Raw genomic sequence first — 230,686 nt, 5'->3', positions numbered from 1 at the left:
TATGTTTTGGGATGCTTCTTTTTTGCTGTACTCTCAGCGAGTTCGCAAACGACCGATTATCGTGAGAAAGCCAAGAAAATAGTGGCACAAATGACGCTTGAAGAAAAGGCTTCGTTGTGCTCGGGCGAAACCGCTTGGTCGACGCAGGCAATTCCAAGATTGGGCGTTCCGTCGATTTTTATGACCGATGGCCCACACGGTTTGCGTAAAGCAGAAGGTTTTGATTTTACGAATAGTGTTCCTGCGACTTGTTTTCCAACAGCCTCAGGTTTGGCTTCGTCGTGGAATAAAGAATTAGTGAAACGAGTGGGCGAAGCCTTAGCTACCGAATCACAAGCCAATGACGTACAGATTTTGTTGGGTCCTGGCATCAATATGAAACGTTCTCCGCTTGGTGGACGCAACTTCGAATATTTCTCTGAAGACCCCGTTTTGTCTGGAAAAATTGCCGCTGCTTTTATCAATGGCGTGCAAAGCAAAGGCGTGGGAACTTCGTTAAAACATTTTGCAGCCAACAACCAAGAATTTGAACGTATGTCGAATAGTTCGTTGGTGGACGAGCGCACGCTGAGTGAAATCTATTTTCCTGCTTTTGAAATTGCGGTAAAAGAAGCCCAACCTTGGACTGTAATGTGTTCGTACAACAAACTAAACGGCGTATATGCCTCAGAAAACGAATACTTACTGACCGAAATCTTGAAGAAAAAATGGGGATTTCAAGGTTTTGTAGTGTCGGATTGGGGCGCTGTAAACGACAGACCATTGGGCGTAGCCGCAGGTTTGAACTTAGAAATGCCTGCCAGTGGAGGTTTTAACAACAAAAAAATTGTAGACGCGGTTAGAAAAGGCACTTTATCTGAGTCAAAACTGGATGAAATTGTCATCGAAACCCTAGCCATCACGCTCAAAGCCAAAGACAGTCACCAACAAGGTATCGTTGTCGACAAAGCCAAACATCATACTTTGGCAAGAGAAGCCAGTGCAGAATCGATTGTTCTTTTAAAAAATAGTAAAGGTATTTTGCCCTTAAAAACATCTGCCAAAAAAGTAGCAATTATTGGCGCTTTTGCCAAAAAACCACGCTATCAAGGCGCGGGAAGTTCGCAAGTAAAACCTACTCAAGTAGAAAATGCTTTCGATGAATTGCAAAAATTAGCAAAAGGCACTACTTTCAGTTATGCCGAAGGTTATACCTCAGCGGGAGACACTAACGCTACTTTGCTTAACGAAGCCGTAAAAAATGCCAAAGGCGCTGAAACCGTTCTTCTGTTTGCTGGTCTTCCAGACGTGTACGAATCCGAAGGTTATGACAGAGCCAATATGGATTTGCCCGCAGGTCACAATCAATTGATTGAAGCGGTTGCGAAAGTAAACAAAAACATGGTGGTTATATTGTTGAATGGCTCGGCGGTAAGCACTCCGTGGAAAAAAGAAGTCGCTGCCATTGTAGAAGCCTATTTAGGCGGACAAGCTGGAGGTGGCGGCATAGCCGATGTGCTTACGGGCAAAGTAAACCCTTCTGGAAAGTTATCTGAGACCTTCCCGATGCGTTTAGAAGATACACCAACGGCTATCGATTTTCCGTCAAAAGATGGTGTTGCTAATTACGGTGAAGGCATTTTCATTGGCTACCGCTACTATGACAAAAAGAAGATTGAACCTAATTTTCCTTTCGGATTTGGGTTGAGTTATACCACTTTTAGCTATTCGGATATCAAAGCCAATATGACTTCTGCCAAAGATTCGGATGCGATTACTATCTCTGTAAAAGTAAAAAACACTGGAAAAGTAGCTGGAAAAGAAGTAGTACAATTGTATGTTCACGAACAAGATGCCGCACTCAGTCGCCCTGAAAACGAATTGAAGCATTTCGAAAAAATAGCCTTGGCACCTGGAGAAGAAAAAACGGTAGAATTTCAATTGACCTCACGCGATTTTGCGTATTACAGCACAGTAGCTCACGACTGGATAGTGAAATCGGGTAAATTTGATATTCGTGTGGGAAGTTCTTCTAGAGATTTGCCTTTGCAACAAACGCTAGACATACAGTCTACCAAAATTCTAACGCCTGTTTTTACCCGTAACTCCTTGTTGAAAGAGTTCAAACAAACTAAAAACAGCGCTGTAATCTACGAGGCCTTGACGCGAAGCTTTACGGGTAGTACTAAAAAAGCGGAAACAGAAGAAGAGAAAAAAGCCGAAGCCTTTATGATTGCAATGCTTGCCGATATGCCTATCAATAAATTCTTGTTGCTCTCTGGCGGAAAATTTACCGAAGAACAGTTACAAGCCTTGTTGCAAGCGGCTAATGCTAAATAAATATTGAGTTTTTCCATAAATTTTGGTTGTTATAAATGTTGTTTCAATTGAGGCTGTTTTGAGCGACAGCCTCATTTTTTAAAATCTTTGCTAATGCAAAACCCAACACTACCTACAAAAAAACATTACGCCATTTTAGATGGTTTGCGGGGAGTGGCTGCTATTATGGTGGTCGCTTTTCATATTATGGAAGCACACGCCACGAGTCGGTTTGACCAAGTCATCAATCACGGGTATTTGGCGGTTGATTTTTTCTTTTTGCTTTCGGGATTTGTGATTAGCTATGCCTATGATGACCGTTGGAGCAAAATGTCCCTAGGCGATTTTTTCAAAATCAGACTCATTCGATTACAACCGATGGTTATTATGGGAATGATTGTGGGCGCCTTGTGTTTCTATTTTCAGGATTCGGTTTTGTGGCCCAACATTCATCAAGTGCCGCTTTGGAAAATGCTGCTCATTATGGTCATTGGCTTTACTTTGATTCCCGTGCCAACTTCAATGGATATTCGAGGATGGCAAGAAATGCATCCGCTTGATGGTCCAGGTTGGTCGCTGTTCTTTGAATATATTGGTAATATTTTATATGCTTTGTTCGTGAGAAAATTTTCGAATACCGCCTTGGCTGTGCTCGTTTTTCTTTCAGGCTGCTTTTTGATTCATCTAACCTTGACCAGTCCAAATGGTGATGTAATCGGTGGTTGGTCATTGGTTCCTGAGCAACTTCACATTGGCTTTGCCCGACTTCTTTTTCCGTTTTTTGGTGGGTTGTTATTGCATCGAATCGTGAGACTTACAACAATCAAAAATGCCTTTCTGTGGTCGAGTTTGTTGCTTGTAGTTGTTTTGGCAATGCCAAGAATTGGAGACAGCACGACTGTTTGGCAAAACGGATTATACGATTCGTTGAGCATTATTATTCTTTTTCCGCTCATCGTTTATATTGGCGCCAGCGGAACCATAGAAGGAAAAAAAGCTTCAAGGGTTTGCCAATTTTTAGGCGACATCTCCTATCCTATTTACATCACGCATTATCCTTTAATTTATATCTACACCGCTTGGGTCGCCAATGGAAAAATCCCGTTTCAAGAAGCATTACCAATGAGTATTTTGACCGTAGTAAGCTCAATTGTTTTGGCCTATGCCTGTTTGAAATGGTACGACGAACCTATTAGAAATTGGCTTAAAAAGAAAGTCGTCAAGTGATTAGTAATTAGTGATTAGTAATTAGTGATTGGTGAATAGCTGTTAGTGAATAGCAGTTAGTGATTGGTGAATAACTGTTAGTGAATAGCAGTTAGTGATTGATTAGTTAAAAAGTAGTAATAACTCGAAAAGTTTAGAACCCATAAAACCATCGAAGGGAAAATTGCGTATATCAGAAGATACATTCCTAAAAAATAAAAGGAACACCTCAACAACATATCGACCATTGGCTAATAAAAAAATCGGATAAATACCACACCCCCCAAATTCTTTCACTACGAAAGTTCTCCGAAATTTTATTACAAAAAGCCAATGGTTAACTTACCAAAAGAGCGATACTCTCACACAGAAAGTATCGCTCTTTATTTTTATCAAAATTCTTAATGGTTTATTTAACTTGGACGCTTACAGCATTTGAAATCGCTTTTGACGAAGTGCCTAAATGGAAAATGAATTCTCCTGGTTCCACTTTCCAATTGGCATTTTTTTCATCATAAAAAGCCAAATCTTTCACCTTAACTTTAAGCGAAACTTCTTTTTGTTCGCCCGCTTTCAACACTACTTTTTCAAAAGCTTTTAATTCTTTTTGAGGTCTAAGTACCGAACAAACGGGTTGGCTAGCATACAACTGAAGTACTTCTGCACCTTCAAGTTGACCTGTGTTTTTGATGGTACATTTTAGCGTTACCGTATCGTTTACATCAAAGGTTTTTTTATCTGTTGCCACATTGGAAATTGCAAATGAAGTATACGATAATCCAAAACCGAAAGGATAAAGTGGTTCTATTTTCTTAGTATCATACCATCTGTAGCCAACCAAAATATCTTCTTCATAATTCACTTTTAGGTCTCTTCCCGGATAATTTCCTAAAGCAACATCGGGTGATTGTTGCAAACTTACTGGCAAAGTAATCGGTAATTTTCCAGAAGGATATTGCTTTCCGCTCAACACATCCATCACAGCATTTCCAGCTTCCATTCCGCCGTACCACGCCCAAACGATTGACGGTACTCGTGTCTGAATTCCAGATAATTCTAAAGGAGAACCTGCAATAATTACCACAATAGTTTTCGGATTGGCTTTGGTTACTTCTTGAATTAAGGTTTCTTGTCCGTAAGGCAAACGCATATGAATTCTATCAAACGACTCCGAATCGAAATCGTGATTTAATCCTGCAAAAACAATCGCCACATCGGATTTTTTGGCTTGAGCCACTGCTTCATCGATTAATTTCCAATCGACAAAATCAGAATTCAATTGTCCTTTGTTGCTCCCTTCTCCTGGTGAAGATTGCTTATTGTAGCCTTGAGCATAATTAATTTGCAATTGGTTTCCGAACTTATTGGTAATCGCTTCCAATGGAGTGATTTCGTATAAAGGCTTAATCTCGGAACTCAATCCGCCACTACAGTGTTTTCTGGTTGCATTATCTCCAATAACCGCCACCGATTTCAAAGCATTCATTGGCAAAGGCAGCAGCTGGTTTTCGTTCTTTAATAAAACTATAGATTCCACTGCCGATTGATACGCTAGCGCTTGGTGTTCCTTGGTATTCACACTGCCTTTGATTCTGGTTTTGGGATCTAAAACTTTCGTTTTAATCATCACTCGCAACACATTGGCTACTTTTTCATCTACTACACTTTCTTTTACTTTTCCCTCTTGCACCGCTTTAATCAAAGGATCCGCAAAATACCATTCGTTATAATTGGTTTTATTAGTTCCCATTTCTAAATCCAATCCAGCCAAAGCCGCATTGACTGTACTGTGAGTTGCATCCCAATCCGACATATAGACGCCTTTGAATTGGTATAAATCGCGCAAAATAGTTCGTCCCAACAACATATTCTCCGTGCAATAATCCCCTCTAAATTTATTGTAAGCACCCATCACGGTTAACACTTTTGCGTCCATAACTGCAGCTTTAAAACCAGGCAAATAAATTTCGTGCAAAGCTCTGTCGCTCATCGTTACATCAATCACAAATCGATTGTCTTCTTGATTATTCGCCGCAAAATGTTTTACACTAGCCGCCACATCTTTGGTTTGCAAAGCTTTAATATAGCTAACCGTCAATTGAGAAATTAGAAAAGGATCTTCACTTAAATATTCAAAATTTCTTCCACATAATGGACTTCTAATAATATTGATGCCAGGTCCTAAGAGCACGTCTTTTTTTCTAAATCGGGCTTCTTCACCTAAAACGTAACCTCGTTGGGCAGTCAAATCTAAATTCCAAGTGGCGGCCATAGCAGTACCAGGAGGAAAACAAGTAACCGCATCATCTTTCCAACCAGCATATTGCCAATTGTGTCGGTTCATTTCGGCACGCACGCCGTGGGGTCCATCAGACAAAGCCCATTCTGGTATTCCCAATCGTTTAATATCGGAAACATAAAACTTAGAATTACCGTGCAATAAACTCACTTTTTCTTGGAGCGTCATTTTTTTTACTAATGACTGAATTCGTTTTTCAGTTGTGGCTTCATTTTGGGAAAACGAAAGCAACCCAACTAATAAAACAAATAATAGCATTATCTTCTTCATAGCATTGATGTTAAAATTTAGCATTAGTTACAAATTGAAGGTCACAAGCGCCAATAAAAACTTCGCAACTTTCTGTATTACAATATAATGAAATTTAATTATGATCCTCTATTTCAATTAGACTAATTGTGTTGCATTTCTGGGTGATTGCTATCTTTCTTGTTAAGATTTACAATGGCTTTGGCAAATTCTTTTCCCAAATCTATATATCCCTCGCTTTTGTAATGGTATTTATCTGAGTAAAGATACTTGGAGGTGCTTCGCACAATACGCACATTAGGTTCTGTAAGGGCAAATTTTTCTTGTCCGTATTGAACTAATTCCCCAAAACCCCAAACTTTCCCATCGGGATCATCTCCAGAATCGGATATTTTTCCGATGACAATTGGTAAGTCATTGTTTCTAAAAGCGGCTCGAATGAGTTGCATCAATCGTTTCAAATTGTCATAATAGTGGTTTGCAATTTGTTCTGTTTTGTCGGCATCGCTTTCTCCTTGCATCCAAAGAATTCCGCTAGGCACTAACACATCTTCAACTCCATCGCCATTGATATCCTTCACAGCCATAGCGGCTTGCACTGTTTTTAAAAAATAATCGTATTGATTTTTTACTCTTCTAAAATCAGGCTCCCAAGAGCCAAAAAAATTGTTTCCGCTACTATCAATCGCGGAACCGTTTCGGGCATATTTTATAATGGCAATCTTTTGATTGGGATATTCCTCTTGTAATTTTTGAACAAAAGAAAGCTCAACCCCAAATCGGTCAGAAAGCGTATTGCTTTTGCCATCCGAAGCAAAACCCGTTCCGTGGCCAGGTTGCAAAACGGCCCACTTTCCTAAACCGCCATTAGCATCATTATCCCCAACTGGATTGCCTTGATATATAAATGCATTTTTACTTTTTTTGCGTAAGGCTTCTGGTAACTCTTTCACATAGCCAAAGCCTTCCATATTAGATTGTCCTCCCAAATAATATACTCTGATGGTATCTTTTTTTGTCTGTGCGAAAAGCATAAAAGGCATCAAAAGGAAAAAGGTCAAATTTTTCAATTTCATTTTTTCAAATATTAAAATACTAATTCAAAATTGTCTTTCAAGCGAATATCTGCGGATGAAGATCCTAACTGCACTTCGAACGCACCCGGTTCAGGCGCCCATTCCAATTTGGCATTATAAAAAGCTAGTTTTTCTTTATCAATCGTAAACGTAATCTTTTGCGAAGCTCCCGCTTTTAAAAACACTTTTTGAAAATCACGCAACTCTTTTACCGGACGCACTACGCTACCCACTTGATCTTTTAGATACAATTGCACCACTTCTTCTCCATCGAATTTTGCGGTGTTGGTAAGGGTAAAAGAAACTGTAATGGTTTCATTTTTCTTCATTACTTTTTTAGACAATTGTAAATCGGAGTAGTTGAAAGTGGTATAACTCAATCCGTAACCAAAAGGAAACTTCGGGCTGTTCTTTAAGTCGATATAAGCCGAAACATAATTCGTAGCCGTTTCGTTCGGCGCTGGTCTTCCGGTATTGAAGTGATTATAATAAATTGGAATTTGTCCTTCTTCTCTTGGAAAAGACATTGGCAATTTTGCTGAAGGATTGTAATCGCCAAACAACACATCAGCAATGGCATTCCCCGCTTCAGAACCCAACCACCAAGTATATAAAATAGCAGGTACTTGATCTGCTGTCCAATTAAAAATAAGTGGTCTACCCGCATTGATCAACACGACTACCGGTTTGCCCTTGGCTTGAATGGCTTTTACTAATTCTTCTTGTACTCCTGGCAAACGCAAATTGCTACGGCTTTTGGCCTCGCCACTCTGATCTCTTCGTTCGCCAATGCTCAAAATCACCACATCGGCTTGATTTGCCACGGCAACAGCCTCAGCAAAACCTTCTTTATTGTCACCTTCGATGTCGCACCCTTTGGCATACAAAAGTTGTGTGTTCTTCCCTACTTTATTTTGCAATCCGTCCCACTGCGAAACAATCTCTTTGGTATAATCCAATTCGGGTAATTCTACCGACCAGAAGCCCATATTTTGTTTGTATTCTTTTACCAAAGGACCTATGAATGCAATAGTTTTGGTCGATTTTGAAAGTGGTAAAATTCCTTTTTCGTTTTTCAACAAAACAATACTTTTGGCAGCCATCGCTCTAGCTACTTTTCGATGTTCTGGATTGTTTAAGGCTTTTTGCTCACGTTCTTCGTTATTGAATTTGAACGGATCATCGAACAATCCCAACTCAAATTTCTTGCGCAGTATCCGTTTTACCGCATCATCAATCAAAGCCATTGGTACTTTTTTCTCTTTTACCAATTGTGCTAAATGATAACGATAGGCATTGCTTTCCATATCCATATCGCTACCAGCTGTAATCGCGGCCAATGCTGCCTCCTTGTTATCTTTTGCAAAACCGTGATTGACCATTTCGCCAATAGAGCCCCAGTCTGAAACTACAAAGCCTTTAAAATTCCACTTCCCTTTAAGAATATCGCGTTGCAAATAGGCATTACCTGTGGCTGGAATTCCGTTCAAGTCATTGAAAGAATTCATAAATGTTGCTGCACCCGCATCTAAAGCCGCTTTGAAAGGAGGCAAATAGGTTTCCCACAACATTCGATTACTCATATCTACCGAATTATAGTCGCGTCCGCCTAACGCAGCACCATAGGCCGCAAAGTGTTTGACACAAGCCATCACCGAAGTAACGTCACCTAAATTTCCTTGAAAACCTTTGACTCTTGCATAAGCAATTTTAGAACCCAAGTAGGTATCTTCTCCAGCACCTTCCATCACACGACCCCATCTTGGATCTCTAGAAATATCGACCATAGGCGCAAACGTCCAGTGAATTCCGGCAGACGCAGCCTCTGTAGCTGCTATTCTTGCCGTAAGTTCCATCGCCTCCAAATCCCAAGAAGCGGCTTCTGCTAAAGGAATTGGAAAAGTGGTTTTGTATCCGTGAATGACGTCTTGACCAAACAACAACGGAATTTTCAAACGCGATTGCATTGCCAATTCTTGGTATTGTCGCGTATATTTGGTACCCAAAATATTCAACATAGAACCAATTAGTCCTTGTTTGATTTCGGTTTGTTTGTTGGGATTAATGGTGATAGGTCCAGTAGCAGCATTATCACCAGTATATTGATTGAGTTGCCCTATTTTTTCTTCCAAAGTCATTTGTCGCAACAAAGCTTCGACTTTTTGATCAATGTTTTTGGATTGTGCAAAAACCAGCACATTGCACCCCAAAAATAGCAGTAGTATTACCTTTTTCATTTTCTTTAGTACTTATTTAGTTGTGGAATAATCCACACATTCTTTTTAAAATCGACGCTTCCTTTGCTTTCTTCTTGTACGACTCTATCTATAATTTCAATTCCTTTTTGAGCCATATTTTCAAAAGTGTCGATGCCGTTGTTTGGGAATCCCATTCGGGTTCTGTGAATATTAAATTGATTAGAAAACTTTCGATTAAAGGCTTTTTCAATACCTTCTTTACCCAACATAAAACCCAATAAACCTCCCCAAGTAGCTGTAGGATTATCAGAATCCCAACCTGCTAATGTTCCTATTTTAATCGTTTCGACGATATTTCCTTCTCCATAAAAAAGGCTGATTAAACTCGAAGCGAAATTAATTCCAGAGGCAAAGCAGCCATTGCAATACCGATACTTTGAAGTCATATCGTAACCGTCTTTTTGTTCGACTTGATAGCGCTGGTACACCTCATCTCGGGTTTGTTCCCAAGGTATGTTTTTCAAATACCTGCTTTTTACAAAATCATACATTTTGCTAGCATACGAATCTTTAGGAAGTTGCTTTTTAGCAACCTCAGCCATCCAAAGAATGCTATCTTTATTTGATTTTTTGGTATCAGCAACAGAAGCCAAAGCATACATCGACACATAAAAATTAGCAATCCATTCGGAGTCGTATCTGGCGGTGTTTTGGATGGGAAGTTTCGCCATTTTTAAAGCAATGTCTGGTCTTGATGGCGCAAAAAACCCAAAAATTTCTGTGGTCAATTGTGCGTCAATCATTTCGTATTCAGGATTATTCTTTGGATCTCCAGTAGCAGGTGGAACCATTCCAAGTTGCATTAAATCAAATGCTTTTTGATTGGAAACCCACAAATAATTTTCCTCTTCTTTTTTGATATGCCGCAACCAGCCCTCTCTTATATCTTCGCCTGAAAGAATTGATTTTTGCTTGGTATAAAGAAGTTCTTGGTAGATGTATTCTATGTCGGTATCATCATCGGAACCCCAAATGCCCTCAGGACCTACAAAAACAAAATCGATGTTTTTAGACAAATCGCTCGGCACACCTTGTCCCCAAATACTTGGCTGATCTGGTTTTCCCCAATCCAATCGGGTATAAAATTTACCCGTTTTGATCTCCCCGATATCGCCTATTTTGTCCATCTCGGTAACCAAACCTGTCCAATTGGCAATGCATTGTCCTAACCAAAAACCATAAAGTTTGTCTTTATAATCCCTTCTGGAAATGACCAAATCAGTAGTTTTAGGCAGAGTGGTTGTAACTACAGATTTTCTTTTTTTAGTGTTTTTTTGATTTTGACTGTTTAAGGAAACACTCCAAAACAAAAGCAAAACAGCTATGGCAACGGGGTACTTCATCCCTATTTTTTCTTTTTAACTACCAATTCTACATAAACTGGAAAATGATCTGAAGGATAGCGCAAGTCTTTAGCATCAGTCAAAACCGCATATTTTTGAACGGTCAACCCGCTATTTTTTGACAAAAAGATATAATCAATTCGGTCTTTCACCGCCACATCATAACGAAATCCATTAAAAGTTCCCTCAGGTCCAAAAGGTTTTTCTTGGGATAATTCTCTGGAATCTTCCATCACTTTTTTCAATTCCAAAATTCTACTCTCGTTGGGAGTCGTATTGAAATCGCCCATAAAAATAACGGGGTAATTTTTAGTATTTAGTTCGGCTATGGTTTTTGAAATAAGCTGAATTCCTTTGGTACGGGCTTCCTGACCCATATGATCCAAATGCGTGTTGAATACCCAAAGGAATTGCTTACTTTTTTTGTCTTTCAATAAAACATAAGTACATACTCGGTTGCACGCAGCATCCCATCCCATAGAAACCTGATTAGGCGTTTGGGACAACCAAAACGTATTGGATTGTAGGAGATCAAATCGGTCTTTTTTAAAAAACACACAAGAGGCTTCTCCTTTTCCTTCCAATTCTCTACCAATTCCTACCTTAACATAATTAGCAAAAGCTTGCGTCAAATCCGTTACCTGATTAGGTGTTGCTTCTTGTACCCCAAAAACATCTGGGACATAAAACTGCATTTGCGCAATCCAAAAGTCCTTTCGGTGCGACCAATCATTGAGCCCATCACTGGCTATATCCAAACGGATATTGTAAGTCATAACTTTTAAAGATTGTGCCGAAACTGTTGTTCCAATCAGCAGTACTAAAAGTCCAAGGATAATGTTTGCTTTGCTTTTCATCAGATAAAAGAATTCGTTTGTATTAATTATAGACTCTAATATAATCAATTTCGAAAGTAGATGAAGTAAAATTAGGATCTACGTCTCCACCCCAAACACCACCCATTGCCAAATTGACAATCAAGTAGAAATTTTTATTGAATGGAAATTTATCAGAATTTTGAAACGTGTAGAACAACACATCATCTACATAAAATTTGATTTCGGAAGCAGACCAATTGGCTTTGTAAATATGAAACTCGGTGCTGCTGTTTGGAACTTTTATGATTCCTGTATCAGGAGTCGCTCCAGAACGTCCAGGGGAATGCAGTGAGGAATGGTTTTGATCCAAATTCTTTCCAACCGATTCTAAAATGTCTATTTCGCCACAAGCTGGCCATCCTACTGTTCCAATATTGGCGCCAAGCATCCAAACTGCTGGCCACGTTCCTACTCCAACAGGTACTTTGGCTCTAATGACTATCGTTCCATAGGTAAATTCAAACTTGCCATTGCTCTCGATTCTGCCTGAAGTAAATTTACCTTTCCCATAATCTTCTCTATAAGCCGTAACTTTTAAAACGCCATTTTCAACGATTAGATTTTTAGAACGATTCGTATACGATTGCAACTCATTGTTTACGTGCCCTGGATCCCAAACTTGAGTGTTCCATTTTGAAGGATCTGGAGCTCCGTTTACGTTAAACTCATCAGACCAAATCAATTTTGATTCTACTTTTACCGTTACCGAAATAGTAGTATTGATGTATTGCGTACCATTATAAGCCGAAGCTAAAATTGTATAACTATTCGTGCCAACAGTTTTAAAAACATAAGCATAATCGGTAGTGGTTACATCAATCACTTTGCCTTCTATCAATAGTTTGTATGAAGTAGCATTGGTGGCATTAATTTTAAAATTAACTTTTCCGCTTCCGTCACCGGCAGGGTTTTGCGCATCGGCACCCACAATAGTTGCGGTAACCGAAAGATTGGAAGGTGTTGGAATAACAGGTTCTTCAGAACCGCTACCCGAGCCACTACAAGAAAGAAAAACCAATAAAAACAAGCCCAAAACGAAACCTATTTTTGCATTAAAAGTGTGTATTTTCATCATTAGTTCATTATTTTAAATTGTAAATACGTAAAATGGATTCCTCCTTTTTCAAAAACGACTTGTACGGGTGTATCCCCTTTTTCTAAAGCAATGTTGGAAATCGTGACAGTACTATACTTGTCATTGTTTCCTGTAGCGGGAAGCAGAACACTTTCTGTTTTTTTGTTGTTTCCAAAAACCAAATGCACTTGCCCCTCTGTTGTAGCACTCGCATAAGTAATGCTAGCCGAATAAGTAGCTTTCTTTTTGGAAGTTACTGTGTATTGCAACCATTCTCCCGCCTCAATAAATCCTACTTGAAAACCTTTGCTCTCTTTATTGCTTGAAGGAACAATATCAACGCCGTCATTTCTTCCTATGAAACCTTTGTTGTACGGAGTAAACTTTGTACCATCGATATTTTGAAAATCGGTATCATAATAAGCTACTCCTTGTGTGCCCAAGTCATAATTGGTAGCTAGAATTCGAGCTGGAAGTAGATTTTTTTTGAAGGCTTTGGCCGTAGAATTTTGTACTTGTCTGAACATAGCATCTACCACATCTGGTCTAATTGTAACCTTTTCTAGCTTGTAATTATTTGCCAATTCCATCAGGACTTTTGTGGCAAATGCTGGGCTTGGTTTTGATTTTCCATCTTTCCAATACTCCAGTAATTGCTGATAGCCTTGCGGCTGAGTTACCGAAGTTACTCCAGCGATACTTTCTATTTTTTTCATTGGCCAAAAAGCCCAACCAATATTGTTTTGCTCTACTAGACGAATCGCATCTTTGAACCAAACGTTGGAGTTTTCACCACTTTCGCCTAACCAAATCGGAACATCATATTGGGTTCTGTAATCCAACATCGTTTGAATGGAAGCTTGGTCATTGGTATTCCAATATTTATGAAAACTCAAAGCTAAGTTATTATCCCAAAGCGGAAAAATTCCGTTGTAGTTATTGCCCCAACAATTGCCCTCAATAAAAATCAAATGGTTTTTATCAATGGCTCTAATGGCCTGAGTGGTCTCCATTAGCAAAGAACGCAATGGACCATTCGAAGCTTCGTCGCAGCCATTGGCATTGGTTCCGGTAAAATTCCAATTGGGCTCATTGATAATATCATAGGCTCCCACCCAAGGATTGTCCTTGTAGCGTTCAGCTATTTTTTTCCAAAAAGCTATCATTTTATTGCGATTAGCAGCACTCTCCCAGAGCGATGGTTTTGACCCATCATAGTCTGATATTGCAGCATCTTTTCCTTGACCTCCGGGAGCGGCATGCAAATCTAAAATCAAATATATTTTATTGGCTTCACACCATTTTAGCAAAGCATCGGTGCGTTTGAAACCTTCTTCTAGCCAGGTGATTTCACCATTTTTTTCGTTTTCAATAGCGGGTGTATACAAATTATAATGCATTGGCAATCGCACTGAATTGAATCCCCAAGCAGCCAAGGAATCGATATCCTTTTTGGTGATGCCGCTGTCTTTGTAGGTTTGGTAAAATTTTTCGGTGGCCTCAGCGCCAATTACAGCTAAAATTTTTTCCTTAATCTTGTATTGTGGTCCAGCAAAATTGCCCGTTTTGAGCATATAGCCTTCTTGCACCATCCAACCTCCTAGACCCAAACCTCGAAGTACTATATTTTGTCCTTTTTCATCCACAATCTTTTGATGGTCTCTGTGCAAAAAGCCTTGAGCCCATCCGACTGTTGGCAGCCAAACAAGAAGAATAAAAATTATTTTTTTCATTTTTATTGTGTTTAAAATAACCCTTTTAAAGTTTGATACTCTAAAAGGGTTGTGAAGAAAAACTACCAAACAAATGTGGCTACAGCACCCGCATCAAGTGAGGTGGTTACCCATTTTCCGTTGTTTTTAATATTAAAAATTTCGTTGGTATTACCATCGTTTTCTACAATCAAAACTTTTTTACCTGCAGGTGTTTTGAAAGCCACATTGTTTAAATTTCCTACTACGTTACTGCCAATTCGAACGGAACCTGCAGGTACGAATTTAGAAGCATGGGCAATGATATAATAGGCAACATTACGATTGAAAGATTCGCTAGTATTTACTGTTAATGCACCTTTGCAAGTAGAACAGCCACCATTAGTGTGCGGCCCGAAAGTACTGTTGTTGGCCAAATTCCATTCTAATGCATTTTTACTCCAATTGCGCATAGAGCCAATGATTACATTTTTTACATGCCATTTTAAATCCCCTCCAAAATCCCCATCTGCTCCTGTGTATTGTTCTGTGAAATAAACATTCTTGGTAGGAAATGCATTGTAGATTGAAGAAAGTGCATTGATATTGCCACCGTACAAATGATAAGCAGATCCGTCTACAAATGGTGCTGCTGCAGCATCATTAAAAATGGTAGTGGCATATTGTATGTTATCGCAGTTGTGGTCATAAGCAATAATCTTAGTCGTTATTCCAGCTGTTTTAAAAGCAGGACCTAAACTATTTTTGATAAAATTGGCTTGTTCTTCTGCTGTCATTACCATACTTGGATTATTACCTCCGTGCAAAGGTTCGTTTTGTGGCGTAATTGCATCGATAGTGATGCCCTCGGCTTTCATAAGTTGGATGTATTTCACAAAATAGTTTGCGTATACTCCATAATATTGTGTTTGTAAACTTCCTCCAACGAAACTGGCTTTGTCTTTCATCCAAAGTGGTGCTGACCAAGGCGTTGCAAGAACTTTAATGTTTGGATTGATGGCTAAAATTTCTTTTAAAAGAGCAATCACGCCATTTTTATCTGGGGCCAAACTGAATTTTGACAAAGTCAAATCTGTGTCGCCAGCAGGAAGATCATTGTAAGTGAAAGGAGCCGCATTCAAATCTGAAGCGCCAATACTGATACGAATATAGCTTACGCCGATACTAGTTTCGGAAGCACCAAAAAGTTCTTGCAACAATTCTTTTTTCTTAGTAGCAGTCAGCTGGTTGATGACATCGGCACTTCCTCCAGTTAGGGTATATCCAAATCCGTCGATGGATTGAAAAGTTTGTGCGTCGTTTACTTCGATAGAGGCATAAGCATTGGGCAAAGTTCCAAAGGCAAGAATCGCATTTTGTTTGGTCAATAGTACGGATTGGTCGCCTTTGGTAAGCCAATACTCTACTTCGTTTTTGGTAGCGGGTGGATTGGGCGTAGGTGTGGGCGTTGGAGTTGGATCTCCTCCATCGCTTGGGGAAGAACAACTAATTTGCATGGCAATAGCCAAACTGTATAGTAAGTATCGTGTTATTTTGGTTATATCAAATTTCATAAGTAGGAATGTTTATAGAATTTTAGAGTTAGTTTTGATATGAATACTTTGCTGCCAAAAAATCACTTTTGATAGCTGCCTAGCCCCGACAGGAGGGATAAGCAGCTGAGCCGGTGTTCGGCTCGGCTGCTTAGGAAGGATGGCGGGAACGTTGCCTACAGGTACTGCCTAATGTTTCGCTCCTGCTTTTCCTATTCCTGTTTTTGCTGTTTTAATACAGCAAGGTCTGAATACTATGTGGTGGTATTGTGGTTACGGTTTTCTCGGAAGCAATCATCAAATTGTAAGTGACTTCTTTGTCGCTTTGGTTCATGACCACGGTGACCATTGAGCCATCTGCATTTTGAAATGATGTGCTGATTAGACTACTGCGACTAGAGGCGGTGGCTACTCTGCGCGCTTGCGGACGAATGAATTTGGCAAAATGACCAATATAATAATAAGACGGCGTGTAGATTAGCGATCCCGATTGAGAATCGGCATGGATGGGCGCGAAGCAAAAATTCCCCACGTGATTAGGTCCTCCGTTTTCATCGAGGAGAATATTCCAATCGGTCCAAGCTACAGTTCCGTTATTAAAATCGTGTATCATTGAGGCTCCGTATCGTTCGGCGTTAGGCCAAAATTGGTATTTTTGAGCATCGAATTTTTCGATACAACCTTCGGTAAAAATGAGGTTTTTATCTGGGAAGGCTTCGTGAACTTTGGCTACGTTATCATACATTGGCGCGCCTCCTGCCCAAGTTTCGTACCAGTGAAATCCCATTCCCCAAGCATATTTTGAGGCTTCGGGGTCGGTAAAAATCACATTGGCTCTTTGATTCATCAAATCGCGGTTGTGGTCCCAAACAATGATTTTTTTGTTGCCTAGTCCTTCTTTTTTTAAGGTTGGTCCTAGGTAGTTTTTCAAGAAGTCTCTTTCGGCTTCGGCAGAGAAAACACAAGATTCCCAAGTTTGTACTGCCATAGGTTCGTTTTGAATGGTCAATCCCCAAATAGGCATTCCTTCTTTTTCGTAGGCTTTGATAAACTTGGCGTAATAATTGGCCCAAGCTTGGTAATATTCTGGCAAGAGTGTTCCGCCTTTTAGCATTTGCTTGTTGCTTTTCATAAAGGCTGGTGGGCTCCAAGGAGAAACATAGGTTACTATTTTTCCGCCTGCAGCTTGAGTGGCTTGCTTAATCATTGGGATTCGGAATTGTTTGTCGTGGTCAATAGAAAATGTTTTCAAATCCTTATCGCCTTCTTCGATATAAGTATAGCTTCCACTGCTAAAATCAGAGCTATGAATTGTTGTTCTTAGCAATGAATAGCCTATGCCTTTTTGTGTATCGTAGTAAGCAGTTAAAAATTCTTGCTGTTTTTCTTTTGACAACTTGGCAAACACTTCGGCACTTGCATCCGTAATGGCACCTCCAATTCCCATCAAGGATTGGAATTTTCGTTGTGGCTCAACAAAAATGGATATTTCTGTTTCTAGCGGTTGCGCTGCTTTTGCAAAAACCAAATGAGCTGTCGGGCTTAATCGCAAGTCGGTATTGGCTGCTGTTGTGTAAACGGTTACTTTTTTTCCAGCTGTTGTAAACGCTTGTTTTCCTTTGCTTTCCTTTTGTTGTGCAAAAAGGGTTCCCATAAGAAGCAAACAGAATAGAGATATAGCCGATTTATTCATGTGTGTATATTTTATTAAATGTCTAATAATGAATCATCTAAGTTACGTCCTTTTGTTAAAAAATAGCCCATAATCAGGATGAGAATGGGCTATTACAACAAAACTCAAAACTTAACTCAACTAACTTAAACAATCTTATTTTCCTCTAAACTCCACTTTGGAAATGGTAATTCCGCTTGGAGTAAATGTGTTTCCGCCGCAGCGAATCACTAGATATATTTTTCCGGTTTGACTAAATTTTACAGTGTTCGAGATAACTCCAGCGGCATTTTTTACACAGCCCACAACTGATAGTTTTCCAGAGAAGGCCGCTTTTGCACAACCGTCCCAAGTACTTAATCCCATCACTTTGTTGTCTTTGTATTCTACTCCTGAAGCCGGTACTGTAGTTCCAGCATACACTTCGAACCAAGTTTCGTTCGAACCATCGTTTGAAGAAACATTCATATCAATCGTGTATTCTTTATCTTTTACCACATCGATAGCTTGATAAATGGCTTCTTGAGCCCAACCACCATTAGAGTTGATGGTAGCGCTTCCGGTTTTGAAGTTCCATTTGGCAGCGCCAGAAGGACTCAAATTACAACTGCTCCATTGTGCGTGATCGGCAGCAGTGGCGAAATTGCCCCCTTTTACCAAATTCCCTTTTTGTGGGTCTGAAGTAGCAACAACAATTTCTTTGGTAGTTGCATTTTCTGAGCCACCTCTTCCTACAGCAATATGCGTGATTTTGTAGGTTCCTGCATCTGGAAGTGAAATTTTTTCTGTCATTTTTCCAGCGTAAACTCCATCACCAATGTTCCATTTTGAGGCGATAACATTTTTGGTTTGTGCTTCTAGTATATAAGTATTCACTGCACCTTCTACAGGTGTAATAGTAAATGAAGCGTCAACATTAGCATCAGTCAATCCGTTTCCTTCAACAGCATCATCAGGCTGACAGCTAAGCAAAGTACTTATAGATGCAAAAGCAAAGAATAAGTAAATGGCTCTTTTTGAAATTATATTTACAAACATATTTTTTGATTTACGATTAATAATTTGGATTTTGAACCAGTTTGGTGTTTTCTAATTCTTTCAACGGAATAGGCCAGATTTCGTTTTTACCTGCGATAAAACCTCTACTTGCCAAAACAGCTGCTGCTCTTCCTGTACGAACCAAGTCGAACCAACGGTGCCCTTCGCAAGCCAATTCTAGTCTTCTTTCGGCCATAATTGCATTTATAGAAACTGGAACAGATGGTAAACCAACTCTAGCACGAACGGCATCAAGAAGCGCTTGAGCTCTAGCTCCTGTTCCTCCCAAAGCTTCGGCTTCCATCAAATAAGTATCTGCCAAACGCATTACGTATACGTTTTGTTTGTAGTTCAAAACTGCATCTCCACCACCAGTAGTTACATCGGCAGTTGTAGGCATGAACTTTTTGATAAAGTACCCTGTGTCTTTGTATCCTGGAGAATAATCAGCAAGACCTTGAGCTTTCAAATCTTTCATATCAACAACAGTTGAACTAAAACGAGGATCTGGTTTTAAGGCATTGTACAAATCAACAGTGATTGGATTGAAACTCCAACCCGCAGCATAATCTGGTGCTGTAGAATTAGTTGATCTAGAATATCCTCTAGGTCCAACCATTACGTTAATAGAATTTCCTTCATCAGAACCTGAGCCCCAGTTACCCCAACCGGCATTACTTTTACTCGTGTGAGATACTTCTATTATCGATTCAGAATTGAACTTGTTACTGATTACCCATAAATCAGAATATTTAGTCAATAATTTGTAACCAAAAGAACTTGTTCCTCCAGGTGTACCATTTACTTCAGCTAATTCAGTAGCAGCCAAAGCATTTTTACCTTGGTATAAATACACTTTACCAAGTAAGGCTTTAACAGCTCCTTTAGTAAAACGTCCAGCCTCAGTAGTAGGGTTAGTTATGGTATTGGGCAAATTAGGGATGGCTTCTTTCAAATCTTTTTCGATTTGAGCATAAACTTCTTCTGGTTTTGCTTGCAGTACATTGTAAATTTCACTGGTAGGGATTGGGGCCGTAATCAATGGAATGTTTTTGAACAAACGAACTAACTCAAAATAGTAGTAGGCACGTAAGGCTTTAGTTTCTGCAGTAAATCTTACTTTTTGAGCGTCGGCCATAGGAACATTTGGCAATTTTACTAACAAAGTATTCGCTCTAAATATTCCTTGGTAAAAATTATTCCAAAAGCTTCCTGGAATTGTTGATGAGCTGATGGAATAATCAGAAAATGATTGCATTCCTGTTCCATCTGTTGCTCCACCACCACCTGCGTAGTGATCGTCAGAACCAGCGTTCATCATACATACCATATTTTCAAAACCTCCAGATTGTTTACCTAATATGTCATAAACAGCCACAAGTCCAGAAAAAGCTTCGTCTTCATTTTTATAATAATTAGCTTCCAAAGGAGTTCCTTTTGGTTCTATTTCCAAAAAAGCATCACTACATGAAGTTGCCACAAATAATAGGGCAAACGCATGGATAGTATATTTTAAATTTTTTAGTTTCATGATTTTACGTTTTATTATAATTGTAAATTAACTCCCAACATAAATGTTTTTGCTTGAGGATAATACCCTCTATCAATTCCCATTACACCACCACCAATTTCAGGATCAAATCCAGAGTATTTTGTGATAGTAAATAAGTTCTCAGCTGTAAGATAAACTCTAGCTTTTGCCAAACTAACTTTGTTAATTACACTGCTCGGTAAAGAATATCCGAACTGTATGGTTTTGAATCGGAAATAATCTCCATCCTCTAAATAAAAATCAGAAGGATTATTGAAGTTTTTATTGGTATCATTTGTAGTCAATCTTGGGTAAGTATTTGAAGATCCTTCTCCTGTCCAACGCCCCAAAGCTTCAGTTTGATAATTGGCATTAGCAATATCTAATCTTCGTAATCCTTGGAAAATTTGATTGCCTACAGCTCCTTGGCCAAAAACTAATAAGTCGAAGTTTTTGTATTCTAAATTCAAGGTAAAACCAAAAGTAAAATCTGGTAATGGGTTTCCGATAAAAGTACGGTCATCAGCAGTGATAGTACCGTCACCGTTTACATCTTTCCAACGGAAATCTCCAGGTACCGCCCCAGGCTGAATCAACTGTCCTGAGCTATTCGTATACGCATTAACTTCTGCTTGATTTTGAAAAATGCCATCTGTTTTGAATCCAAAGAAGGAATTAACGGGTTGTCCTACTTGTGTTCTTGTAATTGGGTAAGTACTAGACTGGAATCCTACTCCTCCTGATAAAAAGTCAATTCCATTTCCTAAATAGGTCACTTCATTTTTAACATAAGATAAATTTGCATTAGCAGAAATAGACAACTCTCCTATTTGCTTTTTATAACCTAACTCCACATCAAAACCTTTATTGGTCATATCGGCCACATTACCCACTGGGCTACCTGTTGATCCTACATAACCTGGAAGAGTAACAGTTTGAAGAATTCCTGTTGTTTTTTTAGTATATAAATCAAATCCTAGATTAAAATCATGGAACAAACGAGTTTCAAAACCTATATTGACTTGGCTAGTTTCCTCCCACTGTAAATCTGGGTTGGAAGGCGCATTTGGGCTATTTCCTACAGTTACAGACCCTGAATTACCAAAAGTATAGTTTCTACCACCTCCAATTGTGGCTAAATATCCAAAATCTCCGATAGCATCATTACCTGTAACACCATAACCTCCTCTAATTTTTAACAAGTTTACGATATCATTTTCTTTCCAAAACTCTTCTTTAGTGACTACCCAACCTAATGAGAATGAAGGGAAAGATCCGTATTTTTTATTAGCTCCAAAACGAGTAGAACCATCTCTTCTTATAATACCTGTAAATAGATACTTTTCGTTATAATCATAATTCAATCTTGAAAAAATAGAGGTCACAATATGATCATTGCCTGTGTAAGCATAAGCATCAATTTGATCCTGAGGAACACTAAAATTGAAAGAGGCATCTTTGTAACTTGTAACTGGTATATTAAAATAAGTTACACCATGACCACTTGTAATATTATCAACATAAGAACCTTGACCTAACAAAACATTAAAATTATGATTGGATATTTTATTAGAATAGGAAACCGTATTTTCAATATTCCATCCAAAACCTTTATTAGTGCTTCTGAAAATATTATTTTTCAAATTAATCGTTGAAGAGTTCAAATAAGAAACAGGTGTAAAACTCTCATCTCCCCAATAAGCCAGTTTTCCTCCCAAAGTACTTCTAACTTTTAAACCTTTGATTGGTTCAACTTCTAAATAAGCATTCCCAACAAAATTATCAGACCAACTGTAGTTTCCTAATCTTGTTTGAATGTAAGCAAGAGGGTTAGTCATTTCTTGCAATACAATATTAGAAATTCCATAAGGATTACCATTATTATCTCTAATTACTCCATTGTTAGTATAGGGTGCACCACCTGCAACTATAGGATCTGTAACCACAACAGGTGTAATTGGATCTAAATTGATAGCGGAACTTAAAGGCCCTCCAAACTCACTATTTGTGTTACCAATTCCAACGTTTTTCTCTCTAGAATATCCTAACGTTTGACCAAAAGTGATCCCTTTAGCAATTTTATGAGTAGAGTTTAAACGGATGTTTTTACGGATGTAATTAGAAATGTCTTTAGCAACAATTCCTTCCTGATCCAATATACCAAATGATACAAAAAAAGTAGATACTTCATTACCTCCTGACAAGCTAATCTCGTGACCAACTCTTTGAGCATTATTACTAAAAATAACATCTTGCCAATCTGTACCTCCACCTAATGCACTTGGATTAGGAAAAAGAATAGGCTGATTTGCCGCTGCGCGTGCTTCGTTATTCAATGTCGCATATTGCGTAGCATTTAATAAACTTAATTTTCTTGATGGAGAAGAAACTCCAGTGTACCCTGTGTAGTTTACGCTAACTTTTCCAGATTTCCCTTTTTTAGTGGTCACCAAAATTACCCCAGTAGCAGCTCTTGATCCATAAATAGCCGCAGAAGCCGCATCTTTAAGAACCTCAATAGATGCAATATCAGATTGGTTCAAGTAACCAATACCTCCTGCATCAACAATAACACCGTCTACAACCCAAAGTGGCTCATTATTACCAAAAGTAGTAATACCCCTAACTCTAATAGTTGCTGAGGAACCAGGTTGACCAGAGTTTGCCGCTATAGTTATACCAGAACTTCTTCCTTGTAAAGCTTGTTCAACTCGGGTAAGTGGTAAACTCTCTAAGTCTTTAGCCCTAATACTAGAAATTGCTCCCGTTACCACACTCTTCTTTTGAGTACCGTAACCAACAACAACAACTTCCTGTAATTCTTGAGATTGAGACTTTAATTTAAAATCAATTTCTGTTCTTCCATTAATTGCTTCTTGAATTGTGTTGTAACCAATAAAGCTAACAACAAGAGTACCGTTCGAAGGAGCTTTAATTGAAAAACCTCCATCAAAATCTGTAGTTGTTGCTGCTTTTGTCCCTTTTAAAGCAACGGTTGCTCCAGGAACTAAAAGTCCATTTTCGTCTACTACTTTCCCTTTTACTACAGCTTCTTGAGCAAAGCCATAGAAGGAAAATAAGAGTGACGAAAAACAAAAAATAAGTGTTTTTGTAAATTTCATTTTTCTAAAAATTTTGGTTAATTAATTTGTAATTTCTCGCAATACTACAGGTTTTTTTTTGTGATTCACATTTAAAAATCCTTACAAAAACACATCAATTACCAAAAATAAACTTTACAAAAACTTATCAAAAAAAACACAAAATATTCAATATCAATATTTTAAATTCACAGTAATGGTATTTTAAAAAATTACAAAAACTAAAAGAAACACTACATTTGTATAGAAAATTGCATTTTTGAGATTTTAACAAAATTTAAACAATAAAAGCCCCCGTTTGAGTCATTTTTCAAACAAAAAGAAAACGTTTGCGTATAATTATCGAATTTTTAGCCCCATTGCTTTATGATGAACAACTTCAAAAAAAAATTATATTCTTTTGCACTACTCTTATCCATTACAACTATGCTAGGCCAAGTTAAAAGCATAGGGCTCCCAGATATAAAAAATTACACCCGATCCGACTATAAAGGAGGGACACAAAACTGGGACATCGATCAAGATAGAAATGGAAATCTATATTTCGCCAACAACAATGGTCTATTTCAATTTGACGGAACCACATGGCGCAACTATAAAATGAGCAATGCAGATGCTATTAGATGTGTGAAAATAGATCCTAGTGGCAAAATTTATGTTGGAGGATACAACGAGTTTGGCTATTTCGAGCCTAATGAAAAAGGAAGACTAATTTACCATTCCCTTACCCATTTGGTTACTAAAGCAAAAATCAAAACCATCGACTTTGTCTGGAAAATTCATTTGTTTAATAAAGGAGTGATTTTTCAGGCGTTCTCGAAAGCTTTTTACTTTAAAAATAATACCATTCAAACGATAAAAGCACCTAAGCGTTTTCAATTCTCGTTTTTGGTAAACGGAAGACTGTACCTACAAGACATCGCCAATGGTGTATTGGAATTCAAAAACAATACGCTTCACGCATTACCTGGGACGAAACAACTTAATACTACCGAAGTTTGGAGCATAATTCCTCTTCCCAATCAAAAACTTTTAATTGCCACATTAAACAAAGGACTCTTTAGCTATTCAAATGGTATTCTGCAGCCTTGGAACACGGAAACCAATGCTTTTGTTAAAAAAAACAGCTCTTTAGGAGGTATAGCCATCAAAAACAACTTTATAGTAATCAATACCGTTTTAAATGGTATTGTCGTTTGTGATACCAACGGAAAAATCATTCAACACATCAACCATAAAAAGGGCCTGCAAAACAATACCGTTTTAACCTCCTTTATAGACAACAAAAACAATATTTGGCTAGGACTAGACAATGGAATTGCTTTCGTCAATGAGAGCTCTCCTTTTACCTATTTTGGCTTCAGTTATGACATCAGTACCGTGTATGCTTCTATCGTACATAATCAAAATCTTTATGTAGCTACGAATAGAGGAGTATTTTATCACAGTTGGAGTCAAAACTTCAAAGAAGATGTCTTCAAATTAGTGGAAGGAACCACTGGACAATCCTGGAATATTCAAGTGATAGACAATCAATTATTATGCGGAAACAATAATGGAGCTATGATAATTGATGGTGATCGTGTTGTGAAAATATTAGACAACAAAGGGTATTTTGGATTCAAAAAAATACCAGGTAAAAACAACTTTTTAATTGGTTCTAATTACAATGGCTTTGCCTTATTTGAAAAAAAAGCCAATACTTGGACCTATCGCCATCAAATAGCTGGCTTTGATAAATCATCCAGCACTTTTGAAATCGACGAAGAAACTATTTGGTTAAAAAAAGATGGTCTTTTGTATCAAATGTCATTATCATCAGATTTTAAAAGATACATCCAAATAAAAACACATAAAGAAATTTCAAAATCTTATCCAGGAATTGGAGGTGTACAACGTTTAAATAACAAAGTATACTTTCAATCACAAAACCACTTTTTTAAATACTCTAAAGACCAAGAAACCTTTTATGAAGATAAGAAGATAAGTAGCCTTTTCCATAAAATACCATTTGTAAATTTGGTTTACGAAGATCAGTTGGGCAATATTTGGTATACTTATGGTGAAGGACTTGGTATGCTGCAAAAGAAGAACAACAAGTATACAAATAGTGTGGCACCATTTTCTAATTTAACTGGAGAATTAGTTAACGATTATCTTTCCATCAACACGATTGACCCAAACAACATCTTTATAGGCCTAACAAATGGATTAGCGCACTACAACGCCAAACAAGCCAATAGTTTTGTGACTAGACCAAAAGCCTTCATTCGAAACTTTACTTTTCAAAAAGACACTTTACTTTTAGGAAATGGACAAAAAATTACAACAAAATATACGCTTCCTTATTCTTCAAATCACGTACAATTTTCGTTCTCTTCACCTACCTACGAAAACCTTGAAAACGTAGAGTTTTCATACAAATTAGAAGGTTTTGATGAAAAATGGAGCCCTTGGTCAAGGATGTTCACAAAAGAATATACCAATTTAAGCGAAGGAACTTACATAATGAAAGCCAAAGTTAGAAATAGCTATGGTATCCAATCTGAAGAGGCAGAAATCAAATTTACTGTACTTCCTCCTTGGTACCGTCACTTTTTCGCATACATCATTTACATCATTTTAGTAGTTGTTATTATACTTTACATCCAAAACACCGTTAAAGCCAAAATTAGAAAAAACAAATACTATGAAACCGTTGAACAGAGAAGACTATATCTTGAAAAAGAGACAAAAATTAGACAAGAACAATATTCACTTGAAAAAGAAATTGAAAAATTAAAAAACGACAAACTAAAAATAAAAATCCTAGCTAAAGATAAAGAACTAGTAAGCAACTCTTTACAAGTGGTAAAAAAGAATAAAATTCTAAACGGAATCATCCATAAACTTAAAGAAATCAATCACGACAACTTAGATGATACCTTAAAAGCACAATTTACAAAACTTCAAAAAAGCATTGTAAAAGAAGTTAACTCGGATAAAAGTTGGAAAGATCTTGAAAAGCACATTAAAAACGTACACTATGATTTCTTAAAAAGACTGAAAGAACAGTATCCAACGATAACCCCAAGAGAATTAGACTTAGCCACCTATCTCCTAATGAATATGTCTACGAAAGAAATAGCAGAGATTATGAATATCTCTAATGGAGGGGTGGAATTGGCAAGATACAGACTGCGCAAAAAACTAGAATTGAACAAAAAAGAAAACCTAATTGGTTTCCTGATGAAAATCTAACCCAAAAAAAAACGCAACTTAAAGTTGCGTTTTTTGTTTACAAGTAATTTAGTGTTCTTTCCAAGGCCATACCTCTTGAACCTTTAATCAACAAGGTGGCCTCTGAAAAAGGATGATCGGTCAAATAAGCAGAAAAAACATCGAAAGTAGCATAAAATTTAAAATTTTCTTGGACTATACTACAATCAAAAAAAGCTTTCCCTACAAAAAAACAACGAACGTCAGGAACTCCAGAAAGGCGTTGAACCAACTGTTGGTGTTCGAACAGACTTTCTTCCCCTAGTTCAAACATATCCCCTAAAACCATTATTTTGTTAGGTTTTTCCAATTGAATAAAATTATCTATAGCAACCGCCATACTACTCGGATTAGCATTATATGCATCTAATAGAATTGTATTCGACCCTTTGACAACCATTTGAGAACGATTATTCTCAGGAATATAATTTTCTAATGCTTCTTTAATTGAGTCCATTGGCACTTCAAAATACTTACCTATAGTAAGAGCTGCATTGATATTATTAGCATTATACAAACCTATCAAATGAGTAACTATAGAATATCCATCATATTTTATTGTTACAAAAGGATTCGCCTCTATTACTGTAATATTGACAGCAGCACTACTTTTATTAATACCAAAAGAATAACAAGTTAGTGACTGTGATTTTTCAACCTGAATTGGGTCCTCAAGATTAATAAAAGTTGTTTTATTAGCAAAAGACAAATAAGCATACATCTCACTTTTACCTTCAATCACACCTTCAACGCCACCAAAACCCTCTAAATGTGCCTTACCAAAATTGGTAATATAACCATAATCAGGTGTAGCCAATTGGCAAAGAAACTCAATCTCTTTTTTATGATTCGCCCCCATTTCAACTACACCTATCTCAGTTTCCTTTGTAAACGAAAGCAAAGTCAAGGGAACCCCAATATGATTATTCAAATTACCTATCGTTGCCTTAGTATTGAATTTCTTAGAAAGAACGGTATGAATCAACTCTTTTGTAGTCGTTTTTCCGTTGCTACCTGTCAAGGCAATAATAGGAATTTTGAGATAATTTCTATGAAATTGAGCCAATTGCTGTAGTGCCAATAAACTATCATCTACCAAAATCGTTCTTTCATCTATGTAATAACTTGAATTATCAATTAGAACAAATTTGGCACCTTTACTTAGAGCCTCAGCGGCAAATGTATTGGCATCAAAATTTTCACCTTTAATGGCTACAAATAATGAGTTAGGTAAAATTTTACGTGTGTCAATAGAAACGGAATCACACTGTAAGAATAGGTTATGAATGCTAGCTATATCCATAATAAATAGAATTAAAACAATAAAAGCCCTAATCAAAGGGCTTTTATTATAAGTATACTAAAGTAAATTAATTTCTTGGTGATTTTCTTTTTTGTGCTTTTGGTCCAACACTAGACATTGCGCATCTAAAACCAATATAATCAGTTGCCATATCTTGTGGCAAATATCTTCTTTGAGCTGGATCTAACCAATACGCTCTATCTCTCCAAGATCCTCCTTTGAAAACACGAACTTCATCGTTAATCAAAGTTGTTCTTTTACTAGATGAATCATATTTTCTAGACATTTTACCTAAACTATCTACAGCTACATTATGTTTAGGTGAGTTGTACATTTTACGCGCATCTTTTTCGCCTTTAGTTTCATCACCTGTGTTTCCGAAATCATAAAAACGAGTAGATTGTTTATCACCATCTCTATAGTTGATGTTGTTACTCTTATCAAAATTTTGTCTCAAATAAGTTTCATTTTCATCAACAGGAACTTGTGCAATTTGACCTGGATACGCTCTAGCAACTAATTTACCATTACTCAATGTATCGTATTCGATAGTTTTAGAAGTAACTATTTCAACTTTACCATCTTTACCAATTTTATTTTTTGTATAAAGATTACCTCTGTAATAATTAAAATCATTCCATTCATTGTCAATAATAGGACGATAAACATCGGCAACCCATTCGGCAACGTTTCCAGCCATATCATACAAACCAAAATCATTTGCAGGATATTTTTTTACTTGGTTAGTAATGTCTGCTCCGTCATCAGACCAACCAGCAATTCCACCATAATCACCATTTCCTTGCTTGAAGTTAGCTAACTGATCTCCTTTAGAAACACGTTTTCCTGAACGAGTGTAACTACCAGACCAAGGGTATTTCTTTTGACCTTTATAAATATTGTATTCTCTTTGCCCCACATCTGCTGCTGCAGCGTATTCCCACTCAGCTTCAGTTGGTAAACGGTACTCAGGTAATAAAATTCCTGAAGAACGTTGTGCATAAACATTTTTGTGCTCAGCTACTTTTCCATCTTTACCAGCCTTAGGCGCTTTTCTTTTAGATCTTTCTTTAAGAACGATTTCTTCATTTCCACCATAAACAGATGTAGGTGAAGCCAAATATGTTTCAGTACTAAAAGTACTTTCAGCAGAAACATCGGTGTTTTTTGCATTTTTCTTTATGTAACCTGTTTTCTCAAGCATACTTTCATTTACACGTTCCGTTCTCCATTTAGCAAACTCATTGGCTTGAATCCAATTTACTCCTACTACTGGATATTCAGCATAAGATGGGTGTCTCAAATAGTTGTTGGTCATAGTTTCATTATAACCCAAGCGGTTTCTCCATACCAAAGTATCTGGAGATGCTCCTTCATATATATTTTTGTAATTTTCTTCAGTTGGAGGGAAAACTTTTTTCAACCATTCTAAATACTCTAAGTACATAGAGTTGGTTACTTCTGTTTCATCCATATAAAAGGATTGAACGTGTTGTTGTGTAGGAGAATTGTTCCAATCGTGCATTACATCATCTTGAACTTTACCCATAGTAAAAGTTCCTCCTTCTACGAAAACCAAACCAGGGCCAGCTTGATTTTTGTTTTTAGCAGCAACGTTTTTTTGACGATCTAAGTTCCATCCAGTTGCTCTTGAAGAATTACTAGAGCTAGATTTTTTACTACAACTAGCTAATCCTGCAATCAGTAAAATTGATGTGATCAATTTTAAGTTCAAAATTTTCTTTACTTTCATACTATTAATAGGTCATAATTTGGTGCCGCAATATAACAATTAACCTTATACCTACAACACCAATATTTAATAATTTTAACGGGGCCAATTAAATTTATACAATCCCTGAATACCAACGCAAAAATATATTTTTTATTATTAAAACCTAGAGTAATTAAATTATTTTTACCCTTTAAAATATAAGCAACTAAAGTTCGTTAGAATCAAGATGAAAAACAGATTTTTTACATTGTCACTACTGATACTGCCTTTTTTTATTTTCGCACAGTATAATGGCACAATTGTAATTAATTGGTTTCCAGCAAAAAAAACTAATATCGGCGATTATTCGGTCCGAATTCCAACTTTTGACACTAATGCTTTTCAATTTGACCCTATTAACAAAACCATTATTTATAGTAGCCCGATAAAATCGAATTCATTCAACGAAAACATTATAATCAACAACGTTACATACGAAAACATCACAAACGAGGAATTAGGTGACTTAATAATTGGAAACATTCCTTCAACCCTAAACGAAAAAGTTACCACAACTATCTCAAGAGATGTTACAACCGTATTTTTAACTTTTTCACCACTAGTAAAAGATAATTTTGGAATAAAAAAAGTCACTTCAATCGCTTATTCATTGGTTCAAAACTCAAATAGAACAACGAACACAAATAAGACCAACACAACACAAACTATAAGTAATTCTGTATTATCCTCTGGCAATTGGTATCAATTCCAAATCAAAAAATCAGGAGTTTACAAAATATCAAGAAGCTTTTTGCAGCAATTAGGATTATCTACCAATGCAATAGACCCAAGAAGAATCAAAGTTTATGGTAATGGTGGAAAAATGATTCCGCTGACCAACAATAATTCATATCCACTAGACATTGAAGAAACGCCTATTGAAGTAATTGGCGAAAATGACGGAGTCTTTAACAACGAGGATTATATTCTTTTTTATGGAGAAGGAACCGACACCTGGAATACAGAAAGCAAGACCTTCAATAACCTCTATGAAGACGAATCTTATTATTATATAACTATTGATGGCGGTACCGGAAAAAGAATTCAAACCTTTACACAACCTTCAGGAAACCCAACCCTTAGTTTATCAACTTTTGACGATACCCAATTTCATGAATTGGACCAAATCAATATCGGACAATTAGGACGGCAATGGTTTGGAGAAAAATTCGACATTAACAACGAACAAGAATTCGATTTTGACTTTCCCAACATTGATGCAACAATACCAGTAAAAATTAGCACCGAGACCGCTTCCGCAGCCTTTACCCCAACATCCTTCGTAGTTTCTGCAAATAACTCCCCTGTTGGAACCATAAATTTTCCTGCCGTAGCTAATAATTCAGGAATTTCTTTTTACACAGGCAACCTTCCAAGCTCCGCAACTTTTTTAGGCTCCGAAAAAAACAAAATAAAATACACCTATAATAATGGAGGAGTCCCAAATGCAATTGGGTACTTAGACTACATAAAAGTGGTAGCTAAAAGAAAACTAGTAGGTTACGGAAAGCAATTTCATTTTCAATACGACAATGCTTTTTCCACAATCGGAATTGTTGAATATACACTTTCCAACGCCACAGCTATAAATCAGATTTGGGATATAACCGAACTCAATGCTATTCGAAAAATTGAAAACAACAACCAAAACCAATTTAGTTTTAAAGCCAATTTAGGTGAAGTCCGAAAATATATCGCACTAGATACTAATGATTATTTGACACCAACTGTTTCGAAAAAATCAAAAATTGCCAACCAAAACATTAAAGGAACCATTTTCAAAAACAATCAAGGACAATTTCAAGACATTGATTATTTGATTATTACACCCCATTTTTTAATTAATCAAGCCGAAAAACTGGCTACTTTCCACAGAAATTACTCTAATCTAAACGTAAAAGTGATTTCAACCGAATCCATTTATCACGAATTTGCATCAGGAAAACAAGATATTGGAGCCATTAGAAATTGCATCAAATACATTTACGACAATGCCTCTACCCCAAATAAAAGAATTAAATACGTCAACCTTTTTGGGGACGCATCCTACGATTACAAAAACAGAATCAATAACAACAGTAATCTAGTTCCTATTTATCACTCCTTAATAAGTAATGCCACTGGAGAATCTTCTTTTGCGTCAGATGATTTTTTTGGATTAATGGATACCAACGAAGGAAACATAACCTCTAGTTTTGGCGGAATTGATATCGCTGTAGGCAGAATGATAGTAAACGATACTAAACAAGCCGAAGAAATGGTGCAAAAAGTAATCGACTATCACGACTTAAAATCTTATGGAAACTGGAGAAACAACTTTGTACTCATAGGCGATGATTCAGATGTTCCCTCAGACGCTTCTTTACAAGAAAAACAAAGTAGTTTAGGAGATTTAATCACCACTGAAAAACCATTTCTAAATGTATCCAAAATTTTACTTGACTCCTATATACAAGAAGCATCGGCTGGTGGATTTCGATATCCTAAAGCCCGAACAGATATATTTAATGCCTTTGAAAAAGGTGCTTTGGTTTTTAATTATTTAGGACACGGTGGTGAAGACGGATTGGCGGCGGAACGTATTTGGGAAAAATCAGACGGACAAAATTTAAACAATCCATTCAAATACCCTCTTTTCGTAACGATTACTTGTGAGTTTTCTAGATTCGACAATCCGTTACGTCCAACAGCAGGAGAATACACCTATTGGAACCCAAAGGGAGGCGCAATCGCAATGATTACAACAATACGCTCTATAGGACAATTTAGTGCCGAAAATTTCAATCCATTATTGACTAGAAATTTACTATCATTTGGTTCGAACACTTACGTTTCGATGGCAGAAGCACTCCGAATTTCAAAAAACACAAATCCAAATTCATCAACAAATGTTGTAGTTTTTATTGGCGACCCAGCTTTACACCTCGCCATAGCAAAACCTAAAATTAACCTAACAAAGGTAAATGACATTGCTATTTCACAACCAATAGACGACTTCAAGTCATTGGCAAAAATGAAGCTCTCTGGTGAAGTCACAGACGAAAACAATAATTTATTGTCTAATTATAATGGAGAAATCGCAACAATTATCACTGATAAATTAGTCACTAGAAATACGCTTAATAACGACGGAAACAGTCCCAGCATACCATTCTCTGTTTTAGGCGAAGCAATCTTTCGAGGAAATGCAACGGTAAAAAATGGTCAATTTAAATTTAGTTTTGTAGTCCCAAGAGACATTCGTATTCCAGTTGGTAATGGAAAAATTAGTTTTTATTCAAAAAAAGACAATGCTCTTGAAAACCAAACTGGACAAAACACAACTATCAGAATAGGAGGAATTAACGAAAATGCTGTTGCAGACAATATTAGTCCAAAAGTGAAGTTATATATGAACGATGAAAATTTCGTTTCTGGCGGAACGACCAATCAGTCTCCTATATTAATAGCACAATTAGAAGACGAAAACGGAATTAATACTGCCAGCGGAATTGGTCATGACATTGTTGCTATTTTAGACGGAGACGAAAGCAATCCATTTGTCTTAAATGATTATTACGAAACAAAATTGGATGATTTCACCTCAGGAACCGTTAGATTCCCCTTTCGAAATCTTTCAATAGGACTTCATACAATAACCATTAAAGCATGGGACGTGTATAATAATCCTGTCATTAGTGAAATTCAGTTTTTGGTAGTAGGAAATGAATCCATAACACTTACAAACGTTTTGAATTATCCCAATCCATTTGTAAACTATACCGAGTTTTGGTTCACACACAACAGACCATTTGAGCCTCTAGAAGTGCAAGTACAAGTGATGACAATTACCGGAAAAGTAGTTTGGTCAAAAAACCAAATCATAACTACTGATGGATTTTTATCAAGAGAGATTAAGTGGGACGGAAAAGATGATTTTGGAGACCGACTAGGAAAAGGAGTCTATGTTTATCGATTGACTGTAAAATCATCTTTAAACAACAAAAAAGCTGAAAAAATAGAAAAATTGGTAATACTTTGATTTAATACTATATTTGTTTAATGATTAAAAAAATAATGAAGAAATTAATTTTGATTTTTATTTGCGTTGTAACAACCAATGCAATAGCACAAGATAGAGCAATCACAACAGGAGTCCCTTTTTTACAAATAGCAGCCGATGCAAGAGCAGCAGGTATGGGAGACATTGGAGTAGCTACTTCACCAGACACTTATTCACAACAATGGAATCCTGCCAAATATGCATTTGCCACTGACAAACAAGGATTTTCTGTAAGCTACACACCTTATCTTATTGACATTGTTAATGATATTTCATTAGGGCAAGCAACCTATTACAATCGTTTTAATGACAGAAGCGCTTTTGCCGGAAGTGTAAGATACTTCAGCCTTGGTGAGATAGAGCTTAGAGACGATGCAAACAGCATACCGAATATTGTAAAACCATCAGAATTCGCTCTAGATTTGTCCTATTCTTTGCACTTAAGCGATTATTTTTCAATGGCTGTTGCTGGGCGATTCATAAGTTCAAACCTTGGGATAACCACTAATGGTCAAAGTCTTTCGGCTGCAAATTCTTTTGCTGTAGACATTGCCGGGTACTATCAATCTGAGGAAATAGCCTATTCGGACTTTAACGGAAGATGGAGAGGTGGTTTTAATTTTCAGAATTTAGGACCAAAAATTAATTATGATTTAACGGAATCTGAAGAAAGCACAAATTTTTTGCCGTCTAACTTAAAAATCGGAGGAGGTTTTGATTTTATTTTAGATGAATACAACAAAATTGGTGTGAATCTAGAATTCAATAAATTATTAGTTCCAACACCTCAATTCGAAAGTACAGATACCACCGATGAAACTATTCAAAAAAGAGAAGACTATCGCAAAATAGGATGGGCTTCTGGTATTTTTAAATCTTTTGGTGATGCACCAGGAGGCTTCAGTGAAGAACTAAAAGAAGTTACCTACGCATTGGGAGCCGAATACGAATACCAAGATTCATTCTCATTGCGTTCTGGATATTTTCACGAAAGTGACGAAAAAGGCGCAAGAAAGTTTTTCTCTCTTGGAGCTGGTTTCAAATATAACGTAGTCAAAGTAGATGTATCCTATTTATTTTCCGCATCAAAAGTTAAAAATCCTTTAGAAAATACCTTACGCTTTTCTTTAACCTTTAATTTTGGCGACAAATACGAAAATTATTAGAAAACGCATTTAGTTGATAATAAATCCAAATTTCAAAAGCAAAAGCCTTGAAATTTGGATTTTTTTTCCTCGATAATGAAAACGAGATTGTACTAAAAACTAATTTAAAAGTAAATAGTAGCTACACAATAAATTTAGAAACATGAAAGAAATTAACATTACTACCTCATTCAAACAGTTTGAGAGCATAACAGAACTGCCAGCTGAGATTCAGGAATTAATGCACGAAGCGATTACTATCCGCAAAAACGCTTATGCTCCCTATTCGAATTTTAGAGTGGGAGCGGCTTTACTTTTGGAGAACAACAAAGTAGTTTGTGGTTCTAATCAAGAAAATGCAGCCTATCCATCTGGTCTTTGTGCAGAACGTGTCGCTATTTTTTATGCTGGAGCTAATTATCCTGGAGTAAGAATAAATAAAATGGCTATTACGGCAGCTTCTGACACCAACCCTACTACTGAACCTATCCCTCCATGTGGCGCTTGTAGACAATCCATAGCCGAATATGAAATCAAACAAGACCAACCTATCGAAATTTATTTTATGGGAGAAACAGGTGTAATCTACCAGTCTAATTCACTTAAAAACCTGCTCCCTTTTATGTTTAACAAAAAATTCCTCTAATCAGAATAAAAACTGGTTGTTAAATTTTATTGCTTACTCGGAATGTCTTATTTTTGCATTTCGCAAATTTGTGTTGGATTAGAGGTTCGGTTTTCAAAAACCGCACTTCGTTATAATAAATTTTACACCATTTCGAATAGTATTAACACTTACAAAAGAATTATTTCAGATGAAAGAAGTTACGAAAGAAGTATATTTAAAGTGGTATGAAGACATGCTTCTTTGGAGAAAGTTTGAAGACAAACTAGCTGCTCTATACATACAACAAAAAATAAGAGGTTTTCTTCATTTGTACAATGGTCAAGAAGCCGTTTTAGCAGGAGCACTCCACGCTATGGATTTGACAAAAGACAAAATGATTACCGCCTATAGAAACCACGTACAACCAATCGGAATGGGTGTGGACCCAAGAAGAGTAATGGCTGAACTTCTAGGTAAGGCTACAGGTACTTCAAAAGGTATGGGAGGCTCTATGCACATTTTCTCAAAAGAACACCGTTTCTACGGAGGACATGGAATTGTAGGAGGACAAATCCCATTAGGAGCTGGTTTAGCTTTTGGAGACAAATACAACAATACAGGAGGAGTTACTCTTACTTACTTTGGAGACGGAGCTGCTCGCCAAGGTTCACTCCACGAAGCGTTCAATATGGCAATGCTATGGAAATTACCTGTAGTTTTCATTGTAGAAAATAATGGATATGCAATGGGTACTTCAGTAGAAAGAACTGCCAATCACTCTGACATTTGGAAACTAGGATTAGGTTACGAAATGCCTTGCGGACCTGTTGACGGAATGAACCCGGTGAAAGTAGCCGAAGCAATGACAGAAGCTATCGAAAGAGCAAGACGTGGTGACGGACCAACATTCTTAGAAATGAAAACATACCGTTACAGAGGACATTCAATGTCTGATGCTCAATTGTATCGTTCTAAAGAAGAAATCGAAGAATACAAAAAAATAGATCCAATTACTCAAGTTTTAGATGTAATTATGGATCAAAAATACGCAACAGAGGAAGAAATCGAAGTAATTGACCAACGTGTAAAAGATTTAGTAGAAGAGTGTGTAAAATTCTCAGAAGAATCTCCATACCCAGAACTACAACAGTTATACGATATGGTATACGAAGAAGAAAACTATCCATTCATCCCTCACAAATTATAATCCATTATGGCAACAATTATTACAATGCCCCGTTTGAGCGACACTATGACGGAAGGAACGGTAGCAACTTGGCTTAAAAAAGTAGGTGACAAAATAAATGAAGGAGATATTCTAGCTGAAATCGAAACAGACAAAGCTACAATGGAATTCGAATCCTTCAATGAAGGAACACTATTATATATTGGAATACCAGAAGGAGAAACTGCACCCGTAGACTCGCTACTTGCTATTATTGGAGCAGAAGGTGAAGATGTAACTGCCTTAATTGCTGGCGGAGATACTGCTCCAGCACCAGCTGTGACAGAGGCTCCAAAAGAAGCAACTACCACTCCAGCATCAACTACTAGCGCTACAGAACTTCCAAAAGGAGTAATCGTAGTAACTATGCCTCGTTTAAGCGACACTATGACCGAAGGTACCGTTGCAACTTGGTTAAAAAAAGTAGGAGACACCATTGCTGAAGGAGACATCCTAGCTGAAATCGAAACGGACAAAGCTACAATGGAGTTTGAGTCTTTCAATTCTGGAACTTTACTTTACATAGGAATTCAAGAAGGAAATACTGCACCTGTTGATAGTCTTTTGGCTATTATTGGACCTGCAGGAACTGATATTACTGGAGTAGCAGCTGGCTTTACTGCTGGCGGAACTACTGCTGCACCTGTAGCAACAGAAACAGCAGCTGCACCCGCAACTACAGAAAAAAATATTGAAACTGTTCAAGAGCCAAGTGCTGACGGACAAAGAATTTTGGCTTCCCCTTTAGCTAAAAAATTAGCTTCAGAAAAAGGAATCCAATTATCACAAGTAAAAGGAAGCGGTGAAAATGGACGTATCACAAAAAGCGATATCGAAAACTTTACACCACAAGCGAATACTGCTCCTCAAACAGCTTCACAACAAGCACCAGCTGCTAAAACAGAAGCTGTAGCAGCTCCAAAACCTTATATTCCTGCTGGTCAAGTAGCAACAGAAGAAATTAAGAATTCGCAAATGCGTAAGATTATTGCAAAACGTTTATCAGAATCTTTGTTCACAGCACCTCATTACAATTTGGTAATTGAAGTGAGTATGGACGAAGCTATGAAATCAAGAGCCGTAATCAATACTGTGCCAGATACCAAAGTTTCTTTTAACGATATGGTTATTAAAGCAAGTGCTTTGGCATTAAAAAAACATCCAAAAATCAATTCACAGTGGAAAGAGGATGCTATCACTATCAACTATCACGTAAATATTGGTGTAGCAGTAGCTGTTGAAGATGGTTTAGTTGTTCCTGTATTATCTTTTACTGACGGTATGAGTTTATCACAAATTGGTGCTAGTGTAAGAGATTTAGCAGGAAGAGCAAAAAACAAAAAATTATTACCAACTGAAATGGAAGGAAGTACTTTTACCATTTCTAACTTAGGTATGTTTGGAATTACTGAATTCAACTCTATCATCAATCAACCAAATTCAGCTATTCTTTCAGTTGGAGCAATCGTTGAAAAACCTGTAGTGAAAAATGGACAAATTGTAGTTGGTAACACTATGATGTTATCGTTAGCATGTGACCATAGAACTATTGATGGAGCGACAGGCGCTCAGTTTTTACAAACATTAAAACAATACATTGAAAACCCAGTAACTATGTTAGCATAACAAAAGTTTTCTTTACTATAGAAATCCCGTTTTGAACTTTCAAAACGGGATTTTTTTTTACTTATTCTTGGCTTCAATCCACTTGGACATGTATTTTGTACTTGCAAGCGTATGATGTTGCAAAAGCGCACCGTAAAAATTATTCCGACGATGTTCCTCAATTGTAGAGAACAAATACTGTAAGCGTTCTACAAAAATACTTTCAAAAAGATCCTTTTGATATCTTTTTTTCAAAATAGAAAACCCATTTTGTTGTGATGTAAGCCAGCTGGATTTATCTGTATACAATTGCACTGCTGCATCTACAAACTCTTCAACAGCATCAATAACATAGCCATTCCAAGGCAAATCTCCCTGCATAGATTCTGCACCAATAGTAGTGGTTACGCTAGGCGTACCCGTTTGCATTGCTTCCAATAATTTACCTTTTATACCCGCACCAAAACGCAAAGGAGCCAAAACTACTTTTGATTGTTGAACAACTTTCTGAGCGTCTTCCGCACGTCCCATAATAAAAAAATTTGTTTTAGGATGATGCAATTGTAGCACTTTTTGAGAAGGATATGCTCCGTAAATTTTTAAAGTTGCGTTCGGTAATTTTTGAAGTATTTTAGGCCAAATCGCCTCTTTCAAATATTGAACGGCATTCCAATTGGGCTCATGAAGAAAGTTTCCAATAAAGACAAAACCTTCTCGCTCTTCAAAAGAAGGTAATTTTTTCTCAAAAGAAGCTTCGAATCCGTCCAAAAGAATTGGCAAATAAAACAATAACGAGAAATCGATTTTAAAAACAGTCTGCAGAAGATCCATCTCAAATTCGGATATCATTAAAATCAAATCACATCTCAAAATACTAGCAATCTCTCGCTTTGCAACATCTTCAACTAGCAAATCATTGATGGAAAATGGTCGATTTTGCTTAAATGCCTTTTGTCGCGCTATTCGCAAACAATGTAAATCTTCTGTATCTAAAATTCGAATAGCATTAGAGCAATTCTCAATTACTCTCCACCCAAACTGTTCTTCAATCATAAATCGATCAAACAAAACCACATTGGGTTGCAGTGCTTTGACAAATTCATCAAAACTAGAATCATTTAGCTTTATAGCAACTTTATGAATACCGAATTCCAGCAAATCAACCATAAAATCACTATCCTGTGCAGCACTAGCAAAAGTAACTTCATATCCTTGCTTTTGAAACAAACCAATGAGTTGCATCATTCTACTTCCCGCAGCCGAAGAATTGGGCTCTGGCCAAACATAACCAATTACCAATAGTTTTTTCATATCAAATCAATTGTGGGTACAAAATAATACTATTTCATTCTGATTCTAGCTTTTTGAAAGAAAAATCAAAACTAAAAAGCTAAATTTGTAGTCAATAAATTGAATAATATCATGTTAGGATTAAAATTAGCTACTGACCCACGATGGGTTAATATCGTAGAATCAAATATTGAAGAGATTCTTACCGATCATGCTTGGTGCGAACAAAAAGCGGCTTCAAATGCCATATATATTATCATCAATAATTCAGAAAAAGAAGAATTAGTGACAGAAATGACCAGAATTGCTTTAGAAGAAATGGAACATTTTCAAATGGTTCACAACATTATTAAAGAAAAAGGGCTAACCTTAGGAAGAGAAAGAAAAGATAATTACGTGAATGATTTGGTCAAATTTGCTAAAAAAGACGGAAGCAGAAATGACGCCTTAGTAGAAAGATTATTGTTTGCAGCTATGATTGAAGCCAGAAGTTGTGAACGCTTTAGAGTACTTTCACAAAACATAAAAGACCCAGAACTTGCAAAATTCTATTACGATTTAATGGTAAGTGAGGCGGGGCATTATACAACATTTTTGAAGTTTGCCAGACAATATACAGAAAAAACAGATGTAGACAAACGTTGGCAAGAATGGATAGATTTTGAAAGTTCCATTATTGGAAATTATGGAAAATCAGAAACTGTACACGGATAAATAACATACACTTTACTTAAAATGGCGATAGATAAAAAAAACATCTTCTTAAAAACAGTAAAATATTTAGGAATAGCATTCGGTAGTATTTTGGTTGTAATGTTCCTTACACCCATTATTTTTTCTGATACAATAAAAGAAGAAGTAAAAAAATATGCCAATACCAAACTAGAAGGAGAACTTAATTACGGAGACGCTAATCTATCGTTTTTTAAACATTTCCCATCATTGACGTTGACTTTAAACGATGTCAATTTAAATGGTTCCATCCCTTTTGAAAAAGAAAAATTTGTATCTGCCAAAGAAATTGCTTTTGGTATCGATGTATCGAGTTTAGTTTTTGGTAAAGCCATAGATATTGACCAAATTATTGTAACCGAAGGAAACATCAATGTAAAGGTTGACAAAAATGGTCAAGCCAATTACAATGTGTACAAAGGAAGCGAGGAAACCCCTAAAGAAAATGAAGAAGAAAGCAGTACCGCTTTACAACTTGAAAAAATCGAAATCGTAAACAGTAAAGTAGTTTATGACGACCAATCAACGGCGATTCATCTTGACTTATTTGACTTTAATTACACCGGAAAAGGAGATTTAACATCAGATGTTTTTGATTTATATTCTAACATTAACATTTCCAAAATGAACTTCATCTACGAAAACGAACCGTATTTGATGAATAAAAAAGTAGAAGGTGATTTAATTACGAAGGTTAATGTAAACTCTTTGTCTTTTGTTTTTGAAGAAAACAATCTGAACATAAACAAATTATTAGTGGATTTCAAAGGCAAATTTGATTTCCTAAAAGACGGATATAATATTGATTTTAACATTAAATCGAAAGATAGCGAACTCTATGATTTGATAAATGCTTTTCCACCTAAATTCATCACTTGGCTAGAGAAAACAGAAATCAAAGGAAAAACCGACCTGCTTTTAACCCTAAAAGGAAAATACATTGCTTCTCAAAAAATAGCACCTGACTTACATTTAGATTTAAAAATAAAAGACGGTTTTGTCAATTACAATAAAAGTAAATTTCCTGTTTCTAATCTAAATTTAGATTTTAGCGCAAAATTACAATCTCTTGACCCAAATCAATTACTATTGGATGTAAATGGTATTTCTTTAAATATTGAAAAAGAATATTTAAAAGCAAAATGGCATTCCAAAGGTGTTGAAAATATTGAACTGAATGGAGAATTGTTCAGCTTTATTGATTTAGAAAAACTAAATAATGCATTAGGGATTCCAAATCTAACCGTAAAAGGGCTTTTGACTGGAAAAGGAACAATGAATGGAACGTATAATGCAAAAACCAACAGTTTTCCTATAGCTGATATTACTATTGATCTTAAAAATGGTTTTATTCAAACGGAATATTATCCAAATCCAATCACCAACATCAATTGCAATGCTACCATAAAAAATAAAAAAGGTTCTATCGATGATTTAAAAGTTAGGCTACAACCCGCAAGTTTTACTTTTGAACAAGAAGCCTTTACAGTTGAAGCGAACTTAGAAAATTTCAAAGATTTGACTTACGATGTAAAGGCAAAAGGTGTTTTAAACATCAGCAAAATATACAAAGTCTTTTCTCAAAAAGGATTAGATGTTGATGGCTACATCAAAACTGACTTGGCTCTTAAAGGAAAACAAAGTGATGCTGAAAAAGGCAACTATAACAAATTGAATAATAAAGGAACACTAGAAGTTAGAAATATAGCGATAGCATCATCATATCTTCCAAAAAAGCTTTTAATCAAAGAAGGCATTTTTAAATTCAATCAAGACAAAATGTCTTTCAACACTTTTTTGGCTAGTTACAGTGAATCTGATTTCAAATTGAATGGTTATCTAAAAAATGTTTTCAATTTTTTAAGTCCAAGAAAAGGAACACTAAAAGGTGCTTTTACCTTACAGTCAAAATATATTAATGCGGATGAGTTTATGAACTCAGTAGAAACCAATACTGCGGCTACAAATTCTACCAAAGAAACTCCTAATAAAACAACAACTAGTACAGGAGTTATAATTATCCCAAAAAATCTTGATCTACAATTCAAAGCCATTGCTCAAAAAGTAGATTTTCAAGAATTACATCTTACTAAAGCTAATGGTAATCTGAAAATGAAAAACGGTAAATTATACCTTCAAAACACTAATTTCAACCTGATTGGATGTCAAGTTGGAATGAACGCTTTATACGAAAGCTTAACAAGTAAAAAAGCTTTGTTTGAATACCAAATCAAGGCTACAGACTTTGATATAAAAAGAGCCTATAAAGAAGTTAAAATTTTCCGTGAGATGGCAAGCGCTGCTGAAAAAGCCCAAGGAATAGTTTCTTTAGATTACAAACTTAAAGGCCGTTTAAACGCAAGTATGGAACCCGTTTTCCCATCTTTAGTAGGAAATGGAGTTTTATCTATCAAAGACATTAAACTCTATGGAATGAAAATGTTCAATGTGGTTGGAAGCCAAACCAATCACGATAAAATGAAGAATCCTGAACTATCTAAAGTTGACATTAAAAGTTCGATTAAAAATAACATAATGACCATTGAACGTTTCAAATTCAAATTCGCAGGTTTTAGACCAAGAATAGAAGGAACTACAAGTTTGGATGGTCGACTAAATTTAAAAATGAGATTAGGATTACCTCCTTTTGGTCTTTTTGGAATACCAATAACCGTTACTGGTAATAAAGATAATCCAAAAATTAAAGTTGGAAGAGAAACACAAGATTTAGAAGAAACAGAAGATAAGGAAACTGAATAAACAATTCAAAATAAAAGCCAATAGTACTTATTGGCTTTTATATTTTATGTGATTATCTAAGACATTACACTTTCCCCTCATTTATAAAATAATCACAAATTGTATTAATTTGACAAGACTTACAATTCGGAATGGGTCTACAAATCAATCTCCCATGAAAAGAAATAGCCATACCAATTTCTAACCAAGTCGAAGAATCTAATTTCGAAAGTAACTGTTGTTCCATTTTATCCGCATCTTTAAAATCAGGTACAATACCCAATCTTGGAGCAACCCTCAAGACATGCAAATCAACCATAATGCCATTAGGATTATACCCTAATTCCTTTAGAATTACATGAGCTGATTTCCTACCAATCCCCCTATATCGAGTAAAACCCAATATTGTTGTTGGCAATTCTTTATCATCAAATTGTTTTGCTAAATCAATAATCCAATTTGCTTTATTCTTAAAATTAGTAATAGAATCCAAAAGTGGATACAAATCGGAAGCATTAATAGACATTAAAGAGAACCAATTAGGATACTTTTCAAAAAAAGGAATAGTTAATCGATTAACGTTTTCATCAGAATCTTGAGCAGCAAGAATAACCATAACAATAAGTTGGTAGCTATTCTTATAATGCAGAGGATGTGTTTTCCCTTTATAACTGAATATTAATGGTTCTAACAAAATAGACCAATTACGATCGTCAAATAAATCCATAAACACATTCTTTAAGTCAATGATAAAAAACATTAGTAAGATAAACTAAAATCCTTTACCTCCATTATTTTCATTAAAATAGTTTACTGTTTTAAAAAAAAGGGCAAAAAAAAACCCTTCATTTTAGATGAAGGGTTTTTTAATAAAGAAAGGCGGCGACATACTCTCCCACAAATTGCAGTACCATCTGCGCAGGCGGGCTTAACTTCTCTGTTCGGAATGGGAAGAGGTGAGCCCCGCCGCAATAACCACCTTAAGGTCGTTCTTATTTCTTTGTTTCGATTTGCATCGAAACGGCTGTCAATTCAATATGTCTAGGAACGTATTCTTCTTTGTTTTTCCGCCTTTCGTTGTTTCTCAAAGCGGGTGCAAAAGTAGTAATTCTTTTTTTAACTGGCAAGAAAATTTGAAACTTTTTTTGAAAATTTTTATCTCAATTTAAATCTCATTCTCTTATCAATTTTTCAAGGAACTTTCCGTATTTTACGGGGTGCAAAGGTAAGCAACGTTTTTATTTCTCACAAGCTTTTTTTGATATTTTTTTTTCAGAAAACTAATCCCGAATATCTCAATAACCTGCCAGTATTTAAATGAACGTCTGCGTTGTTGCGGGTGCAAAAGTAGCACCTTTTTTCGTTTAAACAAGCCTTTTGCAAACCTTTTTTTGATTTATTTTTTAATGTACTAATAACGTGAAGTTTAAAATCTACTTTTTTGATAATTTCTATAAAAGTGATTTGATATGTTGGCAATTTTGTAAAATTGAAGCCCAAAAACAGATACATAATGACAGATAAGCAATAAATGCGTTAGGGATAGTAGTGAAAAGCCCACAGACTAGTGTAGTGCTAACGAAACTAGTCGAGGACTTGTAACGTATAGCCCGGCTCCTTATATATAGTAGAACCAATATCTAATAAAACCAAAAACTCCTATATATTAAGGAGAATGCCAAAAATCAATCGTAACGAATAGCTCGAACAGGTGATATACGAGTTATTATGTAGGAAGGAATTAGTAAAACCAGAAAACAAACCAAAACAGTCATTAGATTTAATACTACGATATATACTAAATTAAAATAGACTGGCGCTTCATTAACATAATAGTTCTCTGGGTTTAATTTGATAATACCAAAATAATATTGAAACAATAAAATAGCTATCCCGATAAGATTCCCCCAAAACAAACCTCTTGCAACTAAATAGAAAGCATTGTAAAGGAATATTTTTCGAATGGACCAATTATCCGCTCCTAAAGCCTTTAATATCCCTATCATTTGAGTACGTTCAAGTATAAGCACTAATAACGCGACCACCATATTAATAGTAGCCACCAGAATCATAACAACAAGTATTACGATAATATTTATATCAAACAACTTTAACCATTCAAAAATGTAACTAAACTTTTCTACAATAGTTTTGCTATCTAAAACAGACGAAGTCTCTTCATAAACTTTCTCTCCTATTTGTTCTATAGCACTAAAATCATTCACAAAAACTTCAAAAGCGCCAACTTGATCTTTATTCCATTTATTTAGTTTTTGAACATGTCGGATATCACCCAAGATGTAAGAGGAGTCAAATTCTTGAAAACCTGAATTGAATATCCCTACAATTTTTAAATTCCGAATAGAATAACCGCTGGGCTTCATAAAATAAGTATGAAAGGAATCCCCTAATTTCAACTTCAATCTTGAAGCTATAATTGATGAAACAACTACTTCCTGATTGAGTGAAGCCATACAATTCGGCAATCTCCCCTGTGTCAAATATTCTTTTATAAACTTCCAATCATAATCCCTGCCTACGCCTTTAAACATAATGCCTTCAAAAGCAGTTTCTGTTCTAATTATTCCTGCTTTAACAGCGACGGCTTGAATGTGTTCTACTTCAGGAACATTCTTGAAAGTCGGATAAAAAGATTGTCGAATTGAAACTGGAACTAATGTTGCTTCTGATTGATTGCTGTCAAAATTAGATATAACAATATGCCCATTAAATGCAGCAATTTTCTCCCTTATCTTCTGTTGCAGACCTATCCCCGTAGAAACAGAAACCAACATCATAATAATACCTATTGCGATTGCAGCAATGGCAATATTTATAATAGGAGCAGAAATACTACTTTTATAATCCTTTGACGTAATTAATCGTTTGGCGATAAAATATTCTAATTTCAAAAGTGTGTAATAATTAAATTAATTCGAAGTACATCTCTACAATACAATTTTCTTTTTCATTTCCTCTACAATATTATATACCGCAGGACAAATTGGAATGTTTTTCATTGTAATAGCAGTAATCTGTTGGAACTTTTTTCTGTCGGTATGCGGAAATTCCCTGCAAGCTTTGGGACGAACTTCATATATAAAACAAGTGTTGTCATGATCCAAAAAACTACAAGGCAACTTTTGCAAAACATAATCTTGATCTTCATCAATTCGCAAATATTGAGAAATGAATTGTTGTGGTTTAAGCCTAAGATGCTTTGAAATTCTTTCAACATCTGCAGATGTAAACAATGGGCCCGTTGTTTTACAACAATTAGCACAATTTAAACAGTTTGTTTTTTTAAACTCACTATCATGCAGTTCTTGCATTATATAATCTAAATTTTTAGGCGGTTTCTTTTTAAGCTTATCGAAATACTTTTTGTTTTCGTTATTCTTATCTTTGGCAAGCTTATTTATTTCCGATAAATCAGGCTTCAACTGCATGGCTTTTTTGTTATTTCACAAAAGTAAACTTAAATCACTAAATACCGATAAAAAAATGAAAGACCTTTTTGGACAAGCAATATATGATTATCATTTCAAGAACTCACCAGAAAACATATACACAGAAACCTCCATATCAGAAGAAGATGAAATGGATGTTAGCTACTTATTTAGAGAATTCAATGAAATGCCAATAATTGAACAAAAAGCAATTACATTATCAAAAGGAAAAATACTCGATATTGGATGTGGTGCCGGTAGTCATAGCCTAGAATTACAAAATAAATTGCAACAAGATGTAACCGCTATTGATATCTCTAAAAAAGCAATAGTAACATGTATTGCACGCGGAATAAAACAAACTGAAGTCTGCAATATATTAGATTTAAACGAAAACACACAATACGACACAATCCTTTTACTAATGAACGGGACGGGTATTTTTGGCACAATAAACCAAATACCAATCTATTTGAACAAGTTAAATAAAATACTTCTTCCAAACGGACAAATTCTTATAGATTCATCGGACATAATATACATGTTCGACGAAGATGAAGATGGTGGAAAATGGATTCCGGGAACTAATTATTATGGTGAATTAACATTCAAATTAAAATACAAGAACGAAGTAGAAGAAGAGTTTCCGTGGCTTTACTTAGATTACAATACTTTACAAAATGCAGCAATTGCCAATGGATTTAAATGTGAATTAGTCCTTGAAGGAGAACATTATGATTATTTAGCTAAACTAACACTATAAAGAATGGAATCAATAGAAAAACTAAAGTACCCAATTGGACAATTTGAAGCACCATCAAAATATACACGAGAGTATTTAATTGAAAAAATAAGAGAAATTGAGATTTTCCCTGAAACTCTTAACAAAACAATTAGTCAACTAACTGAAGAACAGTTAAACACACCTTATCGCCCAGAAGGATGGACTATACGCCAAGTAGTACATCATTGTGCGGATAGTCATATGAACTGTTTTATAAGAATAAAATGGGCATTAACAGAAAATGAGCCAGTTATAAAATATTACTATGAAGAGTTATGGGGAGAAGGAATTGACAATAAAACAATGCCTATTGAACCAACAATTCAACTTTTAAAGGGTTTACATTTCAGATTATCGTTTTTATTAAATTCCTTAAATGAAGAAGAACTAAACAAAACTTTTATTCATCCAGAACACAACAAAACTTTTTCAATAAAAGAAATAATTGGAATGTATGCTTGGCATTGTAATCATCACTTAGAACATATCATCCAACTAAAAAAGAGGAAAAAATGGTAATCATTTTTTCCTCTTTTTATTAGCTTTGACTCATAAGTTTTAAAGAAAACTCGTAATATACTCTAACAGGTTTACCATTATGCTCTCCTGGTTTCCACTGAGGGCATTTGGCCATAACCTTTTTGATTTCACTTGAGGCTGTAGTATCAAGGTTTTTTAATACTTTGACGCTTGAAACAACACCATCAACTTCTATTACAAATCCGACTTTCAAAATACCAGTTGGACCATCGTAATCAGGTAATGAAAAATTTTTTGCAACAAAATCCATAAAATTAGTATAAGACCCCGGAAATTCAGGCCTCACTTCAACCGTATTATACTCTACAATGTCGTCATTAGCAATACTAAGACTCTGAGATTTAGCACTATATAAAACAAAAAAACAAGCTGCAAAAAATAAAATTCTTTTCATAAATATATAGATTACATTAAATAAAAAAATATTAAGTCATAAATAACATAATTGTAAATATATCTAAAAAGAGCTTAAAAAAAACGATTACCGCAAAAAAACACTTGCTTTTTTTTACACATCATAATTGACATATTCTACATACTTGATATTTAAACAATTAAACAATTCCACAAAAGAATCTTCTTACTTAACAAAACTGTGAAAAACAAAAAAAGGCCAAAAGGCCTTTGTAAAACAACTTATTCCATAACAAATAGCTAAGGTATATTCAGATATTTATGTGTCTGCAATGAAACTCTCCACTTAGGATTATTCATAACGTAATCAACAATCAAAGGGGTCATCTCTTCTTTTTTGCTCCATTCAGGTTGAAGAAACAACAAAGCACTATCATTTACTTTTGAAGCTTGTTCTTCTGCAAAAACAAAGTCATGTTTATTATAGATTATAACCTTTAACTCATCAGCATTATCATAAACCGTTTGAGTGGGTAATTTATTTTTTTTAGGAGAAAGACAAATCCAATCCCAAGAACCAGATAGCGGATAAGCACCAGAAGTTTCAATATGCAATTTTAATCCACGCTCCCTCAATTTAGAGGTCAACAGCGTCATATCCCAAGTCAAAGGCTCTCCACCAGTAACAACGACAGTATCTGCATATTTAACCGCATTCTCAACAATTTTATCAACACTAGTCGGTGGATGTAATTCTGCATTCCAGCTCTCTTTAACATCACACCAATGGCAACCAACATCACATCCGCCTATACGAACAAAGTAAGCAGCTGTTCCTGTATGAGAACCCTCGCCTTGTATTGTATAGAACTCTTCCATTAAAGGCAACATAGCCCCTTTATTAACTTCCAATTGTATTTCTTTTGACAACATCTATTTACATTAAAAGTGCAAAGATACTACTTTAACTACTATGCTAGGCAAAAGAAAACTAGTTGATATAAAAACAAAAAAAACGACAACCCAAAGATTGTCGTTTTAAAATATTAAATAGTACTTCTTATTTTAATGTAGCTAAAGATTTTGTAGCATAATCATTAGTAGGGTCGATTGCTAAAGTCTTATTAAAATATTCAATCGCTTTAGCTTTATCCTTATTAGCATAACTAGCTGCTAGATTGTTGTAACTTTCAACAATCTTCGTTTTGTGAGTTGCATTTGCTAATTCACCTTTTTCAGTAAGTTTTGCTAGATAAGATTCATAATTTTTAATGATTAAATCTTCATTCTCTGCCAATCTATTAACTCTTGCTTTGTACAAAAAAGCATCTTGATAAGACGGCGCCGCAACAATAACTTTATCTAAAGCAGCATCAGCATTTTTAAGATCATTTAAATCAGCTTTAACATCTTTTTTACTGTTTGCGTAAAATAGTGATAATGCATAATAAATGTTATCATCTACAAAGTTTTTATCTTCAGTGTTTTTAGTCCCTAATTCAAAAACAGGAGCTGCTTCTTTATAGAATTTTTTAGAAAATAATTTTTTTCCAATATCATTCAAATCCTCAGTTGCTAATGGTTCTAACTCCAAAGCTTTCTTCAAATCTCCCAATCCAGAAGAATAAAGAGCTGCATCCATTGTAAGTCCATCAGCAGCAATAGCTTTTTTAAACTTAATTTCAGCTAAATAGATATAATCCTTAGCAATAACTTTACTATTTGGATTAGAAATAAAACTTTCTAATGATTTCAATGCAACATCAACATTTCCATTCTCAAATGCAGAATATGCCAAGTAACGATATATTCTTGGATTAACTTTATCCAACTCAATCATTTTATTAGCTTCTTTTTCAAGCTCAGGCCAGTTTTTTAACAAAACTAAGAAGTCAGCTCTTCTCATTCTTGATGCCAAAGAATAATCTGTCATTGACATATACTTATCATAATTAGAAATAGCTAATTGCATGTTCTCAGAAGCTTTTGAAGGCTTATTTCTACCCCATTTATAATAGGTTTCCGCTAACTCTCTGTAAACAGGTCCATAATTAGGATTAATAGCAATTACTTCATTAAATGAATTAATCGCTAAATCATAAGATTTAGCACCTTTTAACAAAACACCTAACTGCATCTTTGCTCTCAACATAGTAGGATCAATCTGAAATGCACTTCTATATGAAGAATACGCTTCATTTTGTTTGTTTTCTAAATAATAAGCATCACCCAAAGCCAACAACAAATCAGCATTTTGTGGACTATCAATTTTGGCTCTTTCAAGTATTGTTATGGCATTCTTGTAATCAGGTTTAGAGACATTCATGTAAGCACGTGCAATGTACGTAGGCACAGTAGCGTCTTTTCGTTTAGCGTCTTTAATTGCAATATCAAAATTACTTTGAGCAGCAGTTTGATTTTTTGCTTCTAAATCCAATTGCCCTAAACCAATGTAGTTTAGTTTTGCACCATCAGAACCAGTAATTCCCTTTTGATAAAATATTTTTGCAGAATCCAATTCCTTTTGAGACATGTAAACATTCCCAAGTAAAAAAGATGCTGTACCATTTGAAGGTTTAGCTTGCAAAAGAGATTTCAATATCGTTTTGGCCTTTTCAAACTGTTCTGCATCAATTGCTTTTTTTGCTTGATCTATATCTTGTGCATTTACAAGAGTAAAAGAAGCAAAAAATGCAACACTAAAAAATTTTAATTTATTCATCTTCTTTTCTATTAATTTATATTTATTCTTTTGCATTCTCAATTTCATTTCTAATGTTTAATTTTCTTCCAGGTACTCTAACAGGAAGTAATCCTGATTTTAGTACTATTCGTTGTCCAACATCACCAGCTATAAAAGAGGCAAAGCCCATTCCTAGTCCTGAATAACCTTGACAATTAACAATAAACAAATCCCGTGCCAAGGGATATGTACCTTCGGCTATATTATTTTGTGTAGGACTAATAAAAGAACTTCCATTAAGTGTTTTCACACTCAAAACATTGATATTCTCAAGATATGGCAACATTTTTGAAGAAGGTTCAGATATCCAATTCATCCCAATGACACCAATCATTCCATTATTTTCAGAAACAAACTTAATTACTTCTTCATTTGATTTAAAGGAATACACTCCATTTTCTGGAAGCACATCAACATTTGCTAACTTCTTAATATAACTAACCGTACTGGAATTAGGATTATCAAAAACCAAACCTTTAATCGTATTACTAGAATTCCCTTTCATAAACTCTATAACGTCTTTTAAGGCCAATAAAGTATCATTAGAAGTTTTATTTCTAACCAATGCAATTGCGTCAATCGCAAAATTAGTGATTTTAGGTATAATCTTTTTTTGAGAAAAGTTAATTTTTTCTTTTTCCGATAAATTTCTAGTTAAAACAGCAACACCTGTCTTACCATTAAACAAATCGTTTAACGTTTCTGCTTCTGACTTAGGCACTAACTTAATAGTCGCATCATATTTATTTTGAAAAACGTCTGCTTGAGCTTGTAGTAAAGGCAAAACAGTTTCATCAACCGTAATTGCAACATTTCCTTTCAAAACAGTCTCTTCTTTTTTATCATACTTACATGAGCCTAATACAAGAAAACCTAAAAAAACTAACAATAAATTAATTCTTCTCATAACAACTATTTATTAGAATTATAAAATCTAAGAAAACGTATAAAAGCATAAACTACCAATAAAACTCCTAAAGCAACTCTATACTTAAATTCCATTTGTAACGGGAATTCTTTCCAGAATATTACTGCTAAGCCAAGTACCAAATAGACTAAAAAAAACAATAAGCCTATAACGAGAAGAAATCGCTCTTTAGGCGATTTCTTCTTCATATTATCAACTAAATTTGCAATCATTACTCGGCTGATTGAATAGTAATTGGAAGAGAGTACAATACCCTAACTTTTTTACCATTTTGCTCACCAGGAATCCATTTTGGACATTTATTCAAAACTCTAATTGCTTCTTTTCCTGTTCCATATCCAATATCTCTTAATACTTTGATATCAGTTAATGAACCATCTTTCTCAACAACAAAAGTCACATAAACTTTTCCTTTCAAACCTTCTTCTTCTGGAGCTTGGTAATTGTTTCCTACGAATTTGTAGAATTTTTCCATACCTCCTGGGAATTCTGGTTTTTGCTCAATACCAGCTGTATTATAAACCGTGTTATCTTCTTCAACAACAGCAGCTGTACCAGTACCAACTGGCTCATCAACTGTTAAAATTGCATCCGGATCACCTTTAATAGTTTCAGCACCAATGTTCTTGTCTTTGATTTGTTTAACCTCAACAATTTCTTCTACTACTTCTTCTGCTTTCGCCACAACTGGCTTAACAAATTTCACTTGATCCACTTTTGGTTTTGGTGGAGGTGGTGGTGGAAGATCTGGTTTTTTCTCTTCTTGTTTTTTAGGTGGTAATTTTACCGCTGTGATTTTCACATCAAGATTTTCATCATCATCAGAAGAGTTTGGCAATAAACTTGCAATAAGAGGTGCACTAACCGCTAAACTGAAAACGATAGCACCCATAATAAGTGCTCTCATTGAAGTCTTACGATTAGATTTTCTTAACTCATAAGCTCCATACAATTTATTACGTCCTTCAAAAACGATATCAAGCCATTGATTTTTTAATATATCTAATTTCATTTTTCTTAATTATTAGGTTATAGGCAAAGTAGCTATACTATTTTGCCGCTAACAATTTTTGTTCCTCTGGCGAAAACTCGTTTACTATAGCATAAGTAGGAACATCTACTATAGCCATCTCATCCAATATATCTACCAAGTTGCGGTATGTTGCTTTTTTACTTGGTTTAATAATTACAATAATTCCGTTCTTTGGTTTCCCTTTAGATGCAGAATATTCTAATACTGATTGTCTTCTAGATAATAATTCTTTTCGAATACCATCTTTTCCATAAGCAAAATCTTTAGGAGCAGCAAGTGGAGCACTAATCATACCCATATAGGATACTAACTTTCCGTTCTCACCAAGCAGAATAGTCATAGTACGATTTTCATCAACTTTAATATCCTTATTATCTTCTGGTTTATCTGCTTTATCTGGCAACCCCAAATTCATAGATTGAGGTTTTGATAGCGTTGTGGTCAACATAAAGAAGGTAATCAATAAGAAGGCCAAATCCACCATAGCAGTTAAATCTACTTTTGAATTTTGTTTTTTACTTCTTACTTTTCCACCACCTTTTTTGCCTCCACCGCCACCGGTATTTAATTCAGCCATTATAGTGTGTCTTTATTAATTAAAAATTCTTTCCTCTTAAACCAGTAACCAAACTAAAGTTGTTGATTTTTTGATCTTGCAAAATATCCATTACTTGTTTAATTGTAGCATATTCTTCTTTAGCATCTCCTTTGATTGCTATTTCCAATTCTTTGTCATTAATATCAATATTAGCACGTCTTGCATTTAAAAGCCATTCTTTCAATTGATTGTCTAAAGAATCTTTTGGAATACCTGGTTGACCTGCTTTAGCTCTATCTGACGCCTTCATATCCAAAATTTGTTTTAAATTTTGAAGTGGCACACCAAAACTTTCCATCAAAGCAAATTTGTTTGTATCGTCATCAGAAAATTCCATTTCGTACTTTTGCCCCATTAATTCTAGGGTTTTCTTACGAACTTCTCTTCCTTTTAAGTCAAAAAACACTTTTCCTTTACCAATTGTGATTGTAGCCAAGTTATCTGTAGGCAATTTAGTTTGCACTGTAGATTGTGGCGTATCCACTGGTAAAACTTCAGGAGCTTTAGCTGTAGCAGTCAAAATAAAGAACGTTAGCAAAAGGAAAGCAACATCACACATCGCGGTCATATCAATCGATGTGGATTTTTTTCCTCCTTTAGTATTTAATTCTGCCATTTTCTTTGTTTTATTTTAAATTAAACCTAGAGTTTTAATTCTATAACTCTAATTTAATATTAATTATTGTTTTAAGCTACCTCTAAATTTTCTGTAAGTGTTAACGATAGTAGTACCAGCCTCATCGATAGAGTAAGTTAAATCGTCAATTTTAGAAGTAAAGAAGTTGTAAGAGATAATTGCTAATACAGAAGTAGAGATACCTGTAGCTGTATTGATAAGTGCCTCAGAGATACCATTTGCAAGAGCAGCTTGGTCAGGAGTACCTGCAGTTGCTAACGCACCAAACGCTTTAATCATACCTGTTACTGTTCCTAACAAACCAGCAAGAGTTCCTAAAGATACTAATGAAGAAATGATAGTCATATTTTTCTCTAACATTGGCATTTCTAATGAAGTAGCCTCTTCGATTTCTTTGTGGATAGTTTCAGAAGCTTCTTCACTATTGAATCCTTCTTTTTTAACATCTTGGTATTTTACCAAAGCAGATTTAATAGCATTAGCTACAGAACCTTGTTGTTTATCACAAGCTACGATAGCTTCATCAATTTTTCCTTCTTTAATATCACCTTGTACTTTTTTCATAAAAGTATCTAAGTTACCTTTTCCAGCAGCTTTAGTGATTACCATGTATCTTTCGAAAGAAAATACAATCACCATTAATAATAATCCCATCAAAACTGGTACGATAGGACCTCCTTTATAAACCATTGCTAAGTAATTTCCTGGTAGTGGGTGGCCTGTATTTACTCCTCCTTCAAAGTTAGCACCGTCTCCCATAATAAAAGTCCATACTAACCATCCTACAAAAACACATGATGCGATAATAATTCCTGAAACCATTCCTCCTCCATTTGAAGTGCTTTCTTTTTTTGCTTTAACGTTTGCCATTTTTTTTAATTTTAAAAATTTTAAATAATTTATTTTTTGTTATAATAAAACTTGTAGAAAGGCAAATTTATATGTTTAGTTTAAATAAAAAAATTTTTTTGAGGCTAAAATTCTTAGTTCTGATTTGAAAAACAAAACCACATTAACCTATTTTAATATAATTCTCAGTAAAACAATAATTTTAACATTTTATTCTCTAAAATGTATTAAAATTTAAAACCAAACATACGAATCTATCAACATTAAAAAAGCGTTAAAAAAAACAGGATTCCTACAAATTTATGACAAAAGCCCATACTATCCTTAAAAAACTTAATTGATGGTTTTCAAAAAAAAACATAACTTGCAAGTATCAAAATAATCAAAAAATGAATCAAAAATCTGATTTTAAAACCACGATATCCGAAGGTTATTCTTCTAAAGGAGAAAGCATTATCTTAGGAGGAGCCATTTTAAATGGAGAAGCAATTGCTGATGCATTTGTAAAAATTCCCTTAAAAACTTTAAATCGTCACGGCTTAATTGCTGGAGCAACCGGAACTGGTAAAACAAAGACGATACAAGTGCTTTCGGAGCAATTATCGTCTAAAGGTATCCCCGTTTTGATGATGGACATCAAAGGTGACTTTAGTGGCATAGCAATGCCTGGAGAAGAAAAGTCTTTCATAACAGAACGTCATCAAAAAATAAACATTCCATTTAGCGCCTCAAGTTACCCTGTAGAACTACTTTCGCTGTCTGACCAAAGTGGTGTTCGGCTAAGGGCTACAATATCAGAATTTGGCCCCGTTCTTTTCTCTAGAATACTTGATTTGAATGACACTCAAGCAGGTGTAGTTTCAGTGATTTTTAAATACTGTGATGACAATCAAATGCCGCTTTTGGATTTGAAAGACATCAAAAAAGTCATCAATTACATTACAGAAGAAGGAAAAGAAGAAATTGCCAATGCTTACGGGAAAATTTCAACAGCTACAACTGGAACTATCCTCAGAAAAATTATCGAATTAGAACAACAAGGAGCTGATTTGTTTTTTGGAGAAAAATCATTCGAAATTGATGATTTAATGCGAATTGACGAAACCGGAAAAGGCTACATCAACATCATTCGCCTCAATGACATTCAGGATAAGCCTAAATTATTCTCGACTTTTATGCTCAGTCTTTTGGCGGAAATTTACCAACAGATGCCCGAAAAAGGAGATTCGGAACAACCTGAATTGGTTTTATTCATCGACGAGGCACATTTAATTTTTAATGAAGCCAGTAAAGCGCTTTTAGACCAAATAGAAACTATTGTAAAACTAATTCGTTCAAAAGGAATAGGGATTTACTTTATCACCCAAAACCCAATGGATATTCCAAGTGGCGTTTTGGCACAATTAGGGTTAAAAATTCAACATGCTTTGAGAGCCTTTACCGCCAACGACCGTAAATCCATCAAACAAACCGCCGATAATTATCCTTCAAGCGAATTTTACAATACAGAAGAACTATTAACCAGTTTAGGAATCGGAGAAGCTTTGGTCACTGCTTTGAACGAAAAAGGGATTCCTACTCCACTTGCAGCAACCATAATGCGAGCTCCAACAAGCCGAATGGATGTTTTGACCGAAAGCGAAATACAAGCTATAAATTCTAAATCAAAATTAGTCAAAAAATATAGCGAACTTATTGATAGAGAAAGTGCTTACGAATTGCTTACTCAAAAAATAAATGCAGCACAGGAACAAGCTACACAAGCTTCGACTGAAGCTAAAGAAGAAAAAACCTCTTCAGGACCAAGCACAACTGAAGTAGTCACTAAATCCGTTTTAAAAGTCGTAACAAGCGCCTCCTTCATTCGAGGAGCCTTTGGCATTTTATCGAAATTATTCAAAAAATAGTCTATGAAAGGCGCACTAACTATTGGTTTATTAATTTTGTCGAATATATTTATGACCTTAGCTTGGTATGGACATTTGAAATTTAAGGAACTAAAATGGTTTGAAAACGCAGGACTCATCACCATCGTTTTCATCAGCTGGGGCCTCGCGCTTTTTGAATATTTCTTTCAAGTACCTGCTAATAAAATTGGATATCAAGAAAACGGAGGACCGTTTAGTTTGATGCAATTAAAAGTAATTCAAGAAGTCATAACTTTAATTATTTTTGTTTTGTTCTCTTTACTTTTTTTCAAAAACGAAACCTTTCGATGGAATCATGCTGTTGGCTTTTTATTTCTAGTGCTAGCCGTTTATTTTATCTTTAAAAAGTAAAATATAATTATTAGGGCGTGACCCCATTTACAAAAGGGGGCAACTAGCAATAGTGTTATGCCCCTTTCTGTAAATGTGGTCGGGCTATCCATGCTACTTCGGTAGCTTATTCCTATCCCTCACGCAAAAAAAGAAAACCTATAAAAAATGAAAAAATACACCTTACAAAAATCCCCTTTTATTGTCCCTACAACAGACGGTAAACTAATCGAAGAACATCACGGCATCCCAACTACTCAAAATAGAGACGTTTCTATCGCGCATATGATTGCGCCTCCTAGATGGAGCGAACCTTTTCAAACCCCAGAGTTTGACGAATACACTTACATCATCAAAGGGAAAAAGCAATTTATAATCGAAGGAGAAACGATAATTCTGGAAGCAGGACAATCGATACATATTCAAAAAAATACGCGTGTTCAATATTCGAATCCATTTGAGGAGCCTTGTGAGTATATCGCTATTTGCACTCCCGCTTTTGATTTTAATAAAGTCCACCGCGAATAACACCAATTTTTACTGAACAATATAAGACATTGAAGGGCATGTAAGTTTGGGTGGAAAATTTTAAATCATTGGAGACCTTGAAGGACATTTAAGAAAAAGAATAAAATTGAAATAATATAGTATCTACCATTTAAATCGGTCTAACATTTATTTTCAAATCGAATAAAACAAAAATCCCAAATCTAGCATCAATTTTTGATTTGGGATTTTTTTATTTTACATTCAATAACTGAATAATTTTTTCTTCTACTTCTGGGCTGTCCCATTTTTGGGCAATATCAGGAAACTGCATAATTTCCTCCATAATTTTATTTTGAAAATCACCAATAGCCAAAGCTTCAGCATAAGGTTGCAAACTAAATGTTACACGGCTGTACAAGGGCATCCATTTTTTAGGATGCTTATCCGAAAACCATTTCTCGATTTTCTTTTGCAGTAAAAATTTTGGGTCGGCAGTTTTGGAGCTCATTTCTTCAAAATTTCGTCTTGAAAGTTCGGCAATTGCATCTGCATTAGGTTTTCTTGACTTTTGATATTCTGAAAAAATAGTTTTCCAATCGTCTCCATATTTCAAAATCATTTCATTTAGCGTGGTAATATCTTCAAAACCAGCATTCATTCCATGACCATAAAAAGGAACTATCGCATGAGCCGAATCTCCAATTAATGCAACTTTATCACTATGCGTCCAAGGAAAACATTTGGTCATCACCAAATAGCTTGTTGGGTTTCTAAAAAAATCTTCGACTAAATCTGGAATTACATCTTTGGTATCTGGGAAGTATTCTGCAAAAAAATCAACTAAAGTCGTTTCGTCTTTTAAATTTTCAAACGAATTTTCACCTTCAAAAGGCATGAACAACGTACAAGTAAAACTTCCATCTAAATTGGCCAAGCCCATCAACATAAAATTACCACGAGGCCAAATGTGCAGTGAGTTTTTATCGATTTTATGAGTACCGTCTTCATTCGCTGGAATATGCAATTCCTTATAGCCAATCTTCATAAACTCTTGAGAATAATCAAATTGAGATTGACGCTGCATACGATGACGTACTCTTGAAAAAGCACCATCGGCTCCAAAAACTATATCATACTTTAATTCCTTCCATTCCCCTTGCTCCGTTTCTCCTTCATAAAGTGAGGCATTCGCTAAAGAAACATCCCAAATTTTTCTATTAAAAAAGAATTCAGCTCCTGCTTCTTCCGCTAAATCAATCATTCTTCTGTTGAGAACTCCTCTGGAAAGCGAAAAGATAGACTCCCCTTCTTTTCCGTAAAATTGTGTGGTAAAAGTTCCATCTTTGAGATGAATCCCTCTTTTATCTACTTGAATACCAATTTTTTTTATCTCTTCTTCAAGACCAATATCCTGAAGTGTTTTCCAACCACGGTTAGACATCACTAAATTAATAGAACGTCCAGAAAACTCAACAGTTCTGATGTCTGGACTTCTGTCGTAGACATGCACTGTGTGCCCTAATTTTTTCAGGTAAATTGCCAATAAAGTTCCAACTAAACCAGAACCTACAACGGCTATTTTTTGAGGTGTTTGCATTAAAAGGGTATAAAAAGTTAAGCAAAATTAGGGATTAATATGGGTATCCCCTTTATAAAAATCTATTTTTTAATGGGATTAAAGATTAATTTTGTTGAAGTTGTAACGATTTCGGCTTTATTCATTTTCATTTTTCTGAATTTGCCTTCGTTATACATTTGCGTTTGGTCGGCATAATGAGCACTCATTGGATTACCAGATTGCCCAGTAGGAATGATACTCCAACTATTTTCCACATCCGAAAAATCGATAACTCTTCTGGTAGAAGGCCCTCCAGTCACTTTATAATTCCCTGAAGCATTCAGACCAAACATCAAATTGTTAATCACTTCGTTAGTTCCCGCAATTTCGAAAGGCCCCACATTGAAAATTGGCTTCAAAGCACTGACCTTACCTAATGGATGTTGGTGTTCTACTGTATGCACTTTGTTCCAAGTCCAAGATGCGACAGTATTCCCTAATTGCTTCTCGAGAGCAGCTATAGCTTCTTTATAAGACTTTTTGAAAATAAAAGCTTGCGTTTCTTCGGTTCCTTTTGTAGTGGTATCATCCCACCAAATTGAGTTAGGATTCGCAATTAGCTTTGTAGCTACTTGTTTCCCGATATGTGTTCCTAAAAACTGCTCGAATTTGTCATTACCTAATTCATCTTCAAAGGTGTTTTTCAAATACAAATAGAGCCATTTGTTGTAAATTGTTGGAGCCACTTGATTGAGATTATTATCGCCCTTCCAATCCTTTAAGATAGTAAAAGCTTGTTTTTGATTTTCTGAAAGTGATTCCGAAGCAATAGAAGCCAACATCACTTTAAGCGTCTCAGTTACTGTTGAAGAAGTATTATCAACTATCATTTGACTTACGGCTTGTTTGTTCCATTTTTGTTTGGCATCTAAAAGCGTTGTAATTCGCTTGGCTCTATCTTCTGGTAAATAATATCCTGGATATAGGAAACCATCAACAGCTTCGGGTTGGTTATTGGCCGAATAAACATAATTCCACGATGGATTTACAGCGGACGGATTTTTAGAAAAATCCAAATACTCAGCAATATCTTCCTTCCCTGATGCCCCATTCAAAATAAAATTAGGATTTACTCCAGGTTGGTGTTTGTATAATTTACCTGTTGCCCACCAAGCCACATTTCCTTTCGCATCACCATACATAACGTTCAATCCTGGAGCTGCTATTAATGCCACACCTTTCTGAAAATCTGATATATTTTGGGCATGAGACAATCGATACACTGCATCTAAAATCTGTATTGGTTGTTGGGTATAAATCCAAGAAAGCGCAATAGGCTGCTTAGTATTCAATCCTTTGATTAAATCATTTACAATAGGGCCGTGACGGCTAATTTTTACTTTCAAATTAACAGCAGAAGAATCTTTAACTTGGATAGTTTTGTTACGGATTTGGTAATTCATAAATCCTTTTGGACTCAAATAGCTATTGACATCATCTGCTTTGTTTTCTTCTTTATACAAATCCAAATCATCATTTTCGAACATCGTTAACCCATAAGCATACTTCCTATTGTGTCCTAAAAGCGGATAAGGTGTTCCTGCTAAATAATACCCATACAATTCAAAATCAGGTGTGACGATGTGGGCTTCATACCAAGTAGCTGGTTGAGAAAATCCAATATGAGGATCGTTGGCAAAAATAACTTTACCGTTCTCTGTTTTTGGCGGCGCAATAACCCAACTGTTACTACCAATAAAAGGTGGAATTGGAGATTGGTCAAGCAATGCAGTTACTGATTTTGCAATTTCCGAATATTCCTTTATTTTTTCTTTTGCATTTTTGATTCTTGTAGTTCCCAAAGAGCCATCTAAACCAAAATCCTTTAAATACTCTGGTCCTAATTGGTCACGAATATCAGTCAATAATGGGTCTGTTTTTTGTGCCATAGCAAAGCTGAATGACATGTATCCAAAAATATTATAGACATCTTTGAGTGTGAATTTTTCTTTTTTAACCCCAACTAAATAAAACTCAATAGGTGTTTTACCTTCTTCCAAATATTGGTTAATTCCATCTAAATATGCCATAGCTAATTGATAATCCTTTCCATTTTTATCCAATTTGGAAATGGCAATTTCAGAAGCTTCTTCGATGCCTAAACCCGCAAAAAACATGTCATTTTGCAACGCAACTGAACCGAAAATCTCTGATAGTCTTCCGGGAGCAATGCGTCGCATCAATTCCATTTGCCATAAACGGTCTTGAGCATGCACATAACCCAAAGCTACCATCGCATCTTTTTGACTGTTAGCATAAATATGAGGCACTCCAAAATCATCAAAAAATACAGTGGTGGTCTTCTCTATATTTTTCAAAGCAAGTTCACCATTATATTTAGGTTTGGTGTAAAAAGCATAGCCAACTATAGCCAATACTAAAACAATTAAAAACAAGAAAATAAATAGGGCAATTTTTTTAACTACTCTCATGGTGTGAATTTTATTATAGGCTATGATTTAATTATGTTATCCTAATTGATTTGAAGTATCAAGAAAGACATTCGCAATTCATTTTTAATAAATTAGAAAAACAAATATAAAGGAATCCTAATGACATTCATCAAAGAAACAAACGAACAAAGGAATCTTTTGTCAAAAAAATCATAAATATATGCAAATTTTGTTTAATAAATATCCAAAATAGATAAACAAAAATTATCTTTGACAAAAAAACCCATGAAGCATTTAACCAAAGAAAGCATCGTACAAATGGATAAGATTTCAAAACTAAACCTTATCAATTCGTGTACAGGATATAAATCTGCCAATTTGATTGCTACCAAATCTATTGATGGAGATACTAATGTGGCTGTATTTAGCAGCATTACACATTTAGGGAGTAGCCCTGCTCTAATTGGATTTATTATGCGTCCTACAACAGTCCCCAGAGACACTTATAAAAACATTATGGAGACTGGTTATTTTACTGTAAATCACATCACGTTAGATATGATTGCCGATGCGCACCATACATCAGCCAACTATGATACTGGTGTTTCAGAATTTGACAAAACCAATTTAGTTGAAGAATACAAAGACAACTTTCCTATCCCTTTTGTAAAAGGGAGTCCAGTACAACTATACTGCAAATTTGTGAATGAATATTACATCAAAGAAAATGACACCATTCATGTAATTGCCTCCATCGAGCATTTATTTTTTGAAGAAGAATTGCAACACAAAGACAGCTGGTTACAACTAGACAAAGCAAACGTAATAACACTAAATGGTTTGGATGGCTATTGTCTTCCAAAATTAGTAGACCGCTTCAAATATGCGAGAAAAGACCAACCCACTGCTTCTTTTTTTGAATAATGGCAAAACTACGACTCATCTTAGGAGACCAACTCAATGAACAACACTCTTGGTATACTACTCCAGAAAGTGACTGTATCTATCTGATGGCCGAAATGCTTCAGGAAACCAATTATGTAAAACATCACATTCAAAAAGTAGTCGCTTTTTTCCTTTCGATGCGTAATTTTTCAGAAAGATTACTATCCAAAGGACACCAAGTAAAATACTACACCATCAACGACCCAGAAAATTTACAAGACTTAGAAAAGATAATCAATCAATGCATTAATCAATTTGGCATTGAAAAATTCGAATACCAATTGCCTGATGAATACCGCTTAGACCAACAACTAAAAACTATTTGTCAAGGTTTAAAAATACCATCAGAAGCATTCGATACGGAACATTTTTATACTTCAAGAGAAGAATTAGCCGCTTTTTTTCAAGGTAAAAAGACACTTTTAATGGAATCGTTTTATCGCCAAATGCGAAAAAAACATACTATTTTAATGCATGGCGACACACCAATTGGCAATCAATGGAATTTTGACCATGATAATCGCAAAAAATATGGTGGTGAGGTCCCTATTCCTAAAAACATTGAATTTCAAAAAGAGGTAACTGAAGTCATTGAAGAAATCAATCGAGCAGGCGTAAGCACTTTTGGCTTCATTGATTCTGAAAAATTTGTGTGGCCGACCTCAAGAACAGAATGTCTCGAAATGCTACAGTATTTTTGCAACCAACTGCTGAGCCATTTTGGCGATTATGAAGATGCGATGCATACCGAAGAAAAGTTTTTATTTCATTCTAGATTATCGTTTGCATTAAATAGCAAAATGCTTTCACCAAAGGAAGTAATTCAAACGGCGGTATCCTATTATCATAAAAACCAAAGCACAATTAGCTTATCTCAAATAGAAGGATTTGTTCGTCAAATTTTAGGTTGGCGTGAATATGTTCGGGGGATTTACTGGAAAGAAATGCCAAACTATTCGTCATTAAATAAACTGAAAAACTTCAATCCTTTACCTAATTTCTTTTGGGATGGTCAAACCAAAATGAACTGTATGCACCACGCCATACAGCAAAGTTTAGAAGATGCCTATGCACACCATATCCAACGATTAATGGTTATTGGCAACTTTAGTCTACTTACTCAAACCCATCCTGACGAAGTGGACGCTTGGTATCTAGGGGTTTACATAGATGCAATCGAATGGGTAGAATTACCCAACACCCGTGGTATGTCGCAATACGCTGATGGCGGAATACTGGCTACAAAACCCTATGTTTCCTCAGGAAATTACATCAACAAAATGAGTAATTATTGTGGAAAATGTCACTACAATGTAAAGCAAAAAACAGAAGACAAAGCTTGTCCATTCAATGCTTTATATTGGAACTTTCTTGATGATAAAAAAGAATTCTTTCAAGGCAACCAAAGAATGGGAATGATGCTCAATTTATTGGCCAAAATAAAACCAGAGGAATTGTACCAAATAAAGAAAAAAGCAAAAGACATCATCAGCAATATCAATGATTATTAGACCTGTATGATATTTATCAGTTTTTTAACCAATGCAATTGACAATATTTGCAGGGAATAAAATGCTATAAATACATGACCAACAAAAAATCACCACATACTTTTCACATCCCTGTGATGGGATTGGCTTATACTATAGACAGTCCTATTCGTGTCGCTCATTATGGAATTTCTTCGGTAATTTCAATTGCGGATGATGAATTAATCGAAAAAATGAATGCTTTTTACAGCGAAAAATTTGAGATTCCTTACAAAGAAATCACTCAGAAAATCCACGACTATAGAGCCGAACGAATTACATCCTATCTTAATCTAGTAGATCGTATTGTAAAGAAAAAATTCGAAGACTTCAAGACAGAATTGGTTGAGAGCAAACAGGCTTTAGACAATTACATCGCGCAGCTACCCAATACATCTGATTTAAAAAAAGGTTTTTTACAATTGATGGATGAAGGTATCGCTTTTAAAGAAAACCTAAAACATTATATTGAGAATCAGCTAACACCTGGTGCCATTGATGTAAATATCATGACCAAACTAGACAAGGACAATTCTGTAGGCAAAGAGCAATTACCAGTAGAATTCAATGATGCTCATGCAGCTCTAAGAGGGTTTGCAAACAGCAATTTAGCTTCTTCTGTTGTTTTAAGTGCCGGAATGAATCCAAGATTGTACAGCTATTTCGAGAACTTTTCTTGTTTCTTTCCTGATTTGAATAATACCCTAAAGAAGAAGATAACGCTAAAAGTTAGCGATTTCCGTTCCGCGATGATACAAGGTAATTTTCTAGCTAAAAAAGGCCTTTGGGTTTCAGAATATCGTATTGAATCTGGATTAAATTGTGGAGGTCATGCTTTTGCCACCGATGGTTTTTTACTAGGACCCATTTTGGAAGAATTCAAACAAAAGAAAGAGCAACTCATCCAATCAGCACACGATTTAATGGTTAAAGCATTGGGACAAAAAGAACTTCCCGTTCCAGAATCACCTTTAGAATTAAAAATTACGGTTCAAGGTGGTGTAGGAACAGCTTCAGAACATAACTTTTTATTAGAACATTATCAGGTAGACTCTGTAGGATGGGGTTCCCCATTTTTATTGGTTCCCGAAGCTACTTCTGTAGACAACAATACCCGAAAATTATTGGCGGAAGCCAAAGAAAATGATTTTTACTTGAGCCACATTTCACCTTTAGGCGTTCCTTTTAACACCTTGAGAGGAACTAGTAATGAAATTGTAAGAGAAAAACGCATACAAGCCAATAAAGCAGGTAGTTCGTGTCCAAAGAAATTCTTGGCTTTGCATAAAGATGCAGAGGGCAATGGTATTTGTACCGCTTCGAAAAAATTTCAAGACGAACAACTGGCTACTCTTGAAGAGAAAAAGCAAACACTCAGTCTAGAACAATATGAAAGTTGCAAAAACAGCATTACCGAAAAATCTTGTCTGTGTGTTGGATTAGCCAATGCTTCTTACTTGGAGAACAATATTCCAATAAAAGGGCAAGACCAAGGAATTGTAGCATGTCCTGGACCGAATTTAGCTTATTTTGACCAAGAGGTTTCTTTGAAAAAAATGATTCAACACATTTATGGAAATGATACAGTGCTTCGAGTGACTAATCGTCCAAACGTGTTCATCAAAGAACTAAAGATGTACTTGGATTATTTCAAAAATGAATGCAAAACTGTTGCTTCAGAATCAACTGCGGCACAAGTAAAAAAACTGCAATCATTCAAAAAAAATATGTTAGAAGGAATTAGTTATTATCAAAATCTGCTACCAAAAACAAGCTATTTTGAATCGATTACTAAAGAACTAGAAATGCAATTACACGCTTTTCAACAAGAATTAAATTTTATAGAAGTAAAATAAAGAATAGTAGAATTAGCAGCGTTTGAGACAAATGAATGCTACTCAAAGCACCATTTAGTATGTACCTGTACTAGATTTTATGAGTATAGAAGCACCTGAATTAGTTATAAGCTTCTCCCTATATTTTGTCGTTCCTGTTCATTTTATTACATAAAAAAAGTCGGCTAGATTATTCTAACCGACTTTTGGATTTTATAGGTATGTCATTACTTTTTCTCTAAAATACCACGCTTGAGGATTTGTCCAAAATGGTACATATCTTCATAAGAAGTATACAAAGGAACAGGTGCTAAACGAATAACGTTGGGTTCTCTCCAATCTGTGATTACACCATTTTTCATCAAATAATCGAACAAACTGCGTCCTTCACCGTGTAAAAAAACAGACAATTGCGAAGCTCGTTCCTCAGGATTACTTGGAGTGATAATCTCAAAAGTACTGTCTACTTCTTTATCTATTTCGTGCAAAATAAATTCTAAATAAGAAGTAATATGGTCACGTTTTTTAATCAATGCCTCCATCCCAACTTCGTCAAATAAATGAACCGAAGCCAAATAAGGCGCTAAGGATAAAATAGGTAAATTACTAATTTGCCAACCGTCTGCTCCGTGAACAGGGTCAAATTGAGGTTCCATTTTGAAACGTCTTTCTTTGTTATGTCCCCACCAGCCTGCGAATCTAGCCAAGGTACTGTCGTTGTGATGTTTTTGATGTACAAAACAACCCGAAGCATTTCCCGGACCTGAGTTCATATACTTGTAACTGCACCAAGCGGCAAAATCAACATTCCAATCGTGTAGTTCTAGTTTGATATTTCCTGCTGCGTGTGCTAGGTCCCATCCTACTTTTGCTCCTACTTTATGACCTGCAGCAGTGATGGTTTTAATATCAAAAACTTGGCCGGTATAATAATTCACTCCTCCGATTAAAACCAACGCCAACTCATCGCCTACTTCGTTTATTTTACTAATAATATCTTCGATACGAATGTTATGCTCTCCTTCTCTACGTTTGATTTCAACTATGGCATCGTTTGCGTTAATGCCGCTGTTTTGAGCGTGAAATTGCACCTGACTCTGAAACATATATTGGTCTGAAGGAAAGGCTTTTTCTTCACAAATGATTTTATACCTTTTAGCCGTAGGCTTATAAAAAGAAACCATCAACAAGTGAAGATTGACCGTTAGGGTATTCATCACCGTTACTTCGCTAGGTAAGGCTCCTACAATTTTACTTAATGGTGCTGCAAAGCGTTCGTGGTAATCCCACCAAGGTTTGTCGGCATAGAAATGACCTTCAACAGCAAGATTGGCCCAATCGTTCATTACTTCATCAACATAGGTTTTGGTTCTTTTGGGTTGCAAACCAAGAGAGTTTCCAGTAAAATAAATTACTTTTTGGTTATTGACTTGCGGAAAAATAAATTCGTTTTGATAGCTTCTCAACGAATCTTGTGCATCTAATTGCTGTGCAAATTCGAGCGTATTTTTGAAATTCATAAAAGTTGTTTTGAAGGGTAAATGTAGTAAAAAAAGGTTAGCTACAAATTGCAAAAATGTCTTTTGAAAAGGAGTTGCGTTAGGGATGGTAATGGAAATAAAGAGCGCTGGCACTGTAGTATTGCCCTAACGAGGAAGCGACCAACGGAAGCTCCCGCAGTAGGAGCAATAGTTAGTGCCAGCGCTCTTTATTGAAATGTACAGCCCGTAATACGCCCAAAAAAAAATCTCGCCATTGCTGACGAGATTAATTGAATATGTTTTTATGTGATTTAAAGAATCAACATAGCGTCTCCATAAGAGTAGAATTTGTATCCTTCTTTGATGGCTTCATCGTAAGCTTTGCGCATTAAATCGTGACCACAAAAAGCAGAAATCATCATTAACAACGTTGATTTTGGCGTATGAAAATTGGTAATCATACAGGTAGCAATACTGAAATCGTGCGGTGGAAAGATGAATTTATTGGTCCAACCATCGTAAGGATTTAAAGTGTTTTGAGAAGAAACTGAACTTTCGATTGCACGCATTGAAGTAGTTCCAACAGCACAAATTCTTTTCTTGTTGGCTTTTGCTTCGTTCACAATATCACAAGCTTCTTGAGTAATTTTTAACTCTTCAGAATCCATTTTGTGTTTGGATAAATCTTCTACCTCAACAGGATTGAAAGTTCCTAAACCTACGTGTAAAGTCACTTCGGCAAATTTTGCGCCTTTGATTTCCAAACGTTTTAAAAGATGTTTTGAGAAGTGCAAACCTGCTGTTGGTGCAGCTACAGCTCCTTCTTCTTTAGCATAAATAGTTTGGTAACGGTCTGCATCTTCTGGAGTTACCTCTCTGTTGATGTATTTTGGGATTGGTGTTTCTCCCAATTCTGTCAATTTATTTCTGAATTCTTCGTAAGAACCGTCATATAAAAAACGAAGGGTTCTACCACGAGAAGTTGTATTGTCAATCACCTCAGCTACTAAAGAGTCGTCGTCACCAAAATACAATTTGTTTCCGATACGGATTTTACGAGCTGGGTCTACCAATACATCCCATAATCTTTGTTCAGCATTCAATTCTCTCAACAAGAAAACTTCGATTCTAGCTCCCGTTTTTTCTTTATTTCCGTACAAACGAGCAGGGAAAACTTTGGTATTGTTTAAGATTAAAACATCGCCATCATCAAAATAATCAATTACGTCTTTGAACATTCTGTGCTCGATGGTTTGTTTTTTTCTATCGATTACCATTAAACGAGATTCGTCTCTATTTTCTGCAGGAAATTCGGCTAAAAGTTCTTTGGGTAAATTGAAGTTAAAGTGGGATAATTTCATATTTGAGTATTAAGATATTAGAAGTAAGTATTAAGACTTGCTGACTTAATAAAAATCTGGCTGCAAATATACGATTACGAGATAGGCGTTGTCAAGTGTTTTGGTGTTTATTTTAATTTTCGTAACAAACACGCCTCTTTACAACGCTTTACTTTGTAAATTAAATAAAAAGAAAAGCGTTGTAGATTAGAGTATTAAATTAGACCTCAGCAGATTGAAATCCAAGAGTTGTTAAATCTGTCCAGAAATCTGGATACGATTTAGAAACCACCTCAGCATTGTTTATGATAATAGGAACGCGCAAGGCTAAAGGAGCGAAAGCCATAGCCATACGATGGTCGTTATAGGTATCTATGGCGATATTAGGCAAAATGGATTTAGAAGGTTCTAAAGTCAAACTATCATTAGTAACAGTAATGGCTGCGCCTAATTTTGTTAGTTCAATTCGTAGCGCTTCCAAACGGTCGGTTTCTTTGATTTTTAGGGTATGTAGTCCAGTTAAATGACAACCTATACCAAGTCCCAAACAAGTAACTACAATGGTTTGCGCAATATCTGGTGTATTATTCAAATCAAAAGTAACCGATTGATAATCGAAATTAGGTTGTTTCACTAAGGTCAGTTGGTTTGCTTCAAAACGAGCTTCGACTCCCATTTTGGCGTAGATTTCAACTAAAGCCGAATCGCCTTGCAAACTTGATTCTTTATAGCTATTCAATACGATAGTAGCTTCGTTCGACAAAGCTGCCAAACTGAAAAAGTAAGACGCAGAACTCCAATCGGATTCGACTGTTAGCGTTTGTTGTTTTGAGTTTGTTGTTAATGGTTTAACTGTGATGACATTTTCTTCGAATTTAGTTTCGACACCAATTTCATTCAGCAAAGCCAAGGTCATTTTGATATAAGGAACAGAAGTAATTTCGCCAACCAATGTCAATTCGATTCCGTTTTCTAGTTTTGGAGCTACTAGTAAAAGTGCCGAAATGTATTGGCTACTCACATTGGCAGGAATACTAACTTTGGATTGGGTTATTTTTTGCCCTTTGATTCGGATAGGTGGGAATCCTACTTCTTTCTCGTAAGCTATCTGAGCACCTAATTGCTGCAATGCTTCAACCAATACTTTTATAGGGCGCTCCGTCATACGCTGAGAGCCTGTCAAAATCACTTCTTTTCCTTCGCTTACTGCAAAAAAAGCCGTTAAGAAACGCATTGCAGTTCCTGCGTGATGAATATCTATAAGTTGGGAATCAGCACCCGAAAACTGAGTATTCTGCAAGGCTTTGGTCATCACTTCTGAATCATCAGAATTCGAAGTATTCGTCAAAACAAGATTGGGATATAATGCCTGCAACAATAACAATCTATTGGTTTCGCTTTTGGAACCTGTGATTGAAATAGTAGCATTGAGAGTTGAAATTGCAGAATGTATTTGTAAATTCATAGCTTTAAATATGAGTTGTGAGTTGTGAATTGATAGGCAACTCCACTATTTTTTTGGGCTGCAATTTACAATTCACAACTCACAATTCACAATTTAGCCTTGACTAATTATTTTAGTTTTTCGTTGTTTTTGTGACGATTTTTATCTCGAACAGATTTCAAATCCATTTTTTTATCAAAAGCGGCTTGCAAATCAATTCCTGTTTGATTGGCCAAACACAATACAACAAAAACAACATCGGCCAATTCTTCGCCTAAGTCTTTGTTTTTATCGCTTTCTTTCTCGGACTGTTCTCCATAACGGCGAGCAATGATTCGGGCTACCTCGCCTACTTCTTCAGTTAGCTGAGCCAAATTCGTCAATTCGTTAAAATAACGAACACCATGTTCTTTAATCCAGTTATCTACGTCTAGTTGCGCATTTTTCAAGTTCATAATAGCTTATTTTGCCTCAAAGGTAACTAAAGTCTATAAAGTTTGGAAGGATTGATAGTCGAAACAAAGACGACTAAGCCTTTTTCAAGACTATTTTTTCGTTCTGCTTTTCGATGATTCTTTGATAGTATTCTTTTAGCAAATCATAATTTTGAGCCTTAATAACTGATTCTCTTATTTGATGAACAACTGAAATCTGAATTTCATTATCAATAACTTTTGTTAAGAACTTAAATTTTGCAATATCCTCAATGATTGAAATCTCAATGGGATTTGGTACACTCTCAATACTATATCCTTCTGGAATTCTAACATTAATCTGATACTTATTTTCAAATGGAAAATCATACTCTATCGGATACTCTCTCGTTTCTTGTTTAAAAGGATTTTCTTTTAAAGCAAAAAACAACATAGGACTAAAGTAGATTTTATTATGAATTACTTCACATAAACTATTTCCAGAAAAGGAAAAATATTCTACTATTGGCTTTTGTAATTCATTTACATTTTCTCTATGATAATCCTTAATTTCTATCTTTCCACTTTCAATTTCTAATTTTTCTATATACGATTCTAAGTTTTCATTAGCCACGTAGTCCCGATATAACATTGCGTTGTGGTTATTTTGCTGTTGCTTTAATTTACCTTTTACCACTCCATCAGGAGCTATCTCGAAATTCATTGAAGTAAATTTATAAGAACTTTCACTTTTTACTAAATTAATCTTTTGCGAGTTCCCTTTGTTTACAATTAAATACCCATACCAATTTATTACCCGAAGAGGCAAAATATTGGGCATACTATTATATTCAGAAGCATCTAATAAAAAAATTTTGTCAGGAGTTTTTACTGAAGAAATAACATAATCAAAAGCTGAAGTTACAGGAAAAGCTGCAATTCCGTTTTCACGAGTACTACTAAGAACTAGGTTTGCATCTAAGCCTGCATATATTAGCATACTCGTAAGCAGTATATTAATATCTCCTATATTACCAGATTTAATTTTAAAAGCTTTTTTAATGCCATTTTCTGCTTCATAACCTAGGTCACCATTCCACTTTATATTATTTTTTACATATGATAAAATAGCTATTATTTTTTCCTCTGGGGTGGATAGGGAAACAATTAAAGGTTTAATATCTTGTTCAAAAAAAGTGTTTTGGCTTAACTCTTTAGCAAACTCCAAATCATAAATTGACTGAAGTACTTTATTCCATTGTTCAGCCTCTTCTTTTTCATCCCTAATCTTAAAATCACCAGAGGCCATTTGCTGGATGAGACTAGAACAATAATCATTTACATTATTTACATAAATTTCATTCCTTAAAGCAGGTAAATTTTCAAGTATATAAGTTGTGTGTTTTTCTTTATACTCCTCAATTCTAAGAAGACTAGATATCTCTAAAGTAGCCTTCTTCTCTTTCAATTTGAAATCAATCTTCGGTGAAAAAAAACCTTTGGTTATCGTATTGTATATATAAAATTCTGGAATTATTGTTTTGTATTCTGAATAATTAACTGGTATTTCCGTTTGAAAATTCCAATCACGTGGACGTTTGTAAAAAGGAGTTTTTATAGAGTATTCGTATTCGATTACTGAACCCTCTTTTACATTGGGAAAAACTATGTTCTTTTGATTCCAAAACTTATTAATTCTATTATCAAAAGTGGCTTTATCATCCATTTTGGACTCTACAACTACTCCATTAACTAGGTTATAAGTTGAAGCTTTTATAAAAGATATTTCCTCCTTGACTTTTTCAGTAGCATATAGTTTAATTTTTTCAACACCCCATTGATATCCCTCTTTCTTATAAACTTTCAGTTTCATTTTAACTATGGTGTTTAACATAAAACCGTGTTTTTGAGAAAGCATTAACTCCATTCTCCCTTTTTTAAACAAAACTGCGGCAACCGCAGAAGTATCTTTAGGATGCCTTTTTTCTTGAAGCTCTTCAACCGTAACTTTTCCTAATTGAAAGTCTTGAGCTTTACCAATAATTGTAAAACTCAAGACAAATAACAATGTGACTATTTTTCTTATCATTAAGCTTTTCTCAAGACTATTTTTTCGTTCTGCTTTTCGATGATTTTTTGATAATAATCCTTTAGCATAGGATATAATGAAGCATCTACTAAGACTTTACTTATTTCATTGGTTATAATAATTTGAATATTTTGATTGACAACTTGTGCATTACAAGTAAACGACCCAATACCGTCTTGCGCCATAATTCTTAGAGGTGATGGTAAAGATTCTACAACGTACCCTTCTGGAATTTCTAAATTAATCACATACTTATCTTGTTTAGGAAACCCAAAATATATCGGCATTTTTCTTTCTTCTGCTATAAATGGATTCTTCTGTGTCGTAAAAAACAGCAATGGGGAAATAAAAAATTTTCCTCCAATCCTATCAAAAGCGTTTTCTATTTTAAAAGAATACGACTCTACAAGAGGCTTAGACAACTCTGTTTTTGCATTTTCTATAGTATAGTCAATTATCTGTAATCCATTAAATTGATTTTCTAGTCTTTCTATATGCCCTTCATGATTTAGATTTGCATTTTTTTCTCTAAAACTCAGTGCCTCAAAATCGGTCTTTTGGTTTCTCAAAGCCCCTTCTAGAACACCTTTAGCATCTAACTTCATATTTATTCCATACATATTCTTTGAAGTAGCTACATCTGTCATACTCACCTCGCTTGAAGTACCGTCAGATAAGACTTTTCTACCCGACCAATTGATTAATGAAAGTGGGTAAATATTAGGTATTGTAAATTTATTTGAGGCATCTAACAAATACGTTTTCCCATCAACGAATGCCGAAACAATTACATAGTTAAAGCCCGTTCTACCAGGAAAAACAGGAACACCATTATCCAAAGTACTAACCAAAACAGGATTCGCTTGAATTCCTGCGCTATTCAGCATATTAATCAGGATAAAATTTATCTCTGCAATGTTTCCTGTTTGACTTTCATAGGCTTTTCTAACACCTTTATCAGCATAAACTCCATATTTGTTATCCCAATTCATTCGCCCTTGAACATGCTTAAAAACAGCATCCATTTTTTCAATTCCGGTAGATTTTCCATTCAAACATTGTTGAAGATAAGGCGTAAAATAATCAGTAAGTTTTAGCTCTTCACCAAACTCTTTTTCTTTGTAAATAGTTTTAGCGACTCCCTCCCAAGTTACAGAATAATCCTTGTCTGGTTTATCAGTATAGCGAATTCTTTCCAACTCCTGTTGAATTGCAACTTTGTAATTATCGTGATTATCAACAAACTTTTCTGGATAAAAGGCAGGAATATCTTGAGCAGAAAATGTTGTGTTTATTTGCTTGTACCTCAAAGTAGCACTCTGTCCGAGTTCATCTTCATAATTGTTAGACCCAGAAGACACATCATAGACAGTTTTGACCTCTTGTTTTCCTTTTAGAATACTTTTGTAAATATAGACCTCGGGTATTTGTGTTTTATAAACAAAACTATTCACAGGAATATCATACTGGAGTTCAAGATCGGGGAACTTAAAAATATTCTCAGACTTATGAATGTATTTGAACTCAATCACAGTACCTTCTTTTACATCAGGAAAAGTAATTGTAGCCTTTTTCCAATTTTTATTGATTTGCTCTTTGAAACTGCCTTCATTATTCAATTTGGTTTTTACAACTTTATTTTGTTCCAAATTATAACTATAAGCCTCCGAAAATTTCACAATGTCTGGTATATATTCTTTATACCCTACATAATAGGGAACTTCGAAGGTAGCCCATTTCAACCCTTCTTTTTTATAAATTTTAATGCGATATTGAATTTCATGATTTGCTATAAATCCCTCTTTTACTGTGTAAGTAAAAAAAGTTCTTGCTTTTTTAAACAAAACTGCCGCCACCGCTGACGTATCTTTGGGATGCTGTTTTTCTTGAAGCTCTTCAACCGTAACTTTTCCTAATTGAAAGTCTTGAGCTTTACCAATAATTGTAAAACTCATGACAAATAATAATGTGACTATTTTTCTTATCATTAAGCTTTTTTCAAGACGATTTTTTCGTTTTCCTTTTCAATCATTTTTTGATAGTACTCTTTTAGCATTTCATAATAATCAGAGGCTACGATTGGCACTTTTATTTGATGCTGTACCGAAAGTTGAATCATATTACCTGACACATTAATTAAAAACTTGAAACCCCCTAAATCATCTTGCATCACCATATTTACCGGCGCAGGAACACTTTCTACGACATATCCCTCAGGAATCTGAATATTTATTGCATATCTGTCTGTAAAAGGATAACTATAATCTATTGGATACTCTCTGGTTTCTTGCTTAAATGGATTTTCTTTATAAGTGTAAAACAACAAAGGATTGATATAAATTTTATCCTGAATGACATCACATAAATTAGACCCTGTAAAAGAAAAAACTTCACCTAAAGGAGCATTTAATTCTTTTTCATTATGCCTTTTGTAATCTTCAATTTCTATTTTTCCATTTTCGTTTTCTAATTTCTCTAGATAAGCGTCTTGATTTTCACCGTTTACGCGGTTTCTAAATAACATTGCATTGTAATGCGTTAACTGTCGTTGCATTTTGCCACTAACTTTTCCAGTGGGTTCTATAGCATAACTCATTGTTACAACAACATTGGACAATGTTTTTGGCATCAAATCTACTTCTGAAGAAGACCCATCTTTTCTAATTAAGCGTCCAAACCAATTTAAATCACGAGTTGGAAGAACGTTTGGCATAGCATTAGCCTCAGTAGCATCTAACAAAACCAATCCATTAGAACTCTCTATGGCTGCAATAACATAATCAAAAGCTGTTCTACTTGGAAACAACGCAATTCCGTTATCTCTTGTACTCACCAAGACTGGGTTCGCTTCTAATCCCGCAAAACGCAACATAGCTGTCAACATCAAATTAATGTCCCCAACATTACCTGTTTTGTTTTTGAATGCAGTTCTTACACCTTGCTCACAATAGAATCCATAAAGACCATTCCATTTTACACTATTTTTTACATAAGTAAAAATTGCTGCAATCTTTTCTTCTGGCGAGTTTAATGGCGCAATTAAGGCTTTTATTTCGTCTTCAAAATAACCAGTTTTGTTCAACTCAGGACCAAAATCTTCGTAATTATAAATCGTTTTAACTACCGAATTCCAGTCGGTTGCAAAAGATTTTATAGGTTCTCCCGGAAATTGAATGGTTGCTAATTCATAGACCAAACTAGAGGTATAATTATCAATATTATTTACAAAACTCTCGTTTTTCATTGCTGGAAGATTCTTTGTAACATATGTAGATACTGTTTCCATATACGTATAAGTATCATTAGAATAAGACGTTGTAGTTGGACTAAGTCCTGCGGCTTTATATCGTTCTTTTGAAGTAATATTTATAGATTTACTATTCTTCACTACATTTATTTCAGGTGAGATAAAACCTTTTACCGAGGTATTGTAAGTATAGTATTCCGGAATAAAGGTCTTATATTCGCAATAGTTTACTGGAATTGAGGTTTGAAAATCCCAGTCTCTAGGATGCACTTTATTTGGTGTTCTTATTGCGTATTCATATTCAATCACTGAGCCTTCCTTTACATTAGGCATTGTGATTTTCTTTCTATTCCAATACTTATTAATTTTTTCAACAAAAATACCATCGCTTTTTAATTTCGTTTTCTCAATTTTTCCATTGACCAAGTTATAAGTCACCGCATCGGAAAAATCTAGTGACTCTTTAGGCGATGAATCTATCGAATAATTTATCGCTTTATTAGCCCAATCGTATCCTTCTTTTTTATAAATCTTAATCCTAACCTTTACTACAGTTTGCAACATAAAACCATTCTCTTGCGAATACTCAAATGAAGTTTTCCCCTTTTTAAACAATATCGCCGCTACTGCCGAGGTATCTTTTGGATGATGTTTTTCTTCAAGTTCAGCAATTGAAACTTTTCCTAATTCAAAGTTTTGTGCTAAACAAGTAAGATTGAGTAACAAAACAAATGAATAGATAATAATTTTGGTAATTTTCATAAAAATTAAAGGGTTTTGGTTAGGACAATTTTGGTGTTATCATTTTGACTGACTTTTTCCATAAAAAGGCGGTAGTCATCATATTCTTTGTTGGTATACTTTCCAGTATTGACCAACAAAACTCTTTTATAGATCAAAGTATGATCCTCTTTTTTGACTAATAAAATGGTGTAAGTTCCAAATTTGGTTTTGCTCTCAAAGGCTGGTGGAATAAATTCTATAGCAAAATCTAAAGGTAAATGGATGGTAATTTCATCCTCATCATAAAACCCACGCGCAATTTCAAAAGGTGTTTTACGGTTTCTAATTCGTTTTACACCACTTGAAATGCGATTAAAAGCATTTACAGTTACCATCATTTTATCGGCAGTAAATGTGCCATATTTCGTAGCGGACAACTTTGCATTCTCTACAAAGCGAATCTCTTTTTTGTTGTTTTCGAAAGTGATTTTATCAATTTTTAAATTGTTGATGTCATCCCAAAATTCTTTATAATGCTTTTCTTTTTGATCTGGCTGCAGGCGCTCTACTTGTTCTTTATCGCCATACTGTGTTCCTTGAGAGACGATTTGAATTTGGCCCAAAAAGTCTCCATTAGAGGCTATAGTATAAGAACCTTTACTTAATTGCGAATTCTCATTGGCTGAATAAATTTTGGTGTGAACAATTTGTCCCCCTTCAGGTTTGATAATCAAAACATCTCGGTCATCTGTAAAATCGGCTTGGTATCCAAAGGGTGTGGTTTGACTTGTACATTCTAACCAAGTATATTGATTGCCAACAGGAATCGTCAGAATAATGTGATTGCCTTGCATCGAAACAAAATCAGCATCAATATTAATTCGTTTTCTATCGCCATACAAAATAGTGTAATAAGAAGGCACATCAACTGCTTTTAATAAAGCCTGAGTATAATTGGTTAAGGCTTTACAATCGCCATAACCTAATCGATCTACATCCGAAGCAAGCATAGGTTTCCAACCTCCAATTCCGACTTGAATACTGATATAACGTACTTTTTGCTGTACAAATTCATATACAATTTTGGCCTTTTTTACAGGGTCTTGTTCTGTCCCAACTAACTCTTTTATTTTGGAAACAGTTGTTGGTGGCAAATCAATTGTTCCTGACAAAATTTTGCTAGAATACCACTTACCAAAATCTTCCCAAGTTTTGGCATTTCCATCAACTCCTTCGAGGTGGAAAGATTCTAACCCCATAATGACTCTTGGCAAAATATCGTAAAAATAAGGACTATAATCCTCTGGTTTCATTGCTACTAAATTGGTAGCAGTATAACTTAGCTGAGTGGCTGTGTCGAGTGTTTTTTGGATATTCTTGTTCGAAAAATTGTTTTCTTTTTTCTTAAAGCCTAAGTTATTTGGAAAGGTTACATTCAAAACACTTTTTTCAACACTCAACAAATAATCAGGTAAAGGAAACCATTGTGGAATAAAAGCAGTAGTAGAAGTTTCTGTTTCGCATTCAAAAACCATTGTAAACGGATAATTGATAGGTGTATACTCTAAATACAACACTCTGTTGTCCGAAAAAATTGTACCACCATCAACTGCACTATGATCTTTGAAATCTTTTCTTTTGAACTTTTTTAGTTCATTTCCTGTAGCATCTACTATCCTTGCTTGTATGCTAGAAATACTCGTCGATTTATCATAATGAGCATAGGCATCCAAAGCGCTCATTCCCGCTTCATTCAGCACAGTTACTACTCGCTTGGTTTTAATCACCATTTTTCTTTGAGAAAGAATATCAATAGTAAGTTCGCTTAATCGAAGTACTGCATTCGCATTCGTTTTTAAACTATCAGGAATGGACGATACCTCATATTTAGCTTCTTGGGCTCGAACACAAAATGAGAAAATGAACAAAAAAACAAACGAAAATAACTTACGATTCATAAAATCAGAAGGGGTTAACAAATTAATTTAAAAATAAAAAGCCTCAACTATTTACAGCTGAAGCAATTGAATTTGTTTTTCTGACTTTAATTTGTGGTACTCAAATATATAGTAATTCTTGTAATAAAAAAATAAATTATTCTCTATTTTTTGAGTCTATTTGAATGGTTACTGGTCCATCATTTAACAATAAAACCTTCATATCCGCACCAAAAATACCGGTGGGTACTTTTTTTCCTAATTTACTCTCTAAGGCTTTTACAAAACGCTCATACATAGGAATGGCGATATCAGGTTTTGCGGCTTTGATATACGAAGGGCGATTCCCTTTTTTGGTAGCTGCGTGAAGCGTAAACTGACTGACCACAAGCACATCTCCTCCAACATCTTGAATAGAAAGATTCATTACCTCATTTTCATCACCAAAAATACGAAGCTGCGTAATTTTGGTCACTAACCAATCCATATCTTCTTGATTATCGGCTTCTTCAATTCCAACAAAAACCAACAGCCCTTTTTGGATTTCGGCTACTATTTTGCTCTCAACTGTTACTGAGGCATTCGTTACTCTTTGGATTATGACTCTCATTACTCCCTCGTTTTATCACTTGCTTTTCTATCTTCATCATACGTATCCACACGGTAATGTTCGTCGTCGCCTTCAAGGATTTTAAGGTAACTATTGTAACGCGACCAAGCGATTTCATCTTTTTCTAAAGCTGACTTTATAGCACAATGCGGTTCTTCTTTATGCAAACAATTGTTGAACTTGCATTGTTCTTTCAATCTAAAAAATTCAGGAAAATAATCGCTAATTTCTTGAGGCTCCATATCTACAATTCCAAATCCTTTGATACCTGGTGTATCAATAATACTAGCATCAAAAGACAAATCATACATCTCTGCAAAAGTAGTGGTATGCTGACCTTGCTTGCTTTGCTCGGAGATATTCTTGGTTTTCAAATCCAAGGTGGGTTCCAAAGCATTAACCAAAGTCGATTTCCCAACACCCGAATGTCCCGAGAACATACTTGTTTTACCTATCATTAATTCCTTCAACGCTTCGACACCTTTACCTTCAGCAGCCGAAACGCGCAAACATTGATACCCTATTTCCTGATAAACGTGTTGCATATACAATTGATCATCTAAGGTAACATCGTCTAAAGTATCTATTTTGTTAAAAACCAAAATAGTCTCAATACCATAGGCTTCGGCAGTAACCAAAAATCTATCGATAAAACTAAACGTAGTTGGAGGATTGTTGATGGTAATCAACAGAAAAACACGGTCAATATTGGCCGCAATAATGTGCATTTGATGCGACAAATTCACTGATTTTCGAACAATGTAATTCTTACGGTCGTGAATATGATGAATCGTACCCGTAACGGTATCCGAAGTCTCTTCCAATTCATAATCTACTACATCGCCTACTGCAATGGGATTGGTACTTTTAATTCCTTTCATTCGGAACTTCCCCTTCATCCTGCATTCAATAAAATCGCCTTGATTGGATTTCACGGTGTACCAACTTCCTGTAGATTTATAAACGGTTCCTGTCATTTTCAGATTTTAGATTTAAATGTTTGCAAAGATAAATGATTTATGATTGAAGAGTAACGATTTTATATTTATGATTTTAGAACCCTAAAAAAAAATAAAAAAATCCCAAAACTAGACTGCCCCCAAAAAGTTAGACACTATTTGGGGGTATTTTTATGGAAAGAAAAGTCAGATATGATGCTGCATTTAAACTTGAATGCGTAAAATTAGTATTAGAAAAACATTATTCGTGTAATTATNTTTTTCTTGGCAGCAAACCAATACTGCCATATTGCTTATAAAATCGAACCCATTTACGAATGTTAGACTCATTTAGACCTTTTTGTTTAGAAACATAATTGCACGAATAATGTTTTTCTAATACTAATTTTACGCATTCAAGTTTAAATGAAGCATCATATCTGACTTTTCTTTCCATAAAAATACCCCCAAATAGTGTCTAACTTTTTGGGGGCAGTCTAAAATTGGAATTTGGATTTTTTAAAGCTATAATTTAATAATTTACCCTACCAAGTTAATAATTTTCCCTGGCACAATAATCACTTTATTTGGCGTTCTGCCGTCTAATTGTTTTTGGGTTCTTTCATCTTGCATTACGATTTCCTCGATTTGTTCTTTGGTTAAATCCAAAGGCAATTTGATGGTGAAACGCATTTTTCCGTTGAAAGAAACTGGATATTCTTTTTCACTTTCAACCAAATGTTGCGCGTCAAAAACTGGAAACGGAACAGTTGCAATAGACCCTTCGTGACCTAACAACGACCACAATTCTTCTGCAATATGAGGCGCATAAGGCGAAATCACCACTGCTAATGGCTCTAAAATGGCACGAGAATGACAGTTTTGTGATGACAATTCGTTGACACAAATCATAAATTGTGAAACCGAAGTATTGAAAGAGAATCCTTCAATGTCTTCTGCCACTTTTTTGATGGTTTTGTGTAATGACTTTAAGTTGTCTTTGGTAGGTTCGTCGTTGTTTACAATCAAACCGTTTTCATCAAAATACAAACGCCATAGTTTTTTCAAGAAACCAAAAACTCCAGAAATTCCTGCCGTATTCCAAGGTTTGGCTTGTTCCAATGGTCCTAAGAACATTTCATACAAACGCAAGGTATCCGCTCCGTATTCTGCACAAACATCGTCTGGACTAACTACATTTAACCAACTTTTAGACATTTTACCTATTTCAGTTGTTGCAAATAATTTTTCATTTGACATTTTAATCGCAAACGGAAACATTGTATCCTCTCTTAGTTTCTCAATATTTATTTCAAATGAAATCGGATCAATACTTTTATATGGTATCCTTTTAGGAGTGACATTTGTCGAACGATTTACTATTTCAAATTTTATATCTTCATCTGAAATTTCTTCGTAATCAAACTTCTTCTTAAATAAATCAAGAAATTTTTCTTTAAATAATTCTTCATCTATTAAAAAAGATGAATCAAAAATTAAATCCTCATTTTTTGTGTTTTCTTGATCTTTAAAAATGTTTGAAACTATTTGCAAATCATTATTTGGATGTTTATAAGAATCGACAGAGATATTTACTGTAAAATCAAAATATGGATAATACGCACTCGTCCCCAAAATCATCCCTTGATTAATCAGCTTCTTAAATGGTTCTTCGGTCGGAGCAAAACCCTTGTCTTTTAAAAATTTGTTCCAAAAACGAGAATACAACAAGTGACCTGTCGCGTGTTCGCTTCCGCCAATGTATAAATCTACGCTTTCCCAATATTTCAAAGCCTCGGCAGAAGCAAATTCGGTTTCGTTTTGCGCATCCATATAACGCATCCAATACCAAGAACTTCCTGCCCATCCTGGCATCGTATTCAATTCTAAAGGAAAAATGGTTTGGTTGTCTATCAACTGAGTACTAACCACTGAACACTGAACACTATCCCAAGCCCAAACTGCTGCATTCCCCAAAGGAGCTAATCCGTCTTCAGTTGGTAAATATTTCTCTACTTCTGGTAAAACGATTGGCAAATGTTTGGCATCAATCATTTGTGGCAATCCGTTCACATAATATACTGGAAAAGGCTCACCCCAATAACGTTGACGCGAGAACACTGCATCACGCAAACGGTAATTGATTTTCCCTTTACCTTGACCTATCGCTTCTAGTTCGGCAATAACTTTCTGAGTCGCTTCTTTGTAACCTAAGCCGTTCAAGAAATCAGAATCGATTAATTGAAACCCTTCTTTGGCGCCATAAGCCGCTTCTGAAATGTCTTGGTCAAAGATATTTTTGATAGTTGGCATCCCGTTTTGACCTTTGAAGAAATTTGCAAAAGCATAATCTCTTTCGTCTCCACAAGGCACCGCCATTACGGCTCCAGTTCCGTAACCCGCCAACACATAATCGCCAATCCAAACTGGAATGGGTTCTTTGGTAAACGGATGTTCCGCATAAGCACCAGTGAACACTCCCGAAATAGTTTTCACATCGGCCATACGCTCTCTTTCGGAACGTTTCGCTGTTTTTTCAATATAAGCGTCTACAGCTTCTTTTTGTTCTGGAGTTGTAATTTGAGCCACCAATTCGTGCTCTGGAGCCAAGGTCATAAACGTTACTCCAAAAATAGTATCAGGTCTGGTTGTAAATACGTCAATACTTGCTTCGTGATTTTGCACATTGAAAGTTACCATCGCCCCAACCGATTTTCCAATCCAGTTGCGTTGACTTTCTTTGATACTTTCGCTCCAGTCAATATCGTTTAAACCTTGCAACAAACGTTCTGCATACGCTGAAATTCGCATACTCCATTGTGTCATTTTCTTGCGAATCACAGGATAACCACCACGTTCTGAAACGCCATTTACAATTTCGTCATTTGCCAAAACCGTTCCCAATCCAGGGCACCAGTTTACTTCAGTTTCTGCTAAATAGGTTAATCGGTACTGTAATACAATTTTTTGTTGCTCATCGGATGAAAATGCGTTCCATTCGCTTGCTGAAAAACTAATGATATTGTCATCGCAAACAGCATTTACAGTAGCATTTCCTTCTTTTTCGAAAATAGCTGTCAAAGTCGAAATATCTTCGGCTTTGTCGGTGTCTTTATTGTACCAAGAATTAAACAATTGGATAAAAATCCATTGTGTATGCTTATAATAATCAGGATTGGAAGTTCTCACTTCTCTGTCCCAATCAAATGAAAATCCAATGTTGTCCAACTGTTTTCGGTAACCCGCAATTGCATTTCCCTCTTTATCTACTCCCCCGTCAATATTTACACGTGTGGTATCTTCTGGACGTTGTCCTGTTTGAATGGCATATTGTTCAGCAGGTAATCCAAAACTATCATAGCCCATTGGATGCAAAACATTAAAACCTTGATGTCTTTTGAAACGCGAATACACATCTGATGCGATGTAACCTAGAGGATGTCCAACGTGTAATCCCGCTCCAGAAGGATAAGGAAACATATCCAAAACATAATATTTTGGTTTATCAGAGTTGTTTTGCGCTGCAAAAGTCTTGTTGTCAGCCCAATATTTTTGCCATTTGGCTTCGATTTCGTTAGGATTGTATTTCATTTTCGAGTTGCAAAGCTAAAAAGTAGCTGAGTTTCTAAGTTTTAATAATAAAAATTTTAAAGCGCAAATTTACATTTATTGTACGAAAGTTGAAAGTTTGGGCGTTATTAACTTCAAATAAAGAATTTGTTTGTTATTTTTACGCCATAATTAAAGTATGCTATGAGTTCTAACTTCGACAAATTTCAAAAACGCAGGTTAATTTCCTCTTATTTTTCGGTAGTATTGAGTGTTTTTTTGGTGTTATTCCTATTGGGAACATTAGGACTATTCATCGTGAATTCTAAAAAATTAGCCGATGATTTTAGAGAAAAAATTGCGATGACTGTTTTCTTCAAAAAAGAAGCTACTGACAGTACTTTTCAGGCCTTTGAAAAAGAATTAAAAGCGGCTAAATTTCCGAAACAATTTGTATATGTTTCCAAGGAAAAAGCAGCCAAAGAACACACAGATATCATTGGAGAAGATTTCCTTACTTTCTTGGGAGAAAATCCACTTCAAAATTCCTACGATATCAACCTAAAAGCGGATTATGTGGTTCGTGATAGTATTACTAGAATTGAAAGTCATTTTCGTAAAAACCCAATGATTTCTGACATTGTTTATGACAAACAATTGGTAAATCTAGTAAACGATAACATCAAGAAAGTTAGTATGTGGATTTTAATCATCAGTGGTTTTCTAACGATAATTGCAGTGTTATTGATTAACAGCTCCTTGCGTTTGTCGATTCATTCCAATCGTTTTATCATCAAAACGATGCAAATGGTGGGCGCTACCAAATCCTTTATCCGCAAACCTTTTGTCATTAAAAGCATAAAATTAGGAATGATTGGAGCTGGTTTGGCTATCGTGGCTTTGATTTCTTTATTAATTTATATTGAAACGAACTTCCCAGATTTAGGAATTTTAGAAGACAAATTAATCATTGCTGTGATTCTCTTGGGCGTATTTGGTCTTGGCGTTTTAATCACTTGGTTGAGCACGTACTTTGCTACTCAACGTTTCTTGAACCTAAGAACAGACGATTTATATTAGTCTTTCAATATTCAGCTACAACTATTCGATAATTCATTAAGTTGCCATAAAATGAAAAACAACGAAATAAAAAAAGAATTCCTTTTTGAAAAAACCAACTACATCATCCTATTAATAGGTATTGCAGTAATTGCACTTGGGTTTCTACTAATGTCTGGCGGTGGTAGTGATGACCCTGCCGTTTTTAGTGAAGCTATTTTTGACTTCAGAAGAATTCGTTTGGCTCCAACAACGGTACTTATAGGTTTTGGAATCACTATTTATGCTATTCTTAAAAATCCTAAAAAACAGTAATTAGTGATTAGTTACTGGCTTTTCTCCATTTTACAAACATAAAAATGAATACACTACAAGCAATCATCCTTGCAATTATTGAAGGAATTACTGAATTTTTGCCTGTTTCTTCGACTGGGCATATGATTATTGCTTCGTCTTTTTTTGGAATTGCGCACGACGATTTTACCAAATTATTCACTATTGTGATTCAATTGGGAGCGATTTTATCGGTAGTAATTTTGTATTTCAAACGGTTTTTCCAATCCTTAGATTTCTATTTCAAGTTATTGGTGGCTTTTATACCTGCAGTCGTTTTGGGATTGCTATTAAGCGATTTTATAGACGGATTGCTTGAAAATCCAGTTACCGTTGCAGTGTCATTGCTAATTGGTGGTTTTATTTTATTAAAAGTAGACGAGTGGTTCAATCACACTACTACAGAAAACGAAAAAGAAATCACCTATCAACAAGCCTTTAAGATTGGTTTGTTTCAATGTTTAGCAATGATTCCCGGAGTCTCTCGAAGCGGAGCGAGTATTGTGGGCGGAATGTCGCAAAAATTATCTCGTACTTCTGCGGCAGAATTTTCTTTTTTCTTAGCTGTTCCTACGATGTTGGGCGCTACAGTCAAAAAATGTTACGACTATTATAAAGACGGATTTGTTTTGAGCGACGACCAAATAAACTATTTGATTATTGGTAATATCGTGGCTTTCATAGTAGCCTTATTGGCAATTAAAACCTTCATTGGTTTCTTGACTAAAAATGGTTTCAAAGTATTTGGTTACTATCGTATATTGGCAGGGATTGTCTTGCTTATTATTCATTTTTTCATTCATCCTCTGACCATCATTTAATGACACCCGAAGACTACTTAGAAGGTCAAGTCCTTTTGATTGACAAACCCTTGCATTTTACTTCTTTTCAAGCGGTAAACAAGTTGAAGTATTTATTGATTAACAAAGTGGGATTGCCAAAAAAATTCAAGATTGGTCACGCAGGAACCTTAGACCCATTGGCTTCTGGTTTATTATTAATCTGCACTGGTAAATTCACTAAACGCATAACAGAATTACAAGGGCAAGCCAAAGAATATACAGGCACTTTTCATATTGGAGCTACTACTCCATCCTACGATTTAGAAACCGAAGTAGACCAACACTTCCCAACCACACACATCACTGATGCGTTGATACACGAAACGGTAAAACAATTTTTGGGAGAAATTGATCAAAAACCACCTATTTTTTCCGCTATAAAAAAAGATGGCGTACGCTTGTACGAGCACGCGAGAGCAGGAGAAACCGTTGAAATTGCAAGCAGAAAAACCACCATTCACGAATTTGAAATCACCAGAATTGCACTTCCAGAAGTTGATTTTAGAGTGGTTTGTAGCAAAGGTACTTACATCAGATCTCTAGCCTTTGATTTTGGACAAGCTTTGCAATCTGGAGCACATTTAACAGCTCTGCGAAGAACCAAGATTGGTGATTATGATGTTCAAAATGCTGTAACACCAACTACTTTTGAAGAACATTTAGGATAAAACATAAAAAACACATGACAATTTCTTATTCTAGAACTTGCGATGTGTTTTCCTTAAAATTCAAAGTACTTTTAAATCATACTTTTAGCTTTTAACAGCTGGGGCTAAACCGAAGTTAATAATGAATTGTTGTCTTTCCTCCAAACAACATTGAAGAAAAGAAGTCATAAAACTTTTCAAATAGCTTTTTCATAGGTGTGTGTTTTTAAATGATAAGCACTATTTCAAACACCAATAAAAAAGTAAATCAAATTTGATAGATCGGGTTACTCCTTGCTAATTTACTAATTAAATTCCACAATAAAGCAGTTGACGAATATAAAATAATTGTTAATTATTTGAAATAAAGAGTTTTACGTCACAAACTAAACCTCTATAGATTCAGTAATTAAACCCAAAATTTCTTCTTGAGTACTTATTCCTTTATCATGTAAATACCATAATTGCAGCTCTGATTTGGCCGTTTCATCAACCACACCGTGCTCTTTTTTGTAATTCAAAATTAAGTCTTTGGCTCCTTTTGGTCTTGGTCCCCAATCGCCAACCACCTCAGAAGTAGCTTTATCAATAATAATCAACTTAGGGATAGCTTTTCCGCCATTGGTCAAAAAATGCTGCATTAAATCGTCATTTTCATCTCTAAAAACAACTTTCAAATCAATTTTATCGGTTTCTAATGCCATTTTATTCATAACTGGCAATAATTGAGCAGCATCACCGCACCATCCTTCAGCTAAAACCAACCAAATATATTCATTTTGCAATCCCTTTAGTTGTTCAGCAATGGCTGGATCAATTTTTATTGTTTTATCTAAACGATTCATTCTTGTTTCGTTTAGAGCACTATAATGCGTTAAATCTTCACTTTGTTCGTTCCCAGATGATTTTCCTTCTTTTAGTAAATCAGAAACTATTTTTCTGTAATTCGTATAAGGATGACTATGAAATAATGCTTTTGCTATTGAAGTTTTCATTTTATTATTATTTTTAGACAAAATTAAACATATCCGTTCAAAACTATTGTGATAAAAATCACCTAAATCAGAACAAAATACACATTCGTAATGCAACAATCAAAACCTATAGGTTTGGTATTATCAGGAGGCGGTTCTAAAGGCATTGCCCATGCAGGAGTTTTACAGTTTCTAAATGAACAAAACATTTATCCGACACAAATTTCTGGATCGAGTGCGGGATCCATAGTAGCCGCTTTATATGGATGCGGAAAAACACCCAAAGAAATTCTGGATTTTTTTAAATCCATTTACTTTTTCCACTGGAAGCATTTTACTTTTTCGAAAGCAGGGCTAATTGATCCTGAATCCTTCAAAGAATATTTTATAGAAATTTTCGAAGATAGCGTTTTAGGCGACTTGAAAATCCCCATTCACATAACTGCAACCAATATGGTAAAAGGAAAATTGACTGTTTTTGATGCCAAAACTAAAACAATAGACGCCATTTTAGCTTCAAGTGCTTTTCCAGGAGTCATTTCTCCCTATGAAATCAATGGGGAATTATACAGTGATGGCGGCATATTGAATCATTTTCCAACCGAATTAATTCAAGATAAATGTGCCTTTTTGATAGGTGTATATGTAAGTCCTATGCAAAAAATTCAAGCCAAAGATTTAACATCGATAAAGTCAGTTACCAGTAGAGCCTTTGATTTGCTTACCGCTAACTCAAGTTTAAATAAATTCAATACGTGTCATTGGCTGATAGAACCAGAAGAATTATGTGCTTATAGTACCTTTGAAACGAGTAAAACCAAAATGGATGCCATATTCAAAATTGGCTATGAAGCCGCCAAAAAAAGCTATAAAAACATAATCTTAGATATTTAAGGCACATTATTTCAGAAAAAACAGAATATCGCTATATTTGCACAAACAATTCAACAGACAAATGAAATACAAAAGAATCCTTCTAAAATTAAGTGGTGAAGCGCTAATGGGCGATTTAAACTACGGAATTGATCCTAAAAGATTAGCTGAGTATGCCCATGAAATTAAGAAAGTGCATGCTAAAGGAGTAGAAATAGCCATTGTAATTGGTGGAGGAAACATTTTTAGAGGTGTTGCTGGTGCAAGTTCTGGAATGGATCGCGTTCAAGGTGATTATATGGGAATGCTAGCCACTGTAATCAACGGAATGGCGTTACAAGGAGCATTAGAAGATAACGGAATGAAAACCCGTTTGATGACTGCTTTAAAAATGGAATCTATTGCAGAACCTTATATCAAAAGAAGAGCAGATCGTCATTTAGAAAAAGGACGTATTGTGATTTTTGGAGCTGGAACAGGAAATCCCTATTTTACAACCGATACTGCAGCCGTTTTGAGAGGTATCGAAGTAAGCGCAGATGTAATTTTAAAAGGAACACGCGTAGATGGTGTGTATGATTCTGATCCAGAAAAAAATGCTTCTGCTGTAAAATTTGACTACATTACATTTGACGATGTGTTAAGCAAAGGGCTCAATGTAATGGACACAACCGCTTTTACTTTAAGTCAAGAAAATAAATTGCCAATTGTAGTTTTTGACATGAACAAAGAAGGCAATTTATTGAAAATCTGTGAAGGCGAAAACATAGGAACAGTAGTTAATATATAAGTTTATGGTTAAAGGTTTGTAATTCATAGTTGACTGCGAACCACCAACAACAAACAACAACATAAGATTATGACTGAAGAAATTGAATTTATATTAGATAGTACAGAAGAATCTATGAATGGTTCTATTGCGCATTTAGAAAAATCATTTTTGAATATCCGCGCGGGGAAAGCTTCTCCAGCAATGCTTGGAAGTGTTTTTGTAGATTATTACGGGTCTGCATCACCGCTTTCTCAAGTGTCGAAAATTAGTGTTCCTGATGCGAGAACCATTACTTTGCAACCGTTTGAAAAAAGTATGTTGCACCCAATAGAAAAAGCAATTATGGTGGCTAATTTAGGGTTTAACCCAATGAACAATGGAGACATTATCATCATTAGCGTTCCACCTTTGACAGAAGACCGTCGTAGAGAATTGGCCAAACAAGCCAAAGCCGAAGCCGAAGACGCCAAAATTGGAATTCGTAACGCTCGTAAAGACGCCAATACCGATATCAAAAAATTAGAAAAAGACGGTACCTCGGAAGACATTTGCAAAAGCGCAGAAGAGCAAGTACAAAACTTAACCAACACTTTCATCAAAAAAATCGATGAATTGCTAGCCGTTAAGGAAGCCGAAATTATGAAAGTGTAACTTTCACAACAAACATATACTAAACCGTTTCCAAAAGTATCTTGGAGACGGTTTTTTTATGATTAAAAATCACTAAATGTGGGTATTGCTTTTAAGACATAATTTTGTGTTATTTACTTTTATATTCATCATTTACAAAACAACCTAAAACTATCACAATTTGTAAATAAAAACATTTCTAACAATATTATTATAAACTGGAAAGATATTAAAAGAGAAGAAAAAGAAGGCTATGAAATATTTGAACTCGAAGCTAAAGAAAAAGATTCTGTGAAAATCAATTCTAAGTTATTTCAGAAGACATTAAAATATGAACTTATAACTTTAAAAAACAATAATACCTTATATTCGTATCTCATAGAAGCTTTTTCAAACACAAACGGCGATTTATATCCAGGAACCATAAAAAAATTAAATAATTATTCAGGAACATTAAATATTTTCAATTTGGATGGAACATTACTAGGACAATTAGTCATCAACAAAGGAAAAATATTAAACCCTTCTAATGAAAAAAAAATTGAGCCTCTTGAAAATGTGATTCAACTATTTTACAAACCCAATAAGAATTCAACAACCAACAAAATACCTGAGTGTAATGCTTTTTTTGTAGTAAAATTAATTACCGAATACTATGTAGATCGATATGAAATATGGAAATACGCATCAACTGGCGAGGTTTTCTTAACTAAATACATTGGACAAGTACTTGTAAAAACAGAAGTGACATATAAAAATATGGCTGTAGCCTATCCATGCGATTCTGAATATGGAAATGACGACATTCATATTCCCTACTTATCAAAAAATTACCAAACTGTCTTCAAAGAAAATGCAGATATACTAGAAGAAAAAATTGATTATTCTCAATTAGACCCTTGCACCAAAGCAATAATGGAAAAGTTGAAAAATAGTAATGAAAAAGATATTGCAAGTATATTTAAAAAATTTGGAGCAACTACTATTTACAAACTTACTATGATGATGGGAGCTATGCAAAAAGTAGATAGTTTTGCCGAGACAATAAAGACTTCTACTAATAATTATTTAATAACCGTTTCAAAAGACAATTATACTACAGCATCAGACCTTTATAGAGCCACAGCTTTATTACACGAAATAATTCATGCTTATATGTTAAGTATTGTAGATGATAGCAATTATCCCACAACAACAACACCACAATTAACAAATTTTCCGGAATTATTTAAAGCGTTCGTTAATAAACGTAATAATACACAAGCTGCAGTTATGGCTCAACACGAGGATATGGCCAAAATATATGTTGAGGCAATTGCAACTGCTTTAGAACAATTTCAATGGAATGAAACAGGAGGAATTCCAAGTACTCTAGCTGATAAGCAGATATTTTTAGATATGGCATGGAGTGGTTTACATAAAACAGCAGTATTTGACAAAACATACCCTATTGGAAATCCAAATCGAGATAGGATTTTAGCTAGAATACTTGCTGAACAAAATGGAGTATACTCACAGGGACAATATGCAATTGGAAAAAAGTGTAATTAAATAAAGAAAAAATAATTTATCAATTCAATTAAAGCCTACAATAAAAATATTTATTGTTTCTAGCCATAAAAAAAATATAAACGATATGAAAAAAATTATTTATTTAATTATTTCAGCAATTTTTATAATAAGTTGTGCTGCAAGATATGAAAAAAGCAAAGTTGAAACTGGTGCTCCAATTACAGAGGTTAATGACACATTAAAAGAAAAATATGCAGTAATTAATGATTTTTTAGCAACAAAGATTAAAGATCGTTCAAAAGTAGTTCTAATTCATAGCAAAAAAATCAACACAGATATGACATTAAGAATTCTTAAATTAAATGAAATTTATGCATTGGATTCAATAGACAATACAAAAGACTACGAAGATAAAACATTCTACAAAGAAGCTGAGTGGGAAATAGCAAGAAAAAAATACAGCAAAAACTCTGCATCAGAAATAGAAAAAGCGACTTTCCAAGGAGGTGAATGTTGCTGGGGTACCGAAATTTTTAACCATAAAAATATAATTTTTGAACCGTTGGAATTTGGCACTCCAGCCTATGAAAAAAAGTATTTATTTAAACCTAATGATTATGAAGATTTTTATTTTTCTGAGCCTTTGTATTATCAAAACAATGAATACCTTATTTTTACTTTTTCTCACGGAATAGTATCTCCTACCTATAATTATGGTACAAATATCGTTATCTATCGAAAAAAAAATGGCAAATGGGTGCAAACGCATATAGGAATGCCAAATTGGTTTAGTTAATTCTACTATAGATTATCTTCATCAAAAAAATCGATGAATTGCTAGCCGTTAAGGAAGCCGAAATTATGAAAGTGTAACTTTCACAACAAACATAAACGAAACCGCCTCCAAAAGTATCTTGGAGACGGTTTTTTTATGCTATTTTTGTCAATCTAATACAAAAATCGCTTGGGTTCAAAACACACTTTTATGAAGCAATTGAGTTGGTTGTTGCTACTTTTTACGTTCTCCCTGCAGGCGCAATTCCAATGGAATGGTTTGGTGAAAGACGCGAAGACCAATCAACCCTTGCCTTTTGCGAGCATTACGAGCAACACGGGTGTACAAACCATCTCGGATGTAGACGGAAAATTCCAGCTCTTGAGCCCAAATCCTATTTCGGATTTTACGGTTTCTTATTTGGGTTACACGCCCTTCCAACAAATCATTATGCCCAACAAAACGTTTTATGTAGTGGCCTTACAAGAAAAGTCCAATGATTTGAATGAAGTCTTGATTCCTAAAGAAAATGATGCTTTGCAAATTATTCGAAAAGCCATAGCAGCTAAAACAGTCAACAATCCGCAGCAAAAAAACAATAGTTTTTCATTTAAATCCTATAACAAACTCCTAGTTACCGCCAATCCTGACTCTATTAATGGAAAAATCGACTCGGTTTTTGTAGACAAAACGTATGGTAGAGAACTCGTAAAAGTAGATTCTTCTAACTACAAATTTAAAGAAATCATCAGCAAGCAGCATTTGTTTCAAACGGAGAAAGTATCGCTTTTTCAGTACCAAAATACCCACTTAAAAGAAGTCATTTTAGGAACAAAAATGGCTGGCTTCAAGCAACCGATTTATGAAATCATCGCGTTCAATTTGCAATCTTTTTCGATTTATGAACCCAAATATGAGTTGTTTGAAACCAAATACAATAGTCCCATAGCCGATGACGCGCCAGAGTATTACAACTACAAACTACTGGATTCGGTAGCCATTGACGGCAGGACTACCTATATGATTTATTTCAAAAACAAGAAAAAGAAAAATGCCACAGGACTAGAAGGCGTTTTGTACATAGACACGAATTCTTATGCGATTGCAAAAGCCATTATGCGCATAAAAGGTGTGTTGGATATCAGCGGGACTCACGAATTTGTGTATTTGCCTACCGAAAAAATTTGGTTCCCCTCGGCTAAGACGTTCCAAATTGTAAAAGGAAAAAGCGATGATGACATTAAAATTCTTGGTGGAACCATACAGTTTGATGGCGATGTTGAACAAGGATTCAAACCGCGAAAAAAGGAAGCTACCGATATTAGTTATTTGATTTCCAAAAGCTACAATTTTGATATAGAATACAACAAAGCTGTCAAAATCAAACAGCCAATGATAGCGATTGACATACAAGAAGACGCTATCAATCAAACGGATGCCTTTTGGGAAGCGTATAGAAAAGAAAAGTTGGATTTGCGCAGTCAAAAAACCTATGCAGCTGTCGATAGCATTTCGATAAAAAATGGCATTGAAAGCAAACTGCTGTTTGGTAGAAAAATTATCAATGGGTATGTGCCCATTAGTGTGATTGATTTTGATTTAAGAAAGTTTGTAAGCTTCAACAACTACGAAGGTTTTCGATTAGGAGTTGGCGGCATCACCAATGATAGCTTTTCTAAAAAATGGAAAATAGAAGGCTATAGCGCTTATGGCACAAAAGACGGGACTTTTAAATACAGTTTAGGCATTGGTACCCGAATCAATAAGTTTTCGAATACTTGGTGGGGCGTTTCATTTACGGATGATGTGCGAGAAATAGCGAGCACTACTTGGACTGTTGACCGAAGAGCGTTCAAAATTTACGACCCAAGACCTATCAACATTAGTACTTTTTACCATTATCAAACGTGGAAAACGGGTGTGGAAACCAAGTTTATTCCAAAAACGGAAAGTATTTGGGAACTCTCGAATACTTTTGTGGAGCCAAAGTTTAATTATGCCTATAATCTAGACGGCAAACTTTTTACGAAATACAATTTGACTACGGCTATGGTTTCGTTGCGTTGGAATCCGTTTAGTGATTATATGCAAACGCCAACGGGAAGAATTGAAACCGAAAAAAGGTATCCCAAATTTACGTTTCAATTTACCAAATCATTACCCAACGTGGGCAACAATGATTTTGAGTTTAGCAAAATCGATTTTAGAACCGAATATCAAAAGAATTACTTGAACGGTCAAAAAACCAGTTTGCTATTTGAAGCAGGCTATACTATTGGCGACTTGCCTTTGACGCATTTGTACAATACGTCTCCGAATAATTTGAATAAAGAAACGATTATTCAGCGTGTGACTTTTGCAGGTAAAAACAGTTTCGAAACGATGTTTTTTAATGAATTTTTCTCGAGTAAGTTTGCTTATTTTCAGTTCAAGCACAGTTTTAATCGCATTCATTTGTTGAAAAAAGTGAAACCCAACTTGGTATTTGTGAGCCGTATGGGATGGGGCGATATGGAAAAACCAGAACAGCACGTTGGCATTAATTACAAAACCCTACGCGATGGTTTTTTTGAATCGGGAATTGAGTTGAGCCAAATTTATAACGGCATCGGGCTAAGTGGTTTTTACCGTTATGGCCCGAATCAATTGGCAAAATTCCAAGATAATATTGCGGTGAAAATTAGCTTTATTTTGAATTTGGGATTTTGATAATTTGCAAAGTTTTGCGTGAGGGATAGAAGCGGCATCCTCTTGGGGCGGGGTTCGCCCCAAGAGATATAGCGTAGAGCCCGACAACATAAAACAAAGAGAGCCATTCAATAGTTAGTTGAATGGCTCTCTTTGTTTTATGGTGGCACGCCCCAATTTAACTCAATGTTCGGAAACCATTTTTAGTCCGATAATAGAGGCAATGAGGGTAAGCAGGAAGAAAATACGCCAAAAAGTAGCAGGTTCTTTGAAGACCAAAAGTCCGACGAGAACGGTTCCTGCAGCGCCTATTCCTGTCCAAACGGCATAAGCGGTTCCGATGGGGAGGGTTTGTGTGACCTTGTAAACTAAGGACATACTGATGGTGAGACAGGCCAAAAAACCGAGAAACCAGTAGGTAGCTTCGGTGCCTTGTGTTTCTTTGGCTTTGCCTAAACAAGTGGTAAATCCTACTTCGAAAAGGCCAGCAATTAGTAATAAAATCCAGTTCATACTATGGTTTTATGATTAATACCGAAGGAACTCCGCTCAACCAAACGCTTCAGGAATCGACAAGTTTACATTAAGCTCCTATTTTGCATCTCTTTTTTTCGAAAACATTAATCCAAACATCATAAAAAAAGCAGTTAAAATAATAACTTGAATAAGTAAAGAGTTATTCAGCAACTCAATAGTTTGATTAGCAGGTATAGATAAAAATAAAAGTATTGTAATTAAACCTCTAGGCGCTATAAACAACAAAGGCACTATCGGTAATTTAACTAATTTTAAAAAAATAGCACGTATTATAAATATACTAACCGTGATAAAAATAGCCCAAATTATTGTTTTATGATTTAATAACTCAGAAGTTTTTATAACAAAACCAAATAATAAAAAAAACAGAGCTCTAATTAAAAAAGTGAATTCTCCAACCAATTCTTTGAACTTCATTACTTCTTTATTTAAAACTTCCGGATGCAGTTTTTCAATAAATGGCAGTTGCTTTAATTCATCTAAATTCCCTAAAAACAAACCAAAGAACATAATGAAAAATAAAGCAGGCAAATGATATTCTTTTGAAATAAAATAAATCAAAATAACTAGCAAAATAATAGGAGCAAATTTAACCTTATGAGTAATTTTGCTTAACAAATAAGCCAATCCTAATGTTGCAAGAAATGAAATTATAACTATAAAAATCATCTCTAAAAAAAAGACTCCAAATGAACCCAAATCAATTATTGTATGTAAGGTTATAAAATTAAAAAAAAGCACTCCAAATATATCCGACAAGCTACTTTCATAAGTTATAAATTCCTTTTGCGAACTAATTAAATTTTTTGCACTTGATATAGCAACAGCACTACTAATTACTGCTAAAGGGATAGCATTGGCCAAACCTTCTTTGAATGAGATATTGCCGAAATAGTAAAACGCATATCCTAATCCAAAACTTAACAAAAAGATTGGGAAAAATGCTACAATAGATGATTTTTTAACTAATGACAAGTTCGATTTTTTTAATTCCAATTCCAAAGAACCTTCTAATACAATTAAAATAAGTCCAATAGTTCCAATTACAGGCAAAATAGGATTTAAATCGGGTATTACTATATGAAGTAGTGTTGTTCCTTGTTTAACAAACCATCCTAATATTAATAATAAAACAATAGATGGAATCTTAGTTTTTGAAGAAGTAATATCAAAAAAATAAGCCAAAAGTAATAAAATACAAATAGTAATAATAATAGATGAGGACATTGCTTATAGTATATTGTATTGATAGTAACTCTAATAAAAAATAGTTTTGCAAAGGTGGCGAAACAAAATGTATAAATTATAACCCAACTGTTTTTTTTTCAATTTTAAAAAATAAAATAAATTCTAATGTATAAACTAACATATTCACATAAAAAGTAGGATTTAATTATAAAGAAGCTTTTTCTTCCAACACATAAGCATATGATGAAATTCTTTACATATTGGAGAAATGCAAAAAATTAGAGATACTATTTCAAATATTAAGAACAATAAATTAATAAAAACCAAAAAGCTTTCAAAAAAACTGCCATCAAACCAAGGATTTCCTACCTTTTTTAATCGAGGTTTCGTTACCTTTGCACCCTTTTAAATACAGAAAATGATTAAATGGTTTAGTTTGGGATTTTGGGAACTTATCGCTCGTATTGTCCTTAGAAATAGAATTTTAATGCTCTCTATCATTGCAGCCATTACCGTCTTCTTGGCACTGCAATGGAAAAATATTCATTTTACGTTTACCGAAGCGAATATGTTGCCCGATGACAACATTGCAAATGTAGAATACAATGCCTTTTTGGACAAATTTGGAGAAGAGGGGAATTTGATAATTATAGGAGTAAAAGACTCCACTTTTTTTACGCCAAAAGCCTATGCCGCTTGGAGTAAATTGATGAATACCATCAAACAAAATCAGGAGGTAGACTTGGTGGTTTCGCTCAATGATTTGAAAAAACTACAAAAAAACGAAGCTTTAGAAACATTCGAATTGGTTCCTTTTGTAGACGAATCGAAAGCTCTCAATCCAAAATATTTGCAAACCATCAAAAAAGAGTTGTTCAATGACCTTCCCTTTTATGAAGGATTATTGTTCAACAAACGGTCTGGAAGTGTTCGCTCGGCGATTTATATGGACAAAAAAATCGTGAATACTAAGGCTCGTAAAACCTTTGTTTTAGAAAAATTAATCCCTGCGATAACCACTTTTGAAAAAGAAACCAAAATTGACCTTCGCGTTTCGGGGATGCCTTACATTCGAACGTTGAATGCCAAAACGATTACCGACGAGATTAGTATTTTTATTGGCGCTTCGTTATTGATTACTTCTTTATTGTTTTTCTTCTTTTTTAGAAGTTTCAAAGCGACTTTAATTTCTATCGTAATTGTTGTGATTGGAGTAATGTGGTCGTTTGGTTTTCTGGGACTATTCAATTACGAAATTACTATTTTGACGGCTCTAGTTCCTTCATTGATTATTGTGATTGGGATTCCGAATTGTATTTTCTTGACCAACAAATACCATCAAGAATTTAAAGTCCACCGCAATAAAGCCAAAGCCCTGCAAAGAGTCACCACCAAAATTGGAATGGCTACTTTGATGACCAACTTGACCACAGCCATTGGTTTTGCCACTTTTGTCGCTTCGAACAATAATTTACTGTTGGAATTTGGCGTGGTAACCTCAATCAATATTATGGCTTTGTTTTTCTTGAGTTTAATATTGATTCCAATTTTTCACAGTTACTTGAATCCTCCTAAAGAAAGACACCTCAAACATTTGGACAGAGGTTCCGTGAAAAAATTTATGGATTGGATTCTTAAAACCATCAAAACCAATCGTTTCTCGATTTATGTCGCTTCAATAGCGTTACTAATATTCAGTATTATCGGTATTTATGAGATGCGCATTTCGGGTAGTTTGATTGAAGATATGCCTAAAAAAGAAGCATTCTTTCAAGATATAGTTTTCTTCGAAAAAGAATTTGATGGCGTGATGCCTCTCGAAATAATGATTGACACCAAACGTAAAAAAGGAGTAATGAAATTATCTACTCTAAAACGTATGGAAGAACTAGAAACTGCGATTGAGGAAATTCCCGAATTATCGAAACCTATTTCGATTGTGAATTTGGTGAAATATTCCAAACAAGCTTACTATAATGGCAATCCTGATTATTATGAATTGCCAACGTCGCAAGAACAAGCTTTTATCCTTTCGTATGCCAAAAATGCTACAGCCAATAGCAAAGAAAATTTAATGAAAAGCTATGTAGATAGCACTGGTCAATATGCCCGAATCACCACGTTTATGCGTGATGAAAACGGAGACCAAATTGCTAAAATCGAGGCCGAAATTAGAAAGAAAGCCGATAAATTGTTTCCGAAAGAACGCTACAATGTCATCATAACGGGGAAAGCTTTGGTATTTCAAAAAGGTACGGGCTACTTGCTTGATAACTTGCTCTCGTCGCTGATTTTTGCCTTTTTCTTAACGGCGCTTTTGATTGGATTTATGTTCCGTTCGTTCAAAATGATATTGGTTTCTATCATCCCTAATTTATTGCCTTTATTCTTAACGGCTGGTTTGATGGGCTTTTTGGATATCCCTTTAAAACCTTCGACTATTTTGGTTTTCGGAATTGCCTTTGGTCTATCGGTAGATGACACCCTCCGATTCTTGTCGCAATACCGCGAGGAATTGAAGAAGAACAACTGGAAAATCAAAAAATCAGTGTATGCTACGTTTAACGAATCGGGATTGAGTATGTTTTATACCTCGATAGTGTTGTTTTTTGGATTTTCGGTGTTTATGTTGTCTAGTTTTGGAGGAACCATTGCACTAGGTGGATTGATTTCGTTGACTCTTCTATTTGGTATGTTATCGAATTTGATGTTGCTTCCAGCTTTGGTGTTGACTTTGAACAAAACCTTGGCCAATGAACAAGAATTTATTGAACCTAAGATTGACATCATCGAGCGTTCTGACGAAGAGATTGACTCGCTCACTAACGATAAAAAATAAATAGCTGCTATGAAAAAGATTTTATACGTTTTCGCTTTTATGCTCTTAACGCTTGGCGCTTTTGGCCAAACGACGACAATTTACTTGATTCGTCACGCCGAAAAAGTAGACAATTCTAAAAATCCTGATTTGTCAAAAGTAGGTTTGGAGCGCGCTGAACATTGGAAAACGATTCTAGCGCAAGTTCCACTAAAGGCGGTGTACAGTACTGATTTTTTGAGAACGGTACAAACCGCTACACCAACTGCCACTAGTAAAAATTTGGAGATTATAAAATATGACCCAAAAACTCTCGACCTTGAACAACTCAAAAAAGAACACAAAGGTCAAGCTATTTTGATTGTAGGCCATAGCAATACGACACCTGATTTAGTGAATAGAATCATTAATCAAAAGGTGTATGCTCCAATTGACGATACTGTTTTTGGAAATTTATACATCATTACAATTAGCGGAAATGAGCTAAGTCACCAATTGCTGCAAGGGTTGTAAACCTAGAAACGACTGGTTTCCACGACTGCCCTAGCCCCGATTGTAGTGGAAATCCTTGTGAAAATAAAGACTAATTTTTCTTGACGAAAAAGAGCGACCAGCGGAAGCTCCTTTTTGGGCTTAGAAAAATAGTATTTATTGAACAAGATTGTAACGAAAAGCGGGAAATAGCTCCTAAAAAATAAACACAAAACAATTATATTTGCATAACGCTTAAAGCACCGATTTTTGTTTTGAGCGCGTATTTAAATCTAAAAATCTAAAATTAAGATGAAACACACAAAAGTTAAAGACTTATTAAACAGTACAACGATACTTCAGGAGGTTAATGCAAAAGGATGGGTGAGAACGTTTAGAAATAATCAGTTTATTGCGCTGAATGACGGGTCGACTATCAATAATATTCAGTGTGTGGTTGATTTTGAAAATACACCAGATGAGACATTAAAACGCATTACGACTGGCGCTGCCGTTTCGGTTATTGGCTCGTTAGTAGAAAGTCAAGGTGCTGGTCAGAAATATGAAATTCAGGTAAAGCAATTGGAAATTTTGGGTGACTCAGATGCGGAGAAATTCCCAATGCAGCCTAAAAAACACTCTTTGGAATTCTTGCGTGAGAATGCGCATTTGAGAGTAAGAACGAATGCTTTTGGCGCGATTATGCGCGTACGTTCGGTTTTGGCTCACGCGGTGCACACGTATTTTCAGGAGAAAGGTTTCGTGTATGTGAATACGCCAATCATTACTGGTTCGGATGCTGAAGGTGCGGGTGAAATGTTTAAAGTTACCGCTTTGCCTTTTGACAACACGCCAAGAACTGAGGAAGGAAAAGTAGATTACAAAAAAGATTTCTTTGGTAAAGAGACCAACTTAACGGTTTCTGGGCAATTAGAAGGAGAAACGTTCGCAATGGCGTTGGGTCAGATTTATACTTTTGGTCCTACGTTTAGAGCTGAAAACTCAAATACTTCTCGTCACCTAGCAGAGTTTTGGATGATTGAACCAGAGGTGGCTTTCAATGATTTGGAAGACAATATGGATTTGGCTGAGGATTTCATTCAATTTGTTATTAAATATGTAATGGATAAATGTCCAGAGGATTTGAAATTCTTAGAAGGACGTTTGTTAGAAGAAGAAAAATCAAAACCACAAGCCGAAAGAAGTGAAATGGCTTTGTTGGAGAAATTGAACTTTGTATTGGAAAACAATTTCAAACGCGTTTCGTATACGGAAGCAATTGATATTTTGAGAAATTCAACTCCGAACAAGAAGAAAAAATTCCAATATATTATTAACGAATGGGGCGCTGATTTACAATCAGAACACGAACGTTACTTGGTGGAAAAACACTTTAAATGTCCAGTGATTTTGTTTGATTATCCAGCCAACATCAAAGCATTTTATATGCGTTTGAACGACAATACAGAGCCTGGAAAAGAAACAGTTCGTGCAATGGATATTCTTTTCCCTGGCATTGGAGAAATCGTAGGAGGTTCACAAAGAGAAGAACGCTACGATGTTTTGGTAGAAAAAATGAAAACCTTAGGTATAGACGAAGAAGAATTATGGTGGTACTTAGATACCAGACGTTTTGGTTCTGCGGTACACTCTGGTTTTGGTCTTGGTTTCGAAAGATTGGTATTGTTTGTAACTGGAATGACCAATATTCGTGACGTAATTCCTTTCCCAAGAACACCAATGAATGCGGAATTTTAAAAAAGTTTACTGTTGTTTAAAATGGTTTAAAGTTGTTTCCTACAATACAACAACTTTAAACCTTTAAACCTTAAACCTTTAAACTATTAAAAAAAATGCTAAAGCAATTTTTAAATTTAAAATTATCACAGAAATTATCTCCACAACAAATTCAGTTGATGAAGTTAATTCAATTGCCTACGCAAGCATTTGAACAACGTTTGTTAGAAGAAATGAACGAAAATCCGGCTCTAGAAGCAGGCAAAGAAGACGACTACGAGAAAGACGAATTTGAATCTGAAGACTACGACGATTATGATGATGCAGAATCAGATAGAATAGAAGCTGATGACATCAATATTGATGATTACTTAAGTAGTGACGACATCCCAGATTACAAAACGCAAGTCAATAATTATAGCGACGACGATGAAGACCGTGAAAGTCCCTATGCTGCTCCAATTAGTTTTCATCAAGACTTAATCAATCAACTCAATACTTTTATTCTCAACGAAGAAGACCGAGAAATCGCAGAATTCTTAGTGGGTAGTATTGATGATATGGGTTACATTCGAAGAAGCATTCCTGATATTGTAGATGATTTAGCCTTTACACAAGGAATCTATACCGATGAAAAAAATGTAGATAGACTTCTTCACGTTATTCACGAATTGGAACCCACAGGAGTTGGCGCCAGAGATTTACAAGAATGTTTGCTCCTACAACTCAAACATAAAACACCTACAGAATATATTGAATTAGCCATTGATATTATCGAGAATCAGTTTGATGCTTTTACCAAAAAGCACTACGATAAATTGATGCAAAAATACAGTGTCTCTAACGAACAATTAAAAAAAGCGATATACGAAATTGAGCGACTGAATCCAAAACCAGGAGGTTCTTTTGCAGGCAACAGTAAAGTTACCGAAAATATTGTTCCTGATTTTGCCATCAGAATTGTGGATGGTGAATTGGAATTAACGTTGAATGGGCGAAATGCTCCATCATTGCACGTTTCTAAAGACTATCAAGAAATGATGCAAACGTATAAAGATTCTAGAGACAAATCGACACAACAAAAAGAAGCCGTTCAGTTTATCAAACAAAAATTAGATTCGGCGAAATGGTTTATTGATGCTATTCGTCAACGTCAAGAAACACTTTTTGTAACGATGAACGCCATTATGCATTACCAAGAAGAATTTTTCTTAGATGGCGATGAAACCAAATTAAAACCAATGATTTTGAAAGACATCGCAGACTTGGTTGGTCTTGATATTTCAACAATTTCTAGGGTGGCCAATAGCAAATATGTAGAAACACCCTACGGCACCAAATTGATTAAAGAATTTTTCTCAGAAGCGATGATGAACGACCAAGGAGAAGAAGTCTCAACTTTAGAAATCAAAAAAATTCTAAAAAACACTATCGAAGAAGAAGACAAACACAAACCACTTCCCGATGACCAATTGGCCGAAATTTTAAAAGAAAAAGGCTATCCAATTGCCAGAAGAACCATAGCCAAATACCGTGAACAACTCGATATTCCAGTGGCAAGAATGAGAAAGAAAATGTAATAAAAAATCCCAACGAGTAGACTGAACCCAAAAGTTTGGACAAATTTATAATTAATTTTGATAATGATGAGCTCGATATTTAGTCGGGCTCATTTTGTTTAAATTGGACTTGGTTCTGTCGTTATTGTAATAGTTTATATATTATAATTGCACGAATAATGTTTTTCTAATACTAATTTTACGCATTCAAGTTTAAATGAAGCATCATATCTGACTTTTCTTTCCATAAAAATACCCCCAAATAGTGTCTAACTTTTTGGGGGCAGTCTAGAGTTGTTGGGATTTTTATAGTGCTATATTATTTTTTGTCTTTATCGTCGTGCAGCGCGTGATAAAAAGCAGCGCGACTTAAGGGTTCATATTCCTCTGTTTCCCCAAGCATAACGAGTTTATCATTGTCTGTTTTTCTGAAACTGTAATTTGCTAAATTTCCTGTTCGAGTACACACTGCGTGTACTTTGGTTACATACTCCGCTGTAGCCATTAAAGCAGGCATCGGTCCGAAAGGATTCCCTTTAAAATCCATATCCAACCCAGCCACAATTACGCGAATTCCTTGATTGGCTAAATCATTACAGACCCTAACAATTTCGTCATCAAAAAATTGAGCTTCGTCAATGCCAATAACGTCACACCCTTGCGCCAAAAGTGCAATATTAGCAGCAGCAGGAACTGGTGTAGAACGTATTTCATTCTCATCGTGCGACACCACCATTTCCTCGTGATAGCGCGTATCGATAGAAGGCTTAAAAATTTCAATTCGTTGTTTGGCAAACTGAGCTCGTTTCAACCTGCGAATGAGTTCTTCTGTTTTACCCGAAAACATTGAGCCACATATGACTTCTATCCAACCAAATTGTTCTTTATGATTTACTGTATTTTCGAGAAACATTTTGTATTTTTCTACCTTTAAAAATGAATAGTTTTTATTACTTTGTAATGGGAACAAATTTATTAAAAAAGACACACCCTACTCACTATAATACCAAAAGTTATGAAAAAAAGATTGGAGGCTGATTTAGTTAGCATTGCGCACAGAATTCTACAACTTAAAAACAAATCGGATGTGAATGTGCTGTTCTTAGAAACCCAAAAACTATACGAAAAACTGGCGATTTTAAAGTTTGTCGAAGAAAATCTAGGGGATATCAAACCAACCATAGGTCAGGCAGCAATAGAAGCAGAAATAGAGAAAGCTTTTGATTTACCTGAAATAAAAACGGAAATCCCAACAACTGAAGCTGTAATAGAAACTGAAGTTCAAAAGCAAAATGCTGCCATTGAAACGGTTTCAATTGTAGACCAATTGCTAGACAATATTGCTCCCGAAGACAGCATTTTGGAGGCGATTACTAGCGAAACAGCTACCAACGAAATTGAAGAAAAAAACCCTATATCTTTTGCTCCATCTACAGATGAATCAGAAGTCATAAATGAGACAGCAACGCAACCGAGCATAGCAATTGAACAAAAGAAAAATGAAGCCGTTCAAATTTCATTTGAAGAGCTATTGGGCGGGAACTATTCCGAAGCACAATTCGTAAAAGTCGACAGTACTGAAACTAGTAAAACCAATACAGCCACAGCTTTTGATTTGGCGTTTGATAAAGTTGAAACGCTCACTGAAGAAAAAGAAGACAAACCCAAATCATTGAATGACAAACTAGCCAAAGGAATTTCAATTGACTTGAATGACCGCATAGGTTTTGTAAAACATCTTTTTGGCAATAGTAATGAAGACTATAATCGTGTGTTGAGTCAGTTGAATAGTTTTAATAATTTCTATGAAACCAAAACGTTTATTGACGAAATGGTAAAACCAGATTATAATAACTGGGAAGGAAAAGACGATTATGCGAATCGATTTATGGAAATTGTAGAGAAGAAATTCTTGTAATTGGTTCTTCTCACTAAATAATTCAATACCCCATCATCAAACACGAACTTCGTATTCTTGCGGATTTCGTGTTTTAACTTTTTAAAATATGTCTAAACTATATATCGTACCCACTCCAATTGGCAACCTCGAAGACATGACGTTTCGAGCGATTCGCATTCTTAAAGAAGCCGATTTGATTTTGGCCGAAGACACCCGAACCAGTGGCAAATTGCTCAAGCATTTTGAGATTAGCACGCACATGCACAGCCATCATATGCATAATGAACACAAAACCATCGAAAACATAATTAGTCGATTGCAAGGAGGCGAAACCATCGCTCTGATTTCGGATGCTGGAACACCCGCCATCTCGGACCCTGGTTTTTTGATTACTAGAGCATGCATAGAAAACGGTATTGCGGTAGAATGTCTGCCAGGCGCAACCGCATTTGTACCCGCTTTAGTAAATAGTGGTTTACCGAATGACAAATTTGTTTTTGAAGGTTTTCTACCTGACAAAAAAGGAAGACAAACCCGTTATTTGGCTTTGGCCGAAGAAACAAGAACCATGATTCTTTATGTTTCTCCTCACAAATTAGTAAAGACTTTAAGTGAATTTGTTACTTATTTTGGTGAAGACCGTCCCGTTTGTGTTTCGAGAGAATTATCTAAAATGCATGAGGAAAACGTACGCGGAACAGTAAAAGAAGTGCTGGCTCACTTTGAAAAAACTGCACCTAGAGGCGAAATCGTAGTGGTGCTTGGCGGAAAACCGATAACCAAAGAAACCAAAAAGAGTAAATTTTCAGAAAACACTACCGACTAAATGAAACAACCTACAGTTCATATCATTGGAGCTGGTTTGTGTGGTCTTACGCTAGCGTATTTACTCAAGAAAAAAGGCATAAAGTCTGTTGTACTTGAGGCCAATAACCGTATTGGCGGAAGAATAGATACGCGCTATGCAGACAAAATAGGAAGCATTGAAATGGGAGCCACTTGGTGCAACGATACCCATCATAAACTCTTACATTTATTACAAGAACTTAATATTTCGTATACCAAGCAATATACCTCGGGAGTTTCTTTTTTTGAAACATCAAATGCTTATGAACCTCAACGTTTTTCAATTCCTGATAACGAAGCTCCTTCCTACAGAATTGATGGCGGAACCTTCCAACTAATTGCGGCTTTAGAGAAGAATCTTGATTCAAGTTCGATACAGCTCAATGAAAAGGTGCGTCAAATCAAATATGACCAATCAAAAATTATCATTGAGACCACTAGTGGTAAACAAATTGAAGCAGATTATGTAGTGAGCACTTTACCCCCTAATTTATTGGTGGGTACCGTGCAATTTGAACCAGAATTACCGCTTGATTTGACAGCAATCGCCCAAAAAACGCACACTTGGATGGGTGAATCTATAAAATTTGGCTTAGTCTACGAACATCCGTTCTGGAAAGAAAAAGGATATTCGGGGACGGTATTTAGCCATGTGAATTGGGTACAAGAAATGTACGACCACAGTACAAACGACAAGACTTTTTATGCATTAAAAGGTTTCTTAAATGGAGGTGCCTCAACATTAACCCTTGAAGAACGAAGACAAAAAATAGAAAACCAATTGCAACGTATTTTGGGAGACGAAGTAAAAAATGCTACCCATTATTTCGAAAAAGTTTGGAGAGAGGAACCTTTCACTTTTGCCCCTTACGCTTCTTTGATTATGGCGCACCAAAACAACGGGCACCCTATTTATACAACCCCACTTTTTGACAACCGCTTTTTTATTTCTGGCTCAGAAACCGCCCGAGAACATCCTGGTTATATGGAAGGAGCTATTCAAGCGGCATACTATTGTAGTACTTATTTTAATTAAAAATCAATTTAATCATGACTATACCTGCTTTTTTAGAAAAATTAAAAAACACCCCAAACGCTATTACCTTTCAAGAAACTATCGCGGTTATTGAAGCCCATTATGATTTTGAACCAACAGCTTTCGAAAACGGCTTACAACATAATGCCGCTAACGAGAACAACGGCTCTTGCAAATTGTTTGCTTTTGCTGAATTACAGCAATTATCTAAAGAGGCTACATTAGCTTGTTTTGGGGCTTATTACACTGAAGATGTATTGAAAAATCCAGAAGGTACAGACCATCAAAACATTCGTAATTTTATGAAAACAGGGTGGGATGGCATAGCTTTTTATGGAGAGCCTTTGACATTAAAATCCTAAAATATCTTAGCTAAAACATCTATCGCGTGAGGGGTAGTAGTGGAAATCCTTTTGCGAAATGGAATGTAGCAAAAGATTGCAACGGATAACCCGACCCGAAGTTTTTACGTAGGGGCACGCCAAAAAAAACAGAAGACAATTAATAGTGTTTATACCTATCCGCCAAAATTTAAATCTTAAAAACCAAAATCATTATGCGTTGGACACTCAAACCCAAACCTGAAGAAGAAAAAATAAATGAATTAGCGACTGCCTTACAAGTTTCTGGAACGATTGCCTCATTATTACTGCAAAGAGGCATCTCTTCATTTGAGGAAGCACGACAATTTTTTCGCCCCTCATTAAACGATTTGCATGACCCGTATTTGATGAAAGATATGGACAAAGCGGTGGCAAGACTTGAAAAAGCCATAGAAAACGAGGAAAATATTTTGGTTTTTGGGGATTATGATGTGGATGGAACAACGGCAGTTTCTTTGGTTTCGGGCTATTTGAAAAGTTTTTACCCCAATGTTGCTACTTATATTCCGGATCGTTATGACGAAGGCTATGGCGTGTCGTTTAAAGGAATTGATTTTGCCGATGACAACAGTTTTTCGCTAATTATAGCGCTAGATTGTGGGATAAAATCTATTGACCACGTAGCGTATGCCAAAGAAAAGAATATCGATTTTATTATTGGTGACCACCACCGTCCTGGAGATGAATTACCTGATGCTGTAGCAATTTTAGACCCGAAACGAGAAGATTGCGACTATCCGTACGACGAATTGTGTGGTTGTGGCATTGGTTTTAAACTCATTCAAGCGTTGGCAGCAAACCGCGACCAAACCATTGATGATTTGATTCCGTATCTTGACTTGGTTGCAACAGCCATTGCTGCTGATATTGTTCCGATGACTGGAGAGAATAGGGTTTTGGCATATTTTGGATTGCAAGTAATTAATAGTGACCCTCGTCCTGGAATTAAGGCGATGACACATCAACTCAAGAAAAAAACGCTCGATATTACGGATGTAGTTTTTATAATTGCGCCGCGAATCAACGCTGCGGGTCGCATCAAACACGGAAATCATGCTGTAGAATTGTTGACCGAATTTGATTTTGAACAAGCCCAGCAATTTGCCTCTGAAATTGAAGCCTATAATGCCGAACGCAAAGATTTGGACCAACAAATTACGAAAGAAGCGCTGAACCAAATTGAAGAAAATGGCGAACAAAACCGATTTACATCGGTAGTGTTTCAAGAAACTTGGCACAAAGGCGTGATTGGAATTGTAGCGTCACGATTGATAGAAACATACTATCGTCCTACCTTGGTGTTTACCAAAAGTGGCGATAAATATGCCGCATCTGCCCGTTCCGTAAAAGGATTTGATGTATACAATGCGCTCGAAGCTTGTGCAGAACATTTGGAACAATTTGGAGGCCACATGTATGCTGCAGGAATGACCTTAAAACCAGAAAATTATACTGCTTTTAAGGAGGCCTTTGAAAGAGTAGTTCAAGAAACCATTGCCCCCGAATTACTACAACCCGAACTTTCTATCGATGCTGTTGTCCGTTTTGGAGAAATTACCCCTAAATTTACACGCATTTTAAAACAATTTGAGCCTTGTGGTCCTCAAAATATGACGCCCGTTTTTGTTTCCAACAATGTCTTTGATACTGGTTATGGAAAACCTATGGGAAAAGAAGAAGAACATCTGAAACTATTTGTACGTCAAAATAATTCGGAGGGAATTCCAGCAATTGGTTTTGGATTAGGAAACAAACATGCAATAGTAAAAAACAAACAACTTTTCGAGGCCGCTTATTGCATAGACGAAAATGAATGGAATGACAAAATAGAATTACAATTGCGATTGAAAGACATTAGAAACTAAAAAATGAAAACAAAAAACGATCCGTACGCTGCTTTGCGTTATAAAGAATTCAATACTTTTTTATTGTTACGCTTTGCTATGGTTTTTGCCTGGTCCATGCAATTTATCATTATTGAATGGCAAGTGTATAGCTTAACCAAAAATCCTTTATCGCTAGGAATTATTGGCCTTATGGAAATTATTCCAGCAGTAGCGATGGCGCTATTTGCAGGTCATATTGTCGATCAAAAAGAGAAAAAAAGTTTGCTCTTTAAATGCATTGTTGGCTTTTCAATCATTAGTATCGGTTTGTTTTTATTAACTTGGCCTCCTGTCGTCTCAGGTTGGAATATGGATACTGTTTTGTATGCCATTTACTTTATGGTATTTCTAGGTGGCATCGTACGTTCATTTTTAGGGCCTACCATTTTTTCACTTTTGTCACTAATTGTTCCCAAAAAAGCCTATTCTAACGCTGCCACTTGGAGCTCTTCTGTATGGCAAGTTGGTTCAGTAGTAGGTCCAGCTGTAGCGGGTTTTTCTATTCATTGGATTGGTGTACATTGGTCGTTATGCATTGTAATTGCTTTTTCAATTTTTTCAATAATCGCTTTAACTCAAATTGAATCGAAACCTATTTTGAATAAAAAAATTGGTGAACCCGTTAAGGAAAGTTTGAAAGCGGGTGTGCGATTTGTATTCAACAATCCAGCTATCTTATCATCACTTTCACTAGATATGTTTGCGGTTTTGTTTGGCGGAGCGGTAGCCTTGTTGCCTATTTTTGCCCAAGACATTTTAAAAGTCGGCCCTGAAGGATTTGGTGTTTTGAGAGCTGCGCCAGCCGTAGGAGCTTTTATAACGATGTTTGTATCAGCTTATGTGCCTATGAATAAAAATGCGGGGATGAAACTCTTGATCGCTATTTTTGGGTTCGGAGTGTGTATTATCGTCTTTGGACTTTCTACTTTGTATTGGCTTTCCGTGGTTGCGTTGTTCTTTAGTGGTATTTTTGATGGTATCTCAGTGGTGATTCGCCAAACGATTTTACAACTCAAAACACCCGATGATATGCGTGGACGCGTCTCGGCAGTGAACTCCATTTTTGTGGGTTCTTCTAATGAATTGGGTGCTTTTGAAAGTGGTGTTACGGCAAAACTAATGGGAACGGTAACGGCAGTAGTTTTTGGAGGAAGTATGACCTTGCTTACGGTATTGGTAACTGGATTCGTATCCCCTACTTTTAGAAAGCTGGATTTACAAAAAGATTTAGAAGCTCACGAAAAATAGCAATTAAAACGAAATCAAAAAAAGCAAAATATTAGGATTATTAGCAGCCTCAACAAGTGGTAGTTTCTTAATTGGTTCCCTCCCACTTTTTGATTTCAAAAGTAGTCCCATCAAAAACGCCGTACGTAAAATAAGTAATCCAATCGCCTAGATTGACGTATTCGGCGTTTTCTCCAACGGTGTATTTCATTGGCAAATGACGGTGTCCAAAAACCAAATAATTGTAATGCTTGGTTTCTAGTTTTCGTTTGGCATATTGAATTAACCATTCGTTGTCTTCACCTAAAAAAGTAACATCTTCGGCTCCAGAAATTAACTTATTTTTTACCGAAAGATATTGCGCTAGTCCAACTCCTAGGTCAGGATGCAACCAACGAAACAACCATTTAGAGAACGGATTGGTAAACACTTTTTTCATGCGTTTGTATCCTAAATCTCCAGGTCCTTTTCCGTCTCCGTGTCCTACTAAAAAGGTTTTTCCATGAAAAGTGTATTCTTGATTGTCATGAAAAACCGGAATATTCAGTTCTTTTTCAAAATAATCGTTCATCCATAAATCATGATTCCCGACGAAAAAATAAATTGGAATACCACTATCGCGAATCTCGGCCAGTTTACCTAAAACGCGAACAAATCCTTTGGGAACCACGGTTTTGTATTCGAACCAAAAATCGAATAAATCACCCAATAAAAAAATAGCTTCGGCATCTTTCTTTACTTCGTCTAGCCAAGCTACAAATTTTTGTTCTCTAGGAAAACTCAACTCAGGCGTAGGTGCACCAAAATGTTGATCGGAAGCAAAATATATTTTTTTGGAGATTGAAGTCATGCAATTTAATTTGGAATTTGGTCCAGAAACTTTGGGATGAAACTTGAAAGGTATCTATTCCTATACATTATCGCTGGCAAACCATTCTGCGAAAGAAGATTCGGTTTCTTGCAATTTCAATGAGAATAGGTTAATTCCTTCTGGCAATCGGCTTTTGATTCTTGCCGCAAAATCAACAATCATGTTCTCGCTGGTAGGCTGATAATCGACCAAAATCACATGATGTCCACGGTCTTTTAATTCTTTAGCCAATTCAATATGAGGAGTCGTTTGGTTGAAAACAGTAGCGTGGTCAAATTGATCGACTACTTCTTCTTTTACGATTTTTTTCAAATCGGTAAAATCAATCACCATTCCTAATTTTACGTTCGATCGATCGGTTATAGGAGAGCCAATTACGGTTACTGATAACTTGTAACTGTGTCCGTGTACATTTTTGCATTTCCCATCATAACCATATAAAGCATGACCGGTTTCGAAACTAAATTTTTTGGTGATTCTGATATTACTCATCTGTATTGAATTTGGCAGCAAATTTAAGGAATTTTAGCGGTTTTCGTCTCTTTTTTTTGCTCGGTAATACATCCAATAAGCAAATCCAACCAAAATCACGAAAGGCAAATACGAGCCAATTACCACTCCTATTTCATAACTCTTATCAGGAGCTTGGGCTATTTTTTTGGCTACATCTACTTTTTGAAGTAAAGAAAAAGGGGTCATTGTCGTTATTTTTTAAATTGAAGTAAAGCGTTTTTAGTAAAATCAGAAAGCACCAATTGCCCGGAAATCGTGGCACGTTCTAGCAATAAAGTTGCCCAATGATCGGTGCCTTCCCAAAATACTTTCTTGATTTCAAGTAAAGCTTTTGGATTATAGCTCGCTAATTGTGTACCCATTTGTTGCACGGCTTCGTCTAATTCCGGAAGGGTTTCAAAAATAGCGGCATACAAACCTTGTTGTTGTGCCCACTCAGCCGATTTCCATTCTTGAGCCGCCAAGGTCATTTGGGACATTGCCATTTTTCCTATTTTACGACTCACTGCTGGCTCAATCACAAAAGGACCAATTCCAATGGCGAGCTCTGATAATTTGATACTAGCCTGACGAGTAGCCAAGGTATAATCACAAGCAGCAGCAATACCAACTCCACCTCCAATGGCTTTGCCTTGAATGCGACCAATAATCACTTTTGGACAAGTACGCATCGCATTGATAACATGTGCAAATCCTGAAAAGAAAATCGCTCCTTCTGCTTCTGTACTCACCGCTAAAAGTTCATCAAAAGAAGCACCTGCACAGAAAACGCCTGTACCTTCACTCTGTAGTACCACCACCTGAACCGCATCATTAGTACTTACTTCCTGAATCGCGGTTGTGAGTTGCTGCAAAAGGGCTTTAGGAAAAGAATTACTGGCGGGGTGACCAAAGGTAAGTGTTGCAATACCATTGGCAATCGTTGTGGTAAGTGTGCCTGAGGCAATCATTTGTGACATACTTTTTATTTTAGCGTAAAGTTAAAATTATTTCCATAACCCACTTCTTTTTTTGCAGCGAAAGCATTTTTGTGAAGTATAAATTTGCGTATTCATTAATTAAAATACTATATTTGCGACATAGTCATGGGGATGTAGCTCAGTTGGCTAGAGTGCTTGACTGGCAGTCAAGAGGTCGTGGGTTCGAGCCCCATCTTCTCCACAAAAAAGCCTTAGAAACTTATGTTTTTAAGGCTTTTTTTTATTGAGTGTTTAGAAAAACTAGAAGTATTAAACGTAAAAAACACCAATAATTATAGACAAATTTGCTGCTAGTTCTTAATGCTCACAACAGCATTTATAAATGGTTATTGTAATCAGAAACCAAATAAATAGCTAAAACAATAACTTCGACAAAATATTTGTTGAACTTGGAGACTTAGGCATTAATCCAAGTAAAGTTGCATATTGCTGAGCTTTTAAAACAGTTTTCATTTTTGAAGGGAAAGCACTCTGTATGCCAGACATTACAGAGTTATATCCTGCTTTGTTTGAAGCCATCATTGGCAATGCATTTTTCTTTTTATTCAACAGTTCGGTAACAATTGAAGTTACTTGAGGCACTTGTTCAGGTGTCAAGTTGAGTTTAGGTTTTAAAGTACCCAGAATTTGAGAACTAACACCACTTACATCAAATGAGGATAGCGCTGCTTTACTACCAACTGCTGTTGCCTTATTCACATCATTTAAAGAAATTTGTGCTTTTGATGATATTGCAGAACACAGTAATAAGACGAATGTTAAAATGAAATTTTTCATAGCTAAAGTGTTGATTTTTAGATTTTAGAAACATAAAATTAATCAATTTTTACTATTATAAGATAAAATTTAAACTTAAAATCGTACTTCTGAAAAACAAAAAGTCCTATCTAGCCCTGATCGCCAGCGGCATCCTTTGCTTTTTTCCTTTAAAAAAGCAAAGATATAGCGTAGAGCAGGACGAGGCGTGGTTATGAAAAGGAAACGTGGTGCTCCTCATCAATTACCTAAAGCTGTAAGTTAGCCCAATCGAGCCATAATAATAGCCAGTATTGACAGGATGATTGACCTCTTTGGAGCGGTAAAAAAAAGTATAATGACAATTGAAATGGTTGTAGCGGTACTTGATGCCCACGGCAGTGTGCCAGCGCCAACGAATCAGGTCTAATTCTACGGGGCTTTGCGTCCCAAAAAGGCTGCCTTGAACCGTTGCATCATAAGCTTGATACTGCAAACTAGGGTGGATAAAAAAATACAATTCCTCTGTTTTGGTAGTGCCTAAAACGCCGCCACTATAAAAATTAGAATGGGCTATGGGTTGCAAATTTTTCAAACCTATTCTAGCAAAAAAACCAGAATTAAGGCCCGTTTGCACGGTTCCTAAAGTTGCTTGTCCTTGAAAATGAACATCAAAATGAGGAGTGGTCCCGTTTGGAAAAAACTTTTGGGAAAAGCGAAATTGGGTTTGCAACGCAAAGGTATTTTTGATTTGGTTTTGCCAACCTTCCACATGGCGCAACGAAAAAGCATCGTGCAATCCGTTTTGCATTTCTTCGGCATACGAATTGGGACCTACATAGCCTAGCTGTACCGCTCCTTGATAAACGCTATTGTTTGCCATAAAAAACGTTTGATTGGCTTCGCCAAACAAATAACCGGCAAAAGGGCGATCGTTGTCTTTAATGGCGTTAGCCAATCGGGTTCTTGGAGTGTAAATGTATTGTGCTAATCGGAATTCCGTAGTCTTTTTTAATAAAGTTGGAGATTGTTTTTGATTTAAATACGCATAAAACAGCGTAATTCCATTGGTATAATAGCGATCATTTTTTACAGAAGCATACAAATCATTGTCGAGTTCTACTCCCACTTGCTTGCTATCGAAAGTTTGTGCTGAACCCAAAAAATAAGTCCCTAACAGCAGCAAAAACAAGAGTTTTACTGGTCTCATTTGTAGTTTATAGTACCAACATGTGACATTACGCGTACGATTTTGGCTTTTCGATTGTTGATGTAAGAAGAAGAACTTGTGGCTTTGTATTTGCGTGGGTTGGGTAAAATAGCGGCAATTCCTGCAGCTTGCATTTTGGTCAAACTCGACGCATCTTTTCGGTACCAATATTGGGTGGCTGCATGGGCTCCATAGACCCCATCGCCCATTTCGATACTGTTCAAATAGACTTCCATAATGCGTTTTTTACCCCAAATAATTTCGATTAGTACCGTGAAATAAGCTTCTAATCCCTTGCGCAAGTAACTTCTACCTTGCCATAAAAAGACATTTTTGGCGGTTTGCTGCGAAATGGTGCTTCCGCCTTTTATTCTTCGTCCTCTTTCGTTGCTTTTATAGGCTTTTTGCATCGCCAAAAAATCAAAACCATTATGGCTCAAAAAAGTACCGTCTTCACTGGCAATCACGGCTTTTTGCAAATTCATAGAAATATTTTCGATGGGTTCCCAATCGTGGCTAAAATGATTCTCTTTTCCGTCGGCTACGTTTTCAAAAAAACGAATCACCATCAGCGGCGTAAAAGGAACGGGAACGAATTTAAACACTACCACACTAAAGATAGAAAGCCCAAAAAACCAAAGCATTGCTTTGAAAAGAAAGCGTTTCACTTTACTTCCAAAACTAGCATCCTGCTTCTTGACTGGTTTTTTTGAAGTTGTCTTTTTTGGGGTAATTTTGGTTGCCATTATACTAAATCTGCTAATTCGGTTCCTATTAAACTGCCAATTGCCACACCCATTCCGCCCATACGAACCCCACAATATACATTCTGGGATAAGTTGGTTACTATAGGATTTTTGCTAGCGCCTATTCCCATAATTCCGCTCCAACGGTGTGCAATTTCAATATCTTGATTTGGCAAAATTACTTCTTTTAATAATTGTTCCAATTTTTTTTGAATAATTTCGGTTTGTCCCATTTCGGTAGTGGTTTCTTCTTCAAAAGCTAAGTTTCGTCCTCCGCCTAATAAAATTCGGTCACCGATATTTCTGAAATAATAATACCCGCGATCCAAATGAAAAGTTCCTTTGATGTCCAAATTCGGAATAGGTTCTGTAATCAGCACCTGAGCTCGTGCGGGTTTTACTTGTCCTTGTGTCAATTCTGCTGCAAAACCATTGGTAGCAAACAATAACTTTTGGGTCACAAAACTAAAATCACCCAAAGCTACTTCAACACTTGAACCCTTATCCTCAAACCCCGTAACTGTTTGCTGATTCAGAATCAAAATATTGGCCGCTACGGCTTGACGCAACAGTTCTTGCATCATATTTCCTGTATCAATTTGTCCTTCGAAAGGATTAAAAATCAAGTATTCTTTTGTCCCTTTAAATCCAAAACGGTCCACTTCCTTCGTAAAAACGCAACCTCTAAAAATAGGATTCAGAATTTCATTGACAAAAGCCATTTTATTGACACACTCGGTGTACAAACTCTCTTCCTCTTCTAAAAACAATTCATACCCGCCAAAAGGTTTGTAATCCAAAACCGCATCAGGAATCCGTTTGCGCAACAATTGCAAACCCGACCAACGCTTTTGCACTAAAGCAATTACCTCTTCTTCGGTATGTGTTTTTAAATCTTCTACAATCTCCGAAAGACTTCCAAAACAAGCAAAACCAGCGTTTTTTGTACTCGCACCTTGGGGCAACATTCCTTTCTCTAGCACCAATATTTTGGCAGCAGGAAATCGCTCTCTCAAACGCAATGCGGCGTGCAATCCCACAATTCCACTTCCCACAATCGTGTAATCTACATCAGTAAACCAGTTTTTTATTTCCCAATAACTCAAATGCATCTTTCGAAAATTTTTATAAAAATAGGTATTTTTTGGAGCTATTTCCAGCTGTCCACTGTATCTTTTCTATTTTAAAGAAAAATAGAAAAGGATGCCGTTCCCATCTGGGCTAAAACTAAGTGCACCACAAGATATTTGATTTACAGAATTAAATCAGCGCCAACAATAAAATTCAAAATGGAACACGGTTCACAATAAATATAAACTAATTAGAATCCGTTCTAATCTGCTTCATCAGTAGCATCCGTGGCAAATTAATTTATTTTACAAGGCATTTTGTTTTTAAAGCGAGCAATGAGACTACTATCCAAAACAAGTCGATTTAAATGATTATTTTTACCTTTTAAAATTGAAAACAATGAAAAAGATTCTTTTATTAACCCTATCCCTGATGAGTTTGACAACAATGGCTCAAAACACACTGACTCCCGAGCTACTCTGGAAACTAGGTCGAGTAACACCTCTAGGCCTTTCAAAAGACGGAAAAAACGTCATTTATAAAGTTGCTACACCCTCAGTAGCCGAGAACAAATCCAGCTCTAAGTTCTATTCACTTTCCATCGAAGGCGGAAATGCCACTGAAATTAAAGACACCAAAGGTCTGCTAAACGACAAAAACACCTCACCTGATGGAAAATATCTTGTCTATAACGAAGAAGTAAAAATCGACAAAGTACACGGAAAAGATTTCTATCCTGAACTGGAAAAATCAAATGTACAAATCTACAACGGACTCGATTACCGCCACTGGGACACTTGGAATGAAGGCAAATTCAACCACGTGTTTTACAAAGAAAATAAAGACGGCGCTACAGGAATGGATATCCTAAAAGGAGAAAATTTCGATAGCCCACAAAAACCTTTTGGTGGCGACGAAGATTATATTTGGTCACCAGACAGCAAAAGCATTTTGTACGTATGCAAGAAAAAAGCAGGTACTCAATATGCCATTTCTACGAATACAGATATTTATGAATACCAACTCGAATCCGGTAAAACCATCAACCGAACCGAAGGTAATTTAGGGTACGACACGGCTCCTCAATTTTCACCTGCAGGTCACTTGACTTGGTTGCAAATGAAACGTGATGGTTATGAAGCCGATAAAAACGACATCATTGTAGATTTCAAAGGCCTCAAAATGAACCTTACCGCCAATTGGGACGGAAGTGTAGACCAATTTATGTGGAATCCAGACGGAAAAAACATCTACTTTGTAGCCGCCGTAGACGGTACCAAACAATTGTTTGCAGTGAACTTCCCCGGAATGACTAGAATTGCGGTAACCGTTAGCCAAATTACCAAAGGTGATTTTGATGTAAGCGATATTATTGGCTTTTCTGGCGACCAAGTTTTGGTCACAAGAACCGATATGAATCACGCTGCTGAAATTTTTTCTTATAATCTAAAGAAAAACACTTGGAAACAATTGTCTAATGTGAATACAGCAACGTACAACTCTTTAGCGTTAAGCAAAACCGAACGTCGCTATGTTACCACAACAGATGGTAAAAAAATGTTGGTTTGGGTGATTTTACCTCCGAATTTCGATGCAACTAAAAAATATCCCACGTTGTTATACTGCCAAGGTGGGCCACAATCGCCTTTAACGCAAAGCTATTCCTTCCGTTGGAATTTCTCTCTGATGGCTGCTCAAGGCTATGTAGTGGTAGCTCCAAACCGTAGAGGAATGTACGGCCACGGACAAGAATGGAACGAAAAAATATCGGGTGATTGGGGCGGACAAGTGATGGACGATTATTTATCAGCGATTGATGACGTCGCTAAAGAATCGTATGTAGACAAATCACGTCTGGGATGTGTAGGCGCTAGTTATGGTGGCTATTCTGTGTTTTATTTAGCTGGAATTCATAACAATCGTTTCAAAACATTTATTGCCCACGATGGTGTTTTCAATACGCAGAGTATGTTTGGCACCACCGAAGAAGTCTTCTTTAACAACTGGGATTTTGGAGGAGCGTATTGGGAAAAAGATAATAAAGTGGCGCAAAAAGCCTACACTACTTTTAACCCAATCACATTGGTAGACAAATGGAATACCCCAATTTTGATTATTCAAGGAGGTATTGATTTTAGAGTACCGATTGGCCAATCGCAAGAAGCCTTTCAAGCGGCACAATTAAGAGGTATCAAAAGTCGCTTTTTGTATTTTCCAGAAGAGAACCATTGGGTGTTGAAACCACAAAATGCCCAAGTTTGGCAAAGAGAATTTTACAAATGGTTGAAAGAAACCTTATAGTTACCCGCAAAAAAAACCTCGCTAATTGCGAGGTTTTTTTATAGTAATTTTTTCCATCTATTCTGGATCATTCATTTTAAAAGAATCCATAAAGGCAGTCGTGTAATCTCCTGCTATATAACGAGGATCATCCATTAACTGTCTGTGGAAAGGAATAGTAGTTTTGATTCCTTCAATTACGAATTCATCCAAAGCTCTACGCATTTTGCTAATCGCTTCTTCACGAGTTTGCGCAGTAGTAATCAACTTGGCAATCATCGAATCGTAATTTGGTGGAATAGTATATCCAGAATACACGTGGGTATCTAAACGAACTCCGTGTCCGCCTGGCATATGTAAGGTGGTAATTTTTCCTGGAGAAGGACGGAAATCATTGTAAGGATCTTCCGCATTGATACGACATTCAATAGCGTGTAAATTTGGGAAATAATTTTTTCCTGAAATTGGCACACCTGCCGCAACTAATATTTGCTCACGAATCAAGTCATAATCTACAACTTGTTCTGTGATTGGGTGTTCTACTTGGATACGAGTATTCATTTCCATAAAGTAGAAATTACGGTGTTTGTCTACTAAAAATTCAACTGTTCCAGCGCCTTCGTATTTAATGTATTCTGCAGCTTTTACAGCAGCTTCACCCATTTTAGCACGTAACTCATCTGTCATAAACGGAGATGGCGTTTCTTCTGTTAATTTTTGGTGACGACGTTGTACAGAACAATCTCTTTCCGAAAGGTGACAAGCTTTACCGTAAGCATCACCTACTACTTGAATTTCGATATGACGTGGCTCTTCGATTAATTTCTCTAAGTACATTCCGTCATTACCAAAAGCGGCTGCCGATTCTTGACGAGCACCTTCCCAAGCTTTCAATAAATCTTCTTCTTTCCAAACGGCACGCATTCCTTTTCCTCCACCACCAGCAGTTGCTTTCAACATAACTGGATATCCAAATTCTTTGGCTAATGCAGCAGCTTGTTCGTAAGATTCTAATATTCCAACAGATCCTGGTACACAAGGTACTCCTGCTTCGATCATTGTCGCTTTTGCAGAAGCTTTATCTCCCATACGATCAATCATTTCAGGAGCTGCACCAATAAATTTAATACCGTGTTCTTGGCAAATTTTTGAAAACTTTGCGTTTTCAGAAAGGAATCCATATCCTGGGTGAATGGCATCGGCATTAGTAATTTCTGCTGCTGCAATAATATTTGACATTTTAAGGTATGACAAATTACTTGGTGCAGGTCCGATACAAACGGCTTCGTCAGCAAATTTTACGTGTAAACTTTCAGCATCCGCAGTAGAGTAAACTGCTACTGTTTTGATTCCCATCTCTCTACACGTTCTAATAACCCTAAGAGCAATCTCTCCTCTATTTGCTATTAATATTTTTTTAAACATCTTGTTTTTTTTAAAATTACAAATTCCAATCTTCAAATTCCAACGTATTGGATTTTGTGATTTGTCTATTGGAATTTTTAAAAATTATGATGGATCTACTAAAAATAAAGGTTGGTCAAACTCTACAGGAGACATATCGTCTACTAAGATTTTCACGATTTTTCCTGAAACTTCTGATTCAATTTCATTGAAAAGTTTCATTGCTTCAATTACGCAAAGAACATCACCTTTAGCAATTGTGCTTCCAACTTCAGCAAAAACTGGTTTATCTGGAGCAGGTTTTCTATAGAAAGTACCAATAATTGGTGATTTGATTGTAATAAATTTTGAATTATCCTCTTTTGGCGCTGCTTCTGGTGTTGCAACAACTGGAGCAATTTGTGGTATAACTGCTGGTTGAATTGCCGCTTGAGTTGGTAATTGCTGAACATAAGTAGTTTCTGTTACATTACCTTCTAAAGTTGTTCTAATAGTGATTTTCACATCATCCATTTCTAACTTAACCTCAGCAACTCCAGAATTTGCTACAAATTTGATTAGGTTTTGAATTTCTTTTAAATCCATAATTGTTTTGTTTTTAGTTTTAATTTATTTTGTGTCGTAGGCCCATTTTAAATAAATAGATCCCCAAGTAAATCCTCCTCCGAAAGCAGCAAATATAATATTATCTCCTTTTTTTAGTTTCTTTTCAAAATCATGAAGCACTAAAGGTAAAGTCGCCGATGTTGTGTTACCATAACGCTCGATATTAACTAACACTTTTTCTTCTTCAAGGTTCATTCTGTTGGCCGTTGCATCGATAATTCTTCTGTTTGCCTGGTGAGGCACCAACCAAGCAACATTTTCATTGGTCAAATTATTTCTTTGCAAAATCAATTCACTTGCATCCGCCATATTGGTTACAGCATATTTAAAAACTGTTTTACCGTCTTGAATGATATTGTGCATGTTTTCTTCTACCGTTTGAGCCGATGTTCTAAGAATAGAACCTCCTGCAGGAATTTTTAAGAAATCACGACCTACGCCATCGCTTCTTAAATATTCATCTTTCAAACCATATCCTTCATAATTAGGCTCGAATAAAACCGCTCCAGCACCATCTCCAAAAATAATGCATGTTGCTCTGTCTGTATAATCAATAATAGAAGACATTTTATCTGCTCCTATTAATAGTACTTTTTTATATCTTCCTGATTGAATGTAGGCTGCTGCAGTAGACATTCCGTATAAGAAACTAGAACAAGCAGCTTGTAAATCATAAGCAAAAGCATTGGTTGCACCAATTTCTGTAGCAACATAAACACCTGTTGATGCTACTGGCATGTCTGGTGTGGCAGTTGCCATAATCACCATATCTATTTCTAGTGGATCAATATTAGCTTTTGATATTAAGTCTTGTGCGGCTTTAATGGCCAAAAATGAAGTTCCTTTTCCTTCTTCCTTTAATATTCTTCTTTCTTTAATTCCTGTACGAGTAGTGATCCATTCATCATTAGTATCAACCATGGTTTCCAATACTTTATTAGAAAGCACAAAGTCAGGAACATACCCACCTACTGCGGTAATTGCTGCGGTAATTGCATTCATTGTGTACGACTATTACTATCAAATATTACTACTTGATTTTTTAATTTAAAAGACCTGAAAATTACAAAATTTATTCTAAAAGTACTGTTTTAGCTTTTCTTATTTGAGAAAATTATAAACAATAAAAAAAACTCCCACAAAGTGAGAGTTCTACTATTTTTTGCTAAAACGTATTAAGCAACAGCTACAGATTTATCTATAACAACTTGCCCTCTGTAGTACATTTTACCTTCATGCCAGTAAGCTCTGTGGTATAAATGTGCTTCTCCTGTAATAGGACAAGTAGCGATTTGAGCTACAGTTGCTTTGTAATGTGTTCTTCTCTTATCTCTTCTTGTTTTCGAGACTTTTCTTTTAGGATGTGCCATTTTACTATATTATTTATCCGTTAATAGTTGCTTTAATTTGTCCCATCTAGGGTCAATATTTTCTTGATTCTGTTGTTGCTTATTCTCTTTATTCTTCTCTTTTACTTCTTTTTTTGCAGTCATTGTTTTAAGCTTTTCTAAAGCTTCTGATTGCAAAGTACCATCTTTTACCCCTGGATGAATTCTCTTTAAAGGAATTGACAACACTATCATTTCATAGATGTACTGTGCAATATCCACCTCAAATTCTCCAAATGGCAAAATTAATAACTCTTCGTTATCATTATTAAACGTTTCTCCGAAACGTACAATTAATTTAATTTTACCTTTTATTGGTAAATCAAATTCTTCCCCTGTTAAATCACAAGGTACTTGAACGGTTCCTTTGTGTTTAAAATCTAATTCTAATAAATTCGCTTTTTTTTCTAAAACTACATTTACTTTGATGTTTGATTTTTCAAACTCACTAAAGTCAAAGATCTCAAAGAACGAATTATTGATTTGGTATTCAAATTGATGTTTCCCTAGCTTCAATCCCACGAATGGAATTATGAATTCTTTTCTCTTGTTCATTTCATCAACAATTTTCCCTATTCTGAATTGTCTGAATCGGGGTGCAAAGATATAAAATTATTATAAATCTAATAATGTTATTCACCTTTTTTTGTTTATAACTGTTTTTCTTTTAATTTTAGTGGATTTGAGCTCACTTCTTGGTACTGAATTCTTGATTTATAGATGTCTATTGCCAAATAAACGGCCTCTTTAAAAGAGGTAAAATCCGCTTGATTCTTGCCTGCAATATCGTATGCTGTTCCGTGGTCGGGTGAGGTTCTCACTTTATCTAATCCAGCAGTATAATTCACTCCTCTACCAAAAGACAATGTTTTAAAAGGAATTAACCCTTGATCATGATAAGTAGCAATAATTGCATCGTATTTCTCATAATGATTGCTTCCAAAAAAACTATCTGCAGGAAAAGGGCCAAAAACCAGCGTACCTTTATCGAATATTTTTTTCAAGGTTGGCTTAAGCACAGCATCATCTTCTGAGCCAATCACTCCGCCATCTCCACAATGTGGATTCAGACCAAGCACAGCAATTTTAGGTTTATTGATACTAAAATCTCTGATCAAACTTTGTTTTACGGTTTCGATTTTCTTTTTGATCAATTCCTCAGTCAAATGCCCCGCTACTTCATTCAATGGCACATGATCCGTAAGTAAGCCTACACGTAAATTATCACTCACCATTAACATTAAGGCATCGCCCTCCAACTCTTGTGCTAAATAATCTGTATGACCTGGGAATTTGAAACTTTCCGATTGAATATTGTATTTATTGATAGGGGCAGTAACCAAAACATCTACAATCCCTTCTTTCAAAGCTTTAGTTGCCGCCACAAATGACTTAATGGCGTATTCCCCAACTTTATCATCGTTTGTTCCTAAATTCAAATCAACACCTTCACGCCATAGATTATAGACATTAATTTTACCTAATACTATTTGATCCAGTTTGTCAATCCCGTGAATACTTGAAGTAGACTCAAAGCCTTTCTTCAAAAAAGAAACAATTTTCACATTAGCAAAAATTACAGGAGTACAAAATTCTAACATTCGAGCATCCTCAAAAGTTTTTAAGACTACTTCGCTTCCAATACCGTTTAAATCTCCTATCGAAATTCCAACTATTATATTTTCTGCAGTTTTATTCATGAGCTCCCGTTTTTTATTACTAATTTTGAGCTACAAATTTAGTAAAATAAAATAAGAATGTTTACAGGAATTATAGAAACCCTTGGTATTGTAACAGAAATAAAAAAAGAGCAAAACAACTTGCATCTTACACTTTCCTCCCGCATTACACCCGAACTAAAAATAGACCAAAGCGTAGCTCATAACGGCATTTGCCTTACAGTGGTAGCAATTAACGAAAACCAATATATGGTTACCGCCATCGCCGAAACCATAAGCAAAACCAATATTGCTAGTTGGAACGTAAATGACGAAATCAATCTAGAAAGAGCCATGAAGCTAGGCGATCGATTAGACGGTCATATTGTTCAGGGACACGTAGATCAAATTGCCACTTGTACCGAAGCCTATGAAACAAATGGAAGTTGGCACTACACTTTTGAATACGATCCCAACCGTAGCAATATTACTATTGAAAAAGGATCCATAACCGTTAACGGCGTAAGTCTAACTGTTGTCAATTCAGAAAAAAACAAATTTAGTGTTGCCATCATTCCTTATACCTATGAACACACAAATTTTCATAATTTTAAGGTCGGCACTGTTGTAAATCTAGAATTTGATGTGATAGGAAAATATGTAGCGCGTTTGCATTCTTTGAACTAAAAAAGTTTTAAAAAAAAGTCAATATGGCTAAAAAACAAAAAACTCCAAGCTATCTTGGAGTTTTTGTTTTTAATGTATTATTAATGACATAAAAGCCATAAAGAATCGAAAGAATAACCAATATACCTATATAGTCATCAATTGGTAATTTTGGCGGTGGTGGCGGTCTTCTGCCTGGACTTGGCGGACCAGCAGCATACAAAGAAGTACTACTAATCAGAAGTACTAATAACCCCACTACACTTTTTAATTTGTCTTTCATAATTATCTACACATTAGCAAACTAATGCCTTAATTTCTCGGCAAAATAACCAATATTTTAATTCATAAAAAAATATAAATTACTTTTTTTACCAAAAAACCCTTCCTGAAATTATTCAAGAAGGGTTTTCTTACTTGTGGTCCCACCTGGGCTCGAACCAGGGACCACCTGATTATGAGTGTCTCAAAAGGACTTTGTAAAGCCCCGTATTTATTGACCTTCAACAAGTTATGATTTTTATATTTTCTTTTATTTATCATTTTTTATCATCATTTTACCCAAAATCTTGCTTGAAATCTTGCTTGTAAATGAGGGGATTTATTTGACAATAATTAGGCTACATCCTTAAATAAAAAAACACCTTATAAAAGGTGTTTATTTACTTGAAATACAGTCTCTCTATCTAAACTCGCAATATAATGTTCTGTCACAATTGAGTTTGCATGTCCTAACATTTCTCCTATCTTATCTTTTGATACTCCGGCTCTATTGAGAGTTGTTGCATAGGAATCTCTTGCACTCTTTGTTCTTAGTGGTACCGATAAATTCAATTTTTGTGTTATCAATTCCAACTGAGCGTTAATTATAGCCTTCCATTTATGACTCTTGTTATCAAACATATTATCTGTATAACCTTCTTTTAATTTACCAAGTATAAAAGCACTGTCCTTAACACCAACTTTATCAATAAGTGACTTCAATTCATTAGTGAGTGGAACCATAATTTTTTTTCTATTGCTTTTTCTTGTAGTCTCTGTCTTTTTTCTAAAAAACTCAATACACTCTCCTCTTACATCTACCCATCTCATTCTAAGTAAATCTGCAAAATTGATGCCGTTACATCGATATAACATAACCCAAATATCTCTTGCATATTCCTGTTGTGGAGAATCAAATTCAGTCATGTTAATTATATTTTTAATCTCATCGTTAGTCAATACTAATTTACTTGGGAATAAGTTTTGAATACTATATCCACCTTTGCCAAATGGGTACTGATAATATGAGGGTAAAATCTTCTCCTCGTTTGTGAAATAATTTACAATCCTCCTTAGATTACGAAGATTAGATTCAATCGTACTTTGACTAATTCCTGCTTGAGTTCTATCTTTTACAAAATGATTTATAAACGAGAGATTAACATCTAATATATTAACATTGGGACTATAATTTTCAAATACAAGTTTTGTGTATTTGTAATGCTTCATACTAGATAACTTTAAACCTTTGTAGTTATCTATAAATCTATCAAACAAGTCACCTAATAATAATGAATTTGTATTTGTCCCTTCAACCTTAAAGAATTGTTCTCTATACTTTTGTTTATTAAATGGTTTAATCTCCGTAAATAAACTTTCGCTCTTTGCTAAACTTTCATTACAACTTTTTCTAAACTCTCTACAACTTACATCCATAGATTTTTTTACAAAAATATGATTGTACTGTTCTTTCGTCATTTTAGACAATTGTAAATAAATCTGCTCCTTACCGTTTAGAACTCGAATAGAAAGATTGTACTTCCCATTTTTCATTTTCAGTCGAGTGTCTAAAACTAATGTGAATGTAGCCATATAATTATGCTGCTTTTAGTGTTGGCATTTCGAAATTTGAATCACATCCGTTACTCATCCATCTATCAATTTCATATTTATCGAATAAAACTCTTTTTCTCATTTTGATAATTGGAATAGAACCGTTTGTAGTTCTTTTATAAATGTTTGATTTTGAAATTTGTAAATACTCAGCAAGTTGAGCCACGTTTAAATATCTATTTTCTATGTTCATATCCTTTTAATTTTTTAATTCATAACTAATTTTTGCAACTACGCTACTTGACCTAATTCATAACCCTCTAACCTAACTTTAGATGCCATAATGAATTGTGGATTTAATTCATATCCTACATAATCCCTGTTTGTTAAAACGGACACCTCACCGGTTGATGCTGTTCCGTTGAACATATCTAAAATTTTATCCCCGGGTTTAGAAGTAGATAAAACAAAAATTAAGGGCAGGGAAAGTGGATACGTCGCCGAATGTTCCATTAAAAAATTACCATCAGTTTTACACTTATTTCGTAATTCTAAAGTATTAGAACTAGCATTGGTTAAAATATTATCTCTGAAATCAAGTCCTGAGACTAGTTTTGGATATTTCTTTTTTGTCCCCATCGATATTGAATGATTATCATCAATAAATTCAGTTAACCAAGTGTCGTTGAAATAATAATCATCACTTTTAACAAAATGAAATATTGGTTCGAAATTCCTTACACTTCTATTACCTGGAGTAAACTGAGCGTTAGTTTTCAACCAAAGATATTGGTCTACATACTTCCAACGTCGTCTCTTCATTTCAATCAAAAACAGTTCAGGAACACTTTGGTACTCACCGTTAATCACACAATCATTTATATTAACAAACAATGAACCGTCGTTCTTTAATACCCTTTTTGAGTCTTCAAATAAATCACATAGATTATTGATAAAGTCCATAACTTCCTTTTCAAGACCAAGTTGTTTTTTACCAGTTCCGTAATTTCTCATTTGGAAGTAGGGAGGAGACGTGATTATTGTTTGTATTGATTCATCCTCTAAATGATATAAATCACCACAAGATGAGTTGTATATTTTTACCTTCTCCGTAATAAATTCGTAATTCTTTGGAATAACAGATTTGTTATTTAGTTTAAGTAACTCTCTATCCAACCTTTTATCTAATTCATTTAAAGTAATTTCATCCCTATCTACTCTCGAAAATTCTTTATTGATTTTTTCAATATTCTTACCGTGTAACTGAACAACTTTCTTTTCAATAGATTTAACTTTATTTACTTTGTATTGACCTATAGAATTAAAAGCCGAATCCTTTTCTTCTTTCATAACTTTTACTTGAGGATTAAGGTCTGTTCTTGTTCCTCTACCTACAGAATAATACTCTTCATAAAATCTAATCTCTGATGCAATCTCAACAATAGATTTTACTCTAAATTTATTAGTAGATACAGACAAAATAGCTTTCATATCCTCAGGGGCATCAATAAAAACAACAGGTACTTCTTTAAGACCCAAGTCGATTGCAATTTGATGACGAAGATTACCGGAGATTATCTCATAATCTAAATTCACTAATAAAGGGGTCAATAATCCAAACTCTTGGATATTGTTACGAATCTCATCGTAGTTCACAGGAACTACATACATGAAATGAGTTGTTGAATTTCTCTTCAACTTTTGTGGAGCCACCACAGAAATTTTAGGCGTTTGTAAAAAATTGTTCATAATAAATAAGTTTTTAGAATGAACAGGGTTTTCTGACGGTGTTCTCGTCAAAAATTTTATAGTGGTTTCTCACTTCGAACTTATAAGAACATTGAATTACCTAAAAACCGGTATTAGTTGTAATTCCTCTGCAAAGATACAAAAGCATTAATGAATTATGCAAACATTTAGACCGAAAAAAATCAATAATATTTTAAAATAAAATGTTAAGTGCTGATTTTACTAGTGTTTTGTATGAATTAATTTTTAATTGGAGGGTGAAAAAAAACAGGGCAAACTTTAGAAATATGCTCTTTTACAATCATTTTTAGTTGAAAATCTAAATCCGGGTTATCTAAATTATCAATAAATCTTTTATCAACCGAGTACCTCTTTAGAATATAACGAGGTTTATTTGGTTTCCCCATTACTTCAAATCCCCATTTAATATTGATTATTTTTTGTTCGGGGTTATCATTTTTAGATTGTGATAGATAATAAATTGGGGTTAATCTATATTCTAATTCTATTAACTTATTCTTCCAATAATAATATAACTCCACCTCATCTTTATTTAACTTTAAATCATTAGGGTCAATGATTGATGAAGGAGATTTAAGATTAAAATGTTTGGTTATTATTCCATTAACATTTTTAAGAAGCACTTCATCGTTTTCTAAATCGGGGTATTGAGTAATGTTGCCTAAATAAACCATAGTAGCCTTATTCTTTAGATATTCTCCATCATAGAGAAATTTCCATTTTACATTAGCAACAACACTTGGAATAGAATTACGATTTTTAAGTTGGTATATTTTATAGTCAGGATTTCTTAGGTACTCTTCTTTTTCACAATTGATTTTCCAATTGTCATAGTTCTCAATTGATGCTTTATGGACATCATAAAAATTTTCCAATGATTGCTTTAAGTAATCAACCATCATAACAACGTTATCGTCAAACCTTGTTAAATTTTTTTCTAATTTATTTAAGTCCATAGAGTACAAAGGTAAAACAACTTTACGACTTTTCTATTTCCTTAGACAATTATAGTCTTACGCAAAAACAGGGATATTTATAATATAAACAAGTGTTTTATATGTACTAGGAAGTACCTTTTTAGCGTAGAAACAGACCTAGTAAAATCCAAAAACACATAATAAACAGTATAAAATCCTCAAAAGGGATTATCGCCAACATCAAACAAGCGACACAATGAACAAAAAAAACACAGAGAGGATTCGAGTATTACTTGAAAACCTCAAAGAAGCAGAAAACAATAAACCTTTTGCGATAGTCGTATTAGAATATGACTCTAATGAGTTCTTCGATAAAAATTATTCGATTTCTAAATGGTTCCAAAAGTTATCCAACTCCAAAAGTGCAACAAGCGGTTTAACTAACCGTGAGTGGTTTAAGAATATTGATAGTGGTTTTTACAAATATTCCGTAACCACAGATACCACACAAATTGTATTAGCATTTAGTAGCATTAACCCTATTACTGAATTAGACTTAAATGTTCGAATAAATAAGATTGGACCCAAACCAAAAGAACTTACTATTGGAATTCAAGATTGGGAATTATACAATCTATACTTCACCACGCTTTTTGATATTAAAACCGGAACAGAAACTTTTGGAAAATTAAAGACGATGGACTATTACGAAGTGGAGATTTTACAAGAACTTATTGAACCTGATTGGGACTTTTAATTTGACAGGGATATTTATAGTGAAACCAATAACATGATAAAATTAGATGACATTTACGGTTTTCCCGTAATACAAAATGAAAAAGATGGGACCGTGGAGATTAAAAGCGATTGCGATTACCCGCAACAAAGTGAGGAATGTGAGAGTCTGTACCATGGAATAGAAAGACAATTTATTGAAATTGAAAAACTAAAATATCCTTTGAATATTAAAGAGTGGAAAGTAATAATAGAACCAACTGAAGAAAATATAAAAAACTATTTTTCTCCTGAGGGGATTATGAAATACTTAGAAGAAATCAAACCACGATTAACCGACACAAAAACTTTCTTTAAGATTGCGGTTTCCTATTCCATGGGTAAAGAGTTACCCAATATCATATTGCATTTCTACCGGGTAAATCATGAGGGTAAATTAAATATCCGTAATGCAGATATCTTTTCGTACCGATGTTTTATTGAATACAACATTAAGCAATTGACTCCTGAGAGAATAACCTCTCTCAAAGAAAACAAAATCAATCACAAGTGGATTAAAAACATTCCCTTATTTCCCGTAGAAATGATAAAGTTCGATTTGGGCAACAACATAAAAAAATTCAAACATCAAGAATTGAATAAAGAATATTTTCAACAACTATGGTAATATCAATAAGAGAACAAATCAAAGAGCAACTAAACGAATTGATAAAAGAGAAGAGTAAAATTTACTATTGTATTGAACTTACTTTTGATGCTATTATCTTTAATGAACATTTTAAAGACAAAACCGATTTTTGGAGATTACTAACTACTAATCTATTTGGTCCGGAACAATACAAAAAATCTAATCAAGAATGGTATAATGAACTCAAGCCGGAAGGATTTTACTTTATTAACGAATCGTATAATTTAGTTCAGTACCGAATTTACCTTGAAACCAAGAAGAAAATAGACTTTAAAGAAATGGAGACACGAGTTAAAGATATCGTTCCCTTTTTGGAATTAGAGTGCCACGAAAATGACGAATATCAATTTAATAAAATGTTTTCCAACGATATTTTTAAGATACAAAAGTCCGAGATACAATATATTGGGAAAGTTGATGTGCCCGAAATAGAGGATGAAGAACTCCCTTTTTAAGTAATTAGGACATTTACTTTTTTAATTTCCTTGAAATTTTCCAACTCCACACATTTAAGAATCATATTGAGACTTGATAACAATCTACTCTCAATATGATTTAATTCTTTTAAAGAAACAGGTTGTTTTAAATCTAACGACACCTGTTCAACTCCTTCAACCCAATAACTATAATGTGTGCGATTCAACATATACTTTAGTGGGTTTAAATTTATTGTGATATGACTTCCAAATTCTTGTCTTATCGTTTTAGACAACAAATTATTTATTAGTCTGTAGTTTGAGTATAGTTGGGGATTTGCCATTTCTAAAGTTTTAATTTTTTAATTTTAGTTACGGTATTATAGTGCAATCCAACAATCTTTGCCACTTCAACATTTTTATAACCCTTCTTGATATATTCAAGAGCTTTTAAGTTTTTTGGTTTAGATAAGAATTTATAAACATCCTCAGAACTTCCCCTCTTTCTCCCAGTATAAACATCGCCTTTAAGTTTAGCGACCATTATCCCCTCCATTTGTCTCTCTCGCGATATATTTCTTTCCATCTCTGCTAAAGTGCCGAGAATCGAAATAATCATTTTAGTAATGTTGTTTTCTGTACCATCGGGTTGAATAGTACTTAGACCTTGAGATATGAAATGAATACAAATTTTCTTCTCTGTTAGAAATTTGATATTGGAGAGAATATCTAATAAACATCTCCCGAGTCTGTCGATTTGCCAAACATATAATTCCGTTAAAACTCCTTTCTCGATTAGTCGAAGTAATTGACGACCACCATCTCTCTCAAAAAGGGGGATAGCACCACTACACTTGTCCTCAACCAAGAGTTGAAAATCTTTTTCATTAACTCGTTGTCTATCCGTTTTTTGTTCTAGTGTACTAGTTCTTACATAAAGGACTTTCATATTTCACATTTTTAGGTTAAGGCTAATTACACGCTAATTTTGTGAATATGCGCTAGTTAAAGTGCTAAATAATTGCTAAATTGAGTTAGTTGAAACCTCACAATAAAAAGTATACCCTAAAAAGTATTATCCTTTAAAATGGATAGAAAATCCCGTTTACTTTAATTTAATTTCTTCTATTCTTTTTTCAATAACAGAACAATTATAATCGGGTCTTTCTATTTTATAAAATGCAAGTAGATTGTAATGATATGAATTAAACGGGACTGTGTATACCATTTTATCAAGCTCTTGAAAGAAATCATTATCATTACTAATAAATTCTCTTATTCTTTTAAAATGCCATACTGTTAATTGAGCAAGAAAGTCCGGATTAAAAAACATTGATATCAACCGATGTTTAAATTTCAGCTCGATAAATTTACTGTCTATTGAAAGAATTCTTTTTAAGACAGAATTATCTCTAAATTTTAAATTTCTATCCAAATTTTCGAAGTACTTCTCAATAGCTGAATTTATTTTTCTCTTATTATTTTTGCTTTTCAACAACTCAAATATTTCAAAAGACCAATAAAAATCAAATTCATCCTTTGAATTAAATTCTTTTACTTTACTACTATTAAAGTTTAAATTAATTTTAAGTAACTCTCTTGAAGCGTCAAAAAGAATGTTTCTTGCAGTTAACAAATCTTTAGTGTAAATTATTTGGTCGTCCGCAAATCTAATATACTTAGCTTGATATTTGTCGCACAAATTATTCATTATTAAGTCATAGTCTTGTAAATAAAAATTTGCTAATATTCTCGAACAATCGCCAATTTCATCCTGCGGGATTCCAACCGTTTTCAAATTATATCCCTCTAATTTTTTATTCCAATTCTGTAAAAAATGAAATAGCAATGTTACTACATCTTGCTTAGATTTTGGAACAACGTGCCTAATTTTTCTTTCAAGTATCGTTAAATTGATACAATCATAAAAATTTGCAATGTCAAGGTTTATAAAATAATTCCAATCGTCTAAATCTCTGTATGTCTTTGCTATATTTTGAAAAGATTGCCATTCGTTAGCCCATGCAAATTCGTTGATTGTGTTAAAAGGAATATAGTCCAATTCAAGAATTTCCTGTTCCTCTTTTAACCTAATTGGATTCCCGAGAGTCCACCCTCCGTATGTGCCATTTACTCTGTTAATAGCTATTTCGTTTTCTAGTAGTTTAATACACAAGAAATAAACACAATAATCTTTTCTTGAAAAAGTAGGTACATAACGTGAAATTCCATTATGTTTATTTATAACAATATAATCCCGGGGATTCTTAGGATTATAGGTAAACTCTGTTATTCCTGAATATAATTCATCTAAGAACTTTGATTTAACAGGTGTGCTCTCAAACGGAACAATACTTTCTTTTAATTTAATCCAAAATTTTGATTCAAAAATTTTATCGAAGGATTTTCTATCTATTTTCATATACTAGTTTAGTTGATTTACTAATCATCATTCATTCGTACATTTATAATACTGGCTTTGGAATTTCTTTTTCTAACAATCCACTTTTTCCGTAATAGCAAATAAAGTATCTCATTACTCCATCGCGCATCACGGATTTATAACTAACTACATCAAGTTTATACACCTTTGAAAGAGAATCACATTTAAAAACAATATCTCTTTCTTTAAAAGATTTTTCCTTTAAACCGCTCTTTTTAGTTTGACTCAAACAAATTGATGATGTTAGAACAACCATAAATAAACAAATTACTTTTTTCATATCACTTAATTTATAAAGTAATAACAAAATATTGATGTAGTTTATTGTAATGCTTACACACCTCCCCCCTTGAAGTATGTCCTAACCTCGGCATGGGTATCCCCCCTGGTCAAATAGGGGTATGAATAAAATTTAGGATTCAATATCTAACTAAAAACGCAAAAAAATTTTGGCATTTTTTTTTAAATGGAGACAATTTTTTACAGTAAAGAATTTAAAACTTGTTTTGTTAATTTATAAATTTTAACTCTGTTTAATAATACTCTCACTCTGCAAGTGATACACATAATTGATTATTTCCCCTTTGAGTATTAAATCTATTACACGGTCAATAATATGAATCGGTGCGATGAACCACTCTTGAGGGATATGTCGTTTTCCTTTTGCATCATAGACATCAACATTTAAACAAGCAGAACCGAAAAAATTATGAAGCAATTGTTCAAATTTTTGAGTATTCAAATTATAAGTTTCATACTCAGCTTCAACTTTAACGGGAGCCATCAAATAAGTGGGTTCTTTATCTGCATTTTTAATTCTATCCTTTACAGGAATAGTTGAATAACCTATCTTATAAAGATGTTGTATTTCTTTTATTTTAGGGTCTTTAGACAATGACGATAACACATAAATAAATCCAGTTGAATTATCCTCATTAGTTATCGTTTGTGCATTTTTTAATAACTCAATCTCATCAGTGTCTATGCTGTGAGTAACTGCTCGTCCATTATCATACAACATTTTTTCAACAGAACGTTTTAGCATATTAGATTCAGTGCCATTTTCAAAAACACATCTTGTACGACCATCTTTACGAACTCTTGTACCGTCTTCTCTATAATGGTCTTCTCTTGAAAAATCTATTTTCTCTAAATAAAATAGTACCCCGTTATGAACGTAAAAAGTCTCTTCTTGAAAGTTACTTATGTTAAAATCTACAATCTTCCTTTTACCTGATTTTAGTTCACTTTGAACCTGTTTAAACAACGGTTCATATTTATCAAAATCTTTACATGGCTTTCTGCGAGCAACAAAATCTGTTGCCAAACGTTTCTCCATTTCTTCTTTATTAGGAACATTTTTAAAATCAAAAAGTCCCTCGTCACTTCCTCCAAGAATTCCAAAAGGGTCAGAAGAAAAAATATCATCTATAGAATCTAGTTGTTCCGGTTCAGGAATATCAAGAAGATTGTTTATATCATATTTTTTTAATGCTTCAACTTTCTCAACATTACTTCTTATTCCTTGCAATCTTGAATATAAACCTCTCTCGTTAATATCATTTACTTGCTGAGGTTCTCTATTATGATTTTTATAAAATTCATTTATTTCATCAAAAGATTGCACAAGACGTTGGTCTTCTGTTTTTGCAGAAGAAGTAGCTTTAACATTTAACAAGCCAAAGGGGTCATTAGAAAAAATGTCGTCTAAAATTTTCTTCTTATCCATTTTGTTCTTGCTTTCTCTTTTCTTCTTTTAAATAAATAACGCACTCTGCCATCCTTTTTTCAATTGGGTCTAATGCAGTTAATGACGGTTGGCGATTATTGGATTTTACAAACTCAAGAACTTTGGGCCATAATATTTTTGCTTCTTCAAAATCCATTTGAATTCTTGTTGCTTCGATTGTTTCTTGAATGATACGAAGAACATTTGTAGTTACTGATTTTGATAAAATTTCAAACGCCTTTTGAAATGGATTTACGGTGTCTATTAAGTCAATATGAATGTCATCTATATTAACAAATTTCCCCGCCATTCTAATAAACCTTTTGTCCCCGTCTTCCTTAATTTCTCCATTCTTAATAACAGAATCCACAACTACAAATTGTCTCACTTCTTCCACCTCGTTCTCTGTAAGTTCAGGATATTTTACACGAATTATTTTAGGAATTAAAACCTTGTTTATCACTTCAGCATCAATATTACCCGGCATCGCTTTAAGCATCTGTGGGTCTTGAAGAATTGTAGCTTTAAGGTCGTTTAAATCATCTTCAACAATCTGTCTTACTCTATTTGATGATGGTTCTTTTAAACCCCGAATTTTAATTACTCCCGGGGTAGATTTATCCTCATCATTTATTTTAGTTTTAAAAGTAAAGTTGGGTGCTAAAACCTGTTCCATCAATAATGAAGCGGTTATAGCTTTCAACATATTATTTACCGAAAGACGAACTTCATCATCTGCTGCATCAGGTTGAGCAATTAAGTTGGTAAATTGAGCATGAGTTTTATTATCGCTGTCACGAGTACATCTTCCAATAATTTGAATTACCTCTGTTAATGAACCACGATACCCTACGGTCAAAGCGTGTTCACAATACGGCCAGTCAAATCCTTCTTTTGCCATTCCAAGAGCAATAATTAAATCCATGTCATCTACCGACTCCATATTGCGAAGGTAATTTTGAATTTTATCTCTGTCCTTTGAATTATCATTAACTAAATCCGCAACCTTCAGTATTTTACCGTCTGCATGTCTTTTAACTGTTATTACTCCTGTAACGTCATCTACTTTAATTACATCACCTATCGAATCTAAAATAATATCGACTTCTTTATGTTTGTCTTTGGTTGATTCTCCTGAATTCACATTAGGAATATGAAGAATTGTTTTTTTGTCTGTATCTAATACTTCGTTTATAGCAGAGGTATATCTTCCTTGATAAAAATGATATCCTATCCCTAACGATTTAAGATGGGTGTATCCATTCAACTGTTCGTAGTAATTGTAAGTTACCTTGGCAAATTTTGCTTCGTCGTCAGGCATCAATACAGGAACACTATCTCCTCTAAAATAAGAACCCGTCATCGCTACAATATGTGCGGTTGACTTGCTCATAATTAAACGGAGTAACTCTCCTAAACGATTTTCACCATCTGCCGACACATGATGAAATTCATCAATTGCTAATAAAACATTATTAAATGATTCAGTTGGTAACTGTTCAAACGCAAAACGTAAAGTTGCGTGAGTACAAATAAGGATTTTCTCCTCATTACCCATAAATTTTTTGAATGCCTCAACTTTACTGCTACTACCATCCATACCGGGAGTACAAAGGTTGTATAAATCATTTGGAACCCAATCTGCATAGAATCCATATTTAGAAAGTTCTGTTTTTTCAAACGACCCACCAATAGAGCGTTCCGGAACCGAAACTATTGCTTTCCTAACTCCTTGATTGATTAACTTGTCTAAAGCAATAAACATTAAGGCACGAGATTTTCCTGATGCAGGCGGGGCTTTCAACAAAAGGTATTGGTCGTTTCTTGCTTGAAATGCTTTAGCTTGCATTTCACGCATTCCGTATTCGTTAGTTTTTGAACTTTGCCCTGTTTGAGCGTAGGTTACATCTACAAGATTTGGCATATTATTTTGAATTAAATGTCTAATGAATGTCTAATGAATGTCTAAATTTATTTCTTAGACATTATCCAAGCTTTACCAAGAGGCTCAATAATACCTTGCCTTTTGAGAGATTGGAGGTTGTTTTTTATTTTATTTTTCTTTTGTGTAATGTCTAAAACATCCGGAAGTTTGTCTAAAAGTATACTTTCAAAATCTTCTCTTTTACCCACACTAAATTTTGCTAAATAATCGGTGATTATTTTTTGGCAATACGAATCATCAATACCTCTTTGTTTAATATAATCCGCTCTTTCTCCTGTCACATTAGCAACTGTAGAAGCAATATGAAAATTAGGTTTTCTTCCTTCAATCAACTTTTTCGATTTTAGAGTTGCTATCTCTATATCATTTAAAAGTTTATGTTTAGCAACTTTATCAAGAAGTATGATTTCATTTAGAGTTAATACAGGCATTTGAGCAATCTTTCGTGCATAATTAACATCTATAACTTTCCCGATTATTTGAACTTGAACTTTATTATTTGACGTGTCAAAATCGGGTAAAGGGAAATACTTTTTTCGTTGAATCAAGAACATTTTTTTTATTCCACTTCCAATAGTATCAATCATATTAAGACCTACCATAGCATTTGCTAAAAAATGATTTCGGTATTTTGATTCAGGTGAGTCAGAGTTTATTACTTTTTCAACACTTAACGGTATAAAGCTACCCAAGTTTAAAAAAGTTAATACACCGTCTTCTCTTTCTATAATGTTAATCTTACCACCAAGGGTATAATCTTGATGAGCAATACAATTGTTCAACGCCTCTCTAATAATATAAGGGTCAAATTGGTCTACTTCTTCCGGAAATAGCGAACCATCCTGAAGATATCTGTATTTCAAATTCCTTATTTTCCCATACACACTTTCTACACTCAATATAAGGGGACAAGTAAAGTGTTGATAATCTTTTTCAACACCATCTCTATCTTTTAATATCCAAGTAATTTTTGCAGTAGCGGGATTGATAAAATGTTCAGCTTCCGGTTTTCCTAAAAGTAATATTGCGGTATTTGTAATTTGATTTTGAATAGTAATTTTAGCTTTATTCAAAAACGTCAGGTCATCCCATTTACTAATGTCCTCAGCTAAAGAGGGGTTTTTAAGTGCAAATTGTTGTCTTGCTTTTTGGATACCGTCTTGAGATAAGTCTTGAATAGTTGCACCTTGAACTATTTGTGCAGACCAATCCGCTAACTTTACTTGATTTCGTATAGTGTCCATTTCGACCATATTTAATGACCCTAAACTTTCTCCATCTCTTCCATACCAAAAACCCTTCCAAGATACCGGCATTCCTTTTGGAGCAGAGGGGATTTCCATTAAAAGTATATTTTTGCCTTGATAAACAACCCTGTGAACATCTATGAATGACAATTTAGGAGATGTATGATTAGCAATTTCTAATTTATACTCATTTAACTGTTTCTCAGAAATTGAAGTCCCAACGACAGTTTTGTCGTTTTTAATTCCTAAAACAAGCCAAGCCTGACCATTACCTTTTAAATTAGCTTCGTTACTTAACGCAGAAAAATACTGACCTAATTTGTCTTTGTCAAATTGCATTTTAGCTTCTTTAAACTCAACGATTTCGTTTTCTTCGTCTAAGGCTAATAATCGTTCTAATACCGCTATCATTTTCTCTTCTTTTTAGTTGATTCAAATAAAGTCCCTTGTTCTTTTTCTTTAGCTATCATTTGTTCATATAACTTAAACAAATACTCCAAACGCTCTTCATCACTATCAAAGGGTTTTAAACGATAACATCTTTCAACGGCTAAATCATTTTGACGGTGTGCCTCACGTAATCCTTCCGGCATTTTATCCGGGTCATACAATTGCGCCATTGTTTTTTCAGAGTGTTTTTCGCGTTCTTCTAATATTTTAAATGCACAATTTTCAAGTTCTTCTCTCTGAACTTTTGATATCTTCGGAAAGGGGAAAGTATTATAACATACGGCTGAAGTATATCTTATACGGTTTTCTAATTTTCCAGCGACAGTTTTAACCCAATTATTATGGATTCTAGAAGTAATAATACTAAAAATATACATTTCAGGGTCGTGTATAATACTAGCAGAATTTGAAATAATAACATCATTTTTAAGGTATCCTATTGGAATATATTCTCTACGTTCAGACGAAACAGTTGGAATTATTATCAACCGTTCTCGCGGTTGATTTATCCATGCAAACTTATAAGGTGTATTTATACAGTTTTGTCCTCTTGTCCCTCCGTTTATTCTAGCATTTCTAACATTTTCAATTCTTTGATTAATTGGTGGAATTGTTTTTGCAAACTCATAATCATTGTCTTCAATCCATAAACACCATCTATACAAATCATTAATAAATTCCTCTGAGCCATATAACCTTCTAAATAGAAAGTTTGCTTGCGGATATGATTTTAGTAATTCATTTTTTTCATTTTCATTAAAAATAAGATTCCCTCCATCTAGTGCACCACTACCATCCGAAATTTTTGGAAAATCTGATACTGAAATTTTACTTTTAGTTACAACTATATTTGGGTAATCTATTAAATAAGCATTAATATTGACTGCTTTCTTTTTAATTGATTTATCATAAATAAATTTCTCTTCCACTGAGATTTTCCTAAGTCCAATTATAGTACAAGAAACACCTGCGTTTGATTTTGCATTGTTAGACCACTGAAAGGAGGCATAACAAAAAAATATTTCAATATTTAATTTAAATATACTTGGCCATAAAGAGGAAACTTGGGTTCCTTGACAGATAGAGTTTGTTGTTACAAATGCTGATTTAATATTTTTTTTATCTATAAAATTTGCAGCTTTATAAAACCAACATGAAATGTAATCCAATGATTTAAAATCTGTAACATTAAAAAGTATCTTCTCCATATCTTTTTTCTGTTCAATATTTTGCATTTTAAACCCAACATAAGGAGGATTCCCTAAAATATAAATCTCATCATTTTCATTTTTAGGGCAAACCACTTCCCAATCTATTCGGCACGCATTTCCTTGCACAATGTTACCGGTTTGTTTTAATGGTAATGAGGGTTGTGAACGACCAAATTGTTTGGTAAACTCCACATTCATTTGGTGTTCGGCTAACCATAAAGATAAGATAGCCACTTCGTGAGCAAAGTCATCCAACTCAATACCAAAAAAGTTGTTTAATGTAATACCGGTAAATTGGTTGGTGTAGGTTCCGCTAACTTTATCAATCTCTTGAAAGATTAACATCTCTAACTTGCGGAGTTCTTTATAGGATATAATCAAAAAGTTACCACTTCCACAAGCGGGGTCAAATATTTTTATATTCCAAAGTCGTTTTAACAACTCGTTTAGTTTCTTGATATTTCCTTTACTATCATTAAAGGTTTCATACAATTCATTTAAAAACAAAGGCTCAATTACCTTCATAATATTTGGTACACTTGTGTAGTGCATCCCCATTCCTCCTCGGTGTTCAGGTGTAATCACCGCCTGAATCATGGAACCAAAAATATCCGGGTTTATTTCACTCCAACTTAATTCTCCACATTCAAGTATCACCTGACGACTTCGTCTTGTAAATTGGGGTGCTTTGTAAAAATCTTTAAACAACCCACCATTCACATAAGGAAAATCGTTTAAGAATTGAGGTATACTTGCACGGGTTTCTTTTGGGATATTCATTATCTCAAAAACTCTATCAAGATAAGTATCTAAATCGCTTCCGTCTGTTTGTGTATGATTACTTATGGAATGAGTAAATTGACTTGTCTCAAATATTCCTGTGTCTTCAGCAAAAAAACAAAATAACAATCGGGACAAGAAGACATTTAAACCATGTACTTCTTCTTCTGTATCAAATTGATTGTCCTTTCTAATTTCATCATACAATTTTGCCATCCGCTCGGAAGCTTTAACATCCGCAGGGTTTTCCACTTGATGTTGTGCTTTCTCCATACCGGCAAAAGGAAGAAAAAAAGAAAAATGTTTTGGTAAATCTATAAGTTCACAATCTAATGAATCCGCAGTTTTAGTATCATATGCAACCAAAGATTTGTCGTTGATAACAATAATAAAACGAGGTTGCTGTTTGTTGATAGTCTCATCTTTTCTTACTGAATCAATAAAACTGTGTAATGAGTTAGATGCAATTCGAGCAAAATATAGTTTTTTCTTCCATAGGACCTCATCCTCTTTTTTAGATAGGTTGAGTGACCCAATTTGCAATTTTTTAATCGTTGCATTAGGTGTGCCAAACGCAATTAAAAAATCATAGATAAAGGACTCCTCATTAAAATTAACGATTAGGGATTGTATATTCGATTCTATCTGAGTAATGTTCATTTATTTGGGATTTCTATCTTTTGGAGGTTAATATACAAAATTGCGAAGAAATTCTATAATAAAGAAGAAAATTCTCTCTTATCGTCAAGACTGACCTAAGATTTTTAAAAATATTTTTAATCAACTCTTTATTTTTTCGAGTATGACTATATTTATTATAGTGTAGATACTCGAGTCTGAAATAATGACTGTCATACCCCATCACGAAAAGCAATGATATGAAGTGGGGCTACTGGGTCTTCTGTCTATATTAATAACTTATCCTCTCCAAAATATATCAAAAATTGATTTGGGGGGCCTGGGGGGCAAGCCTCAAAAAAACAACCACCCAATACAAACTGAAAGAACTAACTAATAAATCACCTACAAATAAAATTTACCTGCACCAGCAAACAGAAAAAATTATAGCTTTTTTATTTAATAAATTATTCGGTACAGAAACAATAATTCACACCGAATACACCACACATTTTTAATATAATTTGATTAAACCTCAAAATATTATAATGAGGTTAGCAATACACTAAAATACTTAAAATTAACAAACTAGACCCTGTACAAAAGTTTCAAATAAAAAAATATTTTTTATGCAGTACAGCGCTTATTACGCTCTTATTTTTGTCCTCGAAATCAGGTAGCTACTCTTTCAAATTCAATTTTTTAAACATTTAAATTAAATCAAGTATTATGGAATTAAGAAACAAATTCGAGAACAGAAAATTCAAATTCAACAACAAAGACTACAACAACAAATCATACGCACAAACGTATTATGACCTTGTTAAAGACGTTTTAGAAGGCACCCACGGGGAATTTAAATCAAGAAGAGATGCAAGTGTTGCATTAGGTAAAACAGTATGTTTGAATTATGAAGACATACCGGAGTCAGCATTAAAATATAATTTATACAAACCGTTACACGACGTATATGTTATAACAAACAAAGATGTTAAAGGCTTCAATAAAGCAATAGAGCGAATTTCAAAGAAATTAGAAGTTGAGGTAGAATTCAACTAATAATTTTCAAAACAAATCAAAATCCCCGCCACTAAATGGATAGGGGATTTTTGTTTTTTATAATAATAAAAAGCTATTTAAAATTTAAAATTCAACATTGACTTAACTAACTTTGTAATCTTATGAAATTAAAAAAACTTTACAATACTCCAACCTTAGAATTCTACACCCCTGATTTCACGGAGATTTTTATCAATTTGAATGTACAGTTAATCAAACAAAAATAAGTTATGGAAAACCTAAAAAAAATAAAGTATACTGAATTAAACTCTAAGCAAAAGGAAAACTATAACTTTCATAAGGTTGCTTCATCACTTGCAGATTACGGGTTCAATTCACTGAGACTAAACGATGATTGGCAGGGCGCAGACTTTATTGCTATTAACGGAGATGACATGATGAAAATTCAACTGAAAGGAAGATTTACGGTTGACAAAAAATACATCAATAAAGAAATCTACATTGCATTTATTGAAAATGATGTGATAAAATTATACCGACACGATGATGCAGTTGCTGAGTTACCGGATAATATAAAAAATTCAAGTTCTTGGTCAGAATTTGGTGGTTACTCTTGGGGGAAAACACCTAAGATTTATAATTCAATTATTAAAGAATTATAAAATAATAAAATCTCTTGATAAAAACCTTGCTCAAATCTTGCTTATAAAAAAAGGTTCCAAGAAATGAATCTTGAAACCCTTGATTTTACTAGTGGTCCCACCTGGGCTCGAACCAGGGACCACCTGATTATGAGTCAGGTGCTCTAACCAGCTGAGCTATAGGACCGGTTTAGAGTTTGCAATATTACTACTATTTTTTGTTCAGACCAAATATTTTAATCGTGGATTTTGAATTTTATCATTAAACAGTAGCCTTCTGAGTGGAATCTACTGAAAATGAAGCTTTATAAAGTATTTAAAAAACTATATAATTTCCTGACACAACTCAATCAAAACCCCATTGGTAGATTTTGGGTGTAAAAAAGCTACTAATTTATTGTCGGCACCTTTCTTTGGCGTTGGATTTAAAACCACAAATCCTTCACCTTCTAGTCTTGCTATCTCAGCTACAATATCGGTCACATCAAATGCAATGTGATGAATGCCTTCTCCTTTTTTTTCAATAAATTTAGCAATGGGACTTTCTGGATTAGTAGCTTCTAATAATTCTATTTTATTGGGACCATTTTGAAAAAAAGAGGTTTTCACTCCTTCAGAAACTACTACTTCTTCTTTATAAGCGGGCGCTCCGAATAATTTTTCAAAAAGCAAATTAGAGGCTTGCAAATCTTTGACCGCTATTCCTATGTGTTCTATTTTATTCATTAATTTAATTTTAAGGTAAAATTAGCAAAACCAACTCCATTAAAACTCCAAAAAAGATTTTAATTACAGTAAATATAATTGTTATTTTGTACTTCCTAATGTTAAACTGATATGTCGCAATCCAACTACCGTTTTCTTTTGTTCCTTTTTCTTTTCGTTTGTATTGGCTGTGCCAAAAAAGGAAGTATCACAGGTGGTTTAAAAGATACCATTGCCCCAACACTTAAGATTAGTTTCCCAGAAAATTTTAGCACCAATTTTAAAGGCAATCAAATCAAACTTACTTTTGATGAATATATCAAACTAAAAGGACTAGAAAAACAACTCATCGTTTCTCCACCAATGAAAAATGAGCCGTTGATTATTCCGTCTACTGTAACGAAATACCTCACTATTCAAATCAAAGACACTTTACAACCCAATACAACCTATAGTTTTAATTTTGGACAAAGTATTACCGACAACAACGAAGGCAATCCTTTGAACCAATTCAAGTATGTTTTCTCTACGGGACCTTATATCGATTCGCTTGCTCTTGGTGGTAGAGTGAAAGACGCTCTTGATAGAGAAGTAGAATCGTTTGTTTCTGTAATGCTGTATGAAGTGAATGAAAAATTCAAAGATTCAGTAGTATACACTAGTGCACCAAGATACATTACCAATACATTGGATAGTTTAAAGACGTTTCGTTTAGAAAATCTAAAGGCAGGAAAATACCTTTTGGTAGCGATGAAAGACCGTAATAACAACAATAAATTCAATCCGAAAACAGAAAAAATTGGGTTTCACAAACAATTCATAACCATCCCAAATGATACTGTTTACGAAATTGAATTATTCAAAGAAGTACTTCCTTTTAAAGCTTTAAAACCTTCTCAAGTTTCAGGGAACAAAATAGCAATTGGGTATGAGGGAAAGCAAGATTTTTCAAAATCTAAACCTAAAATCATCTTAAAAAATAACAATCAAATTCTAGAAAGTATTGTTACGCAGTTTCCAAAAAAAGATTCGCTTCAAGTATGGTACAAACCTATAAAAGCAGACTCTTTGCTATTAAATATCAAGAAAGAAAGCTATGCAAACGATTTTAGTGTGAAAATCAAAAATCAGAAAAAGGATACTTTAAGCATCAGTGCTGTTCAGACCGGGATTTTGAATATGAGAGATGAATTCACTTTAGAATCCTCCACACCATTAGTTAAAATTGATAAGAGCAAAATTTCTATAAAAGACAGCAAAACAAAAAACACCGAGTTCACAACTAATTATGACGATTTTAATCAAAAGTTAGTTTTAAACTTTCCAAAAAACACTTCAGAAAAGTACCAAATTCAGTTATTACCAGGAGCATTGACTGACTTTTTTGAGAAATCAAATGATACCTTGACCTATAAATTAGAAACCCGAAGCGAAAGTGATTATGGAAATTTAATTGTTGATTTGCAAAATGTTAAACGTTTTCCAATAATTATTGAACTAACAAATGAAAAAGGAGAAATACTTGCTCACGATTACTCCGAAAAAAATACAAAAATTGAATTTAATTTCCTTGAACCTAAAGATTACATCCTAAGAGTTATCTATGATGACAACAAAAACAGAAAATGGGATAGTGGAAATTATTTAGAAAAACGTCAAGCAGAAGAAGTAATCTATTATTCGAAAGTTATTAAAGATGTCAGGGCAAATTGGAATGACAACGAAACTTTTGACCTCAGCATCCCTTACACTCCTGAATCTAAAAAGAAAGAGGATAAAGATAAGAAGACGAAAAAATAGAAGCGATGAACAATGATGTAATTGATAGTGATTCTTGGACGAAACGAAATTGGAAATGGCTACTTCCAACTACAATTGCAATCCTATTTTTAACTTTTTATACTATTATTCCAGTTTTAAATAACGAAGCTCCTCAGTTTATTAAAGCCTATTCCGATACTAAAGTTTTTGAAAAAGCGATTGCTATAGCCAATGTGAATTCAAAAAGCAAATCCACTTTTGGAACTATTGAAGCCATCGACAAGTTAACTATTTTGGAGGGCAATATTATTTATTCTAATAACGACACCTCTATTACATCGACTATACGAATCAAAGGAAATCATAACCAAGGAAAAATGGATTTTACAGCCAACAAAAAAGGAAACGAATGGATTTTTCAAAAGATAAGCATACGCTGTAAAAACCCAAAAACGGTAATTAGTGTGATTGAATAAAACGAATTCATAATCAATTTACTTGATTTCAAAATCATCTTTATCATTCAAGAAACCTAGTTTTTGTCTGGTTTCCAATAATGCACTTTTTTCTAAAGCAGCTATAAAAACACCTTCAGATTCTTGTGGTTCTACAATGGCTCGACCCAAATAATCTTGTACTTGTGAATGTCCGTTGTATAAATGGTGATTGGCATCTACTCCTATTCTATTCACTCCAATAGTATAACACATATTTTCAATCGCCCGAGCTTTGAGTAAGGCGTCCCAAGCGTTAATTCGAGTATTGGGCCAGTTCGCTACATAAAGTAACACATCGTACTCTTCACTATTTCGGGCAAAAACAGGAAAACGCAAATCATAACAAATCAGTGGGCAAATTTTCCAACCCAAATAATCTATGATTACTTTTTCTTTGCCTGCTGTATACTTTTTATCCTCTCCTGCCAAAGTAAACAAGTGCCTTTTGTCATAAAACTTAATTTCTCCAGAAGGAAAAACGAACACCAATCGGTTATAGAAATTTCCTTTCTCAGTAATAACCAAACTCCCAGTGATGGCTGCTTTTTTTGCCTTAGCCAACTTTTGCAACCACACCATCGTTTCGCCTAGCATCGGTTCTGCTACCAAATGAGGACGCATAGTAAAACCTGAAGTAAACATTTCAGGCAATACAATTAGGTCAACTGGTTCATCAATCGAATTGATTTTTTCTTCAAAATGAATTCGATTCGCTGCTGGATTTTCCCAGACTAAAGCAGTTTGTAGGATGGCTATTTTCATAATTTAAATTTAGTAAAAATTGATTATAAACACATAAGCAAAACAAAATCCCTCTATTCAAGACATAAAAAAACGCATCCATTCATTTGGATGCGTTTTTTTAATTTCTTCTTTGCCTTAAAGACAATTAGAATTATTTCAAACTTGCTGATAAATACTCTCTGTTCATACGAGCAATATTCTCTAAAGAAATTCCTTTTGGACATTCTATTTCACAAGCTCCAGTGTTAGTACAGTTTCCAAATCCTTCTTCATCCATCTGACGAACCATATTCAATACACGGTTGGTAGCCTCAACTTTTCCTTGTGGTAAAAGTGCGTACTGTGAAACTTTAGCTCCAACGAATAGCATCGCTGAACCATTTTTACAAGTAGCTACACAAGCTCCACAACCAATACAAGCTGCTGCTTCAAAAGCTCTATCTGCATCGTGTTTTGGGATTGGAATAGCATTCGCATCCATTGTTCTACCAGAAGTATTTACAGAAACGAAACCTCCCGCTTGTTGGATTCTATCAAATGAAGAACGATCTACAACTAAATCTTTGATTACTGGAAAAGCAGCACTTCTCCACGGTTCAATGTAAATTGTATCACCATCGTTGAACATTCTCATGTGCAACTGACAAGTTGTAATTCCTGTGTCTGGTCCGTGAGCACGTCCGTTGATGTACAAAGAACACATTCCGCAGATTCCCTCACGACAGTCGTGGTCAAAAGCGATAGGTTCTTTTCTTTCGTTAACTAATTGCTCGTTTAATTGGTCTAACATTTCCAAAAACGAACTGGCAGTAGAAACGTTATCTAATTTATAACTTTCCATGCTTCCTTTTGATTTAGCATTTTTTTGACGCCAAATTTTAAGGTTTATATTGATATTTTTTGCTGCGCTCATGATTTTCTATTTGTAATTTCTAGCTGCTATTTTAATAAACTCGTATTTCAATTCTTCTTTGTGAAGTACCTCTTGATTAATGTCATAGCCCATATATTCCCATGCGCCAACAAACTTAAAGTTTTCATCATCACGAAGAGTTTCACCTTCAGCATCTTGATATTCCTCACGGAAGTGACCACCACAAGATTCTTTTCTTTGTAATGCATCAATTGCCATCAATTGTCCCAATTCAATAAAATCAGCTACACGAAGTGCTTTTTCTAATTCTGGATTCAATTCATCAGCACTTCCTGGTACAAAAACATCTTTGTAGAATTCTTCTTTTAAGGCTGCAATTTCTTGAATAGCATCTTTCAATCCTTTTTCATTACGTCCCATACCCACTTTATTCCACATAATCAAACCTAAGCGTTTGTGGAAATGATCTACAGTTTTGGTCCCGTTATTGTTCAAGAATTTTTCGATACTTGCTTTCACATTGTTTTCAGCTTCAACGAATTCTGGCAAATCAGTAGAAATTTTTCCTGTACGAATATCATCAGCTAAATAATCAGAAACAGTGTAAGGCAATACAAAATAACCATCTGCCAAACCTTGCATCAAAGCAGAAGCTCCTAAACGATTCGCACCGTGATCAGAGAAATTAGCTTCTCCAGCTACGAAACAACCTGGAATTGTAGATTGCAAGTTATAATCAACCCAAACACCACCCATAGTATAGTGAACCGCTGGATAAATCTTCATTGGCGTTTCGTATGGATTTTCGTCAGTGATTTTTTGATACATAGTAAACAAGTTACCATATTTTTCCTCTAACCATTTTTTCCCTAGCGAAGTAATTTCCTCTTGAGATGGATTGTGATTTCCTCTAGCGTAAGCTACCTGTTTTCCTTTAGATTGAATCTCAGAAGAGAAATCCAAATAAACTCCTTCATTAGTATCGTTAGCCTCAATTCCGTGACCAGCATCACAAACTTCTTTCGCTGCTCTAGAAGCAACGTCACGAGGAACTAAGTTACCAAATGCAGGGTATTTTCTTTCTAAGTAGTAATCTCTATCTTCTTCTGCAATTTGTGTTGGTTTTAATTTACCCGCACGAATCGCTTCAGCATCTTCTTTTTTCTTTGGTACCCAAATACGCCCTGAGTTTCTTAATGACTCAGACATCAACGTTAATTTAGATTGATTGGTTCCATGAACTGGAATACAAGTTGGGTGAATTTGAACATAACAAGGGTTAGCAAATAAAGCTCCTTGTTTGTGAATTTTCCAACCTGCAGTCACGTTAGAACCCATAGCATTGGTAGAAAGGAAATACACATTTCCGTATCCTCCAGTTGCTATGATTACTGCGTGAGCTGAGTGACGCTCTAATTCACCAGTTACTAAGTTACGTGCAATGATTCCACGAGCTTTACCATTTACTTTTACTAATTCAAGCATTTCGTGACGGTTGTACATATCTACTTTACCAAGACCAATTTGTCTAGATAAAGCAGAATAGGCTCCTAGCAACAATTGTTGCCCAGTTTGTCCTGCTGCATAAAACGTACGTTGTACTTGAGTTCCTCCAAAAGAACGGTTATCAAGCAATCCTCCATAATCACGTGCAAAAGGAACTCCTTGAGCCACACATTGATCAATAATATTGCTTGACACTTCTGCTAAACGGTGAACGTTAGCTTCACGTGCTCTATAATCTCCTCCTTTGATGGTATCGTAAAACAAACGGAATGTACTATCTCCGTCATTTTGGTAGTTTTTGGCAGCATTAATTCCCCCTTGTGCAGCAATAGAGTGTGCACGACGAGGAGAATCTTGATAACAGAATGCTTTTACATTGTACCCCATTTCTGCAAATGAAGCCGCAGCAGAAGCTCCTGCAAGTCCTGTTCCAACAACAATAATATCAATCTTAGGGCGATTGTTGGGAGCAACTAATTTTAAGTGATCTTTATAATCCGTCCATTTTTGAGAAATGTGACCTTCTGGTATTTTAGAATCTAGTTTCATTATCGATTGATATTAATGATTAAAATGATGAAATAAAGCAATAAAAATGAATCCGAAAGGAACCACAATTGCGAACGCATATCCTAATTTTTGAATAGTAGAAGAAAACTTGTTATTGAATCCTACTGATTGAAAAGAAGAACTGAAACCATGCCATAAGTGTAGTGCCAATAATACAAAAGCGCCAACGTAAATACCTGTACGTACTGGACTCTCGAATTTATGAACCAATTCTTCAAAATAGCGAGTTTCGTTAATTGCACCAACCTCTACATATTTATAGGTAATTTCGTGTACCCAGAAATCATAAAAGTGCAATCCTAAGAAAGCCAAAACCACCAATCCAGAAATAATCATATTTCTAGAAGCCCAAGAAGCATTAGCTGCTCCATCATATTTGGCATAAGCTACAGGTCTTGCTTTTTTGTTTTGCAATTCTAAAACTATCCCCATTACAAAGTGAAAAATTACACCTGCAATCAAAATAGGCTGCATAACAAATTGAATCAATGGATTGTAACCCATAAAGTGAGACATTGCATTAAAAGTATCCGCACTAAAAACCGATATCATATTAATAAAAAAATGCAATGACAAGAAAGTAATTAAGAAAAGCCCCGAAAGTGCCATCGCCACTTTTCTGGCTATGGAAGACTTTAACAATGCAGTTTGTGCCATAATGTTTTTATATAGATTATTAAAAATTTCACACAAAAATAAGCGAATTACTCATGAACCACAACCTTTTTTGCTTTATTTATAATGATTTTAAAGTGTTTAATATCCTACTGTTTTTCAGTTATTTTTAGGCGTTATACTCTAAACAAAACTTAAAAAAAGAAAAAAAATACAATTACCATATCTACAGTATTTTCGACCAAAAAGAAACTAAAATTACAGATTTACTAACAAAGCTTTTTATTTTGCTTTTAATCAAAAAAAATGCAACCCAAAAACACAATAATACCCCAAAAACCTTGTATTTGCCCGTTGTCATTTTACCTTTGCAATAGAAAAATTTATACCATGAAAATCGGAATTGACGCCCTATCCTTTGATGTAGCCAAAATACACTTACCCATACAAACCTTAGCAGAAGCTCGAAATATAGAACCCGCAAAATTGCAAAAAGGACTCGGATTGATCAATATGACTCTCGCCGATACCCATCAAGATACTGTAGTTTTTGGCGCCAATGCCCTAACAAAACTCATCCAAGACCAAAAAATAGCTTTAGAGGACATTGCTAGAATTTACGTTGGAACTGAAAGCGCAATCGACAGTTCAAAACCCATCGCTTCGTTTTTGGTAGCCTTGATGGAACAAAAATTTGGAGAAAACTGTTTAACGCATTGCGATGCCGTTGATTTTACTTTTGCCTGTATTGGAGGTGTGGATGCACTACAAAATTGCTTAGATTTTGTAAAATTAAATCCCACCAAAAAAGCCATTGTTGTCACTACGGATTTTGCCAAATACGACCTCAACTCTACAGGAGAATACACCCAAGGTGCAGGAGCTGTGGCCTTACTCATCTCTGCTAACCCAAGAATTATTGCTTTTGAGAATCATTGGGGCGTAAGCACGAAAGGGGTATTTGACTTTTTTAAACCTTATAGAACTATCTCAAAACAAGAAATCACAGGCAATAACAACAACGAGGCTTGGTTTGATAATTTGGAAGGAGAAATTGAAATTCACAAAGACCAACCGGTCTTTGACGGACAGTATTCGAACCAATGTTATATGGATCGTACCAAAAACGCTTACTTTGCCTTCAAAAAAGAAAAAAATACTTCTGAAACGATTTATGAGAGCTGGAAAAGCATTGTAATGCACTTACCGTATGCCTTTCAAGGACGACGTATGTTGACGGAAATTTATGCATTAGATGCAACCGAAGCAATTATTACCGGAAACGAAACGCCCGAAGAATACCAAAACAAACTCAAAGAAATCAGCAAGACACCAGCTTATCAAGATTTTGTGAGTCAAAAATTGCAACCTGCAGAAATCGCTTCCTCTTTAATTGGAAACTTATATACAGGTTCTATTTTTATGGGATTGCTATCGACTTTAGCGCATTTTTCAAAGACCAACACTGAAATCACCAACGAAAAAATGGGCTTTTTAGCCTATGGAAGTGGCTCTAAATCTAAAGTTTTCGAGGGAACCATTCAATCCGAATGGAAAAAAGCCTTGCAACCCGTGGCACTTTTTGAAACATTAGAAAAAAGTGTCGCCATAGATTTTGAAACTTACGAAAAACTCCACAAAAAGGAACAAAAACAACCCATTCGCACCCCACAAAACGAATGGATTTTGGATCGTATCGAAAACGAAAATCCCAACTTACTAGGCGCTCGTTATTACAAATGGGTGGAGTAGAATGTAAATTGTAAATAAAAACAGATTTCATTGATTTGTTTCGGAACAAAGCAATGAAATCTGTATCAAAAAACACTACACAACTTCTAACACGAGACGAAAGTACATTTTAACTAAACTTCGCCATATATTTCTGAACGATGGCTTCAGTGTTTTCGTTGCGTATTTTTTGATTGAGATGAATGGGCTCGGAGGCGCGCTCTTGGCAATCTTTCACCGCACAAGTTTCACAGGTAACACCTACCAATTGCCTAGGCACCACATCGCCTTCTAAAAATTTGAACTTTTTCTTTACCGATGGCGTGATTAAAATCCCCACCGAAATACTTCTCAAACAATCTTTCTTAAACGGATCAGGAGTAGCCGAAGAAAACACTAAATATTCATTGCTGCTGTTTTCGTAACGCGACACTTGCGCATCAAAAAAATGCGTCTTGCCTTGTTGTAACAATTGCTCAATAGTTTTAATCGACACCCATCTGCGACAGTAATGCTCGTTCATTTCGTTGGCGTGCGGCTCTTGCTGATTCGTAATATGTAGCTCCTTTTTGATTTGATAGGTATCCGCGCCTATTTTGTGTGACAAACGCAAGAAAAATAAGTTTTTCAAATTAAAATCCTTGGGCAAAATATTCGTCAATCGCTGATAGAAGGATTCTGGCGAGACGTTGAATTGCGTCATCAATTGGACCATTTCTTGTGGTTTTGGATTTTCTTTAGCCAAAAACAAATTCAATTCATCAATCAGATTTTGTCTCGGCAACAGCAAAGCTCCTGCAAAATAAGACGCATAAAAATTATTCAAGACTTGGTCAAAATTGTCGAATTTAATCCAACTGAACGTATACAAACGCTCTTTGATTTCCATAAAATTATAAGCGATTTCTTTGGCCAAAACAAAAGCCTTTTGCCCTTCATCAATTTCGTCAGAAAGCAATAAGGTTTTGCTCGTAGGCACATAAATAGAGCGTAAATCACCCATTTCTTCTTGCTCAGAAAACACCAATTCTTTGATGGTATAGCCGTATTCCTCTTTTAGAATCGCCTTTAACTCCTCGATAGAAATATTTGTAGTTACGTCTACGTGAAAGGCTTTGCAGAATAACAATACCTTTTCTTCTAAATCTTCAAAATAGTTGTTGTGTGCTTCTTGATAGGAACGCAGAGACGCCAAAAAGAAACTTTCACGTGTAAGATTATAATGTTGAGCAATTTCGATAATCGTGCTGATAAAAGCCGTCACTTTTGCGGGCGCATTGGCAATAATGTCAATTAAATCGGCTTCTTGGATGCCAAACAATTCCAATGGAATTTCTTTCAACACACCCGATTTCAATATTTCCCCAATAGGAGCCAGATTATTATCAAGTTTCAAAGACACCATTTGGTCATAAGAAACCTCTAGTTTTTCGGCCAACAGAATAATTTTATCCGTTTTGGGATATTTTTTTCCTTTTTCGATTTCGTTCAAATACGATTTGGACAACTCCGTAATCTTCGCCAAACCGAATAAAGACAAATCCTTATTCATTCGAGCCTGCTTGAGTTTAAGCCCAAAAATCAACTTAATATAATCTTTCTCTATGTTCATAAAATCAAAGATAAATTAAAAAACCAAAATACGCAAAAAATATTTTTTTCATTTTTTGCGAACGTTCGCTTGTTTTGTAAAAAACTTTTTGTAGTATTGCAATATCAAAATGAACTAGTTATGAAAACACTAACCGAAACCACCGAAAAAAAATGGCAATTTTTGAATGAAGAAATTGCACAACACGAGAACATTTTAACTGAGGAAGCCATCGATTTTTTGACAGCTTTGCACGAAAATTTCAATGCTAAACGATTGGAACTTTTAGATGCACGTAAAGCACAACAAGTCCAATTTGATAATGGTGTGTTACCCACCTTTCCTTTGGAGACCAAAAGCATTAGAGAAAGCAACTGGCAAGCGGCTCCTATCCCAAAAGATTTAATCGACAGACGAGTGGAAATCACTGGACCAGTAGATAGAAAAATGGTGATTAACGCGTTGAACTCAGGTGCGAAAACTTTTATGGCCGATTTTGAAGACAGTACTTCGCCTACTTGGAACAACATAATGGAAGGGCAACAAAACCTAAAAGATGCCGTAAACAAAACCATAACACTTGACGACCCTTTACGCAATAAAAAATATGCACTAAAAGAAAAAACAGCCGTTTTGATTGTGCGTCCAAGAGGATTGCATTTGAATGAAAAGCACATCTTGATAGAAGACGAAGAAGCTTCTGGCTCTTTGATTGACTTTGGCTTGTATGCTTTTCACAATCACGACCAATTGGCCAGAAACGGTTCGGCTCCTTATTTTTACTTACCCAAACTAGAACATTATTTGGAAGCCAGATGGTGGAACGAAGTGTTTGAATTTGCACAAGAATACCTTGGCGAGCAACACGGTACGTTTAAAGCAACGGTTTTGATTGAAACGATAACCGCCAGTTTTCAGTTGGACGAAATCATCTACGAATTAAGAGACCATATCGTAGGCTTGAACTGCGGGCGTTGGGATTACATTTTTTCATACATCAAAAAATTCAGAAATAATCCTGCTTTTATCGTTCCGAACCGCGACCAAGTTACTATGACTTCGCCTTTTATGAACGCTTATTCTAAATTGGTGATTCAGCGTTGTCACAAACGCAACATTCACGCAATGGGCGGAATGGCAGCACAAATTCCGATTAAGAATGACCCTGAAGCTAACGAAATCGCCTTCAAAAAAGTAATTGCAGACAAGGAAAGAGAAGCGAGAAACGGACACGACGGGACTTGGGTAGCGCATCCTGATTTGGTTCCGATAGCGATGAAAGTGTTTAATGAAAATATGATGACCAAAAATCATATTCACATCAAAAGAGCGGATTTGCACATTACTGAGGCTGATTTGTTGCAAATTCCAGTGGGCACCATTACCGAAGAAGGGATTCGCAAAAACGTAAATGTAGCCGTGCTGTACATCACTTCTTGGTTAAACGGTCAAGGCGCTGCAGCGATTCACCACTTGATGGAAGATGCCGCCACAGCCGAAATCTCAAGGTCTCAATTGTGGCAATGGCTTCAAAATGAAGTGACGTTGGATTCGGGTGAAAAATTAACGACCAAATTGTACCACCGCATTGCTTTGGAGGAATATGAAAAAATCAGAAAGCAAGTGGGCGACCAAGCACACGAGGAGGAAAACTACATCTTGGCAGAAAAATTACTAGACCAACTGGTAGTGAACAAAAAATTTGTAGAGTTCTTGACGATACCGGGATATAAGTATTTGTAGTGAGTAGTACTTAGTGATTAGTCCTTAGTAATTAGTGGATAGCTCTTAGTCGTTAGCTTTTTGTTTCTAGTGATTAGTCAATAGTCCTTAGAACTTAGTGCTAGTTCTTAGCCGTTGGGTGTACGTTTCTAGTACTTCGTGATTGGCTATTACTAACAAGAATTCACTGTGCTGGCTTTTAGCCCCGATAGCAGTGGCATCCTCTGGACTCGCGAACGAGCGAGGACAGAGATATAACGGAGAGCGGGAACCATACTTCCTGAAAAAGCCCTTTGATTGCCGCTCCTGAAAATACCTTTTTCAATTATTGAAATCAAAACAAACCAAAATAAAAAACCAAAAAACTTAAATCAAAAATTATGAAAACCACCGAGACACGCATTCAAGAATTAGTAACCGATTGGTTAACGAACCCAAGATGGGAAGGCATCGAACGTCCTTACACCGCTGAAGAAGTGGTACAATTGCAAGGTTCGTATCAAATTGAACACAGTATCGCTAGAATGGGCGCTACGAAACTTTGGAACAGATTGAAATCACAGGATTTTGTTGCCGGATTAGGCGCATTGACTGGTAATCAAGCCATTCAAGAAGTGGAAGCTGGACTAGAAGCGATTTACTTGAGCGGCTGGCAAGTGGCGGCTGATGCGAATGTGGCAGGCGAAATGTATCCTGACCAATCGTTGTATCCTGCCAACAGTGTTCCGTTGGTTGTAAAAAGAATCAACAACGCTTTGTTGCGTGCTGACCAAATTCAAGTGGTGAACAAAACCGCAGATAAAAAAGACTATTTAGTTCCGATTGTAGCCGATGCTGAAGCAGGTTTTGGAGGAAACTTGAACGCTTTTGAATTGATGAAATCGATGATTGAATCAGGTGCAGCGGGTGTACACTTTGAAGACCAATTGAGTTCTGCTAAAAAATGTGGCCACTTGGGTGGAAAAGTTTTGGTTCCTACGCAAGAAGCCATCAATAAATTAATCGCTGCGCGTTTGGCTGCCGACGTAATGGGAACACCAACCCTGATTGTAGCAAGAACCGATGCAGATGCTGCGAACTTATTGACGAGCGATATCGACCCAAGGGATGCCAAATTCATCACGGGAGAAAAAACAGACGAAGGTTTCTTTTACGTAAACTGTGGCGTGGAGCAAGGTATTGACCGTGGGTTGAGTTATGCACCTTATGCGGACTTGATTTGGATGGAAACGAGTAATCCTGATTTGGCTTACGCTAAACAATTTGCCGATGCGATTCACGCGAAATATCCAGGAAAAATGTTGGCTTACAACTGTTCGCCTTCGTTCAACTGGGCGGCGAAACTATCAGTTGCTGAAATGGAAACCTTTAGAGAAGACTTGGCGGCTATGGGGTATAAATTCCAATTCATTACTTTGGCTGGATTCCACGCTTTGAACACGAGTATGTTTGAATTGTCTAAAGCTTACAAAGAAAGAGGTATGGCGGGCTACTCTGAATTACAAGAAAGAGAATTTGCTTTGCAACAACACGGTTTTAGAGCCGTAAAACACCAAGGTTTTGTGGGAACGAGCTATTTTGACGCCGTTCAAAATACGGTTACTACCGGAAAAGCTTCTACAACCGCAATGAAAGATTCGACAGAAGTGGCACAATTTTAAAAATATTTTAGAAGATTAATTGCTAAAGATGTTTGCCAAAAAAAGGCACGAAACCAACTTGGAATCGTGCCTTTTGTTTTTTTTGACTTCCGCTATGTGTACCAAGAATGGAACACGGATGACACGGATAGTACGTATTTTCGCTGATTTGTATATAAAAATCCGTTTAAATCTACGTCATCTGCGTGCCATTTTTATTATTGGTTCAAGTAACGGATTGTCAAATTTGTTTTTATTATAAACCGCGTTTTATTTAGGCGCAACTATTTCGAAAGGTGTTGTTGCTTTCTCTTTGTCTTTTGCAAGGCTCCAAATATATTTAGCTACTGGCAAATAATACTTGCCGTTTTTAGCAGGCGTTATTTTTAGCTTTTTATCTTTTGCCATCCATTTGTCGGCCGCAGCTTTGTCGATTGCTAAATCATACACCACTTTGTTCAATCCTTTTTGGGCAGCAACAGTGGTTGAATACACGATTTCTTTAGAAGAGTTTTCTAATTGAACGCTTACATTTCCAGTGGAATTGGTATAAAACCAAAGCTCATTTTTTGGAATAAACTCGTCACCCCAAGCGCCACGTTTCGAACCCCATCTTTCGGATTTGGTTGTGCTTTTGACTTCATACACATAAAGAGTTTTGTCTAAAACCTCCTTTTTCAATTCTTGTACTTGTTTCAAACTCACTTTATATACAGAACGACCGTGTGTCCCCACAATTAAATCTTTGGCTTTCTTTTGAATCACCAAATCGTGCACTGCTACAGGAGGCATTCCGTTTGAAAAATCTTGCCAAGAAGCTCCGCCATCTACAGAAATGTACAAACCATTATCAGTTCCTACATACAACACACTATCCAAAATACTGTCTTCTAAAATCACATTGACTGGACTTGCAGGAAGATTGTTTGCAATACTTTTCCAAGTTTGTCCTGCATCTTCTGAAACATATACATAACTGGTAAAATCGTCATTTCGGTACCCATTGAGCGTTACATAAACGCGTTCTTTTTTGTGGGCAGAAGCCACTACTCTACTTACCCAAAGGTTTTGTGGCAAAGTAGTAGAAATCACTTTCCAACTCGCTCCACCGTTATTACTGAATTGCACTAAACCATCATCGCTACCGGTATACAACACTCCAAACTCGAAAGGACTTTCGCTGATAGTGGTCAACGTTCCAAAAGCCACATTTCCTTGTTTACCTCCCTGAGTTAAATCCGGCGAAATGGCCGTCCAAGTATCCCCTTGATTCATAGAACGGTGTAAAAAATTAGACCCTAAATACAAAATGTCTTGATTGTGAGATGACAATAAAATAGGCGATTGCCAATTGTATCGATAAGGTTTATCTCCTTTTTTGGCTTTCGGTGCAATGAATTTACTTTTAGATTCATCCGCACGATTGATGCGGTAGTAACTTCCGTATTGGTAGCCTGTAAAAACAATATTTGGATTGCGCTTATCAATTTGGATTTGCATCCCATCGCCTCCCATTAATCTGGAATACGGATATTTCCCTTCTTGTTGCCAACCAATAGAAGCATTGTAATTACTCGCTCCAACCCAAACGCCATTATCCTGCAAACCTCCATAAATATTATACGGTTCTTGTTCGTCGACATTCACGGCATAAAACTGTCCCACTGGTATACTGTTGCATAACTGCCACGATTTTCCGTTGTCATAGGTAATATTCAAACCACCGTCATTTCCGTTAACCAAATGATTCGGATTATTAGGATTGATCCAAACCACGTGATGATCGGAGTGTACATTGTCACCATCAATAGCTTGAAATGTTTTGCCTCCATTATCTGAAAACAACAACGGAACACCCGTTATATAAATGCGTTCTTGGTTTTTTGGATCTACCGTGATGTCACCAAAATAATAGCCATAACTAGAGTAAAAATCATCAATAAAGCTCGTATTGGTTTTTACCCAAGTTTTCCCTCCATTAATGGACTTAAAAACTTCAGCTCCAATTACCTCGGGATCTTCATCGTTGGGATCTTTTTCTTTTTTAGCCGAAGGACGCATTTTTTGATTGTCCATCACCGCATATATAATGTCTGAAGTAAAAGCTGATAATCCAATACGTCCGACGAATTCATCCGAAGGAAAGCCGCTTTCTGGGGTAGAAACCAACTGCCAAGTCGATCCTGCATCGGTACTTTTATAAATACCAGAAGCTTTTCCGTTTCCATTGAAATTATGCGCTTTTCTGTCTTTCTGCCAGGCACTGGCGTACATAATGTCAAAATTATTTTCGGTCACAGCCATATCAATCACTCCGGTTTCGTCATTTACAAACAACACTTGTTGCCACGAATTTCCACCATCGGTTGTTTTAAAAATACCTCTTTCCTTGTTTTTGGTATACAAATGTCCCGCTACTCCAACAACAATTTCTTGGCTGTTTTTTGGGTTAACCAAAATTTTACTGATATGATGACTGTCGGTCAATCCTATATTTTTCCAGGTCTTCCCTTTGTCAAATGATTGCAACAAACCTATCCCTGCATAAGAAGATCTCGAAGAATTGATTTCTCCTGTACCTACCAGAATCATTCCTGATTTCCAATCCACAAAGACAGAACCACAATTTAGTGTAGGCGAGGTATCCATCACTGGTTCCATTCGCAAACCATTCGTATTCGAATACCACAACCCACCTGAAGCATAAGCTACATAAAATTCAATTGGATTCTCAGGATTTACCGCCACGTCAACTACGCGTCCACTCATTACTGTGGGTCCAACATTTTGCAAAGTCAACTCCTGAAACAAAGAAGGCGTTGTGGTAGTAGTACCGTTTTGTCCCCAGGAAACACTAAAGGTCAAAGCAGAAATTAGGAAGGCTATTTTTTTCATTTGCGTAAATTTTGAACGAAAATTAAGCATTAAAATAGAGACACAAAAATTTTATACCCAAATTAACACCCGTTTCTACTAAAGTTACTATTTTTGAGTATTACTAATAAATAATTGGTTGTTATGAAATATCATCAAATAAACAGTGGCCTTTTTGTAAAAAATAGAGAAAAATTCACTGCTCAAATGAAACCGAAAAGCGTTGCAGTTTTTAATTCAAACGACATATATCCTGTTTCTGCCGATAGCACTTTACCATTTGCGCAACATAGAGATATTTTCTATTTATCCGGTGTAGATCAAGAAGAAAGCATTTTGTTATTGTTCCCAGATGCGCCTTACGAACACTTGAAAGAAATCCTTTTCTTGAGAGAAACCAATGAGCACATTGCGATTTGGGAAGGAGAAAAACTAACCAAAGAACGTGCGTTTCAGGTATCAGGAATCAAAACAGTTTTCTGGCTACAAGATTTTGACAAAACCTTGAAAGAAATTATGATGTATGCCGAAGTGATGTACATCAACACCAACGAACACTATCGTTCAGCCGTAGAAACAGAAACTCGCGAAGACCGTTTTATCAAAAAATGGAAAGCACAATATCCTGCACATACGGTAGCCAAAAGCAACCCAATTTTGCAACGCATTCGCTCCATAAAAGAAACCGAAGAAATCGATTTAATCCAACAAGCGTGCAACATTACCGAGAAAGGGTTCCGTCGTTTGCTTTCTTTTGTGAAACCCAACGTGATGGAATATGAGGTAGAAGCCGAATTGATTCACGAGTTCATTCGCAACCGTTCTAAAGGTTTTGCCTACACACCCATTATCGCTTCAGGAAATAATGCCAATGTATTGCATTACATCGAAAACAACCAACAATGCAAAGCGGGCGATTTATTGTTGCTAGATGTAGCGGCGGAATACGCCAATTATTCAAGCGACTTAACCCGTACCATACCAGTTTCTGGTCGCTATTCAGAAAGACAAAAAGCGGTGTACAACGCAGTACTTCGAGTAAAAAACGAAGCAACAAAAATGCTTACGCCAGGTACACTTTGGAAACAATATCACGTAGAAGTGGGCAAAATTATGACTTCCGAATTATTAGGTTTAGGTCTGATTGACAAAGCCGACGTTCAAAACGAAAATCCTGATTGGCCAGCTTACAAAAAATATTTTATGCACGGAACTTCTCACCATATGGGACTCGACACACACGATTATGGATTGCTCCACGAACCGATGGAAGCCAATATGGTGTTCACCGTAGAACCTGGAATTTATATTCCTGCCGAAGGTTTCGGTATCCGAATTGAAGACGACGTGGTGATTCAAAAATCAGGTGAACCATTCAATTTGATGCGCAACATACCGATAGAAGTAGACGAAATCGAAAGTTTAATGAACGCTTAAAGTTCAACCGCAAATTCGCAAATTGAAGCGAAATTGTACATCAAAAACCCTAAACAACAAACGGCATCTATTTTGGATGCCGTTTTTTTTACGTCAAAAAATGTAACATTTCAATTTAACCACTTACTAATTCCCTAAACGGTAAAACACAAAATCATGATAGCACACGAAATAGACTACCATATTTATGGTGAAGAAATGCAATATGTAGAAATAGAACTCGACCCACAAGAAATTGTCATTGCCGAGGCGGGAAGTTTTATGATGATGGACAATGGCATCCAAATGGAAACCATTTTCGGAGACGGTTCACAGGAACAAACGGGTTTGTTTGGCAAACTACTAAGCGCAGGAAAAAGAGTTTTAACAGGAGAAAGCCTGTTCATGACGGCATTTATCAATCAAAATTACAACAAAAGCAAAGTCTCCTTTGCCTCGCCCTATCCCGGAAAAATCATTCCCATTGATTTGAAACAATTTCGCGGAAAATTCATTTGCCAAAAGAATGCTTTCCTTTGTGCTGCCAAAGGCGTAGCCGTGGGTATTGAATTCTCCAAAAAATTAGGCACAGGACTTTTTGGCGGCGAGGGTTTCATCATGCAAAAACTAGAAGGCGACGGAATGGCTTTTGTACATTCAGGCGGAACTTTAGCCAAAAAAGAATTACAACCTGGCGAAATCCTAAAAGTTGACACCGGCTGTATCGTTGGTTTCACTCAAGATGTCGATTATGATATCGAGTTCATTGGCGGCATCAAAAACTCTCTTTTCGGTGGAGAAGGCTTGTTTTACGCGACTTTACGTGGTCCTGGAACAGTGTACATTCAGTCGCTTCCGTTCTCCAGATTGGCCGATCGCATCATTGCTTCAGCCCCAAGAGCTGGCGGAAGTAGCCGTGAAGAAGGTAGCCTTTTGGGCGGACTCGGCAATCTTTTAGACGGCGATAACCGCTTTTAATAACAGCATTTTTTCAAAACACCATACCCCAAAACAACAAATTTTGGGGTATTTTTTTTAGGAGCAGTAAGCATAGGGATTTTTTGGAAACGCCGTCCCGCTATCCGCTACAATCTCTAGTACCGAACCCCGGCACTAGAGGATTTTCGCTACTATCGGGGCTAAAAACCAACATTTAGCTTTATTAGGTTACATTTTGAACTCAAAAATTCTAGAAAAATATTTTTGAAAGTAACAAGATATGAGCTGTTTACCCAAAAGTAATTTTATAAACTCTAAGTTCTTTTTCAAGTTCTTTAGAAATATTTTCATTTGTCAGCGAACTAAAATATAGCCTACCTGTTTTATTCATTTCAAGAATAATATCCTTGTCTATTATATTGAATAAATTCCTTAGTTTACTTTCTTTATCTTGTTCACTATAACAAAAAACACAAATCTTTGACCATTTTTGCTTATCAAGTTTCAAATACTCAAATAAATCAAATATATATTCCTTATCCGATTCATCTAAAGAATGCCCCATAATGTAGAAGACTGTTTGACTCAAATTGCTTTTAGCAACTTTTGATAAATCAATAAATTTTAGATTAGAGTTTTTCTTTACTTTTTGATAGTATTTAGTAAAGTCAAAAATTCTACTGTTTTTTATTTGTTCAGGCAGTTCACTTACTCCGAGAACTAAATTTTGGGTAGTATCTTCTCCTAATTTGCCATGTAGATAAGTAATTTTTAAGGTTGCAATATTGTATAATCTCTCTAAAGTGGGAGTATAATTAAATGTATAGATATGATCTAACAAATGAAAAGGAAGATTTACTTTACTTTTTGTAGCGTCATAAAAATTTCCAACAACATCTTTAAGGTAACGGTTAAAAATTAAAATAAATTCTTCAAAAGATGAAATCAAATCTGCAAGTATCCCTTTTACATCAATAGAACCTTTTCTATTATTAATATACTTTTCATTTATAGTGAAACAGCTACTTGCCTGATGTTTAATTAAATCAAATAAATCAAAATCTGTTTCTTTCATCAGAGGGTCTCTGAATCTATTGCTTCTTATTATACTTTTATCATCATACTTATTAAAAATAGATAATTGATTTAAAACGACCTCAATTTCAATTTCAAAATCAATCCAAGTGTCAACTTCTAAAACATTTTTAAAATACTTATACCAAGGATTAACATTCAATAAATTGCTTAATTCATTAACTTTATTAAAATCAAATATAATTTCATCAGTATTATAATTTTCAACAATTAAATTAAAATCATTTGGAAAATCAACTTTAAAGGATTTTCCAAATATATCTTCAAAGAGCAACATCCTATCATAATTTTGGTTTTCAATAGTTTTCATTATTGAAATAAAATGATGGTATTTTGTAGGTAAATGATGAAACAAATCAAATCCATTTCCTGTAATTAAAATTTTACTCATATAAAAAATGCGTTTCTCAAATATAGGGTTTTTGATTTTTAAACTTTAATTTTGACCTTCATTTATATCCGTAAACTTTGAAAACCCTTCACTACAAAAACACCTCTATCGCATTCACCGACACGGGAAAAGGAACCGCTATTGTTTTATTGCACGGCTTCCTAGAAAACCAATCGATGTGGAGTGCTTTAGTACCCGTTTTGAGTCAAAAATACCGCGTCATCACCATCGATTTGTTAGGTCACGGCCAAACCGAACCTATGGGTTACCTCCAAACTATGGAAGACAATGCCGATGCGGTACACGAAGTGCTTTCTAGTTTGCGTCTGCGAAAAGCGGTTTTCATCGGACATTCAATGGGCGGTTACGTAGCTTTAGCATATGCCGAGTTGTATCCTGAAAGCGTCAAAGGATTGGTGTTACTCAACTCCACCGCCAAAGAAGACAGTCCCGAACGCAAAACCAACCGAGACCGCGCCATTAAAGCAGTAAAAAAAGATTACGAAACCTTTATTCGTCTTTCTATCGCCAACTTATTCAGCGAAGACAACCGCAATCGTTTAAACGACCGCATCGAAAAAGTAAAAATCGAAGCTTTACAAACACCCTTGCAAGGCATCGTCGCCTCTCTCGAAGGAATGAAAATCCGTAAAGACCGTGAAATCTTGCTCCACACTACTACTTTTCCTAAAGTAGTAATCCTAGGAAAAAAAGATCCTGTTTTGAACTACGAAGAAACCGTCACTCAAATCCAAGGGACTACCGTTGAGTTGGTAACTTTCCCAGACGGCCATATGAGCCACATCGAAAATGAATCCGATTTGACTACAGAATTGTTATCTTTTTTGAAGAAAATTTAAGCCTTCTCCTTAAATGGAATTACAGGATCTAAAATTTCTTGCAATAAGCCAACTAATTGCTCCAAGTAAGCGGTCAAAATAGCTGTATTAATAGTGGATTCTTCTGTTTTATCTTCTTTTAAAGTAAAAGGCAAAAATCCAGCTTTACTATTTTTAAAAGAGATAATACCCGCTTGCATCGGTTGTTCTTTGGCTAGGGTTTCATACATAAATGCATACGCCAAAATTTGAATGATTTTGTCGTTTTTAATATCATCCACTAAACCATTCCAAGCTTTTAAGGTAACATTGCCTTTTTCAACTTTACCAGTTTTATAATCTATAATTCGAATAGTACCGTTTCGGACTTCAATTCGGTCAACATTACCTGCAATTTTCACTGGAAAAGGAAAACTCGGATGCTCCAAAACACGCTCAAAAGTCGCTTCCAAAGCCAAAATTTTAACAGCATCACCCGCTTTTATGGATTGCAATTCCGATTTTAAGAAATTAAATACATTGCGCTTGGCTACTTCAAAAGCTAATAAATTTCGTCCTTTGGAAATTTCGCCTTCTTTATACACCAATTTAAATTGTTTCAACACCTCGGAATCAATTTTTTGAATAGCCTGTTCGATATCTTGTTCCGAAATGAACTTGTCGATAAAAGGCGTATACAATTCCTCCAAAGTTTTATGAATGATTGTACCTAAAGTATTCAAAGCAATAGTCTCTTCGACTTCTTCTGTATCACGAATACGCACTATTTTTTTGAAATAAAAATCGATAGGATTTCGAATGTAACTAGTCAACGCCGAAGGCGAAAACCCTTTCTCAGCTATTTCTTTCAAACGCTCCATAACCAATGGCGACTTTTCAACACTCATCGGCAAGTAAGCCGAATCAGGAACAGTGGCATTGTAAATCTCGTGAGTAAGTGTATGATTCGGACGTTGCTCCACTTCGAGTTGTGTGATGAAACGGCTTTTCTCACCACCATCTAATCCTTCATTTTCGGTATTGTAAATCAAATAAACATTTTTGGCACGTTGCAATAAATGATAAAAGTGATAGGTATAAATCGCATCTTTTTCTTTAAAAGTGGGCAATCCCAATTCTCTTTTGACATCATAAGGAATAAAAGAATTCATAGACTTACCCGCAGGAAATTTCCCTTCGTTCATTGAAGTCACAATGACGGTATCAAAATCCAACACCCTACTTTCCAAAACTCCCATAATTTGCAAACCATTCAACGGCTCTCCTTCAAAGGAAACCTCAGCCAAATCAATTATCTGTTTGTAAATAGCAAAAAGAGTCGGTATTTGATCAATATGCAAGTGTTGAGCATAATAACTCTTCAACTTGTTAATCACCGTAAAGATTGAAAACACAAAAGCTTTGGTTAATTTCTCTTCTTCATTATCGTTACTCAAATTGTTGCGTAAGAGCAACAACAAACTAGAAATAACATCTAAAACTGCCATAGAACCACTGTCCCATTTTTGAAACAACAAATCGAATAATGAATTCGTTTGGTTTTGGAGTTCTAATATTTTCTTAAGTGTAATAAAAGTGTAATTATTCTCTTTTATAATCCGAACCAAGTGATTCGCATTAGCAAAAGATTCTACTAATGGGTGCGTAAGAATATCGAGTACATCTTTATAATAAAACACATATTGAGAGGGATTCCTTTTCAAAGCATTGGTATGCATTTTAAACAATTTCGCCACTAACAATTGCGCTGGGTTATTTTTACTCGAATACCCCATAGTAATATTTAACGCACCAACCGAAGCAGGAAGAGAATATAACAACGGCACTAAAAGGTCTTCCTCACCTAAAACAACCGCAACTTTATCGAGATGCTGTGCCTCTTGTTCAGCAATGGTCTTTTCAATAAGGCTACCCACAATTTTGGCTTGTCCAATGGTTTTTGGAGTACCGATTATATGAATGTTTTTAGACTTAGAGAAATCATCCTGTATACATTCAAAAGGGTGGGATTTGTAGTGCTTCCAACTTTCTTTAAATCTTCTAAGAAATAATCCAGCATCGTGATAAGGATCATTCAAAAATGTTTGATCAGCATCCCAAAAAATAGTGGCTTTACCATTAGCTATTAAATGCTGAATGATTTTTTCTTCGGCAGCATTTAAAGCATTAAACCCTGCGAATACATAAAATTTAGAACCAATTTCTTTTGAAAATACAGGGAGATTAGAAACCGCTTCTCTATAAATCAAGCCTTGGTACCCAGTCTTTTTTTCTAATAAATAGTGATACAGCGATTGGTAATAATGAGGTAAAAGCTTCCAAAAATCAATATAGTTTTCAAGTAATTGCGTTTTATCCTCAACAGCTATTCCCCATTTTTTAATATCTTCTATATCTTTTAAATAAGACAAAACGTGATTGGGATCCAACAAATAGCGATCGATTTCATTAAAATCCTGCAATAACATTTTCGCCCAGTTGGCAAATAACTCAAAAGATTGTTGGTTCTGTTTGGAAGTAATTGACAAATACACTTCATAAAACTCAAACAATAAGGCTATAGAATCTATTGAGCGAATCCCTGAGACCTCTTGTACAAAATCTTCAATACTAGTTATCTCTGGACAAAATACCGTTCGTGTAATTTGTTTTTTTAAGGCTTCAATTAAAAATATTTTAGCCCTTTTGTTGGGAAGAATCACTATAGTATTCGAAAAATCTTCCGAATAATTAGAGATTAATTGAGTCGCAATTTGATCTAGAAAAGTAGCGTTTGTCATTTTATAAATATAAAAAAAGCCGTTCAATTAAGAACGGCTTTTCAAAAATAGTAGTTAAATATTATTTTATGATATCAACATCAGCACCTCCAACATAAATGATTTCAGTTCTTCTGTTTTCAGCTCTACCTTTTGGTGTTTTGTTTGTAGCTGCAGGTTTAGTATCACCAAAACCTTTAGAAGTTAAGTTCTCAGCTTTTATACCTCTTGCGATCAATGCATCCATAACTGCTTTAGCTCTTGCCTCAGAAAGTTTTTGGTTAGCCGCTTTTTTACCAACATTATCAGTATGTCCTTCGATAGACCATTTTGCATTAGGATAATCTTTCAAGATTTCTTTAATTGCATCTAATCTTTGAGAAGTTTCACCTTTATCAGCTGTTTGTAATTCAGCTTTACCAGTCACGAAGAATACTGATCTAGCTTCCAATTTAACTCTCTCTAAAGTTTCTTTGGTTACATAAGGACAACCTTTATTTTCTTTAGGACCAGGCACTAATGGACAAGCATCTTCAGCATCTACGATACCATCTTTATCCGCATCTAAGATAACTGGACAACCTTGGTTATCTTTTGGACCTGGTACAGTTGGACATTTGTCATCTTTATCAGCAACACCGTCACCGTCAGCATCTGGACAACCTCTAGTTGAAGCAGGACCAGCAACATCTGGACAAGCATCATCTTTATCAGCGATTCCGTCTCCGTCAGTATCAGGACATCCGTTGAAAGCAGCTAAACCAGCAACATCTGGACAAGCATCACTTCCGTCAACGATTCCGTCACCGTCTGTATCAGGACATCCGTTGAATTGTTTTAAACCAGCAACTTCTGGACAAGCATCATCTTTATCGTAGATTCCGTCTCCGTCAGTATCTTTACCTCCAAATTTGAATACGATACCAGCAGTGTGTTGTACTAAAGATGGTTTTTCTGGTAAACCAGCAGCATCATTTCTTTCGTCATTAGGCAATGCCATTCTGTATCCAGAAGATAATGCTAAACCAACATTTTCAGTAAACCAAAAAGTTAATCCAACTCCTAAGTTAACGTGACCGAAACTATCTTTTCCTAAGAAAGTATAACCTCCACCAGCTTGTAAGCTTGGGTCAAACCATTTTGTACCAATTAAATCCATGAAACTGTATTTTGCAGTAGCATCGATTCCGTAAAACATTAAATCTCCAGGATTTGTAACAGTCAATCCTCTACTATCAGCATTAGCAGCAGCTGGGTTGAAATTAACATATTTGTCAATTTTGTTCACAGATCCAGACACTCCGAATGTAAAACCACTTCCAATGTATCTTGATACATTAAGGTAAGATACTGATGGAAGAATGTTCCAGTTATCTTTTACTGCGAATGGTTGAGAAAAGTGTTGGTCAAACCAGTTAAGGCCGTCTCTTGACGCACTTGATCTTGAGTCAACTGCATTTGCTCCAATGGTTATTGCCCATGGATTGTTGCTGTCCTGTGCTTGCGAAGATAAACCCGCAGCCATCAATACAGCAACTAAAAGTTTGTTAAGATGTTTCATAATGATTCTATTAAAATTTAGTTAATTATAAACAAAAATAGCAACTTAATTTTTATCCGCAAAATTAAAAGCTAAAAAAAACCTACAAAAAAAAACAAAATCAGCGAAATTATATAACTTTTAATTGTTTTCCCACTTTTTCAAAAGCACTCAACGCCCTATCTAAGTGCGCTTTAGTATGACCGGCAGACAACTGCACTCTGATTCTAGCCTTCTCTTTTGGCACTACAGGAAAAAAGAAACCTATAACATAAACTCCGTTTTTTAACAACTCATTGGCCATTGTTTGTGCCAACTTCGCATCGTATAACATTACTGGCACAATAGCAGAATCCCCATCAATAATGTCAAATCCAGCTATAAGCATTCCTTGTTTGAAATAGTTGGTATTCCACTCTAATTGATCTCTAAGAGACGTGTCTTTTTCTAACAACTCGAATACCTTAATTGATGCCCCAACTATAGCTGGAGCCAATGAATTTGAAAACAAATAAGGTCTAGAACGTTGACGCAAAATTTCAATAATCTCTTTTTTAGCTGTAGTATAGCCACCCATAGCTCCTCCTAAAGCTTTCCCAAGGGTACCTGTAATTATATCTATACGTCCCATTACTCCTTTAGCTTCCAATGTACCTTTTCCTGTAGCTCCAATAAAACCAGCCGCGTGACATTCATCAACCATTACCATTGCGTCGTATTTATCGGCTAAGTCGCAAATTTTATCTAAGGGCGCTACAAGTCCATCCATAGAGAAAACACCATCAGTAACAATCAATTTAAAACGTGTACCTGCTTCAGTAGCTTTAATTAGTTGTTGCTCCAAATCTTCCATATTGCTATTTTCATAACGATAGCGAGCCGCTTTACACAAACGCACGCCATCTATTATAGAAGCGTGGTTCAAACTATCTGAAATGATACAGTCTTGCTCTCCTAATAAAGGTTCAAAAACACCTCCATTAGCATCAAAAGCTGCTGCATACAATATAGTATCTTCAGTACCATAAAAATCAGCAATCTTTTTTTCTAAGGTTTTGTGAATATCCTGTGTCCCACAAATAAAACGAACGGATGACATTCCGAAGCCGTGAGAATCCAAGGTGTCTTTTGCCGCCTGTATTACTTCCGGATGCGAAGAAAGTCCTAAATAATTATTGGCACAAAAATTAAGTACGGTTTCACCATTCACTGTAATTTCTGCCCCTTGAGCTGAAGTAATGATTCTTTCTTTTTTAAAAAGGCCATTCGCTTCGATGGTTTGCAATTCGTTTTGCAAATATTCTTGTATCTTACCGTACATAGTATGTGTTTTTATATTCTAAATTTAGTTTTTATGACAAATTTACTATATCGATTGCTAATCCGATATATACCAATACCTTTTTAACTACTTTATATCCCATTTTCTCAATAGCATCTTGATAATTCTCCAATTGTTGCTGATATTTAACATTATGAACTCCAGTTTTATAATCCAACAACAGCATTTCATTGGCGCCTTTCAAAACCATACGGTCAGGTTTCATTGTTTTTCCTTCGTTTTGAATAATGGCTTGCTCATTAAAAACCTGATTTCCTTCCTCAAAATAGCCCACCAACTCAGGATGTGAAACAATGGCTTGAATCGTTTGAGTCACCGTTGCTGTTTGTTCGAAATGAATCCAACCATTCGCCAAAGCAATTTCAATAGCCTTTTCAATGTCCGTTTTATACTTTACCAATGACAAGATTTCGTGCACCACGTTTCCGTAAGCGATGGCCTCTTGCTGTTGTGTGCCCCACATTAGAGCTTCTTTTTGAGCAATCTTAATATTTTTGGGATCTAAAAACGCTTCCATCACTGGAATTGACTTGGTAGAATCGATATGTTTTACAGATTTTGAAAGCTTAGTAGCTGAACCAAAATCATAGGTTAATTTTTCGCTATCAAATTGATTCTGGCTTTCTAGATATTGGATAAAAAAAGTACACATATTATTCTTTGGCATCTCACCTTTACTAGACAAGTTCATATTAGAAATAATATACAATTGCTCCTCTGCCCTAGTCAACGCTACATACAAAACGTTGATATTATCCAACAATTCTTCTTGCTTTTTTTGATGGTAAACTTCAGATGCTTCTGCTCCGAAACCCTCAACCGCACTACTATTATCAATCAATACTTTCTCTAATCCGAGCTCTTCTTTTTCGGCATCGAGCCATAGTTTATCTTTGGGTTTGCGCGAATAATCTTCTTCTGCAAAAGGCATAATTACTACTGGAAACTCCAGTCCTTTGGATTTATGAATGGTCATTATTCTGACTGCATTGCTGCCTTCTGGAGAAGGAATACTGAATTTGGAACCATTTTTCTCCCAAAACAGTAAAAAATCTGCAATTCCAGCTTGATTACGAATGTCTCGCTCTAAGACAATGTCTAAAAAATACTGTACATAAGAATTGCTATTTTCTGCAGTCAAAAACTTAGCAATACTAATCTCAACCGCCTCATACAAAGCTTTTTTTCGGATATCCTGAAATGAAAATTGCACCCCAAATAACTGCTGCAACCAAGCCTCAAAATCAGCTTCGTTTGACAATGCCATTCCTTGTGCGATACAATCAGGGACAGCTACTACATCTTGTTTGTTTTTAGCAATGAAATACAAGAAATTCACCTTAGCTTCTAAGTCATTGCTATTGTTCAAATACTTCAATAAATGAATCAGAAAACGAACTTCAGTGGCGTTTTGAATCATCAAGGTTTCTGAAGACAGCAACGGAATGTTTTGTTCCGTTAAATAATTCGCTACCGCAATTCCTTGCTCGCGTTTTCGGGTAAGAATTACGATGTCTTTATATTCAAATCCTTGAGCGATTACTTTTTGAATCGTTTGCAATGTTGCCAAAACATACAATTCTGTTTTGTCAAGTGTTTCCTCCTCTTCCTGATTAGTGGCTGACTGAGGAATAAAAGAAATATTTACATAACCTCCCGTTTTATCATTCGCTTTTTGATGACTATGATTTTCGTATAAATCTTTGTAATCTTCATTGGTAAATTCAGCCGATAACATCTTAAAAAAAGCATTATTAAAATCAATTACTTCAGCATAACTTCGATAATTTTTGTCTAGATGAATCAGTTTTTTATCTGGGTTGCTAAACGGATTATGGTCTTTGCTCAAGGCGATAAATTGCTCTGCTTTTCCGCCTCTCCATCGATAAATGGATTGTTTCGGGTCGCCCACAATCATCAATGTTCCTTTTACGCCATAATCATCTTGACCCGCCAAGGCATTATCAATTAACGGAATGAGATTTTGCCATTGCATTTCGGAAGTATCTTGAAACTCATCGATAAAAAAATGACGATACCGCTCTCCCAAACGCTCATAAATAAAAGGCGCAGGTTGATTTTGAATCTCTCGATGAATAATCGCATTGAACTCGGCAATGGAAAGCACATTTTGCTCTTCTTGAATTTTGGCCAATTCGTTGCTGACCGTATTCAATAAGGACAAAGGCGTGATGTTTTTTAGAAAAGCTTTATAAAAATTAATCTTTTCAAAAACTTTATAAATAGCAGCTAACTGACTCAAAAATTCAGGAATTAAGGCCTCTATAATCGCTCTATCTTTGGCCGTTTTGTTGATTTTTATATCGTCAAATTCATGATAGGTTTTGTTCTTAGGATTAAATTTTCCTTCTTGAATACTTAAAATATGCTTTGGAAAATAAGCCCCGGAAAATGATTTTGAATCAATGCCATTTGAGTCTATTTGTTCTAAAATTGCAGCTGCCGCAGTCATCGTCTCTTGTTCTAAATCGCGATTGAGTTGCAGTAACTTCTCTTTTATTTTTACAAATTCACCAATCGAAGTGTCTTGAAATTGAGCAATTTCATTGCGATTATTCTCATTAAGCACTAGTCGACCCGTTTCTAATATTTCCCTTGAAATATCCCAAGATTTATCATCATCGGTTTTCTCCATAGTAAAATCGATGAGTAGTTGCGTTAGGGTTGCATCTTCGCCAGCTTGAGCAATAATGGCGTCTACGGTTTCGACTAATAAATTTTCGGTATCCAAAGTGACCTCAAAAGTCATCGGGAGATTCAAATCAAGCGCAAAAGCGCGAATAACTTTGTGCGTAAATTTATCGATAGTTGAAATATCAAAAGCAGCATAATTATGAATAATATGCTTGATGATTTGTTGGGCTTTGGTTTTGATTTGAATCAAAGACAACTGAGTATCAATAGCCAAATCCTGCATTAAATCAAGTGCTTTGGCATTGGGTTCGTCTTTAGCAAATTCGGATAGACTACCTACAATCCTGCTCTTCATTTCTTGCACCGCTTTGTTGGTAAAAGTGATGGCTAGAATATGACGATAGGCATCGTTTTTTGGGGCAACTAGAATAATTTTGAGGTATTCTTTGACCAATGCATAGGTCTTCCCCGAGCCAGCAGATGCGTCATATATTGAAAAGGAAGTGCTTTGCATAGTTGTGATTGTTTGTAAACTTTTATGACCCTTTAGTGAATTTTTTTTTACCACATAGGGAGAAACATAGAATTTATTATTCGTAAAAGAAAAGATAGACGTTTTACTATTCACATAGTATAATATGTGTGAAATAGAACTATTTCTATTTATTCTTTTTCATAAACTGTAATCTATTGTTCTATGTGGTTATTTTTTTTATTTTATTTGAATTTCACCAAACGGTTGAAAAATCGAACAATAAATAAAACTTCTCGATTATCCTAAACCCTAGCCCTGATGGAAGCGGCGTCCTTTGCTGCCTCGTCTTTTGGGACGAGGCAGCAAAGATATAGCGTACAGCAGGAAATAGCTCCTGATTACCAATCGGAATATTTTAGAATCAGGATTGTTCCGTTGAAAATTTGTTCGAATAAAGCTTAAAAGTAGTATTTTTGCAGTATGGAAACAAATAGACAGAAAAAAATAGGCGGTGTCATCCAAAAAGATTTGGTGGACATTTTGCAAGGTGAAGTGAGAAAAAATGGCGTTACTAACTTAGTAATTTCAGTATCCAAAGTAGTGGTAACCTCAGATTTATCGGTAGCTACGGTGCATTTAAGTATTTTTCCTCAAGAGAAGGCAAAAGAAACATTAGAAGCCATAAAAACGAATACCAACTTGATAAAACACGATTTGTCGCAACGTGTTCGTTTGCAATTGCGTAGAGTTCCTAATTTGGTTTTCTTTATTGATGACTCGTTGGATTACATCGAGAAAATCGACAATGCCTTGAAAAATCAAGAAAATCCTATTGAAAACAGAGATTTATTAGAAAAACGCAGACAGTTTTAAATTGAATTTTCCGCTTTACATCGCGCACCGATACCTTAGGAGTAATAGCAAAAACAGCGCTATTAACATCATCAATCGTATAGCTAGTTTGGGCATCATTGTGGGTGCTATGGCGCTTTTTGTGGTGCTGTCGGTATTTAGCGGTTTGAAAGAATTTAGTCTTTCGTTTACCAACGAAATTGACCCCGATTTAAAAGCGACGCCTACCCTTGGCAAATCGTTTTTTGTTACTCCCCAACAAGACCTAGAAATCAAAAAAATAGCCGGAATTGCTTCGTTCTCCAAAATTATTGAAGAACGAGTGCTTTTTACTTTTGCAGACAAGCAAGAAGTGACTTATTTGAAAGGAGTAGACACGCAATTCACCAAAGTAAACGCCATTGAAAAAAAATTGTACAACGGGCAATGGCTGCAACCCAACACATATCAAGTTGTGGTAGGATACGGAATGGCGCAAAAATTCTCGATGGGTTTGTTTGATTACAATACGGCGCTAGAAGTTATGGTACCAAGACCGGGAAAAGGTACGATTACTATTCCATCAGAAGCCTTTAATCAAACCGATTTGATTCCGATTGGGATTTATTCGATTAGTGAAGATTTGGATTCAAAATACGTTTTTGCCGATTTAAGCTTGGCGCAAGAATTACTAGAATACCAACCCAATCAAATTTCGGGAATAGAATTTAAACTCCGCCCAAATGCCGATGAAGAGGCTATTATTGAGCAACTACAAACGATTTTCAAAAATAAAATCACGCTAAAAAATAGAGCGCAACTGAACGAGTCGCTTTATAAAATGTTGAACACCGAAAACATCGCGGTGTATCTAATTTTTACTTTAGTGATTGTCGTGGCACTTTTTAACTTGATTGGCGCTTTGATTATGATGATTTTGGACAAAAAAGGGAATCTGAAAACCTTATTCAATCTCGGAACAGAAATCAAGAGTCTTCGCAATATTTTCTTGCTTCAAGGCACTTTATTGAGTGTTTATGGAGGAATCATCGGATTGGTTTTGGGTATCGTAATTGTGTTATTGCAACAACAATTCGAGTGGATTATGATTACCCCAACATTGGCCTATCCAGTCGTTTTTAGTTTTGAAAACATCGCAATCGTAATGGCGACCATTATCACACTTGGCTTTTTGGCTTCATTGATTGCAAGTAGTCGTGTGAGTAAGAAGTTGTTGGATTAAAAGACTATAAAATTTTAGGTAACTTATTGGGAATATCTTCTTTTGAATGCCAAAACGCTATAATCACAATTTCTTGTTCTTCTATAAAATAATATAATCCATAGGGAAATTTCCGCAACCAAAACACCCTAACTTTTGAATATCTATATTGAAAACTTTCTGGGTTTCGTTGAATTACTTGAAATGCTTTTCTGATTTCAGTAGAGAATTTTTTAAATATGGTTAGATTTACAGACGCATAAAAAGCCATTATTTCTTCTATTTCAACGGCAGCATTTGTCTTTAGAATAAGCTTTTTATAATTCATATTTGGATGCTAGCTTATCTAAAAAATCAAAAGCATCCAAACCAGACTTAGGGTTTTCCTGATGCTCTAACATTCTTTTATCCAATTCCTTTTTTTGCTTTTCAGTTAAAGGAATAGCTTCCATTTCCTTCAAAACAAAGTTTTTTACTTTCTGAATAAATGAAGCATCATTACTATTTTGAAGTAAATCAATTAAAAAAGATTTTTCTGCCTGAACACTCATAATAACTTATTGTTTAGTCAAATATAGTAAAAAACAAGGTAGCTAAACCATTTATTTACACCACTTCATACCCAGAATAAGCGTCGATAATCTCGTCAAGAACTGCAAATAATTCTTCAGGTTTATCAAGCGTAACCAATTGTTGTTTGTAGGTTTTGAACGAATGAATTCCTTTGAAATAATTGGTATAATGTGGTCTTGTTTCTACAATTCCGTGACGTTCGCCTTTCCAGTCCATAGCCCAAGTCAAATGGTTGCGAACCGCTTCTACTCTATCAGCAACGGTGGGTTTGGCCAAATGTTCTCCTGTTTTAAAGAAATGCTTGATTTCGTTAAAAATCCAAGGATAACCAATTGCGGCACGACCAATCATAATACCGTCGACTCCGTATTTGTTTTTGTATTCTAATGCTTTTTCAGGAGAATCAATATCGCCGTTTCCAAAAATCGGCATCGTAATTCTTGGATTGTTTTTGACACGAGCAATGTGTGACCAATCGGAATGACCTTTGTACATTTGAGCGCGCGTTCTAGCGTGAATACTCAATGCGGCAACGCCAATATCTTGCAAACGCTCAGCCACCTCATCGATGTTGATAGAATTATCGTCCCAACCCAAACGCGTTTTTACTGTTACCGGTAAATGAGTGCTATCAATCACCGCTTTGGTCAAACGAATCATCAAATCGACGTCTTTTAGAACTCCTGCACCAGCACCTTTACAAACGACTTTCTTTACAGGACAACCAAAATTAATATCAATTAAATCGGGGTTTACGGTAGAAACAATTTTGGAAGATAACGCCATCGCTTCTTCGTCGCCGCCAAAGATTTGTATTCCAACAGGACGTTCGTAATCGAAAATATCCAACTTCATTCGGCTCTTGATGGCATCGCGAATCAATCCTTCAGAAGAAATAAACTCGGAATACATTAAGTCGGCACCGTGCATTTTGCACAATCTACGAAAAGGCGGGTCGCTTACGTCTTCCATAGGTGCAAGAAGTAAAGGAAAATCTGGAAGTTCTATGTTGCCAATTTTGGGCATTGCTTAAATTTTTTGCAAAGATAGTTAAGAATTTTTAGTAATAAAATTTAATCTCAAGAGTGCCACAGTTTTAGCATTTTATAATTATTTTTACGAAAACTTCGATATCAAATTGCTAACATTGGACATTACAGAAGTGTTTAATTGGGTACATTAAATTTTCTATAGTTATAAATGGCAAAACAACCCAATACCAATTCACCGAAGATTCCTAAAACAAAAATACCAGATGGCAATCCATCAAAAAGAATAGAAATAATTCTACCTGCTGCCAAGCCTAGCATAAAAACCACATTTGAGAGGGTGGCAATTGTCCAAAATTGTGCTTTAAAAACACCAATAATCCAAAGTGCAGCGAAGCCAAGATAAAGCCCCATAATCGCTTTAAAGATATTTGCTTCATCAATTGATGAAATAGTAACATCAAAAACTAAAGTAGGTTGAAATCCATATACCATTGCCACCGAAAAAACGATTCCTGCTGACAAAATAAGATGTAAATGCTTTGCGATCATGAATCAAAAATACCAAAAACTCCTTGGTAAAAATAGACTGCAGGCCTTAAATCACTTCTCATTCTAAAAAATAGTTACAAAGTATCCTATTAATGCTTATAAATTCAAGCGTTAAAGGCCACTATCCTCAAAATCTTCGGTCATAAATATAAACTTTGCGCTATATTTGCAGACTGAATGCGAAAGCATTTGCACAAATGACAGAAGAAGCACATGAAACACATTAGAAATTTTTGCATTATTGCACACATTGATCACGGAAAAAGTACCCTTGCCGACCGATTATTAGGCGCTACGCAAACCGTTACCGCTCGCGAAGAAAAAGCCCAATTGCTTGACAATATGGATTTGGAGCGCGAACGTGGTATCACTATTAAAAGTCACGCCATCCAGATGGAATACACCTACAAAGGCGAACAATATATCTTGAATTTGATTGACACTCCTGGTCACGTTGATTTCTCCTATGAAGTTTCTCGTTCAATTGCCGCTTGTGAAGGTGCCCTTTTGATTGTAGATGCGGCTCAAAGTATACAAGCACAAACGATTTCTAACTTATACTTGGCTTTAGAAAACGACTTAGAAATCATTCCTGTTTTGAATAAAGTCGATTTACCAAGTGCTAATCCTGAGGAGGTAAGCGATGACATTATCGATTTATTGGGCTGTGAATTAGAAGATATTATTCACGCGTCAGGAAAAACAGGTTTTGGTGTCGAAAATATTTTGGCTGCCATTATCGAAAAAATTCCTCCTCCAAAAGGTAACAAAGAAGAACCTTTACAAGCCTTAATTTTTGATTCACATTACAACCCTTTCCGCGGAATTGAAGTTATCTTCCGTGTGGTAAATGGAGAAATCAAAAAAGGTCAAAAGATAAAATTTATGGCTACTGGCAATGAATATTTTGCCGATGAAGTAGGTACTTTAAAACTGAATCAAGTTCCAAAAAGCGTAATCTCCACAGGGGATGTTGGATATTTGATTTCTGGAATCAAAGAAGCCAAAGAAGTAAAAGTAGGAGACACCATCACAGATGCCAAAACACCTACCACCAATATGATTACAGGTTTTGAGGATGTGAAACCGATGGTTTTTGCTGGAATTTACCCTGTCGATACAGAAGATTTTGAAGAACTAAGAGCTTCGATGGAAAAACTACAGCTAAACGATGCTTCGCTGGTATTTACGGCTGAAAGTTCGGCGGCTTTAGGATTTGGTTTCCGTTGTGGATTCTTAGGAATGCTACATATGGAAATTATTCAGGAGCGATTGGAGCGCGAGTTCGATATGACGGTAATTACTACGGTTCCGAACGTTTCGTATTTAGCGTATACCAAAAAAGAGCCTGAAACAGCTATTATCGTTAACAACCCATCCGATTTGCCGGAACCATCAAAACTGGACCGTGTAGAGGAACCTTATATCAAAGCGACTATCATTACCAAGTCTGATTTCGTGGGTAACGTAATGAGTTTGTGTATTGAAAAACGTGGTATTATCACGAATCAAACCTATTTGACCACTGAACGTGTGGAATTAAACTTTGATATGCCATTGGCCGAAATAGTATTCGACTTTTACGACCGATTAAAAACAGTTTCTAAAGGTTATGCATCGTTTGATTACTCTCCTATTGGAATGCGTGCTTCAAAATTGGTTAAATTGGATGTATTATTAAATGCTAATCAAGTGGATGCGCTTTCTGCGTTGATTCACGAAAGCAATGCTTACACGATTGGTAAAAAAATGACCGAAAAATTACGTGAGTTGATTCCGAGACAACAATTTGACATTCCGATTCAAGCAGCTATTGGAGCCAAAATCATTGCTCGTGAAACCATAAAAGCCTTACGTAAAGACGTTACTGCCAAATGTTACGGTGGAGATATTTCTCGTAAACGTAAATTGTTGGAAAAACAGAAAAAAGGTAAAAAACGTATGCGCCAAGTTGGAAATGTAGAAATTCCGCAGGAAGCGTTTATGGCGGTTCTTAAACTGAACGACTAGTTTTTTTTAGAGAAAAGAATATAGAAAATAGAATAAAGAGAAAACCTGACGATGTAAAAATTGTCAGGTTTTTTTGTTTAGATTAAAAATCATATTTATTTTCAAACTAATAATTAAGACTATTTATACTTAGAAAATAGTATAAGGCTAACAGGTAACAAAACCTTTTTTCATTAACTTTGTTTTTATGGAAACAATAAAATTAAACATTGATTTAAGTGTAAGTCAATTACTTGAAGCGGTTAAACAATTATCTCCAAAAGATCGATTGAAAATCAATGATGCGCTTTGGAATGAAGATGTTGAAATTCCTATAGAACATCAAAAAATTGTTTTAGATCGAATCGCTAAAGCTAAAACTAATTCTGAACGCCTTTTGGATTGGGACAAAGTATCTAAAGCACTATAAAAGGTTTGGGCTATAAATTAAAGATAGATATTGACGCATTCAATGACATCCTTGAAACCTCTGAATGGTATGAAATACAATTAAAAGGTTTGGGTTTTCGCTATAAATCTCAAGTTAAAAGACAAATTAATTCTTTAAAGAAAAACCCTTACTTATATTCTATAAAATACGACGAGGTGAGATGTCGGAAAATTGAAAAATTCCCTTTCCTAATTCATTATCTAGTAAACGAAGAACTAAAGTTAATTACTGTTTTTGCTGTTTTTCATACTTCGAGAAATCCTGAAATTTGGAAAAAGCGAAATAAGTAATTTTTTTTCTGCAAATATTGCATTAGCTTTTATGACAATAAAAAGAAAACCTGACGATGTAAAAATTGTCAAGTTTTTTTATTTCTAATTCCCCGCCAAGTTGGGGTTAGGGACTTTTCCTATTTATCCTTCAACCAATCAAACAATCGCTGTGCATCGGAGCCTTTGAATAATTGGGTGCCTTCGTTCATCGTAGCGGCTGAACCACAAGCCACTCCCCATCGAATAACTTCTTTTAAAGGTTTATTTTGAGAAAGTGCCCAAACCATTCCTCCTACCATACTATCACCAGCACCTACCGTACTCTTTTTAGCGACATTGGGTGCAGGAACAAACTCATAATGGTCTTTGGTAACCAGTACGGCGCCTTGTGGTCCCAAAGAAACTACGACTATTTCCGCACCTCCTTTAGCTATAATTTTCTTGGCTGCTTCGTTTACTTCTTCCATTTCTAGTCGCTCTTCTCCAATTAATTTGGCTAGTTCACCAACGTTTGGCTTAATTAAATAAGCGCCAACTTCAAGGACTTTTTCTAAAGCTTCTCCTGAAGTATCTACTATTAGTTTTGAATTGTTTTTTTTAGCAATTTCAGCTACTTTTTGATAAAAATCAGCATTCAAGCCTTCATTCAAACTACCGCTAGCGATCAAAAATTTGGGTTTGAACTCCCCAATTTTAGCTAAAAATAGCTTACTTTCTTCTTCCGTTAACGAACCTCCAGTAAATCCAAATCGGTATTGTGAGTTGGTATTCGTATCTACCGCCACAAAACTTTCTCTTGTCCAACTCTCCACAGCAACAGCCTCACTGGCAATATTTTCTTTGGCTACTAATTCTTCTAACAATTGTCCCATTGCCCCACCTGAAGTAAATACAGCCATAGAATTGCCGCCCAAACGAGCGATAGCTTTAGAAACATTGATTCCGCCTCCACCCGCATCGTATCTTGGCACTTCGCAACGAATTTTTTGTTCGGCTACTAATCCTTTAAAACTAGTGCTTTTATCAACTGCTGGGTTGACCGTTAGGGTCACTATATCGAATGCTTCCATTTTTTTTAATTTTATAGGTCTAAGTTGCAATTTAATCAATTTTGATGCGATGCGCTAGGTGCTACTGTTATTTTGTAATCAATTGCTTTCGGATGTTTGACATTGTTGGTGTGAAATGGTAGTTTTTTCAAACAATAAACAACTCAATTTATTGATTATCAAATTTTTACTGTTTTGATTTGTATATTTGTGTAACCCAAATAATACATTCAGAATTATGAGAAAAGCTCTATTTCTTGTTTTATTATTTTGTTCGGCACACTCTTGGTCGCAGGGCATTGTTGTGGATACTACAACGTTGAGTATTCCCGAATTGGTCAGAAAAGAATTGTTGCAAAATGCTTGCGCAGAGGAGAGCAACTTCAAATTTTCATCACGATTAGGGATTGGGAAGTTTAGCAGCACAAATCCTAATTTTCCCTTTCAAGAGGGTATTATTATTAGAAACGGAATCGCTAAGTACACCGAGGGAACCTATACTGGCGCCAACGAGAGTAGTCAGTTGAACACTAATGGGGATGCAGATTTGCAAGCGATTAGTAATAGTAACGGACAAATTACCCCAATTACTGACGTGAGTTTAATTCAATTTGATTTTACGCCAGTCTCCAGTAATTTTAGTTTTGATTTTTTGTTTGCTTCTAACGAATATGGGGAGTTTCAATGTGGTTTTAGCGATGTTTTTGGCTTTATATTGACAGATCTTACTACTGGTATTTCTACTAATTTGGCAGTACTTCCCCAAACAAACCAAGCAGTATCCGTTTTAAATATTCGAGATAATAAGTACAATTCGTCGTGTGTTTCGGCTAATGCTTCTTTTTTTGATAATTATAATGTTGGCAATCCCACTACTTCTGCTATGAATATGAGGGGCGAAACCAAGGTATTAACTGCCTCTGCAGCGGTAGTTCCGAATCGGACATATCAAATCAAATTGGCTATAGGCGATTACAACGATAGCAACTATGATTCTGCAGTTTTTATTAAAGGTGGTAGTTTTAAAACATCTATGAACTTAGGGCCGGACCAGACTCTTTGCAAAGGAGAGCAGCTACTACTTCAGTCGGATCTAATTGGAAATTACAGTTATATTTGGACTTTAAATGGTGTTGAAATCATAGGCGAGACAAACGCCTCATTGACCGTAACTCAAGCAGGAACCTATGGTGTAACGGCCACTCTTTCGGGATGTGTTATTAAAGATGAAGTGACCATTTTCGAATTGGCTTTAGTCCCTCCTAAAGACTTGGTTAATTGCTATAATGCTAGTACAAGTTACCCATTCGATTTAACTCAAAATAATGCAGCTGCACTTGGGTTAGATCCTGCTGCCTATTCACTTTTGTATTTTGACTCCTTGTCCAATGCCAATGCAAACGGACCTGCTATTCCAGCTAACCAATTGACCAATTATATCACTTCAGCCAAAAAAACGATATACATCAAACCCATTCACATTACCAATAACACGCTTTGCAATGATTTGGTTTCGTTTGAACTACAAATTACAGCTCCACTAAATATTATCAATCCGCCTGAGATTAAAGTGTGCGATACTGCAAATGGACGAATCTCCGTTGATTTAACTAGTAATGTTAGTATTATTTTAAATGGATTACCAACAACAGATTATACGTTATGGTATTACTTTAATTTAATTGATGCCAATAATAAAACTAATGGCATTAGTAATCCCCGTAATTTTATTATGACATTAACCCAATCTCCCCTTCCAATTTGGGTACGTGTAGAAAGCAACAATGAGTCGAAATGCTATTCCACGGCCACCTTTGATGTAATTGTTACACCCTTGGCCAATGTGGATCGAATAGCTGATGTTATTGCCTGCAATAGTTACACCTTGCCTAATATTACCAATGGAAAGTACTATACTGGTCCGAACGCTACAGGAACTCAACTCAATATCGGTGATGTGATTACCACATCGGGCACTTATTATATATACAACGATCCCTCACCCAATTCTATTTGCAGTAATGAAACTTCATTTTTGGTCACTTTGGCATATGACTTATCTTTTTTGAAAGAAGGGTGTGGACAATATGTTGTTCCAGATGTACTTGTGGGTGAGTTTTATACCCAATCCAATGGTGGTGGTAGCCGTTTACCAGCAGGAACTATTTTGACAACAAGTCAAACTATTTTTTACTATGCTGAAATTAATGGAGTAGTTTGCAGAGACGAAGCGGTGGCTATAACCGTCTTTGTGCTGCCACTCGTGGAGCAATTAGCAGATGTGGTAACATGCAACTCGTATGTTTTACCTACTATAACAAAAGGAAACTATTACACGCAACCGGGCGGAAGCGGAACAAATTTGTCCCCTGGAAGCAGTACAACAGCCACTCAAACCATTTACATATTTACCGATGATGGACAATGCACTAATGAAACATCATTTAGAATTGTGATCATTGATCCCTCCTTATTTGGGCCAGTAAGCCGTTGTGGATCTTATATCTTACCTCCACTTTCAATTGGCGGATACTATGATCAGCCCAGAGGTAATGGCAATGCAATTCCTGCTGGAACCCAAATTATTAGTTCGCAAACGGTCTATTTTTTTGCAACTACTACCACTACACCCAATTGTACCGATACGCTAAAAATAGATATAACAATAAAACCCTTGCCATTGGTTGACAAACCGGATGACGTGTTTGCTTGTGAAGAATATATTTTACCCGCTTTAACAAATGGAAAATATTACACCTTACCCAATGGAGGAGGAAACCAACTACAAGCAGGAACACGTATTACCATAAACCAAACGATTTATGTATTTGCATCTAGCCCAGAGTGCAGCAACGAGCATGCGTTTAAAATTGAAATTAGACCAAAACCCGTTGTTGATAATTTTACAGACATCATTTCATGTACAAGTTTTCCGTTGCCAAGATTAACAAATGGCACCTATTACACGGCTTCGGGAGGCAGTAACGGAGTTGGAACGGTAATTCCTGAAGGCACGTTGATCAGCACTTCACAAACTGTCTTTATCTATAATGAATGGAATGATTTTAAAGCATGTAGTAATGAATCTTTCTTTAAAATTAACATAAAAAAAGTGGATATAGGATCATTCGCTGATGTAAATACATGTGATAGTTATACCTTGCCACCTTTAACTGTCGGAGGATATTACTTAAGTCCAAACGGGAAAGATCCAATCGCAGTGGGTACTGTTTTAAAAACAACTCAAAGAATATATGTTTTTGCTGAGGCTGGTAACCGAATCACTTGCTCGAGTGAAACGTCTTTCATGGTGAACATCTCTAACACTCCCACACTTCAACCTGCGACAAATATCACTGCTTGTGTTAGCTATATTTTACCACCTTTGAGCCTTGGTGCTTATTATTCAAATGTAAATAAAGGAGGCACACCCTATCAGGCTGGCGATGAGATTACAGCAAGTCAAAAAATGTATATTTATGCTGCTTCGCCAACGAATCCTAACTGTTTCTCAGAGATTACTTTTGAAATCACCATATTTCCTTTGAAGGATTTAGCGCCGCAGCAGGCTTATATTTGTGTTGATTTTCAGTCAGGCAAAGTGTTACAACCCGCCATATTAGCCTCAGGACTAGATCCGAATGATTATAATGTTGATTGGTATTTGTCAGGTACCAAAATTAGTACAGGAGTTGATTTTTCAACAACTCAAGAAGGAGTTTACACGATGAGAAGTCAAAAAATAACTCCAAGTGTTGGGGCTGATTGTGGGTTCAATCCCGCGACTTATACAGTCGAAAAGTCAAGTCCAGCCGAGGCAACCATTATGGTCTCTAGTGCTTTTACTAACTCTATCGACATTGAAGTAACGGTAAAGAATGGATTAGGCAGCTATGAATTCAAACTTGACGATGGCGATTTTCAAACTGGCTCTATTTTTTATGATGTCGATTCGGGCGCACATACCGTTACCATTAAAGATATTAAAGGAGGCTGTGACGATCGTATTTTGGTAGCCAATGTGTTGAAATATCCAAAATTTTTCACCCCAAATAATGATGGATTTAATGATACTTGGAACATAATGGATTTAGCATTTCAACCCGATGCCATCATTCAAATCTTTGATCGCTACGGGAAATTTATAAAAGAGATCAAACCCTCAGGTCCAGGATGGGACGGGAATTACAATGGCCGACCATTGCCGTCGACCGATTATTGGTTTCTAGTCACTTATCTTTTAAATGGAGAACAACAAGTATTCAAATCGCATTTTAGTATGAAAAGGTAAGCACTGTTTTAAGCAAAGAAACTGATTAGTTTTATAAACCTATGTAAATTCCAACGAAATTAGAACAACATCTTCGTACCTTTGCTTTTTTAAAAAATAGTTAAACATGATTGAAGATAAAAACCCTCAACGTACTAGTATTGCTCAATTAGGTGAATTTGGGTTAATCGACCATTTGACAAAAAACTTTGAAATAAACCAAGAGTCAACATTAAAAGGAATTGGTGACGATGCAGCTGTTTTAGATTTTGGTACAAAAAAAACAGTGATTTCAACCGACTTGTTAATTGAAGGAGTACACTTTGATTTGGCTTATATGCCTTTAAAACATTTGGGATACAAAGCAGTTGTAGTTAATCTATCTGATATTTGTGCTATGAATGCCAAACCTACACAAATCACTGTTTCGGTAGCCGTTTCTAATCGATTCCCATTAGAAGCTTTAGAAGAATTGTATGAAGGAATTGCTCGAGCTGCCAAAGCATACAACGTTGATGTAATAGGTGGCGACACTACTTCTTCTCAAAAAGGAATGATTATTAGCATTACCGCTTTGGGTGAAGCAGATGAAAATGAGATTGTTTATCGAAACGGAGCCAAAGCGACCGATTTATTAGTAGTGACTGGAGATATTGGTGCTGCATATATGGGACTTCAAGTTTTAGAAAGAGAAAAACAAGTCTTTCAAGTAAATCCAAATTCACAACCTGATTTAGACGCCTATACTTATTTGATTGAGCGACAACTAAAACCAGAAGCAAGAACCGATATTCGTACCTTATTACACGCTTTAGACATACAACCAACGGCTATGATTGATGTATCTGATGGTATTTCTTCCGAAATTATGCATTTGTGCAAACAATCCAATGTAGGCTGTAATCTGTATGAAGACAAATTGCCATTAGACCCTCAATTTATTTCAGTATGCGAGGAATTCAATATTGACAGTACTACCATTGCTATAAATGGTGGCGAAGACTATGAATTATTGTTTACAATTGCTATTACTGATTTCGACAAAATTAAAGGAAATCCCAACTTCACCATCATTGGCCATATGACTGAACCCAATGAAGGAACACATTTGATTACTCGAGCCAATACTAAAATTCCATTAAAAGCCAGAGGCTGGAATGCTTTGAGTGAGTAACCATTTTATCCCAAAAAAAAGAGTCGTTTTCTTAATTGAAAACGACTCTTTTTTTATATAATATACCTAAATAATATTCTTAAAATAATTCCAAAAAAGCAATACAAGAATGCAATGATTGCCAGAAACAAATTAATTTAACGATTAAAATAAAAAAGGTGGAATTTCTTCCACCCTTTTTGCCCCAAATCTACCATAAACTTAACCTACTAATATTATGGTGTAGTAAACTTACTGCAAAGCAATATTACTAACAATCTTTTCCGATGAAATGCATAAAAATCCGATTAAATACATATTTTATGATTTCTTTAATACGCTCTGGCGTCTTTGCCCTCATAAAAATTCATAAAAGCTCGATTGACAACACGGTTACCTCCTGGTGTAGGATAATCACCCGTAAAATACCAATCCCCTAAATTTTTAGGACAAGCTATATGTAAATTTTCAACTGTTTGGAAAATAATTTTTACTTCTGCATTGATTTCAGATGAACTTAGCATTTCTGCAATTTTATCTGATATTTCTTGTGGCGTAAATGGATCATATATCGCACTAACATAATTCACAACTTCAACATCTTTAAAGTTTTCTTGTGCTTTACACTTAGCATAAACTTCATCAACTATATGGTATAGATTTCTTTCTTTAAGCAACTCCAAAGCAGCTTTAAAAGCAATCAAACCTTCAAGCTTGGCCATATCAATTCCGTAACAATCTGGGTAACGAATTTGAGGCGCTGAAGAAACGACAACGATACGTTTAGGATTCAAACGATCCATCATTTTGATGATACTTTTCTTAAGTGTAGTACCACGAACAATACTATCATCAATTATCACTAAATTATCAGTTGGCTGAACCACTCCATACGTCACATCATAAACGTGAGCCACTAAATCGTCTCTACTACTGTCTTCTGTGATAAAAGTTCTTAATTTAGCATCTTTAATCGCTACTTTTTCAGTTCTGATTTTAACGGCTAATAATTCTTGTAAACTCTCAGCTGTTAACGTATTTCTATTGGCTAAAATATAATTGTTTTTTCGTTGATTCAAAAAATCCTGAGCAGCTTCTACCATACCAAAGAAAGAAGTTTCCGCAGTATTCGGAATATAAGAAAAAACAGTATTATCAGTATCGTAATCAATTGTTTCCAAAACAGCTGGTAATACCAGTTTACCTAACATTTTGCGCTCTTTATAAATCTCGGCATCACTACCTCTTGAAAAATAAATTCGCTCAAAAGAACATGCCTTTTTTGTAATTGCTGGAAGAATTTCTTGCATAGAAACTGTTCCGTTCTTTTTGATTATCAAAGCAGCTCCTGGATCAATTTCATGCACTTTTTCAAAAGGCACATTAAATACTGTTTGAATCACTGGTCGCTCTGAGGCTACAACAACAATTTCGTCATCCTGATAATAATAAGCGGGTCTAATTCCTGCTGGATCTCTAAAAACAAACGCATCTCCATGACCTAAAAGACCTGCCATAGCATAACCTCCGTCAAGATTTTTGGCTGCACGTCGTAAAATCTTTGCAACATTTAATCGTTCCGCTATTACAGGTGAAGCCTCTCTTTTATTTAAACCTTCATTTTTGCAATCTTGATACAAATCAGTCACTGCATCATCAAGAAAGTGACCAATTTTTTCCATTACCGTAACGGTATCCGCCATCTCTTTTGGATGTTGACCTAACTCAACCAAGTTTTCGAAAAGTTCTTTAACATTGGTCATATTAAAGTTTCCAGCCAGAATCAAATTACGATGCATCCAGTTATTTTGACGTAGAAAAGGATGAACACTTTCGATACTGTTTTTTCCAAAAGTACCATAACGAACATGCCCCAAAAATAACTCTCCCAAATAAGGAATATTTGCTTTTTGAAGCGCTACGCTTTCAGCATATTCAGGGTTAAGAGTAAGTTCTTCGTTAATTCTTGAATTAATCTGAGCAAAAACATCTTGAATTGGTTGTGCATGATTAGAACGCACTCTACTTATATATCTTTGACCAGGCTCTACATCTAATTTTATACTTGCAAATCCAGCACCATCTTGTCCTCGGTTGTGCTGTTTTTCCATAAGCAAATACATTTTTTGGATGCCATAAAAAGCCGATCCATATTTTTCCTTATAGTATTCAAGTGGCTTAAGAAGCCTAACTAAAGCGATTCCACATTCGTGTTGTAAAGCGTCACTCATGGTATTTGTTGTTGTGTTGTATTGTATTAAATTGTGTATTAAAAAAAGCTCAGTTTCCTGAGCTTAAGTCATTATAGTTCGATATCAAATTGCGTCAAAGCCTTGAACTGCTTCAATCGCTGATTCACTTCCGTTTCTTCTAAACTTACCATTCTTTCGGTTCCAAACTTCTCAACACAGAAAGAAGCCAAGTTTGATCCATAAATGATTCCGTTTTTCATGTTTTCAAATGAAATGTTTTCACTTTGAGCAATGTAACCTGAAAAACCACCTGCAAAAGTATCACCCGCACCCGTTGGATCATAAACTTCCTCTAAAGGTAAAGCAGGAGCAAAAAACACTTCACTATTATGGAATAAAAGTGCTCCGTGTTCTCCTTTTTTGATCACTACATATTTAGGTCCAAGAGTATGAATTTTTGCAGCCGCTTTTACTAATGAATATTCTCCAGACAGTTGTCTAGCCTCTTCATCATTTATGGTAATTACATCAACGCGCTTAATCACATCTAGCAATTCAGGTAGCGCACAATCCATCCAAAAATTCATAGTATCTAAAACTACTAATTTTGGAGTAGTTTCCATTTGATCCAAAACACTACTTTGAACTAATGGATGTAGATTTCCAAGCATAACGACATCAGCATCTTTGAAATTTTGAGGCACTTTTGGTTGAAAATCTGCCAAAACATTAAGTTCTGTAACCAATGTATCTCTTGAATTCAAATCATTGTGATACAAGCCACTCCAAAAGAAAGTTTTTCCTCCCTTAACGATTTCAACTCCAGATATATCAATATTTCTAGAAGTCAATAAATCTAAATGCTCTTGAGGAAAATCATCACCTACTACAGAAACAATAGCAGATTGTAAGTTGAAAAAAGAAGCTGACAAACCAATATATGTTGCCGCACCACCTAATATTTTATCTGTTTTCCCAAAAGGAGTTTCAATTGCGTCGAAAGCTACTGTTCCAACAATCAATAATTTATTCATTTGCTGTGTTTCGAATTAAGGCGCAAAGATAGTTTATAAAGTGTAAAGTTGCAACGATTCAAAGGCTGAAAGCACTAAAGACAAAAAGTATTGATTTTCAATAATTTACATAATTATTTCTCTTCGTTTTCATAAAAAGAATCGATAGAAAGTTGCTTTTGTTGTGAAGCCATTACAGCCAATTCATCGCAACGTTCGTTTTGAGGATGATTATTATGACCTTTAATCCATTTAAAATCGACTTGGTGTTTGCGATAAACTATTAGAAAGCGTTTCCATAGATCTGCATTTTTTCTTCCTGCAAAGCCTTTTTTCTCCCAGCCTAGTACCCATTTTTTTTCAACAGAATCCACAACATATTTGGAATCTGAAACTACAAGGACTTTCATATTTGGATTTTTGAGCTTTTCCAAGCCAACAATTACAGCCAAAAGTTCCATCCTATTATTAGTAGTGAGACGAAAACCTTCATAGAATTCTTTTTTATGTGGTGTTCCTACCAATTCCATTACCACGCCGTAACCGCCATTTCCAGGATTTCCTTTGGCTGCTCCATCCGTATATATGTGAACTTGATGTTCCATCGTGTGTGTTTTTGATCTAGAGAATGACTAGTTACTTTAGAGAATACTTAATCGTTTAACAAAGTATCAATAACCTGAGGAAAATGGTTTTGCTCTAATTCATGAATTTTTTCTGCTACGATTTCTGGAGTATCCTTTTCTAAAACAGCAACACTCTTTTGAAAAATAATAGCCCCTTCATCATAATTTTCATTCACATAATGAATAGTGATTCCAGTCTCTTTTTCCTTGTTAGCAACCACAGCTTCGTGAATATGCATACCATACATCCCTTTTCCACCAAACTTTGGCAATAATGCGGGGTGTATATTTATAATTTTATTGGGATAAGCATCTATTAGATTTTGAGGGACTTTTAGTAAAAAACCAGCCAAAACAATCAAATCTGGTTCAAGTAAATTAATTTTTTGTAATAAAAAACCTTCATTAAGTTCTTGCTTTGAAAAAATTTGTGTTGGAATAGTATACTTTGAAGCACGTTCAATCACTTTTGCAGAAGGATTATTTGTAAACACACTCACCACCTTAGCTTTTGATGTATTCAAAAAATATTTTATGATATTTTCTGCATTTGTACCCGATCCTGAGGCAAAAACAACAATTTTTTTCATCTTACAAGTAATTTTATTTTGCAAAAAACGGTATAAAAAACGAAAAAAAACAGCTTTGTTGCTCCTTTGTTAAAATAAATTTTAGCATTTCTACTATACATTTATTAACTAAATAGTAGTTTTAAAATAAAGTTTTTTATTTTTGCCAACAAATTAAATTCTAAAATTAAAGATTATGTCAGACATTGCATCAAGAGTAAAAGCGATTATCGTAGACAAATTAGGTGTTGACGAAAACGAAGTTGTAACAGAAGCTAGCTTCACAAACGATTTAGGAGCTGATTCATTAGACACTGTTGAGCTTATTATGGAATTCGAAAAAGAATTCGATATTCAAATTCCAGATGATCAAGCAGAAAACATTGCTACTGTAGGTCAAGCTATCTCTTACATCGAGGAAGCAAAAAAATAATAAACTTTCACCCGTTTGTATTATAACAAGCGGGTGTTATTATTTTTACAAATCAATTAAATACTTAAGAGAGGAATTATCCTCTTCAAAAATACTTATATTGTAATACCCATGTCTCTTTTGTACTTTTCATACAATAAAGAAAGCGTGGGTTTTATTTGTTTAAAGCTAACAAAATACATACGTTATGAAATTAAGGCGAGTTGTTGTTACAGGACTAGGAGCATTAACCCCTATTGGAAACACAATTGAAGAATACTGGAATGGCTTGATCAACGGAGTTAGTGGAGCAGCACCAATTACTTATTTTGATGCTTCAAAATTTAGAACTCATTTTGCATGCGAGTTAAAAAACTTCAATGTAGAAGATTTTATAGACCGCAAAGAAGCTAGAAAAATGGATCGTTACGCACAATACGCCATGGTTTCTACCGAAGAAGCAGTTAAAGACGCTGGTTTTGACCTTGAAAAAATAGACAAAGACCGCGTTGGTGTTATCTGGGGTTCTGGAATTGGTGGTTTAGAAACATTTCAAATTGAAATGCTAAATTTTGCAGCTGGTGACGGTGCTCCAAAATTCAATCCGTTCTTCATTCCAAAAATGATTTCTGATATTGCTTGTGGACATATTTCAATTAAATACGGATTCAGAGGACCAAATTTCGCAACCGTATCAGCTTGTGCTTCTTCAACAAATGCAATCATTGACGCTTTTAACTATATCCGTTTAGGACACGCAGACGCAATGGTGACTGGAGGTTCTGAAGCTGCTGTTACAATTGCAGGTATGGGTGGATTCAATGCAATGCATGCTCTATCTACAAGAAACGATGACCCAAAAACCGCTTCTAGACCAATGGATGCAGGACGTGAAGGTTTTGTACTTGGCGAAGGAGCTGGAGCACTAATCCTAGAAGAATATGAGCACGCTGTAGCTCGTGGAGCAAAAATTTATTGCGAAGTAGGTGGTGGCGGAATGTCTGCAGATGCCTACCACATAACAGCTCCACACCCTGAAGGATTAGGAGCCAAAAATGTGATGCTTAATTGCTTGAGAGATGCCGGATTACAACCAACAGATGTTGACGGTGTAAACATGCACGGAACTTCAACACCTCTTGGAGATGTTGCAGAATCAAAAGCTATTCAACATGTATTTGGAGAACATGCATACACAATGAATTTAAATTCAACAAAATCCATGACTGGTCACCTACTTGGTGCTGCGGGTGCAATAGAAACAATTTCTTCTATTTTATCCCTAAAACATGGAATAGTTCCTCCAACCATTAACCACTCTACTCAAGACGAAAACATAGATGCGAAATTAAACTTCACATTCAATGTAGCTCAAAAAAGAGATATGAAAGTAGTAATGAGTAACACCTTTGGTTTTGGCGGACATAATGCATGTGTATTAGTTAAAAAATTAGAGCTATAATTATATATGAATATAATTAGAAAAATATTTTCAAAATCCCGTTCTCTTGAAGACGGGATTTTTTTTAATTCACTCGAAAAAATATTAGGCTTTCCCCCAAATGAATTAGAGCCTTACCGAAAAGCATTTACCCATCGGTCATCAAATAAGCTTGACAAACAAGGAAATCCAATGAATTATGAACGATTGGAATTTTTGGGCGACGCTATGTTGGGATCTGTTATTGCTGGATACTTATTCAACAAAGCCCCATATGGCGACGAAGGATATCTAACCAAAATGAGATCAAAAATTGTTAGTAGAGAACACCTCAATGAACTCGGGAAAGATTTAAAATTAATTCAATTCATCGAAAGTAAAGTACCGGTTCAACATTTTGGTGACAACATACATGGAAATATATTTGAATCATTGATTGGCGCCATTTATCTCGACAAAGGATATGAGTTTTGCGAAAAATTTATTAATTCACGCGTTATCATTCCTTACGTTGACATTAGCAGACTTGAAGGAAAAGTTATCAGTTACAAGAGTTTAGTTATTGAGTGGTGTCAAAAAGAAAAGAAAATGTTCTTTTTCGATATTTTTGAAGATAATGGTATAGATGGACAACGTCTATTTGGAGTTCGATTAAGCATAGATGACAAAGTAATTGCCAAAGCAAGAGCTACTTCCAAAAAGAAAGCAGAAGAGAAAGCAGCTCAACGAGCCTACTTTGCATTTCAAGAAAAAATAAATAAGAAATAATCCTAATTTTCTTAAAGCTATATCGTTTTCGTTAACGTTTTAACAAAATCATATCAATCTTTCTTAGAAAATCATCCTTAGATGTAGTATCTTTACTGCTATTTATTTTTGAAATGGCAGTTCATAAAGTAAGTCTAAACGAGTTTGAGGAAGTTGAGTATGCTATCATAGCCATACATACCACTGTAGAAGATTATCGTTTGGCCTATTTTATCAATAAGGCCTTAAACATTAATCTTGTTAAGAGCCCAAAAGACATTTTGATCCACATAAAAGAGGGCGAATCTTTTTTTTCGAGATACTCTTATTATGATTGTAAAAAAGATAGTACTTGGCATCTGATTCAAAATAAAAATGAAATAACTCAGAATAATGCCCAGTTAAAATCCAATTTATTTTTTGATCAAAATATAGAAATAGCAGCTCAAGTATATTTAATACCTGAAATGAAAAAAACAGACTATTTCTTGAAGATTGAAACTTGCCAGAGTAATTTTAATAGTATAAAAACTGTAGCTGCTTTAAACACTATTGAAATCATAAATATGGTTTATAGTGTAAAAACAGAAACAATAAAATCGAAAAACAATTTAATTTTTTAATACCAATGCTTACAAACAAAAAAACGAAAATTGTAGCCACTTTAGGGCCTGCATGTAGCACAAGAGAAATCATTAAAGACATGATTGAAGCAGGAGTTAATGTGTTTAGAGTAAATTTTTCGCATGCCGATTACGAGGATGTAAAAAATAAAATCAGCATCATTCGAGGTTTAAATGAAGAATTTGGATACACAACTGCAATATTAGGCGATTTACAGGGCCCAAAACTACGAGTTGGTGTGATGGAAGACGGAGCATTTGTTAATGAAGGAGACCTTATTACTTTCACAACAGCCGAAGACATTATTGGAACTTCTAAGAAGGTATTTATGAAATACCAAAACTTTCCAAACGATGTAAATCCTGGAGAAAGAATACTTTTAGACGATGGAAAGCTTATTTTCGAAATTGTTGAAACAGATAAAAAAACCGAAGTACTAGCAAAAGTAATTCAAGGTGGAGAATTAAAATCTAAAAAAGGAGTTAACCTTCCAAATACGAAAATCTCTCTTCCGGCTATGACTGAAAAAGATATTGCAGATGCAAAATTCGCAATAGAACAACAATTAGATTGGATTGCACTTTCATTCGTAAAAACTCCAAGAGATTTACAAGATTTACAAGAATTAATCGCAGAGCATTCTGAATTCAAAATTCCAATTATTGCCAAAATCGAAATGCCAGAAGCACTAGAAAATATGGACAAAATTGTAGCTTTTTGTGATGCTCTAATGGTAGCCCGTGGAGATTTAGGAGTTGAACTTCCTGCTCACGAAGTACCATTGGTTCAAAAAGAATTAATCAGAAGAGCCAAAACAGCGAGAATCCCTGTAATCGTTGCTACTCAAATGATGGAAACAATGATTACAAGCTTAACTCCAACTCGTGCAGAGGTGAATGACGTTGCGAATTCTGTAATGGATGGTGCCGATGCAGTAATGCTTTCTGGAGAGACAGCAACAGGTAACTACCCGGTTCAAGTTATTCAGAAAATGACACAAATATTAGAAGCAGTTGAAGATTCGCCGCTAATTAATGTTCCTCAAAATACACCACAAGTAAAAACCAATCGTTATATCACCAAAACAGTGTGTCACCATGCTGCAATGATGGCCAATTCTATTAATGCAAAAGCGATTTGTACATTGACTAATAGTGGTTACACTGCGTTCCAAATTTCAGCTTGGAGACCGAATGCGCATATCTTGGTGTTTACTTCAAACAGACGTATCCTTACACAACTTAATCTATTGTGGGGAGTTAAATCTTTTATGTACACCAAAGATGTTAGTACAGACGACACTGTAACTGATGTAAACGAGATTGTAAAAGAGAAAGGTTTTGTGAAAAAAGGAGATTTCCTAATCAATTTAGCCGCAATGCCAATCAAAGATAAAGGAATGGTAAATACCTTGAGAGTTTCTGAAATAGCATAATTCTTAACGTATCGAATTACAAAACGCTCCATTTTTTTGGAGCGTTTTTATTTACATTTTATTTCAAAATAATCAGGAGTATTTATATCTTTAACCATAATTAATTTTCATTCCATAACTATAAAACAAAACTTATGGCTTTCAATAATTCGAATAACCCGTTTTTAAACAACAAAACATTTAAAAATCAAGGAAACTCAAACGAAGTACACGAGGCAACAATTATTGACTTTGCTTCCGAGATGACCTTATCAGGAACCATAAACAAAAGTATGGTCTTATTTTTACTTCTAACTGCTGCAGCATCTATCACTTGGTGGATGGCTTTTAATGGAATGAACCCAATTCTACCAGCAATTGGTGGCGCAATAATTGGACTTATACTAGTAGTGATTGCGGCTTTCAAACCACAACTTTCTCCTTATCTTGCTCCAGGCTACGCCGTTTTTGAAGGATTATTTATTGGAGCAATCTCAGCCATTTTCGAAGCTAAATACCCTGGAATTGTTTTACAAGCAGTAGGTGCAACTTTTGTTACTTTTTTGGTTTGTTTTGGTCTATACAAATACAAAATTGTCAAAGTAACTGAACAATTTAAATCAGTTGTAATAGCTGCTACATTAGCGATAGCAACTTACTACTTAATTTCTTGGATTTTTTCAATGTTTACAAGCTATACACCTGTACATTATGACAACTCATTAATGAGTATTGGTATAAGTGCTTTTGTTATTATCATTGCCGCGTTGAATTTGTTTTTAGACTTTGACAGAATCGAACAAGGAGTAAATCAAAGAATGCCAAAATACATGGAATGGTACGGAGCTATGGGCTTAATCATAACCCTAGTATGGCTTTATATTGAATTTTTACGATTGTTATCAAAACTATCTAGCAAAGACTAAAAATAAAAAGGGCAGTTCAAATTGAACTGCCCTTTTCTTATAATGCTTTTTCGAAAGCTATAAAATGTGTTAGCTTCCCTTTTTTGCTTTTTATGGGATAACCTTTAATTAGACAATCATAAGTTTTACCATTTTTTTTATAGTTAATGACTTTTTTTTCAAAAGGTAATTCTTGATTAATTTTTTCACGAATTTCTCTAGAAGTAACCGCGTTTGTTTTTAAGCCTTGAAAGATTTTAGGACTTTTACCTAGCACTTCCTTTTCTAAATAACCATTCATTCTAGATAAATTATTAGAAGCAAAAACAATTTTTAAATTACTATCAGTTAAAATCACTACATCTTCTAATAGAAAATCCCTTAAACTTATCTCATCCATTTGAGATGTACTACTAGATAAAATATAATTCAATCGATTATAGTCATCAAAGGACTTCATCACATTTCCTAAAAATTCTTTGTGAAAACTCATCGAAACCAACGAAGTCGTTTTTACACACAAAGTACCAAAGTACTTAGCCTTAGCATTTTCATAATCATTTATCCAGACCATCACTAATAGTTTTAATTTATCAAATGTACCTGATTTTTAAAAAGTACAAACACATTTTCTAGGATTTAACTGTTGTTGAAGGCACTTCTAAAATCAAAAATCAAATTGTAGCTGTATCACTACTGTTTTCTTTTGATCTGTATTTAAATTACTCAGAGCAATTCCAAGTAAACGAACTGAATCTTTAAGCCGCTCTTGATACAATAATTCTTTAACTATTTCAAAAATCAAGCTCTTATCAGAAATAAAATAAGGCATTGTTTTACTCCTAGTTTGCTGAGAAAAATCGCTATACTTTATTTTCAAAGTAATGGTTTTCCCTGAAATGGAATGTTTTAGCAATCTCTTTTCAACTTGAGCTGAAATGGACTCTAATTGTTCGAGCATAAAAATTTCAGAAGACAAATTAACATCAAAAGTGTGTTCAGCTGCTACAGATTTTGTTATGCGTTTTGGTTGAACAAGGCTATTATGAATACCTCTTACTACATTGTAATAATAACTTCCTGACTTGCCAAACTGGTTTTCTAAATATTCCAAAGATTTATTCTTTAAATCTAATCCAGAAAAAATACCCAATTGAAACATTTTGTCAGCTGTAACTTTACCAACACCATAAAATTTTTGAATGGGTAGATTTTCTAAAAAAGGAACAATTTCATCGCCACTTACCGTCTTTTGACCATTAGGTTTGTTGTAATCACTGGCTACTTTTGCGATAAACTTGTTTACAGAAATCCCTGCAGAAGCAGTGAGACCAACTTCAGACAAAATCCGTGCTCTAATTTCTTTAGCCAATAAAGTAGCACTTGGATTCCCTTTTTTATTATGGGTAACATCTAAATAAGCTTCATCCAAGGAAAGTGGCTCAACAAGGTCTGTATATTCATAAAATATTTTTTGAATTTGTTTTGAAATCTCTTTATAACGATCAAATCGTGGTCGCACAAAAATCAAATCGGGACAATACTTTTTGGCTAACACACCACTCAAAGCGCTTCGAACTCCAAACTTCCTTGCTTCGTAACTAGCCGCAGACACAACACCTCTATTTTCGTTACCTCCAACAGCAATAGGCTTACCTTTCAATAAAGGATTATCCATTTGCTCTACAGATGCATAAAAAGCATCCATATCAATGTGAATAATTTTTCGTTGAAAATTGCTAGTATCCATCCTCAAATATATTCATTATCAACAAAATTAAACAACTTTACCAAAAACAAAAAGCCTAGAATTTGAAATCCTAGGCTTTTCTGAATCTGATGTTGAATCATCATAAATCTCTATTAAAACATTAATGAAGATTCCTTATTTTTTTACAATAGTTTCAATCGTAACTTTCATTGAACCTGCAGCTTTTGATGAAGCGATGGCCATAAAAGCTTTTTTAGATAAATCAATTTCTCGTGATTTAACAAAAGGACCTCTATCATTAACTTCAACAATAACTGATTTACCATTACTTTCATTAGTTACTCTAATCTTAGAGCCAAATGGTAATTTCTTGTGGGCTGCTGTCATTTTATGCATATCAAATCGTTGTCCACTTGCAGTTCTACGACCATGAAATTTTTCAGCATAATAGGACGCATGTGCATTTTTTTTATACAAAACATATTTTACATTAGGATCAAAGATCGTGTCTTGTATCAATGTCTGAGGCAAAAGATTGGTCTTCTCTTTTTTTATTGTGTCTTTGGAACTAGTCACCTTTTCTTTAATTAAAGAAGGTCCCTGACTATATACTATCCCAATGATAACAAATAAAAAAAGTATGGCTAATAATTTTTTCATTTAGTTTATTTTAAATTAATACTACATTAAAACAACTGATAACACACAGTTGCTTTAAAAATTAAAGCCACAGAGACCAAGGGATTCTGCTCAAAATAAGAAGTAATCCTATACCATAAAAAACAGCAAATGTTTTAAATTGAGCAGTAGCATCCGTTAGTTTTTTATGTTTTGACCAACCGATAGTAATCAAAACAATTGCTATGATATTGATTAAAGGATGCTCTAATGAAGTCAAACGAAGGGCTTTGTCTGACATCTGCCCGAATGAAACCAACCCTAATGGCGAGACAAAATAGATTATTAAACCGATAACTAACTGAATATGAGTAAAGATTAGAGCAAACAAGGCTATTTTTCGATCTTTTGCGGTAAACTCTTTTTTGGAAGATGAACCAAGTAGTGCATTAACTACTGCTACTACTAAAATTAACAAAACTAAATAGGCCCAACCAGAGTGAAATTTTTGTATAAATTCGTACATATAATATCTGTTTTAGAATTTCAAATATATGAAAAAATGGGGTAAAAAAAAACGGCATTACACCAAAAGTGAATGCCGTTTTAAATATTAAAAACTAACTATTAGAAATTATAACGCAAGGTAAAGTTCCATGTTCTTCCGAAACCAAAGAATACTTGGTTACCATCTGCTATTCCATTGTATGTTCTTCCTAGTTGCTCGTACGTTTGTCCTCCAGAAGCAATATCATCCGCAAAAATATTTGTTCTTGACTCCGCAATGTAGATTTTATCTAAAACATTATTAACGTTTAATCTGAAGTTTAAAGATCTGTCTTTATTTTTACCAACTAACATTTTGTAAGAAAAACCAGCATCCATTAATCCGTATGAAGGTAACTCTAAAGTACCCTTATTTGTAGCTGAAGTAAATCTACCTGGATCAATAGAAGCATACAAATGATCAGAATATCTGTAATTAGCATCCAAAATAACTCTTTCCAAAACTTCATAAGAAGCACCAATAGAAGCAGTTAATTGAGCAGCATCACCAACTTTTACTTTATCCAAATATAATGTAGTTGCAGTACCACCACTTATAGGATTGTTTTCAAAGTCATATCTATTACTTTTACTATTACCATCATAAACCCAATTACCAACAGAAACCATTCCATTAACTTTAAATTTATTGGTAACCCTAGCATTAGCTTCAAGCTCAACACCTGAGTGCACCTCTGTGATACCAGAAAAGTCATAGTATCCACCTGGATTATCGGTAGCATTATCCGTTGCTCTTTGGTATCTATCTTTCCATGATGTATAATACAAATTCAATGTAGCATTAAAAATAGCTGACCTAAAACCATAACCAGCTTCTAAACCAGTAATTTTTTCATTTGTAAGGTTCTCACCAACCAATGATGCATTGTTAGGGTAAACTGCATTAAAAAATGGTTGTTTAGAATAATAACCAGCATTTACAAACACATTATGATTATCATTAATATTGTAATTTACACCACCTTTTACGTTTCCACCAAGAATATTTTCATAATCAGTTGAACTTAAAGGATCACTTGTAAGATATTTAAAATAATCTTCTCTTTTAAAACCTTGTTGAGAAATTGCTCCTTGAAAAAAAGCAGTTAAGTTATCCTTACGATATTCTAATTGAGTAAAGGCTCCATACCATCTTACTAAACCATCATTATTGTAATTGATTTTATTTTGATGATCTGAATTAAAAAACGGATTACCATGTGGTCTTGCATTTGAAGTCTGAGTAATAGAACGAATCTTATTATTTATATCATTGCTTGTAGCTCCAGTTGCAGAATAATTTGCATTATAAGTATCAGAACCAAGTAAGTCAACTAAAGTTTGATAATGAATACCTCTATAAGTTCTAGCATCAACACCAAAATCCAAAACTAAGTTGTCAGTTAATTTTGTGTTTAAATTAACTACTGTACCATACCAGTTATGAGAGTTTACAGAAGCAATTTGCGAAATACCATTTGTCGAATTGTTTGAAGTAGAGCTACTACTTTCATAAAGGCCATTGATTTTTGCTCTGGTATAAGAAACATTATTAATTACTACCGGCATACCAGAGTTATAATTACGAATTAAATCAACATTAATTAAACCATTAGGTGTTTTCAAAGGATCAGCAAAAAAACGATTTCCTCTAATCGCTCCAGCTCCATTAGTTCCACCACCACGACCCCATGAGCCATAAACTACACTAGACAATTTCATTTTATCATTAATATTGTAATCCCAATTTAATGACATAACTGGCTTGTGGTAATAATTAGTTCTAAAACTATACTCTTCACCATCTAAATATCCCCAATCAGAATTGTATCTGATGTCTGGTTCATTATTAGCACCATACTTTCTGTAAGTTGCAATTGTTGGAGCATTAGATCTTTGGTTATGCCACTGAGGAGCACCAGTAAATGTAAATTGAAAACTATGCTTATCATCAGCTGTAGTATAACCAAGTCCTACAAAATAATTATACCCTTGAAATTTTGTACCATCAACATAACCATCACCTAAAGTTTGTCCTAACAAAACAGAAGCGGATAAACCATTTTCCATCTTACCTGTTGAATAAGATGCATTTGTTTTAATATAATTTGCATTACCAAAACCCGTCAAAATAGTACCGCCTTCTTTCATATCAGCAGTTCTTGTAAGAACGTTTATAGTACCACCTACTGAAGAAATTGCTAATTTAGATGAACCCAAACCTCTTTGTACTTGCATAGCTGAAGTTACATCAGACAAACCAGCCCAGTTACTCCAAAATACACGGCTATTCTCCATATCGTTAACTGGCATACCATTAACCATTACCGCAATATTCTCTTGAGAAAACCCACGTATATTAATTCTGGCATCACCAAAACCACCACCGGATTTTGTAGCATAAACAGAAGGAGTGTTTGCTAAGATTTCTGGGAATTCTTGTGTACCCAATTTTTCTTGAATTTCTGCAGCTTTGATTGTTGAAACTGCTACAGGTGTTTTTCTGTCTTTAGCTACGTCAATAACACTTGACTTAACTACAATTTCTTGTAATTCATTTGAATTTGATACCAAAACAATATCTCCTAGATCTTGAGTTTCACCTTTAGAAACTGAAAATTTTACCGTTTTTGTATCAAAGCCTAGAAAAGAAATTACTATTTCTCCTGAACTTGTTGTTGTAGAAAGTGTGAACTTTCCATCAAAATCAACAGCTACTCCTTTGGAGGTTCCTTTGATAATAACATTTGCGCCAGGCAACGAACTTTGTCCATCAGTTATAGTACCTGTTATTTTCCCTTGTGAGAAAGCCATTGATACCATAAAAAACACCATTCCAGTGAGTAACCAATTTTTAATTATCTTCATTGTTGTTTAGTTTATTAATTCTTGGCAAAATTCTAACTTTTAAGACAATCTTATGTTAATTTAATGTTAATAAGAATCGACTAAGCCTTCATTTATAAACAATTAGCACATTAAATGGTTTTATGTTAAAAAAATGAAAAATTGTTATGAATGCATAGTATTTTTGAAATTATGTGTTTTTTGAAACATTATTCTTTGATTCGGCACCTAAATTAAGGCGTCAATCTTTTGTCCATAACAATAACAACCTATAAAAAAAACCTCAAATAGGTTATTATTCGAGGTTTCTTCTTAACACAATTTTTAGCATTACTTTCTCTTATTTTTAAGAAAATGGTTCAATAAAAATGCTGTAGAACTATCATGATTTTTAACCGATTCCGTTTCAATTTCTTCTAAAATAGAATTCGCTAATTGCTTCCCTAATTCAACGCCCCATTGGTCAAAACTAAAAATGTTCCAAATAACTCCTTGAACAAAAATCTTGTGCTCATACATTGCAATCAATGACCCAAGAGATTTAGGGGTAAGTTTTTGAATCAAAATGGTATTGGTAGGTTTGTTTCCAGTGAATACTTTAAAAGGCAAAAGATATGCTGCTTTTTCTGGAGCAAGTCCTTGCTTATCGAATTCCGCTTGTACCTGAGCTGGAGTTTTACCATGCAACAAGGCCTCAGTTTGAGCAAAGAAATTTGACATCAATTTATCATGATGATTCCAATCTCCGTACAATGGCTCCACATAACCAATAAAATCAGTAGGAATCAATTTTGTACCTTGGTGAATTAATTGAAAAAAAGCATGTTGTGCGTTGGTACCAGGCTCTCCCCAAATTATTGTTCCCGTTTGGTAATCAACTGGCTTTCCGTCACGACCTATACTTTTACCATTACTTTCCATCGTTCCTTGCTGCAAGTAAGGTGCTAATTTTTGTAAATATTGAGTATATGGAATCAAGGCTTCGCTTTCAGCACCAAAGAAATTATTATACCAAACACTCAACAAACCTAAAACAACAGGAATGTTATTTTCAAAAGTAGTGGTTTTAAAATGTTCGTCCATTTCATTGGCTCCACCTAATAAAGCTTCATAATTGTCGTAACCAACTGCCAAGCTAATAGACAATCCTACGGCACTCCATAAGGAAAATCTTCCTCCAACCCAATCCCACATTGGGAATACATTATCAGGATTGATTCCAAATTCGGTAACTTTTTGCATATTGGTAGAAACCGCTACAAAATGTTTAGCAACATCTTCTTGTGTAGCCGATTGTAAAAACCACTTTCTAATGGTTTCAGAATTCGTCAACGTTTCTTGTGTAGTAAAGGTTTTAGAAACAATCACAAATAATGTTGTCTCTGGCTTTAATTTTTTGATAATCTCATTCGCGTGATCTCCATCAACATTGGATACGAAATGAACGTTCAAATGATTTTTATAGAATTGTAAGGCTTCAACTGCCATTACTGGTCCTAAATCTGAACCTCCAATACCAATATTTACAACATCGGTAAAAGTTTTACCAGTGTATCCTTTACGGATTCCTGAAACCACCTCGTTCGTAAACGTTTTAATTTTGGCTTTTACCTCATAGACTTCAGGGATAACATTTACTCCCTCTACATTTATAACTGCGTCTGATTTGGCTCTCAGTGCCGTGTGCAAAACGGCACGATTTTCTGTTTGATTGATTAAAGCTCCTTCAAAATAATCCGAAATAGCCGATTGTAAACCACATTCATTAGCCAATTCTACTAATAACTGAATAGTCTCTTTATCTATATTATTTTTGGAATAATCTAATAAAAAGTCGTTCCAAATAATATTGAATTGCTCTGCTCTATTAGTGTCTTTCAGAAACAACTCCTGCATCGTAACTGATTGCAATGCAGCAAAATGATTTTGTAATTTTTCCCAAGCTTTAGTCTGCGTTGGATTGATTGTATGTAAGGCCATGTGCTTAAATTTAATGCATTTTTAATAGATGCAAAATTAAGCAATTAACTTTAAATTGATGGTTATACCTAGTTTAAACAAACAACAATCTACGAAAACGTTATAATAAAAAATGAAGGTCGTTTATAAATTGGCAATACTATCCAATTCAAATTTTAAAGGCGTTATTTGTTTGAAAAAACGTTCTTTGGTTGCTCCGGTCAAAGGTTCACCATTAGGCAACTTCAAACGCAGGGGATCTACTTGCACACCGTTTTTCCAAAAGCGATAACACACGTGTGGTCCTGTCGCTAATCCTGTACTTCCTACAAGACCAATAGGTTGACCTTGAGTTACGCGTTGTCCTCTTCGCACTAGAATTCTAGACATGTGTAAATATTGAGTGGAGTAAGTACCATTATGCTTCACTTTTACAAAATTACCATTCCCAGCGGTATAACCTGTTTGTTCTACAACTCCTGAAGCAGTTGTCGTTATAGGTGTACCGTGTGGCGCTGCATAATCCGTACCTTTGTGCGCTTTCCAAGTAAGTTGAACAGGATGAAAACGACTTGCAGAAAAACGCGAAGATAGACGGCTAAACTTAATAGGTGTTTTCAAAAAGAAATTTTTCAAGCCTTTTCCTTCTTCATCATAATATTCAATTCTGTTTGATGAAGGATTGGCCACAAACGGAAAAGCATAAATAATTTTGCCCTTATATTCAAAAAAAGAAGCTTCTAAACTATCTACGCCATCATAAATAGAGTCGTTGATATACCGTTCGGTAAATGTAATTGCAAAACGATCTCCTCTTTTTAACTTGAAAAAATCAATAGACCAAGCATAAATTTTTGCAATTCTGCTAGCCAAGCCACCTTCAACGTTGGCACTCTCAAGGGTTTCAGAAAGAGAACTTTTCAGCACACCACCAATGGTTCTTCTTTTGATTGTAATTGGTTTTGTTTTTTTGTAGGCTTTTGTTATTGAATCTCTAAAATCTACTACATAATAATGAAGAGCATCGGGTTGGTAGACGAAAACAAGCAATTCTTTCGTCTTGTTTTTTGAACGTAAAAGTGTGTAAGGCTTATTGTTTCGAATGGATCTTACATCAAATGAATCTTTGATTTGTTCTACTAATTCAAATACTTTTTTGTCACCAATATTTTGTTTCTGAATAATGCTACCAAAAGTATCTCCACTCTTTAAAGTATCATGCACAACATTAAAATCAGAATAAGTAAAGCCAAACTCTTTCTTTTTAGAAATAGGTTTTGTTTTGACTTCACTCCAAACCTCATCTTTTTTCGTACATGAGAAAAAAACTAGAGAACATAATAAAAGGATTGCGAAACGTTTCAATATACTACTTTTTTATTCTATTATTTTAATTCTTTAATCAAGGCAATATGATTGGCTTTTATAAAATCAAAGAAACTTCTACGTTTTAAATATACAATTATAATTCAACTCCCCAATTGGCTAATTCCTCTGTGCTCCATAATTCAGGAAAAAATATACGTCTTTGATACTTTGGATGCATGTATTTTTTCCAATCACTTCCACCTGTAGCTTCTCCATCTCCGAATCCACTGGACTCAATATACTTTTTGGCTGTATTTAAATGTTGCATTACCCAAGTAACATTTACCGTATAATCATACTCTCTCATAGCCTTGATTAAAGCAGGATCTTGCTGAGCTTCATCTGGCAATTGTTTGAATTTCTGCCAAAGATTGATGGTATTGTACTCCTTCATTTGAGTAAGGAAAGAAGACTTATATTTACGCTCAAACTCTTGTAATAGATAGGATTTCTCGCCTGTTTTATGATCTTTTCCAGCCGCTTGCCAATATAAATGTTCGAAAGCATGTTCATAAGGAGTATTACGATCAATAGTAGCACGAAATCTCGCGTCGATTAAATTAATTAGATCTGTTGATGCAAATTCAATCATTCGGTATTGGGCGCTTTGAAAACCACTAGCTGGTGTCAACGTATTTCTAAATTTCATGTACTGCTCTACTTCCATTCCGTCACCCATAATATCGAATGAAGTTGTCAGCATAGTGAAATAACGACTAATTCTCATTAATCTCTCCGTAAAAAAAGAGGTTTCTATCTGTTCACAATAAGAGATTTGTTGCATTTCCCAAAGAATCATTTTGAACAACAATTCATTGACCTGATGGTACATAATAAAAACCATTTCGTCAGGTAAAGTCGTGCGCTGGGTTTGCAGATTCAACAATGCATCCGTTTGAATATAATCCCAATAGGTAATGGGTTTAGACCACAAAAGACCTTCCAAATGAGTGGTTGTTTTTTGATCTATTGCTTTAAATTTTTGATCGAGTTGTTCTAATAATGAAGAGGTATTATCTTTAAGATTCATTCTATTTTGCTTTTATTTTAAAGGGATGCTTTAATCCTTTGTAGGCATCCAAATCAGCTTTGATAGACCCAACTGCTAGTTCTGCTTTGATTCGTAAAGGAATTTTATTTTGATCATTTGAAATCCAAACCGTTAAACTCTCTTTCTCTTTAAAAACACGGCCAGATTGCACTAAAGGGCGAAATATCATTGCTGAAATCACGCCAAATTTAGTTGTAATATCTTCACGACCTAAGAATTTTAACTTAAACTTTGTAGTTTCATTGTCAAAAAACATATCAATCGCAACAGATTCCCCCACTTTTAATTTGTCGATTGTGGGGTAATTTCTAAGATAATAAAAAGTAGAAACAATGTCTTGTGTGCCCTTGGGAAATGAAAATGTTTTTTCGTTTTTGTGTTTATAATCTTTGACTAACACTTTATTGGTAGCTTGATTAAAAAAACCTTCTTGATTTTTGGTATAACCGCCTTCGTCTATTTTTCGAACAAATTGATAAGGATAACCGGTTTCTTTATCGAAATAACTTTCGTATAAATCATCCACTTTGAAAAAGAAACGAGACATTCCGGTAGTGTATCCCTTACCTATAACATGGTAAACGGATTTTTGATTGATGACTGCATCTTTTACTTCTAATGTAGCATAACCTGCATTTACAAAACCATAATGTATTCGGAATTTAAACCATTCACCAGCATCGAATGCTGAAGTGTCCTGAGAATCAAAGCTAACTGTTAAGGCCAACAAAAAGAGGAGTATTAATTTTCTCATTATGTAAAATTTGAGCTTTTTAGAGATTCTTTTGGCAAAAATGATTCCAAATGTATTAAAACAAAAAAACCCAGTCAAATTAATGACTGAGTTTTTATGCTATTAACTAACCAAAAAACTATAAATTATGAAATTTATAATACCCATGAAAGGAAACCACCCCTTTCATTTGTGAGTACAAAGGTAAAACACAAATCCATATTTTTTTGCGTAAAAATTGAGTTTAACACAACATTTGCAAAAAATTAGCTTTTGGTTTAGTTATTTTTTTTGATAATGCAAAAAAAACTTAATTTTACAACGTTCCTCGCAATTTTTGCTCTCTTTCAATAGATTCGAATAAAGCTTTGAAATTACCTGCACCAAATCCTTTGGCTCCCATTCGCTGAATAATCTCAAAAAACAAGGTAGGACGGTCCTCAACTGGCTTGGTAAAGATTTGTAATAAATACCCATCTTCATCAGCATCGACCATGATGGCTAACTTTTCGATAACGGCTAAATCCTCTTTCATCATACTCATATGCTCACCCAAACGTTCTGGAATGGCTTGGTAATAGGCATGAGGTGGCGCTGACAAAAATTCTACACCACGAGCTCTAAGCTCAGTAACAGTAGTAATAATATCATCGGTAGCAATGGCAATGTGCTGCACGCCTGCTCCTTCATAAAAATCTAAATATTCTTCAATTTGTGAACGCTTGTTTCCTTTCGCTGGTTCGTTGATTGGGAATTTAATTCTTCCGTTACCATTACTCATTACTTTACTCATCAAAGCAGAATACTCGGTATGGATTTGTTTGTCATCAAAAGAAAGGAAATTCACAAATCCCATAACGTCTTCGTACCATTTTACCCAAACATTCATTTGGTTCCACCCCACATTTCCTACCATATGGTCTATGTACTTTAAACCAACAGAAGTTGGGTTGTAGTCCGATTTCCATTCTACAAATCCTGGAAGAAAAGCACCTGTGTAGTTTTTACGCTCTACAAACATATGTACGGTTTCGCCATAAGTATAAATTCCAGCGCGAACTACTTCTCCAAATTCGTCTTTTTCTACGGTAGGTTCCATATATACTTTTGCGCCACGCTTGGTGGTTTCTTCAAAAGATTTACGAGCATCTTCTACCCAAAGCGCCACGATTTTTACCCCATCGCCGTGTTTTTTTACGTGTTCACCAATTGGGGATTCACTAGTAAGAGCGGTAGTCAACACCAAACGGATTTTGTCTTGTTTTAGCACATAAGAAACTTTGTCCCTTGAGCCTGTTTCTAAACCGCAATACGCGTGCGATTGAAATCCGAAAGCTGTTTTATAAAAATGAGCCGCTTGTTTAGCGTTACCCACATAAAATTCTACGTAATCAGTTCCCATTAATGGAAGGAAATCTTGTGCTCCTTCAAATATTTTCTCTAGTCCGTATTCTACTGATTGTACTTCTTTTGCCATTGTATATATTATTTGTTTCGGTGATTCCGAAAATGTTGTTGATTAGTTGAAAGTCTAGCCCTGATGGAAGCGGCATCCTGTGGCTCCGGGGTTCGGAGCCACAGATATAGCGTACAGCAGGAAATAGCTCCTTATTTTTTTAATTATTTTTTACTCTACCCAAGATTTGTAGTACTGTCCGTCATCAAGACCCATCGCTTCTTCGGTAACCATCAAAGGGCGAAACGTATCGACCATTACGGCTAATTCTTGTGTGATGGTTTGACCAATGCTTCGTTCCATAGCTCCTGGTGCTGGCCCGTGAGGAATTCCTTTTGGATGCAAAGTGATGTGACCTTGTTCGATATTATTACGGCTCATAAAATCGCCATCTACATAATACAATACCTCATCGCTATCGATGTTGCTGTGATTGTAAGGCGCAGGAATGGCTTTTGGATGGTAATCGTACAAACGAGGCACGAAAGAACACACTACAAAAGTAGCCGTCTCGAAGGTTTGGTGTACTGGTGGTGGTTGGTGCACGCGACCAGTTATGGGCTCGAAGTTGTGGATGCTAAAGCCATAAGGAAAGTTATAGCCATCCCAACCAATAACATCAAAAGGATGCGTGGCATATACCACCTCGTGCATCATCCCTTCTTTTTTGATTTTGATTAAGAAATCTCCTTTTTCGTCGTGCGTTTCTAAGGCTATTGGCAATTTGAAATCGCGTTCACAAAAAGGAGCGTGCTCTAAATGCTGACCCGATTCGTTTTTATATCGTTTTGGTGTATAAAAAGGCGCGAAAGATTCAACATAAAACAAGCGATTCTCAGTAGTATCAAAATCGATTTGATAAATCATTCCGCGAGGTATGATGAGATAGTCTCCATATTCAAAAGGAATATTACCCATCATCGTTCTTAGGGTTCCGCTTCCTTTGTGGATGAAAATCATTTCATCGGCATCGGCATTTTTATAAAAATAAGAGCGCAAGGATGCTGTTGGAGCGGCTAAACCAATGGTACAATCTTTATTGACTAACATAGGTTTGCGGCTTTCTAAGAAATCATTTTCGGGTAACAATTCAAACCCTTTTAGCAATAACGATTTGATGTTTTTACCGATAGCAATTTTGGGTTCTACCGAATACGAATTTAGTATTTCTTTGACCTGAGTAGGTCTGTGTACATGATATAATAGTGACGAATGACCGTGAAAACCCTCGGTACCGAATAGTTGCTCGTAATACAATCCCCCATCAGGTTTCTCGAATTGTACGTGGCGTTTTTGAGGAAAATCTCCTAGTTTATGATATATTGGCATTTTTTAAAAAATTTAGATTCAACCTAATTGTATTCCTTAAAAAATAGTGCAATCATTCTGGATTTCTTTTAATAAGAAATTGCAGATAATCTAATAAACCTTGCCATTTTGTTTTCATGAAAGCAAATGTCGTAATTTTTTTTGATATAATTTACGATTAAAATACATATCCTATACTAAACCAAGTATAGCCACTTGGGGTCTCTGGAGACCATGAATACTTCACCTCAACAGGGCCTATAATCGTATCCAAACCATAACCTACTGCATATCCTGATAATTCTGGTATAGAAAACCAGTCCAAACTACTAAAAATATCATTCCCTAAATTGGCAAAGTTTGCCGAAAAATTAAAATGATTTTTTTTGTAAAACTCATAATCTAAAGTTCCGGATGTCTTTATATAACTATTCCCTCCGATACTTAAAAAATCATATCCATAGAAGGGTTTAAAATTGTTTATTGCATTAAAGCCATATCCTCCTAAAACAAAATTAAAGAAAGGCACACTTTCTTCTCCAACACTAAACCCAGCATCTGTTTGAAACTTAAAAACGAGTTTGGGTAAAATTTTAAAAGCCACAGAAAAATCGGCTTTAAGAATAGTGAATGGGTTAAATCCACTATTATTAGATGACATCAAATAGGTATGAATATCACTCGAAAAAGACCATCCTTTTGTTGGGAAATATTTATTATCAAATGCATCATATTTTAAATATCCAAAAGCACTTACATAATTATTATTGTCAATATCCGGAGAATTTTTTGCGATTGTAATAGGCACAATTTGCAGATGCTTATATTCTAAACCCGCACCAATCAAGAATTTCTGAACAAAAACGGATTGAAAATACGCCTGATTTGTCCAATCTTTAAAATCAATATTAATTAGTGAAATATCCCCTCCAACAATTCCGCCTGGCTGAATGGAATTTGCCACGTTTCGATTGAACTGAGCAAAAGTAGATTTAAAACCAAAACTAATATTAAAACCATTATCCACATAATAATCTAAATTATAGCGCAAGTTGTCTCCAATAATCAAATCCAAAGAGGCATTATCATTTTTGAAGAAAAGATTTTTCTGGCTGATATTAGCCAAAACGGCACTTTTGTACAAGCCGTCGTAGTGTAACCCAAACTTTAAGAACGTTTTCAAAGGGTCTTCTTTTAGACTTATATTTAATGTTTCTCCATATCCGTTAGGTTCTAATGTATAGTTAATGGCACTAAAGTTTTCTGTTGCTTTAATATTATTTATTCCACTTTGTAGCTTTTCGTAGGTTATTGTGGTTCCTTCTTTAAATCGTAATTTTCCTTTTACATATGCTTTCGTGAAGTTTTTCAATTCGTTTACCTTTACTTCGGAAACAAAAACACTATCAGAAACAATCTGCAATTTAGGTTTATGATAAGCACTGTTTTCTGGAACTAATTTTTTTAATGCTTCATAGACAGCAAAGGTCGCCTCTTCTCCTTTTGTGATAATCTCACGGCCTTTATCAAAAGAAATCACACCATACTCTTTGATATCTGGTTTAATATAAATAGTTGTTTTTTTTACATTGTCTTTCATTCGATCAATCATATTGAGATTGCTAATCTGTACCAATATTTTGGTAGCATCTCTCAATAGTGTTCGGTCTTTTAGACCATCTTGTACATCTACACCAATGATAATATCGGCGCCTAATTTAAGCACCTCATCAACTGGATAATTATTTACAACACCACCATCGATAAGCAATTTACCATCAATCTCTACAGGAGAAAACAACGAAGGAAAAGCCGAACTGGCCAACATTGCCTGAGCCAAATTACCTTTATTGAGTAACACTTGTTCACCGGTCTCAATATCGGTAGCTATACATAAAAAGGGAATAGGAAGTTGATTGAAGTCTTTTACGTCTTTTACATTCCTAGTTAATCTGGTCAGCAAATTGAAATTATACATTCCTTTAGAAAGCGCCTCAGGAATTCCAACTCTAAATTTATTAAAAGGCAATACAAAAGCATACAGCTCGTCATTCCTTTTCTCATAAAAATTCTTTGAAGCTCGAGGAATATAATCATTAATCAATTCGTCAAAATTAGTTTTCTGAAAAATAGAATCAATTTGTGAGGCGGTATAACCTGATGCATAAAGTCCACCAATAACTGCGCCCATACTAGTTCCCCCAATATAATCAATCTTGATTCCTGCTTCTTCGAGTACTTTGAGTACCCCAATATGCGCAAACCCTTTCGCGCCACCACCACTCAATACCAAACCTATTTTTGGTCTTTTGTCTTGGCTTTGCGCAAATAATGAGAAACTACTAAGTAATAAGATAAAGATAATCGAGAGTTTCTTCATAAATCGGAAATGTTATACCGTTATTTTGTCTTGTAAAAGTCGGAAATTTTTTTGGCTTTCGACACTCCTATAACGTCAGAAATTTCTTTTTCTGTGGCCATTTGCAATCTTTTAACACTTTTGAAATGTTGAATCAAAGTTGTCATTGTTTTTTCGCCTATTCCTGGAATGCTTTCAATGGAAGAATTCAAAGCGGCTTTGCTTCGTTTGTCACGATGATGTGTGATTCCGAATCGGTGGGCTTCGTTTCGCAATTGCTGAATCACCTTTAATGTTTCGGATTTTTTATCCAAATACAACGGGATGGAATCTCCTGGAAAAAAGAGTTCTTCCAATCGTTTGGCAATACCAATGATGGTGATTTTCCCTCTCAATCCTAGCTCATCAATACTTTTTAAGGCCGCAGATAATTGTCCTTTTCCTCCATCAATAATTATCAATTGTGGTAAAGGTTCTTTTTCGTCCAATAATCGTTTGTATCGTCGGTACACCACCTCAGTCATCGAAGCAAAATCATCGGGCCCTTCGACGGTTTTGATATTAAAATGACGGTAATCTTTCTTGCTAGGCTTCCCATCTTTAAAAACCACACAAGCCGACACAGGATTCGTTCCTTGAATATTAGAATTATCAAAACATTCGATATGCCTTGGTTCTACAGGCAATCGCAAGTCCTTTTGCATTTGCGCCATAATGCGATTGGTGTGACGGTCTGGGTCGACAATCTGCAATTGTTTGAGCTGTTCTATGCGATAAAACTTAGCGTTGCGAATAGACAAATCCAATATTTGTTTTTTATCGCCCAATTGAGGCACTGTTATTTTGATGTTTTCACCCAAATCTATGGCGAAAGGAACTATAACTTCTCTGGACAATAAATGAAAGCGTTCTCTAAGTTCTACAATGGCTAATTCTAACAACTCCTCATCCGTTTCTGCTAACTTCTTCTTGATTTCCATCGTATGTGAACGAATAATCGAACCGTGGGAAATTTGCAAGAAATTGACAAAAGCCGCACTTTCATCCGAAACAATCGAAAACACATCGATATTCGTAATTTTCGGATTGACAATCGTAGAACGGGATTGGTAATTTTCTAGAACCTCAATTTTTTCCTTTATTTTCTGTGCTTCTTCAAACCGCATTTCGCTAGCCAAATCTACCATCATTCGCTTAAAATCCTTTAAACTTTCTTTGAAATTCCCTTTAAGGATTTCACGTATGGCATCTACTTGTTTTTGGTAATGCTCTAAGCTTTCGTGACCTTCACAAGGTCCTTTGCAATTGCCGATATGGTATTCTAAACACACTTTAAATTTCCCACTATTGATGTTGTTTTGGCTCAAATCAAAATTACAAGTGCGGAGTGGATACAACTCTTTGATTAATTCCAAAATCGTATTAACGGTCTTGAAACTCGTGTAAGGACCAAAATATTCGGAACCGTCTTTAATCATTCTACGAGTAGAAAAAATACGTGAAAAGGGTTCTTTTTTGATGCACAACCAAGGATAACTTTTATCATCGCGAAGCAATACATTATATCGAGGCTGGAGTGTTTTGATTAAGTTATTTTCTAACAACAACGCATCGGATTCTGTGGGAACTACAATGTGCTTTATGGTCACAATTTTTTTGACCAACACATTGGTTTTGGCCGTATCGTGAATTTTGTTAAAATAAGAGGATACCCTTTTTTTTAGGTTTTTGGCTTTGCCTACATATAAAATTTTACCTTCCTTGTCATAATATTGATACACTCCTGGATTATCAGGAAGGGTTTGTATTTGAAGGGCTATCGAGGGTTGCGTCATTGTAGTTTTAGAAAATTCGCTATCGCTTTTTATTCTGAACAAATTTAGTAATTCTATTTTTCTAAAACTTCTGCGTTGGCTTTTTCTTTCCTAAGACAAAAATGATGCAAAGCGATTCATAAAATAAAACCTTTTAATGCTTAATAATTTTTATATTTATCCAATTAAAGTTGGCTATGAGAAGTTTAAAACCAATAACGATTTTTGGCGAAAGCATTTTACCAGGAGAAAACAAAACCATCAACGTAGAGATGGCTCGACTCCACACGACTACAAAACTCAATATTCCCATCATAGTTCGTCGTTCTAAACTTGACGGGCCCGTCGTGCTTTTCTCAGCGGGTATTCACGGAGATGAAATCAATGGAATCGAAATCGTGCGACAACTCATTAGCAAAAAAATAAACAAACCCAAACGCGGCACCATTATTTGCATTCCTATTATTAATATGTATGGATTTGTGAATCGTTCCCGAGAATTTCCTGATGGTCGTGATTTGAATCGCTCTTTTCCAGGAAGTAAAAAGGGATCATTGGCGAGTAGATTTGCCTTTCACATTCTAAACGAAGTTATGCCCGAAGTGCATTATGCCATTGATTTTCACGCTGGAGGCGCCAGTAGATTCAATGCTCCACAAATTCGCTTAGCCGAAAACGACCCCGAATTAAAACTATTGGCCGATACCTTCAATGCACCGTTTACTTTGTATTCCAAAAACATTGGAGGTTCATTCCGAAACTCGAGTACCAAAATGAATATAAAAATGCTCCTTTTCGAGGGTGGAAAATCATTAGACATCAATAAAGAAGTGGCCAATGAAGGGATTAATGGCGTAAAACGAGTGCTAGCCTACCTAGATATGTTAGACCCCAAACACACTATCGAAGTTCCAGAAAACAAAACCATTTACATCGAAAAATCGAATTGGGTTAGAGCCAAGTGTTCCGGAATGCTTCACGACTACAATACTATAGGCACGTTTGTAAAAAAAGGAACCATTCTCGCGACCATAACAGACCCCTTTGGGAAATTTGAACGCAAAATCAAAGCGCCCAATGATGGTTACGTAATCAACAGCAATCAATCGCCTATAGTTTACGAAGGAGATGCTATTTTTCACTTGTCTACTTCGTTGGTTCCTGAAAAAAACAAAGCAACAAGCAAACCCGAAGCGCAAATTGCCTCGTTTATGGAGCTATAGCAAATCGTCCAAAACCTAACAAAAGTCATATTCTAATTCTAAAACGCCCTTTACCTTTGTAGAAAAAATAGAGGTATGTTGCACTGGAAAAAATTAGACCAAAAAGAACGCAAAGAGCGCATTCAAAAAGCATTAGAAGAAAATGTAAATTTTTCTAAAGATATTTCTTTGGGGTATCCAGCTTCAAAATTGGACGGAAAAGTTTTTTATGACGATGCGCCTTTTTTGAAAGAAGCTCCCACTCTGCAAACCTATGTAGCCAATCCTAATCATATTGGTTGCCATACCTTGGGCACCTCAGAAAAAGCATTCAAAGGAACCCAACAAATAGAGCGTGAAGTGCTAGATGTAATTGCGGTCGATATTTTCAAAGCCGTACCCAATTCCTACGATGGCTATATTTCACCAGGTGGAACAGAGGCGAATATTCAGGCCATTTGGATGTATCGCAATTATTTTATGAACCAAAAAGGAGCGCAACTTAACGAAATTGCCATCGTTGCTTCTGAAGATACGCACTACTCCATTGCCAAAGGCTCCAATGTTTTAATGCTCGATTGGATTAAAGTTCCTGTTTCTTTTCATCAAAGAGAAATCGATGCAAATGCATTGGAACAATTGCTAATCGATGCCAAAAACAAAGGCAAAAAATACTTTATTACCGTTGCGAATATGGGAACCACTATGTTCGGTTCTGTAGATAATCCCGAAGTATATTGTGCGCTTTACGAAAAACACCATTTAGAATACAAACTCCATATTGATGGGGCTTACGGTGGATTTGTCTATCCGTTCAGCAATCCTCAATCGACCCTTAATTTTAGTAATCCAAAAATTAGCTCTATCACCATCGATGCGCATAAAATGCTGCAATCGCCTTATGGCACAGGGATTTTTATTTGCCGAAAAGGGTTAATAGAAAATGTCTTGACTAAAGAAGCCGAGTATGTAGAAGGTATGGATTTAACCCTTTGCGGAAGTCGCTCGGGTTCTAATGCCGTAGCAGTTTGGATGATTTTATTTGCTTATGGTCATCACGGTTGGTTCGAAAAAGTAAGCGTTCTGCAAATGCGTACACAATTTTTATGCAATGAATTGGACCAACTCAACATTCCGTATTTCCGTGAACCTTTTATGAACATTGTAACCATTGACGCAAAAAACATTAATCATGCTTTAGCTGAAAGATTTGATTTGGTACCCCAACAACACAACGCTGAAAACAAATGGTACAAAATAGTGCTTATGGACCATGTAGAAGTCGAACATTTGACTACTTTTATAGCCCAATTAAAAGCAACTATGCATGTTGAAAAAGGAATTACGGCTTAAATACAAAGCACTCAGAAAAGCACTTAGTGAAAATGACATAGAATCGATGAGCTTGGAAATCGCCAACCAAGCTTTATCGCTTCCTATTTGGGACAAAACCTATTTTCATATTTTTTTACCTATTGAACCCCAAAAGGAAATCAATACCGAATATCTTTTACACATTTTAGCTGGAAAAGACAAAGAAATCATTCTGTCAAAAAGCGATTTTGAGACCCGAAAAATGACGCATTTTTTATTGACAGAAAACACCAAAATCGTTAAAAACGAGTATCAAATTCCAGAACCAGTCTCTGGTATTGCCATTCCTTCCAAACAAATAGAAGTGGTGTTTATACCTTTATTAGCCTATGACAAGTTGGGTAACCGAGTAGGCTATGGCAAAGGGTTCTATGACCAATTTCTCTCCGAATGTTCTCCCGAAACTTTAAAAATTGGCCTATCATTCTTTGAACCCGAAGAACAAATAAATGATGTTTTTGAGAATGATATTCAATTGGATTATTGTGTAAGCCCGCACAGCATTTTTAAATTTATCTTAACATAAAATAAGATACTTTTGCACCCGAAGTGAAAACCGTGATATGAGAACAAACAAACAAAAACTGCTTTTGGCAGCCAAAATACTTTTAGCTGTACTACTACTCGTGGTGGGCGGTTTTATTTTCTTTAGAGACTCGCTTTTAAACCAAGCGTTAGATAAAGTTTCGACCAAAATGACGCAACAATACAACAGTAACTTTACCGTAAAAAAAGCCTCTTTTGATGGATTAAACGGTATCGATTTGTACGATGTAGTGCTAGCTCCAAAAAACGCTGATACCCTTTTGAATATCAAAAAACTGAAAACCAGTATAAGCTTTTGGAATCTTTTTATTGGTAACATTCAATTGCAATCTTTGGAACTAAAAGAAGGATACATTCAATTGGTGAAAAAAGGAAAGGTCAAAAATTTTGATGCTTTTTTAAAGAAAGATGAAGAACTCAATCTAGAAAACTCCGATAGCAAAACCGATTATGCCGCAACAGCTTACCGAATGATTTCGAGACTGCTCAACTTGGTTCCAACAGATATGAGCATCGAAAAATTAGCTTTCAAGATTGACGATAATGGCAAAAAAGCAATTATCGATATCGAAAAACTAACTTTAGACAATCAAGAGCTCAACTCCTTAATCACGGTAGAAACGGGTACTTTCAAGCAACATCTGAGTATGAAAGGCTTGGCCGACCCAAGAAACAGAAAAGCCGATATTCGCATTTTCAATAAAGATACTGGCGCCATTCGTTTGCCTTATGTAGACGAGCGCTACAATCTCAAATCGAGTTTTGATTCGATTCATTTGAATGTTGACAACATCGAAAAAACGATGGGCGAATTCCATTTAGATGGTTTTGCTACCATAACCAATTTGCACGTAAATCACCCCAAAATTGCCAACAAAGATGTAGTAATCAAAAAAGCGCGTTTTGACTACCGTTTTCTTCTGGGTTCTGACTTTATTTCTATTGATAAAAGCTCAACACTGCAACTCAACAAAATAAAATTGAATCCGTATATGGCTTACGAAACCGAATCGGATACCATCTATAAATTGCAAGTAAGCATCCCAAAAATGAAGGCACAAGATTTCATTGTTTCGCTTCCTGATGGTTTATTTACGAACTTCCAAGGGATGGAAGCTCAAGGCAATTTTGAATACAACTTGGATTTTAAATTCAATAAAAATAAACCGTATCAACTGGTTTTTGATAGCAAATTAAATAAAGAAAACCTCCGAATTACCAAATACGGCAAAGCCAATTTAACGAAACTCAATGGCGAATTTGTGTACCGAGCTATCATCAAAAACGTATTGCAGCGCCCAATTCAAGTAGGAACAGAAAATCCGGATTACACCCCTTTGGACCAAATTTCGCCCTATTTACAAAAATGTGTGCTCACTACCGAGGACCCTTCCTTTTTTCACCACAGAGGTTTCATCAACGAAGCCTTCAAACAATCGATTATCAAAAACATTCGAACCAAAAAATTTGCTCGTGGTGCGAGTACCATCAGTATGCAATTGGTCAAAAATGTATTCTTGACCCGCGAAAAAACCTTGTCTAGAAAATTAGAAGAAATTTTATTGGTTTACATCCTCGAAAACAACCGAGTGGTAAGCAAAGAGCGAATGCTCGAAGTGTATTTCAATATCATCGAATGGGGGCCAGATGTATACGGAATTGGCGAGGCAAGTCGTTTTTATTTCCAAAAAACACCTGCCGAATTAGACTTGAACGAATGTTTGTACTTGGCTAGAATCATCCCGAGTCCTCGCAAATTTATGTACCAATTCAATGACGAAGGTAACTTGAAAGACTATGCCACAAAACAGCAATTGTACCTGACCAATCTAATGAACAGACGAGGCCTACTTGCGCCAGAGGATTCCATCTACAAATCGAAACCTTTCTTCATTACCGGTCAAGCCAAATCATTCATCAAACTGCGAGTGCCAGACAGTACACAAATCCCGGTTGATTCCTTGGCCACAGAATTGCCGTTTGAATTTTAAAATAATTAAGAGCAGAAAAAATAGGCTTTCTCAGGAAACAACGGTCCCGCTTTCCGATGCAATCTTATGCCCCGAACCCCGGGCCATAAGGATTTCCACTACAATCCTTTAGATTTGCTAAATAAATTTAAATTACTTTTAATCAACAACCAAACTGACAAAGTGAACCTTCTCTTCGATCAAAGTTAGCTACTTATGCCCCGATTAGGACTTTCAACATTACTGTTGGTAGTCCCACAAGTATTGGTAGCATAATATCGGATTCTTTTTCCATTGTCTGCAAATGCAACCGTATAAGGAACTGTCAAATTTGAATAGGTGCCACTTGCAACAGCTGTCTCCAATTGCCAGCCAGAGGCGGTAACTGTTGAACCGTTAGCGGTAACTGTCGGAGCAGTTGGATTCAACGAACCTCCTGAACACAATACGGCTGGAGCTGAAATTGCTGCAATCGTTGGTGCTGCATTTACTGTTAGTGTTACAACATTACTGTTGGTAGTCCCACAAGTATTGGTAGCATAATATCGGATTCTTTTTCCATTGTCTGCAAATGCAACCGTATAAGGAACTGTCAAATTTGAATAGGTGCCACTTGCAACAGCTGTCTCTAATTGCCAGCCAGAGGCGGTAACTGTTGAACCGTTAGCGGTAACTGTCGGAGCAGTTGGATTCAACGAACCTCCTGAACACAATGCTGCTGGTGTTGAAATTGCTGCAATCGTTGGTGCTGCATTTACCGTTACCGCCAAAGTTCTCGCAGTACTAGTCCCGCATCCATTTGTTGCCGTGACACTTACATTACCATTCTGACCAGCAGAGCCTGTAGTTAAAGTAATACTATTGGTGCCCTGACCTGAGGTAATCGACCAACCTGTAGGAACTGCCCAAGTGTAAGAAAGTGCATTGGTCACAGCAGCAATTGAATAAACTTGACCAGTAACAGCAGGACATTGACCAGTAGTTCCAGATATTGTTCCAGGTGTTGCTGGCGTTGCAGGCGAAGTAGTAATAGTTACAACATTACTTTCATTATACAAACAATTAGTTCTTACTCCATTGATATCTGGAACATTTGCAGTATTTAAAGTGACTAACCTTTTAAATCTCCTTACAATGTTTGCAGAAGTTGCATTTGCAATAGCGGGTGGATCGTAAGTTCTTCCTGTTGCTCCAGAAATATTTGCATATGCACCACCATCTGTTGATAGTTGCCATTGAAAATTAAGTTGAGGATTCTGGAAAGTAGCATCCGCTGAACTGTACTGCAATGAACCTTCAATAACGGAAGGATTACCATTAGAGCATAAATTTACTGTTGTTGGTGCCGTTATGGTATTTGCATTTGCATCAAATGGGGTCAATGAGAACCCTACTTCATTTTGACCTCCATTTTCATAATAATCCAACACAAAATCGTCATCACCATCTAAACGAACCAAAACACTACTATAGTTTGTTGGTCCTTGCTCTACCCATCTATCAAATACAGAAGTGCCATTAAGCGTTAGTCGAATTCCATCATCACCTCTAAAATTTACAAAATAACAACCAGATCTTGTCGTTTTCATTCGATATCTAACCGCATAACCCTCGGTGTACATAGTAGCTCTCTGACTACCCTGTGAGAGAACAGAAAAACAAGCAGTATCACCACCGAAACCTTCAGCTATAGTCTCCGACGCTATATCATAATATCCAGCATAATTAGCATTAGTAAAAGGCGCTGGTGTACTTCCGCCAGCATTATAAATGTGTCCTCGCCATGTATTAGTACCAAATGCAGTTTGACTGTCTATATTATTTCCAATAGAGGTTAAATTAATTTGCAACCTAGCAGGTCCAGAACCATCATTAACACAACCGCTAGGAGCAGTTCCTCCTCTAGAAATTAAGACTTTTACTTGTCCTGATAAGGTAGCTGTCCAGTTAAAATCAACACCTCCACTACCAGCTGAAGTAGCTAACCCATTATTATTTGCAGCGTTATAAATTGAAACAATTTCATTGGGATCAGTCCCTCCAAAAACATTATTTATGCGAAACCGATAAGTAAATCCCTGAATTACATTTAAAAGTACAAACCTTCCAGCTGGAACATTGTTTGAAATAGTTCCAGAATTATCAATACAATAAGTTATAGTACTGCCAAATTGTGTAGCGCCTGTTGGATAAGCGCACTGCCCATAGTTTTTTGTAGAAAATAAAATTAGAAAAAACAGAAGCATATAAGAAAAAGCTTTACCAATAAAAACACTGTTCAACCCTATTCTTAAACCCCTTGATCTTTTTCTTTGATTAGTAGGAATCATCAATACATCTGCAAAAAGTAAAATTCTTTTCATAAAAAAATGTTTAGAAATTTTAAAAACAAAACTTGAAAAAACGTTAAACCAAATACAAAGATTGCGCTTACCCAAGTAAGTTAAACGCAAAAGTAACCAATATTGGCTAAAACACAAGTAAAAGCTTCATTTATAGCGCTTAAAAATTCATTTTTGTAATTAGGCAATCCTAACTAAAATTATCAAAGGGAGTTATGTGGGTATAAATCGCTATTTTTGTAAGCAAAAGACCTACAAACCCAACAATTACAAGATGGCAGCAGCACTCACCCTTCTTCAAGCTCAACACAAAATAGAACAGTATTGCGCCTATCAAGAGCGCTGTCACGAAGAAGTGGTAACCAAATTGAGAAGCATGCACCTAGAACCCCAAGAAATAGACCAACTTATTGTGCATCTTATCGAACAGAACTTCTTGAATGAGGCTCGTTTTGCTTGTAGTTTTGCCCGTGGCAAACACCGCATCAAACACTGGGGAAAAATTCGTATTACTAACGAACTCAAAATGCGCTACATCAACAACACCTTGATTACACTTGCCTTAAAAGAAATCTCAGTCGAGGAATACTTGGAAACTTTTAATGCTTTAGCAGAAAGGAATTGGCAATCCATTACAGAAAAAAATGCGCTTAAAAAAAGGAAGAAGTTTTGTGATTACATGCTTCGTCGTGGTTTTGAGAGTAACTTAGTTTATGAAAAAGTAAAGGAATTGGAGCATAGGAACGCGGATGACGCGGATTTTTTATAGTGACTAAAAATTTAAATCTTTGGCTAAAAATTTAACCGCAAGGCTCGCAAAGATTTACGCAAGGGACGCAAAGCTTTAAACAATTAACTATTAACCGATTAAACCCTTTTTAAAATCCGTTTCATCAGTGAAATCCGTAGCAAAATTAACCGCAAGGAGCGCGAAGATTTACGCAAGGGACGCAAAGATTTAAATAATTAACTCTTTAAAATCTGTGGAATCTGCGTGCAAAATTTAACCGTTAAGTTCACAAGAAAAAACATATAAGTCACCCAAGTTTTTCTGAATAGGCTGTGTATTTTGAACCATATAAGACAAATAAGGGCATATAAGTTTTGGTTGAGCGTTACAACAATTGGAACACTTTTACTTTGTGCGGCTTCGTGACTTCTTCGTGTTTCTTTGTGGTGAAAAGATTTAACCGCAAGGAACGCAAAGATTTACGCAAGGGACGCAAAGTTTTAACCGATTAAACCCTTTTTAAAATCCGTTCCATCAGTGAAATCCGTGGCAAAAATTTAACAGCAAGGCTCGCAAAGATTTACGCAAAGGGCGCAAAACTTCAAACAATTAACCATTAACCGATTAAACTCTTTTTAAAATCCGTTCAATCATTGAAATCCGTGGCAAAAAATTTAACCGCAAGGAGCGCGAAGATTTACGCAAGGGACGCAAAGTTTTAAACGATTAATCATTAACCGATTAAACAGTTCAACAAATTTTACAAACTCAACAACACCGAAACAGCATTGCCTCCAAAACCAACGGCGTTAACGAGCACCTTACGGATTGTTCTTGAATCGGAATTTTGATTAAAAAAAGGAGTGGAAATAAACTGATTGTGTTGCAGCATCAAAATGGCCATTTCAACACTCAAGATTCCTGAAGCACCAAACGTGTGGCCTATTTTCCATTTATTGGTAGTAAGTAGTGGCAACTGCTTTCCGAAAAGTTTTTCAATGGCACGATATTCTGTCAAATCCCCTTTGATTGTGCCTGGCGCGTGCATTACAATAGCATCTACTTCGGATAAAGGTGTGTTTTGCAAAGCCATTGTCATCGATTTTTGAAAACAAATGGCTTCTGCCGAAATTGAAATGTTATGCTCCAAAATTTCTGTGGCGTAGCCAATGCCTTCAATAAAAGCCAAGGCATTTTCTTTCTTTCCTAATTCTAAACAACATACTGCCGCACCTTCACCCAAAACCATTGTATTTTGCTTTTTATCCAAATCCAAAGCACGGTTGGGGTACTCTTCTTTACTTTGAGTATAAATCTTCAAAGCACGCATTTGACCTATCGTAAAATCAGTCAATGGTGCTTCGCTACCACCTACCAAAAATTGATTTGCCATTCCTGCTCGCAACCAAGCGACTCCGTTGAGCAAAGCATGCAAAGCAGTAGAACAAGTAATGGAATGTGAAATTTCGGGACCGGTAGTTTGCAAATCATGCGCTACCCAAGATGAAATATTCCCCAAAGTAGTCGTTGGTGAAGCTAAAGTTTGAGCTTTGCCCGTCGTTAAATATTCCTGAAAATGTTTTTCGAACAAATCGGTGGCACCTCTTGAAGAGCCAATGTTGATACCAAAACTCCCTCCTTTTTCCCAACCTGCCTGGGCCATCGCTTTTCTTGCAGCTACCATAGCATACAACACCGATTTATCCAATGATTTGTACTTTATATCCGTTTGTTGTAAAGCCAAAACTTCTTGTTGTGAAGCGGAATTCAAAGCAGCCACGCAAGTATTTTGATGGTCTAAAAACTGCTCAGAAAAACAAGTGTTAGGATGTTGATAATTTTCCCAAATGGTCTTCGGGTCATTGCCCAAAGGGGAAATGGAGGACAAGGCGGTTATAGAGATAATTTGTGACAAAATAGACGATTGTAATTTAACCGCAAAGGTCGCAAAGAATTACACAAAGTCCACAAAATATTTAAAAATCTATACAAATTGATTTTAGCTATACGTATAAATGGAACACGGATGACGCGGATTTTTAATATAAAACACAGATGGCACAAATTTGCACAGATTGAAATTGAAAGACAATCGGTGTGTATTTTATCCATTGGTTTCTGTGGCTCTTAAAAAAATGGAACACGGATGACACAGATAAAAACGGATTAACACGGATTTTTTTATCTATTATTGAAAAACAAACACAGATTTTCCAAAAGCACAACACTTTGCGAACATAGCGATTTTCCTTTGCGTGCCTTGCGGTTAAAACTAACAACCTGATTGGTAAGCGGATAACGCAGATAAAAACGGATTAACACGGATTTTTTTATCTATTATTGAAAAAACAAACACAGTTTTTCCAAAAGCACAACACTTTGCGAACCTTGCGATTTTCCTTTGCGTGCCTTGCGGTTAAAATGTCTATATTTTTTTTCAATTTGTATCAATTCGTGGAATTCGTGTTTAAAAACTACACGATTTCCAAAGCACTTTCGACCACTTCATACACTTTCTGCAACTGCGCATCGGTAATGACATAAGGTGGCAAAATGTAAACTATATTCCCAACTGGACGAAGAATTACCCCATTTTCAATAAAAAAATTATAAAGAGTATTACGCAAAGAGCCGTAATAACTGGCAGCGCCATCGGTTTTGATTTCCAAAGCGAAAATTACCCCAAAAACTCGTGTAGTGGTCACTTTTGGATGGGTTGCTATATACTTTTGAAAGTCTAAATGGCGTTGATGAATGCGCTGAATGTTGGACTGCATCGTTTCGGTTTGTAACAATTCGATGCTGGCTAGAGCAGCAGCGCAACCCGTTGGATTCGCCGTAAACGTATGCCCATGAAACAAGGCTTTATTGATATCATCATCATAGAATGCATCAAAAATGGCAGTAGTGAAAGTCGTAATCGCCATAGGAATAGTTCCACCAGTCAAGGCTTTAGACAAACACATCATATCGGGTAAGGTTTTCAAATAATCGCAGGCAAAGTTTTTTCCGGTTTTCCCAAAACCAGTCATCACTTCATCGGCAATGGTCAATACTTGGTTTTGTTTGCAAATTTGAATCAAGTTATCCAAAGCTTCGGGTGCATACATCACCATTCCAGCGGCACCTTGTATTAAAGGTTCGAAAATAAAAGCCGCACAATTTTTATCGGTGATTGCTTTTTGAAGAGCTGCCATACTTTCCGCTTCCTTTCCTTGCACTGGAACAGGAATCCGAACGACATCAATCATCATTCCTTGAAAAGCTTCGGTAAAGAAAGAAATTCCACTCGCCGCCATAGCCGCAAAGGTGTCGCCATGAAAAGCATCTTCAAAAGCAATAATTGTTGTTTTTGAAATCCCTTGGTTAAAGTTATACTGCAAAGCAACTTTTATCGCAATTTCGACAGCGGTAGAACCATTGTCTGAAAAAAAAAGTTTTTGCTGATTGCTAGGTAAAATTTCGACTAATTTCTCGGATAAAACTACAGCGGGTTCGTGCGTAAAACCTCCAAAAAGTACGTGCTCTAAGGTAGTAAGTTGTTTATAAATCGCATCCGCAATAAACCGATTCGAGTGACCATACGGATTGACCCACCAAGAAGCAATGGCATCAATATATTCTTTACCACTTTCGTCCCACAATAAGGCCGCTTCGCCACGGACAATTCCGACTGGTAAAGCCGCTGTTTTATGTTGAGTGTACGGATGCCAAAGATGTTTTTGGTCTCTTTCTGTAAGCTTCATTGTTTCAGAAGAAGGAATATTTGTTGTATTCATAATTATAAACTCAATAATTGCTCTCGAAACAAATCGGCATATTCTGCAATTACATTCGTATCAAAATAGGGTTCTTGGTTAATTCGTCCAATACATTTCAATCCTGTTTTGCTTAAAATTATCGATTCGGTTGCTTGATTTTCATCTCCAGAAAAAACGATTCCAGCCACCACAATGTTTCGGTTTTGCAACGCCTCGATAGTCAACAACGTATGATTGATACTCCCCAAATAATGACGGGAAACCACAATCACTTTGTAATCGGGCTGAATCAAATCGGCAATCGTATTAGTTGTGTTTAGAGGAACTAAAATTCCACCAGCGCCTTCTATCACCAAATGATTTTCAGTTAGTGGCTCTTTAATCTGAGTAACATCAATGGTGATTCCATCTATTTCGGCTGCATAATGCGGGCTTGCGGGTGTATGCAAAGCATAACTGTTGGGATGAAAAACAGTCTTTTGATTGGACACGTAGGCCTTTACTTTATGACTATCAGAATGATCTAAATCGCCTGCCTGAATGGGCTTCCAATAATCGGCTTCTAAAGCTTGAGTAATGATAGCGGCTGCAACGGTTTTACCAACATCAGTACCTATTCCTGTAATAAATAATTTCATATGTGTAAATTTTATTTTTAAGCGGTCACATATGTTATCGCCTTTTTATATATGGGTGTTTGCTTGCGCAAACTTCTAGTTATTGGCGATTTCATATTCTAAATTGCCACGGATAAAACGGATGGAACGGATTATCGCTGATTTTTTAAATTAACTTTTCTATCGTTTGTATATATAACACGTTTAAATTCTGGCTCTTCGCCGAAGTTCAGCAACAATCCAACTTCTATTTCAGTTGCTTTTAAATAGTTCATTATTTGTGCCATATGTACATCCATCAACATTTCAATTGCCTTTAATTCTACTATCACTTTATCTTCAACTAACAAATCTGAAAAATACTCTCCAACAAGTTGCTTTTTGAAATATACTTTAATTTGTTTTTGAGCTTCGACTTTAAAGCCTTTTTCTTTTAATTCAAAATACATAGCATTCTGATATACTTTTTCAAGGAATCCAGAACCAAGTTCATTATAGACTTCATAATAAACTTTTAAAATTGCTTCGGTAATACCTCTGTGTAATAATCCCGCCATAAACTTAATTTACATCTGAAATTAATTGAATCGGTGACAAAAATAAACCACAAAACTTTATGTTTTTTATTTTTTTAAAACCATAAGCCATTATCTTTTCGATTTATGGTAAACTTCCTGAAATTAAACCACAAAATATAAAAGTAATTTTCAGTGCTAATCAGTAAAATCCGTTGAATCCGTGGCAAAAAAACTGTATTTAAAGTTCGCAAAGAATTTACAAAGTTCACTATGATTGCAACACAAAAAAAGCAACCCGAAAGTTGCTTTACTATTTATTCTTCTTTTAACTCGTCTAAAACGGTTCGGATTTCTTTGGCGTATTTTCCATAATAATAGTGTACCCACCATTCTAAAGCTACCCCCATGAACAACATACTAAACAAAACCGAAACAAAGAGTGCTATACTATTGGTACTATCGGTAAATAATGTCGCGCCATTAGGCAATTTAAAATATAAAACCCCAACCAAAAACAAAATCATAAACGGTGTTAAGGCAAACCCAAAGGTCTTGTAGAGTTCCATATTTAAGCGGATGTCAAAATAGGTTTCGTATAAATTGTCTTTAGTACTTAATGTCTTCTTATTTAATCGTTTATAAAAAATAAACAACTTAATTAGATAATAAGCACTAACCGCCACAAACAAGCTAAACAACAAATAAAAGGGTGTGATGGCTTGCTCTGGAAATCCATTTAAATAAGGCGCAAATCCTATAAAAACAATTGATACAATTTGATAAATAAATTCATTTTTCAAATTTTTCTTAATCTTATCCAGCGGTGTATTGGCTTGTTGTACTTTCTCTAATTGAGTGGGAACAACCACATTTTTTGTGTTTTCGCTGTTCCAAGCTGATTGTATATCGTTAAAATCCATATCCTTGATTTTTTATAATTTCTTTTAATTTTTCTTTGGCTCTATTTAATTTGACTCTAGCATTTCCTTCTGAAATCCCTAGGTTTTCTCCAATTTCTTTATGAGAAAATCCCTCGAGTTGGTAAAAAATAATCGCTTTGTCTATCTTATCCAATTTTTGAACGGCCCTATAAAAGTGTTCCAATTGCCGCTCTTTGATATCGGCATCTCCTTCTTCGTCGGGAATATTAGTAGATGACAATTCGTATTTGTCTACTTTCTTTTTTTCTTTTTTCAGAAAAACAATGGCAGTATTGATGGCTACTCGATACATCCAAGTAGAAAACTGACTTTCTCCTTTAAAACTATCATTGGCTTTCCATAATTGGCATATGATTTCTTGAAACAAATCTTCTTGGTCGTCTCGGTTGTCCATATACATTTTGGAAACCTTGTACAAGATGCCTTTATGCTGCTCGATTCGGGATAAAAATTCTTGCTCTTTTGTCTTCAAAGTCAAATTAGTTGGTTATGGGTTGTACCTTATATCCTGCTTTTTGTAATAATTGAATCACTCCTTTTTCTCCACCTAAATGCGCTGCTCCTACCGCAAAAAATACACTTTCGTTTTTCATCATAGCTGGCATATCTTTAACCCAATTACTATTGCGGTTGTCTAACATTACAGGTTTACTTTTCTCATCCATAAATTTAGGGTCATTAACCATTTCATAAATGGCCTTTAAATCTTCACTTTTATAGGTTTGAGTTAATAAATCGAAATATTTTTTATCATAATTACCCAACTGCTCTACCATTACTGGCGGTGAAAAAGTAGCATCCATTGCAGCAAATTGAGTCGCAAATTTCTCTAAACCTAAAATCTCCATCTTTCTTTTTTGAGCCATTTGTAAAAACTCAAATTCATACATTTTTGGATTGCAATTTAATGCTTTAAACATAATCATACTCATCAAAGAATGTAAACTGGTATGCTCAAATTGATTCGCTCCTGCTCCAACCCTTTCTTTCAAAAGAACATCTAATTTTTTATAATCTTCAGGGGTCAGAAGAGTATTCAAAGCTACTTTGCTCACACTCATTTCTTGCATCGCTTTTACTTCTGATGGGTCGTCAAAATCTAACTCTAAGGCTAATTTAGTTGATTTATCAAATGCTTTTTTTACTTTTTCTTTGATGGTAAAATCACTTTCACACATCATGTGTAAGGTTCCGTATACATAAGAAGGACGTGCTAATCCATTTCCTGAAATTTCCCATAATAAAGAATTTTCATTTGCTTTTTTGGTTTGTGCTTGTGTTGAAAAACTAAAGCTTGCTACCGTTACTAAACCTAAAATAAGTGTTTTAATTGTTTTCATGATTGTTGATTTTTTTGATTGATGATTGATTAATGATAAATGATGATTTGATTGATTTGATTGATTTGATTGATGATTGTGTTTTAGCCTACTATTTATTCTTTGTTGAGGAATTACTAGCTAACAAACAGCATGCAGTGATTAGTAATAAACCGTTTTCTGGTTTCTCAAATACAAACTCTTTTACTAGACTATAACCTAAGCTAATTCCAGCTAAAAAAAGTAATACATAAAAGATTTGGTTTTGGGATTGTGTTTTTACATTTTTCATGGGTTTTGATTTTTTGGATTGATGATTAAAACGATAGCTAAATTATTTGATTACGACTCGTAAGTAATCAACAAATAAAAACGTTACAAAATTTTTTTGTTTTTTTCAAAAAACCCAGAAAACACAAGACTTATGAAGTGTAATTTTTTTAGAGAAGCAAAGACAAACAATGTAAAATCTCCGAAATTTGAGCTTCGGTATTGTAGCTATGTAAACAAAAACGCAAGCGCTCTTGTCCGGCGGGAACCGTGGGAGAAAGTATGGGTTTTACATCAAATCCTTTGTCTTGAAGTTGTTTTGCAATGGCTTTTACATTAGAATTTCCTGGAATTATTGCCGATTGAATAGCTGATTTACTTCTAACGAAAAGCGGTTTCAAACTGAAGCGACTTTTTTCTTGATTAAAAAAATTAATTCGGTCTTTCAATTCACCAATTGCTGCTGCTTTAGCATCCAACTCCTGATAAGCATTAAGAATTGTTGCAACCGAATGCGGAGAAAGTCCTGTAGTGTATATAAAACTTCGGGCAAAATTGACCAAATAACTGCTTAAAGCCTCTGAGCCAAGAACAACAGCACCATGACAACCTAAGCCCTTTCCAAAAGTAACAATACGTGCAAAAAAACGCTCTTGTAAACCCAAAAATTGCACCAATCCTTCTCCTTTTTCACCAAAAACCCCCAACGCATGTGCTTCATCAATAACTAAATAGCAATTATGTTTTGTGGTTACTTGAACCAG

186 protein-coding genes, 2 tRNA genes and 1 rRNA gene (2 of these 189 running past the window's edge) are annotated in these 230,686 nt (G+C 35.3%); 72 read left to right on the top strand and 117 right to left on the bottom strand.

Annotation, left to right across the window (positions count from 1 at the left end; translation table 11 throughout):
* Both FLAVO9AF_RS13825 and FLAVO9AF_RS13820 read left to right on the top strand, forming a co-directional pair.
* A protein-coding gene (locus FLAVO9AF_RS13825) for a glycoside hydrolase family 3 C-terminal domain-containing protein (protein ID WP_201296299.1) crosses the window boundary here: on the top strand, nt 1-2,319 show its 3' portion. Its footprint begins 12 nt before the window's first position; the window shows 2,319 of its 2,331 coding nt (coding positions 13-2,331); its start codon lies off the left edge, out of view; it ends in the stop codon at nt 2,317-2,319.
* Nucleotides 2,320-2,412: 93 nt separating this feature from the next.
* Entirely contained in the window at nt 2,413-3,525 is a 1,113-nt protein-coding gene (locus FLAVO9AF_RS13820) for an acyltransferase (protein ID WP_159690039.1), read from the top strand.
* Between the two features lie 388 nt (nt 3,526-3,913).
* On the opposite strand, the gene FLAVO9AF_RS13815 is transcribed toward FLAVO9AF_RS13820, so the two are convergent.
* The 12 genes from FLAVO9AF_RS13815 to FLAVO9AF_RS13760 form a co-directional block, all read right to left on the bottom strand.
* The gene (locus FLAVO9AF_RS13815) at nt 3,914-6,073 is read right to left on the bottom strand and encodes a glycoside hydrolase family 3 C-terminal domain-containing protein (protein WP_159690036.1); all 2,160 of its coding nucleotides are present in this window, start codon (nt 6,071-6,073) and stop codon (nt 3,914-3,916) included.
* Between the two features lie 122 nt (nt 6,074-6,195).
* Entirely contained in the window at nt 6,196-7,128 is a 933-nt protein-coding gene (locus FLAVO9AF_RS13810; protein WP_159690033.1) for a sialate O-acetylesterase, read from the bottom strand.
* Nucleotides 7,129-7,139: 11 nt separating this feature from the next.
* Nucleotides 7,140-9,365 carry a glycoside hydrolase family 3 N-terminal domain-containing protein gene (locus FLAVO9AF_RS13805; protein ID WP_159690030.1) on the bottom strand — a complete coding sequence of 742 codons (2,226 nt, stop codon included), beginning with the start codon at nt 9,363-9,365 and terminating at the stop codon, nt 7,140-7,142.
* 5 nt (nt 9,366-9,370) lie between these two features.
* Nucleotides 9,371-10,729 carry an ADP-ribosylglycohydrolase family protein gene (locus tag FLAVO9AF_RS13800; RefSeq protein ID WP_159690027.1) on the bottom strand — a complete coding sequence of 453 codons (1,359 nt, stop codon included), beginning with the start codon at nt 10,727-10,729 and terminating at the stop codon, nt 9,371-9,373.
* A 2-nt stretch (nt 10,730-10,731) separates the two neighbouring features.
* Nucleotides 10,732-11,586: an endonuclease/exonuclease/phosphatase family protein gene (locus FLAVO9AF_RS13795; RefSeq protein ID WP_159690024.1), complete on the bottom strand. Its 855-nt coding sequence runs from the start codon at nt 11,584-11,586 to the stop codon at nt 10,732-10,734.
* A gap of 22 nt (nt 11,587-11,608) precedes the next feature.
* A complete protein-coding gene (locus tag FLAVO9AF_RS13790; RefSeq protein WP_159690021.1) occupies nt 11,609-12,682 on the bottom strand; it encodes a family 16 glycosylhydrolase in 1,074 nt (357 codons plus the stop codon).
* Nucleotides 12,682-14,415: a cellulase family glycosylhydrolase gene (locus tag FLAVO9AF_RS13785; RefSeq protein WP_159690018.1), complete on the bottom strand. Its 1,734-nt coding sequence runs from the start codon at nt 14,413-14,415 to the stop codon at nt 12,682-12,684. The genes FLAVO9AF_RS13790 and FLAVO9AF_RS13785 overlap by 1 nt, the downstream gene beginning before the upstream one ends.
* 62 nt (nt 14,416-14,477) lie before the next feature.
* Nucleotides 14,478-15,947, bottom strand: coding sequence for a glycoside hydrolase family 30 beta sandwich domain-containing protein (locus FLAVO9AF_RS13780; protein WP_236552325.1), 1,470 nt, complete (start codon nt 15,945-15,947; stop codon nt 14,478-14,480).
* Nucleotides 15,948-16,158: 211 nt separating this feature from the next.
* Nucleotides 16,159-17,619 (bottom strand): glycoside hydrolase family 30 beta sandwich domain-containing protein, encoded by a 1,461-nt coding sequence (locus FLAVO9AF_RS13775; RefSeq protein ID WP_159690015.1) that lies wholly within the window; start codon nt 17,617-17,619, stop codon nt 16,159-16,161.
* Nucleotides 17,620-17,754: 135 nt separating this feature from the next.
* Complete coding sequence (locus tag FLAVO9AF_RS13770; protein ID WP_159690012.1) at nt 17,755-18,636, bottom strand: hypothetical protein; 882 nt, start codon at nt 18,634-18,636, stop codon at nt 17,755-17,757.
* Between the two features lie 16 nt (nt 18,637-18,652).
* Nucleotides 18,653-20,167 carry a RagB/SusD family nutrient uptake outer membrane protein gene (locus FLAVO9AF_RS13765; RefSeq protein WP_159690009.1) on the bottom strand — a complete coding sequence of 505 codons (1,515 nt, stop codon included), beginning with the start codon at nt 20,165-20,167 and terminating at the stop codon, nt 18,653-18,655.
* A gap of 14 nt (nt 20,168-20,181) precedes the next feature.
* Nucleotides 20,182-23,289, bottom strand: coding sequence for a TonB-dependent receptor (locus FLAVO9AF_RS13760; protein WP_159690005.1), 3,108 nt, complete (start codon nt 23,287-23,289; stop codon nt 20,182-20,184).
* A 405-nt stretch (nt 23,290-23,694) separates the two neighbouring features.
* On the opposite strand from FLAVO9AF_RS13760, the gene FLAVO9AF_RS13755 reads away from it, so the two are divergent.
* The gene (locus FLAVO9AF_RS13755) at nt 23,695-26,508 is read left to right on the top strand and encodes a triple tyrosine motif-containing protein (RefSeq protein WP_236552324.1); all 2,814 of its coding nucleotides are present in this window, start codon (nt 23,695-23,697) and stop codon (nt 26,506-26,508) included.
* Between the two features lie 37 nt (nt 26,509-26,545).
* On the opposite strand, the gene murF is transcribed toward FLAVO9AF_RS13755, so the two are convergent.
* Together murF and gldJ are read right to left on the bottom strand one after the other, a co-directional pair.
* Nucleotides 26,546-27,829: a UDP-N-acetylmuramoyl-tripeptide--D-alanyl-D-alanine ligase gene (murF, locus tag FLAVO9AF_RS13750; protein WP_159690001.1), complete on the bottom strand. Its 1,284-nt coding sequence runs from the start codon at nt 27,827-27,829 to the stop codon at nt 26,546-26,548.
* A gap of 67 nt (nt 27,830-27,896) precedes the next feature.
* Nucleotides 27,897-29,582 (bottom strand): gliding motility lipoprotein GldJ, encoded by a 1,686-nt coding sequence (gene gldJ / locus FLAVO9AF_RS13745; protein WP_159689998.1) that lies wholly within the window; start codon nt 29,580-29,582, stop codon nt 27,897-27,899.
* A gap of 208 nt (nt 29,583-29,790) precedes the next feature.
* Between gldJ and porU the strand changes: the two genes are divergently transcribed.
* The 5 genes from porU (at nt 29,791) to FLAVO9AF_RS13720 (ending at nt 38,248) form a co-directional block, all read left to right on the top strand.
* Nucleotides 29,791-33,624, top strand: coding sequence for a type IX secretion system sortase PorU (gene porU / locus FLAVO9AF_RS13740; RefSeq protein WP_159689995.1), 3,834 nt, complete (start codon nt 29,791-29,793; stop codon nt 33,622-33,624).
* Nucleotides 33,625-33,659: 35 nt separating this feature from the next.
* On the top strand, nt 33,660-34,811 hold the full coding sequence (porV, locus tag FLAVO9AF_RS13735) for a type IX secretion system outer membrane channel protein PorV (RefSeq protein WP_159689992.1): 1,152 nt from the start codon (nt 33,660-33,662) through the stop codon (nt 34,809-34,811).
* A gap of 142 nt (nt 34,812-34,953) precedes the next feature.
* Nucleotides 34,954-35,436, top strand: coding sequence for a cytidine deaminase (cdd, locus tag FLAVO9AF_RS13730; RefSeq protein ID WP_159689989.1), 483 nt, complete (start codon nt 34,954-34,956; stop codon nt 35,434-35,436).
* A 169-nt stretch (nt 35,437-35,605) separates the two neighbouring features.
* Nucleotides 35,606-36,604 carry a pyruvate dehydrogenase (acetyl-transferring) E1 component subunit alpha gene (gene pdhA, locus FLAVO9AF_RS13725; RefSeq protein WP_159689986.1) on the top strand — a complete coding sequence of 333 codons (999 nt, stop codon included), beginning with the start codon at nt 35,606-35,608 and terminating at the stop codon, nt 36,602-36,604.
* A gap of 6 nt (nt 36,605-36,610) precedes the next feature.
* Entirely contained in the window at nt 36,611-38,248 is a 1,638-nt protein-coding gene (locus tag FLAVO9AF_RS13720; protein WP_159689983.1) for a pyruvate dehydrogenase complex dihydrolipoamide acetyltransferase, read from the top strand.
* Between the two features lie 57 nt (nt 38,249-38,305).
* Here FLAVO9AF_RS13720 and FLAVO9AF_RS13715 read toward each other — a convergent pair whose 3' ends face one another.
* A complete protein-coding gene (locus tag FLAVO9AF_RS13715; protein ID WP_159689980.1) occupies nt 38,306-39,538 on the bottom strand; it encodes a glycosyltransferase family 4 protein in 1,233 nt (410 codons plus the stop codon).
* A gap of 111 nt (nt 39,539-39,649) precedes the next feature.
* On the opposite strand from FLAVO9AF_RS13715, the gene FLAVO9AF_RS13710 reads away from it, so the two are divergent.
* Nucleotides 39,650-40,231, top strand: coding sequence for a tRNA-(ms[2]io[6]A)-hydroxylase (locus FLAVO9AF_RS13710; protein ID WP_159689977.1), 582 nt, complete (start codon nt 39,650-39,652; stop codon nt 40,229-40,231).
* Nucleotides 40,232-40,252: 21 nt separating this feature from the next.
* Nucleotides 40,253-43,009 carry an AsmA-like C-terminal region-containing protein gene (locus tag FLAVO9AF_RS13705; protein ID WP_159689975.1) on the top strand — a complete coding sequence of 919 codons (2,757 nt, stop codon included), beginning with the start codon at nt 40,253-40,255 and terminating at the stop codon, nt 43,007-43,009.
* A gap of 64 nt (nt 43,010-43,073) precedes the next feature.
* On the opposite strand, the gene nth is transcribed toward FLAVO9AF_RS13705, so the two are convergent.
* The 5 genes from nth to FLAVO9AF_RS13685 all read right to left on the bottom strand — a co-directional run bounded on the left by nth (nt 43,074) and on the right by FLAVO9AF_RS13685 (nt 46,437).
* On the bottom strand, nt 43,074-43,715 hold the full coding sequence (nth, locus tag FLAVO9AF_RS13700; RefSeq protein ID WP_159689972.1) for an endonuclease III: 642 nt from the start codon (nt 43,713-43,715) through the stop codon (nt 43,074-43,076).
* Between the two features lie 147 nt (nt 43,716-43,862).
* Nucleotides 43,863-43,971, bottom strand: a 5S ribosomal RNA gene (rrf, locus tag FLAVO9AF_RS13695).
* A gap of 9 nt (nt 43,972-43,980) precedes the next feature.
* Nucleotides 43,981-44,115, bottom strand: a complete 135-nt coding sequence (locus FLAVO9AF_RS15730; RefSeq protein ID WP_255478105.1) for a hypothetical protein — start codon at nt 44,113-44,115, stop codon at nt 43,981-43,983.
* 558 nt (nt 44,116-44,673) lie between these two features.
* Nucleotides 44,674-45,900 (bottom strand): ABC transporter permease, encoded by a 1,227-nt coding sequence (locus FLAVO9AF_RS13690; RefSeq protein WP_159689970.1) that lies wholly within the window; start codon nt 45,898-45,900, stop codon nt 44,674-44,676.
* A gap of 36 nt (nt 45,901-45,936) precedes the next feature.
* Nucleotides 45,937-46,437: a YkgJ family cysteine cluster protein gene (locus FLAVO9AF_RS13685; RefSeq protein ID WP_370516461.1), complete on the bottom strand. Its 501-nt coding sequence runs from the start codon at nt 46,435-46,437 to the stop codon at nt 45,937-45,939.
* A gap of 55 nt (nt 46,438-46,492) precedes the next feature.
* Here FLAVO9AF_RS13685 and FLAVO9AF_RS13680 point away from each other — a divergent pair, with 55 nt between their 5' ends.
* Complete coding sequence (locus FLAVO9AF_RS13680; protein WP_159691118.1) at nt 46,493-47,200, top strand: bifunctional 2-polyprenyl-6-hydroxyphenol methylase/3-demethylubiquinol 3-O-methyltransferase UbiG; 708 nt, start codon at nt 46,493-46,495, stop codon at nt 47,198-47,200.
* A 3-nt stretch (nt 47,201-47,203) separates the two neighbouring features.
* A complete protein-coding gene (locus FLAVO9AF_RS13675; protein ID WP_159689964.1) occupies nt 47,204-47,740 on the top strand; it encodes a YfiT family bacillithiol transferase in 537 nt (178 codons plus the stop codon).
* A 19-nt stretch (nt 47,741-47,759) separates the two neighbouring features.
* Here the strand turns inward: FLAVO9AF_RS13675 and FLAVO9AF_RS13670 are convergent, their stop codons facing one another.
* From FLAVO9AF_RS13670 to FLAVO9AF_RS13635, 8 genes are all read right to left on the bottom strand, one after another.
* The gene (locus FLAVO9AF_RS13670) at nt 47,760-48,155 is read right to left on the bottom strand and encodes an energy transducer TonB (RefSeq protein WP_159689962.1); all 396 of its coding nucleotides are present in this window, start codon (nt 48,153-48,155) and stop codon (nt 47,760-47,762) included.
* 260 nt (nt 48,156-48,415) lie between these two features.
* A complete protein-coding gene (locus tag FLAVO9AF_RS13665) occupies nt 48,416-49,048 on the bottom strand; it encodes a 7-carboxy-7-deazaguanine synthase QueE (RefSeq protein ID WP_159689958.1) in 633 nt (210 codons plus the stop codon).
* A gap of 127 nt (nt 49,049-49,175) precedes the next feature.
* Nucleotides 49,176-50,837, bottom strand: a complete 1,662-nt coding sequence (locus FLAVO9AF_RS13660; RefSeq protein ID WP_159691115.1) for a lipopolysaccharide assembly protein LapB — start codon at nt 50,835-50,837, stop codon at nt 49,176-49,178.
* Between the two features lie 22 nt (nt 50,838-50,859).
* Nucleotides 50,860-51,765, bottom strand: coding sequence for a PstS family phosphate ABC transporter substrate-binding protein (locus tag FLAVO9AF_RS13655; protein ID WP_159689955.1), 906 nt, complete (start codon nt 51,763-51,765; stop codon nt 50,860-50,862).
* A 232-nt stretch (nt 51,766-51,997) separates the two neighbouring features.
* Nucleotides 51,998-52,798, bottom strand: coding sequence for an energy transducer TonB (locus tag FLAVO9AF_RS13650; RefSeq protein ID WP_159689952.1), 801 nt, complete (start codon nt 52,796-52,798; stop codon nt 51,998-52,000).
* Nucleotides 52,799-52,835: 37 nt separating this feature from the next.
* Nucleotides 52,836-53,396: a biopolymer transporter ExbD gene (locus tag FLAVO9AF_RS13645; protein WP_159689949.1), complete on the bottom strand. Its 561-nt coding sequence runs from the start codon at nt 53,394-53,396 to the stop codon at nt 52,836-52,838.
* A gap of 19 nt (nt 53,397-53,415) precedes the next feature.
* On the bottom strand, nt 53,416-54,033 hold the full coding sequence (locus FLAVO9AF_RS13640) for a biopolymer transporter ExbD (protein WP_159689947.1): 618 nt from the start codon (nt 54,031-54,033) through the stop codon (nt 53,416-53,418).
* 63 nt (nt 54,034-54,096) lie between these two features.
* Nucleotides 54,097-54,924: a MotA/TolQ/ExbB proton channel family protein gene (locus tag FLAVO9AF_RS13635; RefSeq protein WP_159689944.1), complete on the bottom strand. Its 828-nt coding sequence runs from the start codon at nt 54,922-54,924 to the stop codon at nt 54,097-54,099.
* Nucleotides 54,925-55,292: 368 nt separating this feature from the next.
* Between FLAVO9AF_RS13635 and FLAVO9AF_RS13630 the strand changes: the two genes are divergently transcribed.
* The 3 genes from FLAVO9AF_RS13630 to FLAVO9AF_RS13620 all read left to right on the top strand — a co-directional run bounded on the left by FLAVO9AF_RS13630 (nt 55,293) and on the right by FLAVO9AF_RS13620 (nt 57,689).
* Nucleotides 55,293-56,810, top strand: a complete 1,518-nt coding sequence (locus FLAVO9AF_RS13630; RefSeq protein WP_159689941.1) for a helicase HerA-like domain-containing protein — start codon at nt 55,293-55,295, stop codon at nt 56,808-56,810.
* A 3-nt stretch (nt 56,811-56,813) separates the two neighbouring features.
* Nucleotides 56,814-57,182: a DMT family protein gene (locus tag FLAVO9AF_RS13625; RefSeq protein WP_024981977.1), complete on the top strand. Its 369-nt coding sequence runs from the start codon at nt 56,814-56,816 to the stop codon at nt 57,180-57,182.
* A 147-nt stretch (nt 57,183-57,329) separates the two neighbouring features.
* Nucleotides 57,330-57,689, top strand: a complete 360-nt coding sequence (locus FLAVO9AF_RS13620) for a cupin domain-containing protein (protein ID WP_159689938.1) — start codon at nt 57,330-57,332, stop codon at nt 57,687-57,689.
* A 211-nt stretch (nt 57,690-57,900) separates the two neighbouring features.
* Here the strand turns inward: FLAVO9AF_RS13620 and FLAVO9AF_RS13615 are convergent, their stop codons facing one another.
* A complete protein-coding gene (locus FLAVO9AF_RS13615) occupies nt 57,901-59,247 on the bottom strand; it encodes an NAD(P)/FAD-dependent oxidoreductase (protein ID WP_159689935.1) in 1,347 nt (448 codons plus the stop codon).
* A gap of 62 nt (nt 59,248-59,309) precedes the next feature.
* On the bottom strand, nt 59,310-61,700 hold the full coding sequence (locus FLAVO9AF_RS13610) for a penicillin acylase family protein (protein ID WP_159689933.1): 2,391 nt from the start codon (nt 61,698-61,700) through the stop codon (nt 59,310-59,312).
* 246 nt (nt 61,701-61,946) lie between these two features.
* On the opposite strand from FLAVO9AF_RS13610, the gene FLAVO9AF_RS13605 reads away from it, so the two are divergent.
* From FLAVO9AF_RS13605 to FLAVO9AF_RS13595, 3 genes are all read left to right on the top strand, one after another.
* Entirely contained in the window at nt 61,947-62,585 is a 639-nt protein-coding gene (locus FLAVO9AF_RS13605; RefSeq protein ID WP_159689930.1) for a flavin reductase family protein, read from the top strand.
* Nucleotides 62,585-64,117: a cryptochrome/photolyase family protein gene (locus tag FLAVO9AF_RS13600; RefSeq protein ID WP_201296298.1), complete on the top strand. Its 1,533-nt coding sequence runs from the start codon at nt 62,585-62,587 to the stop codon at nt 64,115-64,117. The genes FLAVO9AF_RS13605 and FLAVO9AF_RS13600 overlap by 1 nt, the downstream gene beginning before the upstream one ends.
* A gap of 74 nt (nt 64,118-64,191) precedes the next feature.
* Complete coding sequence (locus FLAVO9AF_RS13595; RefSeq protein WP_159689927.1) at nt 64,192-65,991, top strand: hypothetical protein; 1,800 nt, start codon at nt 64,192-64,194, stop codon at nt 65,989-65,991.
* A 206-nt stretch (nt 65,992-66,197) separates the two neighbouring features.
* On the opposite strand, the gene kynU is transcribed toward FLAVO9AF_RS13595, so the two are convergent.
* The 12 genes from kynU to FLAVO9AF_RS13535 all read right to left on the bottom strand — a co-directional run bounded on the left by kynU (nt 66,198) and on the right by FLAVO9AF_RS13535 (nt 83,783).
* Complete coding sequence (gene kynU / locus FLAVO9AF_RS13590; protein WP_159689925.1) at nt 66,198-67,490, bottom strand: kynureninase; 1,293 nt, start codon at nt 67,488-67,490, stop codon at nt 66,198-66,200.
* A 272-nt stretch (nt 67,491-67,762) separates the two neighbouring features.
* A complete protein-coding gene (queA, locus tag FLAVO9AF_RS13585) occupies nt 67,763-68,812 on the bottom strand; it encodes a tRNA preQ1(34) S-adenosylmethionine ribosyltransferase-isomerase QueA (protein ID WP_159689922.1) in 1,050 nt (349 codons plus the stop codon).
* 199 nt (nt 68,813-69,011) lie between these two features.
* Nucleotides 69,012-70,256, bottom strand: coding sequence for a 3-phosphoshikimate 1-carboxyvinyltransferase (gene aroA, locus FLAVO9AF_RS13580; RefSeq protein WP_159689919.1), 1,245 nt, complete (start codon nt 70,254-70,256; stop codon nt 69,012-69,014).
* Nucleotides 70,257-70,363: 107 nt separating this feature from the next.
* Nucleotides 70,364-70,690 (bottom strand): nucleotide pyrophosphohydrolase, encoded by a 327-nt coding sequence (locus FLAVO9AF_RS13575; RefSeq protein ID WP_159689915.1) that lies wholly within the window; start codon nt 70,688-70,690, stop codon nt 70,364-70,366.
* A gap of 73 nt (nt 70,691-70,763) precedes the next feature.
* Nucleotides 70,764-72,737 carry a DUF3857 domain-containing protein gene (locus FLAVO9AF_RS13570; RefSeq protein ID WP_159689910.1) on the bottom strand — a complete coding sequence of 658 codons (1,974 nt, stop codon included), beginning with the start codon at nt 72,735-72,737 and terminating at the stop codon, nt 70,764-70,766.
* Nucleotides 72,737-74,692: a DUF3857 domain-containing protein gene (locus tag FLAVO9AF_RS13565; RefSeq protein WP_236552323.1), complete on the bottom strand. Its 1,956-nt coding sequence runs from the start codon at nt 74,690-74,692 to the stop codon at nt 72,737-72,739. The genes FLAVO9AF_RS13570 and FLAVO9AF_RS13565 overlap by 1 nt, the downstream gene beginning before the upstream one ends.
* Before the next feature lie 32 nt (nt 74,693-74,724).
* Complete coding sequence (locus FLAVO9AF_RS13560; protein ID WP_159689902.1) at nt 74,725-76,746, bottom strand: DUF3857 domain-containing protein; 2,022 nt, start codon at nt 76,744-76,746, stop codon at nt 74,725-74,727.
* 5 nt (nt 76,747-76,751) lie between these two features.
* The gene (locus FLAVO9AF_RS13555; protein WP_159689899.1) at nt 76,752-78,665 is read right to left on the bottom strand and encodes a DUF3857 domain-containing protein; all 1,914 of its coding nucleotides are present in this window, start codon (nt 78,663-78,665) and stop codon (nt 76,752-76,754) included.
* A gap of 136 nt (nt 78,666-78,801) precedes the next feature.
* A complete protein-coding gene (gene dtd, locus FLAVO9AF_RS13550) occupies nt 78,802-79,254 on the bottom strand; it encodes a D-aminoacyl-tRNA deacylase (RefSeq protein ID WP_159689896.1) in 453 nt (150 codons plus the stop codon).
* Nucleotides 79,254-80,231: a ribosome small subunit-dependent GTPase A gene (gene rsgA / locus FLAVO9AF_RS13545; RefSeq protein ID WP_159689893.1), complete on the bottom strand. Its 978-nt coding sequence runs from the start codon at nt 80,229-80,231 to the stop codon at nt 79,254-79,256. The genes dtd and rsgA overlap by 1 nt, the downstream gene beginning before the upstream one ends.
* 240 nt (nt 80,232-80,471) lie before the next feature.
* On the bottom strand, nt 80,472-80,649 hold a 178-nt coding region (locus tag FLAVO9AF_RS15805; protein WP_370516470.1), incomplete at its 3' end, for a transposase.
* Between the two features lie 83 nt (nt 80,650-80,732).
* Complete coding sequence (locus tag FLAVO9AF_RS13535) at nt 80,733-83,783, bottom strand: leucine--tRNA ligase (RefSeq protein ID WP_159689887.1); 3,051 nt, start codon at nt 83,781-83,783, stop codon at nt 80,733-80,735.
* Nucleotides 83,784-83,945: 162 nt separating this feature from the next.
* Here FLAVO9AF_RS13535 and FLAVO9AF_RS13530 point away from each other — a divergent pair, with 162 nt between their 5' ends.
* The 4 genes from FLAVO9AF_RS13530 to truB are packed head-to-tail and all read left to right on the top strand — an operon-like array spanning nt 83,946 to nt 86,643.
* Nucleotides 83,946-84,821, top strand: coding sequence for an ABC transporter permease (locus FLAVO9AF_RS13530; protein ID WP_159689884.1), 876 nt, complete (start codon nt 83,946-83,948; stop codon nt 84,819-84,821).
* A 51-nt stretch (nt 84,822-84,872) separates the two neighbouring features.
* Nucleotides 84,873-85,115 (top strand): DUF3098 domain-containing protein, encoded by a 243-nt coding sequence (locus FLAVO9AF_RS13525; protein WP_159689881.1) that lies wholly within the window; start codon nt 84,873-84,875, stop codon nt 85,113-85,115.
* A gap of 44 nt (nt 85,116-85,159) precedes the next feature.
* Nucleotides 85,160-85,954, top strand: coding sequence for an undecaprenyl-diphosphate phosphatase (locus FLAVO9AF_RS13520; RefSeq protein ID WP_159689878.1), 795 nt, complete (start codon nt 85,160-85,162; stop codon nt 85,952-85,954).
* Nucleotides 85,954-86,643 (top strand): tRNA pseudouridine(55) synthase TruB, encoded by a 690-nt coding sequence (gene truB, locus FLAVO9AF_RS13515; RefSeq protein WP_159689875.1) that lies wholly within the window; start codon nt 85,954-85,956, stop codon nt 86,641-86,643. Before FLAVO9AF_RS13520 ends, truB begins: the two co-directional genes overlap by 1 nt.
* Before the next feature lie 365 nt (nt 86,644-87,008).
* On the opposite strand, the gene FLAVO9AF_RS13510 is transcribed toward truB, so the two are convergent.
* The gene (locus FLAVO9AF_RS13510; protein ID WP_159689872.1) at nt 87,009-87,617 is read right to left on the bottom strand and encodes a thioredoxin family protein; all 609 of its coding nucleotides are present in this window, start codon (nt 87,615-87,617) and stop codon (nt 87,009-87,011) included.
* Between the two features lie 90 nt (nt 87,618-87,707).
* Here FLAVO9AF_RS13510 and FLAVO9AF_RS13505 point away from each other — a divergent pair, with 90 nt between their 5' ends.
* From FLAVO9AF_RS13505 to FLAVO9AF_RS13480, 6 genes are all read left to right on the top strand, one after another.
* Entirely contained in the window at nt 87,708-88,490 is a 783-nt protein-coding gene (locus tag FLAVO9AF_RS13505; protein ID WP_159689869.1) for a patatin-like phospholipase family protein, read from the top strand.
* 61 nt (nt 88,491-88,551) lie between these two features.
* Nucleotides 88,552-89,259: a UMP kinase gene (pyrH, locus tag FLAVO9AF_RS13500; protein ID WP_159689864.1), complete on the top strand. Its 708-nt coding sequence runs from the start codon at nt 88,552-88,554 to the stop codon at nt 89,257-89,259.
* Nucleotides 89,260-89,328: 69 nt separating this feature from the next.
* Entirely contained in the window at nt 89,329-89,892 is a 564-nt protein-coding gene (frr, locus tag FLAVO9AF_RS13495) for a ribosome recycling factor (protein ID WP_159689859.1), read from the top strand.
* 270 nt (nt 89,893-90,162) lie between these two features.
* Entirely contained in the window at nt 90,163-91,422 is a 1,260-nt protein-coding gene (locus FLAVO9AF_RS13490) for a hypothetical protein (RefSeq protein WP_159689856.1), read from the top strand.
* An 85-nt stretch (nt 91,423-91,507) separates the two neighbouring features.
* Nucleotides 91,508-92,179 carry a hypothetical protein gene (locus tag FLAVO9AF_RS13485; RefSeq protein WP_159689853.1) on the top strand — a complete coding sequence of 224 codons (672 nt, stop codon included), beginning with the start codon at nt 91,508-91,510 and terminating at the stop codon, nt 92,177-92,179.
* A gap of 189 nt (nt 92,180-92,368) precedes the next feature.
* A complete protein-coding gene (locus tag FLAVO9AF_RS13480; protein ID WP_159689850.1) occupies nt 92,369-94,867 on the top strand; it encodes a DUF5686 family protein in 2,499 nt (832 codons plus the stop codon).
* 162 nt (nt 94,868-95,029) lie between these two features.
* On the opposite strand, the gene FLAVO9AF_RS13475 is transcribed toward FLAVO9AF_RS13480, so the two are convergent.
* Both FLAVO9AF_RS13475 and FLAVO9AF_RS13470 read right to left on the bottom strand, forming a co-directional pair.
* Nucleotides 95,030-95,359 carry a multidrug efflux SMR transporter gene (locus FLAVO9AF_RS13475; protein WP_159689846.1) on the bottom strand — a complete coding sequence of 110 codons (330 nt, stop codon included), beginning with the start codon at nt 95,357-95,359 and terminating at the stop codon, nt 95,030-95,032.
* Between the two features lie 78 nt (nt 95,360-95,437).
* Entirely contained in the window at nt 95,438-96,610 is a 1,173-nt protein-coding gene (locus FLAVO9AF_RS13470) for a cation:proton antiporter (RefSeq protein ID WP_159689843.1), read from the bottom strand.
* 379 nt (nt 96,611-96,989) lie between these two features.
* Here FLAVO9AF_RS13470 and FLAVO9AF_RS13465 point away from each other — a divergent pair, with 379 nt between their 5' ends.
* From FLAVO9AF_RS13465 to rpoN, 4 genes are all read left to right on the top strand, one after another.
* Nucleotides 96,990-99,410, top strand: coding sequence for an RND family transporter (locus FLAVO9AF_RS13465; RefSeq protein ID WP_159689840.1), 2,421 nt, complete (start codon nt 96,990-96,992; stop codon nt 99,408-99,410).
* 9 nt (nt 99,411-99,419) lie between these two features.
* Nucleotides 99,420-99,902, top strand: coding sequence for a histidine phosphatase family protein (locus FLAVO9AF_RS13460; protein WP_159689837.1), 483 nt, complete (start codon nt 99,420-99,422; stop codon nt 99,900-99,902).
* 270 nt (nt 99,903-100,172) lie between these two features.
* On the top strand, nt 100,173-101,618 hold the full coding sequence (gene asnS / locus FLAVO9AF_RS13455; RefSeq protein WP_159689834.1) for an asparagine--tRNA ligase: 1,446 nt from the start codon (nt 100,173-100,175) through the stop codon (nt 101,616-101,618).
* A gap of 95 nt (nt 101,619-101,713) precedes the next feature.
* Nucleotides 101,714-103,177: an RNA polymerase factor sigma-54 gene (gene rpoN / locus FLAVO9AF_RS13450; protein ID WP_159689830.1), complete on the top strand. Its 1,464-nt coding sequence runs from the start codon at nt 101,714-101,716 to the stop codon at nt 103,175-103,177.
* 51 nt (nt 103,178-103,228) lie between these two features.
* Here rpoN and FLAVO9AF_RS15800 read toward each other — a convergent pair whose 3' ends face one another.
* Nucleotides 103,229-103,315 carry an IS3 family transposase gene (locus FLAVO9AF_RS15800; RefSeq protein ID WP_159691109.1) on the bottom strand — a complete coding sequence of 29 codons (87 nt, stop codon included), beginning with the start codon at nt 103,313-103,315 and terminating at the stop codon, nt 103,229-103,231.
* Nucleotides 103,316-103,475: 160 nt separating this feature from the next.
* Nucleotides 103,476-104,069, bottom strand: coding sequence for a thymidine kinase (locus FLAVO9AF_RS13440; protein WP_159689826.1), 594 nt, complete (start codon nt 104,067-104,069; stop codon nt 103,476-103,478).
* Nucleotides 104,070-104,171: 102 nt separating this feature from the next.
* Between FLAVO9AF_RS13440 and FLAVO9AF_RS13435 the strand changes: the two genes are divergently transcribed.
* From FLAVO9AF_RS13435 to FLAVO9AF_RS13410, 6 genes are all read left to right on the top strand, one after another.
* Nucleotides 104,172-105,074, top strand: a complete 903-nt coding sequence (locus FLAVO9AF_RS13435) for a hypothetical protein (RefSeq protein ID WP_159689823.1) — start codon at nt 104,172-104,174, stop codon at nt 105,072-105,074.
* An 88-nt stretch (nt 105,075-105,162) separates the two neighbouring features.
* Nucleotides 105,163-105,882: a 16S rRNA (cytidine(1402)-2'-O)-methyltransferase gene (gene rsmI, locus FLAVO9AF_RS13430; protein ID WP_159689819.1), complete on the top strand. Its 720-nt coding sequence runs from the start codon at nt 105,163-105,165 to the stop codon at nt 105,880-105,882.
* On the top strand, nt 105,883-106,938 hold the full coding sequence (locus FLAVO9AF_RS13425) for an NAD(P)/FAD-dependent oxidoreductase (protein ID WP_159689816.1): 1,056 nt from the start codon (nt 105,883-105,885) through the stop codon (nt 106,936-106,938).
* 14 nt (nt 106,939-106,952) lie between these two features.
* Nucleotides 106,953-107,300 carry a HopJ type III effector protein gene (locus FLAVO9AF_RS13420; RefSeq protein WP_159689811.1) on the top strand — a complete coding sequence of 116 codons (348 nt, stop codon included), beginning with the start codon at nt 106,953-106,955 and terminating at the stop codon, nt 107,298-107,300.
* Nucleotides 107,301-107,494: 194 nt separating this feature from the next.
* A complete protein-coding gene (gene recJ / locus FLAVO9AF_RS13415; protein ID WP_159689806.1) occupies nt 107,495-109,186 on the top strand; it encodes a single-stranded-DNA-specific exonuclease RecJ in 1,692 nt (563 codons plus the stop codon).
* A gap of 3 nt (nt 109,187-109,189) precedes the next feature.
* Complete coding sequence (locus tag FLAVO9AF_RS13410) at nt 109,190-110,455, top strand: MFS transporter (protein WP_159689803.1); 1,266 nt, start codon at nt 109,190-109,192, stop codon at nt 110,453-110,455.
* 67 nt (nt 110,456-110,522) lie between these two features.
* Here FLAVO9AF_RS13410 and FLAVO9AF_RS13405 read toward each other — a convergent pair whose 3' ends face one another.
* From FLAVO9AF_RS13405 to FLAVO9AF_RS13390, 4 genes are read right to left on the bottom strand one after another with little or no spacing between them, the layout of a single operon-like run.
* Nucleotides 110,523-111,284 carry a UDP-2,3-diacylglucosamine diphosphatase gene (locus FLAVO9AF_RS13405; protein ID WP_159689801.1) on the bottom strand — a complete coding sequence of 254 codons (762 nt, stop codon included), beginning with the start codon at nt 111,282-111,284 and terminating at the stop codon, nt 110,523-110,525.
* Between the two features lie 60 nt (nt 111,285-111,344).
* Complete coding sequence (locus tag FLAVO9AF_RS13400; protein ID WP_024982243.1) at nt 111,345-111,797, bottom strand: 6-carboxytetrahydropterin synthase; 453 nt, start codon at nt 111,795-111,797, stop codon at nt 111,345-111,347.
* Between the two features lie 33 nt (nt 111,798-111,830).
* The gene (locus FLAVO9AF_RS13395; RefSeq protein WP_201296297.1) at nt 111,831-112,004 is read right to left on the bottom strand and encodes a hypothetical protein; all 174 of its coding nucleotides are present in this window, start codon (nt 112,002-112,004) and stop codon (nt 111,831-111,833) included.
* A 5-nt stretch (nt 112,005-112,009) separates the two neighbouring features.
* Entirely contained in the window at nt 112,010-112,777 is a 768-nt protein-coding gene (locus FLAVO9AF_RS13390) for an enoyl-CoA hydratase/isomerase family protein (RefSeq protein ID WP_159689798.1), read from the bottom strand.
* A gap of 128 nt (nt 112,778-112,905) precedes the next feature.
* Here FLAVO9AF_RS13390 and FLAVO9AF_RS13385 point away from each other — a divergent pair.
* Nucleotides 112,906-112,979 (top strand) — tRNA-Ala (locus tag FLAVO9AF_RS13385).
* 173 nt (nt 112,980-113,152) lie between these two features.
* Here FLAVO9AF_RS13385 and FLAVO9AF_RS13380 read toward each other — a convergent pair.
* From FLAVO9AF_RS13380 to FLAVO9AF_RS13365, 4 genes are all read right to left on the bottom strand, one after another.
* Nucleotides 113,153-113,575, bottom strand: coding sequence for a hypothetical protein (locus FLAVO9AF_RS13380; protein WP_159689796.1), 423 nt, complete (start codon nt 113,573-113,575; stop codon nt 113,153-113,155).
* A 223-nt stretch (nt 113,576-113,798) separates the two neighbouring features.
* Complete coding sequence (locus tag FLAVO9AF_RS13375; RefSeq protein WP_159689793.1) at nt 113,799-114,743, bottom strand: lipid A deacylase LpxR family protein; 945 nt, start codon at nt 114,741-114,743, stop codon at nt 113,799-113,801.
* Entirely contained in the window at nt 114,740-115,489 is a 750-nt protein-coding gene (gene mtgA, locus FLAVO9AF_RS13370; protein WP_159689791.1) for a monofunctional biosynthetic peptidoglycan transglycosylase, read from the bottom strand. Before mtgA ends, FLAVO9AF_RS13375 begins: the two co-directional genes overlap by 4 nt.
* Nucleotides 115,489-116,601: an FAD-binding oxidoreductase gene (locus FLAVO9AF_RS13365; RefSeq protein ID WP_159689788.1), complete on the bottom strand. Its 1,113-nt coding sequence runs from the start codon at nt 116,599-116,601 to the stop codon at nt 115,489-115,491. The genes mtgA and FLAVO9AF_RS13365 overlap by 1 nt, the downstream gene beginning before the upstream one ends.
* A gap of 358 nt (nt 116,602-116,959) precedes the next feature.
* Between FLAVO9AF_RS13365 and FLAVO9AF_RS13360 the strand changes: the two genes are divergently transcribed.
* Nucleotides 116,960-118,861, top strand: a complete 1,902-nt coding sequence (locus FLAVO9AF_RS13360; protein ID WP_159689785.1) for a S9 family peptidase — start codon at nt 116,960-116,962, stop codon at nt 118,859-118,861.
* Between the two features lie 57 nt (nt 118,862-118,918).
* Here FLAVO9AF_RS13360 and accC read toward each other — a convergent pair whose 3' ends face one another.
* From accC to pdxA, 6 genes are all read right to left on the bottom strand, one after another.
* Entirely contained in the window at nt 118,919-120,265 is a 1,347-nt protein-coding gene (accC, locus tag FLAVO9AF_RS13355) for an acetyl-CoA carboxylase biotin carboxylase subunit (RefSeq protein ID WP_159689783.1), read from the bottom strand.
* A gap of 84 nt (nt 120,266-120,349) precedes the next feature.
* Nucleotides 120,350-120,829, bottom strand: a complete 480-nt coding sequence (gene accB / locus FLAVO9AF_RS13350) for an acetyl-CoA carboxylase biotin carboxyl carrier protein (protein ID WP_064715720.1) — start codon at nt 120,827-120,829, stop codon at nt 120,350-120,352.
* Nucleotides 120,830-120,853: 24 nt separating this feature from the next.
* On the bottom strand, nt 120,854-121,852 hold the full coding sequence (locus tag FLAVO9AF_RS13345) for a beta-ketoacyl-ACP synthase III (protein ID WP_159689780.1): 999 nt from the start codon (nt 121,850-121,852) through the stop codon (nt 120,854-120,856).
* Between the two features lie 173 nt (nt 121,853-122,025).
* Nucleotides 122,026-122,220, bottom strand: coding sequence for a 50S ribosomal protein L32 (gene rpmF, locus FLAVO9AF_RS13340; protein WP_159689777.1), 195 nt, complete (start codon nt 122,218-122,220; stop codon nt 122,026-122,028).
* A gap of 9 nt (nt 122,221-122,229) precedes the next feature.
* Complete coding sequence (locus FLAVO9AF_RS13335; RefSeq protein WP_159689772.1) at nt 122,230-122,793, bottom strand: DUF177 domain-containing protein; 564 nt, start codon at nt 122,791-122,793, stop codon at nt 122,230-122,232.
* A 95-nt stretch (nt 122,794-122,888) separates the two neighbouring features.
* The gene (pdxA, locus tag FLAVO9AF_RS13330) at nt 122,889-123,938 is read right to left on the bottom strand and encodes a 4-hydroxythreonine-4-phosphate dehydrogenase PdxA (protein ID WP_159689769.1); all 1,050 of its coding nucleotides are present in this window, start codon (nt 123,936-123,938) and stop codon (nt 122,889-122,891) included.
* 57 nt (nt 123,939-123,995) lie between these two features.
* Between pdxA and FLAVO9AF_RS13325 the strand changes: the two genes are divergently transcribed.
* A complete protein-coding gene (locus tag FLAVO9AF_RS13325; protein WP_159689767.1) occupies nt 123,996-124,583 on the top strand; it encodes a riboflavin synthase in 588 nt (195 codons plus the stop codon).
* Nucleotides 124,584-124,632: 49 nt separating this feature from the next.
* On the opposite strand, the gene FLAVO9AF_RS13320 is transcribed toward FLAVO9AF_RS13325, so the two are convergent.
* The 5 genes from FLAVO9AF_RS13320 to FLAVO9AF_RS13300 form a co-directional block, all read right to left on the bottom strand.
* Nucleotides 124,633-124,845, bottom strand: coding sequence for a hypothetical protein (locus tag FLAVO9AF_RS13320; protein WP_159689764.1), 213 nt, complete (start codon nt 124,843-124,845; stop codon nt 124,633-124,635).
* Nucleotides 124,846-125,207: 362 nt separating this feature from the next.
* Nucleotides 125,208-126,416 carry a tyrosine-type recombinase/integrase gene (locus FLAVO9AF_RS13315; RefSeq protein WP_159689762.1) on the bottom strand — a complete coding sequence of 403 codons (1,209 nt, stop codon included), beginning with the start codon at nt 126,414-126,416 and terminating at the stop codon, nt 125,208-125,210.
* A 4-nt stretch (nt 126,417-126,420) separates the two neighbouring features.
* Nucleotides 126,421-126,630 (bottom strand): helix-turn-helix domain-containing protein, encoded by a 210-nt coding sequence (locus FLAVO9AF_RS13310; protein WP_159689759.1) that lies wholly within the window; start codon nt 126,628-126,630, stop codon nt 126,421-126,423.
* 38 nt (nt 126,631-126,668) lie between these two features.
* A complete protein-coding gene (locus FLAVO9AF_RS13305) occupies nt 126,669-128,126 on the bottom strand; it encodes a DNA modification methylase (protein ID WP_159689756.1) in 1,458 nt (485 codons plus the stop codon).
* Nucleotides 128,127-128,365: 239 nt separating this feature from the next.
* Nucleotides 128,366-129,103, bottom strand: a complete 738-nt coding sequence (locus FLAVO9AF_RS13300; RefSeq protein ID WP_159689754.1) for a hypothetical protein — start codon at nt 129,101-129,103, stop codon at nt 128,366-128,368.
* A gap of 217 nt (nt 129,104-129,320) precedes the next feature.
* On the opposite strand from FLAVO9AF_RS13300, the gene FLAVO9AF_RS13295 reads away from it, so the two are divergent.
* The 3 genes from FLAVO9AF_RS13295 to FLAVO9AF_RS13285 are packed head-to-tail and all read left to right on the top strand — an operon-like array spanning nt 129,321 to nt 130,942.
* Nucleotides 129,321-129,821, top strand: coding sequence for a hypothetical protein (locus FLAVO9AF_RS13295; RefSeq protein ID WP_159689751.1), 501 nt, complete (start codon nt 129,321-129,323; stop codon nt 129,819-129,821).
* Nucleotides 129,822-129,854: 33 nt separating this feature from the next.
* Nucleotides 129,855-130,466 (top strand): hypothetical protein, encoded by a 612-nt coding sequence (locus FLAVO9AF_RS13290; RefSeq protein WP_159689748.1) that lies wholly within the window; start codon nt 129,855-129,857, stop codon nt 130,464-130,466.
* Entirely contained in the window at nt 130,460-130,942 is a 483-nt protein-coding gene (locus FLAVO9AF_RS13285) for a hypothetical protein (RefSeq protein ID WP_159689745.1), read from the top strand. The genes FLAVO9AF_RS13290 and FLAVO9AF_RS13285 overlap by 7 nt, the downstream gene beginning before the upstream one ends.
* Nucleotides 130,943-131,249: 307 nt before the next feature.
* Here the strand turns inward: FLAVO9AF_RS13285 and FLAVO9AF_RS13280 are convergent, their stop codons facing one another.
* From FLAVO9AF_RS13280 to FLAVO9AF_RS13250, 7 genes are all read right to left on the bottom strand, one after another.
* Nucleotides 131,250-131,852 carry a recombinase family protein gene (locus tag FLAVO9AF_RS13280; protein WP_159689743.1) on the bottom strand — a complete coding sequence of 201 codons (603 nt, stop codon included), beginning with the start codon at nt 131,850-131,852 and terminating at the stop codon, nt 131,250-131,252.
* A 156-nt stretch (nt 131,853-132,008) separates the two neighbouring features.
* Nucleotides 132,009-133,325, bottom strand: coding sequence for an RNA-directed DNA polymerase (locus FLAVO9AF_RS13275; protein WP_159689741.1), 1,317 nt, complete (start codon nt 133,323-133,325; stop codon nt 132,009-132,011).
* Between the two features lie 43 nt (nt 133,326-133,368).
* A complete protein-coding gene (locus FLAVO9AF_RS13270) occupies nt 133,369-133,626 on the bottom strand; it encodes a hypothetical protein (protein WP_159689738.1) in 258 nt (85 codons plus the stop codon).
* Nucleotides 133,627-133,869: 243 nt separating this feature from the next.
* A complete protein-coding gene (locus FLAVO9AF_RS13265) occupies nt 133,870-135,075 on the bottom strand; it encodes a GIY-YIG nuclease family protein (protein WP_159689735.1) in 1,206 nt (401 codons plus the stop codon).
* The gene (locus FLAVO9AF_RS13260; protein WP_159689733.1) at nt 135,068-136,999 is read right to left on the bottom strand and encodes a DEAD/DEAH box helicase; all 1,932 of its coding nucleotides are present in this window, start codon (nt 136,997-136,999) and stop codon (nt 135,068-135,070) included. The genes FLAVO9AF_RS13265 and FLAVO9AF_RS13260 overlap by 8 nt, the downstream gene beginning before the upstream one ends.
* Nucleotides 137,000-137,046: 47 nt before the next feature.
* A complete protein-coding gene (locus FLAVO9AF_RS13255) occupies nt 137,047-138,678 on the bottom strand; it encodes an RNA-binding domain-containing protein (RefSeq protein WP_159689731.1) in 1,632 nt (543 codons plus the stop codon).
* Complete coding sequence (locus tag FLAVO9AF_RS13250) at nt 138,675-141,368, bottom strand: DNA methyltransferase (RefSeq protein WP_159689728.1); 2,694 nt, start codon at nt 141,366-141,368, stop codon at nt 138,675-138,677. The genes FLAVO9AF_RS13255 and FLAVO9AF_RS13250 overlap by 4 nt, the downstream gene beginning before the upstream one ends.
* Nucleotides 141,369-142,055: 687 nt before the next feature.
* Here FLAVO9AF_RS13250 and FLAVO9AF_RS13245 point away from each other — a divergent pair.
* Nucleotides 142,056-142,385, top strand: coding sequence for a hypothetical protein (locus tag FLAVO9AF_RS13245; protein WP_159689725.1), 330 nt, complete (start codon nt 142,056-142,058; stop codon nt 142,383-142,385).
* A 230-nt stretch (nt 142,386-142,615) separates the two neighbouring features.
* Nucleotides 142,616-143,008 (top strand): hypothetical protein, encoded by a 393-nt coding sequence (locus FLAVO9AF_RS13240; protein ID WP_159689720.1) that lies wholly within the window; start codon nt 142,616-142,618, stop codon nt 143,006-143,008.
* 92 nt (nt 143,009-143,100) lie between these two features.
* On the opposite strand, the gene FLAVO9AF_RS13235 is transcribed toward FLAVO9AF_RS13240, so the two are convergent.
* Both FLAVO9AF_RS13235 and mce read right to left on the bottom strand, forming a co-directional pair.
* Nucleotides 143,101-143,174 (bottom strand) — tRNA-Ile (locus tag FLAVO9AF_RS13235).
* Nucleotides 143,175-143,311: 137 nt separating this feature from the next.
* Nucleotides 143,312-143,713 carry a methylmalonyl-CoA epimerase gene (gene mce, locus FLAVO9AF_RS13230; protein ID WP_159689717.1) on the bottom strand — a complete coding sequence of 134 codons (402 nt, stop codon included), beginning with the start codon at nt 143,711-143,713 and terminating at the stop codon, nt 143,312-143,314.
* Between the two features lie 111 nt (nt 143,714-143,824).
* On the opposite strand from mce, the gene FLAVO9AF_RS13225 reads away from it, so the two are divergent.
* Nucleotides 143,825-145,492: an Ig-like domain-containing protein gene (locus FLAVO9AF_RS13225; RefSeq protein ID WP_159689714.1), complete on the top strand. Its 1,668-nt coding sequence runs from the start codon at nt 143,825-143,827 to the stop codon at nt 145,490-145,492.
* A gap of 5 nt (nt 145,493-145,497) precedes the next feature.
* Nucleotides 145,498-145,929: a cytochrome c oxidase assembly factor Coa1 family protein gene (locus tag FLAVO9AF_RS13220; protein WP_159689711.1), complete on the top strand. Its 432-nt coding sequence runs from the start codon at nt 145,498-145,500 to the stop codon at nt 145,927-145,929.
* A gap of 18 nt (nt 145,930-145,947) precedes the next feature.
* Here FLAVO9AF_RS13220 and FLAVO9AF_RS13215 read toward each other — a convergent pair whose 3' ends face one another.
* The 4 genes from FLAVO9AF_RS13215 to FLAVO9AF_RS13200 form a co-directional block, all read right to left on the bottom strand.
* Nucleotides 145,948-146,712 (bottom strand): amidohydrolase, encoded by a 765-nt coding sequence (locus FLAVO9AF_RS13215; protein WP_159689708.1) that lies wholly within the window; start codon nt 146,710-146,712, stop codon nt 145,948-145,950.
* Between the two features lie 133 nt (nt 146,713-146,845).
* Nucleotides 146,846-147,607 (bottom strand): succinate dehydrogenase/fumarate reductase iron-sulfur subunit, encoded by a 762-nt coding sequence (locus FLAVO9AF_RS13210; protein ID WP_159689705.1) that lies wholly within the window; start codon nt 147,605-147,607, stop codon nt 146,846-146,848.
* 6 nt (nt 147,608-147,613) lie between these two features.
* Complete coding sequence (locus FLAVO9AF_RS13205) at nt 147,614-149,623, bottom strand: fumarate reductase/succinate dehydrogenase flavoprotein subunit (RefSeq protein ID WP_159689702.1); 2,010 nt, start codon at nt 149,621-149,623, stop codon at nt 147,614-147,616.
* Between the two features lie 12 nt (nt 149,624-149,635).
* Nucleotides 149,636-150,301, bottom strand: a complete 666-nt coding sequence (locus FLAVO9AF_RS13200) for a succinate dehydrogenase cytochrome b subunit (RefSeq protein ID WP_159689699.1) — start codon at nt 150,299-150,301, stop codon at nt 149,636-149,638.
* A 348-nt stretch (nt 150,302-150,649) separates the two neighbouring features.
* Between FLAVO9AF_RS13200 and FLAVO9AF_RS13195 the strand changes: the two genes are divergently transcribed.
* A complete protein-coding gene (locus FLAVO9AF_RS13195) occupies nt 150,650-152,011 on the top strand; it encodes a hydroxymethylglutaryl-CoA synthase family protein (RefSeq protein ID WP_159689696.1) in 1,362 nt (453 codons plus the stop codon).
* 109 nt (nt 152,012-152,120) lie between these two features.
* Here the strand turns inward: FLAVO9AF_RS13195 and FLAVO9AF_RS13190 are convergent, their stop codons facing one another.
* Nucleotides 152,121-153,602 carry an ImmA/IrrE family metallo-endopeptidase gene (locus FLAVO9AF_RS13190; RefSeq protein ID WP_159689693.1) on the bottom strand — a complete coding sequence of 494 codons (1,482 nt, stop codon included), beginning with the start codon at nt 153,600-153,602 and terminating at the stop codon, nt 152,121-152,123.
* Nucleotides 153,603-153,722: 120 nt separating this feature from the next.
* Here FLAVO9AF_RS13190 and aceB point away from each other — a divergent pair, with 120 nt between their 5' ends.
* Entirely contained in the window at nt 153,723-155,324 is a 1,602-nt protein-coding gene (gene aceB, locus FLAVO9AF_RS13185) for a malate synthase A (RefSeq protein WP_159689690.1), read from the top strand.
* Between the two features lie 359 nt (nt 155,325-155,683).
* Nucleotides 155,684-156,964: an isocitrate lyase gene (gene aceA / locus FLAVO9AF_RS13180; RefSeq protein ID WP_159689685.1), complete on the top strand. Its 1,281-nt coding sequence runs from the start codon at nt 155,684-155,686 to the stop codon at nt 156,962-156,964.
* Nucleotides 156,965-157,213: 249 nt separating this feature from the next.
* Here the strand turns inward: aceA and FLAVO9AF_RS13175 are convergent, their stop codons facing one another.
* Nucleotides 157,214-159,838, bottom strand: a complete 2,625-nt coding sequence (locus FLAVO9AF_RS13175) for a glycosyl hydrolase (RefSeq protein ID WP_159689682.1) — start codon at nt 159,836-159,838, stop codon at nt 157,214-157,216.
* Nucleotides 159,839-159,961: 123 nt separating this feature from the next.
* Between FLAVO9AF_RS13175 and FLAVO9AF_RS13170 the strand changes: the two genes are divergently transcribed.
* Together FLAVO9AF_RS13170 and FLAVO9AF_RS13165 are read left to right on the top strand one after the other, a co-directional pair.
* A complete protein-coding gene (locus tag FLAVO9AF_RS13170) occupies nt 159,962-161,254 on the top strand; it encodes an aminopeptidase P family protein (protein WP_159689677.1) in 1,293 nt (430 codons plus the stop codon).
* Between the two features lie 156 nt (nt 161,255-161,410).
* On the top strand, nt 161,411-162,211 hold the full coding sequence (locus tag FLAVO9AF_RS13165) for a TIGR00266 family protein (RefSeq protein ID WP_159689674.1): 801 nt from the start codon (nt 161,411-161,413) through the stop codon (nt 162,209-162,211).
* 250 nt (nt 162,212-162,461) lie between these two features.
* On the opposite strand, the gene FLAVO9AF_RS13160 is transcribed toward FLAVO9AF_RS13165, so the two are convergent.
* Nucleotides 162,462-163,658: an AbiH family protein gene (locus FLAVO9AF_RS13160; RefSeq protein ID WP_159689670.1), complete on the bottom strand. Its 1,197-nt coding sequence runs from the start codon at nt 163,656-163,658 to the stop codon at nt 162,462-162,464.
* A gap of 77 nt (nt 163,659-163,735) precedes the next feature.
* On the opposite strand from FLAVO9AF_RS13160, the gene FLAVO9AF_RS13155 reads away from it, so the two are divergent.
* Complete coding sequence (locus FLAVO9AF_RS13155) at nt 163,736-164,518, top strand: alpha/beta fold hydrolase (RefSeq protein ID WP_159689667.1); 783 nt, start codon at nt 163,736-163,738, stop codon at nt 164,516-164,518.
* Here FLAVO9AF_RS13155 and FLAVO9AF_RS13150 read toward each other — a convergent pair.
* The 4 genes from FLAVO9AF_RS13150 to FLAVO9AF_RS13135 all read right to left on the bottom strand — a co-directional run bounded on the left by FLAVO9AF_RS13150 (nt 164,515) and on the right by FLAVO9AF_RS13135 (nt 173,307).
* On the bottom strand, nt 164,515-167,277 hold the full coding sequence (locus FLAVO9AF_RS13150; RefSeq protein ID WP_159689662.1) for a PD-(D/E)XK nuclease family protein: 2,763 nt from the start codon (nt 167,275-167,277) through the stop codon (nt 164,515-164,517). The two genes, FLAVO9AF_RS13155 and FLAVO9AF_RS13150, sit on opposite strands and share 4 nt — an antisense overlap.
* Before the next feature lie 61 nt (nt 167,278-167,338).
* A complete protein-coding gene (locus FLAVO9AF_RS13145) occupies nt 167,339-168,817 on the bottom strand; it encodes an OmpA family protein (RefSeq protein WP_159689659.1) in 1,479 nt (492 codons plus the stop codon).
* Between the two features lie 109 nt (nt 168,818-168,926).
* Entirely contained in the window at nt 168,927-170,117 is a 1,191-nt protein-coding gene (gene kbl / locus FLAVO9AF_RS13140; protein WP_159689655.1) for a glycine C-acetyltransferase, read from the bottom strand.
* Between the two features lie 31 nt (nt 170,118-170,148).
* The gene (locus FLAVO9AF_RS13135) at nt 170,149-173,307 is read right to left on the bottom strand and encodes an exodeoxyribonuclease V subunit beta (protein ID WP_159689650.1); all 3,159 of its coding nucleotides are present in this window, start codon (nt 173,305-173,307) and stop codon (nt 170,149-170,151) included.
* 441 nt (nt 173,308-173,748) lie between these two features.
* Here FLAVO9AF_RS13135 and rbfA point away from each other — a divergent pair, with 441 nt between their 5' ends.
* Nucleotides 173,749-174,141: a 30S ribosome-binding factor RbfA gene (gene rbfA / locus FLAVO9AF_RS13130; RefSeq protein WP_064715752.1), complete on the top strand. Its 393-nt coding sequence runs from the start codon at nt 173,749-173,751 to the stop codon at nt 174,139-174,141.
* A 1-nt stretch (nt 174,142) separates the two neighbouring features.
* Entirely contained in the window at nt 174,143-175,342 is a 1,200-nt protein-coding gene (locus FLAVO9AF_RS13125) for an ABC transporter permease (protein WP_159689647.1), read from the top strand.
* A gap of 4 nt (nt 175,343-175,346) precedes the next feature.
* On the opposite strand, the gene FLAVO9AF_RS13120 is transcribed toward FLAVO9AF_RS13125, so the two are convergent.
* The 4 genes from FLAVO9AF_RS13120 to FLAVO9AF_RS13105 form a co-directional block, all read right to left on the bottom strand.
* Nucleotides 175,347-175,649 carry a type II toxin-antitoxin system RelE/ParE family toxin gene (locus tag FLAVO9AF_RS13120; protein ID WP_159689644.1) on the bottom strand — a complete coding sequence of 101 codons (303 nt, stop codon included), beginning with the start codon at nt 175,647-175,649 and terminating at the stop codon, nt 175,347-175,349.
* The gene (locus tag FLAVO9AF_RS13115) at nt 175,639-175,872 is read right to left on the bottom strand and encodes a hypothetical protein (RefSeq protein ID WP_159689640.1); all 234 of its coding nucleotides are present in this window, start codon (nt 175,870-175,872) and stop codon (nt 175,639-175,641) included. The genes FLAVO9AF_RS13120 and FLAVO9AF_RS13115 overlap by 11 nt, the downstream gene beginning before the upstream one ends.
* Nucleotides 175,873-175,927: 55 nt before the next feature.
* On the bottom strand, nt 175,928-176,920 hold the full coding sequence (gene dusB, locus FLAVO9AF_RS13110; protein WP_159689634.1) for a tRNA dihydrouridine synthase DusB: 993 nt from the start codon (nt 176,918-176,920) through the stop codon (nt 175,928-175,930).
* Between the two features lie 140 nt (nt 176,921-177,060).
* Nucleotides 177,061-177,435, bottom strand: a complete 375-nt coding sequence (locus FLAVO9AF_RS13105) for a DUF4345 domain-containing protein (protein WP_159689631.1) — start codon at nt 177,433-177,435, stop codon at nt 177,061-177,063.
* A gap of 213 nt (nt 177,436-177,648) precedes the next feature.
* Here FLAVO9AF_RS13105 and lepA point away from each other — a divergent pair, with 213 nt between their 5' ends.
* From lepA to FLAVO9AF_RS15795, 3 genes are all read left to right on the top strand, one after another.
* Nucleotides 177,649-179,445: a translation elongation factor 4 gene (gene lepA / locus FLAVO9AF_RS13100; protein ID WP_064715755.1), complete on the top strand. Its 1,797-nt coding sequence runs from the start codon at nt 177,649-177,651 to the stop codon at nt 179,443-179,445.
* Between the two features lie 187 nt (nt 179,446-179,632).
* Entirely contained in the window at nt 179,633-179,854 is a 222-nt protein-coding gene (locus FLAVO9AF_RS13095) for an addiction module protein (protein WP_159689627.1), read from the top strand.
* A gap of 5 nt (nt 179,855-179,859) precedes the next feature.
* Complete coding sequence (locus FLAVO9AF_RS15795) at nt 179,860-180,165, top strand: type II toxin-antitoxin system RelE/ParE family toxin (RefSeq protein ID WP_064715757.1); 306 nt, start codon at nt 179,860-179,862, stop codon at nt 180,163-180,165.
* Nucleotides 180,166-180,284: 119 nt separating this feature from the next.
* Here the strand turns inward: FLAVO9AF_RS15795 and FLAVO9AF_RS13085 are convergent, their stop codons facing one another.
* Nucleotides 180,285-181,217 carry a 1-phosphofructokinase family hexose kinase gene (locus FLAVO9AF_RS13085; protein WP_159689622.1) on the bottom strand — a complete coding sequence of 311 codons (933 nt, stop codon included), beginning with the start codon at nt 181,215-181,217 and terminating at the stop codon, nt 180,285-180,287.
* Between the two features lie 217 nt (nt 181,218-181,434).
* Between FLAVO9AF_RS13085 and FLAVO9AF_RS13080 the strand changes: the two genes are divergently transcribed.
* On the top strand, nt 181,435-185,487 hold the full coding sequence (locus FLAVO9AF_RS13080) for a T9SS type B sorting domain-containing protein (RefSeq protein WP_159689619.1): 4,053 nt from the start codon (nt 181,435-181,437) through the stop codon (nt 185,485-185,487).
* A gap of 106 nt (nt 185,488-185,593) precedes the next feature.
* Nucleotides 185,594-186,640 carry a thiamine-phosphate kinase gene (gene thiL, locus FLAVO9AF_RS13075; RefSeq protein WP_159689614.1) on the top strand — a complete coding sequence of 349 codons (1,047 nt, stop codon included), beginning with the start codon at nt 185,594-185,596 and terminating at the stop codon, nt 186,638-186,640.
* Between the two features lie 311 nt (nt 186,641-186,951).
* Here thiL and FLAVO9AF_RS13070 read toward each other — a convergent pair whose 3' ends face one another.
* The 4 genes from FLAVO9AF_RS13070 to purN form a co-directional block, all read right to left on the bottom strand.
* Entirely contained in the window at nt 186,952-188,850 is a 1,899-nt protein-coding gene (locus tag FLAVO9AF_RS13070; protein WP_159689611.1) for an amidophosphoribosyltransferase, read from the bottom strand.
* 71 nt (nt 188,851-188,921) lie between these two features.
* Nucleotides 188,922-189,845, bottom strand: coding sequence for a PfkB family carbohydrate kinase (locus FLAVO9AF_RS13065; RefSeq protein ID WP_159689608.1), 924 nt, complete (start codon nt 189,843-189,845; stop codon nt 188,922-188,924).
* A gap of 113 nt (nt 189,846-189,958) precedes the next feature.
* Nucleotides 189,959-190,429: a ribonuclease HI gene (gene rnhA / locus FLAVO9AF_RS13060; protein ID WP_159689605.1), complete on the bottom strand. Its 471-nt coding sequence runs from the start codon at nt 190,427-190,429 to the stop codon at nt 189,959-189,961.
* Between the two features lie 47 nt (nt 190,430-190,476).
* Nucleotides 190,477-191,040, bottom strand: a complete 564-nt coding sequence (purN, locus tag FLAVO9AF_RS13055) for a phosphoribosylglycinamide formyltransferase (protein WP_159689602.1) — start codon at nt 191,038-191,040, stop codon at nt 190,477-190,479.
* A 175-nt stretch (nt 191,041-191,215) separates the two neighbouring features.
* On the opposite strand from purN, the gene FLAVO9AF_RS13050 reads away from it, so the two are divergent.
* From FLAVO9AF_RS13050 to FLAVO9AF_RS13025, 6 genes are all read left to right on the top strand, one after another.
* On the top strand, nt 191,216-191,452 hold the full coding sequence (locus tag FLAVO9AF_RS13050; RefSeq protein WP_007137004.1) for an acyl carrier protein: 237 nt from the start codon (nt 191,216-191,218) through the stop codon (nt 191,450-191,452).
* Nucleotides 191,453-191,639: 187 nt separating this feature from the next.
* Nucleotides 191,640-192,893 (top strand): beta-ketoacyl-ACP synthase II, encoded by a 1,254-nt coding sequence (gene fabF, locus FLAVO9AF_RS13045; RefSeq protein ID WP_159689599.1) that lies wholly within the window; start codon nt 191,640-191,642, stop codon nt 192,891-192,893.
* Between the two features lie 6 nt (nt 192,894-192,899).
* Nucleotides 192,900-193,640, top strand: coding sequence for a ribonuclease III (gene rnc / locus FLAVO9AF_RS13040; protein WP_159689596.1), 741 nt, complete (start codon nt 192,900-192,902; stop codon nt 193,638-193,640).
* Nucleotides 193,641-193,753: 113 nt separating this feature from the next.
* Nucleotides 193,754-194,242: an IPExxxVDY family protein gene (locus FLAVO9AF_RS13035; protein ID WP_159689593.1), complete on the top strand. Its 489-nt coding sequence runs from the start codon at nt 193,754-193,756 to the stop codon at nt 194,240-194,242.
* A 5-nt stretch (nt 194,243-194,247) separates the two neighbouring features.
* Nucleotides 194,248-195,678: a pyruvate kinase gene (gene pyk, locus FLAVO9AF_RS13030; protein ID WP_159689590.1), complete on the top strand. Its 1,431-nt coding sequence runs from the start codon at nt 194,248-194,250 to the stop codon at nt 195,676-195,678.
* Between the two features lie 134 nt (nt 195,679-195,812).
* Nucleotides 195,813-196,583 (top strand): Bax inhibitor-1/YccA family protein, encoded by a 771-nt coding sequence (locus FLAVO9AF_RS13025; RefSeq protein ID WP_159689587.1) that lies wholly within the window; start codon nt 195,813-195,815, stop codon nt 196,581-196,583.
* Between the two features lie 37 nt (nt 196,584-196,620).
* Here the strand turns inward: FLAVO9AF_RS13025 and FLAVO9AF_RS13020 are convergent, their stop codons facing one another.
* The 13 genes from FLAVO9AF_RS13020 to uvrC form a co-directional block, all read right to left on the bottom strand.
* Nucleotides 196,621-197,136 (bottom strand): PAS domain-containing protein, encoded by a 516-nt coding sequence (locus FLAVO9AF_RS13020; RefSeq protein WP_159689584.1) that lies wholly within the window; start codon nt 197,134-197,136, stop codon nt 196,621-196,623.
* A gap of 93 nt (nt 197,137-197,229) precedes the next feature.
* A complete protein-coding gene (gene dinB / locus FLAVO9AF_RS13015) occupies nt 197,230-198,312 on the bottom strand; it encodes a DNA polymerase IV (RefSeq protein WP_159689581.1) in 1,083 nt (360 codons plus the stop codon).
* A 135-nt stretch (nt 198,313-198,447) separates the two neighbouring features.
* Entirely contained in the window at nt 198,448-198,933 is a 486-nt protein-coding gene (locus tag FLAVO9AF_RS13010) for a septal ring lytic transglycosylase RlpA family protein (protein WP_159689578.1), read from the bottom strand.
* Between the two features lie 61 nt (nt 198,934-198,994).
* On the bottom strand, nt 198,995-199,417 hold the full coding sequence (locus tag FLAVO9AF_RS13005) for a hypothetical protein (protein ID WP_159689575.1): 423 nt from the start codon (nt 199,415-199,417) through the stop codon (nt 198,995-198,997).
* A 101-nt stretch (nt 199,418-199,518) separates the two neighbouring features.
* A complete protein-coding gene (locus FLAVO9AF_RS13000; protein WP_159689572.1) occupies nt 199,519-202,305 on the bottom strand; it encodes a TonB-dependent receptor domain-containing protein in 2,787 nt (928 codons plus the stop codon).
* Nucleotides 202,306-202,614: 309 nt separating this feature from the next.
* Nucleotides 202,615-204,264, bottom strand: a complete 1,650-nt coding sequence (pgi, locus tag FLAVO9AF_RS12995; protein ID WP_159689569.1) for a glucose-6-phosphate isomerase — start codon at nt 204,262-204,264, stop codon at nt 202,615-202,617.
* A 123-nt stretch (nt 204,265-204,387) separates the two neighbouring features.
* Nucleotides 204,388-205,608: a peptidoglycan DD-metalloendopeptidase family protein gene (locus FLAVO9AF_RS12990; RefSeq protein ID WP_159689566.1), complete on the bottom strand. Its 1,221-nt coding sequence runs from the start codon at nt 205,606-205,608 to the stop codon at nt 204,388-204,390.
* A gap of 97 nt (nt 205,609-205,705) precedes the next feature.
* Nucleotides 205,706-206,641, bottom strand: a complete 936-nt coding sequence (locus FLAVO9AF_RS12985; protein WP_159689563.1) for a tryptophan 2,3-dioxygenase family protein — start codon at nt 206,639-206,641, stop codon at nt 205,706-205,708.
* 1 nt (nt 206,642) lies between these two features.
* Entirely contained in the window at nt 206,643-207,416 is a 774-nt protein-coding gene (locus FLAVO9AF_RS12980) for a DUF3108 domain-containing protein (protein WP_159689560.1), read from the bottom strand.
* A 295-nt stretch (nt 207,417-207,711) separates the two neighbouring features.
* Nucleotides 207,712-208,872 carry a 4-hydroxyphenylpyruvate dioxygenase gene (hppD, locus tag FLAVO9AF_RS12975; RefSeq protein WP_159689557.1) on the bottom strand — a complete coding sequence of 387 codons (1,161 nt, stop codon included), beginning with the start codon at nt 208,870-208,872 and terminating at the stop codon, nt 207,712-207,714.
* 150 nt (nt 208,873-209,022) lie between these two features.
* The gene (locus FLAVO9AF_RS12970; protein ID WP_159689554.1) at nt 209,023-210,180 is read right to left on the bottom strand and encodes a homogentisate 1,2-dioxygenase; all 1,158 of its coding nucleotides are present in this window, start codon (nt 210,178-210,180) and stop codon (nt 209,023-209,025) included.
* 157 nt (nt 210,181-210,337) lie between these two features.
* Nucleotides 210,338-212,539: a patatin-like phospholipase family protein gene (locus tag FLAVO9AF_RS12965; protein ID WP_159689551.1), complete on the bottom strand. Its 2,202-nt coding sequence runs from the start codon at nt 212,537-212,539 to the stop codon at nt 210,338-210,340.
* A gap of 20 nt (nt 212,540-212,559) precedes the next feature.
* Nucleotides 212,560-214,353: an excinuclease ABC subunit UvrC gene (uvrC, locus tag FLAVO9AF_RS12960; protein WP_159691106.1), complete on the bottom strand. Its 1,794-nt coding sequence runs from the start codon at nt 214,351-214,353 to the stop codon at nt 212,560-212,562.
* Between the two features lie 176 nt (nt 214,354-214,529).
* Between uvrC and FLAVO9AF_RS12955 the strand changes: the two genes are divergently transcribed.
* The 4 genes from FLAVO9AF_RS12955 to FLAVO9AF_RS12940 all read left to right on the top strand — a co-directional run bounded on the left by FLAVO9AF_RS12955 (nt 214,530) and on the right by FLAVO9AF_RS12940 (nt 219,445).
* The gene (locus FLAVO9AF_RS12955) at nt 214,530-215,555 is read left to right on the top strand and encodes a succinylglutamate desuccinylase/aspartoacylase family protein (RefSeq protein WP_159689548.1); all 1,026 of its coding nucleotides are present in this window, start codon (nt 214,530-214,532) and stop codon (nt 215,553-215,555) included.
* Nucleotides 215,556-215,630: 75 nt separating this feature from the next.
* Nucleotides 215,631-216,887: a pyridoxal-dependent decarboxylase gene (locus FLAVO9AF_RS12950; protein ID WP_159689546.1), complete on the top strand. Its 1,257-nt coding sequence runs from the start codon at nt 215,631-215,633 to the stop codon at nt 216,885-216,887.
* Entirely contained in the window at nt 216,862-217,434 is a 573-nt protein-coding gene (locus FLAVO9AF_RS12945) for a 5-formyltetrahydrofolate cyclo-ligase (RefSeq protein ID WP_159689543.1), read from the top strand. The genes FLAVO9AF_RS12950 and FLAVO9AF_RS12945 overlap by 26 nt, the downstream gene beginning before the upstream one ends.
* A 37-nt stretch (nt 217,435-217,471) precedes the next feature.
* Entirely contained in the window at nt 217,472-219,445 is a 1,974-nt protein-coding gene (locus tag FLAVO9AF_RS12940; RefSeq protein WP_159689541.1) for a transglycosylase domain-containing protein, read from the top strand.
* A gap of 185 nt (nt 219,446-219,630) precedes the next feature.
* Here FLAVO9AF_RS12940 and FLAVO9AF_RS12935 read toward each other — a convergent pair whose 3' ends face one another.
* Nucleotides 219,631-221,787, bottom strand: a complete 2,157-nt coding sequence (locus FLAVO9AF_RS12935; protein WP_159689538.1) for a hypothetical protein — start codon at nt 221,785-221,787, stop codon at nt 219,631-219,633.
* Nucleotides 221,788-222,040: 253 nt separating this feature from the next.
* Between FLAVO9AF_RS12935 and FLAVO9AF_RS12930 the strand changes: the two genes are divergently transcribed.
* Nucleotides 222,041-222,535, top strand: a complete 495-nt coding sequence (locus tag FLAVO9AF_RS12930; RefSeq protein WP_159689535.1) for a regulatory protein RecX — start codon at nt 222,041-222,043, stop codon at nt 222,533-222,535.
* A 721-nt stretch (nt 222,536-223,256) separates the two neighbouring features.
* On the opposite strand, the gene FLAVO9AF_RS12925 is transcribed toward FLAVO9AF_RS12930, so the two are convergent.
* The 8 genes from FLAVO9AF_RS12925 to FLAVO9AF_RS12890 form a co-directional block, all read right to left on the bottom strand.
* Nucleotides 223,257-224,411 (bottom strand): beta-ketoacyl synthase N-terminal-like domain-containing protein, encoded by a 1,155-nt coding sequence (locus tag FLAVO9AF_RS12925; protein ID WP_159689532.1) that lies wholly within the window; start codon nt 224,409-224,411, stop codon nt 223,257-223,259.
* Between the two features lie 559 nt (nt 224,412-224,970).
* Nucleotides 224,971-226,242 carry an adenosylmethionine--8-amino-7-oxononanoate transaminase gene (gene bioA / locus FLAVO9AF_RS12920; RefSeq protein ID WP_159691103.1) on the bottom strand — a complete coding sequence of 424 codons (1,272 nt, stop codon included), beginning with the start codon at nt 226,240-226,242 and terminating at the stop codon, nt 224,971-224,973.
* 35 nt (nt 226,243-226,277) lie between these two features.
* The gene (gene bioD / locus FLAVO9AF_RS12915) at nt 226,278-226,895 is read right to left on the bottom strand and encodes a dethiobiotin synthase (RefSeq protein WP_159689529.1); all 618 of its coding nucleotides are present in this window, start codon (nt 226,893-226,895) and stop codon (nt 226,278-226,280) included.
* Between the two features lie 131 nt (nt 226,896-227,026).
* On the bottom strand, nt 227,027-227,431 hold the full coding sequence (locus tag FLAVO9AF_RS12910) for a GxxExxY protein (protein WP_159689526.1): 405 nt from the start codon (nt 227,429-227,431) through the stop codon (nt 227,027-227,029).
* A 275-nt stretch (nt 227,432-227,706) separates the two neighbouring features.
* Nucleotides 227,707-228,312, bottom strand: a complete 606-nt coding sequence (locus tag FLAVO9AF_RS12905) for a hypothetical protein (protein ID WP_159689524.1) — start codon at nt 228,310-228,312, stop codon at nt 227,707-227,709.
* Nucleotides 228,302-228,805 carry an RNA polymerase sigma factor gene (locus FLAVO9AF_RS12900; protein ID WP_024979839.1) on the bottom strand — a complete coding sequence of 168 codons (504 nt, stop codon included), beginning with the start codon at nt 228,803-228,805 and terminating at the stop codon, nt 228,302-228,304. The genes FLAVO9AF_RS12905 and FLAVO9AF_RS12900 overlap by 11 nt, the downstream gene beginning before the upstream one ends.
* Before the next feature lie 7 nt (nt 228,806-228,812).
* Entirely contained in the window at nt 228,813-229,673 is an 861-nt protein-coding gene (locus tag FLAVO9AF_RS12895) for a TraB/GumN family protein (protein WP_159689521.1), read from the bottom strand.
* A 419-nt stretch (nt 229,674-230,092) separates the two neighbouring features.
* On the bottom strand, nt 230,093-230,686 hold the 3' portion of the coding sequence (locus FLAVO9AF_RS12890) for an 8-amino-7-oxononanoate synthase (RefSeq protein WP_159689518.1). 561 nt of this gene lie beyond the right edge of the window; 594 of the gene's 1,155 nt are visible here — the last part of the coding sequence; its start codon lies beyond the right edge, outside the window; it ends in the stop codon at nt 230,093-230,095.

The sequence above is a fragment of the Flavobacterium sp. 9R genome (assembly GCF_902506345.1).
GTDB lineage: Bacteria > Bacteroidota > Bacteroidia > Flavobacteriales > Flavobacteriaceae > Flavobacterium.
Note: the sequence above shows the minus strand (reverse complement) of the source record. Positions and strands in the feature narration are given on the sequence as shown.

Coding starts and splice junctions, on each gene's coding strand:
- FLAVO9AF_RS13780 (WP_236552325.1), bottom strand. CDS start 15,947: ATGAAATTTGATATAACCAAAATAACACGATACTTACTATACAGTTTG.
- FLAVO9AF_RS13570 (WP_159689910.1), bottom strand. CDS start 72,737: ATGATAAGAAAAATAGTCACATTGTTATTTGTCTTGAGTTTTACAATT.
- dinB (WP_159689581.1), bottom strand. CDS start 198,312: ATGGATACTAGCAATTTTCAACGAAAAATTATTCACATTGATATGGAT.
- FLAVO9AF_RS13630 (WP_159689941.1), top strand. CDS start 55,293: ATGAATCAAAAATCTGATTTTAAAACCACGATATCCGAAGGTTATTCT.
- FLAVO9AF_RS12950 (WP_159689546.1), top strand. CDS start 215,631: ATGTTGCACTGGAAAAAATTAGACCAAAAAGAACGCAAAGAGCGCATT.
- FLAVO9AF_RS13365 (WP_159689788.1), bottom strand. CDS start 116,601: ATGCATTTGAGTTATTGGGAAATAAAAAACTGGTTTACTGATGTAGAT.
- gldJ (WP_159689998.1), bottom strand. CDS start 29,582: ATGAAAGTAAAGAAAATTTTGAACTTAAAATTGATCACATCAATTTTA.
- aroA (WP_159689919.1), bottom strand. CDS start 70,256: ATGAATTTACAAATACATTCTGCAATTTCAACTCTCAATGCTACTATT.
- pyk (WP_159689590.1), top strand. CDS start 194,248: ATGCTTACAAACAAAAAAACGAAAATTGTAGCCACTTTAGGGCCTGCA.
- FLAVO9AF_RS13465 (WP_159689840.1), top strand. CDS start 96,990: ATGATTAAATGGTTTAGTTTGGGATTTTGGGAACTTATCGCTCGTATT.
- FLAVO9AF_RS12970 (WP_159689554.1), bottom strand. CDS start 210,180: ATGCCAATATATCATAAACTAGGAGATTTTCCTCAAAAACGCCACGTA.
- FLAVO9AF_RS13300 (WP_159689754.1), bottom strand. CDS start 129,103: ATGGACTTAAATAAATTAGAAAAAAATTTAACAAGGTTTGACGATAAC.
- pgi (WP_159689569.1), bottom strand. CDS start 204,264: ATGGCCTTACATACAATCAATCCAACGCAGACTAAAGCTTGGGAAAAA.
- FLAVO9AF_RS13325 (WP_159689767.1), top strand. CDS start 123,996: ATGTTTACAGGAATTATAGAAACCCTTGGTATTGTAACAGAAATAAAA.
- FLAVO9AF_RS13555 (WP_159689899.1), bottom strand. CDS start 78,665: ATGAATCGTAAGTTATTTTCGTTTGTTTTTTTGTTCATTTTCTCATTT.
- aceA (WP_159689685.1), top strand. CDS start 155,684: ATGAAAACCACCGAGACACGCATTCAAGAATTAGTAACCGATTGGTTA.
- FLAVO9AF_RS13615 (WP_159689935.1), bottom strand. CDS start 59,247: ATGCAAACACCTCAAAAAATAGCCGTTGTAGGTTCTGGTTTAGTTGGA.
- FLAVO9AF_RS13020 (WP_159689584.1), bottom strand. CDS start 197,136: ATGGTCTGGATAAATGATTATGAAAATGCTAAGGCTAAGTACTTTGGT.
- FLAVO9AF_RS13170 (WP_159689677.1), top strand. CDS start 159,962: ATGAAATATCATCAAATAAACAGTGGCCTTTTTGTAAAAAATAGAGAA.
- FLAVO9AF_RS13240 (WP_159689720.1), top strand. CDS start 142,616: ATGGAAAACCTAAAAAAAATAAAGTATACTGAATTAAACTCTAAGCAA.
- FLAVO9AF_RS13680 (WP_159691118.1), top strand. CDS start 46,493: ATGAAAGACCTTTTTGGACAAGCAATATATGATTATCATTTCAAGAAC.
- FLAVO9AF_RS12985 (WP_159689563.1), bottom strand. CDS start 206,641: ATGAATCTTAAAGATAATACCTCTTCATTATTAGAACAACTCGATCAA.
- FLAVO9AF_RS13035 (WP_159689593.1), top strand. CDS start 193,754: ATGGCAGTTCATAAAGTAAGTCTAAACGAGTTTGAGGAAGTTGAGTAT.
- FLAVO9AF_RS13305 (WP_159689756.1), bottom strand. CDS start 128,126: ATGAACAATTTTTTACAAACGCCTAAAATTTCTGTGGTGGCTCCACAA.
- FLAVO9AF_RS13530 (WP_159689884.1), top strand. CDS start 83,946: ATGAGTTCTAACTTCGACAAATTTCAAAAACGCAGGTTAATTTCCTCT.
- FLAVO9AF_RS13135 (WP_159689650.1), bottom strand. CDS start 173,307: ATGCAAAGCACTTCCTTTTCAATATATGACGCATCTGCTGGCTCGGGG.
- FLAVO9AF_RS13810 (WP_159690033.1), bottom strand. CDS start 7,128: ATGAAATTGAAAAATTTGACCTTTTTCCTTTTGATGCCTTTTATGCTT.
- FLAVO9AF_RS13145 (WP_159689659.1), bottom strand. CDS start 168,817: ATGAAACATCTTAACAAACTTTTAGTTGCTGTATTGATGGCTGCGGGT.
- FLAVO9AF_RS13610 (WP_159689933.1), bottom strand. CDS start 61,700: ATGAGAGTAGTTAAAAAAATTGCCCTATTTATTTTCTTGTTTTTAATT.
- porU (WP_159689995.1), top strand. CDS start 29,791: ATGAAAAACAGATTTTTTACATTGTCACTACTGATACTGCCTTTTTTT.
- hppD (WP_159689557.1), bottom strand. CDS start 208,872: ATGGCAAAAGAAGTACAATCAGTAGAATACGGACTAGAGAAAATATTT.
- nth (WP_159689972.1), bottom strand. CDS start 43,715: ATGGATTTATTTGACGATCGTAATTGGTCTATTTTGTTAGAACCATTA.
- FLAVO9AF_RS13335 (WP_159689772.1), bottom strand. CDS start 122,793: ATGAACAAGAGAAAAGAATTCATAATTCCATTCGTGGGATTGAAGCTA.
- murF (WP_159690001.1), bottom strand. CDS start 27,829: ATGGATATAGCTAGCATTCATAACCTATTCTTACAGTGTGATTCCGTT.
- FLAVO9AF_RS13395 (WP_201296297.1), bottom strand. CDS start 112,004: ATGACCCCTTTTTCTTTACTTCAAAAAGTAGATGTAGCCAAAAAAATA.
- FLAVO9AF_RS13785 (WP_159690018.1), bottom strand. CDS start 14,415: ATGAAAAAAATAATTTTTATTCTTCTTGTTTGGCTGCCAACAGTCGGA.
- FLAVO9AF_RS12910 (WP_159689526.1), bottom strand. CDS start 227,431: ATGGCGGGATTATTACACAGAGGTATTACCGAAGCAATTTTAAAAGTT.
- recJ (WP_159689806.1), top strand. CDS start 107,495: ATGCGTTGGACACTCAAACCCAAACCTGAAGAAGAAAAAATAAATGAA.
- FLAVO9AF_RS12940 (WP_159689541.1), top strand. CDS start 217,472: ATGAGAACAAACAAACAAAAACTGCTTTTGGCAGCCAAAATACTTTTA.
- FLAVO9AF_RS13275 (WP_159689741.1), bottom strand. CDS start 133,325: ATGAAAATAGATAGAAAATCCTTCGATAAAATTTTTGAATCAAAATTT.
- FLAVO9AF_RS13805 (WP_159690030.1), bottom strand. CDS start 9,365: ATGAAAAAGGTAATACTACTGCTATTTTTGGGGTGCAATGTGCTGGTT.
- FLAVO9AF_RS13510 (WP_159689872.1), bottom strand. CDS start 87,617: ATGAAAACTTCAATAGCAAAAGCATTATTTCATAGTCATCCTTATACG.
- FLAVO9AF_RS13050 (WP_007137004.1), top strand. CDS start 191,216: ATGTCAGACATTGCATCAAGAGTAAAAGCGATTATCGTAGACAAATTA.
- frr (WP_159689859.1), top strand. CDS start 89,329: ATGACTGAAGAAATTGAATTTATATTAGATAGTACAGAAGAATCTATG.
- asnS (WP_159689834.1), top strand. CDS start 100,173: ATGAAACACACAAAAGTTAAAGACTTATTAAACAGTACAACGATACTT.
- kbl (WP_159689655.1), bottom strand. CDS start 170,117: ATGTACGGTAAGATACAAGAATATTTGCAAAACGAATTGCAAACCATC.
- FLAVO9AF_RS13755 (WP_236552324.1), top strand. CDS start 23,695: ATGCTAGGCCAAGTTAAAAGCATAGGGCTCCCAGATATAAAAAATTAC.
- kynU (WP_159689925.1), bottom strand. CDS start 67,490: ATGAATTTCAAAAATACGCTCGAATTTGCACAGCAATTAGATGCACAA.
- FLAVO9AF_RS13065 (WP_159689608.1), bottom strand. CDS start 189,845: ATGAATAAATTATTGATTGTTGGAACAGTAGCTTTCGACGCAATTGAA.
- FLAVO9AF_RS13270 (WP_159689738.1), bottom strand. CDS start 133,626: ATGAAAAAAGTAATTTGTTTATTTATGGTTGTTCTAACATCATCAATT.
- FLAVO9AF_RS13070 (WP_159689611.1), bottom strand. CDS start 188,850: ATGAGTGACGCTTTACAACACGAATGTGGAATCGCTTTAGTTAGGCTT.
- FLAVO9AF_RS13425 (WP_159689816.1), top strand. CDS start 105,883: ATGAAACAACCTACAGTTCATATCATTGGAGCTGGTTTGTGTGGTCTT.
- FLAVO9AF_RS13190 (WP_159689693.1), bottom strand. CDS start 153,602: ATGAACATAGAGAAAGATTATATTAAGTTGATTTTTGGGCTTAAACTC.
- FLAVO9AF_RS13800 (WP_159690027.1), bottom strand. CDS start 10,729: ATGAAGTACCCCGTTGCCATAGCTGTTTTGCTTTTGTTTTGGAGTGTT.
- cdd (WP_159689989.1), top strand. CDS start 34,954: ATGAAAGAAATTAACATTACTACCTCATTCAAACAGTTTGAGAGCATA.
- FLAVO9AF_RS13685 (WP_370516461.1), bottom strand. CDS start 46,437: ATGCAGTTGAAGCCTGATTTATCGGAAATAAATAAGCTTGCCAAAGAT.
- FLAVO9AF_RS13620 (WP_159689938.1), top strand. CDS start 57,330: ATGAAAAAATACACCTTACAAAAATCCCCTTTTATTGTCCCTACAACA.
- queA (WP_159689922.1), bottom strand. CDS start 68,812: ATGAAATTATCCCACTTTAACTTCAATTTACCCAAAGAACTTTTAGCC.
- FLAVO9AF_RS13250 (WP_159689728.1), bottom strand. CDS start 141,368: ATGAACATTACTCAGATAGAATCGAATATACAATCCCTAATCGTTAAT.
- FLAVO9AF_RS12935 (WP_159689538.1), bottom strand. CDS start 221,787: ATGAAAAGAATTTTACTTTTTGCAGATGTATTGATGATTCCTACTAAT.
- FLAVO9AF_RS13505 (WP_159689869.1), top strand. CDS start 87,708: ATGCAACAATCAAAACCTATAGGTTTGGTATTATCAGGAGGCGGTTCT.
- FLAVO9AF_RS13220 (WP_159689711.1), top strand. CDS start 145,498: ATGAACAATGATGTAATTGATAGTGATTCTTGGACGAAACGAAATTGG.
- FLAVO9AF_RS13655 (WP_159689955.1), bottom strand. CDS start 51,765: ATGAGAAGAATTAATTTATTGTTAGTTTTTTTAGGTTTTCTTGTATTA.
- FLAVO9AF_RS13575 (WP_159689915.1), bottom strand. CDS start 70,690: ATGAACTTGAAAAATGCGCAACTAGACGTAGATAACTGGATTAAAGAA.
- rnc (WP_159689596.1), top strand. CDS start 192,900: ATGAATATAATTAGAAAAATATTTTCAAAATCCCGTTCTCTTGAAGAC.
- FLAVO9AF_RS13435 (WP_159689823.1), top strand. CDS start 104,172: ATGAAAAAAAGATTGGAGGCTGATTTAGTTAGCATTGCGCACAGAATT.
- FLAVO9AF_RS13390 (WP_159689798.1), bottom strand. CDS start 112,777: ATGTCACAAATGATTGCCTCAGGCACACTTACCACAACGATTGCCAAT.
- FLAVO9AF_RS12955 (WP_159689548.1), top strand. CDS start 214,530: ATGAGAAGTTTAAAACCAATAACGATTTTTGGCGAAAGCATTTTACCA.
- FLAVO9AF_RS13200 (WP_159689699.1), bottom strand. CDS start 150,301: ATGGCACAAACTGCATTGTTAAAGTCTTCCATAGCCAGAAAAGTGGCG.
- truB (WP_159689875.1), top strand. CDS start 85,954: ATGACACCCGAAGACTACTTAGAAGGTCAAGTCCTTTTGATTGACAAA.
- FLAVO9AF_RS13120 (WP_159689644.1), bottom strand. CDS start 175,649: ATGAATTATAAAAAGCTTATTCTAAAGACAAATGCTGCCGTTGAAATA.
- uvrC (WP_159691106.1), bottom strand. CDS start 214,353: ATGACGCAACCCTCGATAGCCCTTCAAATACAAACCCTTCCTGATAAT.
- FLAVO9AF_RS13105 (WP_159689631.1), bottom strand. CDS start 177,435: ATGATCGCAAAGCATTTACATCTTATTTTGTCAGCAGGAATCGTTTTT.
- FLAVO9AF_RS12980 (WP_159689560.1), bottom strand. CDS start 207,416: ATGAGAAAATTAATACTCCTCTTTTTGTTGGCCTTAACAGTTAGCTTT.
- FLAVO9AF_RS13290 (WP_159689748.1), top strand. CDS start 129,855: ATGATAAAATTAGATGACATTTACGGTTTTCCCGTAATACAAAATGAA.
- FLAVO9AF_RS13405 (WP_159689801.1), bottom strand. CDS start 111,284: ATGACTTCAATCTCCAAAAAAATATATTTTGCTTCCGATCAACATTTT.
- purN (WP_159689602.1), bottom strand. CDS start 191,040: ATGAAAAAAATTGTTGTTTTTGCCTCAGGATCGGGTACAAATGCAGAA.
- FLAVO9AF_RS12945 (WP_159689543.1), top strand. CDS start 216,862: ATGTTGAAAAAGGAATTACGGCTTAAATACAAAGCACTCAGAAAAGCA.
- FLAVO9AF_RS13795 (WP_159690024.1), bottom strand. CDS start 11,586: ATGAAAAGCAAAGCAAACATTATCCTTGGACTTTTAGTACTGCTGATT.
- FLAVO9AF_RS13765 (WP_159690009.1), bottom strand. CDS start 20,167: ATGAAACTAAAAAATTTAAAATATACTATCCATGCGTTTGCCCTATTA.
- FLAVO9AF_RS13205 (WP_159689702.1), bottom strand. CDS start 149,623: ATGAAACTAGATTCTAAAATACCAGAAGGTCACATTTCTCAAAAATGG.
- FLAVO9AF_RS13770 (WP_159690012.1), bottom strand. CDS start 18,636: ATGTTTGTAAATATAATTTCAAAAAGAGCCATTTACTTATTCTTTGCT.
- FLAVO9AF_RS13705 (WP_159689975.1), top strand. CDS start 40,253: ATGGCGATAGATAAAAAAAACATCTTCTTAAAAACAGTAAAATATTTA.
- FLAVO9AF_RS12895 (WP_159689521.1), bottom strand. CDS start 229,673: ATGAAAACAATTAAAACACTTATTTTAGGTTTAGTAACGGTAGCAAGC.
- FLAVO9AF_RS13095 (WP_159689627.1), top strand. CDS start 179,633: ATGGAAACAATAAAATTAAACATTGATTTAAGTGTAAGTCAATTACTT.
- FLAVO9AF_RS13320 (WP_159689764.1), bottom strand. CDS start 124,845: ATGAAAGACAAATTAAAAAGTGTAGTGGGGTTATTAGTACTTCTGATT.
- dtd (WP_159689896.1), bottom strand. CDS start 79,254: ATGAGAGTCATAATCCAAAGAGTAACGAATGCCTCAGTAACAGTTGAG.
- FLAVO9AF_RS13010 (WP_159689578.1), bottom strand. CDS start 198,933: ATGAAAAAATTATTAGCCATACTTTTTTTATTTGTTATCATTGGGATA.
- FLAVO9AF_RS13150 (WP_159689662.1), bottom strand. CDS start 167,277: ATGACAAACGCTACTTTTCTAGATCAAATTGCGACTCAATTAATCTCT.
- FLAVO9AF_RS13625 (WP_024981977.1), top strand. CDS start 56,814: ATGAAAGGCGCACTAACTATTGGTTTATTAATTTTGTCGAATATATTT.
- FLAVO9AF_RS13485 (WP_159689853.1), top strand. CDS start 91,508: ATGAAAAAAATTATTTATTTAATTATTTCAGCAATTTTTATAATAAGT.
- FLAVO9AF_RS13520 (WP_159689878.1), top strand. CDS start 85,160: ATGAATACACTACAAGCAATCATCCTTGCAATTATTGAAGGAATTACT.
- FLAVO9AF_RS13760 (WP_159690005.1), bottom strand. CDS start 23,289: ATGAAATTTACAAAAACACTTATTTTTTGTTTTTCGTCACTCTTATTT.
- FLAVO9AF_RS13565 (WP_236552323.1), bottom strand. CDS start 74,692: ATGAGTTTTACAATTATTGGTAAAGCTCAAGACTTTCAATTAGGAAAA.
- FLAVO9AF_RS13175 (WP_159689682.1), bottom strand. CDS start 159,838: ATGAAAAAAATAGCCTTCCTAATTTCTGCTTTGACCTTTAGTGTTTCC.
- FLAVO9AF_RS13225 (WP_159689714.1), top strand. CDS start 143,825: ATGTCGCAATCCAACTACCGTTTTCTTTTGTTCCTTTTTCTTTTCGTT.
- FLAVO9AF_RS13650 (WP_159689952.1), bottom strand. CDS start 52,798: ATGAAATTAGATATATTAAAAAATCAATGGCTTGATATCGTTTTTGAA.
- FLAVO9AF_RS13715 (WP_159689980.1), bottom strand. CDS start 39,538: ATGAAAAAACTATTGGTAATTGGTTATGTTTGGCCAGAGCCCAATTCT.
- dusB (WP_159689634.1), bottom strand. CDS start 176,920: ATGCCCAAAATTGGCAACATAGAACTTCCAGATTTTCCTTTACTTCTT.
- FLAVO9AF_RS13600 (WP_201296298.1), top strand. CDS start 62,585: ATGGCAAAACTACGACTCATCTTAGGAGACCAACTCAATGAACAACAC.
- porV (WP_159689992.1), top strand. CDS start 33,660: ATGAAGAAATTAATTTTGATTTTTATTTGCGTTGTAACAACCAATGCA.
- FLAVO9AF_RS13675 (WP_159689964.1), top strand. CDS start 47,204: ATGGAATCAATAGAAAAACTAAAGTACCCAATTGGACAATTTGAAGCA.
- FLAVO9AF_RS13160 (WP_159689670.1), bottom strand. CDS start 163,658: ATGAGTAAAATTTTAATTACAGGAAATGGATTTGATTTGTTTCATCAT.
- FLAVO9AF_RS13480 (WP_159689850.1), top strand. CDS start 92,369: ATGAAGCAATTGAGTTGGTTGTTGCTACTTTTTACGTTCTCCCTGCAG.
- pyrH (WP_159689864.1), top strand. CDS start 88,552: ATGAAATACAAAAGAATCCTTCTAAAATTAAGTGGTGAAGCGCTAATG.
- FLAVO9AF_RS13195 (WP_159689696.1), top strand. CDS start 150,650: ATGAAAATCGGAATTGACGCCCTATCCTTTGATGTAGCCAAAATACAC.
- pdhA (WP_159689986.1), top strand. CDS start 35,606: ATGAAAGAAGTTACGAAAGAAGTATATTTAAAGTGGTATGAAGACATG.
- FLAVO9AF_RS13285 (WP_159689745.1), top strand. CDS start 130,460: ATGGTAATATCAATAAGAGAACAAATCAAAGAGCAACTAAACGAATTG.
- rnhA (WP_159689605.1), bottom strand. CDS start 190,429: ATGGAACATCAAGTTCACATATATACGGATGGAGCAGCCAAAGGAAAT.
- thiL (WP_159689614.1), top strand. CDS start 185,594: ATGATTGAAGATAAAAACCCTCAACGTACTAGTATTGCTCAATTAGGT.
- accC (WP_159689783.1), bottom strand. CDS start 120,265: ATGTTTAAAAAAATATTAATAGCAAATAGAGGAGAGATTGCTCTTAGG.
- rbfA (WP_064715752.1), top strand. CDS start 173,749: ATGGAAACAAATAGACAGAAAAAAATAGGCGGTGTCATCCAAAAAGAT.
- FLAVO9AF_RS13605 (WP_159689930.1), top strand. CDS start 61,947: ATGAAGCATTTAACCAAAGAAAGCATCGTACAAATGGATAAGATTTCA.
- FLAVO9AF_RS13710 (WP_159689977.1), top strand. CDS start 39,650: ATGTTAGGATTAAAATTAGCTACTGACCCACGATGGGTTAATATCGTA.
- FLAVO9AF_RS13260 (WP_159689733.1), bottom strand. CDS start 136,999: ATGCCAAATCTTGTAGATGTAACCTACGCTCAAACAGGGCAAAGTTCA.
- FLAVO9AF_RS13790 (WP_159690021.1), bottom strand. CDS start 12,682: ATGATGAAAATACACACTTTTAATGCAAAAATAGGTTTCGTTTTGGGC.
- FLAVO9AF_RS13535 (WP_159689887.1), bottom strand. CDS start 83,783: ATGAAATACAATCCTAACGAAATCGAAGCCAAATGGCAAAAATATTGG.
- FLAVO9AF_RS13360 (WP_159689785.1), top strand. CDS start 116,960: ATGAAAAAGATTCTTTTATTAACCCTATCCCTGATGAGTTTGACAACA.
- FLAVO9AF_RS13255 (WP_159689731.1), bottom strand. CDS start 138,678: ATGATAGCGGTATTAGAACGATTATTAGCCTTAGACGAAGAAAACGAA.
- FLAVO9AF_RS12905 (WP_159689524.1), bottom strand. CDS start 228,312: ATGGATTTTAACGATATACAATCAGCTTGGAACAGCGAAAACACAAAA.
- FLAVO9AF_RS13475 (WP_159689846.1), bottom strand. CDS start 95,359: ATGAACTGGATTTTATTACTAATTGCTGGCCTTTTCGAAGTAGGATTT.
- rsmI (WP_159689819.1), top strand. CDS start 105,163: ATGTCTAAACTATATATCGTACCCACTCCAATTGGCAACCTCGAAGAC.
- mtgA (WP_159689791.1), bottom strand. CDS start 115,489: ATGGCAACCAAAATTACCCCAAAAAAGACAACTTCAAAAAAACCAGTC.
- FLAVO9AF_RS13280 (WP_159689743.1), bottom strand. CDS start 131,852: ATGAAAGTCCTTTATGTAAGAACTAGTACACTAGAACAAAAAACGGAT.
- FLAVO9AF_RS13640 (WP_159689947.1), bottom strand. CDS start 54,033: ATGGCAGAATTAAATACTAAAGGAGGAAAAAAATCCACATCGATTGAT.
- FLAVO9AF_RS13815 (WP_159690036.1), bottom strand. CDS start 6,073: ATGAAGAAGATAATGCTATTATTTGTTTTATTAGTTGGGTTGCTTTCG.
- bioA (WP_159691103.1), bottom strand. CDS start 226,242: ATGAAGCTTACAGAAAGAGACCAAAAACATCTTTGGCATCCGTACACT.
- rsgA (WP_159689893.1), bottom strand. CDS start 80,231: ATGACAGGAACCGTTTATAAATCTACAGGAAGTTGGTACACCGTGAAA.
- FLAVO9AF_RS13775 (WP_159690015.1), bottom strand. CDS start 17,619: ATGAATAAATCGGCTATATCTCTATTCTGTTTGCTTCTTATGGGAACC.
- FLAVO9AF_RS13295 (WP_159689751.1), top strand. CDS start 129,321: ATGAACAAAAAAAACACAGAGAGGATTCGAGTATTACTTGAAAACCTC.
- FLAVO9AF_RS13000 (WP_159689572.1), bottom strand. CDS start 202,305: ATGAAGATAATTAAAAATTGGTTACTCACTGGAATGGTGTTTTTTATG.
- FLAVO9AF_RS13310 (WP_159689759.1), bottom strand. CDS start 126,630: ATGAACATAGAAAATAGATATTTAAACGTGGCTCAACTTGCTGAGTAT.
- aceB (WP_159689690.1), top strand. CDS start 153,723: ATGAAAACACTAACCGAAACCACCGAAAAAAAATGGCAATTTTTGAAT.
- FLAVO9AF_RS13525 (WP_159689881.1), top strand. CDS start 84,873: ATGAAAAACAACGAAATAAAAAAAGAATTCCTTTTTGAAAAAACCAAC.
- FLAVO9AF_RS13460 (WP_159689837.1), top strand. CDS start 99,420: ATGAAAAAGATTTTATACGTTTTCGCTTTTATGCTCTTAACGCTTGGC.
- FLAVO9AF_RS13560 (WP_159689902.1), bottom strand. CDS start 76,746: ATGAAAATTACCAAAATTATTATCTATTCATTTGTTTTGTTACTCAAT.
- FLAVO9AF_RS13665 (WP_159689958.1), bottom strand. CDS start 49,048: ATGTTGTCAAAAGAAATACAATTGGAAGTTAATAAAGGGGCTATGTTG.
- FLAVO9AF_RS13115 (WP_159689640.1), bottom strand. CDS start 175,872: ATGAGTGTTCAGGCAGAAAAATCTTTTTTAATTGATTTACTTCAAAAT.
- fabF (WP_159689599.1), top strand. CDS start 191,640: ATGAAATTAAGGCGAGTTGTTGTTACAGGACTAGGAGCATTAACCCCT.
- FLAVO9AF_RS13345 (WP_159689780.1), bottom strand. CDS start 121,852: ATGAATGCAATTACCGCAGCAATTACCGCAGTAGGTGGGTATGTTCCT.
- FLAVO9AF_RS13820 (WP_159690039.1), top strand. CDS start 2,413: ATGCAAAACCCAACACTACCTACAAAAAAACATTACGCCATTTTAGAT.
- bioD (WP_159689529.1), bottom strand. CDS start 226,895: ATGAAATTATTTATTACAGGAATAGGTACTGATGTTGGTAAAACCGTT.
- FLAVO9AF_RS12965 (WP_159689551.1), bottom strand. CDS start 212,539: ATGAAGAAACTCTCGATTATCTTTATCTTATTACTTAGTAGTTTCTCA.
- FLAVO9AF_RS13410 (WP_159689803.1), top strand. CDS start 109,190: ATGAAAACAAAAAACGATCCGTACGCTGCTTTGCGTTATAAAGAATTC.
- FLAVO9AF_RS13025 (WP_159689587.1), top strand. CDS start 195,813: ATGGCTTTCAATAATTCGAATAACCCGTTTTTAAACAACAAAACATTT.
- FLAVO9AF_RS13210 (WP_159689705.1), bottom strand. CDS start 147,607: ATGAGCGCAGCAAAAAATATCAATATAAACCTTAAAATTTGGCGTCAA.
- FLAVO9AF_RS13720 (WP_159689983.1), top strand. CDS start 36,611: ATGGCAACAATTATTACAATGCCCCGTTTGAGCGACACTATGACGGAA.
- FLAVO9AF_RS13420 (WP_159689811.1), top strand. CDS start 106,953: ATGACTATACCTGCTTTTTTAGAAAAATTAAAAAACACCCCAAACGCT.
- lepA (WP_064715755.1), top strand. CDS start 177,649: ATGAAACACATTAGAAATTTTTGCATTATTGCACACATTGATCACGGA.
- FLAVO9AF_RS13470 (WP_159689843.1), bottom strand. CDS start 96,610: ATGTCCTCATCTATTATTATTACTATTTGTATTTTATTACTTTTGGCT.
- FLAVO9AF_RS13005 (WP_159689575.1), bottom strand. CDS start 199,417: ATGTACGAATTTATACAAAAATTTCACTCTGGTTGGGCCTATTTAGTT.
- FLAVO9AF_RS13315 (WP_159689762.1), bottom strand. CDS start 126,416: ATGGCTACATTCACATTAGTTTTAGACACTCGACTGAAAATGAAAAAT.
- FLAVO9AF_RS13245 (WP_159689725.1), top strand. CDS start 142,056: ATGGAATTAAGAAACAAATTCGAGAACAGAAAATTCAAATTCAACAAC.
- FLAVO9AF_RS13400 (WP_024982243.1), bottom strand. CDS start 111,797: ATGAGTAATATCAGAATCACCAAAAAATTTAGTTTCGAAACCGGTCAT.
- FLAVO9AF_RS13080 (WP_159689619.1), top strand. CDS start 181,435: ATGAGAAAAGCTCTATTTCTTGTTTTATTATTTTGTTCGGCACACTCT.
- FLAVO9AF_RS13645 (WP_159689949.1), bottom strand. CDS start 53,396: ATGGCTGAATTAAATACCGGTGGCGGTGGAGGCAAAAAAGGTGGTGGA.
- FLAVO9AF_RS13635 (WP_159689944.1), bottom strand. CDS start 54,924: ATGGCAAACGTTAAAGCAAAAAAAGAAAGCACTTCAAATGGAGGAGGA.
- rpoN (WP_159689830.1), top strand. CDS start 101,714: ATGCTAAAGCAATTTTTAAATTTAAAATTATCACAGAAATTATCTCCA.
- FLAVO9AF_RS13670 (WP_159689962.1), bottom strand. CDS start 48,155: ATGAAAAGAATTTTATTTTTTGCAGCTTGTTTTTTTGTTTTATATAGT.
- FLAVO9AF_RS13440 (WP_159689826.1), bottom strand. CDS start 104,069: ATGTTTCTCGAAAATACAGTAAATCATAAAGAACAATTTGGTTGGATA.
- FLAVO9AF_RS12930 (WP_159689535.1), top strand. CDS start 222,041: ATGGCAGCAGCACTCACCCTTCTTCAAGCTCAACACAAAATAGAACAG.
- FLAVO9AF_RS13265 (WP_159689735.1), bottom strand. CDS start 135,075: ATGGATAAGAAGAAAATTTTAGACGACATTTTTTCTAATGACCCCTTT.
- FLAVO9AF_RS13380 (WP_159689796.1), bottom strand. CDS start 113,575: ATGAAAAATTTCATTTTAACATTCGTCTTATTACTGTGTTCTGCAATA.
- FLAVO9AF_RS13215 (WP_159689708.1), bottom strand. CDS start 146,712: ATGAAAATAGCCATCCTACAAACTGCTTTAGTCTGGGAAAATCCAGCA.
- rpmF (WP_159689777.1), bottom strand. CDS start 122,220: ATGGCACATCCTAAAAGAAAAGTCTCGAAAACAAGAAGAGATAAGAGA.
- FLAVO9AF_RS13595 (WP_159689927.1), top strand. CDS start 64,192: ATGACCAACAAAAAATCACCACATACTTTTCACATCCCTGTGATGGGA.
- accB (WP_064715720.1), bottom strand. CDS start 120,829: ATGGATTTAAAAGAAATTCAAAACCTAATCAAATTTGTAGCAAATTCT.
- mce (WP_159689717.1), bottom strand. CDS start 143,713: ATGAATAAAATAGAACACATAGGAATAGCGGTCAAAGATTTGCAAGCC.
- FLAVO9AF_RS13660 (WP_159691115.1), bottom strand. CDS start 50,837: ATGAATAAATTAAAATTTTTTAGTGTTGCATTTTTTGCTTCTTTTACT.
- FLAVO9AF_RS13085 (WP_159689622.1), bottom strand. CDS start 181,217: ATGGAAGCATTCGATATAGTGACCCTAACGGTCAACCCAGCAGTTGAT.
- FLAVO9AF_RS13165 (WP_159689674.1), top strand. CDS start 161,411: ATGATAGCACACGAAATAGACTACCATATTTATGGTGAAGAAATGCAA.
- FLAVO9AF_RS13375 (WP_159689793.1), bottom strand. CDS start 114,743: ATGAGACCAGTAAAACTCTTGTTTTTGCTGCTGTTAGGGACTTATTTT.
- pdxA (WP_159689769.1), bottom strand. CDS start 123,938: ATGAATAAAACTGCAGAAAATATAATAGTTGGAATTTCGATAGGAGAT.